Raw genomic sequence first — 230,686 nt, 5'->3', positions numbered from 1 at the left:
GGCAGACCGTAGTGCTCGCGCAGGGTGCGGCCGGTGTACTCGGTGCGGAACAGCCGCCGCTCCTGGAGGATCGGCACCACCTGGTCCACGAAGTGGTCCAGCCCGCCCGGCAGATACGGCGGCATGATGTTGAAGCCGTCCGCCGCCCCCCGGGTGAACCACTCCTCGATCAGGCCGGCGATCCGCTCGGGGGTGCCGGCCACCACCAGATGCCCGCGTCCGCCGCCGAGCCGGGCGATCAGCTGGCGCAGGGTCAGCCCGTCCCGCCGGGCGAGCTCGGCCACCAGGGTGAAGCGGCTCTTGTTGCCGTTGATGTCCCGCTCCTCGGGCAGCTCGGGCAGCGGCCCGTCCAGCGGCAGCCCGGTCAGGTCGGTGCCCAGCATCCCGGACAGCTGGGCGAGCCCGTACTCTGGCACCTGGAGGTCGGTCAGCTCCTGCTCCAGCGCCCGGGCCTCGGCCTCGGTGGAGCCGATGACCGGGCAGATGCCGGGCAGGATCCGGACCGCGTCCTCGGCGCGCCCGTGGCGGGCCAGCCGGCCGCGCAGGTCCCCGGCGAAGGCCAGGGCGTCGGCCAGGGTCTGCTGGGCGGTGAAGACGGCCTCCGCGTACCGGGCGGCGAACTCCTTGCCGTCCTCCGAGGAGCCGGCCTGCACCAGCAGCGGGTGGCCCTGCGGGGAGCGCGGTACGTTCAGCGGCCCCTGCACGCCGAAGTGCTCGCCCCGGTGGCCGATGGGGCGGACCTTCTCCGCGTCGGCGTAGATCCCGCGCTCCCGGTCGAGCAGCACGGCCCCGTCCTCCCAGCTGTCCCACAGCCGGGTGGCGACCTCCACGAACTCCCGGGCCCGCTCGTAGCGCAGCCCGTGCTCCAGATGCTCCTCGCGGCCGAAGTTGCGGGCCTCCTGCACGGTGCCGGAGGTGACGATGTTCCAGCCGGCCCGGCCGCCGCTGATGTGGTCCAGCGAGGCGAACTTGCGGGCGGTGTGGAACGGCTCGTTGAAGGTGGTGGAGACGGTGGCGATCAGCCCGATCCGCTCGGTGGCCACAGCGAGCGCGGAGAGCAGGGTGAGCGGTTCGAAGCCGCCGAGCGCGTTGTGCGCGACCTGCCCCCACAGGGCGAGGCCGTCGGCGAGGAAGACCGAGTCGAGCTTGCCGCGCTCGGCGGTCCGGGCCAGCTCCTGGAAGTAGCGGACGTCGGTGACCCGGTCGGGCCGGGTGCGGGGGTGGCGCCAGGCGGCGTCATGGTGTCCCGCGTTCATCAGGAAGGCGTTGAGGTGGAGTAGGCGGCGGGGGGCGGGCCGCTCGGGGTGGGCCATGGGGGTTCGTCCTTCGGAGAGTTCTAGTGGGTGGGCGGCAGGCGCCAGGAGGTGAGGCGGCGCTCCAGCGCCACCAGCAGCCCGTTGAAGACCACGCCGATGACGGAGATGGTCACGATCCCCGCGTACATCTGCGGGATGGCGAAGTTGTACTGCGAGGCGTTGATGAGATAGCCGAGCCCCGCCTTGGCGCCGATCATCTCGGCGGCGACCAGGACCAGGATGGACACCGCCCCGGCCAGCCGGATGCCGGTGAAGACGGTGGGCACCGAGGCCGGCAGGATCACCTTCTGGAACAGCCGGGGCGCGGACAGGTCCATCGAGCGGGCCAGCCGCAGCAGGGTCGGGTCCACGGTGCGGACGGCGCTGATGGTGTTCAGCAGGATCGGCCAGGCGCAGGCGTAGAACACGATGGAGATCTTGGACGTCTCGCCGATGCCCAGCAGCAGCACGAAGACCGGTAGCAGGGCGAGCGCGGCGGTGTTGCGGAACACCTCAAGCAGCGGGTTCAGCAGCTCCGCCAGCGGCCGGTACCAGCCGATCAGCAGCCCCAGCGGCACCGCGGCCAGCACCGCGAGGCCGAAGCCGCTGAGCGAACGGGTCAGGCTGGCGGCCGTGTTGTCGGCCAGCTGCCCGTCCAGGGCCAGCTCCCACCAGGCGAGCGCCACCTCGCTGAACGGCGGCAGGAAGGTCGCGTCCACCAGTCCGAGGCGGGGCGCGGCCTCCCACACCGCCAGCAGCGCGGTGACCGCCACCGACCGGGTGAAGCCCCGGTACAGCAGCGAGACGGCCGCCCCGGCGAACCGTGCGGCAGCCCCGGGCGCAAGCCGCCCGGTCGCGGCCTCCGGGCCCTCCGCGGCCTCCGGGTCTTTTTGTACGGATACGGGACCGGGATCCGGTACGGGATCGGGCTGCCGCACCGGTCCGGGAGCGGGTACGTCCCGCTCGGCCGGCTCCGGCCCGACGGCCGTCCCGGGAGGCTTCCCGGTGGCCTTTCTGGTGGGCTTCCCCGTGGCCTTCCCAGGGGCTTTTCCGGTGGACAGCGGGCTCGTCGCGGACACGGGGCTCATACGGCCACGCCCTCCTTCTCCTCCTGCTGGGCCCTGGACACCTCGTCGTGCAGCAGGGACCAGATCTCGTGCCGGTAGCGGGCGAACTCGGGGCTGGAGCGCAGGTCGTCGGCGGTCGCGCGCTGCTCGCCGAGTCCGATCGGGACGACGCGCTTGATCCGGCCCGGCCGCGAGGTCATCACGGCGACCCGCTGCCCCAGGTAGACGGCCTCCTCGATGCCGTGCGTGATGAACAGGATCGTCTTGCCGGTGCGCCGCCAGATCCGCAGCAGCTCGTCCTGGAGGGACTCCCGGGTCTGGGCGTCAAGCGCGGCGAACGGCTCGTCCATCAGCAGCACGTCCGGGTCGTAGGCGAGGCTGCGGGCGATCGCCACCCGCTGCCGCATCCCGCCGGACAGCTCGTGCGGGTGGCGGTCCTCGAACCCGGTGAGGCCGACCAGGTCCAGATACGCGCGGGCCCGGTCGGCGCGCTCCCGCCGGGGCACCCCGATGGCCTCCAGCCCGAACTCCACGTTCCCCTGGGCGGTGCGCCAGGGCAGCAGCGCGTACTGCTGGAAGACGATGCCGCGGTCCAGCCCCGGCCCGGTGACCGGGCGGCCGTCGAGCAGGATACGGCCGCCGGTGGGGCGGGTGAGCCCGGCCAGCAGGTCCAGCAGGGTCGACTTGCCGCAGCCGCTGGGGCCCACCACCACGGTGAACTCCCCGGCCGGGATGGCGAGGTCGACGCCGTCCAGCGCGGTGAACCCGGCCGCCGGGTGGGCGCGCGGGACGGGCGGGCGCCCCGTACCGGCGAGCGGCCGGCGGAGCCCGCGGCGGCCGCGCCGCCGGGCCAGGGCGGCGTCCCGGACCGGGAAGTCCTTCCGTACCCCCTCGAACAGGATCTTCGCGGGACGGGTGGTGTCCTCGGTCATGGCCTCGTCAGCTCCGCTCGCTGCTGGTGGACGGGGAGGGGGTGCCCGCCCGGGCGGCCTCGTTGAACTCGTTGGTGTAGAGGCCGTCCAGGCGCACCTTGGAGCGGTCGAGGTCGCCGCGGTCGGCGAGCCAGTCGATCCACAGCTCGATCTCCTTGGCCGCGATCCGCCCGGTGGGGTCGGCGACCCCGTAGGACTTCCAGAACTTCAGCGCCGAGGTGTCCTCGTTGCGGCCCCGCTTCTTCACGATCTCGGTCATCCGGTCGACCACCTGCTCGCGCGGGGTGGTGCGCGACCAGGCCAGGGCCCGTCCGACACCGGTGACGAAGGTCCTGGCGGTGCCGGGGTTCTGCTTCAGGAAGCGCTCGGTCATGACATAGGTGCCGGCGCTGAACGGTCCGAGCAGCTTGTGGTCGCTGAACAGCGGCCGTATCCCGCCCTTGGCGAGTGCCTTGTCGCGGAGGATGCCGCCGAGCACCGCGACCTCGATCTGCTTCTGGCGCAGTGACTGCTCGGTGTTGACCGGGGGCACCACCAGCGGTTCGACCTTGCCGATCTCGGCCTCGGAGAGCCCGCCGCGCTCCAGGTAGATGTCGAGCAGCGCCTCGGCGTGGGCGCCCAGGGTGTTCATCCCGACCTTGGCGCCGAGCAGGTCGCGGGGGCCGCGGAGGGGGCTGTCCGCCAGGACGTAGTACCCCTGGTAGGAGTCCTTGTCGGAGCCGTAGTAGCTGATCACGGACTTGACCGGGGCCTTGTTGGCGGCCAGTTTGACCACCGCGCCGTTGAACGCCCCGCCGAAGTCGGTCTGTCCGGTGGCGGCGGACTGGATGTCCTGGGGGCCGCTGATGGTGTTGCCGACCCACTCCAGCGTCACATCCTCCAGGAAGCCCAGGTCGGCGGCGAGTTCGGCCGGGGTGACCTGGCCGACGGCTCCCTGGTAGCGCAGCTTCCGGGTCTGGTCTCCCCCGCTGCCGCCCACCGCGGTACCGCAGCCGGCGGCAGCGGCCGAGAGGCCGAGGAGGGTGAGGAACTGCCGTCGGTCGGGTCGGGACAACGTGCTCATGGGGAGGTCCTGTTCGGGGTGGCGGTGGGGGTGGGGCGGGGGCTGGTCGGGGGTGCTCAGCCGGCGGCGATCCGGAGGGCCGGGGCCCCGGGGTGGGCGGCCCGGTCCGGGAACCGGCCGCCGGGGCTGAGCGCCTGCTCGAAGCCGTCGACGGCCTGGATGAGCCGGAGTTCGGCCTCCGGCTCGATCCGGGCCCGCAGCCCGCCGGGCCCGGTCCCGGCGGGCAGCCGCTCCACGGCCCCGTCCAGGACGAAGGTGCCGGCGGTGATGTGCCGGGCGCCGAGCGCGGAGAGCACCGGGCGCAGCGCGTAGTCCAGGGTCAGCAGATGGGCGAGGCTGCCGCCGGTGGCGAGGGGCAGCACGGCCTTGCCGGCCAGCCCGCTCTGCGGCAGCAGGTCCAGGAACGCCTTGAGCAGCCCGGTGTAGGCGGCCTTGTAGACGGGGGTCGCCACGATGACGCCGTCGGCGTCGGCGATGGCGCTCAGCGCGTCCCGGAGCGGGGCGCTGCCGGCCCGTCCGGCGAGCAGCTCGGCGGCGGGCAGTTCGCGGACGGCGAGGTGTTCGGTGCGGTGGCCCGACAGGGAGAGCCGGCGCAGGGCGTAGTCGGCCACATGGGCGGTGCGGGAGTCGGTGGACGGGCTGCCGGAGAGGGCGATGACGGAGGGCACGGAGGACTCCTGGGGGAAGGCCGGCGTACGGGACGGGGCCGCGGGGCCGGGTCCGGGCGCGGGTGCGGTGGCCGGTCCCGGCAGACGCAGCCCGGGGCGGCCCGGGGCGCGTGCGCGGCAGCACGGCGGGCGTCGGTGGTACGCGGAGTGGACGCCGCCGGAAGAAGGCGGCGGGCGGAACGAAAACGTCAACCGGACCGACGCTTCACCCGGACCGGCCGGGCGGATGCGCCGGACAGACAGGAGCGTCAGACGTCAATGGGTGCGGCGACCGGTCAGCGACCGGCGGCACACAGCGCGCTGGCCAGACGTCGCAGATCGACGTGGAGGCGCGCGGAGAGGTTGGCTGACTGGCTCACGTCGTCGAGGCTGGCAGCCGGCGGTACGGCCCGTCAACGGCCGTCGAACGCCCGTCCCACCCTGTGACCCAGGCGTCATAGGGGTCCACACGGCCGCAAGCCCCCGTTCATGAAACGGAGCGGGCCCGCCGCGGCCGTTTCGGCACGGGAGCGGCCGGGCATGCCCTCGGCGGTCGCCAGTGAGGGGGCGTGGAATGGGGGAACCACCGGCGCGGGTGCGGCTGCTGGCCGCCGACCGGGGCTTCGGTGCCCTGGTGTGGAGCGGGGTGCCGAACGCGGTGGGTACGGGGCCGATGGTGGCCCTGGCCGGCGCCGGCGCCGCGCTGGGGGCGGCGGGCACCGCGGCCGCCGTGCTCTGGCTGCCGGTGGCCGTCCCGGCCGGGGTGCTGCTCACCGCCGTACCCCCGGCGCTGCTGTGGTGGCGGCTGCGCCAACGCCGCCCCGACGGCCCCCGGCGGCGGCTGCACTGCTTCGAGCGGGGCCTGGTCTACGTCGACCCCCCGGCCGGCAAGGTATACGCGCACCCCTGGCGGGAGGTCCGGCTCACCGTCCGGGCGACCACGGTCGCGAGCGACTACACCGGGGTCCCCACCCGGCTGCGCAGCCTGGACGTGTGGGCCGAGGGCGCCGGGCGCCTGTTCTCCGTGGGCGGTGGCGAACTGTGGACCGTGGTCACCGACCGGGTCACCGAGGCGGGGCCGGGCGGGACGCTGTAACCGGGCCCCCGCCGGCGGCGCAGGGCCCGGGGGCCGGGCCCGGGCGGCGGACGCACCCCAGCTGGCCCCCGGCCGAGCCGCCGAGGCTCCCGGCCAAGCAGTCGAGACCCCGCCGCCCGGCCCGAGCAGCCCGCCCCACCCCGCCGCAGCGGAGGCCCCACTCCCCCACCCAAAGCGGCCCCCACCCGAAACGGCCCGCCCCGCCCCCGCTCTCAGTCCAGCACCGCCAGGCCGTCGAGCTCCACCAGGGCCTGTTCGTCCCAGAGCCGTACCACGCCGATGACCGCCATCGCCGGGTAGTCGCGGCCGGCCAGCCGTCGCCAGACGCGGCCGAGTGCGGGGGCCTGGGCGCGGTAGGCGGCGATGTCGGTGGCGTACACGGTCACCCGGGCGAGGTCGGCGGGGGTGCCGCCGGCGGCCTTGAGGGCGGCCAGCAGATTGCCGAGCGCGGTCTCGAACTGCTCCGCGAGCCCCTCCCCCACCACCCTGCCGGCTCCGTCCAGCGCGGTCTGCCCGGCGAGCAGCACCAGCCGGGAGCCGGTGGCGGTGACGGCGTGGCTGAATCCGGTGGGCGGGGAGAGTTCCGGCGGGTTGATCCGCTCCAGGCTCATGAGGTGCTGCCTTCCGGTACGGGGGCGGCCGCGGCCTCCGCGTACAGCTCGCGGGCGATGATGGTGCGCTGGACCTCGCTGGCACCCTCGTAGATCCGGGGCGCCCGGACCTCGCGGTAGAGGTGTTCCAGCAGATGGCCGCGGCGCAGGGCGCGGGCCCCGTGGAGCTGGACGGCGGTGTCCACCACCCACTGGGCGGTCTCGGTGGCGAGCAGCTTGGCCATGGCCGCGCGCCGCCGGACGCCCGGTTCCCCGGCGTCGTACGCGGTAGCCGCCGCGTACACCAGCAGCCGGGCCGCCTCGGTGCGGACGGCCATCTCGGCGACCTGGTGGGAGACGGCCTGGAGGTCCTTGAGCGGTCCGCCGAAGGCGGTGCGGGTGGCGGTGTGGGCGAGGGCGGCGTCCAGGGCGGCCTGGGCCATGCCGACGGCGAAGGCGCCGACGCTGGGGCGGAAGCGGTCGAGGGTGCCCAGGGCGACGGCGAAGCCGTGGTCGACCTCGCCGAGGACGTCCGCCGGCCCGACCGGGACGCCGTCGAAGAGGAGGCTGCCGATCGGGTGCGGGGAGAGCATGTCGAGGCGGGCGCCGGTGAGGCCGGGGCGGTCGGCGGGGAGGAGGAAGGCAGTGACGCCGCGCGCCCCGGCGCCGGGGGTGGTACGGGCGAAGACGGTGACCAGGTCGGCCTCGGGCGCGTTGGAGATCCACCGCTTCTCGCCGGTGAGCCGCCAGCCGGTGCCGTCCGGGGCGGCCTGGAGGGCCAGCGCGGCGGCGTCGGAGCCGGCCTCCGGCTCGCTGAGCGCGAAGGCGGCGACCGCACGGCCGGCGGTGACCTCGGGCAGCCAGCGGTCGCGTTGCTCGGGCGTGCCGTGCGCGGCGACCGGGTGGGCGCCCAGGCCCTGGAGGGCGAGCGCGGTCTCCGCCTCGGTGCAGTGGCGGGCCAGCGACTCGCGGAGCAGGCACAGGTCGAGCGAACCGGCCTCGAAGAGCCGGGCGATCAGTCCGAGTTCACCGAGGGCGGCGACCAGCGGGCGGTTCACCCGCCCCGGCTCGCCCTTCTCGGCGAGCGGCCGCAACCGGCGGTCGGCCAGCTCGCGCAGAGTGGCACACCAGGCGATCTGCTCGGTTTCGAGTGAGAATGCGGTCATTCACGCCCCCTCGGGATGCGGTGCGCGGTGCGCCCCGCATGGGATCTATCGCGGACCGTTGACTGTCGTCACCTTCACGATACGCTCGTTGGGCGTTCCCCCCTCTGAGACGTCCCGGCCGCTCCGGGCGGCTCCTCGTACGGAGGCCCCCGGGGCCCTGGCGGCTCCCGGCAAGGAGGCGAACCATGGAGCTGACGCCCTCGGCGCACCTCGACACCTTCGCCCGGGACCGGCTGCCGCCGCCCGGGCAGTGGCCCGCGCTCGTCTTCGACCTGCCCGAGCTGCGCTACCCCGACCGGCTGAACTGCGGGCACGAGCTGCTGGACCGCACGGTGGAACGTTTCGGCGCGGACCGGCCGGTGTTCCTCGACGGCCGGGGCGGGGTCTGGTCCTACGGGGAGCTGAGCGCCCGGGTGGACGCCCTGGCCCATGTCCTCACCCGCGACCTGGGGGTGGTGCCCGGCAACCGGGTGCTGCTGCGCGGCCCCACCACCCCGTGGCTGGCGGCCTGCTGGCTGGCGGTGATGAAGGCGGGCGCGGTCGCCGTCACCGTACTGGCGCAGACCCGCGCCCCGGAGCTGGCGGTGATGTGCGCGATGGCCCGGGTCTCGCACGCGCTGTGCGACGCCCGGTCGGTGGAGGAGCTGGTGGCGGCGGAGGTGCCGGGCCTGACCCTCGCCGCGTACGGCGGGGGCGGGCCGGAGGACCTGCTGCGCCGCGCCACCCGGTACCGGGACCTCCGCTACGAGGCGGTGGCCACCGCCGCCGACGATGTGGCGCTGATCGCCTTCACCTCGGGGACCACCGGGCGGCCCAAGGGGTGCGCGCACTTCCACCGCGATGTGCTGGCGGTCGCCGACACCTTCTCCGCCCATGTGCTGCGGCCCCGGCCGGACGACCTGTTCGCGGGCAGCCCGCCGCTGGGGTTCACCTTCGGGCTGGGCGGTCTGGTGCTGTTCCCGCTGCGCGCCGGGGCCTCGGCGCTGCTGCTGGAGCAGGCCGGGCCCCGGCAGCTGCTGCCGGCGATCGCCGAGCACCGGGTGAGCGTGCTGTTCACCGCCCCGACGGCGTACCGGGTGATGCTGGAGGAGCTGGCCGCCCCCGGCGCCCCGGACACCTCATCCCTCCGCCGCTGTGTCTCCGCCGGGGAGAACCTTCCCGCCGCCACCTGGCAGGCCTGGCGGGAGCGGACCGGGCTCTGCCTGATCAACGGCATCGGGGCGACCGAGCTGCTGCACATCTTCGTCTCGGCGGCGGACGGCGCGATCCGGCCGGGCGCCACCGGACTGCCGGTGCCCGGCTGGCAGGCGCGGGTGGTGGACGCGGCCGGGGCGCCGGTGCCGGACGGCGAGGAGGGGCTGTTGGCGGTGCGCGGCCCGGTCGGCTGCCGCTACCTCGGCGACCCGCGCCAGCGCGAGTACGTCCGCGGGGGCTGGAACCTGACCGGTGACACCTACGTCCGGGAGCCGGACGGCTATCTGCGCTATGTGGCGCGCGCCGACGACATGATCATCTCGGCCGGCTACAACATCGCCGGCCCGCAGGTGGAGGAGGCGCTGCTGGCCCACCCGGACGTGGTGGAGGCGGCCGTGGTCGGGGCCCCCGACGAGCTGCGCGGCCAGGTGGTGGTGGCCTACGCGGTGCTGCGCGAGGGCCTGCCCCGCGACCGCGCCGCCGAGGAGGCGCTCCGCACCTTCACCGCCGCCCGCCTCGCCCCGTACAAGTGCCCACGCCGGATCGTCTTCCTGGACGCCCTCCCCCGCACCGCCACCGGCAAGCTCCAGCGCTTCCGGCTCCGGACACCCGAGGGCGGCGACGCGGCCGCGAACGCGGTGAACGGCACCCCCGCCGGTGGGGGCCGGGGGGCGGACCGGGGCGGGGCGCCGGATCGGGTCGGCCTAGAGTGATCGGGTGGCCGACCAGCACACTCCCCGCTCCCTGATCGTCTCCCTGTACGGCGCCCACGGGCGCGACCCCGGTGGCGAGCCACTGCCGGTGGCCGAGCTGATCCGGCTGCTGGCGGTGCTCGGGGTGGACGCCCCCTCGGTGCGTTCCTCGGTGTCCCGGCTCAAGCGGCGCGGGCTGCTGGTGCCGCGCCGCACGGCGGACGGGGCGGCCGGGTACGCGCTGTCCGAGGAGGCCCGGCAGCTGCTGGACGACGGCGACCGGCGGATCTACCCGGACGCCCGGGGCGCGGCCGAACCGGGCTGGGTGCTGGCCGTCTTCTCGGTGCCGGAGGCGGAACGGCACAAGCGCCATCTGCTCCGCTCCCGGCTGGGCCGGCTGGGCTTCGGCACCGCCGCGCCCGGGGTGTGGATCGCCCCCGCCGCCCTGTACGAGGAGACCCGGCACACCCTGCGGCGGCTCCAACTCGACCCGTACGTCGACCTGTTCCGCGGCGAGCACCTGGGCTTCACCGCCACCGCGGAGGCGGTGGGCCGCTGGTGGGACCTGGGCGCGATCGCCAAGCTGTACGAGGAGTTCCTGGACCGGCATGAGCCGGTACTGCGCGCCTGGAGCGGCCCGGAGAGCCACAGCGACGAGGACGCCTACCGGGCCCATCTGCTGGCGCTGGACTCCTGGCGGCGGCTGCCGTACGCCGATCCGGGCCTGCCCGGTGACCTGCTGCCCGCGGGGTGGCCGGGGGGCCGCGCGGCCCGGGTCTTCGCCGACCTGCACGCCCGCCTGCGGGAGCCCGCCGCCCGCTTCACCGGCCGGCCCGCCGGGCGGCGCTAGTCGGGCGGCCGGGCGGGCGGTACCGCTCCGCGCCGCCCGTCTCCCAACCTCCGTACTCTCGCAGCACCTTGAACCTGCGTCACCCTCTCCCCCGCCCCTCTGGATACGATCCACCCTTCGGGGGGTGACCGGAGGTCCGGCGGTGTGCGCCCGGGGCCGCCCGACCACGGCCCTGCCCCGGTCCGAGAGAGGGAACGACGCCTGTGACCACCAACGGCTCCGACGCGCGGGTCCGGCCCGCCCGCCCCGGCGATCCCGAGCGGATCGGCCCGTACCGGATCACCGGCCGGCTCGGCTCCGGCGGGATGGGTACCGTCCACGCCGGTCTCGACCCGTCCGGGCTGCGTGTCGCGGTCAAGGTCATCCACGCCGCCCAGGCCGAGGACCCCGAGTGGCGGGCGCGGTTCCGCCGCGAGGTGCAGTTGTCCGCGCGCGTCCAGGGCCCCTGCCTGATACCCCTGCTGGCGGCCGATCCGGAGGCGGCGGCCCCCTGGCTGGCCACCGCCTACGCGCCGGGCCTCACCCTCGACCGGCATCTGGCCGAGCACGGCCCGCTCACCGGCGGCACCCTGTACGCCTTCGCCACCGGTACCGCCCGGGCCCTGGCGGCGGTGCACGCCGCCGGTGTGGTCCACCGGGACGTCAAGCCGCAGAACGTCATCCTCACCGCCTCCGGTCCCCGGGTGCTGGACTTCGGCATCGCCCACGCCACCGACGGCACCTCGGTGACCCGCACCGGCATGATGACCGGCACCCCCGGCTGGATCAGCCCCGAGCACTACCGCACCGGCTCCCCCGGGCCCGCCGGCGACGTCTTCGCCTGGGGCGCCCTGGTCGGCTACGCGGCCACCGGGCGCCCGCCGTTCGGCACCGGCAACGCGGATGTGGTGGCCTACCGGGTGCTCTCCGGCGAGCCCGACCTCGACGGGGTCCCCGGGGAGCTGCGGGCCGTGCTGGACCGGGCGCTCGCCAAGGACCCCGGCGGGCGGATGAGCGCGGAGGCCGCGGCCGAGGAGTCCGCACGGCTGCTGGCCGCACAGGCCACCCAGGTGCTGCCCACCCCGGCGGCCGGGGCGCCCACCGCGGTCGCGGTCACGGACCGGCTGGTCGCCGCCGAGTGGCGGGTGCCGCCGGTGGCCGACCCCGCCTGGCCCGCCCCGCCGGCCCCTCCCCGGTCGGTACGGAAGGGGGTGCTGCTCGCCGCCCTGGGCGCCGCGGTCGCCGGAGCCGCCTTCGCGGGCAGCCTGTACGTCCAGGGGACGTTCGGCACCAAGGGCGAGGACGGGAAGCGCGACGGAGGCACCGTGGGCGGCTCCACGCCCTCCCTCTCGACCGCCGGGCCGGTCGAGGGCGGGCAGGCCGACTCGGACCCGGCCTCCGACGGGGACCCGAGGGACGCCCGGGTGCCCAGGGATCCGCTGGCCGGGGTGGCCGACCCGGCCTACACCCGGGCCGGGGACGAGAGCCGGCCCTCGCCCGACGAGTGGCGGGCCGGCGCCTCGGCCGCCCCCGGCTCCGGGGAGGAGGCCGCCGAGCGGGCCATCCGCGAGCGGCTGCGTGCCGTGCTGGCCACCAAGGGGCTCGACGCCGTCGAACCGGTCGTCAGCTTCAACCGGCGGGCCCAGACGGTGATGGTCACCGGCGGCCCGGTCTCCCAACTCCCCGACGAGCAGCGGAACCTGTTCGCCCGCGCGGCCGGCGCGACGGCCTGCGCCACCCTCGCCCAGCGGCTGGCGGACGCCCCCGACGCATGGCCCTACGGCCGGTTCGCCGTCTACTGGAAGGACGCCGAGGCGGCCCCCGAGGCCGAGACCCTGGGCTACGGCGAGGCCACCGGCGGCTGCTCCGACGAGGTCGCCGGGCAGTGGCACGGCGACGAGGCGGGCCTCGCCGCGGCGGAGATCCCCAGCACGCCTCCGAAGGAGGTCCAGGTCGCCGACGCCGCCGTCAAGGACCTCATCGCCGCCTGGAACGCGCGGGCCGACGACTTCGGCGACGAGCCGATCAGCACCACCGACGGCATCAGCCTGGGCTTCGACCCGGTGGAGAACGCCGCCTATGTGTGGACCGACGACCCCTATGCCCGCTTCCCCGGCCGGGCCCAGCGGTCCAACCTGGCCGGGGTCGTCGAGCAGGGCGTCTGCGGCCGGCTGCTGGACGCCTACACCAGCGACCGGAACTGGACCTACATCCGCTGGACCCTGGCCGTCGGCGGTGGCGAGGGCGGCCGCGAGTTCGTCCGCTCGGGCACCTGCGCCCGCTGACCGGGCCGGGCTCCCTACGCCGCGGCCGGCACCCGCTCATAGGAGAACCGGGCGAGCGGGGCCTCACCGGCGAGGAAGGTGCGGGCCCGCTCCAGGGCGGCCGTGTCCTGGCGCACGTCCCCGGGCTTGGAGCCGTTCCCGATGAGCACCCCGCCCAAGCGCATCCCCCGACAGGCGGCCGAGTGGGTGAGGGTGGTGACCAGTCCCTCCGCGGCGGCCTGCCGGCGGTCGGACATGGCGGTCACCCCCCACAGGGTGCGGCCGGCCATTCTCGCCCTGAAGTCCAGGCCGGGGACGCCCAGCCGGCCCGACCAGTGGTCCGGGTACCGCTTGGTGTGCGCGGAGAGGGTGTACCAGTACAGCGGCGAGGCGGGCACGATGTCGGTGGCCGCCAGGGTGGCCTCGCGCAGCTCGTCCTCCACCTCCCCGCCGATCCGCTCACCCTTCGGTGTTCCGGCCGGTCAGACGGTGGAGGGCGGGCCGAGGGTCAGCCGCGGCCGGGGCGCGTCGGTACGGCCGGTGGGCGGGGTGCGGCTGCCCGCGCGGTACGGGACCGGCCAGGGCGCCGCTCCCCCCTGGTACCCCTGCTCGGCGGCGGCGTGCAGGGTCCAGTGCGGGTCGTAGAGGTGCGGACGGGCCAGGGCGCAGAGGTCGACGCGGCCGGCCAGGAGCAGGGAGTTGACGTCGTCCCAGGAGGAGATGGCGCCCACCGCGATGACCGGTACGCCCAGGGTGTTGCGGATCCGGTCGGCGTACGGGGTCTGGTAGGAGCGGCCGAACTCGGGCCGCTCGTCGGGGACGACCTGCCCGGTGGAGACGTCGATCGCGTCGGCGCCGTGCGCGGTGAAGGCGCGGGCGATCTCCACGGCGTCCTCGGCGGTGGTGCCGCCCGGCGCCCAGTCGGTGGCGGAGATCCGCACGGTCATGGGGCGTTCGGCGGGCCAGACCTGGCGTACGGCGTCGAAGACCTCCAGCGGGAAGCGGAGCCGGCCGGTGAGGTCGCCGCCGTAGGCGTCGGTGCGGCGGTTGGTGAGCGGGGAGAGGAAGCCGGAGAGCAGGTAGCCGTGGGCCGCGTGCAGTTCCAGCAGGTCGAAGCCGGCCCGGGCGGCCCGCCGGGCGGCGGCGGCGAACTGCTCCCTCAGGTCGGTGAGCGCGGCCCGGTGGAGTGCGGAGGGGACCTGGCTGGTGCCGGGGAGGTACGGCAGCGGGGAGGCGGCGACCAGCGGCCAGTTGCCGTACGGCAGCGGCTGGTCGATGCCCTCCCACATCAGCCGGGTGGAGCCCTTGCGGCCGGAGTGGCCGAGCTGGACGCCGATCGCGGTGCCGGGTGACTGCCGGTGGACGAAGTCGGTGATCCGCTGCCAGCCGGCCGTCTGGGCCGGGTTCCACAGCCCGGCGCAGCCGGGGGTGATCCGGCCCTCGGGACTGACGCAGACCATCTCGGTCATGACGAGTCCCGCGCCGCCCAGCGCGCGGGCGCCGAGGTGGACCAGATGGAAGTCGCCGGGCAGCCCGTCGGTGGCGGAGTACATGTCCATGGGCGAGACCACCACCCGGTTGCGCAGGGTCAGTTCGCGCAACCGGAACGGGGTGAACATCGGCGGGGTGCCGGGCGGGCAGCCGAAGTCCCGTTCCACGGCGGTGGTGAACTGCTCGTCGCGCAGCCGCAGATTGCCGTGGGTGACCCGGCGGCTGCGGGTGAGCAGGTTGAAGGCGAACTGCCGGGGCGGCTGGTCCACATACCCGGCGAGCTCCTCGAACCAGCGCAGTGAGGCGGCGGCGGCCCGCTGGGTGGAGGCGACCACGGGCCGCCGCTCGGCCTCGTAGGCGGCCAGCGCCTCGGGCAGCGTGGGCTGTTCGCGGATGCAGGCGGCGAGGGCGAGGGCGTCCTCGACGGCCAGCTTGGTGCCGGAGCCGATGGAGAAGTGCGCGGTATGCGCGGCGTCCCCGAGCAGCACCAGATTGCCGTGCGACCAACGCTCGTTGACGACGGTGCGGAAGGCGGTCCAGGCGGAGGAGGGCCCGGCGGTGAGCGGGCGGCCGTGCAGGGCGTCGGAGAAGACCTTGGCACAGCGGGCGACCGACTCCTCGGTGGCCATCTCGTCGAACCCGGCCGCGTACCAGACCTCCTCGCGCATCTCGACGATGACGGTGGAGGCGTCGGGCGAGAAGGGGTAGCCGTGCAGCTGCATCACGCCGTGCTCGGTCTCGGCGATCTCGAAGCGGAAGGCGTCGAAGGCGAAGTCGGCGGCGAGCCAGATATAGCGGCAGCGGTGCCGGGTGAGAGTGGGGCCGAGGATGGCGGCGTGCGCTTCGCGGGTACGGCTGCCGGCACCGTCGGCGGCGATCACCAGGTCGTGGGTGGCGGCGAGTTCGGCGGCGGAGGGGACGTCGGTACGGAACCGGAGCCGTACGCCCAGCTCGGCGCAGCGCGCCTGGAGGACGGCGAGCAGCCGGCGGCGGCCGAGCGCGGCGAAGCCGTGGCCCTGGGAGGTGAGGGTGCGGCCGCGGTGCACCACGTCGATGGCGTCCCAGCGGACGAACTCCCCTGCCAGCGCCCGGTACACCTCCGGGTCCGCGTGCTCGATGCCGCCGAGGGTCTCGTCGGAGAGCACGACACCGAAGCCGAAGGTGTCGTCGGGGGCGTTCCGTTCATGGACGGTGACCTCCCGGGCCGGGTCCAGCCGCTTGAGCAGCGCCGCCGCGTACAACCCCCCGGGCCCGCCCCCGATCACGGCGACCGTGAGCGGGCGGGCAGGGAATGACGGGGCGGCGAGCGCGGACCCGCGGCAGGCGGGTGCGGTACGGGGCGTTTCGGTGGCCGCCGCGGGGATGCCGCCCTCCTTGCGGTCGGGAGCGGTACGGGGGCTTTCGGTGGCCGCCACGGCGTCGCCGCCGTTCGAGCGGCCCGGGGCGGCAGTTACGGGCCCGGGGCGGGCCGGGGCGGTACGGGGACTCCCGGCGGCCGCCGCAGGGTTGCCGCCCTCCGAGCGGCCCGGGGCGGCAGGTGCGGGCCCAGGGTGGGCCGGGGCGGGGGGTACGGGCCCGGGGCGGGCCGAGGCGGTACGGGGACTCCCGGCGGCCGCCGCAGGGTTGCCGCCCTCCGAGCGGCCCGGGGCGGGGGTTATGGCCCCGGAGGGGGCCGGGGCGGTACGGGGGCTCCCGGCGGCACTCACCCGGTCGGCGCCCTCCGCGTGCACCAGGCGGGCCGAGGCGGTGCCAGGGGCTGAGCCCGCGCTCTTCGCGTGCGTGGGGCGTCCCGAGGCGGCCCCCTCCGCGTGCGCCAGGCGGCCTGGGGCGGTGCCAGGGCCACGGTCACCGGGCCCCGCACCCGGCTCCCGGTGGCCGGCGGCGTCCTTCGCGGGCCTCCGCATCATCGCCCCCGCCACTTCGGGGGGCGCTTGGCGGTGAAGGCGGCGTGGAACTCGGCGTAGTCCTCGCCGTTCATCAGCAGCGCCTGGGTGGCGGCGTCGAGTTCGACGGAGGCGGCCAGCGGCATGTCCAGCTCGGCGGTGAGCAGCGCCTTGGTCTGGGCGTACGCCAGGGCCGGGCCGTCCGCGAGGCGGCGGGCGAGTTCGGCGGCCCGGGTGGCGGCGCCGCCCTCCTCGGTGAGCTCGCTGATCAGCCCGATCCGCTCGGCCTCGGCGGCCCGCACTGGTTCGCCGAGCATCAGCAGCCGGGTGGCGTGCCCGAGGCCGACCACCCGGGGCAGCAGATAGGCCGCGCCCATGTCACCGCCGGAGAGCCCGACCCGGGTGAAGAGGAAGGCGAACCGGGCGCTGGGGTCGGCGATCCGGAAGTCGGCGGCCAGGGCGAGCACCGCGCCCGCCCCGGCGGCGACCCCCTGCACGGCGGCGACCACCGGGAAGGGGCACTCCCGCAGGGCGCGTACCACCTGCCCGGTCATCCGGTTGAAGTCGAGCAGTTCGGCGGTGTCCATGGCGAGGGTGGCGCCGATGATCTCCTCCACGTCCCCGCCGGAGCAGAAGCCGCGCCCCTCGCCGCCGAGGACCAGGGCGCGCACCGACCGCTCACGGGAGAGCTCGGCGAGCAGGTCCCGCAGGTCGGCGTAGGCGCCGAAGGTGAGCGCGTTGAGCCGGGCGGGGCGGTCGAGGGTGACCGTGGCGACGCCCTCCTCCACGGTGAGCCGGAGGTGGCGCCACCGCTCGGTGCGGGACGCGGAGCCGGTGAAGGGGCTCATGGATGTGCGCCTCCTCTTCCTCGGACCCTTCGGCCCGGCCCGGGGCGGGCCGAGCCGGCTGGGCCGGTGGACGCGGGTAGCTGCCCGTCGAAGTTATCACTTGCTCGTGACTTCCGTCACGCATACGCGATAAGCTTCGCGTAAGTAAGCCATCACACCGCGTCATCGGCAAACACCACGGGGCGGGGGCCCGCCGAAGCGGAGCGAGCCGCTCCGTAAGGTGGGGGCCGTCATCGCCCGCCACCGTCCTCACCCGCCGCCGTCCGAGGAGCGCGCCTCCCGCACCCGCAGTGAAACGGACCGCCACCGTGCCCGACATCCCCGAACCCCGGTCCTGGCGCATCGCGCTGCCGCACACCGCGGCCGCGGTGCCGATGGCCCGCGCCCTGGTGCGTACGGCGCTCACGGAGCTGGACGGGTCGGCGGACAGCCAAACCGCGGAGCTGCTCACCGCCGAGCTGGTGGCCAACGCGGTGGAGCACACCGTCGGGACCGCACCGATCGAGCTGGTGGTGGAGGTGCTGCCGGCCGGCTGCCAGGTCGAGGTGCACGACCCGGACCCGACCCCGCCGGGCGACCTGTGCCCGAACCACGACATCCCGCCCGACCCCTGGCTGGAGCACGGGCGCGGGCTGCTGCTGATCCGCACCCTCAGCTCCGCCTGCGGCCACCGCCGTACCGAGCAGGGCAAGGCGGTCTGGTTCACGCTCCCGGCCCGCCCCGCCCCCTGACCCGGTCGCCCCGACCCCCGGCCAGCCGCGAGTGGCGACGGCCGTAGAGCACGTACACCACCGCGCCGACCACCAGGAAGACCGCGAACTGCGCCCAGGTGCGCCCGCCGGTGCCCCACATCAGATAGAGGCAGAGCAGCACCCCGAGCGCGGGGACGAACGGGAAGAGCGGGGCGCGGAAGCCCGCCTCCAGCCGCGGGTAGCGGCGGCGCAGCGCGATGACCGCCACGTTGACCACCGCCATCACCGCGAGGGTGCCGATGGTGGTGAGGTTGAGCACCACCTCCAGCGGGACCACCGCGGCCGGGATCGCGAAGACCACGGCGACGATCCAGGTGTTGGCGACCGGGGTGGCCGTCCTCGGGGAGACGCGCTCGAAGATCCGGGGCACCAGCCCGTCCCGGGACATCGACATCAGCACCCGGGTCTGCCCGTACAGCACGGCCAGCACCACCGAGGCGATGGCGACGACCGCGCCGAAGGCGATCACCCCGCCGCCGAACGAGGAGCCGGTGACCTCGTTGACGATCAGCGAGAGCGCGGCCGGCTGGTCGGCGACCGCGTCGGCGGAGAGCGCCCCGACCGCGGCGAGCGCGACCAGGCAGTACAGCACGGTGACCGCGCCGATGCAGATCAGCACGGCCAGCGGGACGTTGCGCCGGGGGTCGCGGACCTCCTCCCCGGCGGTGGTGACGGCGTCGAAGCCGATATACGAGAAGAAGGCGATGGAGGCGCCCGAGGTGATCCCGGCCACCCCGTGCGCGGCGAACGGGGCGAGGTTGCCCGCCTCGAAGGCGGTGAAGGCGATGGCGCAGAACAGCACCAGCACGGCGATCTTGACCACCGCCATCACCGCGGTGGCGCGGGCGCTCTCCCGTACCCCGCGCACCAGCAGCACCGCGGCGAGGCCGATGACCACGACGGCCGGGACGTTGACCACCCCGCCGTCCCCGGGCGGCGCGGACAGCGCCTCGGGCAGCCGGGCCCCGACCAGGCTCTCCAGCAGCTCGTTGAGGTACTGGCCCCAGCCCACGGCGACCGCGGAGACCGAGACGCCGTACTCCAGCAGCAGGCACCAGCCCACCAGGAAGGCGGTGGGCTCGCCGAGGGTGGCGTAGGCGAAGGAGTAGGAGCTGCCGGAGACCGGGATGGCGCTGCCCAGCTCGGCGAAGGCGAAGGCGGTGACCACACAGGTGGCCGCGGCCAGCAGGAAGGAGACCACGACCGCCGGGCCGGCCTCGGCGACGCTGTCGGACAGCCCGACGAAGATGCCGGTGCCGACGATCGCGCCGACCCCGAAGCAGACCAGCTGGAACAGGCCCATGGTGCGCCGCAGCCCATGGCCCTCCAGGTCCCCGCCGGATTCGGCGACCAGCTGCTCGGGGCTCTTGACGCGCGATCCGCGCGATCCCCCCGCGGTTCTGCCGGCAGGCTGTCCGGCGGGGTCTCCGGTGGGGCTGGGGCGCATGCCGTCTCCCTGGGCGGTGCACGGGCGGGTGGCACCTGAGCCTGCGGGTCCCGCCCCCATCGGGCGGTTCGACACGGCCACCGCCCCGCGCGTTCCCCCCGTCGGCGCAACCGCCGGCGGTGCGCTACGCGGTGGGGCCCGCGAGCGTGGCGACCAGCACCGCCTTGATGGTGTGCATCCGGTTCTCCGCCTGGTCGAAGACGACCGAGTACGGGGACTCGAACACCTCGTCGGTGACCTCCAGCGAGCTCAGCCCGCAACGCTCGTGGATCTCCCGGGCCACCGAGGTGCCCAGGTCGTGGAAGGCGGGCAGGCAGTGCAGGAAGCGGACGTCCGGGTTCCCGGTGGCCCGGAGCACGTCCATGGTCACCGCGTACGGCGTGAGCGCGGCGATCCGCTCGTCCCACACCTCGGCCGGCTCCCCCATGGAGACCCAGACATCGGTGGCGACGAAGTCCGCACCGCGCACCCCCTCGGCCACGTCGTCGGTGAGGGTGAGGACCGCGCCGCTGGCCTTCGCCAGCTCCCGCGCGGTGTCCACGACCTCCTTGGCCGGCCAGTAGTCCCGGGGCGCGGTGATCCGCACGTCCAGGCCGAGCAGGGCGCCGGTGACCAGGTAGGAGTTGCCCATGTTGTAGCGGCCGTCGCCGAGGTAGGCGAGGGTGGTCGCGTCCAGCGGCTTGCCGCCGTGCTCGGCCATGGTGAGCAGGTCGGCCAGCATCTGGGTGGGGTGCCAGGAGTTCGTCAGCCCGTTGTAGACCGGGACCCCGGCGTGCGCGGCCAGCTCCTCCACGGTCTCCTGGGCGTCGCCGCGGAACTCGATGGCGTCGTAGAGCCGGCCCAGCACCCGGGCAGTGTCCCGGGCCGACTCCTTCCGGCCGATGTGCGAGGAGGCCGGGTCGATGTAGGTCGTGGACGCGCCCTGGTCGGCGGCGGCGACCTCGAAGGAGCAGCGCGTCCGGGTGGAGGCCTTCTCGAAGATCAGGGCGATGTTCCGGCCCCGCAGCCGCCGGACCTCACGACCCGCCTTCTTCGCCGCCTTCAGCTCGGCCGCCAGCGCGAGCAGCGCGTGGAACTCCTCGGCGGTGAAGTCCAGCTCCTTGAGGAAGTGGCGGCCGGTGAGGTCGGTGGCCATGGGGCGCTCCTATGGTGCGGGGACGGAGCCCATCGATGAACGGGGCGGAGAACGGGCGGACGGACGGCAACGGCGGCGGGCGGCTGGGCCCGCCTCCTGGAATCCTATACAAATCAAAGCATGCTTATGCGAACCCGGGGTCGGGGTCGCGCTGCACCGGGCAGCTCATACAGCGCGGACCCCCGCGCCCCCGCCCCAGTTCACTGCCCGGGATCTCGATCACCTCGATGCCCTCCTTGCGCAGATGGGTGTTGGTGGTGACGTTGCGCTCGTAGGCGACCACCACCCCCGGCTCCACCGCCAGCACGTTGCAGCCGTCGTCCCACTGCTCCCGCTCGGCGGCGTGCACGTCCTGGGTGGCGGTGAGCACCCGGATCGCCGGCAGCCCCAGGGCCGCCGCGATGGCGCTGTGCATGTGCTGCGGCGGATGGTCGGTGACCTTCAGCGCCCGGTCGCCGTCGCCCGGCTCGATGGTGTACGAGCGGAGCATGCCGAGGCCCGCGTACTGGGTGAAGGTGTCGTGGGCCACCATGGTCATCACCGTGTCCAGGTGCATGAAGGCCCGGCTCTTGGGCAGGTCCAGCGCCACGATGGTGCGGGCCGAACCGGCCGCGAACAGCCCCCGGGCCAGCATCTCCACCGCCTGCGGGGTGGTCCGCTCGCTCATCCCGATGAGCACCGCGCCGTTCCCGATGACCAGCACGTCCCCGCCCTCGATGGTGGAGGGGAAGTCGTCCTGCCCCTCCGACCAGTGGTGGAACGCGCCGGCCTCGGGCCCGGTGAACAGCGGGTGGTGCTTGTAGATGGCCTCGAAGTGCACGGTCTCCCGCTGCCGGGCGGGCCAGCGCATCGCGTTGATAGACACCCCGTCGTAGATCCAGGCCGAGGTGTCCCGGGTGAAGAGGTGGTTCGGCAGCGGCCGCAAGAGGAAGTCGTCCAGGTCCATCACATGGAAGCGGACCGACACCGGCTCGGTGTACCCGGCCAGGAACTCCCGCTTGGTCATCCCACCGACCAGGGCCTCGGCCAGCTCCCCGGTCTCCATGGCGTCGAAGACCTCCCTTATCGGGTCGGCCGCCAGCGGCCCGTACTCCTTCTCGTCGAAGACCCGGTCGAGCACCAGTTTGCGCGCCGCCGGCACCTCCAGCGCCTCCGCCAGCAGGTCCCCGAACAGATGCACCTCCACCCCGCGGTCGCGCAGCACGTCGGCGAAGCCGTCGTGCTCCTGGCGCGCCCGGCGGACCCAGAGCACGTCATCGAAGAGGAGCGCGTCCTTGTTGCGCGGTGTGAGCCGCTTCAGCTCCAGGTCGGGGCGGTGCAGGATGACGCGGCGGAGCCGCCCGGTCTCTGAGTCGACATGGAATCCCATGACTCCATCCTCACCGCGAGACCCCCGCGTTACCCGGCGAACCGCCCCCCAAATCCGTACGGACATCCGGAACCCGGCCGCCGGGTCCGTACACCCCCGCAAACGCAGGGGAGCGGGACCCGGCCGCCGGTCCCGTACCGGCGGCCGGTGTCGTACCGGCAGGCGGTTCCGCACCGGCGGCCCCGGGGGGTGTACCGGTGGCCCCGGGGGCGGTGTCACAGCCGGGGGTCGACCGGCTCCGACTCCAGGGCGAGGACGCCGAAGACCGCCTCGTGCACCCGCCAGAGCGGTTCGCCGTCGGCCAGCCGGGCCAGCGCCTCCAGCCCCAGGGCGTACTCGCGCAGCGCCAGGGAGCGCTTGTGGCCCAGGTGGCGGTCGCGCAGCCGCTCCAGGTTGTCCGGGCGGGTGTACTCCGGGCCGTAGATGATCCGCAGATACTCCCGGCCGCGCACCTTCACGCCCGGCTGGACCAGTCGGCCTCGGCCGTCCCGGGCCAGCGGCACCAGTGGCTTGACCACCATGCCCTCACCGCCCGCGCCGGTCAGCTCCAGCCACCAGTCGACCGCCGCGCGCACCGACTCCTCGTCGCCGGTGTCCACCACCAGCCGCCGGGTGGTCTGGATCAGCCCGGTCGGATCGTGCTCCACCAGCCGGTCCAGCCAGCCCAGTTGGACGTCGTGCGGTACGTCCGCCAGCGAGCGGCGGTGTCCGGCGAGGATCTGGAACGGTGCGAACCGCACCCCCTCCAGCCCCTCGGTGTCCCAGCAGTAGCGCCGGTACGCCTCGGTGAAGGCCCCCGCGTCCGCGGCCCGCTCACGCTGCCGCCCGAGCAGTCCGTCCACCTCCAGGCCGCGCCCGGCGGCCCGCTCCAGGGCGTCCAGCGCACCGGGGAACACCGCGCCCGAGGCGGCGCCGACCGCCGCGTACTGGCTGCGCAGCAGACCGGCGGCCTTCAGCGACCAGGGCATCAGCTCACCGTCGAACAGTAGCCAGTCGGTGTCCAGCTCCGCCCAGAGCCCGGCGGCCCCGACGGCCGCGCGCAGCCGCCCGAGCACCTCCTCGGTGAGCGCCGGATCGTCCAGGAACGGCCGGCCGGTACGGGTGGTCAGGGCGCCCGTCGGACCGTCCACCCCGAAGTGCTCGCGGGCCGCGTCGGCGTCCCGGCAGACCAGGGCGACGGCGCGGGAGCCCATGTGCTTCTCCTCGCACACCACCCGCGCCACGCCGTCCGCCCGGTACTGGGCCAGCGCCTCGGCCGGGTGCTCCAGATAGCCGTCCACCGTGGAGGTGGGCGTCGGGGCCATGGTCGGCGGCAGGTACGGCAGCAGCCGCGGGTCCACCGCGAACCGGCTCATCACCTCCAGCGCGGCCGCCGCGTTCTCCTCGCGCACCGCCACATTGCCGTGGTGGCGGGTCTCCACGGTGCGCCGGCCGTAGACGTCGGCCAGGTCCAGCGGACGGCCCTGGTGGCCGCCGGGCGCCTCGGTGGCGAGCGGCTTCACCGGCTCGTACCAGACCTTCTGCGCCGCGACGTCCACGGTCTCCCGTTCCGGCCAGCGCAGCGCGGTCAGCCGGCCGCCGAAGACGGCACCGGTGTCCAGGCAGATGGTGTTGTTGATCCAGGAGGTGGTGGGCACCGGGGTGTGGCCGTAGACCACGGTGGCCCGGCCCCGGTACTCCTCCGCCCAGGGGTAGCGCACCGGCAGGCCGAACTCGTCGGTCTCGCCGGTGGTGTCCCCGTACAGCGCGTGGCTGCGCACCCGGCCGGAGGTGCGGCCGTGGTACTTCTCCGGCAGCCCGGCGTGGCAGACCACCAGCTTGCCGCCGTCCAGGACGTAGTGGCTGACCAGCGAGTCGATGAAGGCGGCCACCTCGGCCCGGAACTCCGGGCTCTCCCCCTCCAGTTGGACGATGGTCTCGGCCAGCCCGTGGGTCTGCTGGACCTTCCTGCCGTTCAGCCAGCGTCCGAGCTTGTTCTCGTGGTTGCCGGGCACGCAGAGCGCGGTCCCGGCGGCGACCATGCCCATCACCCGGCGGAGCACCCCGGGGCTGTCCGGGCCGCGGTCGACCAGGTCGCCGACGAAGACGGCGGTACGCCCCTCGGGGTGCGCCCCGTCCACGTAGCCGAGCCTGCCGAGCAGGCTCTCCAACTCGGCGGAGCAGCCGTGCACATCGCCGATCACGTCGAACGGGCCGGTGAGGTGGCGCAGGTCGTTGTACCGCCGCTCCAGGACGATTTCCGCCGTCTCCACCTCGGCCGGGTCGCGCAGGACGTGCACCTTGCGGAAGCCCTCGCGCTCCAGTCCGCGCAGCGAGCGGCGCAGCTCGCCGCGGTGGCGCTGGATGACCCGGCGGGGCAGATGGGCCCGGTCGGCGCGGGCGGCGTTGCGCTCGGCGCAGACCTTCTCCGGCATGTCGAGCACGATGGCGACGGGCAGCACATCGTGTTCCCGGGCGATCTGCACCAGCTGGCGGCGGGCCTCCTGCTGGACGTTGGTGGCGTCCACCACGGTGAGCCGGCCGGCGGCGAGGCGCTTGCCGAGGATGTAGTGGAGCAGGTCGAAGGCGTCGCCGCTGGCCGACTGGTCGTTCTCGTCGTCGGCCACCAGGCCGCGGCAGAAGTCCGAGGAGACGATCTCGGTGGGCTTGAAGTGCCGCCGGGCGAAGGTGGACTTGCCGGAGCCGGTGGCGCCGATCAGCACCACCAGGGAGAGATCGGTGACCGGCAGCCGGCGGGGCCCGGCCACCCGGTCCGCGGCCGGGGCGCCGCTGCCGCTGGACGCGGTGTCCGGGATGTTGTCCGAGGTGGTCATGCCGCCGCTCCTTCCTGGGTGGCCTGGGTGGTGACTGTGCGGTCCTTATCGTTCGCCGCGGTGCCGTCGGCGCCGTCGGCACTGTCCGTGCCCCGGGTGAACACCGCCAGCTGGGTGGGCGGCCCGACCTCCGGGTCGTCCGGCCCGACCGGGCGGAAGCCGACCCGGTAGCCGTGCCGGGCGGCCACCCGCTCGGCCCACTCCCGGAACTCGGCCCGATTCCACTCGAAGCGGTGGTCGGAGTGGCGGACGTGCCCGGCGGGCAGCGTCTCCCACCGGACGTTGTACTCCACGTTCGGCGTGGTCACGATGACCGTGCCGGGGCGGGCGGAGCCGAAGACGGCGTACTCCAGCGCGGGCAGCCGCTCGGCGTCCAGGTGCTCGATCACCTCGCTGAGCACCGCCGCGTCCTGCCCGGTCAGCCGCTTGTCGGTGTACGTCAGTGAGCCCTGGAGCAGTCGCACACGGGCGGCCTGCCGCTCACCCATCCGGTCCAGCTTCAGCCTCCGGGCGGCGATGGTCAGCGCCCGTACCGACACATCGAGACCGGTGACGGTGGTGTACGAGGGGTCCTTCAGCAGCTCCTGCACCAACTGCCCCTGCCCGCAGCCGAGGTCCAGGACGCTACGGGCGCCCGACTCGCGCAGCACGGCCAGGATCGCCTCCCGGCGCCGGACCGCCAGCGGGACCGGCCGCTCCTCGGTGTCGGCGGTCTCGTCCACGGCGTTGTCCACGTCCTCGACCGCGAGGTCGTCGCTCTCGGCGAGCCGCACCAGCTCCAGTTGCTCCATGGCCTGCCGGGTCAGCCCCCAGCGGCGGGAGAGGTAGCGGCTGGTGATCAGCTTCTGCTCGGGGTGCGCGGCCAGCCAGCCGTCACCGGCCCGCAGCAGCTTGTCCACCTCGTCCGGCGCGACCCAGTAGTGCTTGGCGTCGTCCAGCACCGGGAGCAGGACATAGAGGTGGTTGAGGGCGTCGGCGAGCCGCAGCTCACCGTCGAGCACCAGGCGTACGTAACGCGAGTCGCCCCAGCCCGGGAACCGCTCGTCCAGCGCGATCGGCCGCACGTCGATCCCGGTCCAGCCGAGCGGCGCGAACAGGGCGCGCACCAGCTCGGCGCCACCGCGGGCGGGCAGTACGGGGATCTCCACCCGCAGTGGCAGCGGGGCCGAGGCCCGCTCGGGCCGGGCCTGGCACACCCCGCGCAGCGCGCTCTTGAACACGGTGCTCAGGGCGACGGCGAGGAGCGAGGAGGCCGCGTACGGGCGGTCGTTGACGTACTGGGCGAGTGCCGCGTCGGGCGCCCCGCCCCGGCCCTTGCCGCCCTTGGAGCGGCGGACCAGGGCGACCGGGTCGATCTCCAGCAGCAACGCCGCGGTGCACCGCTCGTCGGACGCCTCGGGATAGAAGACATGCGCCGTGCCGTGCGCGGTCGAGAAGGACTGCGCACGGCCGGGATGCTTGTGCAGCAGGAAGCCGAGGTCGGCGGCGGGGCGCTCAGGGGAACCGGTCGTACTGATCGTCAGGAACACACGTCCGAGTATCCCGCTTCGCCACCCCGCCCCACCAGCGGTTTTCCCTCTCGGGCCCGGGATGCCTCAGCCCAACTGGGACATGACCTCGGAGGAGATCAGCTCCAGGTGGTCCAGGTCGTGCAGATCGAGGGTCTGGAGGTAGACCCGGGAGGAGCCGGCCTCGGCGTACCGGCCGAGCTTGTCCACCACCTCGGCGGGCGAGCCGGCCAGCCCGTTGGCCTTCAGCTCCTCGGGCTCCCGGCCGATCGCGGCGGCCCGGCGGGCCACCTCGGCGTCGTCCTTGCCGACGCAGACCACCAGCGCGTTGGAGTACACCAGGTCGTCCGCGCCCCGCCCGGCCTCCACGGCCGCGGCCCGGACCCGGTCGAACTGGGTGCGGGTGTCCTCCAGCGAGGCGAACGGGATGTTGAACTCGTCGGCGTAGCGGGCGGCCAGCCGGGGGGTGCGGGTCGCCCCGTGCCCGCCGATCAGCACCGGGATCCTGGCCTGCGCGGGCTTGGGCAGCGCGGGTGAGTCGGTGAGCTGGTAGTGCTTGCCGTCATAGGAGAAGGTGCCGCCCGGCTCGGTGGCCCACAGCCCGGTGACGATGGCCAGCTGCTCTTCGAGGCGGCCGAACTTCTCCTTGGGGAAGGGGATGCCGTACGCCTTGTGCTCCTCCTCGAACCACCCGGCGCCCAGACCCAGTTCGACGCGTCCGCCGGACATCTGGTCCACCTGAGCCACCTGGATGGCGAGCACCCCGGGAAGCCGGAAGGTCCCGGCGGTCATCAGGGTGCCCAGCTTGATGCGGCTGGTCTCCCGGGCCAGCCCGGCGAGGGTGATCCAGGCGTCGGTCGGACCGGGCAGCCCGTCCGCCGAGCCCATGCTCAGATAGTGGTCGGAGCGGAAGAAGGCGTCGAAGCCCAGGTCCTCGGTGGCCTTGGCGACCGTGAGAAGGGTGTCATAACTGGCCCCCTGCTGGGGCTCGGTAAAGATGCGAAGATCCATGCCATCCATCCTGCACCGTCCCGCCTCCCCGAACCCAACATCACCGGTTCGGAGGCATCCCGGGCGGAGCCGCCGACCAGTCAGTCACCTTGGGGGCCCTCCCCCCCCACCCCCCACCCCTCCCCCTGCCCCCTCCCCCCTCACTCTCAGCCGGACGGCGGCGCCACGGGACGCCGGCCCGGCGGCGCCACAGGACGCCAGCCCGGCGGCGCCACAGGCCGTCAATCCGGCGGCGCCATAGGACGCCAGCCCGGGTCCGACGGGTCGGCCGCGGGCGTCAGCCCGGGGCCGCCGGGTCGGCCAGGTCGGACAGGCCCGAGAGGTCGGACAGGTCGGCCAGGCTGGACAGGTCCGCGCCGTCGGTCAGCTTGGACGCCTCCGGCAGGTCTCTGAGGTCCCGGGGCGCGCCGGTCTGGCCCGGGGGCCTGGTGCGTTCGCGGACGGCGAGGCGGTGCAGCATGGCGCGGACGCGGTCGCCGGCCTCGTCGGCGGCGTCGGTCGCCTCGACGCAGGCCCAGTACAGGCCCTCCTCGTCGGTGGCGCAGGCCACCGAGACCAGGGCTATGCCGGCCTCGGCGAGCAGGGCGGCCAACTGCCGCAACGCCACGGAGAGGTCGGCGACGCCCGAGAGCCGAGCGGCGCGTGGGCCGCCGGCGGCGCGCACCGCCGGGTGGTCGGGCGGCTGGCCGCCCCGCCCGGCCGTCTCGGCGAGGGCGCGCGCCTCGCCCCGGAGCTCGCGCGGGCCGGTGTGGGCCAGGTGGTCGCCTATCGCCTGGGCGAGACACTGCGCCTGCCAGGCCTCCGCCACGATGTCCTCCGCCGCCCGGCTGGCCGCCAGCGCCCGCCGCACCGACTCGATGAGCCGCTCCGCGTCCATACGCCGCCCCCGTTCGTACGACTACCTGCCCAACCTGTTCACTACCCAGCGTGAGGGGAAACTGACCCAAATGCCAGAGGAATTCGGAAATCTGTGGACAGGAAGCTCAGAGGGGATAAGTGGATCACTCCGTAGAGTGACGATCCGTCGATTCGGAGGCGGGGGCGGCGACTTGGTCGGCCCGGGATGCCGGGTCGGCGGCGGCAGGGGTGGCGCGGGCGGTGCGCCCGGGCGGGCGGCCGACCGGGAAGCGGAGCTCGTTGCGGTCGATCTTCGCCGAGAGCGCGGCCAGCGGGTCCACCCCGAGCCGGGCGCTGAACTGGAGCAGATAGGCGAGGACGTCGGCGACCTCGTCGTTGACCCGGTGCGCGGTCTCCGGGTCGGCCATCACCCGGTCGGCCTCCTCCGGGGTCATCCACTGGAAGATCTCCAGCAGTTCGGCCGCCTCGACGCTGAGCGCGGCGGCGAGGTTCTTGGGTGTGTGGTACGGCCCCCACTGGCGGGCGGCGGCGAACTCCACCAGCCTGCGCTGGAGGTCGGGGAGGGCGGGGGCGTCGGGGAGGGCCGGGACGTCGGGGAGGTCGGGTGCGGTCATCGGGGGGTTCTCCGGTTCTGGCGCGGCTCAGGCCTGGGTCATGGTGGCCGCGGCGGCGCCCTCAACCTCGGTGCCGGCCGGGGCGAGCAGGAAGACGTTGCGGTCCACCCGGTGCATCCCGCTGCCCAGCCCGAAGACGACGCCGCTGCTGAAGTCGAGGACGCGCTTGGCCACCTCGGTGTCGGCGTTGGTCAGGTCCAGCAGCACCGGGATCCGCGCGATCAGGTGTTCGGCCACATCGCGGGCGTCCGCGAAGATCTGCACCCGCAGCACGATCATGCGGCGCTGCTCGGCCTCCTCGTAGTCCTGGGGGACGGTCTCGTGGTCCACCCGGGACGGCCACTCGTTGCGCCCCCGCAACGGCACGACCTGGGCCAGGCCCTCCCACTGCTCGTCGGTGACGTCGTACCTCTCGTACCTACTCATGCGCCTATCCTCGCCCGGCTCACCCGTTCGGCCCAACTGCGACACGGCCGGGCTCAGGTCCGAGGGGGTGTGACTCCGGTCGGCGGGTGGTGGCGCCCGTCCCGCCGCGCGCTCCATTGACAGTCCGAAACCGCCCGGTTACTTTCGGCCCAGGCCGAAACTGTCCAACACTGAACGGCAATGTCCACAGCTGTCCGACACTGAGCGGCAATGTCCGGCCCCGGCGCCGTCCGGGTGCTGTACAGGCCTTCCGGAGGCCCCATGAAGCCCCCCACGACGTCCGGATCCTCGCGCGCCGCCGTCCCTCTGCTGCTGCTCTGCCTCGCCGTGCTCGCGGCGGCCGGCTGCGGCGGGGGCGCCGCCGGCTCCGGCGGCAACGGAGTCACCGTCTGGATGTATCCGGTGATCATGGACCCGAAGGCCAACGCGGCCTACTGGGACGGGGTGGAGAAGGGCTTCGAGCGCGCCCACCCCGGCACCGACCTGCGGATCGAGCAGCAGCCCTGGGTGAACCGGGACCAGAAGCTGGCCACCGCGCTCGGCGGCGGCAAGGGCCCCGATGTGGTGCTGCTCGGCCCGGACCAGATCCCCCAGTACCAGGCGAACGGCGTGCTGCGGCCGGTGGACCGGGCGTTGGGCAAGGCCCGCGCCGCCTTCCGCCCCACCGCGCTGGCGGCCATGACCCAGGACGGCGAGCTCTACGCGGCGCCGATCTACCACACCGTCACCAGCACCCTCTACAACCGCCGGCTGCTGGCCAAGGCCGGGATAAAGGAACCTCCGGCGACCTGGGCGGCGCTCAAGGCGGCCGCGCCCAGGCTGAAGCGGGCGGGGGTCGCCACCCTCGACTACTCGGCGAGCGGCGAGGCCTCACTGAACATGAGCTTCTATCCGCTGCTGTGGCAGGCGGGCGGGCGGGTCTTCGACGAAAGCGGCAAGAAGACCGCGTTCGGCGGGCCCGAGGGCGTCGAGGCGCTGACCTTCCTGGTGCGGCTCTACCGGGAGGGCGCCGTCCCGCGGTCCGCGCTGACCAACGCCAACCTCTTCACCGACCAGGCCCTCGGCCGGCAGCAGGTCGCCATGGGGTACACCAACACCCCCGCCGACGCCGCCCTCGCCGCGCAGGCCTGGGGCAAGGGCAATGTGATCGTCGGTCCCGCGCTGGCCGGGCCGCGCAAGCGGGTCGGCTTCGGCATGCCGGGCGGCCTGGGTATCAACGCCGCCAGCCGCAACACCGCGGGCGCCGAGAAGTTCGTCGCCTATATGATGGCGCCCGCCCAGATCGCCTCGCTCGGCCGGGCGGGCGGCTTCTTCTCGCCGCGCACCGATGTCACCGTGCCCGGCACCGGCGCCCACGCCAAGGAGTACGAGGCGGCGCTCGCGTACGCCTTCCCCGGCGAGCCGCACCGGGCGGCCCGTCAGGTGCAGGCGCTGCTGGCGCCGGAGATCCAGGCCGCGCTGACCGGTGAGAAGTCGCCCCGCGAGGCCCTGGCGGCGGCCGCCGAGGCGGGCGACGCACTGCTGGCGCGGCAGCGTTGAGCCGCGTCGAGTCCCGGGAGACGCCCCCGGAGGAGGAGCCCGAGGCCCGCGGCCCGGCCGACCACCAGGGCCCCGGCCCCGGGGGTGCCGACAGCCCGGCGTCGCCGGTCGCGGTCGCCGCACCGCCCGGCGACCGCACCATCCCGCCGGTCACCGTCCCCGCCCCACCGGTCGCCACCACTGCCCCGGCACCCCCGCCGGCCGGGCGCTCGCGGTGGGGGCGGATGTCCGCGGCGCGGCGGCGGGAGGCGCTGGCCGGGTTGGCGTTCGTGGCGCCGATGCTGGTCCTCTTCCTGGTGTTCCGGATCGGCCCGACCCTGGGCGCCGTCTTCCTCTCCCTCACCGACTACCGGCTCAACGGCGACTGGACGTTCATCGGCGCCGGGAACTACGCCCGGCTGCTGGACGACCGGCTGTTCTGGGAGGCCTTCGGCGTCACCGCCCTCTACACCGTGCTCTATGTACCGATGACGGTGGTCCTCGCGCTGGGCACCGCGGTGCTGCTGCACCGCACGCTCTGGCTGCGCGGCTTCTTCCGGGGGCTGTTCTTCCTGCCGTATGTCACCAGCATCGTGCTGGCCGCGGTGATCTGGAAGTGGATCTACGAGGTGGAGGACGGGCTGCTGAACTCGGTGCTCGGCGGGCTGGGGCTCGGGCCGGTGGACTTCCTCGGCAGCGAGTCGCTGGTGCTGCCGTCGATCGCGGCCGCCTCCGCGTGGAAGGGGTTCGGCTACTCGATGCTGATCCTGCTGGCCGGGCTCCAGTCGGTGCCCAGGGAGGTGACCGAGGCGGCCGTCATCGACGGGGCGAACGGCTGGCAGCGGTTCCGCTGGGTGACCCTGCCGCTGCTGCGGCCGGTGCTCTTCTTCGTGCTGGTCATCGAGGCGATCGGGGCGTTCCAGGTCTTCGACGCGATGTATGTGATGACCGCGGGCGGCCCGGTGCGGGCCAGCTACTCCCTGGTCTACTTCCTCTACGACTCGGGCTTCAAGTTCTTCGACTTCGGCTACGCCTGCGCGGTGGGCCTGGTGCTCTTCCTGGTGGTGCTGGTCTTCTCGCTGATCCAGCGCCGGCTGGTCGGCAGGGAGGTGGACTGATGGCGCGGCTGCGTCTGCCGGTGCTGCTGGTCCTGGTGGCGCTGGTCACCGTGACCCCGTTCGCGGTGATGGTGCTGGTGGCCTTCGCCCCGCCGGGCGGCCGTACGCTGCCGGGCGCGCTGGACGTCACCCGGGCCACCTGGCAGAACTTCACCGATGTGCTGGGCGGCGCGGACGTGCTGCGCTGGGCGCTGAACTCGCTGCTGTACTCGCTGGTGTCGGTGGTGCTGATCCTGCTGTTCGCCTCGATGGCGGGGTACGCCTTCGCCAAGAAGCGGTTCCCGGGGCGGGAGGCGCTGTTCTGGGCGTTCCTGGCGACCCTGATGGTGCCGTTCCAGGCCACCCTCATCCCGTACTACCTGCTGGTGGCCGGGATGGGCGGGGTGGACACCTACTGGGGGCTGATCGTGCCGACCCTGGCCAACTCCCAGGCGGTCTTCCTGATGCGGCAGTTCATCGTGCAGCTGCCCGACGAGCTGTTCGAGGCGGCCCGGATGGACGGCGCCTCGGAGTGGCGGGTGTACACCACGGTGGTGCTGCCGCTGATCCGGCCGGTGCTGGCGACGCTGGGCGTCTTCGTCTTCCTCTGGCACTGGAACGACTTCCTGTGGCCGCTGGTCATCGGCCAGTCCGAGGCGATGCGCACCCTCACCGTGGGGCTGGCCACCCTGGAGGGGGAGAACGTGACGATCAACCAGGTCATGGCCGGTGCGACCATCACGGTCATCCCCTGTCTGCTGGTCTTCGGGCTGCTCCAGCGGTATCTCACCGACTCCATCGCCACCAGTGGGATGAAGGCCTGACCGGGATGAAGGCCTGACCGGGATGGGGACCTGACCGGGATGAGGGCCTGAACCGGCCTGGTCAAGGCTGGTCAGCCGGTCCTGGCAGTTCGCCGCACCGGCGAGGCCGCGTATCTCTCACCGATCGCCCGCAGTGGTGTCTCCGAGCGGGCGGACGCCGGGATCACGCATAGATGACGCCTTCAGCTTGTCAGGGCGCCGAAGGCCTCGATGGCGCGCAGGGCGTCGGCCTGGGGCATCCCGGGCGGCTGGATGCGCAGGATGACGCCGTCGGCGCCCAGGGCCTCGTAGCGGGCGAGCCGTTCGGCGCACTCGGCGGTGGAGCCGATGACCGAGCGGGCGGCGATGTCCTCCCAGGGCTGGGCGTAGCGGGCGGCGTCGGCGGAGGTGCGCTTCCAGTCGCCGTAGGCGTCGTAGAGCGCGCGCAGGGGGTCCTCCAGGGCGGTACGGGCGGCCTGGGAGGTGGCGGCGGCGTAGCCCTCGCGGCAGACGATGACCTCGGAGCCGAGCGAGCGCGGTCCGCGCGGGGCGGCCCGGTAGGCGGCGACCTTCTTGGGCAGCTCCTCGTCGGTCTCGTTGAACGAGGTGGTCCAGCCGTCGCAGAGCCAGGCGGTGCGCTCCAGGGCGGCGGGCACCCGGCCGCCGTTCCAGATCCGGGGGCGGGGGGCCTGCACGGGGCGCGGGGAGAGGAAGGCGCCGTCCAGGTGGTGGCGGCGGCCGTGGTGGGTGACCTCGTCTTCGGTCCAGAGCCGGTGCAGCAGTTCGAGGCACTCCTCGAAGCGGCTGACGCGCTCCTCCGGGCGGGCGCCGTAGAGGGTGAACTCCTCGGGGCGGTAGCCGAGGACGAACCCGGCGGTGAGCCGGCCGCCGGAGAGCACGTCCACATGGGCGAGCGTCTCGGCGAGGTGCACGGGGTGGTGGACCGGGGCGATCAGCCCGGCGGTGGCCAGCCCGATCCGCTCGGTGTGCGCGGCGAGGTACGCCAGGGTGGTGACGGCCTCGTGGTAGCCGGGCCGGTGCAGATGGCGTTCGCCGAGGACGGCCCAGCTGAAGCCGGCCTGTTCGGCGAGGCGGACCTGTTCGACGGCGTCGGCGAGGCGGGGGCGGTCGGCGGGGTCCGCGTAGAGGTTGACGTAGAGGCCGAGGCGCATGGGCGCGGTCCCTTCCAGGGGCGGCGGTCTCGCGGGGCGGGGCGGCTTCGGTTACGGTCCGGACCGTAACGGTAGCGCGGCGGCCTCGGCCGTGGGCGGCGCGACAGACGGGAGACCGCCGATGACCTCTGTGATGGACTCGGACACGGACGAGGGGCGCCCCGGGGCCCGCGAGGGGGCTGCCGGGTCGGTCGAAGGGCGGTTGCGGGGGGCGCTGCTGGCGGCGGTGGCGACGCCGATGGACGAGGGCGGGGTGGTGGCGTACGGGGCGTTGCGCGACTACGCCGAACGGATGGCGGCCGCCCCGGTGGGCGGGGTGGCGGTGTGGGCGCACACCGGGCGCGGGCTGTATCTGCCGGCCGAGGACCGGCGGCGGGTGCTGGCGGTGTGGCGGGAGGCGGTGGCCGGGCCGCTGGTGGCGGGGGTGGGGGTGCCGCGCGGTGAGGAGGCCGTAGGGGTGGACGGGGCGGGGGCGGTGGCGGCGACCGTGGAGATGGCGGTGCGGGCGGCGGACGGCGGGGCGGACGCGGTGATGGTGTACCCCGTCGCGGAGTTCGCCGGGGACGAGGACGCGGCGGTGGCGCTGCACGAGCGGGTGGCGGCCGAGAGCGGGCTGCCGGTGGTGGGCTTCCTGCTGCACGGCGAGGCGGGCGGTTATCCGTATCCGCCGGGGCTGGTGGAGCGGCTGACCGGGCTTGCGGGGACGGTGGGGGTGAAGCTGGCGACCCTGGATCGGGCGATGGCCTGCCAGGACGCGATCGCGGCGGCGCGGCGGAGCGGGGCGCTGGCGATCACCGGTGAGGACCGGATGTTCGGCCCCTCGCTGATGTGGGGCGCGGACAGCGCGCTGGTGGGGATCGCGGCGGCCCGGGTGGGGCTGACGGCGGCGGTGCTGGACGCCTGGCGGGCCGGGGACATGGCGCGGTTCGTGCGGGCCTCGGGGCGGCTGGACCGGTTCGCCCGGGTGACGTTCACCGCGCCGATGGAGGGCTATGTGCGGCGGATGCTGTGGGCGGCGGTGTGGGAGGGGCTGATCCCCGCGGAGGCGGCGCACGACCCGTACGGGCCGCCGCCCGCGCCCGGGGAGCGGGCGGCGGTGGTGGAGTGCCTGGAGGAGCTGGCCCGGGAGGAGGACTGACGGCCCCTCCCGGGGGCGTACGACGGTGGGTCAGTTGGCCAGCAGGCCCTTGAGCACGGCCTCGTACTGGGAGCTGGTGGAGGACGGGGAGCCGGAGGGGCAGAGCGGGTCCAGGCGGAGCCGGGCCAGGTCGCGGGTGGCGACGCCCCAGGCGTACCAGGTGGACCGCTCCCAGGCGAGCTGCGGCGGGTTGTACCAGCCGTCGTCCAGTCCGCCGAGGACGAGTTGGGCCTCGGTCAGGTCGGGGCCGAGCCGGTAGACGTCGCCGCTGAAGACGGAGGCGTACACCTGGCCGAACTGGACGCTGAGCTCCCCGTAGCTGGGCAGGGTGCCGGTGGCGGTGACGGCGCGGGTGTCCAGGTCCATGGCGAACCAGGTGCCGGACTGCCGCTTGCAGATGCCGTAGAGCACGCCGTCCAGCACCTCGATGTGCTGGAGGCTGGCGTTCCCGGCGAGCGGGGCGGTCTCCCAGAGCACGGTGCCCCGGCGCAGGTCGAAGGCGGCGATCGAGGCGGCGGTGCGGGTGGGCGGGACGCTGCCGCCGCCCCAGGTGTCACCGGCCAGATAGGCGATCCGGCGGCCCGGGCGGTCGTCCAGCGCCACCGACATCACACTCTGGTCGGGGATGACGTCCCGGTACACGGTGATCCGGCCCCGGGAGCGCTCCAGCAGGGTCAGTGCCCCCTTGAGGCCGCCGGCGGGCGGGGCGCTGGAGATGAGCAGCAGATCGTCGTCGGAGCGGTAGGCCATGTCGGTGGGGCGCTGCTGGCCGTTGTCGATGAAGCCGAGCGAGCGGACCCGTTCGCGGCCCGCGTCGATCTCCAGCAGTTCGGTGCTCGGGTACATCGCCGCGTACACCCGGCCGCCGATCACCCGGATCTGCTTGGGCTCACCGGGGATGCGGATGCGGTTGGAGGTGCCGCGGGCGGGGCGGTGGGTGGTGAGCGAGTAGTGGCCGCCGACGTGCACGGTGCCGCCCTGCTGGAAGGCGATGGACTGCACCGGGTCGGGCCCGGAGAGCCCGATGTCGATGAGCTCGACCACCTGGGCGGCGCCGGTGCTCCGGTCCAGCCACCAGAGCCGGCCGCTGCCCACCGCGCCCAGCATGGTGTTCCCGGACAGCGGGATCAGCGCCCGGTGCTCGTCGCCGGTGGCGGGGGCGGCGACGGTGGTGAAGGTGTCGCCGTCGCGGCGGTAGACCGTGCCGGTGGGGCGGCCGACGATGTAGACGGTGCCATCGGCGGTGACCGCGAGGGCGTCGGCGATCCGCTCGCCGGCCGGGATGGTCAGCACCTTCGCCGTACCGCCGTCGGGGTCCAGGTCGAGCAGGGAGCGGCCGAACAGGCCGTACACCCGGCCGCCGTGCGCGGTCAGGGCGGCGGCGCCGCCGTACGGCTCGGGGGTGAGGTTGCGCTTGGCGCCGGTGACCCGGTCGTACGCGATCAGATACCCCTGCGGCAGGGTGCCCGCGTAGACGTACCGGTCGTCGGCGGCGATGGCCCGGACATAGCCTTCACCGGCGAACGCGGGCCCCAGGTTGCGGAGCCTGCCGGTGTCCGGCTTGTACTCCCAGACCTCGCCGCGCGGGCTGGTGCCGGCGTAGACGGTGCCGTCGGGGGCGGTGGTCAGGCACCAGACGAAGCCGCCGGCCGGGCCGACGGTGGCGATCCGGGTGGTGGTGCCGGTGGCCGGGTCGACGCGGTGGATGTCGGGGTAGGGGTAGGTGCCCACGTACACCTGGCCGCCGGAGACGGTGGCCGCCCAGCCGCCGTCGCCCCGGTCCAGCCGGAAGGTCCGCGTCAGCTTGCGGGTGGTCAGGTCGATCTCGCCGACCAGGGTGGGGGTCTGGCCTCGGGCCACCACATAGGCGTGGTTCCCGAGCACGGTGACCCCGACGATGGCGGCGGTGAGGGAGGCGGTGCCGTAGGTGGTCACGGGTGCTCCGGTGCAGGCGTGCGCGGCGGCCCCTCCGGCCGGGGAGGAGGCGGAGGCGGGGCCGCCGGCCCCCCGGGGCGTCGGTGGTGGTGTCGCCCTGGCCGCCGGGGCGGTGGCCGCCACGGCCGCCAGGCCCAGCCCGGCGCCGGCGTTGAGCAGTCGCCTGCGTTCCATGTGTCGTCCCTCTCCAGTGGGTTGCGGGGCGGGCCTGTGTGAGACGGGGTGGGCTACGGGGTGGGGTGGCCGGACAGCGGCTGCGGCAGGGCGAACAGCTCGGCGGCGTTGCGCCACAGCACCCGCTCCCGTTCCTCGGCGGTGAACCCGGCGTCCCGGATGACGCCCAGGGAGACGCAGGGGTCGATGAGGGTGGCGTCGGTGCCGAAGAGCATCCGCTCCACCGGGACGCCGGCCTCGCGGGCGTACGCGATCCGCCCGGCGTCGGTCGCGGTGCGGCAGTGCTCCAGGTACAGCCGGTCGCAGCCGGCCGCCGCCCGGGCCGCCTCCCGCCAGGCGTCCCCGCCCGCGTGGCCGAGGATCACCCGCAGCCCCGGGCGGGCTTCCACCAGCTCGGGCAGCAGGGTGACCTCCTCGCCCCAGGTGTGCAGCAGCAGCGGTACGCCGGCCTCGGCGACCACGTCGAAGGCCTCGGCCATCTCGGTGGTGCCGGGCAGCCGGCCCGGGTAGTGGGTGTGGATCTTGGCGCCGACGAAGCGGCCGGAGTCCAGGCAGCGCCGCAGGTCGGCGGCGCTCTCCTCGGGGCGGTTGGGGTTGACCACCGCGTAGCCGAGCAGCCGGGGGCGGGTGCGCAGGGCGGTCAGCAGTGCGGCGTTCCCGGCGACGGCGTCGTAGACCACGGCCTCGGCGGCGGAGACGATCTGGAGGTCGATGCCGTAGCGGTCCAGCTGGGCGAGGTTGGTGTCGGCGTCGCCGGAGCTGAGGTGGAACTGCCAGCGGCCCACGTGCGCGTGCACGTCGATGATCGGCATCAGGCGAGCAGCTCCTCGACGTTCTTGGTGGCGATGGCGGCGCGCTCGTCGGGGGTGAGGTCGGCGTAGCGCAGCTTCAGCGTCTGCGGGGAGAGGTCCATGAAGGGGGTGCGGGAGCCGAAGACCAGGTGGCGGGGGCCGACGGTGCCGACGGCCCGTTCGATGGAGTCGGGTCCGGAGAGCATCCGGGTGGTGGCCTTGAAGCCGGGTTCCTCGCGGGCCATCAGCAGGAAGTCGGCCAGGAGGTAGGCGTGCAGGTCGAGGAAGACGACCTGGGCGCCGCGGCCCATCAGGGGCGGGCCGAAGCGGCGGGGGTCGCCGTCGTGGAGCAGCACCAGGCCCCGTTCCAGGGCGAGCCGGACGGTGTGGCGGTAGCCGGGGAAGCCGGGCTCGGCGGCCTGCTCGGTGGTGAACAGCCGCAGGAACCGCACGCCCGCGGCGGCCAGTTCGTCGAGCCGGTCCTCGGCGGTGAGGGCGTCGCGGACGTCGGCGGTGCCGACCGGCAGCAGTTCGGGGCAGCCGGCGAGGTCGCGCAGGGTCTGGGCGTTGCCCTCGGCGTCGTCGTAGAGCGGGCCCCGGGTGGAGAGGGCGAGCGCCCCGGCGACGGTGGAGCGGCTGAGGTGGTCGCGGACCTCGGCGAGAGTGGTGTCGCGGTGGTGCCGGGGCCAGGGGCCGTAGAGCACGTCCACGTCCCAGCCGATGTGCTCCTCGGGCGAGGGCCGCAGCCAGTGGTCCTCGCCGTTGGTGACGGATGTGTCCGGGTGGTCTGGGCTCATGATGCGGCGGCCTTCCCCAGTGCCTGCGCGATCCGGTCGGTCTCCTCCGCGCCGTATGCCTCGTTCCACGGCAGGACCAGCAAGGTACGGTCGATCAGCCGCTCGGCGCGAGGACATCGGCCGGTGGTGCGGCCGGACAGTGCCGGATTGGCGTACAGCGGGCGCTCCAGATAGCCGGGCAGCGCGGGGACGCCCTCGGTGTGCAGCGCCTCGGCCCAGCGGGTGTTGTCGTCCACATGCAGCGGGACGGTCCACCAGGAGTGGCCGGCGGGGCGGGCGGCGAGGGTGGCGCCGGGGATGCCGGGGAGCGCGGCGGCCAGCCGGGCGGCGGAGGCGCGGCGGCGGGCGACCACCTCGGCGACCCGGGTGAGCTGGACCCGGGCGACGGCGGCGACCAGTTCGGGCATCCGGTAGTTCAGCCCCATGGTGCGGTGGATCCGGCCCTCGGTGCGGTCCCAGCCCTTGTCCATGAACAGCCGCATCCGGCGGGCCAGTTCGGGGTCACCGGTGGTGGCGAGGCCGCCGTCCCCGGCGGTGATGTGCTTGTACTGCTGGAGGCTGTAGCAGGCGATGTCGCCGAGGGTGCCGACGGGGCGGCCCTGCTCGTCCTCGGCCAGCCAGGCCTGGGCGCAGTCCTCGATGAGGGTGAGCCGGTGGCGGTCGCAGATCTCCCGCAGCGCGCGGATGTCGGCGGCGCCGCCGAAGAGGTGGACGGCGATCACGGCCCGGGTGCGGGGGGTGATCGCCGCCTCGACGGCCTGCGGGTCGAGGTTGCCGTCCTGTTCGCGGACGTCGGCGAAGACGACCGCGGCGCCCTGGGCGAGGACCGGGGCGACGGTGCCGAAGTCGGAGAGGGGGGTGGTGACCACCTCGTCGCCGGGGCCGATCCCGGCGGCGGCGACCGCCAGATGCAGGGCGGCGGTGCCGGAGCTGCACGAGACGGCGTGCGCGGCGCCGGTCAGCGCGGCCGTCTCGGTCTCCAGGGCGCGGGCCTCGGTGCCGAACGCCCCGCACAGCACGGCCGAGTCCAGGACCCGCAGCACGGCCGCGCGCTCCTCCTCGCCGAAGGTCCTTCCCCGGGGTTCCAGAACGGTGGGCAGTGGCAGTTCCCGTGGCGGCATCGGGGGACTATCCTCTCGTCAGCACGCGATTACGGTCTGGGCCGAAAGTAGAACTCCCGCAGGGGGCCGTCAACGAGGCGTGAGCGCGGCGGTTCGCATCGATTCCTGCTCTTCGAACGGCCCGTCAGGAGCCGCCGGCCCGCCCGACGGGAAACGGAGCGGAGCCGCATGCCGCTGACGGTCGGCGTCATAGGTCCCGAGGACCTGGTCGGAAAGGTCCTCACGGTGGGGCCGCCCCCGGAGGTGGCGGGCGGTGGTCCGGTGCGGCTGCTGCCGCTGGCGTACCGCCACGAGGACGAGACGGCCGAGCGGATGGCGGCGGCCCGGGCCGAGGCGGACGCGGTGCTGTTCACCGGGGTGGTGCCGTACGCGCGGGCGGAGGCGGCCGGGCTGCTGGACCGCCCGGCGCGGTATGTCCCGTACAGCGGGGCCACCCTGCTGCGGGCCCTGGTGGAGCTGCTGCGGCAGGGGCACGACGTGACCCGGGTCTCCATCGACACCCTCCGCGAGGAGGAGGTGCGGGAGACGCTGACCGAGGCGAAGCTGCCCACCGACGGCGTACGGGTGCTGCCGCACCGGCCCGGGCAGGGCTCGGCGGAGCTGGTCGGCTTCCATCTGGCGGCCCGCGAGGGCGGGGCCCGGGTGGCGGTGACCTGCCTCGGTTCGGCGTACCGGGCGCTGGAGCACCGGACGCACGCGGTGCGGCTGGCGCCGTCCCGCCACTCGATACAGGCCACCCTGCGGGAGCTGGCGCTCTCGGCCGCCCACCGCCGGGACGGGGACGCCCGGGTGGCCCTGGGCATCGTGGAGGTCCCGGGCGGGGCCCGGGCGGCGGGGTTGGCGGAGGAGGAGGTACGGGTGCTGGGCGGCAGCCTGGCGTGGCTGCCGGACGGCCGGGGGCTGGTGGTGACCACCCGGGGGGTGCTGGAGTCGGCGAGCGGGGGCTTCACCCGGCTGCCGCTGCTGGAGGCGCTGGCGGCCCGGTACGGGGGCGCGCACGCCGGGTTCGGGCTGGGGCGTACGGCCGCGGAGGCGGAGGCGCTGGCCCGCCGGGCGGTCGGCCGGGCCCGGGCGGCGGGGCCGGTGGCCGGGGTGGTGTCCCTGCCGGACGACAAGGACCTGCTGATCGTCCCGGGTACGGGTGCCGAGGCGGCCGCCGGCGACCGGGGCGAGGACCCGGCGCTGCTGGCCCACCGGGTGGGGCTGCGCCCGGCCACCCTGGACCGGCTGCGGGAGCTGACCCGGAGCCGGGGCGGGGACGGTGCGGATGTGGATACGGACGCGGATACGGGGACGGGGCTGACGGCGCGGCTGGTGGCCGAGCATCTGTCGGTGCAGCAGCGCACGGCCCGCCGGATCCTGAAGCGGCTGGAGCGCGCGGGGGTCGCGGAACCGGCTCCCGTCCCCCGGGAGGGGCGTACCGGGCGGCCTCCACTGGTCTACCGGGTACGGCTGTAGGGCCGGGGCCCCGTATCGCCCGGGCCGCGACCGCGCGACCGCGCGACACACGTGAAGGAGTTCACCCGTGCAGCCCAAGCATTCCGTCAAGCAGGCCGAGCCCGTCACCCTCTCCGGAGGCATCCGCACCGATCCCCTGCCGGACCCGGCCATGGAGGTCGTCGCGGTGCGCACCCGGGAGGTGCGCGCCCGCTACCGGCGGCCGTTCGCCATCAGCAGCGGCGGCAGTGACGAGCTGGTCAGCCTGGTGGTGGAGGTGCGCACGGCGGACGGCGCCCGGGGGATCGGCGAGGCCTCGCCGATGACCGCGTACACCGGGGAGACCCTGGCCGGGCTGCGGGCGGCGGTGGAGGAGCACGCCGGGCCCGCGCTGATCGGCCGGGACCCCCGGGACCTGGCGGGGGCGCATCGCGCGATGGACGCGGCGATCCGGGGCCAGCACCTGGCCAAGGCCGCGCTGGACATGGCCCTGCACGACCTGGCCGCCCGGGCCGCCGGATGGCCGCTGCATCTGCTGCTGGGCGGCGGCCGCCCGGCGACCGCGGTGCCGACCACCTGGGTGGTGGGCCTGGGCACCCCGGAGGAGATGGCCGAGGAGGCGGTGCGGTACGCCCGGGCCGGGTTCCGCCACATCAAGCTCAAGGGCGGCGAGGACCCGGCGCTGGACCTGGCGCTGGTGGCGGCCGTCCGGGCCGCGCTGCCGGAGGCGGTGGAGCTGTCGCTCGACGCCAACGAGGGGTATCCGCCGTCCGGGGCGGTGCGCGTGGCGGCCCGGTTGGCGGACGCCGGGCTCGATCTGCTGGAGCAGCCGCTCCCCCGCTGGGACCTGGACGGCATGGCCGCGCTGCGGGCCGCGGGCGGGGTGCGGGTGATGGCCGACGAGTCGGTGCAGTCGGCGCACGACGCCCTGGAGGTGATCCGGCGGGGCGCGGCCGATGTGCTGAACATCAAGATCCTCAAGGTGGGCGGGCTGCACCGGGCGCAGCAGGTCGCGGCGCTGGCCGAGTCGGCGGGGCTGGCGGTGAAGGTGGGCACCATGCCGGAGCTGGGCGTGGCCACCCTCGCCGCGGCGCACCTCTCGGCGGCCCTGCCGCACGCCACCGTCCCGCCGGACCTGGTGGGCCCGCTGCTGGTGGACGCCGAGCCGCTGGCCCCGGCCCCGTTCGCGGCCACTCCCGGCACCGGCTCCGTGATCCTGCCGACGGCCGCGGGGCTGGGGCACGGGGTGGAGGCGCTGGGTTAGCCGGGTCTCGGCGGATCACGGAGCCCACTCGGCGTATCCGGCCGTCCGGCCAGGCCGTCATCGTTGCCCGAATTCCTGTCCTCAAGTGCCATCAAATCATCGGAATAATTTCGATCAGGACATTGGGCAGGCAGTTTCGGCCATGCACCGGGCGGAAGATTGCCATGTACAGGAGTCCTGCACGATCGTCACTGTGCAAGCGCAATTCACTTCCCGGGGCGGCCGTGCGGAATGCGGTCGCCCGCGGGCCCGGAATAAGGGAGTCACTTGTGCTTTCGAAAACCAAGAGGGTCGCGCGCTCCGCAACCGTCGCGCTCGCTGCCGCCGCCGCGTTCACCGCGCTGATGCCTACCAGCAACGCCTTCGCCATCAACGAGGTCGAGTGCCGCGGCGGCGAGAACTTCCTCAAGATCTGGTCGCACCTGGACGGCCGGAGCAGCGTGGACTGCTACGCGAACAAGGGCCGGATGAACTTCGGCAGCTGGTGGGTCGACCGGATCTCCACGGGCAACAACGACCTGATCTACTACGACGTCAACGGCGACTCCGTGCGCGTCAACCGGTGGACCGACATCACCTTCCCCAGCCGCCCGCCGAAGGTGAAGGACATCGAGATCCTCTGACGATTCACCGGCTCGGATGAATGCGAGCCGATAATCGGTTGAATGGCGGCACGTCGACGTCGCAGCCATTTCCGCATTCCGCCGGCCACGCCTTTCCGGGCGTGGCCGGCGTCGACCGTTTCGGCCGGTGTCCGGTCGGTGGGCGGTGGGGGGCCGAGGCGGCGATAGGGCCATCGCGCACTTATCCCGGGCGGCCGGAGACGGTAGTCCGGTAGGTAGCGCATGTCTGTGCGCTCACCCACGTGCGCTCCCCAGCGCGTGCGCTCCCACCCCCAACCTGAGGAGGAGGGCCCGATGGACGCCGCTACCGCTCAGGCCACCGCCGCCGAGCCGGGCACCGGGGCGACGGAGGACCCCGATCCCCCTGTGCACATCCTCTGGATCAACGCCGGGTTGAGCTGCGACGGGGACTCGGTGTCGCTGACCGCCGCGACCCAGCCGAGCATCGAGGAGCTGGCCCTGGGCGCGCTGCCGGGTCTGCCCAAGGTGGCCGTGCACTGGCCGCTGATCGACTTCGAGTGCGGACCGGTGCAGGGGTCGGACACCTTCATCGAGTGGTTCTTCAAGGCGGAGCGCGGCGAGATCGACCCGTTCGTCCTGGTCGTGGAGGGGTCCATCCCCAACGAGGCGATCAAGGACGAGGGCTACTGGTGCGGTTTCGGCGACGACCCGGAGACCGGGCAGCCGATCACCACCAGCGAGTGGCTGGACCGGCTGGCGCCCAAGGCGCTGGCGGTGGTCGCCATCGGCACCTGCGCGACCTACGGCGGGATCCACGCCATGGCGGGCAACCCGACGGGCGCCATGGGCGTGCCGGACTACCTGGGGTGGGAGTGGAAGTCCCAGGCGGGCATCCCGATCGTCTGCATCCCGGGCTGCCCGGTGCACCCGGACAACGCCTCCGAGACGCTGCTGTACCTGCTGTACCAGGCGGCCGGTTCGGCGCCGATGATCCCGCTGGACGAGGAGCTGCGGCCGACCTGGCTGTTCGGCGCGACCGTGCACGAGGGGTGCGACCGGGGCGGCTACTACGAGCAGGGGCAGTTCGCGCACAGCTACGACTCGCCGCAGTGCCTGGTCAAACTGGGCTGCTGGGGGCCGGTGGTGAAGTGCAACGTGCCCAAGCGCGGCTGGATCAACGGCGTCGGCGGCTGCCCCAACGTGGGCGGCATCTGCATCGCCTGCACCATGCCGGGCTTCCCCGACAAGTTCATGCCCTTCATGGACGAGCCGCCCGGCGGCCATGTGTCGTCGACCGCCAGCGGCGCGTACGGGAAGGTCATCCGCGGTCTGCGCCACATCACGGCCAAGACCGTGGACAAGGAGCCCAGGTGGCGCACCAAGGGCGAGAAGATCCTCACCGGCTACCGGCCGCCGTGGTGACGACGGCCCCTGCGCATCAAAGGCACGGCCACGGCAGGCACGGCAGGAAGGCGGCCTGGAGACCATGACGTTGACCAACCACCGCTCCGAGACCGAGATCGTCCCCCAGGAGAGCGGCGACCTCACCGAGATGTCCTGGGACCCGATCACCCGGATCGTGGGCAGCCTCGGCATCCACACGAAGATCGATTTCGCGCAGAAGCGGGTGGCGGAGTGCTACAGCACCTCGTCGGTCTTCCGCGGCTACAGCATCTTCATGAAGGGCAAGGACCCCCGGGACGCGCACTTCATCACCAGCCGGATCTGCGGGATCTGCGGCGACAACCACGCCACCTGCTCGGTGTACACGCAGAACATGGCGTACGGGGTGGCACCGCCGCACCTCGGCGAGTGGATCATCAACCTCGGCGAGGCCGCGGAGTACATGTTCGACCACAACATCTTCCAGGAGAACCTGGTCGGGGTGGACTACTGCGAGAAGATGGTGCGCGAGACCAACCCCGGGGTGCTGGAGCTGGCCGAGCGGACCGAGGCGCCGCACGCCGGAGACCACGGCTACCGGACCATCGCCGACATCATGCGCTCGCTCAACCCGCTGGAGGGCGAGTTCTACCGCGAGGCGCTCCAGGTCTCCCGGTACACCCGGGAGATGTTCTGCCTGATGGAGGGCCGCCATGTGCACCCCTCCACGCTCTACCCGGGCGGGGTCGGCACCATCGCCAGCATCCAGCTGTTCACCGACTACCTGACCCGGCTGATGCGGTACGTGGAGTTCATGAAGCGGGTGGTGCCGCTCCACGACGACCTGTTCGACTTCTTCTACGAGGCGCTGCCCGGCTATGAGCAGGTCGGCCGGCGGCGGGTGCTGCTGGGCTGCTGGGGCGCGCTCAACGACCCGGAGCACTGCGACTTCACCTACGCGCGGATGGCGGAGTGGGGCCGGAAGATGTTCGTCACCCCGGGCGTGGTGGTGGACGGGCGGCTGGTCACCAACAGCCTGGTCGACATCAACCTCGGCATCCGCATCCTGCTGGGCTCCTCCTACTACGAGGACTGGGCAGGCCAGGAGAAGTTCGTGGAGCGGGACCCGCTGGGCAACCCGGTGGACGAGCGCCACCCGTGGAACCAGCACACCATCCCCGCCCCGCAGAAGCGGGACTTCGACGACAAGTACAGCTGGGTGATGTCCCCGCGCTGGTTCGACGGCACCGACCACCTGGCGCTGGACACCGGCGGCGGCCCGATCGCCCGGCTCTGGTCCACCGCCCTGTCCGGGCTGGTCGACATCGGCTACGTCCAGGCGACCGGGCACAGCGTGAAGATCAACCTGCCGCGGACCATGACCAAGCCGGAGACCACCTTGGAGTGGACCATCCCGCAGTGGTCCAACGCGCTGGAGCGCAACCGGGCCCGCACCTACTTCCAGGCGTACGCGGCCGCCGCCGCGCTGCACTTCGCCGAGCAGGCGATGGCCGAGGTGCGCGCCGGACGCACCCACACCTGGGAGAAGTTCGAGGTGCCGGACGAGTCCATCGGCTGCGGCTTCACCGAGGCGGTACGCGGGGTGCTCAGCCACCACATGGTGGTCCGCGACGGCAAGATCGCCAACTACCACCCGTACCCGCCGACGCCGTGGAACGGCAGCGTCCGGGACGTCTACGGCACCCCCGGCCCGTACGAGGACGCCGTCCAGAACACCCCGATCTTCGAGGAGAACCCGCCCGACGACTTCAAGGGCATCGACATCATGCGGGCCGTGCGCAGCTTCGACCCCTGTCTGCCGTGCGGCGTCCACATGTACGTCGGTGGCGGCCGGACCATCGAGGAGACCCATGTGCCCACCGGTCTCATGGGACTCGGCGGCTGACGGCGGCGCCCGGACCCCGACCAGGACCCGCGGGCCGGGCGGCCGGCAACCCCGCCCGGCCCGCGCCCCCTCCCCCTCACGCGCGAAAGGCCGGTGACCCCGTGGCGGCAGCACACACCAGGGAGCAGGAGATCGGGGAGCATGTGGCCGAGTTGCTCGGCGCGCTGGACGAGCAGGCCGGGACGGAGGCCCGGGAGACGGCGGAGGAACTGGTCCGCTCGCTGGTCGACTTCTACGGCGCGGGGCTGGGCCGGGCGCTGACCCTGCTGGCCGAGGCGCCCGGGGCGGCCGACCCGGTGCGGGTGCTCGCCGACGACGAACTGGTCGGCGGGCTGCTGGTCCTGCACGACCTGCACCCGGACGACACGATGACCCGGGTGCGGCGGGCGCTGGACGAGGTGCGCCCCTATCTCGGCTCGCACGCCGGGGACGTGGACATCCTGTCCCTGGACGGCGAGACCCTGTCGCTGGCGCTGCGCGGCAGTTGCGACGGCTGCCCCTCCTCGGCGCAGACGGTCCGCTGGACCATCGAGGAGGCCCTGGCCCGGCTGGCCCCCGAGGTGGGCACGGTGGAGGTGGCCGGCATTCCCGAGGCGGGCGGACAACCGGCCGGTGGTCCCGGGCAGTTGCTCCAGATCGGGCCGCGCCCGCCGGACCCGCCCGGAGCCCCCGTGGAGACGGCGGCGGAGGAGGCCGAGTGGCATGAGCTGGCCGCGCCCGCCCCGGCCCGGGAGGGTGAGACGGCGGTACGGGATGTGGCCGGGGTGCCGGTGGTGCTGATCCGGCCGGTGGGCGGCGGCCTGGTCGCCTACCGGGACCTCTGCCCGGCCTGCGGGGAGCGGCTGGGCGGCGGGCGGCTGGAGACCGTGCCGGGCGGCGGGCCCGGTGACGGACACGGTGGTGGAGACGGTGGTACGGCGCTGCTGCGCTGCGTACGGGCCGGGTGCGGGGCGGCGTACGACGTGCGGCACGCGGGGCGGGCGGCCGACGGCGGCACCGCCCATCTGGAACCGGTGCCGCTGCTGGAGCGGGACCGGGTGGTACGGGTGGCCGTGCCCCGCCGGCCGGTGGCCACGGGGGCGCGGCCATGACCGTACCGGCCGGCCTGCGCAGGTTCACCCGGCGTCCGGAGCCGCCGGGCGAGCGGTGCGAGCTGTGCGGGGAGCCGCTGGCCCCGGACGCGCACCGGCATCTGGTGGACACCGCCCGGCGCAGCCTGCGGTGCGCCTGCCCCGGCTGCCATCTGCTCTTCACCCGGCCCGGTGCGGGGCGGTTCCGGGCGGTGCCCGACCGCTACCTCTACGACCCGGAGTTCGCCTTCGGCGAGGGCGACTGGGCGGCGCTCCAGATCCCGGTGGGCCTGGCCTTCCTCTTCCGCAACGCCGAGCTGGACCGGTACGCGGTGTTCTACCCGAGCCCGATGGGCGCCACCGAGAGCGAGCTGGACCCGGCGCTCTGGGAGGAGCTGGTGGGCCGCACCCGGCTGGGGGCGCTGCTGGAGCCGGACACCGAGGCGCTGCTGCTGCGCGCCGAGCGCGGCGAGCCGACCAGCTGCCATCTGGTGCCGGTGGACGTCTGCTACGAGCTGGTGGGCCGGATGCGGCTGCACTGGCAGGGCTTTGACGGCGGCGCGGAGGTGCGGGCCGCGCTGGCGGACTTCTTCGACGAGGTGCGGCGAAAGGCCCGCCCGCTGGACATGCGTGAGGTCGGGGGCGGCGGATGACGGATCTGCACTTCGCCTGTGTGAGCGCCCGCTCGGAGCCGTACGCGGCCGGGCCGACGCTGCTGTTCGGGCTGCGGGTGGAGGAGGCCGACCACCAGCCGGTGCACGCGGTGGTGCTGCGCTGCCAGATCCGTATCGAGCCGCAGGCGAGGCGGTACGAGCCCGAGGAGCAGGAGCGGCTGGGCGACCTGTTCGGGGCGCCCGAGCGGTGGGGCGGCACGCTGAAGCCGGTGCAGTTCGCGCACTCCTCGGTGACGGTGCCGGGCTTCGAGGGGGTCGCCGACATCGATCTGCCGGTGCCCTGCACCTATGACACCGAGGTGGCCTCGGGTACGTACTTCCGGGCGCTGTCGGGCGGCGAGGTGCCGCTGCTGATGCTGTTCTCCGGCACCGTCTTCTCCGGGCCGCAGGGCTTCCACGCCGAGCCGATCCCCTGGCACAAGGAGGCCCGCTACCGGATGCCGGTGGGTGTCTGGCAGCGGATGATGGCCGACTACTTCCCCAACTCGGGCTGGCTGCGGCTGCGTGCGGACTGCCTGGAGGAGCTGCGCCGGTTCCGCTCGGCCCGCGCCCTGCCGTCCTGGGAGCTGACGGTCGAGACCCTGCTGAGCGAGGCGGAGGAAGGGAAGCTGTCGTGAGTCATGCGCGCCACGGGGGTGGCACCGACACCGTGGAGGACGTCTTCGCGCGGGCGCGGGCCGTCGCGGACGCGGTGCTCTTCGAGGGGTATGTGCTCTACCCGTACCGCGCCTCCGCCCGGAAGAACCGGCTGCGCTGGCAGTTCGGGGTGCTCTGCCCGCCCGCCCGGGCCGAGGCCGCCGGGGAGGCCGCGTCCCAGCGCACCGAGTGCCTGCTGGAGCCGCGCGGGGCCCGGCGGCTGGAGGTGGAGCTGCGGTTCCTGCGGGTGCGGCGGCGGATCGTGGAGCGTGCCGTGCCGGGCGACGGCTACGCACCGGTGGACGAGCTGGAGCTGCCCGACCGGGTGCTGGTCCCCTGGGACGAGGCGGCCGAGGAGCGGGTCACCCTGCACGCCCCGGTGGAGGGTCTGAGCGGGCCGGACGCGCATCGGCGCACCGTGCGGTTCGACCTGCCGGGCGGCACCGCGTACGAGCCGGTGACCGGCCCGGACGGGCGGACGCTGGGGCGGCTGGTGCGCCGCAGCGCCCGGATCACCGGCGAGGTGCGGCCGGTGCTGGCCGAGCTGCCGGGCCCGTACGGGGTGGCCCGGCTGACCGTCGAGGTGCGCAACACCACCGAGGCGTACGGGATACCGGAGGGCGACCGGGAGGCGGTGCTGCCGCACTGCATGCTCGGCACCCATCTGCTGCTCGGCGCGCCGGGCGGGCGGTTCCTGTCGATGACCGATCCGCCGGAGTGGGCGGCCCCGCTGGTGCGGGAGTGCCGCAACGAGGGTGTCTGGCCGGTGCTGGCCGGGCCCGCCGACCGGGCGGATGTGATGCTGGCCTCGCCGATCATCCTGGAGGACCACGCGGCGCTGGCAGAGGAGAGCCCGGGGCCGCTGTACGACGCCACCGAGATCGACGAGATCCTCTCGCTGCGCACCGCCGCGCTCACCGAGCGGGAGAAGCGCGAGGCGCGCGGCACCGACCCGCGGGCCGCCGAGGTCATCGACCTGGTGGACGGACTCCCGGCGCAGCTCGCCGAGCGGCTGCACGGGGCGATCCGCGAGGTGGCGGAGACAGACGAGGGCTTCCCGAAGGGTGAGCGGCGGCCGACCGGCCCGGCGGCGGGACCGGCGAGCGGGCTGACGCTGCCAGAGGGCGGCGGGCACCCCTGGTGGGACCCGCAGTCCGATCCGGAGGCGGCCGAGACACCCCGGTCGGTGGTGGTGGCCGGGCGGGAGATCGGCGCCGGGAGCCGGGTGCGGCTGGTGCCGGGGCTGCGGCGCTCGGACGCCCAGGACGTGTTCCTCGCCGGGCGGCTTGCCACCGTGGAGCTGGTGCTGCGCGACCTGGACGGCGATGTCCATCTGGCGGTGGTGGTGGACGGCGACCCGGGCACCGATCTGCGGCGCGCCCAAGGCCGGTTCTGGTACTTCCGGCCGGACGAGGTGGAGCCGCTGGGAGCCGACGGGGCGGAGGGCGGATCATGACCGACGGTACGGGCGGAACGCTGGTGGCCGGGGTCGGCAACATCTTCCTGGGCGACGACGGCTTCGGGGTGGAGACGGTACGGCGGCTGGCCGAGCGCCCCGCGCCACCCGGCACCGAGTACTTGGACGTGGGCATCCGGGGCGTCCACCTCGCCTACCGGCTGCTCGACGGCTACCGGCGGCTGGTGGTGGTGGACGCGCTGGCCCGGGGCGCCGAGCCGGGCACCGTGGTGGTGCTGGACGCCACCGAGGAGGTGGCCGGGCGCGGCGGTGCCCTCGGGCCGGGCGGCGGGGTGGCGGTGGACGCCCACTCGCTGGACCCGGCCGCCGTGCTGCGGCTGATCCGGGACCTGCACCGGGGCATGGGCACCGCGGCGCCCCCCAGCGTGCACGTGGTCGGCTGCGAGCCGCTGGACACCGCCGAGGGCATCGGGCTCTCCGCCCCGGTGGCGGCGGCGGTGCCGTACGCGATGGCGGCGGTGGACCGGCTGACGGCCCCCGTCCCCGTCACCCGCTCCGACCTCTCTGAAGAGTCCTCCGAGGAAGGGACACGGTCATGGCACGGACATGGATGACGGCGGTAGCCGGACTGGTGGCGCTCTACGCGGGCGCCCGGGCCTGGCCGGACGTACGGCGCTATCTGCGCATCCGCAGCATGTGAGGGAGGTGGCGGTGAGGACGGTGCTAGAGGCGGCGGTCGGGCGGGCGGGCCGTCCGCGCGGCGGGCGGTTCCAGCCGCTCGCAGCGCTCCAGGAAGACATGGAGCGTCGTGTGCAGCTCGCCCAGCCGGCCGGACCACTCGGCCAGCTCTCCGGCGCCCTCCGGGGTCAGCCGGTACTCGCGGCGGGCCGGACCGGGGCCGGTGGCCCGCCAGCGGGAGGCGATGGAGCCGCAGCTCTCCATGGAGCGCAGCAGCCGGTAGACATGCGCCGACTCGGCCTGCGGCCAGCCGAACGCCCGCAGCCGCTGGACCAGCTCGTAGCCGTGCCCCGGGCGCTCGGCGAGGAGCAGCAGCACCACCGGCGTCAGCAGGGCGCGTCGCTCGGTCTCGTGCCCGGTGTGGTGGCCGGTGGGGTGATGGGTCTGGTGGCTGGTGTGGTCGACCATGGCCGGAGCTCTCCGCCGTCGGTGCCCGCCGTACGCGGTGGAGGCGGCGTACGGGACGGGGATCGGGTACGGGACGGGGTTGGCGTATGTGATCCACACGGTAGTCCCGCTCCGTCGGCCCGGCCAGTCGGCGCCGGGCGGCCCCCGGGGAGGTGGTGGCGCCGTGCATGAGCTGTCCATCGCGGTGGCCGCGATCTCGCAGATCGAGGAGGCCGCCGAGCGGCACGGGGCGGACCGGGTCGCGGTGGTGCGGCTGCGGATCGGGGAGCTGTCCGGGGTGGTGCCGGAGGCCCTGCGGTTCTCCTTCGGGATCGCCGCCGAGGCCACTCGGCTGGCCGGGGCGCGGCTGGAGATCGAGACTGTGGAGGGAAGGGCGCGCTGCCCGGTCTGCGGCCGGGAGGCGCCCACCGGAGTGCCGCCCGCGCTGTGGTGCGCACCGTGCGGCGCGGCCAGGGACGTGCTGTCCGGCCGTGAGCTGGAGATCGCCCGCGTGGAGCTGGACGACACACCCGTATCGGAGGACGCCGGAGCGAGCGACGCGACCGGCGCGACGGGCGTCACCGGCGCGACCCGGAAGGTGAACCCGGCGGACCTGACCCGGAAGGCGAACCATGTGCCGCACCGTTGACCTGCACCAGGCGGTCCTGGCCAAGAACGACGAACGGGCCCTCGCCCTGCGCGCCGAGCTGGCGGCGCGCGGCACCACGGCCGTGAACCTGCTCTCCTCACCGGGCAGCGGCAAGACCGCGCTGCTGGAGCTGTTGCTGGAGCGGTGCGCCGCCGAGGGGCTGCCGGCCGCCGCGGTCACCGCCGACCTGGCCACCGAGAACGACGCCGAACGGCTCGCCCGCTCCGGTGCCCCAGTGCGGCAGATCCTCACCGACGGGCTCTGCCACCTGGAGGCCGGGATGCTCCGGCGCCACCTCACCGAGGGCGGCTGGCTGCCGGAGGACACCGCGGTGCTGTGGGTGGAGAACGTCGGCAACCTGGTCTGCCCGGCCTCCTACGACCTGGGCGAGACACTGCGGGTGGTGCTGGCCTCGGTCACCGAGGGCGAGGACAAGCCGCTGAAGTACCCCACCGCCTTCGGGCTGGCGAACGCCGTGGTGATCACCAAGACCGATATCGCGGAGGCGGTGGAGTTCGACCGGGACGGGTTCCTGCGCAACCTCCGCCAGGTGAACCCGGACGTCCCGGTGCTGGAGACCTCGGCGCGGACCGGGCGGGGGACGGCCGAGCTGCTGGAGTTCGTACGCCGCACCCGCGACGGCCGGTGCCCGGTCCACCGTCCCGCGCTGGCCGCCGAGCACGAGCCGCTGCTGCACCACCGCCACGAGGACGACGACCACCCTCATGGCCACGCGCATCCGCATCCGCACGGGGTCCCGGCGGCATGACCGGCGGTGCGGCGGTCCCGCGCGGCGACCCCCCGGTTCGCGGAACCGGGGCCGGGGCCGGGGTCGAGCCGCGCCGCCGGGCCCGGGTGACGGAGGCCGAGCCGAACCGCCGGGTCCGCGTCCGGGTCCGGGTGACCGGGGTCGTCCAGGGCGTGGGCTTCCGCCCGTTCGTCTACACGCTGGCCGACCGGCTGGGGCTGACCGGCTGGGTGGTCAACGACGTCCGGGGCGTGGAGGCCGAGGTGGAGGGGCCCGCCGGGGCGGTGGACCGGTTCCGGGCCGCCCTCACCGACGAACCCCCGCCGCTGGCGGTGGTGGAAGGCGTCGAGCACCGACAGGTCCCGCTGCGGGGCGGCACCGGCTTCACCATCCGGCCCTCCCCCGGCGGCGGTCCGGGCCGCACCCTGGTCTCCCCCGACACCGCCGTCTGCGCGGACTGCCTGCGCGAGGTCGCCGACCCGGCCGACCGCCGCCACCGCCACCCCTTCGCCACCTGCACCCACTGCGGGCCCCGCTTCACCATCGTCACCGGGCTGCCCTACGACCGGCCGAACACCACCATGGCGGGCTTCCCCATGTGCCCGAAGTGCGCCCGGGAGTACGCGGACCCGGCCGATCGGCGCTTCCACGCCCAGCCCCTCGCCTGCCCCGCCTGCGGCCCCCGGCTCACCCTGCGCCACCCCGGCGGACCCGGTGACGGGGCCCGGGACGCGGCGGCGCTGACCGGGGCCCGGCGGCTGCTCGCCGAGGGCGCGGTGGTCGCCGTGAAAGGGATCGGCGGCTACCACCTGGCCTGCGACGCGGGTGACCCGGCGGCGGTGCGCACTCTGCGCAAGCGGAAGAACCGGGGCGGCAAGCCGTTCGCGGTGCTGGCCGCCTCGCTGGCGGTGGCCGAGCGGCTGGCGTCCATCGGCCCGGAGGAGCGGGAGCTGCTGACCGGCCCGCGCGCCCCGGTGGTCCTGCTGCGGCGGAATCGCCGTGGGGGCGAGGGGCTGGTGGCGGACGCGGTGGCCCCCGGCAGCCCCGATCTCGGCGTCCTCCTCCCGTACACCCCCCTGCACCGGCTGCTGATGGGGTTGCCGGGTGACCCGCCCGGCCCGCCCGTGCTGGTCCTGACCAGCGCCAATCTGTCCGGCGAGCCGATCGTGACGGACGACGCCGAGGCGTCGGACCGGCTCGCCGGGCTCACCGACGCGTTCCTCGTCCATGACCGGCCGATCCATGTGCCCTGCGACGACTCGGTCGTGCGGATCTGCGCGGGCGCCGAGCTGCCGGTACGGCGCTCCCGCGGTTACGCCCCGTTCCCGGTGGCGCTGCCGCTGCCGGTGGCGCCGGTGCTCGCGGTGGGCGGCGATCTGAAGAACACCTTCTGTGTGGCGGAGGGTCGATACGCCTGGCTGTCGACCCATGTCGGGGACATGGACGACCTGGCCACCCTGACCGCCTTCGAGCGGGCCACCGCCCATCTCCGGGAGCTCACCTCCGTACGGCCGTCGGCGCTGGTGGCGGACCGGCACCCCGGCTACCGCTCCACCCGCTGGGCCGAGCGCGCCGCCGCCGCCGAATCCCTGCCCCTGCACCGCGTCCAGCACCACCACGCCCATGTGGCGTCCACCATGGCCGAACACGGCCTGGACGGCACCGAACCGGTCATCGGGGTCGCCTTCGACGGCACCGGCTACGGGGACGACGGGGCGGTATGGGGCGGGGAGTTCCTGCTCGCCGACTACGACGGCTACCGCCGCCTGGCCCACCTCCGCTACACCCCCCTACCCGGCGGCGACGCGGCGGTGCGCAACCCGTACCGGATGGCACTCTCCCACCTCCGTACCGCCAATCTCGACTGGTCCCCCGAGCTGCCCTGCACCACCCCCGCCTCCCCCACCGAACTGCGCCTGCTGGAGCAGCAGTTGGCACGCGGCCTGAACTGCGTCCCCACCTCCAGCATGGGCCGCCTCTTCGACGCGGTGTCCTCCCTGGCCGGGGTCTGCCACCGGGTCGAGTACGAGGCGCAGGCGGCGATGGAGCTGGAGAACGCCGCACTGGCCGAGGATCCGGGGCCGGGGTACGCCTTCGCCCTGCACGAGGGCGCTCCCCTGGTCGCCGACCCGGCCCCGGTGCTGGCCGCGATCGTCGCCGACCTGCGGGCGGGCCGCCCCGCGTCCCTGATCGCCGCCCGCTTCCACACGGCGGTGGTGGAGCTCGTACGCGAGGTGTGCGCCGCCGCCCGTACCCGTACCGGCGCGGAGGCCGTCGCCCTGACCGGCGGGGTCTTCTGCAACACCATGCTGACCGAGGGCTGTGCCCGGGAGCTGGCGGCGGACGGGTTTACCGTGCTGCGCCACCGCCGGGTGCCGCCCAACGACGGCGGCCTGGCGCTCGGCCAGGTGATGATCGCCGCCCGCCAGGGCGCCTGACAACGACGGAGGAGCCATGTGTCTCGCAGTGCCCGGCAGGGTCCTGGACATCGAGGAACGCGACGGCACCCGGATGGCGCGGGTGGACTTCGGCGGTGTGGTCAAGGACGTCTGCCTGGAGTACGTCCCCGACATGGTGGTGGGGGACTACGCGATCGTGCACGTCGGCTTCGCGCTCCAGCGGCTGGACGAGGAGTCGGCCCGGCAGACCCTGGACCTGTTCGAGAACCTCGGCGTACTGGAGGAGGAGTTCGGCGATGCCTGGGGCCGCGCGGCCCGCGAGGCAGGCGCCCAACGCCCCGCCGGAACGGAGGCCGGCGGCCCCCGTGGTCCCGGATTCCCGCCCGTCACCGGAAATCCGGCCGTCCCCGGAAAGGAGGCAGGACGATGAAGTATCTCGACGAGTTCAGCGACCCGGTGCTCGCGGAGCGGCTGTTCGACGACATCCGGGCGCACACCACCCGGCCGTGGGCCATGATGGAGGTCTGCGGCGGCCAGACGCACTCGATCATCCGGCACGGAATCGACCAACTCCTCCCCGAGGGGGTGGAGTTGATCCACGGTCCCGGCTGCCCGGTCTGTGTGACCCCGCTGGAGGTCATCGACAAGGCGCTGGAGATCGCCTCCCGCCCGGAGGTGGTCTTCTGCTCGTTCGGCGACATGCTGCGGGTGCCCGGCAGCGGGCGGGACCTGTTCCGGGTGAAGAGCGACGGCGCCGATGTGCGGGTGGTCTACTCACCGCTCGACGCGCTGAAGATCGCCCGGGAGAACCCGGACCGCGAGGTGGTGTTCTTCGGCATCGGCTTCGAGACCACCGCCCCGCCCAACGCGATGACCGTCTACCAGGCGAAGAAGCTCGGGATACGGAATTTCAGCCTGCTGGTGTCGCACGTCCGGGTGCCCCCGGCGATCGACGCCATCATGACCTCCCCCGACTGCCGGGTGCAGGCCTTCCTGGCGGCCGGCCATGTCTGCACGGTGATGGGCACCCGGGAGTACCCGGAGCTGGCCGAGCGGCACAGGGTGCCGATCGTGGTCACCGGCTTCGAGCCGCTGGACATCCTGGAGGGCATCCGCCGCACCATCCTCCAACTGGAGTGCGGGGAGCACCGGGTGGAGAACGCCTATCCGCGCGCCGTCCAGGCCGACGGCAGCCCCGCCGCCCAGGCGATGCTGGCGGACGTCTTCGAGGTGACCGACCGGGCGTGGCGCGGTATCGGCATGATCCCGGCCAGCGGCTGGCGGCTCTCGCCCAAGTACCGGGAGTACGACGCCGAGCACCGCTTCTCGGTGACCGGCATCGCCACCCAGGAGTCCACCGTCTGCCGCAGCGGCGAGGTGCTCCAGGGCCTGATCAAGCCGCATGAGTGCGCCGCCTTCGGCAAGACCTGCACCCCGCGCAACCCGCTGGGCGCCACCATGGTCTCCAGCGAGGGCGCCTGCGCCGCGTACTACCTGTACCGGCGCCTTGAGTTGCCGCAGGCGGCGGAGACCTCCACCGGTACCGCCCCCACGACCCGGGAGGTGACCCGGCGTTGACGGACACCACCAACCCCGACCCCACCCGCCTGAACGGCACCCCCGCGCAGCCCCCCTCTCCCCCGTCCTCTCCCCCACCGGACTTCTCCGGCTGGACCTGCCCGGCCCCCCTCCGCGACCACGACAAGATCGTGATGGGCCACGGGGGCGGCGGCTCGCTCTCCGCCGAGCTGGTCGAGCACCTCTTCGCGCCCGCCTTCCGCAACGAGGTGCTGGACGGCCTCGGCGACTCGGCGGTCTTCGCCCTGGGCGGGGCGCGCCTCGCCCTCTCCACCGACTCCTACGTCGTCCGCCCGCTCTTCTTCCCCGGCGGCAGCATCGGCGACCTGGCGGTCAACGGCACCGTCAACGACCTGGCGATGTCCGGCGCCGTCCCGGCGTACCTCTCCTGCGGGTTCATCCTGGAGGAGGGCGTGGCGCTGGAGCTGGTCGGCCGGGTGGCCGAGGCGATGGGCGCGGCGGCCCGGGCGGCGGACGTGGTCGTGGCGACCGGGGACACCAAGGTGGTGGACGCGGGCCACGGCGACGGGATCTTCGTCAACACGGCCGGGGTCGGCCTGATCCCGGACGGCGTGGACATCGGCCCGCGCCGAGCGCGCCCCGACGACACTGTCATCGTCAGCGGCTCCATCGGCGTGCACGGTGTGGCGATCATGTCCAAGCGCGAAGGCCTCGAATTCGGCGTGGAGATCGAGAGCGACACCGCGCCGCTCTCCGGCCTGGTCGCGGCGATGCTCGCGGCCTGCCCGGACCTGCACGCCCTGCGCGACCCGACCCGGGGCGGACTCGCGACCTCCCTCGGCGAGATCGCCGCCGCCTCGGGCGTCGGCGTCCGGCTCGCCGAGCACGCCCTCCCCGTCCCCGAGACGGTCGCCAACGCCTGCGCCTTCCTCGGCCTGGACCCCCTCTACGTCGCCAACGAGGGCAAGCTCGTCGCCTTCGTCCCCCCGGAGCACGCGGACGCCGTGCTCACGGCCATGCGGGCGCACCCGTACGGCCGGGAGGCGGTGGCGATCGGGACCTGCGTCGAGGAGCACCCGGGCATGGTCGTCTCGGCGACCCGGCTGGGCGGCACCCGGGTGGTGGACATGCCCCTCGGCGAACAACTCCCCCGCATCTGCTGAAGCTTGCATCGAGATCGGAAAGCACCATGCCAAAGGACAGAGGCCACCAGGGCCCCAGCCGCCACGGCGGCGAACGGCAGCACGGCTGGTCGCCGGACGTGGACGACCAGAAGCAGCAGGACAACCCGAGCGCGCACCGCTCCTTCCACACCGAGGAGTACGCGGGCACCAAGGACGCGCCCTCCCCCTCCGAGCAGGAGAAGAAGGACTCCCTCCAGGGCACCGAGCAGAAGAGCGGCACCCAGCCCGGTGAGCAGCAGGCGAGCAGCGGCAAGGAGAAGGACACCGGCCTGCACCGCACCGGCCGCCGAGGCCGCTCCCAACGCCCCAGCGGCAGCAAGGACGACACCGCCTACACCGGCGTGGACCCCAAGGGCCCGCCGGAGGGCGACGGGGCGAGGTGATCGACCGAGACCAGGAGCGAAGCGGCCCCGCGACCGGCGACGGTCGCGGGGCCGTTGTCTGCGTAACGGTCAGGCGGTGAGCTGGCCACCCCGCCTAGCGGTGGATGAGGCGGGTGAGGGTGACTCCGTTGGGGAAGGCGGTGCGCTCGGTGACGTCGAAGACGGTGGGGTCGAAGGGGCCGTCGACTGCCGGGATTCCGGTTCCGGCAATGACCGGATACGTCTTGATCAGCAGTTCGTCTATTTCGGGCAGCAGAGTGCCGGCGAGGAGACGACGTTCTGGCACAGGTGCGCGTACGGGCTGGTGATCCCGTTGTCGAGGGGGCGGTAGGTTCCGTGGCCCATGATGACGGTGCCGAAACGCCGGTTGGGCGCGTGGCCGACGTCGGCGGCCGCGCGGTAAGCGGTCGGGACGGTCTCCGGGTACAGCGCGTTCACCCAGGTCGAGTAGGTGGTGGCCTGCTGCTCGTCGCCCTGCGGGAAGAAGTCGAACTCACCACCGGGGCCGGCAATCCAGCCGTCGAGCGAGATGGCGATGTAGTAGACGAGCTTTCGCATAGCGTCCCCCATACACAGTGACCCTACTTGTAGAGGCTTGAACGTAGTTACTACATTTGGAGTGGTGTCAAATGGTGAGGCTGAACGACCAGCGGCACGCGGCCTCGTTGACGCGGCGATCGAAGTTGCCGGCCCGAGAAGGCGCATGCGGCCTGACCGTCAGAGGCGTGGATGCCGAGGCCGCCAGGGAGGGGAACGGGGATGGGGTCGTGGACCAAGAAGGGCCGCTCGCTGTTGGCGCCGCGCTTTGCCTGGGGTTACTCGCCGCCTGCGGCGGTGACGCCGAGAGGAAGACGGACCTGGCGGAACAGGGCCGGTTCGTAGAGGGCGTCGTACCCCAGCCGTCCAACGCGGCGGAGACGACCAGGCCGCGTTGACGCAGGGGATCAGGGAGCCAGCGACCTCGTCATCGTCGCGGCTCGCCGGCTCCGCCCCACCCCAGGCGATACTCCGCACACATGACCGAGGTGACTTTCCGCCATCTTTGCACCGCCTTCTGGCATATTCGAAGCTTTGCCGCCACCCTCCTGTCATTGCATGGTCACCGCTCGGGGGAGGTCGCGTGGAAGAGATGCCCAGCGCCAAGGAAGTTCTCAATCGGCTGCTCGACAAGGTGGCAGTCTCGACCGTGTCCAACAGTGCGCTGGTCGGTAGCGTCGCCAAAGCCGTGGTGGCCGAGGAGAAGGATCGACGCAAGAAGTACGAGGCCATGGCGGCCGAAGCAAAGACTCAGGGCAGGAGAGTCGGCGAGCCGCCGGTCGAGTTGCGCCGCAAGCAAGGGCTCCGCCCATTCCCTGACACGGAGCTGGGAGCAAATGTCAGCCTGCAGTACATCCAGGTACTGCACCACTTGGCCCGCAGCATGGCACTCACCCAGCGAGGCGCGTCCCGGGGACTGGCCGAGCACTGGGGAAGCCTCAAGTACCTGCAGGCCCTAGAGCCACAGAAGGGCTCTCTCCTCTGGCTCTCCGCGGAGGGCAAGCGCATCGTCAGGCACTACAAGTCCTCACAGTCCGAGGAACTCGGCCAGGCCTTCGCCGTCACCCTCGCCGAGACGGTCCTTCGGCGCAGATTTCCCGGCCACAGCATCTCGATCATTCACTCGGACACCGTGCTTCGGGCCGGGTGGGCCCTGAAGAACGCCGAGTTGGAGAAGGGACAGGGCAAGGACCACAACGTGGGGTACCGGTACCGGCCGGACTTCCTCGCGGAGATCTGGCAGCCCGGCCGACCGTCGTTGGTCATCCCCCTCACGTGCCGGGGGAACCACTCAGGCCGGTCGAAATCGCACGAACAGCTGGCGTCCTCCGCAGCCTACGTGGACGGTCTGCACATCGGACCGGCAGGTGAGACGCCCGGTCTTCTGTTCAGCATGGAGCTGCCCCTCGAGGGCCCCCTCGCCGTCCACGCGTTGCACGCGCCGGGAGCGGGTGGATGGCTCGACTCATCCGGCGAAGGCGCGGCAACCGGGATCGACTGGGACGGAACGCCCTGGCGGAAGAACCTCTTCCCCGGAATCAGGATGCCGCAGTCGGGAGACGACGAGCCCGTCCCCGTGCCCGGTTGCCACATCGCCGCGGCCGACTTCGCGTTCTTCCAGCGTGTGATAGCCCAGACGGGCGCGGCCGGCCTGACCGCGTTCGCCGGAGCAGGGCGGGCGACGGGAAGGCTGCTGACGAAGCGGCAGGGCGGCGAGTTCTTCTCCAAGACCTTCGAACATCCGGCGGCCACCAGCGTCCAGGACGCGGACCATGACCTGCTGGGCGAGCATTTCGCCGGCACGGATCACATTTTCCGTCTCAACGGAGACCGCGTCGAAGCCTTCACCGGTCTGCAGACCGATCTCTTCCGGTGTCTGGTGAAGCGCGGCTCGGAAGACGAGGGCCTGCCGAGGCCAGAGGTCGAGAAGGCCCGTGAGGTGATTCACGCCCGCCTTGGCGCATCGCCTCGAACGGGCTGGGACAAGGAATGGGGCGGTCCGGTTTCCGTTCATCAGGACGGGACCGTGCTCGCCCTCCGTCTGGTCAAGGTGCGGAAGAGCGGTTGACTCCCGCGCCGCATACTCCCGGCAGAGGGCAGTGCCCGTAGGAAGAGCCTTTCAGCCAGAAAGCATCGGCCTTCAGCCTCCGCGCGAGAGGCACCCCTCCGCTGCCCTTAGGGTGGTACGCCCGTATGACCAGCACAGCAGCAAGGGGGAGCACGTGACCGCCCTGTCCGAGAATCCGACCGGTGTGCATATCCGCGTCGTGGACCACGACCCGCTCAGGGCCCGGCGGGAGGCGCGGGAACTGCTCGCAGAGGTCGGCGACGCCGACCCGGCGGCTCGCCTGGAGGTCTCCCAGCCGCAGAAAGCCACAGAGGGCACCGACAAGGGCGGGATCACGGCCGAGACGGTCGGCGTCATGCTCAACGCCGGGGCTCTGGTCGCCGCCACCGTCCAGGTATGGCTGGCGCGGGTGCCGCAGCGGACAATCGTCGTCAGGCGCCTCGACGGGGCCACCATGGAGATCACCGGCAGGCAGGCCCGGGCGGACGACCAGGGCATCGAGCGCTTTCTCGCCGGGGGCGGGGACGGCGATGCGGCCCGGCCCGAGGGGGACGGCACGTCCGGGCAGACAGGCGGCTGAGCACCGGATGACCGACAACGACCGCTGGGCCATGCTGGTCGGCGTCTCGACGTACGACTCCGACGCCGTGCACGACCTGCCACCGGTGCGCGCGGACCTGCACTACATGCAGGCGGTGCTAGAGAGCACCGAGATCGGTATGTACAACGACTGCGCGATGGTCGCCGAGCCGACCCGTGCGGAGATGCTGCACGCCATCGAGGGCTTCCTGGAGGAGCGGCAGTCCCATGAGACGGCCCTGCTGTACTTCAGCGGACACGGGGCGTTCTGCGAGGCCGACAACCAGCTCTACTTTCTGACCAGGGACACCGACCCCGCCAACCTGCCCGGTACGGCGGTGCCCGCGTCGTTCCTGGAGCGCACTCTGCAGTCCTGCCGGGCCGCTTCCAAGGTCGTCCTGCTGGACTGCTGCTCCAGCGGGAGCGTGGTGCAGGGGTGGACGGCCAAGGGCGGGAGCGATGAGGAACGACCGGTTCCGAGCACCCTGCTGCGCCCCACCGGGGTCTACTTCATCACCGCCTCCGACGCCCTGCAGACGGCCTCGGCGATGGCCCCGGCCGGCTCGGAGCTGGGCACCTCGCGGTTCACCGGCGAGATCGTGGAGGGGCTGCGCACGGGGCGGGTCAAGGACGGCGGCTGGATCACCCCCGACGACCTCTTCGACTATCTGACCGCGCAGATGGTCACGCTCGGGGTGCCGGAGGAGCAGCGTCCCACCAAGTCGACCATCCGGGCCGTGCAGTCCCTGCCGTTGGCCCGCTCGGTCGCCCGCCGGGTGCCGTTGCCCACCATGCCCGCGGGTCCGGCGCATCGGGCCGGCACGGACACCTCGCCCGTCGTGCGCAAGGCGCGTGAGCTGGCTCGTCTCGACGCTCGTGACGGGGTGGACTGGCAGCGGCTGCTGCACTACTACGTCCACTGCCTCGGCGCCTCGTCCGCCGCCGGGATGAAGCCGGACCGCGCCGCGGGCCTGAACTCCGCCTACTTCCTCCTCGGCAGTGGACCGGAAGCCATCCAGGCGGGCGGGGGAGGCTCCCTGCCGGCTCCGCCCATGCTGCCGCGCCCCAAGAGGCCGTCGACGCCTGGCGCGGCTCCGGACGGTTCGGACGCCTTGCAGGAGTACTGGTACGGATATCCCGCCGTCACCCTGCCCGGCGCGGGCGGGGCCCGTGGGCGCGTCCAGATGAGGATCGCACCGCTGCTGATGCAGTCCATGGAGCTGGAGCCGGACGAGCACGGCCGCGACCGGCTGCGGCCGGTCGGCACACCCGCGCTGAACCCGGGTGTGGTGACGGAGCTGCTGGCCGATGACGACGCGGCCGCCCTGCTCGCCCGCTGGCAGCCGACCTGGCAGGAGGGCAACGGGGCGCAGATGGTCAAGTCCGTACGCGAGCTGCTGCGCGAGCTGGGGCTGCCGGAGCTGGAGCCGCTGGATCTGTCGGGGCTCCGTGAGCAGTCCGCGATGGGAACGCTCCGTGCCGGAGCGCACAACGCGGCGGTGCTGCTCGCGCCCTCCGGCCGGGAGCGGATGGCCGTGGACGGCCTGGTCGACAACCTGCTCCAGATGTCGGCCAGGACCGGCCAGATCGCCGGCACCTCACTCGCCGCGCTGCTGGACGAGGACGGGGAAGACACGCAGCCGCGCCTCGGTGGCCACACCCTGGTCACGCCCGGCCCCTGCAACGAGAGCCAGGAGCAGGTAATCGCGTCCGCGATGAGCCGGCCGCTGACGGTGGCCACCGGCCCGCCCGGCACCGGCAAGAGCGAGGTCGTGACGGCCGTGGTGGCCACGGCCGTCGCCGCGGGCCAGTCGGTGCTGGTCGCGTCCACCAACAACAAGGCCGTCGATGTGGTGGCCGAACGCTGCGACGCGATCGCGCCCGGGCTGCTGTTCCGCACCGGCAACAAGGATGTCCGGGAGGTGGAGGCGGCCAAGCTGGAGAAGCTGCTGAGCGAGCCCACTGTGCCACCGCGCCGAAGCTCCGGGACGGTAGCCGGGCAGTTGCGCAACGCTCGCGGCCGGGCCGAGGTCGAGCGCCAAGAGGCGGCGGAGCTGGTGGCGGAGGAGCAGCGGCTGCTGGAGCTGGTACGCGACCGCGAGGACAGAGCGGAGTCCCTGGGTGTCGCGGTGGCGGCACTGGCCGGAGTGTGGGTCGGTGAGGACGGAACGGTGCTGGACCGGTGGCTGGTGCGGGCCCGGCGCGCCGCTGCCGCCCGGTGGTGGCTGCCGCGCTCCCGCCGGCGGAGATCGCTCGAAGCCTTCCTGGACGCCGCCGACGGGTCCGCGGTCGCATGGCCGAACTGGGCGAAGGAGCGTCCGGTGGGCGCGGAGCCTCTCGCGGCGCTGGCCGACGCGCTGGCCGTCGAGCAGTCGCTGCGGCAGCACATCGCGGCCACTGCCGTTCGGGACGAATCGGGGCTGAGGGAGCGGCGGCTGCGGACCGCCGACGCGCTCTCCGCGCTCTCCACCGAGCTGTCGCAGGCGCTGTCCGCCGAGGCACTGGCCCGTGGCCGCGGTCTGCTGAACCAGCGGCTGCAGACCCTGCGCGGCAAGCGGGGCAACCAGCGGAGCCAGCGCAACCTGCTGCCCCACGTCCGGGGCTGGGCGATCAGCACGCACGCGGTACGGCAGCTCGAACTCGTACCGAACCTCTTCGACCTGGTGGTCATCGACGAGGCGAGCCAGTGCGCCATCCCGTCCGTGCTGCCGCTGCTGTTCCGGGCGAAGCGCGCGCTGATCATCGGCGACCCGATGCAGCTCGGCCACATCCCCGGTGTCTCGGCCGAGCAGGAACGGCAGGCCCGGGTGCGGTCCGGGCTGAGCGCCGCCCAGCTGGAGGACCGGCGGCTCAGCTACCACGTGTACTCGGCCTACCACGCCGGCGCCCAGAACGGGGCGGAGGCGTTGCTGCTGGACGAGCACTACCGCTGCCATCCGGAGATCGCGCAGGTGGTGAACGGCTACTGCTACGCGGGCGGGCTCCAGATCCTCACCGATGTGCGCCGGCAGGTCCCGGCGGCCGACCCGCTGGGTGCGGCCGATCCCGTCCCGGTACTGGGCTGGGTGGACGTACCGCAGGGGGCCTCCTACCGCAGAGAGCGGGACCGGTCCTCGTACAACCCCGCCGAGGCGGAGTCGGTCCGGGAAGTGGTGGAAGGGCTTCTGGCCCGTCTCCCCGCGGCGGCCACCGTAGGTGTGGTGACCCCGTTCAAAGGACAGAAGGAGACGCTGGAGCGTCTGCTGCCGAGCGAGCGGGTCGAGGTCGGCACCGTGCACGCCTTCCAGGGCGGCCAGCGGGACGTCATGGTGCTCAGCCCGGTGGCGACGGACAACACACCTCCGCCGACCGCGCACTGGGTGGCCAGCCAGGTCAACCTGTGGAATGTCGCCGTCACCCGGGCGAAGTCCCAATTGATCACGGTCGGCAGCCTCGGGTTCTGGCAGGGTCGGACCGGGCTCCCCTCGCTGCTCGCCGACCGCTCGACGGCGCTCCGGCCCCATCCGTACGACCAGCGGGCCGCCGGCGCCGGCCGTCCTCAGCCTCCCACGGGTTCCGACCCCTTCCGGGAGGAGCTGGCCGACCGGCTCCAGTTCCATTTGGAAGAGCGAGGGATCACCGATCTTGAGCGCTCGGCCATGGTGGGCGGTCGCCCGGTCGATGTGCTGTACACCGTGGACGGGCAGAACACCGCGGTGCTCCTCGACACCGGACCGCCTGCCGAGCTGCCGCCGGACCGGCACCTGCGGCTCGCCCACGCACGAGGCGACCTCCTGCACGGCCTCCCCTCGGGAGGAGCGGGCGCGAAGCCGGGCCCGGTGGCACGCACCCTCCGGGTCCCCGCCTGGCGGGTGCTGGCGGGTGGTGAAGCGCTGCGGGAGTGCCTGGAGTGAGCCCGGGGCGGGAAGACCGCCGCCCCGAGCCGGACCGAGGCACTGACGGGCTGCGGTCGGGCGGGGTGGACGGATCACCTCCGCCCCCGGGCCGTCCGTCTCGTACCGATTCCCTCGGAGGCGTCCCGTCCGGTCGTCGCCACCGTTAGGATTCACCAGGTCGGCGGCCCGGTCGGCCACCCCGGGATCGGAGCACCGCCACGAGGACACGGGGCGGGCGACAGCGTCAAGGACGAGAGCACGAGGCGGGGACAGCGCATGCGGGAAGGCCGGTGGACCACGGTCACCGAGTCCGAGTACGACCACGAGCGCAATGCCCTGGAGAAGATCCGGGAGCGGCTCGGGGACTCCGACCCGTGGCGTGCCTGGTCCAATTTCACCTTCACCGCGGGCACCGGCCACGTACGCGAGGTCGATCTTCTCGTCGTCACCCCCTCCGGCGTCCACATGATCGAGCTGAAGCACTGGCGCGGCTCGCTGACCAGCGAGAACGGCACCTGGGTGCAGACCCGGCCGAACGGCCGCCGAGAGCCACACGGCAATCCGCTGCACCTGGTCAACAAGAAGGCCAAGGAGCTGGCGAGCCTGCTCGGGCAGCACGGCAAGCGGGTCTGGGTCTCCGAGGCGGTCTGCTTCACCGAGAGCTCGCTGCGGATCAGCCTCCCCGCGCACGACCAGAACGGCGTGTACACGCTCGACGAGTTGCTGGTCATGCTCACCGCTCCGCCGCGCGACGAGCGGCGGCGGATCACCGCGATCGGCTCCCGTGAGATCAAGGCCGCCCTGGACCGGGTCGGCGTACGCCGCAGCGAGGCGGAGTACCGGGTCGGTCCGTACCAGCTGGAACGCAAGCCCTTCGACACCGGCCCCACCTGGGCCGATTACCGGGCGCGCCACAGCGAGCTGCCCGAGGTGGCCCGGGTCCGGGTGTATCTGAGCGAGCGCGGCTCGGACGCCTCGATCCGCCGTTCGGTGGAGAACGCCGCCCGGCGCGAGGCGGCCGTACTCAACCGCTTCCGCCACCCCGGTGTCGTCCCGTACAAGCAGTACTTCCCCTCCGGGCACTCGGCGGGCCCCGCGCTGGTCTTCGACTACCACCCGGAGACCCTGCGGCTGGACGAGTACCTGCTCCAGTACGGCAAGCGGCTCGACATCCTGAGCCGGATGGCACTGGTCCGCCAGCTCGCTGAGACCATGCGCTCCGCCCACTCCAGCCGCCTGCATCACCGGGCCCTGGCCGCCCGGTCCATTCATGTGATCCCGCGCGACCGGGGCCGCCCGGGGCAGGCCGTGGGCGAGGAGGCCGCCTGGCTCACGCCGCGGCTGGAGATCTCCGACTGGCAGGTGGCCACCCAGCGGGGCACCGCCACCGGCGGCACCGGTCCGGACGGGGCCACCCGCCTGGCACCCACCGCGCTGTCCGCGATGCACCTCTCCGACGAGTCCGACCCCTACTTCGCGCCCGAGCTGACCGCGCTTAACGCCGACCCGGTGTATCTCGATGTGTACGGCCTGGGCGTGCTCACCTATCTGCTCGTGACGGGAAAGGCCCCGGCGGCCAGCCAGGCGGAGCTGCTGGCGCGCCTCGAAGCGGGTGAGGGTCTGCGTCCCAGCTCCCTGGTCGACGGGCTCGCCGAGGAGGTGGACGAGCTGGTGCAGGCGGCCACCGCCTACCGGCCCGGGCAGCGGCTCTCCACCGTGGACGAGTTCCTGGAGATGCTGGAGTGCGTCGAGGACACCCTGACGGCTCCGGAGCCGTTGCCCGCCGACACCGACCCCGCCCCGGCCGCCGCTGACAAGGATCCCCTGGAGGCGGTCGCAGGCGAGGTGCTCGCCGGCCGCTGGGAGATCCGGCGCCGCCTGGGCACCGGCTCCACCAGCCGCGCCTTCCTCGTCCGCGATCTGGAGTCCGAGGCCCGCAAGACCCGTCCGCTCGCCGTGCTGAAGGTGGCACTCTCCGACAGCCGCGGCGAGGTGCTGGTACGCGAGGCCGAGGTCATGGGCCGGCTGCGCCCGCACTCCGGTGTGATCCGCATGGTGGAGCCGCAGCCGCTGCGCCTTGGCGGCCGTACGGTGCTGGCGCTGGAGTACGTCGGCGACGAGCGGGCCGAGCCGGACGAGGCGGCCGAGTCGGCGGGCCGCACCCGCGCCAGCCGCCGCGAGGACACCGTCGCCCGTCAGCTGCGCGACTTCGGCAGGCTCCGGATGGATCAGCTCGAAGCGTACGGCGACTACCTGTTCGGCGCGGTCGACTTCCTGGAGGGCGAGAGCGTCTGGCACCGCGACATCAAGCCGGACAACATCGCCATCCGCATCCGCCCCAACCGCACCCGCGAGCTGGTCCTCATCGACTTCTCGCTGGCCGGCTACCCCGCGCACAACCACGACGCGGGCACCGAGGGCTACCTCGACCCCTTCATCGGCACTCTGACCCGTACCGCCTACGACTCGCACGCCGAGCGGTACGCCCTCGCCGTCACCCTGCACCAGATGGCCTCGCGCGAACTGCCCAAGTGGGGCGACGGCTCGGTACTCCCCCATATGACCGACGAGAAGGACTTCCCCTTCCCGATCATCGCGGCGGACGCCTTCGAGATGCCGATCCGCGACGGCCTGGTCCGCTTCTTCCGCAAGGCCCTGCACCGGGACGCGAGCCGCCGCTTCCGTGAGCTCAAGCCGATGCGGGACGCCTGGAAGAAGATCTTCCTCGATGTCACGCAGACTGTGCCGTCCAGCCACCGCTCCCGCCACTCCGAGTCCGCGGCCGCACCGGGGCCGCAGGCCGAGGGCTCCGGCATCGCGGACGCGGAGCCGCTGACCGCCGACGAGCAGCGGGACCGGCTGGCCGCCGAGGTCACCCGAAAAACCCACCTTTCGGCCGCCGGCCTCACCCCCGCCGCCGAGTCCTTCCTCTACGGCCTGGGCGTCGCCAGCGTCGGCGCCCTGCTCGACTACAGCCGCAGCAAGCTGCTCAACGCCCCCGGCCTCGGCGCCAAGACCCGCACCGAGGTGCAGCGGCGGCAGGCCCAGTGGGGCCGGCTGCTCCGGGAGGCCCCGGTCTCCCCGCTCACCTCCAAGGGGCGGGCGGAGGCCAAGGAGGAGCTGGCCCAGCTCACCGCCGCCGAGTCCGCCGTGCTCGGCAACCTCAGGGACCCGGACGCCTCCGCCGGTCTGACGGAAACCGCGCTGCGCTCGCTGAGCCTGGACACCCTGGCCACGATCCTGGTGCCGGAGCTGAACAACAACCGCTCCAACGCCAACAAGGTGGAGATGGTCCGGCTGCTGCTGCGGCTGCCGAACGAGCGCGGCGAGCTGCCCGGCATCGGCGCCTGGCCGAAACAGAAGGACGTGGCCGAGGCGCTCGGCCTGTCCGCCGGCCGTATCCCGCAGATGCTCAAGGAGGAGCGCAAGCGCTGGAAGAAGCACCCGGCGGTACGGGAACTGCGGGCCGAGATCATGGAACTGCTGGCTGCGCTGGGGCGGGTCGCCCCGGCCGTCGAGATCGCCGACGCGCTCGCGGTACGCCGCGGCACGCAGCTGGCCGAGCGCGACCAGCGCCGCGCGCTCGCCCTGGCGGCGGTCCGCGCCATCGTCGAGGTGGAGCAACTCCAACCGGAGGAAGCCGAGTTCCAGCACCAGGCCAACCGCAAGGCCACCGAGGACGTGCTCGCCGCCGGTCTGCTGGCACTGGACGTCCGGGAGAAGGACGCCCCCGACACCCCCTCCGCGCCCGGGCTGCTCGGCTACGCGGCGAAGCTCGGCAAGACCGCCGACCGGCTGGCCGGCCGGGAGACGCTGCCCACCGCGACGACCGTCCTCACCGAACTGGCCGCGCTCACCCCACCGCCCGGCACGGTCGACTGGGACGAGCGCCGGCTGGTCGAACTGGCCGCCGCCGCCTCCGAGAACGCGGCCGCCACCCCCCGGCTGGAGATCTACCCGCGCGATCTGCCGCTGGTACGAGCCCTGCGGCTCACCCAGGCCGGCCTGGTACGCCTCACCCCGGGCATGCCGGAGGGGCGCCAGCCCGGCATCACGGCCGCCGACATCCATGAGCGGGTACGGGCCCGCTTCCCCGAGTTGGTCGTCCCCGACGGGCACGGGGGCACCAGCCACGACCTGCCGGTGGGCGGCGCGCTGACCAAGGCCCTGCGGGACGCCGGGTTCGACCTGACCCTCTCCACCCGCGAGGGCACCCGCACCCCGCGCTACCTCCCCACCCGTCTCGACACCGCTTCCAGCTATCTCACCGGCGACGGCTGGACCCGCACCGGCGCGGGGGCGGCCTTCACCCGCTACCACGACGACCAGGCCATCGCCGCGGCGGTCCGCGCCGACGAGCGTCTCCTCGCCTCCGCGCGCCGAGACGGCTACCGGGTCCTGACCGTCCACCACGACCGGGTGGTCACGGCCGCCGGAAAGCTGGCGACCGGTCGCTTCGACGCCCAGGTGCTCTCGGTGACCCGCCTTTTTCTGGACGCGCTCCACGCACTCGTGCCCCCGGGCGCCAAGCCCACCTGGGACACCATCCTCAAGGCCGACGCCGCCGACCCCGGTTCGCGGGGCGCGCTGAAGTTCGCCGAGTACGCGCGCACCGCGTGGGGCACGGTCGAGTCCCGGATACGGGAGCTGCTGACGCCCGCCGCCGGTTCGGCCTCCGGCTCGGGCCCGGTGCTCCTCACCGAGGCCGCGGTGTTCGCCCGGTACGACGCGATGGGCGTCCTGGACCGGTTGGCGGAGGCGTCCCGGGAGGGCGGACGAGGACTGTGGCTGCTGGTTCCGCAGCCCGACCCGTCCCGCGAGCCCCGCCTCGGCCCGGCCACGGTGGCCTACCAGGTCGGGCTGGGTGAATGGATCGAACTTCCGGACTCGTGGGTGAAGGACGACCACCTGGCCGGTACGGGGGCGGTGCCCATGGGCCGCCCCCGAGAAGAGCAAGCAGAGGGAGACGAAGCATCGTGATTGACCGCAAGGCCCTGTTGGACGACCTGAAGCCGCAGGTCAAGGCGGTCGAGACTGATCTCGCCCAGCAGGTCAAGGCCGTCTCCGAGGTGGGCACCCGACTGAAGGCCGAGTACGACCAGGCTCGCAGGCTGGGCCGCACGGCCGCGACCTGGAACGCCTGGCTGGACGAGCGGGTCACCCAGGTGGCGGTGGCGTGGGTGCTCGGCACCGTCTTTGTGCGCTTCTGCGAGGACAACCGGCTGATTCCCGAGCCGTACCTGACCGGCCCGGAGGACGACCGCCGCGACCTGGCAGTGGCCCGGTACCAGGACTACCAGGGCACCAGCGAGAACCCGACCTACCGAGGCTGGCTTGAGCTGGCGTTCAAGGAGCTGGGCGCGGGCCAGGCGGGCCGGCTGCTCTTCGACGAGCGGCACAATCCGCTCTACCAGATCCCCCTCTCCCACGACGGGGCCCGGGAGCTGGTCGAGTTCTGGCGGAGGCGGGATGAGGCCGGCGTGCTGGTCCACGACTTCACCGACCCGCTGGAGGAGGACGGCGACGGCACGAAGGGCTGGGGCACGCGGTTCCTGGGTGACCTGTACCAGGACCTGAGCGAGGCGGCCCGCAAGACGTACGCCCTGCTCCAGACGCCGGACTTCGTGGAGGAGTTCATCCTCGACCGGGCGATGGACCCGGCGGTCCGGGAGTTCGGCTACGAGCAGTTGAAGATGATCGACCCGACGTGCGGGTCCGGTCACTTCGTCCTCGGCGCGTTCCGCCGCCTGGTCCGCCTGTGGGCCGACGGCCGCCCCGGGAGCGACGCCCACGAGCGCGTGCGCGCCGCGCTGGACTCGGTGCACGGCGTGGACGTGAACCCCTTCGCGGTCGCCATCGCCCGCTTCCGGCTGCTGGTCGCGGCGATGGCGGCGAGCGGGGTACGGACGCTGGCGGAGGCCGCGCGGTACGAGTGGCCGATCCACCTGGCCGTGGGCGACTCGCTCATCAAGCACCGCCACAAGCAGGGGAATCTGTTCGACGGGCTGGAGGAGGAGGGCGCCGACGAGTTGGCCGACTTCAAGTACCAGACGGAGGACTTGGACGAGCACCCGGAGATCCTGCGGCCGGGGCGGTACCACGTGGTGGTGGGGAACCCACCGTACATCACGGTCAAGGACAAGAAGCTGAACGAGCTCTATCGGGAGCTGTACGACGCGTGCGCGGGAACGTATGCGTTGTCGGTGCCGTTCGCTCAGAGGTTCTTCGAGCTGGCGATGGTGGGGGACGCGGAGAGCGGCCGCGGGTACGGGCTGGTTGGTCAGATCACGGCGAACTCGTTTATGAAGCGCGAGTTCGGAACGCGGTTGATTGAGACGTACTTCGGGCACGAGGTGGAGCTGACGGAGGTAATTGACACCTCTGGGGCCTACATTCCGGGGCATGGGACGCCGACGGTGATTTTGGTGGGGCGGCGGCGGGGTGGCAGTCATCGGTCTGGGACCATTCGGACGGTGCGGAGTGTGCAGGGGGAACCTGGAGCACCCGAAAAACCGGAAGAGGGATTCGTCTGGCGAGCCATTTCCGACCATATCAATAGTCCAGGCTCAATCAGTCGATGGATTTCAACTGACGATCTTGAACGCGAAAGGTTTTTCGGCCAGCACCCATGGATTCTCACTGCGGGCACATTGGAGATGGTTGACGCCATCAGTGCTGGAGCAATTACTACACTAGGTGCGCAAGCTCAAGCCATAGGAGCTGGAGCAGTCACACGCGAAGACGACGCTTACATGGTGGGCAGCAGGTGCCTCGAGAGACGAGCGGTACCATCCCGCTATCGCATGCCCTTGGTCGAGGGCATGCAAGTGCGTGACTACGCGATCCTTGACCCCACCAAGGCGATCTGGCCGTATTCCAGCCCATCACTAGCGGCGGAACAGGATACTTCCACACTGAAACTTCTTTGGCCATCCCGTCGTATCCTGCAAACAAGGATTGCCTTTGGCAAGACGCAACTGGAAAGGGGTCTAACCTGGTTTGAGTACTCGATGTTTTTTCGCAAAAGGTTCGACAACCGATTGAGTATCACCGTTCCAGAAATCGCCACCCACAATCACTTCGCCCTGGAGCGCGGCAAAAAGGTATTCAAAGATACCGCACCGGTGATTAAACTTCCCCCTGAATCCGACGAGCAGGAACATGCATCCCTTCTCGGTACATTGAATAGTTCTACAGTTTGCTTCTGGATGAAAGCGAACTGTCATAATAGAGGTGGCAGCGGTCTAGGGCGAGGCTTTCAAGACGAGGCCTGGGAAGATCGATATCAATTTAAGGTAGCCAACCTGGGTCGAATTCCTCTGCCCGCCGAGCACCCGGCGCAATTGGCCTCAACTCTAGACGCGATCGCTCAACAACTCGCCGACATTACGATGCAAATTGGCGAATCACCCAGCTCCGTCCAGCTCGCCGCCGCAAGAGAGGAGTGGCATTCGCATCGCGCTCGGCTAATTACCCTCCAGGAGGAAATCGATTGGCAAGTATACTCATCGTACGGGCTCCATGCAGAAGACCTAACGTTGCCTCACGGCCTGGAGGCCGATCACCTTCCCGATATCGATTTCGGTGAACGCGCCTTCGAAATCGTGCTAGCACGCCGTATCGCCATGGGAGACGCCAGCGATGAATGGTTTAGGCGGCACGGTTCGACTCCCGTCACCAAGATTCCCCAGCACTGGCCTGTCGCATATAAGGCAGTCGTCCAGAAGCGCATCGATGCCATCGAATCATCCCGCGCCATCGGCATGATCGAGCGCCCCGAGTACAAGCGGCGCTGGGCCACCGAGGGATGGGACGCGCTCCAGGAGAAGGCGCTGCGGGCCTGGCTGTTGGATCGAATCGAGAGCCGGGACAACTGGTTCGACGGGGGTGTCCCGACCATCGTCACGCTCCCCCGGCTCATCGACAGGCTCTCGCGGGACGAGGATTTCGCGTCCGTCGCCAAGATCTTCGCTCCGCAGGCGGAGCTGCCCGTCGTCGTGGCTGAGCTGATGACGGACGAGCACGTGCCGTTCCTCTCTGCCCTGCGCTACAAGCCGTCCGGGCTTACAAAACGTGCGGACTGGGAGCATGTTTGGAACCTCCAGCGGCGGGAGGACGCAGCGCCGGACGAGCCGGCCAAGCGCAAAATCCGGGACAGCATCCCCGTACCGCCCAAGTACACCTCCGCCGACTTCCTTCGGCCGTCGTACTGGCGGGCGCGCGGCAAGCTGGACGTGCCGAAGGAGCGGTTCATCTCGTACGGGCAGGCCAACACCGCCACACCTCAGCTGTACGGCTGGGCAGGTTGGGATCACCGGGAGCAGGCGTACGCGCTGGACACGTACATCGCCACGCACGAGGGGCTGAGCACCGAGGAGGTCACCCCAATGCTGGCCGGGATGCTGGAACTCCAGCCGTGGCTGGACCAGTGGCACAACGAGCCCGACGCCATCTTCACCCCGACACCGGCCAAGTTCTTCGAGGGCGACCGTCAGATGGAGCAGGGCAAGCACGGGCTCACCGACGAGCAGCTTCGGGCCTGGCGTCCGGCCGCCGCAACGCGGGGGCGCCGTAGCACCAAGAAGTAGCCACGCCTTGCAACAGCCGCCCCGCGACCTGCGATGGTCGCGGGGCCGCTGTCTGCGTAGGGTCAGCCAGTGAGCTGACCGTTCTTGACTGCCGTCACGAAGGACGCCCAGCCGCCCTCGGGGAACACGAGCACAAGTCCGTTCGGCGTCTTGCTGTCACGGACGGGGACGATGCCCGTGTAGTCGTCGGAGACCTCCAGGCACTCGCCGCCGTCGGAGTTGCTGTAGCTGCTCTTGCGCCAGGAAGCCAAGACGAAGTCGTAGCTCATCTCTACGCATTCGCCCCCGTCCTGGTTGCTGTAACTGCTCTTGCGCCACGTCGCGGCGCTCAGATCGATGGGTCGCACGGTGCTTCCTCCAACAAGGCCAAGACGAAGTTTCGCGACTCGGCAGGGGAAAGTGCCAGGTCACGCATCGCATCGTACGCACGCTGTAGCGCCTCAACCGAAGCGTTCTCCGTGATCAGTTGACCTCGGTAGCCGTCCTCCGTGTAAGCCACCGTACGCCCGTCGGCAAGTCGCAGGAACATGACAGTGGCGTTCATCAGCCCGTGCAGTCCCACTCCGTTGGTCAGCACCTGGATCGTGACATTCGGGCGCTCCATCACTTCCACCAAGTGCTTCAGCTGGTTCTGCCACTCGGCTCCGTCACGCAGCGGCGTCCTCAAGACCGTCTCGGACAGGATGCTACGGAACGGTGGAGCGTCCTCACCGTCCAAGAGGTCGCGGCGGCCGATCCGAGCCTCTACCTGCTGATCGAGTTCTCGGCCCTTCAAACCACCTGCCGCAAGCAGCTCACGGGCGTAGGCCGGGACTTGCAGCAATCCTGGCACCACGCTCGGGGCGAAGTGCCAAAGGCTCAAAGCCTCCGCCTCCAAGGCCATGTACCGCCGGTACTGCTCCTTGAACTGGGTCTTGTCCGCCGCCGCCAGCTCCCACAGCGCCAGCAGCAGCGGGCAGTCGTAGTACTGCCCCAGCGCCTCCACCACCTCCGGGCTGCCGATGGTCTGGCCCTTCTCCATCTTGCCGAACAACGACCAATCCCAACCGAGCCGTTCGCCGAGCTGGCGCAGGCTCACCTTCTTCTCGGCGCGAAGTAAGCGCAGCTCCTCGGCGAAGCGCTGACGGGGCTCCTGGCTCCGGCCGGTGATGACGCGTCGCTGCGGCATGGGCTCGCTCCTCCGAGACGGTCGCTGGGCGGGGAAACGTACAGGCCGGAACCGTGTGGAAGGTGTGGAACCAACCTCGTACGGCACGGAAGCCACCCCCCGTCCACGGTGTGGGCCCCGGCCGCCGGGAGCATGCTCGTAACGCCCGGACTACGGAGCGTAGACAGCCCCGTGAGGCCGGGTGAGTCAGATGACCGAACCTCGTAAGGAGACGCGCCGATGATGCCTACGTCCGGAGGATCGACCGAACACGCGAGCGATGGAAGCCCGTCCTCGGCGGCCAAGATCAAGGAGGCGGTGCAGGCGCGGGACGCCCTGGCCGACGCGCTGACCCGGGCCGGCATCCAGCTTCCGGCTATGGACGTGCGCACGCCGTGGGCGGAGGACCGGGAGGACGAACGGCGTTACGCGCTGGTACACCTCGGGGTGTGCTCCGCGCCCGTGGCGTACGCGCTGGCGGAGGTCATCGCCAAGGGGATCGCGAACGGGCTGAGCAGTTGACCGAGCAGTGGCTGCCCGCGCTGGGCACGACCGTCCGGGACACCGGGCGGGACCGCGTCGGGGTCGTCACCGGGGTGGAGCGCGGGTACGTGTGGCTTCGGCCCCTCGGGGGCGGCCGGCAGTGGGCCGTGGAGCCTGCCCGCGTAAAGGCGTTGAGCACGTCCGAGGTGCTGAGCGCCCAGCTCGCCGAGGTGAACGCGCGCAGTCGGCAGGATCTCGGCGCGGCGCCCGGCTGCGTACCCGATCCGGCGCCCGGCCCCGCCCCGGCGCCGGGTGATCGTCCGCCTGCCTAGGATGGCGGCGACCATCTCAGCGGTCCGACGGACTTCCTGATCCACCCCGCGCGGACATCGGAGGACATGCCCCCACCCGCACGAGTCTTCTTCGTGCTGCCTGGGGGCATTCCTTGTTGTTCCGTGAGTCCGCGGCATCCGTGGCCGCCCGTCTTCTCGAAGGATCGCTGGCGCTGGCTCTGACCGAGAACTTCGTGCACCAGCGCGGACGGCGGCCGGGTGACGCGGAGCTCCGGTCCTGGGAGCGGAGCCTGCCCGCGCTGGTGAACGCGTTGATCGAGGCCGGGCTGGACGAGGTGGAAGTGCTGCTGGAGTACACGCTGCCGCTGACCAGCAAGCGGGCGGACGCGATACTGGCGGGCGTGCATCCGGCCGCGGGTGAGCCGTCGTACGTGGTGGTGGAGCTGAAGCAGTGGAGTTCGGCGTACCCGGACGACGAGAACCCGCGTCTCTGCCGGATCGACGCGTACGCGCAGCCGGTGCTCAACCCCATCGAGCAGGTGCGGAGGTACTGCGAGTACCTGCTGTCCTTCAACGGGGCGCTGGAGCGGGTGCCCCAGTCACTCGCCGGGGTGGCGGTCCTGCACAACGCGACCGAATTCGGGGTGCGGGCACTGCGGGAGGTGCCGGAGGATCTGCGCGGCCGGATGTACAGCGGCGAGCAGCGCGGGGCGTTCATCGAGTTTCTGAAGTCCCGGCTGGCGGCGAGGCCGGGCGCACAGGCGGCGGACCTACTGCTGGGTGCACGGATCAAGCCGTCGACGCAGTTGATGAAGGTGGCCGCGGCCGAGGTGCGGGAGCGGGAGCAGTTCGTGCTGCTTGCGGAGCAGCGGGCGGCGTACGAGCTGGTGCTGTCGGCCGTAAGGAAGGCACGGCGGTCGAACCAGAAGCAGGTCATCGTGGTGAAGGGTGGCCCGGGGTCGGGGAGGAGCGTCATCGCGCTGTCGCTGTTGGGGGAGCTGTACCGGCGGGGGGTGACTGCTCTGCACGCCACCGGGTCGCAGTCGTTCACCAAGACGATGCGGAAGGTCGCCGGGGCGCGGAAGCCCGAGGTGCAGCAGCTCTTCAAATACTTCAACAGCTTCATGGAGGCGGAGCCGAACAATGTGGACGTGCTGATCTGCGATGAGGTGCACCGGCTGCATAAGACGTCCGTCCGCCAACCGCTATACGCGGGCGGCCCTGCGTACGGGGCGGCCGCAGGTGGCGGAGCTGATCGAGGCGGCGCGGGTGCCGGTGTTCCTGCTCGACCAGCATCAGGTGGTGCGGCCGGGTGAGATGGGCACCGTGGCGGAGATCCGGCGGGCCGCCGAGGAGCAGGGGCTCGACTGCGCGGTGGTCTCGCTGGACGAGCAGTTCCGGTGCGGTGGAAGTGACGCGTATGTGAAGTGGGTGGCCGATCTGCTGGGGTGGGAGGGCGGCCGGCCGAGCCGGTGGGAGCCGGACGGCAGGGTGCGGCTGCTGACCGCCGAAAGGCCGCAGGAGCTGGAGGCCGTGCTTGCGGAGAGGCAAGGCGAGGGCTATGGCGCCCGGATGTCGGCGGGCTACTGCTGGAGGTGGACCTCGAGGATCACCTCGGCATGACGGTCCTTCCGCACGATGTGGTGATCGGCGACTGGTCGCGGCCGGGGAACCTGTACGGCGACCGTTCGGTGCTGGGCGCTCCGCCCGCCCCGCTGTGGGCGACCGATCCGGCCGGGTTCGGGCAGGTGGGCTGCGTGTACACCGCGCAGGGCTTCGAGTACGACTGGTCGGGCGTGATCATCGGGACGGATCGCTGGGTGGTGGACCGTGCCGCTTCAAAGGACCCGGTCTTCACCAAGGCGACACCGGACGAGGACGTGGACCGGCTGGTGCGCAACACCTACAAGGTGCTGCTGACCCGGGGCATGATCGGCACGATCGTCTACTCGACGGACCCGGAGACGCGGGCCAAGCTGCGGGAGCTGATCCATCCTGAGCAGGGGGCGAGGACGCCGGTCGGCGTCGGATGATCACGGGGTGCGGTCCCGTGCTGTCAGAGGGACACCATACGATCGGGGGAGATAGGAGAAAGCCCACGTCGGAGAGCGAGACCGCCCATGGCCCAGCAGCCGCCCCTGCTCCGCGATGTCATCGACATCAAGGAGTCCATCTCCACCTCCGACTTCGTTCTCCGGCTGTCGGAGGCGACGACGCCCGAGGGGGCCGAAGCGGCCCTACGGGACTATGTGGTCACCGAGCGGCTGCTGGAGAACTTCGACGAGGCGTTGGGGCTGATCAAGGCCGCGTTGGACGGCGGTACCTCCAAGGCGGCCTATCTGCACGGCTCGTTCGGTTCCGGTAAGTCCCACTTCATGGCGGTTCTGCATGCCCTGCTGAGCGGCAGTCCGGCCGCCCGGGGCCGGGCTGACCTCGATCCGGTGCTGACCAAGCACGAGTGGCTGGGGGCTGACGGCAAGCGGTTCCTGCTGGTGCCGTACCACATGCTGGGGGCCAAGGCGCTGGAGCAGCGGGTGCTCGGCGGGTATGTGAGCCACGTCAAGCGGCTGCACCCGGAGGCCCCCACGCCGCAGGTCTACCGGACGGACGCGCTGTTCGGGGACATCAGGGCCATGCGGGCCCGGATGTCGGACACCGCGGTGATCGCCGGCCTGGCCTCCGCGGACGGCGTGGGCGAGGAGGACGAGTGGGGCGAGTCCTTCGCGTGGACGCCGGAGCTGCTGGACACCGCGCTCGACGCGGAGGAGGTGCACGAGGACGTTCCACTGAACCTGGTGAGCCCCTCGACGCCGGCGGAGCTGCGGGCCCGGCTGGTGGAGGACGCCGTCACCAGCCTTCTGCCCAACTACACGAGGAACGCGGCGGAGGACGAGCACGGGTTCGTCTCCCTGGACGCCGGGCTGTCGGTGATCGCCGCTCACGCCAAGTCACTCGGTTACGACGGGCTGATCCTGTTCCTGGACGAGCTGATCCTCTGGCTGGCCACCCTCATCCACAACCAGAAGTTCGTGGCCCGGGAGGCCGCCAAGATCACCAATTTCGTGGAGGGTGGGGACGCCCGCCGGGCGATCCCGGTGGTCTCCTTCATCGCCCGCCAGCGCGATCTGCGGGAGCTGGTGGGCGAGGAGGTGTCGGGAGCGGCCGAAGCGTCCATCCAGGACACGCTGAATCTGGCCTCCGGCCGGTTCGACAAGATCACCCTGGAGGACCGCAACCTCCCGCAGGTGGCGCACGCCCGCCTGCTCAAGCCGCGGGACGAGGCGGCCGCGACGCAGATCGCGGCCGAGTTCGACAAGACCCGCAAGCTCCGCCAGGAGGTCTGGGACACCCTGCTCGGTTCGGACCGTGGCGCGGACGGCATCGGCGCGGACGAAGCCAGCTTCCGGCTGACCTACCCCTTCTCCCCCGCGTTCATGGACACCCTCGTCCATGTGTCCTCGGCGTTGCAGCGCAACCGGACCGGTATGAAGCTGATGGGCCAGCTGCTCGCCGACCACCGGCACGAGCTGCGGCTGGGTGATCTGATCCCGGTCGGGGATCTGTATCCGCTGATCACCGCCGGTGGGGACAAGCCGTTCACGGACAGCCTGAAGGTCATCTTCGAGGCCGCCGACAAGTTGTACCGGACGAAGCTGCGGCCGTATCTGCTCCTCACCCACGGGGTGACCGAGCAGGAGATCGAGCAGTACACGCACCGCCCGGACAGCATCGAGGACGAGAGCGTGCGCAGCCGGGTCCAGCAGTTCACCGGGGACAACCGGATCGTCGGCACTCTGCTGCTGTCGGCGCTGGCGCCCAGCGTCCCGGCACTCTCCGACCTGACCATCCGCCGGTTGTCGGCGCTGAACTACGGCTCGGTCACCGCTCCCATCCCGGGGCGGGAGTACGGCATCCTGAAGAACAAGGTCGCCGAGTGGGCCGGACGCTTCCCCGAGATCAAGGAGACCGGCACCGACGCCAATCCGGGCGTCCGGCTGGAGCTGTCCGGGGTGGACGTCGACTCGGTCGTCGCCAACGCCAACGTCAACGACAACGCCAACAACCGTGAGGAGCTGGCCAGGCGCCTGCTCATCGAAGAGCTGGGCATAGAGCAGGGGCAGCTGTGGTACGAGCTGCCGTTCGTCTGGCGGGGCACCGAGCGCAGCGCCGAAGTCGTCTTCGGCGATGTGGCGGCTGAGGAGGACCTGCCCGACCATCTGCTGTCGCCGGCCCAGGAGGGACGCTGGCGCATCGTCATCGACCTGCCCTTCAACGAGGGCGAGTACCGGCCGATGGACGACCTCCAGCGGATGCGGCGGCTGCGCGAGCGGCAGGGTGAGCCGTCCCGTACGGTCGCCTGGCTGCCCACCCATCTGTCCGGTCAGCGGTATGCGGACTTCCGCCGGCTGGTCACCCTGGACAAGGCGCTCGCCGACCCGGAGCGGTTCGACGGCCAGTACGCCAAGCACCTCACCCCGGACAACCGTTCCCGGGCCAAGGGACTGCTGGAGACCCAGCGGGACACCCTGCTGAAGAACGTGAAAGCCGCGTTCAAGCAGGCGTACGGGCTGGCGGACAAGAAGTCCACCGATGTGGAGCTGGGCTTCACCGAGCATCTGGAGTCGCTGCGGGAGGTGGAGGGGCTGACGCTCTCCTTCGGCCACTCGCTGCACGACGGGATCCGGCATGTCGCGGGAAAGCTGCTCGCCGACCAGTACCCGGACCATCCGGAGCTGGACCCCGACCGCACCGGCACCGTCGTCAAGACGGGTGACGCCCGGAAGGTGTTCACTCATGTGCGGGCCGCCGCCGAGGCGCGGGACGGCCGGGCCGAGGTGCCGGCGGCCGACCGGGCACTGATGCGCCGGATCGCGGGCCCGCTGCGGCTGGGCGAGCAGAAGGAGGCGTACTTCGAGGTCTCTCGGTACTGGCCGGACCACTTCGGCAGGCTGGCCCGGGAGAAGGGGGTCACCGGCGACCTCAGCCTGATCACGCTGACCGACTGGACGGACCTGCCGACGCCGCGCGGCCTGCCCGGGCACCTCAGCCGGCTCGTCGTCGCCGCGTACGCCGAGATGGACGACCGCGTGTGGGTGCGTGCCGGGGTTCCGCTCGACCCGGCTCCGGCGCTGCAAGAGATCAAGGACCACGATGCGCTGCGCAGCCAGCCGCTGCCCTCCGAGGAGGCGTGGGAGGCGGCCAGGTCTCACTTCACCTCGGTGTTCGGTGTGTCCGCGCCGACGCTGCGCCGGGGCAGGATCGTCAACCAGTTCGCCCGGCAGATCCATGAGCAGGCCGGGGAGTACCGGGAGAAGGCCCGTGGGCTGCTGGCGCAGCTGGAGGCGCATTCCGTCTTCCTCCAGCTCGACGAGACCGACGAGTCGGGCCGGTTGGCACTGGCGCGCCGGTCGGTGGAGCTGATCGAGACACTGGACCGGACCGCCGGGCAGGGCGCGGCCGCGGCCCGGAAGGCGGTGGAGGCGCTGGCCTCGTTCGACTTCGGCGCGGCCGGAGCGGACCGGCTGGGCACCTCGATCAAGCAGGCGAAGACGGTGACCGAGGCGCTGAACGGGACTTCGTGGAAGTCCACGCTGGAGCTGGCCTCAGCGGCGGGGCCCGAGGGCGCCGCGCTGCTGGAGTCACTGCGCAACGCGGCCCGCAGCGACCAGCGCACCCATGACCTCGCCAAGGCGCTGCAGCGGGCCCAGCGGGAGGTCCTCGCGCTGATCAAGCGCAATCAGGCGTCGAACGCCGTCCAGCCCGGGCCCGCTCCGGCGCCTGCTCCAGGTCCGGCCGATGTGCCGCTGGACACTCCGAGCAGCCACCCGGCGGTTCCGCAGGGCAGTGAGACCACTCCGGCCCCGTCCTCGTCCTCCTCGGGCGGCGCGTCCGGCGGCGGCTCGGTGCGGCAATCGGGCGGCGGGCGGACGAAGGCGTCCCGTGCGGTGGCCGAGTTGCAGGCGGAGCTGGCCTCGCTAGTCGCCCGCCACCCGGACGCGACCATCGAGATCAGCTGGCGGGTCGTGGAGTCGTGAGCACCAGCACCAGCGCCGGAGCCGGCGGGGGCCTGGCGGTCACGCTGACCCCGGCGACCCTCACCCAGTACCTGTCCACCCAGAGCTCGCTGGCCGAATCACTGGCGGGTCGGGGGCGGCGCCGGGTGGTCCTGCTGCGCTCCTCCCCCGTCTGGGACGGCCCGGCCGAACCGGTGTGGGGGGACGGGCAGACGGCGCGCGTCGCGGTCGGCCCCTCGCCGCTCGCCGTCCACGAGCTGATCATCGAGCACCTCGCAGAGGGTTCAGCGGGCGACGGCGGACCGGCCGTACTCGTTATCCTGACCGACCGCGAGCCGGGCGAGCTGGACCCGGCGATCCTGGTCCGGATCCACAAGCGCCGTATCGACGCCGTGGACAGCTGGAACGTGGTGCGCGAGGCGTTCGGCGCCCAGCAGATCGACCCGCGGCTGAGGCAGGACGACTGGGCCGCCGAAGCGCTGCTGGACGCGGCCCCGCCGGGTGACTGGCCCCGGCTGGCCGGCGGCATGCTCTCCCGGCGCACCGCACTGTCGCTGCTGGCGCAGCGCCGGCTGCGACTGGGGCGCTACGAGGAGGACGGGGCGGTCGCCGGCCGCGTGGACGGATCCCCGGCGCCCGACAACCTGGATGTACGCACCCTGCTGGACTGGTCACTCACGCCCGGCAGGCCCGAGCGGATGCTCCAGCTGCGCGGACCGGAGCGCGCGGGGCTGGTCTCCTTCCTCGGCGAGCAGGAGCAGGCAGGGCTGTCCGGCCGGGCGCTGCTGGCGCTGGTGGAGGCCGGGCACGGGGCGGACGCGGTGGCCTTCGGCCTGGTGTGCGCGGCCCTGTGGTGCCACGCGGAGGCGGACGCGGCCGTCTACACCGCGCGAGGCCGGGCCGAGCGCTGGTTCGGGGAGACGCCTCCGGCCCGCGGGGAGCAGCTCGACGCCTTGGCCGCGGCCTTCGGACAGGCGGCGGAGGAGTATGTGCTCGGCTTGTTCACGACCGCGTCGGCAAAAGGCGCCGGCGAGGACTCCGAGCGGGCCCGGGAGGCCAGGCGTACCGGGGACATGGTGGTGCACCGGGCGGCTGCCCTGGTGCTCCAGTTCGGGGCGGAGGCGGCGGCCCTTACCAGTCCGCTGCTGCCGGCCGGGCTGGACGCCCGGTTCGGCGCGGTGGGCGAGGCGCTGGCCGCCGGGGAGCAGGAGGCGCTGGCGACGGCTGTCGAGGCGCTGGCGGCGCACCACGGGGCCGGCCGTCCGGAGGCGCGGGTGCGGATCGAGCGGGCCCGGATGGCCCACCGGCTGGTCCGCTGGCTGGCCGGCGGGCCGGCGGTGGACGCGGACTCCGTGGGCCACGCCATACAGCGGCATGTCCAGGAGACCGGCTGGGTGGACCAGGCGGTGGAACACATCGAAGCGGGCGGCGATCCGGACCCGGTGCTGGGGACCGCGTACCGCTGCCTGGTGGGGCGGGTGCGCGAGCTGCGTCACGCCATCGACCGGTCCTTCGCCGAGCGGCTTGCGGGCTGGACGGCGGCGGGCAGCGGGCCCGGCACGATGCTGATCGTGGAGGACTTCCTCGACCGGGTGGTCGGGCCGGTCGTCAGGGACGGCGGCCGGCGGGTGCTGCTGATCGTGGTGGACGGTATGAGCGCGGCCATCGCCACAGAGCTGGCCGAGGAGGTGCGCGGCACCTGGGCGGAGTTCGACCCGGTCGGCGAGGGGGCCCCGCGCCGCCGTGCCATGGCGGCCGCGCTGCCGACGCTGACGGCGGTCTCCCGTACCTCGCTGTTCGCCGGGACGCTGCTGCGCGGCTCGCAGCAGGACGAGACACGGCTCTTCCCCCGGCTGCGGCTGTGGGGCGGGGCTCCGGCCGCGGTGTTCCACAAGGACGATCTGCGGGCCGGGTCCGCCGGTGAGGTGTTCGGCGCCGCGCTCGGCGAGGCGCTGGCGGACGGGTGCACCCATGTGGCCGTGGTACTGAACGCGGTGGACGACCGGCTGGCGAAGGAGCAGAAGCTGGGCGACGGCGCCTGGCGGGTGCAGGACGTTCCCGGCCTGGCCGATCTGCTGCGCGCTGCCGCCACCGAGGGCATGGCGGTCATCGTCACCAGCGATCACGGACATGTGGTGGACCGGCACGGGTCGGCGGTGAAGGCGGTGGAGCCGCTGTCCGCCCGCCACCGCGAGCCGGGCGGCCCGCTCGGTCCCACGGAGGTCGAGCTGTCCGGGCCGCGGGTCCTCGCCCCGGAGTCCGGTGGGTCGATCGTGGCCCTGTGGGACGCCGACTCCCGATACACGGCACGGAAGGCCGGGTACCACGGTGGGGCCTCCCTGGCGGAGTTCGCCATACCGGTACTGGCGTTCCTGCCGTTCGGCGCGAGTGCCCCGGCGGGCTGGCGTGAGCTGGGCGGCCAACAGCCGGACTGGTGGTCGTCGCGACCGGCCACCTTCCAGACGCCCGCGACGGCGCCCGCTCCCGTACCGGAGACGCCGGCCCGGCGGCCGGCCCAGCAGCGGCCCAGAAGGGAGCGGGCCGAGCTGGCCCGTACCCACGACGCCCTGTTCGAGGTCGCGGTCGTCCCGGCGGACGAGAGTAGTGGTGACGGTGAGGGCACGCTGCTGTCCGCCCGGGCGGTCGATCCGGATGACGCCCTGGTGGCCGCCCTGCTCCGGTCGGAGGCATTCCAGAGCCAGATCGGGCTGCTGGCGCGGAAGCCCCCGGTGGACAAGGTGGAGCAGGCCGTACGGGCACTGATCGACGCGGGCGGCACCTTGCCCGTCACCGCGCTCGCCCAGCGGTCCGGTTATCCCGCCGCGCGGGCCGACGGCTTCGCTGCCATCCTGCGCCAGCTCCTCAACTACGACGGCGTGCAGGTGCTGGAGACGCTGCCGGACGGGCGTACCCTCCGGCTCGACCTGCCGCTGTTGCGCATCCAGTTCGCACTGGACTGACTGACCCCTCGGGCGGCCGTCTGCTGTGCCGCCCTCCGCACACCGCCGCCTACCAGGACCCAGGAGACATGAGCGCCAACGACCGCGTACTGATCAGGCAGATGGTCGAGGATCAGCGGGCCGCCCGCACGGTTCCGCTGAGCTTCGACGCCACCTTCGAGAGGTTCGCCTCCGCGCACGCGCTGCACGGCCACGGCCTGTCGGCGGAGGAGATCGAAGCAGGGGTGATGGGCGGCGGCAACGACGGCGGAATCGACGGAGCGTACGTCTTCCTCGGTGGGCGGCTGCTGCAGGAGGACAGCGAGATCTTCGACACTCCCGGGGCCGTCGCGCAGATGGACACCGGGGCGCAGCTCACCCTGTGGCTGGTGCAGGCCAAGACCTCCCCGTCGTTCTCCGAGACGGCGCTCGACAAAGTGGCTTCCACCTGCAAGTACCTGCTGGACCTGGAGGTCGACGAGGCCGATGTCGCCGTCCTGTACAACGAGGACCTGCGGGCCCGCTTCCGGCTGTTCCGGGAGGCGCTGAAGAAGCTGGCCACCCGGCACCCGAAACTGCTGATCAAGTTCAGCTACGTCACCATGGGCGAGGCCGGCGAGGTCCACAGCAAGGTGCAGACCAAGGCCAAGCTGCTGGAGGCCCAGCTGACCAGCGCCTTCGCCATCTCCACCGGGGAGGTGGAGTTCCTGGGCCCGGCGGAGCTGTGGCGGCGGGCCAGCACCCAGCCCTCGTACACGCTGGAACTGCCGTACCAGGAGAGCATCACCCACGGCACCAGCCATATCGCGCTGGTAGCGCTGCGGGACTACATCGGTTTCCTCAGCGACGAGACGGGCACGATCAAGTCCCATATCTTCGACTGGAACGTCCGCGACTACCAGGGGGACGTGGAGGTCAACCGGGAGATCGCCGGCTCGCTGCGGAACACCTCGGCGCCGGAGTTCTGGTGGCTGAACAACGGCGTCACCATCGTCTGCTCGCAGGCCACCTCCGTCGGCAAGCGACTCAGCCTCTCCGACGTGCAGATCGTCAACGGGCTGCAGACCTCCTACACGATCTACGAATCCCTGCGCGAGTCGTACGCGAACGACCCCGCCGACCCGGTCTTCGACCGCCTGGTGCAGGTGCGCATCCTGGTCACCGCCGACCAGGCGTCCCGGGACGCGGTCATCCGGGCCACCAACCGTCAGACCACGGTCCCGGTCGCCTCGCTGCGGGCCACCGACGACATCCAGCGGCAGATCGAGGCGTACTTCCACGAGCACGGCTGGTTCTACGACCGGCGCAAGAACTTCTACCGCAACCAGAACAAGCCCGCCGACCGGATCGTCAGCATCCCGCTGCTGGCCCAGTCCGTGATGGCGATGGCGCTCGGGCGCCCGGACTCCGCCCGCGCCCGGCCGTCCAGCCTGCTGAAGTCCGACACGGACTACCAGCGGGTCTTCTCGGACAAGACGGAACTGCCGGTCTACCTCTGGCTGGCCCGGGCGCAGCGGCAGGTGGACGAGTTCCTCCAGACCTCCGCCGGGCAGGTCTCCCGGCCGGAGTACACCAACCTGCACTTCCATCTCGCGATGCTCGGTGCGGTCGACCTGGTCGGCCGGGCGTTCAGCAAGCCGGACATGTTGAGTAACGCGGCGCGGGAAGAGGTCTTCCCCACCCAGGCCCGCCTGGAGTCGCTGTGGGCCGCGCTCAAGGAGAAGTTCGAGCACTTCCAGAAGGACCGTCACTGGGCCCCCGACAAGACAGCGAAGAGTGCGGAATTCGTCACCTACCTCACCTCGGAGCTGGGCTACGGCAGCATCCGCCGGCGCTGACCGGAGCCGCCGACCGCAAAGATGGACATCCTCGAATGGGACAATGAGCCGGTGAGCAACGCCCGACCCTCCACCGTCTCCGCCGCCCGGCGGCGCACGGCGATAGACGCCCTGCGCCGCGGCGCCGTCCCCGAGAGCGGACTGGATCTGCTGGCCACCGGGCTGGACCGCTTCGCTCCCGCCCTCGACGTCGAGCTGGACGCCGTGACCTCGGGCGGCTCGGTGTTCAAGGCGGTCCGCGGCGAGTACGGCTCCGGCAAGACGTTCTTCACCCGCTGGCTCGGCGAGCGCGCCAAGCAGCGCAACTTCGCGGTGGCCGAAATCCAGGTCTCGGAGACCGAGACGCCGCTGCATCGGCTGGAGACGGTCTACCGCCGCCTCACCGAGCGGCTGACCACGGCCAGCTTCCCGCCCAGCGCGCTGCGGCCGGTGGTGGACGCCTGGTTCTACGCCCTGGAGGAAGACGCGCTCGCCGCGGGCGCCGAGGAGGACGATCTGGCCGAGGAGGTCCAGCGGCTGATGGCCGCCCGGCTCACCGAGGTGTCCCGGCATGCGCCCTCCTTCGCCGCCGCGCTGCGCGGCTACCGGACGGCCCTGGCCGCCGGGGACGAGCCGACGGCGGCCGCCGTGCTGGCATGGCTCGGCGGCCAGCCGCATGTGGCGGCCGCCGCCCGGCGGGCCGCGGGCGTCCGCGGGGATTTGGACCACTTCGGCGCGTTCGGCTTCCTCCAGGGGCTGCTGACTGTGCTCCGGGACTCGGGGCACCGCGGGCTGTTCGTGGTACTGGACGAGGTGGAGACCCTCCAGCGGGTACGGTCCGACGCCCGGGACAAGGCGCTGAACGCGCTGCGTCAGCTCATCGACGAGGTGCACTCCGGGCGCTTCCCGGGGCTGTACCTGGTGATCACCGGCACTCCGGCGTTCTATGACGGACGGCAGGGTGTCCAGCGACTGGCGCCGCTCGCCCAGCGGCTGGCCACCGACTTCAGCACCGACCCTCGGTTCGACAACCCCCGCGCCGTGCAACTGCGGCTGCCGGGTTTCACCGAGGAGTCACTGTCGGGCCTCGGCTCCACCATCCGCGATCTGTACGCCATGGGCGCGGAGGCGCCGGAGCGTATCAAGGCGCTTGCCGACGACGCGTATGTGGCCGATCTGGCCCGGGCGGTCAGCGGCGCCCTCGGCGGAAAGGCCGGGGTGGCGCCCCGCCTCTTCCTGAAGAAGCTGGTCGGGGATGTACTGGACCGCATCGACCAGTTCGAGGAGTTCGATCCCCGCCGGCACTACCGGCTGACCGTCGACTCCGGTGAACTGACCACCCTGGAACGCAACCTGGCCGACGCCTCGTCCGCCGGCGACATCGACCTGGAGCTGTGAGGACGCCCGTGGCGGACCAGGTGGCCGACCCCGTCGACCGGCTCGATCCGGTCATCCTGCACCACGTCGTCAACACTCTCGGCTGGCCCGACCTGCGTCCGCTGCAACGTGCGGCGATCGACCCGCTGATGGACGGGGAGGACGCGGTCCTGCTGGCGCCCACCGCTGGCGGGAAGACGGAGGCGGCCTGCCTGCCGCTGCTGTCATCGATGACGGGACGGGGTTGGAGAGGCACCTCGGTGCTGTACCTGTGTCCGTTGAAGGCGCTGCTCAACAACCTCGTCACCCGGGTCGACGGATACGCGCAATGGCTCGGCCGCTCGGCGGCCCTCTGGCACGGCGACGTCAAGGAGTCGCAGCGGCAGCGCATCCGCACCGCCCGGCCGGACGTCCTGCTGACGACTCCCGAGTCGCTGGAGGCCATGCTCATCGGGGTGAAGACGGACCACGCCCAGCTGCTGGGCGAGGTGCGAGCGGTCGTCGTGGACGAGGTGCACGCCTTCGCCGGGGACGACCGGGGCTGGCATCTGCTCGCCGTGCTGGAGCGGCTGGAGCGGGTGACCGGACGGCCCATCCAGCGGGTCGGGCTGTCCGCGACCGTGGGCAACCCGAAGCAGCTGCTCACCTGGCTGCAGGGCTCGGGGGCCGGGAAGCGCCCCGGCCGGGTCATCGCGCCGGAGGCCGTCCCCGCACCCGGCAGCACGGCACCCGGCGTGGGCGGGCCCCCTCCGGGTGAGGTCGAGCTGGACTACGTCGGGTCCATCGCCAACGCCGCCAAGGTGATCGCCGCCTTGCACAGAGGCGAGAAGCGGCTGGTCTTCTGCGATTCCCGACGGCAGGTGGAGGAGCTCGGTGCGGCGCTGCGGGCCCGCGAGGTCACCGTCTTCCTGTCCCACGCCTCGCTGTCCGCCGAGGAGCGAGCACGCTCCGAGCAGGCGTTCGCGGAGGCACGGGACTGTGTGATCGTGGCGACCTCCACCCTGGAGTTGGGCATCGATGTCGGCGACCTGGACCGGGTCGTGCAGATCGACTCCCCCGCCACGGTCGCCTCGTTCCTCCAGCGCATCGGACGCACCGGCCGACGGGCGGACTCCGTCCGCAACTGCCTGTTCCTGGCGACACGCAAAGAGGCGGTTCTCCAGGCCGCGGGACTGCTGCTGCTGTGGGGGCGCGGATGGGTGGAGCCGGTCGTCGCACCTCCCGAGCCCCGTCATCTGGTGGCGCAGCAGATCCTGGCGGCCACGCTGCAGCAGCACCGGCTGGGTGACCGGAGCTGGTCGGAGGAGTGGAACGGGCTGGCGCCGTTCGACCGTTCCGCGGAACCGATCGTGCGCCATCTGAGGGAGCGGGGCTTCCTCGACACCGACGGTGGCATGCTGTTCGTCGGGCCGGAGGCCGAACAGCGCTTTGGCCGGCGGCACTTCATGGAGCTGACGGCGTCGTTCACCGCGCCGCCGGAGTTCACCGTCCTCGCGGGTCGCACCGAGATCGGCCGGATGGACCCCACCGTGCTGACCGAGGAGCGACCCGGTCCGCGCCGGCTGCTGCTGGCCGGTCGGAGCTGGCAGGTCACGTTCATCGACTGGGGGCGCAGGCGCGTCTTCGTGGAGCCCGTCGAAGGCGGCGGAGTCGCCAAGTGGTCCGGGGGCGCGTACCAGGGCCTCTCGCACGCGCTGGCCCGCGCGATGCGAGAAGTGCTACTCGGCGCCGACCCGGCCGTCTCCCTCACAGCGCGGGCCGAAAGCGCGCTGCGCGAGTGGCGCGAGGAGGTCGCGCCGCTGTCGGTCCACCCCGGTGGCTCACTGGTGGTGCGGCATGGCGACGACGTCCGCTGGTGGACGTGGGCGGGCTATCGCGCCAACGCCACCCTGGCCGCGACCCTGCGGTCGATCGCCGACCCCGTGCAGCGCCCGACCGACTGCTGGGTGCGGCTGCGGGAGGACCTGACGCCGGAAACCTGGCAGGCCGCCCGGCGGGAGTACGAGGCCGTACCCGTCCTCGTACTCCCGGATGTCGACCAACGGGCCGTGCACGGACTCAAGTTCTCCGCGGCGCTGCCCGACCGGCTGGCCACCGCCACGGTCGCGGCCCGGCTGGCCGACTTCGACGGAGCGCGCGCCGCGCTGGCCGAAAGGGCTCGCTTCCTGAAGCGGTGAAGCCTTAGGCATCAGGCCCGGAGCGTCGTCACAGCGGGGGCTTGTGGCCGGGAATCCAGGAGAAGCCGAAGCCGTAGGCCTGGTCGATGAGCTGCTGGTTGGAGGCGTACGGCTCGGGGGTGAACCAGCGGCTCTCGCGGCGGAGTTCGAGGGTGTGGCCGCTGGGTTCCAGCAGGGCGATGGCGCAGGCGGTGGCACCGGCCGGTGAGTCGTCCAGGAGGATGCGCCAGGTGCCGTCCGCGCCGCTGACGGTGACGGCTCCGCCGAGGCTGCGGAAGTCGACCGCGCCCTCGTAGACATAGACATAGATGAGGAGTCTGGTGAACTCCCGTCGGTGGGCGAGGTTGACGCGGAGGGTCTCCCCGTCCGAGGCCTCGCCCGTCCGGTCGTCCTGGTCGAGCTCGACATAGGGCCAGGAGGCCAGCGCGCCCAGGTTGTCACCCAGGGGCTGTACGGCGGTGCCGGAGCCGTCGCGGGTGAGGACCATGCAGCCCAGGTCCAGGTCGGCCTCGGCGGTGACCGACCAGTTGAGGTTGACCTGGAGGACGTCCCGTCCGGTGATCTCCGCGCGGGGCGCCCTCTTGGTCAGCTCGACCGGGCGGATCTTGGCGGGCTGCCGCTCCCCCGACCACCGCTTCTCCGGCTGGATTTCGGCGGCGGTCCGGCCGCTGCGTCCGCCGAGAGGGATCAGTCCCCGTTGCCGTGCGTCCCCGCTCATGTCCGTACCTCGTCCTCGTTCTGCGGATGTTCGGTGATCGACCACCGATGGCCCGAATGTGGTCTAGCATGGCGCAACCGGTGAAGGAAATGTGCGTGATCCCGCCGGTCCGTCGACGCGACAGAGGGCTGGGGATGACCTGTTCCCTTCGTCGCCGGTCGCGCGCCTGCTCATCCGTACGACCGCCCGGGACGCTCGGGCAGGGCTGGGGAAGAACGCCCATGGCGATACCTTTCGACACCACGGTGACGGCACGTCACCTACGCGACTTAGGCCGGCAACCCGCGCTGGCACCCTGTTCCGAGACCCTGACCGCCCTGGCGAACGCGCTCGACTCCTCCGACGCCGACGCCCTCGACGCATGGGCGGACCTCGATGTCATGGCGCACTTCGCCCGGCCCGAGAGCGTGGCACCGCCGCCGGTGGACGACCGCGGTGAACGGTTGGACGGCATCCTCGACTGGGTCCTCGGCGCCCTGGTCTTCCTGCCTCTGCTGTTCACCTGGCTGGGTCTGTGGCGGGCGTCCAGCGCGTACGGCGCCCTGGTCGGCGCCGACCCCAAGGCGGCGGGCCGCCCCTTCCTCCAGTTATGGCAGTCCGGGTTCCAGGGGCATCTGAGCGAGACGTTCCGCTTCGGGCATGTGGCGGTCGGCGGCTGCGTGGCGCTGGCCATGCTGTTCGTCCTCACCGCAGTCCACGGCTACCGGCGCACCGCAGCGGAGCGGCGCGACGAGCAAGCGCGGCAGCGGGAGCACGAGGTCCTGGCGCGACTGGCGCCGATCCTGACCCGCACCCAACTCGCCCTCAACGTCCACCGCTTCGCCTCACCCGCGCGGTTCGCCGGTGAGCTCAACGCCGCCGCGGGACGCCTCCAGCGGATGCATACCAAGGCGATCACCACCCAGGAGCAGCTGACCCGTGCCGCCGAGCTGGTGGGCGAGGCCACGGAGCGGGCGGACCAGCGCATGGCTCAGGCGGAGGCCTCCGTCAAGCCGCTCGAACAGGTGCTGACCGAGATCGAGAGCACCGTCAAGGAGAGCGGCACGGCGATCCGCACGGCCGTGCAGGACCTCGACACACCGCTCACGGAGGCAGGCCGCCTTCTGGTCGGGGCGGTGGGCGACCAGCGCGAGGTGCTCACCCGCGCCTTCGAGGAGCTGCGGGCCGCCGGGGACGTCACGCGCGAGGTGCTGGCTCGCACGGCGGACCGGTTGGAGGACGCCGTGACCGGCAACGGCGACGGGGTGCGGGACGCGCTGACCGACGCGACACGCCGGGTTGAGGACTCCCTGGCCGCCCTCACCGCCGCGCAGCGCGGGTTCACCACCGGCATCGAGGTCGTCGCCGACCTCAACGGCCGGCTCATCGACGACCTCGGCACCGTGGCGGTGAGCACCGGCGAGGCCGCGGCCGCCTCCCGGGAGGCGGTGGCCGGTCTGGAGGGCCGCAGCACCGCGCTGCTCGACTCCGCCGGCCGCTTCGCCGTGGTCGCGGACATCCTGGAGGCCGCCGTACGCGAGGCCCAGAGCGCCCGGGCGCGGGCGGAAGCCGCTCAGGCGGAAGCCGAGTCCGCGCGGTCCGGCGCGGTGGCGGCCCGGGCCGAGGCCGAGGAGATCCGCCGGGAGGCGGAGGAGGTCCTGCGGCGGGCAGCCGAGGGCTCCGGGGCCACCTTCGGGCCCGCGCGGTGAGCCCGGTGGCAAGAGGTGCCACCCGGCGGGCCGGCGCACCGGAACGGCGGCGCGGACGGTTCAGGTTTTCGCCGCTGCTGCTGGCGGGCTGGCTGTTCGCGGACATGCTGCTCGTGCTGACCCTGGTGTCGATGGGCGACCAGGGCGACCCACGCGCCGTCGCGGCCGCGGTGAGCCCCTCCCCCTCGGCCACCGGCCGCGAGAAACCGCCGCCGAGCCCGAGCCCGAAGCCGAGCGGGCCGCGGTCGGTGGAGCGCAAACCGGTCAAGATCGGCCTGGCGGCCGCCCCGAGCGACACCGACCGCATGGTGGCCGAGCTGCGCTCCGCGACCGCGCGCCACCAGGGCCGTACGGCTGCCATCGTGCTCACCTTCGGCCAGGCGACCGACCCCGGCGCGGGACAAGACTACGCGGGCGAGGTCAACGACGCCCTGCGCAGGGCCCGGCCGGACATGTTCGGCACCGCGACGACCCGTGACTTCTGGAACGGTGGGCCGTCGGGGCGGGCCGATCTGGAGATCTACTTCTACACCCGCTGAGCGTCGCCGCCACCACCGGCTCCCGAGCCGCGTCGCCCACGGGGCCCGCGGCCTGAACGTCCCGTACCACTTCTCCGATCCGTTCCATCCCTCAGAACGACAGGAACCCTCGTGCAGATCCTTCCCTTCTACCTCGTGTGCGACGAGTCCGGTTCCATGGCCGGGCAAGGCATCGACACCGTCAACGAGGCGCTGCCCACCCTCTACGAGGAGATCAGCACCAACCCGACCGTCGCCGACAAGACCCGCTTCGCCCTGATCGGCTTCTCCACGGCCGCCTCGGTGCTCCAACCGCTGGCCGACCTCAGCGAGCTGAGCCATCTGCCGTCCCTGTCGGCGGGCGGGATCACCTCCTTCGGCAGCGCCTTCCGGCTGCTGCGGGACACCATCGAGAAGGACGTGGCGGCGCTGAAGGCGGAGGGCCACGAGGTCTACCGGCCGGTCGTGTTCTTCCTCTCCGACGGAGAGCCCACCGACAACGACTGGGAGGAGGCGCTTGCCGACCTCAAGGAGGCGGAGCGCTTCCGCTACGCGCCGAAGATCATCGCCTTCGGCATCACCGACGCGGATGCGGCGATCATCTCGCGGGTGGCCAACTTCAAGGCCTTCATCCAGAAGGACGACTCCATTTCTCCGGCCGTCGCGCTGCGGGAGTTCGCCTCCAGCCTCACCCGCTCCATCGTGAACTCCGCCACCAGCATGGCCGCGGAGGGCGGAGACGGATTCCAGCTCCAGGTGGACGAGCAGGTGCCCGGCTACACCAGCCTCAACCTGGACAAGCTGTGACCGGGCCGGACGCCCCCTCCGGAATGGAGGACACCACTCCGGGGACGGGAGACACCGCGGCCGGAACGGAAGCCGCTTCCGCCGGGGATCAGTCCGGCGGGCGGATGCCGGAGCGGCCGGAGAAAGCCGACGCCGGAGCGGAGTCGAGCGCTCCAGGTGACGACTGGCAACGGCACATTGACAGCCTCCCGCCAGGAGTGATGGCGGAGCGGGTGCTGCTCGGTGCCTACCCGGTGAAGCCGTCGCGACCGGACGGCGCTCGGATCGACTCGCCTGGGGCCGACCCTCGTAGGCCCGAGTTCCCCTGGGCCGACCCGCCTCAGGTTGCCGTGCCTCCAAAAGCGGTCCGGGCGGAGGAAGTGGTCGAGGGCGAGATGATGAACGACTCCGCGGCGGCCACGGATGCGGAGGTGCCCGCCGCCCCGGCCGCTCCCCCGCTCACGGGCGGTCCGGTGGGGGGAGCCGCCTGGGATCCGCCGGGCCGGGACCGGTCCGCGCCGGGCGAGCCTCCCGAGGAGACCAGCGGTGGCGGCCGGCCCGAACAGAACCACCAAGCCGTACAGGCACCCCAGGCCGAGCAGATCCCTCGGTATGAACAGACCCAGTGGCCCGAGCGGGCTCACCGGGCCGAACAGGCCCCAGACGGACCGGAGGCAGTGCCCGAGGACGAGAGGCCGCGAGGCGCGCCGGCGCATACCGGGAGCCGCCCGCCCAGTTATCCGGCCCACCCGCTCGGCTGCCCGTCCGTCCGGGAAGGCGACGAGTTCGCCTCGCTCACCCCGCATGTGCTGCTGGACGGTTACACGGTGGGCGGGTTGACGGTGCGGGCGACGTCCGTGCGCGGCGACTCGCACAACTGGGAGGGCGGGTGTCGCCAGGACGCCATGGCGGTGACCCGGATCGGCCCGCCGGAGGCCGAGATGCTGCTGCTCGCGGTCGCCGACGGCGTGGGGTCGGCCCGGTACTCGCACCTCGGCTCCCATGACGCCGTCCGGTTGGCCGCCCGTCAGCTGGACCGTGCGGCGGAGGGCGTGCACGCGGCACTGCGCTCGGGTGACGACGCCGCGCTGCGGGAACTGGCGGGCCGGGCGGTCGCCGGAGTGGTAGCCGGGCTGCGGGCAGAGGGGCAGCGAAGGGCCTACGAGGCGGAGCGCCCATACCAGGACGGCGACCACTCCACCACGCTGCACGTCCTGCTGGTGCCGACCGACCCGCACATCCGCGAGCGGGCCCTGCTCGGGGTGGGCGACGGGGGGCACCTGCTGCTGCGGGACGGGACGTGGCTGCGGGAGGGCACCGGTGACGAGGCCGTCCTGGACACCCGTACCGAAGCGCTGCCGCACGCATACCGGAAGGCCGGCGCCCGCATCCTGCGCGCGATGGCGGGAGATGTGCTGCTGCTGGGCACGGACGGCATCACCAACCCGCTCACCCAAAAGGATCCCGCGTTCCGTACACATCTGGCGGCGGCGTGGGGTGTCGGCGGAGCTCCTTCACTCTCGGACTTCCTGTGGCAGGCGCAGACCCGGGCGAAGTCCTATGACGACGACCGTACGGTGATCTGCCTCTGGGAGGGATCGGCATGACGGTGGCCGATGGGGCCGATGTGAACCGTTCCACGCTCGCCCTGGGCAGCAGGGCGGGCAGCGGGGGCCAGGGGGAGGTGCACCGGGTCGGCGACGGGACCGTCCTGTTCAAGGAGTACAAGGACCCGGGGAAGGTGGACGGCGGCGCTCTGGCCGCGCTGGTGGCCCTCCGCCAGAGCCTCGCCCCGGGGGACCGGGACCGTCTGGATGGGCTGGCGGCCTGGCCGCTGTGCCGGGTGGTCGAGGGCGGCCGCCCGGTCGGGTTCCTCATGCACCGCGCCCCGGAGCGTATGACCTGGCTGACTGGCGCCGGTACGGGGAAGCTGCTGGAGCTGCAGTATCTGCTGCGGCCGCCCAGAGCGGCCTGGCAGCAGGTGCCGCAGCCGACGCCGGAGCAGCGGCGGGTGCTGCTGCTGGCGTGTGTCGAGGCCGTCGAGTGGTTCCACGACGCCGGGCTGGTGATCGGGGACATCTCCCAGGCGAACGTCTTGTGGGCCCTGGATCCCCAGCCGTCCGTACACTTCCTGGACTGCGATGGGTTCCGGCAGGTGGGGCGCGGTCCCGTGCAGGCCCAGGCAGGCACGCCCGACTGGAATGACCCGCTGACGCCCTCGTCGGAGGCGTCCGTGGACACGGACGCCTACAAGACGGCGCTGATGGTGGCACGGGTGCTCGCCCAGGATCCATACGCGGTGCCGGGCTCCGGGCTGCGCCTGTCGGTGCCGTGCCTGAACGAGCGTCAGGAGGGCGCCGTCCGCCGCCTCCTTGCCCAGGCCGCCGGTGCCAAGGGCACCCGGCCCCATCCCTCGGAGTGGCGGATGGCGTTGAGCGAGCGCGATGTAGTGGCGCTCACCGGGGCGAAGCCGAGGCAGCGGCCGACCGTCGACCGCACAGTGCTGGACGGGGTGCGCGACCGCCGTCCGATCGTTCTGCGCCCGGGTGGCGGGCCCGGCGAAGGCCCGCCCGGCACAGGCGGACCGGGGCGATAACCCGACGTTATGACTGGTTGTTAGTACCCAGTTCACACGGTCTTCGTAATTCTGGTGGCGCAAAGACCCCCCACACGCGGTCCCCAACGCGTGTCTTCGCCAACCTTCGGAAACGAGGAAGCCTTGCGTATCACCAAGCTCCTTACGGCCGCAGCCGCCACTGCGGCCTCGGTGCTCGCGCTGCTCGCCCCCACCGCGGCAGCCGCCCCCGCGCCCGTGCCGACCGGCCCGGGCACCACCGCCGTGCAGCCGATCATCGGCGGCGGCCAGGCGCAGAGCGGTCCGTGGGCCGCGCGTCTGTTCTCCAACGGCCGGGAGACCTGTTCGGCCACCATCATCGCCCCGACCTGGATCCTGACCGCCAAGCACTGCGTCAGCGGCGGCGGGCTGTCGTTCCGCATCGGCAGCCTGGACCAGCACAGCGGCGGCACCGTGGCCAACGGCGCGCAGACCTACACGCACAGCTCCGACCTGGCCCTGGTCCGCCTGGACCGCTCCGTCTCGGCGACCTACGCCCGGCTCGGCCAGCCCGGTTCGGTGAGCGTCGGGCAGAGCGTGCAGGTCTACGGCTGGGGCGCCACGTCCCAGTGCGGCTCGGAGGCCAACTGCCAGTCCCGCTACCTGAAGGTGGCGAACGTGACGGTGACCGGCGGCTGCACCGACGCCTACGGCGGCTCGGCGATCTGCGCCCGCCGCGGCAACGGCATCACGGCCGGCGGCGACTCCGGCGGCCCGATGATGGCCAACGGCGTCCAGGTGGGCGTCGCCTCCACCAGCGACCGCCAGACCACCACGGCGTACACCAACGTCACCGCGTACCGCTCCTGGATCCAGTCGGTGGCCGGCGTCTGAGCCGACCACCGTCCCTGAGGAGGGCCCCTGAGGAGGGGGCGGCGCCCCGCACCGGCCAGTCCGGTGCGGGGCGCCGCCGCGTACCCGGGTGGTTCCGGCTACCGGCGGCCCCGCCGACGGGTGGAGGGTGCCCGCCAGGTGAGGACGGGTGGGGGGCGGCGAGAAGTCTGAGGCGGATCTTCATGTCCCCAGCCTTGTCGATCACGGCTGCGGATCCCATCCGGGTGGCCTGTCGATCGAGAGGGGGGCTGCCCCCCGTACGCCCCGTTCGACAGTATGTTCATGCAGCACACGACTCTGCGAGAGGGCGGGCTCGGAGCCCGCGCGCAGACCGTTACCGGGCTGATCACGGGGCACATGTGACCGGCGCGGGGGTTTGGGCCTACGATACATACATGTCCAAGGTACTGAATAAGCTTCCAGTGGGTGAGCGGGTCGGCATCGCCTTCTCCGGCGGGCTGGACACGTCGGTCGCGGTGGCGTGGATGCGTGAGCGCGGCGCTGTCCCCTTTGCGTACACGGCTGACATCGGCCAGTACGACGAGCCGGATCTCAGCGACGTGCCGGAGCGCGGGCACGCGTACGGGGCGGAGAAGGCGCGGCTGGTCGACTGCCGCGAGGCGCTGGTGGAGGAGGGCTTCGCCGCGCTGGCCTGCGGCGCCTTCCACATCCGCTCGGCGGGCCAGGCGTACTTCAACACCACCCCGCTGGGCCGCGCGGTGACCGGCACCCTGCTGGTGCGGGCGATGCGCGAGGACGAGGTCTTCATCTGGGGCGACGGCTCCACCTACAAGGGCAACGACATCGAGCGGTTCTACCGCTACGGGCTGCTCGCCAACCCGGCCCTGCGCATCTACAAGCCCTGGCTCGACCGGTCCTTCGTGGAGGAGCTCGGCGGGCGGCACGAGATGTCCGCCTGGCTCGCCGAGCGCGACCTGCCGTACCGGGACTCGGCGGAGAAGGCGTACTCCACCGACGCCAACATCTGGGGCGCCACCCACGAGGCCAAGCGGCTGGAGTACCTGGACACCTCGCTGGAGATCGTCAGCCCGATCATGGGCGTGCGGTTCTGGGACGAGGCGGTGGAGATCGCGGCCGAGGACGTCACCGTGGAGTTCGAGCACGGGCGGCCGGTGCGGATCAACGGGCAGGCGTTCTCCTCGCCGGTGGAGCTGGTGCGGGAGGCCAACGCGATCGGCGGACGGCACGGCCTCGGCATGTCCGACCAGATCGAGAACCGGATCATCGAGGCGAAGAGCCGCGGGGTGTACGAGGCGCCCGGTATGGCCCTGCTGCACCTGGCGTACGAGCGGCTGCTCAACGCCATCCACAACGAGGACACCGTCGCCATGTACCACGGCGAGGGGCGGCGGCTCGGGCGGCTGCTCTACGAGGGCCGCTGGTTCGACCCCCAGGCGCTGATGCTCCGGGAGAGCCTGGTGCGCTGGGTCGGCCACCCGGTCACCGGCAGCGTGACGGTGCGGCTGCGCCGGGGCAACGACTACACGGTGCTGGACACCCAGGGCCCGCACCTGAGCTACCACCCGGAGAAGCTGTCCATGGAGCGCAGCCACGACCCGGCGTTCTTCCCGGACGACCGGATCGGCCAGCTGACCATGCGCAACCTGGACATCGCCGACTCGCGCAGCAAGCTGGAGCAGTACGCGGCCCAGGGCCAGCTCACCGCCTGGAGCGGCCTCATCGGCGAGCTGCCCCCGGGCGGCGCCGAGACCATCGCGGCCGGCAGCCACGGCGAGGGTGTCCCGGTGGACTCCGACGCGCTGGACGCGGCGGCGATCGAGTCCGGGACGGACTGAGGCGGGCTGAGGCGGTCGGTGGGTGCGGCGGAGCGCCGTCCTGGCGGGTGTTGGCGGGTGCCGGGGCGGCGCTTCGGTCTGTGCAGGTCGGGGCGGCGAGGGTGGGCGGGCATTGCGAGGGTGCGCCGTCCGCCGGTGGTGAACGCCGGTCCGGCCGGGCCGGAGGGTCATTACCGTCGGGCTCATGACGAGGATCACCACGCGCACGGTCACCTACCCGGCCGACGGCCTCACCATGGTCGGGCACTTGGCGCTCCCGGCTGGTGATGACCGCCGGCCGGCCGTCCTGATCGGGCCCGAGGGGCTCGGGCTCAGCGATGTGGAGCGCCGCCGTGCCGACGCACTGGCCGAGCGGGGATACGCGGCCTTCGCCTTCGACCTGCACGGCGGGCGCTATCTGGCCGACCCCGAGGAGATGCTGGCCCGCTGTATGCCGCTGCTCGGCGACCCGGAGCGGATGCGGGACATCGGGTTCGCCGCGCTCGACGTGCTGCGTGCCGAACCGCGGGCCGACCCCGGGCGGATCGCCGCCGTCGGTTACGGGACCGGGGGCGCGGTCGCGCTGGAGCTCGGGCGCGCAGGTGCCGACCTGAGGGCGATCGGCACGGTCAACGGGCTGATCACGGGCCGGCCGGGCGAGGCGGCCCGTATCCGCTGCCCGGTCTGGGCCGGAGTCGGGTCGGAGGACCCGATCATGCCGCCCGCACAGCGGGAGGCGTTCGCCGCCGAGATGCAGGCCGCGGGGGTCGACTGGCGGCTGGTGGTCTACGGCGGGGCGCTGCACGCCTTCCACCACCCACCGGTCGACCACCCCGCGGTCTCCGGTGTCGGCCACCATCCACGGCACGCGGAGCGGGCCTGGCGCGACGTCCTCGGTCTGCTGGCGGAGTGCCTGCCGGTGACGGCGTGATCCCGGCGTAATCCCTCCCGGCGTGATCCCGGGGAGGGCGGTGGGGTGAGGTGGCGCACGGCCATGGATCGCCGCGGGAGGGGTACGCGCCGGGGTGCGCCGCCCGGGACCCGGTACGCCCGGGGTTCCCCGTGTGCGGCGTGGAAACGGCACCAGCACTACGGAGGTACCCATGTCGTCCAAGCGCCGCCGCAAGAAGAAGGCCCGCCGCAACAACTCCGCCAACCACGGCCGCCGTCCCCAGTCGTGACGGCGGTGGTCTGAGGCCGGGCGTCTTCCGGCCTTCAGGTCTACGGGGAGGGGCGGTACCGCGCGGTGCCGCCCCTCCGCCGTCGGCGGCACGACCGCGACCGTCAGCGGGATGAGCGCAGGAGGCCGGTCGGACGGGGGACGCGGCGGGGGCCGGTGGGCCGTGGCGGGGGTGGCCGGGTGGCGGCCGGGGCGCGCTGGGGGGCCTGCTCCTCGACCAGCCGTACCGCCGTGTCCAGCAGGGAGCGGAAGAGCGGGTCGGTGTCCAGGTCGGCGCGCCAGGCGCACCAGGCGTACGCGGAGAAGGGCGGCTGCCAGGCGAGTCGGCACAGCCGGCCCGAGCGCAGCTCCTCCAGCACGGTGACCGTCGGCAGCAGGGCAATACCCATGCCGTCGCCGACCCCGCGCTTCACCGCCTCCAGCGGGCCGAGCGGCAGTACCCCGCCGGTGGCTCCCCCGGCCGCTCCGGCCCGTAGCCGCTCGAAGGCGAGCTGGGGGCCGTCGGGGTGGTGGGAGCGGAGCACCGCCTCGCCGAGCAGGTCCTCGGTGCGCAGAGGTGTGGTGGCCGCCAGCGGATGGCCGGGGTGGGCCACCAGGCTCAGCGGCTCCCGGCAGAGCCGGCGGAGGCGCACATCCGCGTCGGCGCGCTGCCCGGTCTCCGGGGCACCCGCCTCGTCGGAGCCGGTGGAGATGTCGACGTAGAAGGCGCAGTCGAGCCGTTCCGCCCGGATCAGGGCGGCCGGGTCGCCGTCCAGCGGCTGGAAGGACAGCGCGCCGCCGGGGTGGCGCAGATGCATGTGCTCGACGAGCGGCAGCAGCCGGAAGGTGGTCAGCCCCTCCGCACTGCCCACGGTGAGCGGTGACCGGTCCGCGTCGTCCGCCATCTCCTGCCGGGCGAACTCGCTGAGCCGCACGATGCGGGTGGCGTAGCCGTGCAGCCGCAGTCCGGCGGGGGTCAGCCGCGCTCCGATGCCGGTCCGGTGGAACAGCAGGGTGCCGACCGACTCCTCCAGGGTCTTGATCCGGGCCGTCACGGTGGGCTGGGTGAGCCCGAGGCGGTGCGCGGCCTGGGTGAAGCTGGCGGACTCGGCGACCGCGAGGAAGGCGGTGAGGTGTTTGATGTTCACGCCCGCCACCGCCCCGGGAGGCCAGGACGGCCGGGCTGGTTTCCCGCCGGGACGCGCCGGTGGGGGCTTCGGGCGAGCGGCGTGGCCCGGTGGGCGAGCGGTGCGGATGAGTGGTTCATCGGAGTCTGCCCTTCGGGTACGTCGGCGGGGCCCGAAACCCTGCTGGGAGCGGGTCTACCAGCTTACGTAACGATCGTTCGTTTTTGTTTACGGACGACCGTATGCGCTCCGACTATGGCAACTCCCCGCCAGCCGCAGGGCGTCGTCGACCCCGTGGAAGGCCAGGCGCCACAGCCGGTCCAGCTCTTCCCGGAGCCGCGGCCGAGGACCCGGGGCGCGGGCGTCGTTGTAGGCGCCGATCAGCAGGTAGACGACCAGCTTCTCCAGTTCGGCGAGGCGCCCGGGGTCCGGCGGGTCGCCCGTCAGATCGGCCAGCAGGGCGCGCAGGGTGGGCAGCCAGGCGGCCCGCCAGTCGGGGAACTCGCCGGGGTCGTCCTGCGCCAGGCGTACGGCGGCGCGTACCGCCGTCTCCTCCTCCAGGAGCCGCCCCAGCTCACGGGTCAGCTCCGCGACCGCCGCCGGCCCCCCGGACGGTGCGGGGCGCAGCCGGTGCACCGCCCAGCGGACGGCGTTGACGCCCGACTCGCAGACCACGTCGGCGAGGGCGCCCTTGGTGGGAAAGTGGAAGGTCAGGGCGCCCATGGTGACCCCCGCCGAGCGGGAGACCCGGGACAGCGAGGTACGGGTGTAGCCGTGCTGGTCGAACTCCACCGCGGCCGCCTCGACGAGCCGGCGCCGGGTCTGCTCGGCCCGCTCCTGCCTCACCACGGCCGGGCCCTCACGGCCCTCGGGGCCTCGACCGGGGCAAGGGCTTTGCCGCTTGGGGGAGTTCGCCGTCGCGGTTCCACAGCACCTCCGGTGCGGTCGGGCACCGGGCCGAAAGGCCGGGCACGAGACAAGGGTTCGACACTCCGGAAGCTACCGGCGGGGCGGGTACGCGTGGAACGACTCCGTCCGATCCCCTTGCGGCTTTGGCATCTCGGCCGGTCTGGCGGGTCGGTTCGGTGGGGCGGTCCGGAGGGCTCCACCGGGCCACCGGACCCGGGGACAGGAGGGGGGCGGGGTGGCGGGTGGACGGGGTCATCGGGCCCTGGGTTTCCGGCCGCCTGCTCTGCTGCTTGCTCCGCCTGCTCTATGCTCCTGAAAGCAAATTCACCAGCACACGCCCGGAACAGGTGGTGGCGGCGACGATGGCGCAGGCGCTTCGAGGACGGACGGGCGGTGAGCCGGAGCTGTGGCGGCAACTGCTGCTGCTGGTGCACCGGGTCGGCCATACGCTCGACCGTAAGTTGCAGCGCCGGCACGGGGTGAGCGCCGCTGAGCACACCACGCTGGCCGCGCTGGCCGGAGGTGCGCTGCGGATGCAGGAGCTCGCCGAGGCGGCCGGGACGAGCCAGTCCACGATGAGCCGCATGGTCGGCCGGCTGGAGGAGGCGGGCCTCGCCACCCGGACGGTCGGCGAGGAGGACCGCCGGGTGATGGTGGCCGCCCTGACCGACGAGGGGCGCGCGCTCCTCCAGGACGTCCAGAAGACCTTCGCCGCCGAGTTGGAGCGCGCCCTGGACCTCGCCGCCTTCGAGCCGGCCACCGCCTCCCTGGTCAACCGGCTGCGTCACGACCCCTCCGCGCGGGCGGACTGAGCCGGAGACCGTACGGGCCGGGCAGGGCGGCCCCGGGCACGACAGGGCTCCTGAGACGCGTACGGCGCACAACGCCGCTGCCCGTGGCGGTACTTCGGGCGCGGGCCCGCCCCGTGCCGTCACCATGGGGGGAGGCATGGAGGCACGGGGCGGGGATCAGGGGCGTACGGGGATTCCGTACGGCGATCGCGGCGGTACGGCGGCGGGTGGGCCGGGTGGCGCGCCGGCGGGCTTGCGGGTGCCGTCGGGCGGGCCCGGTCCATGGGGCGGAGGCCCCCGGCGGGTGTACTCAGTTGCCCAGCCGCGGGTCGATCAGCAGCTTGCCGCGGGTGCCGCCGGCCGCCAGCAGCCGGTGCGCCTCGCCCACCGTGGCGAGCGAGAAGACCTCCGCGACCCGCAGCGTGAGCACACCGTCGTCGACCAGGCGGCTCAGCCGGGTCAGGCGGCCGCCGTCCTGCTCCACGAACCACATCCGGACGTCGATACCGCGTGCGGCGACGAGTGGGCGGGTGGGCACGACGGAGACCGCGCGGCCCCCGTCCCGTACGGCGGCCAGCGCCGATGGTTCGCCCGCCGTGTCGAAGAGGCAGTCGGCCGAGGCCGCCGGGATGGCCGCCCGGGCGGTGAAGACCCTGCGGGCACCGAGCGCCCGGGCCGCCTCCTCGTCACCCGGGCGCACCAGGGCCTGGACGGCGAGGCCGCGGGCGGCGGCGAGTTGGACGGCGAAGCCGCCGACGGCGCCCACCGCGCCGGTGACCAGCAGGGTGTCGCCGGGCGCGGGGTCGAGCAGTTCCAGTGCCTGGTCGGCGGTGAGCCCGGCCAGGGGCAGGGCGGCGGCCCGCCGGAGGTCGCCGGTGCGCGGGGCGCAGGCCGCCAGCCGCTCGTCCAGCGCGACGTACTCGGCGTGGGTGCCTATCCCGGTCGCCGTCTGCGCCGACATGGCGACGACCCGGTCCCCGGTGGCGAAACGGCGCGCGTCGGCGCCGCACTGGGCGACGGTGCCGGCCAGGTCCCAGCCCAGCACCATCGGGAAGCCGTGGCTGACACGGGCGGCGGCCCGGCCGGAACGCACCTCGATGTCGACCGGGTTGACCGCGGAGGCGGCGACCCGGACGAGGATCTGGCCCGACCCGGGAACGGGGCGCGGCAGTTCGGCGACCGCCAGCCGCTCGGGCCCTCCGTATCGGGACAGGACAGTGGCGCGCACGTGTACCTCCGAGGACGTGATCTCCGATGCGGATACCCGCACCGCCGGCACGGGATTGCTTGCAGAAAAACATAACAGTCGATCGCTTTTTGGATGGCCTCCGCCCGGAGCTCCACTGCTTCTTTGGCAGGTTGGCGGATGAGCAGGGCAGGAAGCGGAGTGGGGCCTTACGGTGTTCGCAGGACTTTGCTTCTCGATGCATATATGAACGGGGCCCGGCCCGGGGGCCATCGACCCCTGGGCTTATGCGGGTCGGGCCAGCACCTCGGCTCGGGCCGGGTGTTCACGGGTGAGGGCCTGGTAGGCGTACGCGGCGGAGAGCAGGGTCATATGGTGGTGCCATCCGGGGAAGGAGCGGCCCTCGAAATCGCGCAGCCCGAAGTCGACGGCGAGCCGGTCGAGGGCGGAGCGCACGCCGAGGGAGGCCCCGGTCAGCGCGAGCAGTTCGGGGGCGGAGTGCCGCACCAGGTTGGTCAGCCAGCACTGCCCGGTGCGCGGGTCGGTGAACAGCCGGTAGCGACGATGGGCCACCGGCACCCCGGGGCGGAGGTGCGGGGTGAGCAGCGCGGGCGTGGAGTCCGGCACCGCCACCAGGAAGTCGGCGCCGCGCGCGTCGAGGCCCGCCACCAGTTCGCGTGCGTCGCCGTGTCCGCCGAGGTGGGCGACCACGGGCAGGAAGCGCGGGTGGCCGCTGCGTACCGCGGTGTCGAAGAGGTCCAGGGCCTCACCCGCGGGGGTGCGCAGCGCGGCCCGGTCGGGGATCCGGGCGCGCAGCCGGGAGGGGCGGCTGTCCAGCCAGGACTCGGGCAGGTGCAGCCGCCAGTCGACGGGCATCGCGCCGCGGTCGGTGGCGAGGAAGGCGCCCACCGCCAGCTGGCAGTTGACCGCCCGCCCCTCCTGGGCCACGAAGCGGCGGTGGACGCCGCAGGAGTGCATGCCCCGCTTGGGCAGGACGGCCGGAGCGACCACCCAGGCCCGGGCGCGGGCCCGCCGCTCCACCTGCCGGGACAGGTCCTCGCGCACCTGCTTCCAGTCCCAGGGGCTGGCGTTGACGAACTGGTGCAGGGCCTGGGACGCGGTGGGTGAGTCCGACACGGTGGCGGCGAGACGCCGTACGGTCTTCTTGCCGGGCGTCAGCAGCAGTGCCTGGAGATAGGCGTGCGCCCAGCGGCGCTGGTCGGCGCGCGCCAGACAGCCGAAGAGCTCATCGGCGAAGTCGGCGACCGACAGGGGCTCCTGGCTGCTCCGGTCCCCCAGCATGCTTCCTCCTTCTCTCGGACGGACGGGAAAATAATAGCGATCGTTCGTTTTTTTATTTGCCCGGTGAGAGACCCTCCGAACCACTTGGGCAGGTCGGGCAGGAGCCCGCCGGGGGCCGGACCGGCGCCCGGGGCTCACACCGCCGTCCAGCCTCCGTCCACCTGGACGCTCGCCCCCGTGGTGAAGCGGGACCGGTCGCTGCACAGCCAGGCGGCCGTCTCGGCGATCTCCCGAGGGGCGGCCAGCCGCTTCTGCACCGGGCGGAGGAGGAACTGCTCCTCCAGCTCCGGCGCCTGGGCGAGGACCCCCTCCAGCATCTCGGTACGGGTGTTGCCCACCACCAGGGCGTTGACCCGGATCCCGCGCTCCCCGTACTGGGCGGCCGCCGCCTTGGTCAGGCCGATCACGGCGTGCTTGGCGGCCACATAGCTGGCGCAGGCGCCGGTGGCGAGCAGCCCGGCCACGCTGGAGGTGTTGACGATCGAGCCGCCACCGCCCTCCAGCATCACCGGCACCTGCGCGCGCAGGCAGTTCCACACCCCGCGCACATTGGCGTCCATCACCTGCTCGTAGACCGCGTCGTCCGTGAGGTGCAGATCGCCGCCAGCGGCCGCCTGCCCGGCGTTGTTGAACGCCGCGTCCAGGCCGCCGAACCGCTCGACGGCGGTGCGCACGGTCCGCCGTACGTCCTCCGGGTCGGTCACATCGCCGGCGACCCAGGCGACCCTGCCGCCGGCCGCCCCGATCTCCTCGGCGAGCCCCTCCAGCCGCTCCTTCCGGCGCGCCATCAGGACCACCGCGGCCCCCTCCTCGGCGAAGAGGCGCGCGGCGGCCGAGCCGATCCCGCTGGACGCCCCCGTGACCATCGCCGTGCGCCCGGCGAGCAGCCCTCCGTCGTACCGCATGTACCCAACCCCCATGGTGATCACTGTCGTTGTCCGCTTTCCGCCCCGGCGGGACGGTCCTGCGCCGGTCAGCCGCAGAGGGCGGCGATCCGCTCCTGGTCCGCCCGCAGGGCCTCCACCGTCTCCGGTACGGCCAGCGCGGGCGCCAGCAGCCGCCAGGCGTTCACCATCCGGCCGGGCAGGTCGGCCCGGCCGCTCACGACCTCCGAGTACATCTGCGTACCGGTCAGCAGCCCCACCAGCAGCTCGGCGGCCTGCCGCGGGTCGACGTGGTCGTGCAGCTCGCCGCGGCCGCGGGCCTCGATCAGGCACTCCTCGAAGATCCCCGCCCAGTCCCCGTAGGAGTCGGTGACATCGAAGGCGATCACGCAGGCGGGGTCGGTCGCCAGCCGCACACCGGCCCGCAGGATGACGTCCTCCTGGAGGCGGCGGGACCACACCAGCGTGGTGTCCACCAGCCGTTGCAGCCCCTCGGCCCCGAGCTGGGGCACGACCACCTCCGGCTGCGCCCGCATGACCTCGTAGGCCAGCTCCTCCTTGGACTTGAAGTGGAAGTAGATCGCGCCCTGGGTGGTCCCGGACTCCTTGACGATCTTGCTGATGCTCGCACCGCTGAAACCCAGCCGGTCGAAGACGTCGGCCGCGGACCGGATGATGTGCGCCCGCGTGCGTACGGCGCGTTCCTGCTTCAATACGGCCACGTCGGCTCTCCGCTTCTTCCCTCGACAAACAAAACGAGCACCCTCTATTTTATGAGAGCACCGCCCCCCAGGCCAAGTCGTCGCGGGCGGTGGACCAGTCGTGTTCCAAGGGGAGGGAACCCGCCATGTCACTGACGTTCCACGCGCCCGGCCAGACGCTCCCGTCCGGTCCGCCGGACGCGTCCGTCCCGGGCTCCCGCGCCTCCACCGCCTGCGTACCGACCGCCCGCGTCCCGGGCGGTTCCGCCCCGGCCTCGTCCTCGGGCCCCGTGACGGCCGCGCTGATCCACAAGGCCGACCCGGAGGAGGTCCTGCTGACCACCTGGCGGAGGACCGGCGAGAACGCCTTCGTCTTCACCGCACGGTGGCCGCGCACCCACGGCTTCTATGTGGCCTCGGACGGGTGTTACACGCCGGCGCTGTTCGCCGAAACGGTTCGCCAGACCTTCTCGGCGCTCACCCACGCGGCGTACGGGGTGCCCTTCGGCTACCAACTCATCTGGGACGCGCTGGCTTTCGAGGTCTCCCCGGCCGCCCTGTACGTCGGACCGGAGCCCGCCGCACTCACCCTGCACGTCGGCTGCGACGCCACCCGCTCGCGGCGCGGAGTGCTGACGGCCGCGTCCCTGGAGGTGACGGTGGAGCGCAACGGCATGCTCCTCGGCACGGCCAGGACCCGCTTCACCGTGCACCCGGCGGCCCTCTACGCGCGGCTGCGCCGGGCCCGTACCGACGCGCGGGGCGCCATGGCCGCCGCGCCGCCCGCACCGGCACCGCTCGATCCCGCCGCCGTCGGGCGGACCCGGGCCGCCGACGTGGTGCTCGGCGCCGAGGGCGGCCCGGACCGCCGCGAGCTGCGGGTGGACACCACGCACCCGGTCCTGTTCGACCACCCTGTGGACCATGTCCCGGGCATGCTCCTGGTGGAGGGCGTCCAGCAGGCGGCGGTCGCGGCCCTCGGCCCCGACGCCCGACTGCGCTCGCTGAGCATCTCGTTCCTGCGCTTCGCCGAACTCGACGCACCGTGCCACCTGTCGTACCGCGTCGTCCGCCCGGGTCCGGACGCCCCCGGTGCCGCCGCCCCGGTGGTCCAGGTCGAGGCCGAGCAGGACGGTGAGCCGGTCTTCACCGCCACGGCCACCGGTACCGCCGAGCAGGGCTGACCGCCCCGCGCCCTCCGCCGGCCAGGACGCCATCCGGGCCGCCGTCCGGACTGGCGACCCGTACGACCGGCGCCCGCTCCCCCACCACGTAGCATCCTCACCGCGTACCGCGCCCCCGCCACCCCGCCGCTCGACCCCGCCCTGGAGGCGTCGCCATGTCCCGCCCGTCCGTCGTCTGGTTCGACTTCGGCGGAGTGCTCTCGCCGCCCCTGGACGACCTCTTCCGCTCCTACGAGCAGCGCGCCGGAGTCACTCCGGATCAGCTGAGGACCGCCTTCGCGGACGTCTCGGACGAGGTCGGCCTGCCGCCGCTGGCCCCGGTGGAGCTGGCGCGGATGACCGAACGGGAGTGGGGCGGCCGGCTCCGGGCGGCGCTGGCCCGGCGGCACCCCGGCATCGACCTGTCCCGTGCCCGCCTGGAGGAGTTCGGGGCGCAGTGGTTCGACGGCCACGGGGCCAACCCGGTGATGGCGGCGGCCTGGCGGACCCTCCGCGAGCACGGGATCACCACCGGGGTGCTCTCCAACAACGTCCTGGAATGGCGTACGCACTGGATGAGGATGATGGCGCCGCTGGGCGGGATCGACCTGCTGGTCGACTCCTGCGAGGTCGGCTGCCGCAAGCCGGACCCGGAGATCTACCGCCTGGCCGCCCGCCGGGCCGGAGTCGATCCGGGCGAGTGCCTGCTGATCGACGACGTCGAGGCGAACATCGACGCGGCCCGCGCGCAGGGCTGGCAGGCCGTCCACTCCACGGATGACGAGCGGACCCTCGCCGAGCTCGCCGAGGCCACCGGGGTCACCTCGCTCTCCGCCGCCTCCGCCGCCGCCCCGCGGTGACCGGTACGCTCCGGGCCGGTGCCCGTCCCCGTGTGATCCCCGTCCCCCGAGGAGTCACGTCATGACCCTGCCCGTGTACCAGGACCGGGCGCACCAGGAGCCGGCCGTGGACCGGATACCCCGGCTCGATCCGGCCGGTGCCCTGGCTCCGGTGCCCGGGCGCTCGCCCGGCGGCCTGCCCCGGGTCGTCCTGCCCAGCGGGCACCTCGCGGTCCACCTCACCCGCTACGAGGACGTGCGCAAGGCGCTGTCCCACCCGGCGCTCAGCCGGGCCGAGGCCAACACCGAGGACGGGCCCCGCTTCCTGCCCACCGCGCTGCCGCCCCAGATGCTCATCAGCCTGGACGCGCCCGACCACGGCCGGATCCGCCGGCTGGTGACCCCCGACTTCGCGGCGACCGCGGTCACCGCACTGCTGCCGGGGCTGCGCGCCCTGCTGGAGGAGCGGATCACCGCGCTGCGGGCGGCGCCCCGGCCGGACCTCTTCCGGGAGGTGCTGGACCGGGTCACCCCGGCGGTCACCGGCGGCTTCCTCGGCGTACCGGAGGAGGACCTGCGGCAGCTCCGTACGGCCTCCCGGGTCATCCAGCTGGCGCCCGAGGACGATCCGGAGGGCCTGACCGCCGAGTTCACCCGCGGTCTGGGGTACGCGGCCGCCCTGGTCCGGGGCGAACGGCCGCTGCTGCCGGGCGGGTTGCTGAGCCGGCTGCTGGAGCGGCGGGAGCAGGCCGAACCGGCGCTGGACGACGACGAGTTGACTGTCCTCTTCCTCACCCTGCTGGTCACGGTGGACCAGAACACCCTGTCGGTGCTGACCAAGGCCGTCTACGCGCTGCTGTGCGCACCGCCGTTGTGGCGCGCGGCGGCCGGGGACCCGGCCTCGGTGCCGAGGATCACCGAGGAGCTGATCCGGCTGCTGCCGCTGGGCGGGCCGGTGGGCTTCCCCCGGGTGGCCCGCGCGGACGTGGAGTTCGAGGCGGGCACGGTCCGGGCCGGTGAGACGGTGCTGCCGGACGTGTTCCGGGCCAACCGGGACCCGGAGGTCTTCCCCCGCCCCCTGGCCGTCGACCCGGACCGCCCGGCGCGGCGGCATCTCCAGTTCGGCCACGGGCTGCACCACTGCCTCGGTGCCGCGCTCGCCCGGCTGGAGATCAACGAGGTGGTCACCGCGCTCACCGGCGCCCTGCCCGGCGCCACCCTCGACGCCGACCCCGCCGCCCTGCCCTGGGACGAGGGTGCCCTGCTCCGCCGCCCCACCGCCCTGCCGGTCCGCTTCTGAGCCGGCCCGGGCGCCGGTGGACGGCGTGCCGTGGACCGTAATCTCCACCGGCGACTTTCAGCCGCGGTGGAGGTACGGTCATGCCGTGGGCGCGACCCCCGTGGCCGGCCGGTCGGCCAAGTGTGCTGCACACGGTGCGAGTAGGAGATTTCGATGACCTCTGACGACCTCGGGTTCCGCGAGCGGATCCGGTCGGACATTCCGCACTCGGCGCGGGTGTGGAACGCCTGGCTGGGCGGCAAGGACAACTACGCCGTCGACCGGGAGCTGGCGGACGTGGTCGCCGCGGCCTATCCGCAGATCGTCGACATCGCGAAGGCGTCGCGCGCGTTCCAGGCGCGGGCGGTCCGCACGCTCACCGCGCAAGGGGTACGGCAGTTCCTGGACGTGGGCACCGGGCTGCCGGTCGCGAACAGCACCCATGAGGTCGCCCAGGCCGATGTGCCGGACGCGCGGATCGTCTATGTGGACAACGACCCGATCGTGCTGGCCCACGCGGAGGCGCTGCTGACCAGCACCCCGGAGGGGCGCACGGCCTATGTGGACGCCGACCTGTCGGATGTGGACGCGGTGGTGGACGAGGCGGGCAGGACATTGGACCTGTCCCAGCCGGTGGGTGTGCTGCTGCTCTCCACGCTGGGGCATCTGACCCCGGCCGAGGGCATCACGGTGGTCCGGCGGTACATGGCCCACATGCCGTCCGGAAGCCATCTGGTGCTCTGCGACACGGTGAAGACCCCGGAGACCCTGGCGGCGCAGGAGGCCTACGACTCCGGCGAGAACCCGCCCTACCTGGTCCGGGAGCCGGAGGAGATCACCGACTGCGCGGAGGGCCTGGAACTGCTGGAGCCCGGCTTCGGCTCCATCGCCTTCTGGCGCCCGACGGAGCAGGACCCGGCGGCCGTCGACCAGTGGGGCCTGGTCGCCCGCAAGCCGTAACGGCCCTGGTGGGGTGGCGGGGGCCTGGGCACACGCCCGACGCCCCCGCCTCGCACCGCTCGACCGGATCGCCGAGGGGTACGGGACGGGGGCCGCCCCGACCGGGTGGTCGCGTCCGCTACCGGTCCGTCGCGCCCACGGCGCCACGGGCGACGCGGACCAGGTGGACCAGGTGGACGGTGGCCAGCCCCCACCACAGGCCGGACACCCAGGCCAGGATGCCGTCCTGCCCGGACCGGCCCGCGAGGAACTGGACCAGCAGGAGGACGGCCGCGCCCGCCACGAGGGCGACGCGGTCCAGATACGCGCCCAGGCGTGCCGCCACGCCGCGGACTCCCTGCCGGGTCAGATAGACCTGGCCCTGCCATCGTCCCGGCCGGGCGAAGTCGGGGTCACCCTGGACCGGGCACCGCCCGTCACCGCATCCTTGGTGCCACTGGGCGGGGGGCCGGTCCCCGGGCCCGATCGTGGTCAGGAGGCGTCCGTGCGCAAGGTCTTGGTGCTCCCCGCCCTGGTGATGCTGGTGCTGTCGGCCGGCTGCTCCTCGGACACGGCGGGGAAGGGCTCGTCGAAGCCGGTGGCGGGGAAGTCGGCGAAGCCGAAGCCGAGCGTCTCGGGACCGATCGGCGCCCGCAAGCAGATCACCAGCGGACGGGCTTGCTCGCTGCTGTCGGAGGACGAGCTGGCCCGGCTGGTCGGCGTCGCGGAGTCGGAGAGGACCGATCAGGACCCGGTGGGTTCGATCTGCTCCTGGGCGGTCTCCGGCAGCGGCCCCGGCGACCACACCCTGACGGTCTTCGGAGACCACTTCCTCATGGACGGCGAACCGCACACGGTCGCGGGGCTCCGGGCACGTCAGAACTACAAGGAGGACATGAGGAGTTGTGAGGTCACGGTGAACACCTCCGGTGCGGCCGACCCGACCCCGGTGGAGGACGTGAGCACGGAGCGCGCGATCTTCGTCGGCTACCGGGACAAGCGCAGCACCTCCCGGGCGCGGCTCTGCCAGGTGGCCGACACGGTGGCGGAGGCGTATCTGCGCGCCCTGCCGAAGGCGTAGCCCCTCACGGAAACGACCTGACGCCCCCACCGCCGCTCGTCGTGAGCGGTGGCTGGGGGCGTCGGGTGTCCGGGGGTGGGTGCCGAGGGGGTGGGGGTCGGGTCGCGGGGGCGTGCGCGGTGGTGGTGCGCACGCTCAGGCGGTGGTGATGCGGATGGCGTCGACCACCGCCTCGGCCGTGCGCAGGGCGTCCGCCGCGGTGGGGCCGCTGGTCATGACCGAGCCCACCCGGTCCCAGGAGCTGCGCAGTTCGTTGACGGTGTCGCCGGGCTTGAGGTGCAGGGAGAGGGAGAGGACTCCGGGGAGCTTGCGGGCCTCGTCGGTGCCGTCCACGGAGACCACCTCGCCGGGTACCGCCTCCATGAAGCGGACCGCGGCGCCACCGGCCGCCTGGCGGGGCAGGGGCTCGGGGCGGCGGCCCTGCATGACGGTGTAGAAGGCCCCGGCCAGGTTGATGCCGTACGCCTCCTCGATCAGCATGGGGATGCCGTCGCCGGGGAAGCGGCCGGCGCACTCCACCAGGTAGGGGCGGCCGTCGCTGACGATCCACTCGCAGTGCACCATCCCGCTGCCGAAGCCGACCGCGCGCAGCACCGCCTCGGTCCGGTCGACCAGCAGCGCGTCCAGTTCGGCGGAGATGCCCGCGGCGGGCACGGTGTGGCCCAGCTCGATGGGGCGGGGGCCGGGGAAGAGCACCTTCCCGGTGACGTTGGAGAAGAGTGTTTCGCCCTCGCTGACGAGCAGTTCCACGCTGTACTCGTCACCGTGCACGAACTGCTCGATCAGCATGCGGAGTTCGCGGTCGCGGTCGGGGACGCGGTCGCCCTCGTCCTGGCTGGTGCACTCCTCCCAGGCGGCGTCCAGGCCGTCCAGGGAGTGCAGCACCTTGGTGCCGACGGAGGCCTGGCGGTTGGCGGGTTTGAGGACCAGGGGGCCGGGGTGGGCGGCGGCGAACTCGCGGACTTCGGCCACCGAACCCACCTCGCGGGAGGCCGGGTTGAGGACGCCGGCGGCCCGGGTGACGCGGCGCAGCAGGGACTTGTCCCGCATGATGGCGGACGCCCCGGCGCCGGCGCCCGGCACTCCGTAGCGCTCGGCCAGGCGGGCGGCGAACGGGGTGGCGTACTCGACCAGCGGGGCGACCACGGCGGGGGCGAGGTCGGGGTAGGTGTTGAAGAACTCGTCGGCCGCGGCGGGCAGCTGGTACTCCCACTCGACCAGCTCGCGCAGCATCGCCGCGCCCTCCAGGGCGTTCTTGACGTCCTGCTTGCGGATCACGTCCGGCTCGTCGATCACGATGACCGAGCCGGGGGCGAACTCCTTGATGTAGGGCAGGACGTTGACGTAGCCGACGATGATCCAGGGCTGCTGCTGCTCGGTCATGGGGTGCTCCTCGACGGGGAAAGAGGGATGAGGGGTCAGTGGCGGAGTTCGAGGGTGCAGCACTTGACGCTGCCGCCGGACTTCAGCAGCTCGGACAGGTCGATGTGGTGGGTGCGGTAGCCGTGGGTGCGGAGCTTGGCGGCCAGGCCCGTGGCGGGCTCGGGGAGGATGGCGTTCAGGCCGTCGGAGACCAGGTTGAGGCCGAAGAGCAGGGCGTCCTCCTCGTCGGCGATGACCGCGTTGGGGAACAGGCCCCGCAGCACCTGGCGGCTCTCGGCGTCGAAGGCGCCCGGGTAGTAGACGATCTCGTCGTCGCCGAGCGCGGCCAGCGCGGTGTCCAGGTGGTAGAAGCGCGGGTCGATGAGTTTGAGGCTGATCACCGGGCGGTTGAACAGGGCCCGGGCCTCGGCCTGGGAGTACGGGTCGGAGCGGAAGCCGTTGCCGGCCAGGATGGCCCGGTCGGTGGTGACGTAGTCGCCCTCGCCCTCGCTGGTGAAGGCGGCCTGGACCACGTCCTGGTAGCCCCGGTCCCGGAACCAGGCGGCCCAGTGGTCGGCCTCGGCCTGGCGCTCGGGGTGGCGGAAGCGGGAGACCAGCACCTTGCCGTCCACCACCAGGGCGCCGTTGGCGGCGAAGACCATGTCGGGCAGCCCGGCGGCGGGCTCGATGGTGCGGACGTCGTGGCCGAGGGAGACGTAGAGGTCGCGCAGGTCCTCCCACTGGGCGAGGGCCAGGGCCGGGTCGGTGGGCTTGGCCGGGTCCATCCAGGGGTTGATGCTGTAGCTGACCTCGAAGTGCTCGGGGCGGCACATGACGTAGTGGCGGGTGCGGGCCTGGCGGGGGGTGGCGGCGGCCTCGGGGGCGAGGGATGCGGTCATGACGGGGTCCTTTCGGGAAGAGGGTGAGGGGTCAGGAGGTGATGCCGAGGCTGAGGGGGAAGCTGGGGCGGGCGCCGAGGAGGTGGGCGCCGGCCGACTGGAGGATCTTGTCCTGGGCCACCACGTGCTGGCACATGACCATGGTGTCGCGCAGCCAGCGGTCCAGCGGGTTGGGCTTGTAGATGGCGCCGGTCTGCATCAGGTCGTAGAGCCGCATCACGATGGAGCGGGCGGTGCGGAAGGCGTGGGCCCGGGAGAGCGGGAGGGCGGCGCGCTCGTCGGGGGTGAGGTCGTCCATGGTGCCGCCGGCCGACAGGACCTCCCACTGGCGCTCCATGGCGCCGTAGACCGCGCTGCGGGTGGCGTTGAAGTCGGCCTCGCACTCGGCCAGCGCGACCTGCATCCGCCAGTTGTCGGCCCAGCGGTTGGCGCCGCCGCCGGCGGACTTGGTGACCACCTGGTCGCGTACCCAGTCCAGCGCGGCCCGGGCGACACCCAGCGGGACGCCCGGCATGTTGCGCATGTGCACCTCGGGCTGGGCCAGCGGGCCGCCGCCGTTGCGGACCTCGCCGAAGGTGAGGGTGTGGCCCTCGGGGACGTACACGTCGTGGATGGCGTAGTCGCAACTGCCGCTGCCGGCCAGGCCGGTGGTGTGCCAGGTGTCGATGATCTCGACCTCCTCGCGGGGCACCATCAGCAGGATGGAGTCATGGGAGCCGTCGACCAGGAAGGGTTCGCCGTCCTGGTAGATGAAGGCGCCGGAGATCACCCAGTCGGCGTGGGTGATGCCGCTGCCGAACTGCCAGCGGCCGGTGAGGCGGTAGCCGCCCTCGGTCTTCTCGGCCTTGCCGGTGGGGAAGAGCAGCCCGGCGGTGGTCATGTCCAGGTGCGGGAACATCTCCTTGGCGACCCGCTCGTCCAGGAACGAGGCGTACAGGCCGGAGTCCATGCCGATCATGGCGGCCCAGCCGGCTCCGGAGTCGCCGTAGGCCAGGGCCTCGACCACCTCGGTCTGCTCGACGGAGCTGAGCTCGGGTCCGCCCCAGGCCCGGCTGAAGCCCATCCGGAACGCTCCGGTGGCGCGGATCAGTTCGACCACGTCGGCGGGGAGGCGGCGGTTCTCCTCGATCTCCGGGCCGCGCTCCCGCAGGACCGGGGCGAGTGCCTTGGCGGCGGCGAGGATCTCGGCGGCGGTGTTGGGGACCGCCGGGGTGGTGGTCGTCATGTCAGGACTCCTTGGTGGTGGCGGCGGTCGCCAGCTGGTGGAAGGTGCCGTGCAGGAAGAGCAGGGGCGGCTGGAGGTCGCGGACGCCGGTGGTGACCACCTCGCCGATCACCATCGTGTGGTCGCCCAGGTCGAAGCTGTCCCAGAGCACGCACTCCAGGCTGCTCTGCGCGTCGAGCATCAGGGCTCCGGTGGCGGGGCCCGGGGTGGCGTCGAGGGCGGCGACCGCCTCGGCGCGGTCCTCGCGGCTGCGGGCCAGCCGCCGGGCCAGCGACTCGGCGTCGCTGTCCAGGATGGAGATGGCCCACTGCTTGGTGGCGAGGAGGTCGTCCAGGAACTGCGAGCCGCGGCGCAGGGACATCGAGACCAGCGGCGGGTCGAGGGAGACGGAGGTGAGGGAGTTGAGCGTCACCGCGTCATGGCGGCGGATGCCCTCGTGGTCGGCGTAGGTGGTGGCGACGCACACTCCGGTGGCGAAGTTGCGCATCGCGCCGCGCAGGTCGGGTGACATGACGGTTCCTCCAGAGGAGAGGTCGGAGAGGTCAGACGGACTGGGGGAAGGTGAAGACCCGGTCGGGGTCGTAGCGGCGCTTGATCTCGCGCAACCGCTCCAGGTTGGGGCCGAGGTAGGCGGCCTGGGCGTCGCTGAGGTCGGGGTCGGCGAAGTTGAGGTACGAGGCGTCCCGGGCGTGCTCGCCCATGGCGGTGTGCAGCTGGGTGAGCCAGTCGAGGTTGGCCTCGCGGACCTCCTCGGCGTCCTCGGTGGACCAGGAGGCGTCCATGGAGATCAGGAAGAGCACGTCCCGGTGCGGGAAGGCGGTCTCGGTGACCGGGACCCGGTTGATGGCGCCGCCCCAGGTGAACAGGGCGATACCGGCGCCGTCCGGGTTGCCGGAGCCGGGCCACTTGCGCAGCGCGGTCAGCAGGGTGTCCACGCCGGCCTCGGTGAGCGGCTCGCCGACGGTGCGGGTGCGGACGGCGAAGGGGTCGCCGGAGGTCTCGTGGCGCAGGTAGTCCTTGGCCTCCCAGTAGGTGCGGTCCTCGATCTCGACGGTGGTGGGGGTGCCGGTGGCCAGCGCCGCGGCGAGGATCTGGCGCAGTTCGGCGGCGGGGCCGAGGTGCTGGCCGATGACGGAGACGACCCCGTCGTCGTCGCCGGCGCGGCTGGCGCCGATCCGGGCGGCGAACCGGTCGGGGGCGTCCCGCATGATCCGCTGCATCACCGGCAGTACGGCCTCGGCGTCGTCCATGGGCCAGATCAGCAGGACGGTGGAGCTGGCGACGGTGGGGCGGGCCTGGAAGGTGAAGGAGGTGTTGACCCCGAAGTTGCCTCCGCCGCCGCCCTTGCAGGCCCAGAACAGGTCCGGGTGCTCGACCTCGTTGGCGGTGACCACGGAGCCGTCGGCGAGGACGACCTCGGTCTCCACCAGCGAGTCGCAGGTGAGCCCGAAGGCCCGGGAGACGGCGGCGACTCCCCCGCCGAGGGTGAGGCCGCCGATGCCGACCTCCTCGGAGTTGCCGAGCGGCACCGCCAGGTCGTGGCGCTGGAGTTCGGCGTACAGCTCCCCGGAGCGGGCCCCGCCGCCGACCGTGACCAGCTCGCGCTCGGCGTCCACGGTCACGGAGTTGAGGCCGTGCAGGTCGAGGACGAGTCCGGTGGTGGCGGCCTGGCCGGCGTAGCTGTGGCCGCCGCCGCGGGCCACCACCGGCAGCCCCTGCTCCCTGGCCCAGGCGATGCCCCGGGCGACGTCGGCGGTGGTGGCGACCGAGAGGACCCCGGCCGGCTGGATGCCGGCGTACCGCTTGTTGAAGGCGAAGCTGTTCTCCGCGAAGCCGGGCTCCCCCGGCAGCCGCACCGTTCCGTCGACCTGCTCCCGCAGGGACTGCCAGTCGGTGGTCATCCCACTTCCTCCGGTTCCGTCACTTCCGAGAGGTACGACACGCCGGTCTCGGCGTGCGGCCCGTAGCGTTCCCACTCCTCCCGGAGCAGCAGTCCGCCGTCGGCGCCCTGCTCGGGGGTGTTGACGGTGCGGCCGGCGATCACGTCGCCGCAGTCCATCACCATCGTGTAGGCGAGGCGGAGGATGCCGTCGGGGTCGCAGACCCCGTTGACGCTCCCCCGGCGGACCGGTCCGCCTTCGAAGTCCGCCCACACCAGGTCGTCCCGCTGGTGGTAGACGGCGGTCACCCCGTCCTGGCTGGCCAGCTTGCGGAACTGGCGCCCGTTGTAGTCGATGCTCACGTGTCCACGTCCAGCAGTCCGGCCGGCATCTCCAGCCGATCGGCCACGTCCTTGGCCGCCAGCGGGTCGGCGTCCAGTTCGACGGCGGCGATCGCGGTGGCCAGGCGCTCCTGGATGGTGTCGGTGTCCTCGCCGGTGCAGACCACGAAGGAGTGCCGGGCGAGGTAGCCGCCGGGCGGGAGCCTCAGTTCGGTGCCCGGTTCCACCATCGGGGCGGCGGTGACCAGTCCGGGGAGGTCGGTGGGCACCCGCACCGCGTGCACGGTGGCGTCCTCGACGGGGTAGCCGAAGCGGATGCCGGCCACGCCCTGCTGGGTGAAGGCGATGTCGGGGCGGTGCCCGGCCGCGACCTCCACCAGCAGCTCGCCGGGGTCGATCCCGGTGGCGATGCGGCCGAGGAAGGGGATGAGGTCCCCGCCGAGCCGGCCGTTGATCTCGATGATCACCGGTCCGTACGAGGTGAGCTTGACCTCGGTGTGGGTGAGGCCGTTCTCGACGCCGAGCACCTGGTGCGCCTTGGTGAGGACGTCGATGAGTTCCTGGTCGGCGAGGAGGGGGTCGGCGGAGTCGACGACGTGGCCGACCTCCTCGAAGTAGGGGTAGTGGCCGGTCTCCTTGCGGGCGATGAACATCACCCGGTACTCGCCCTGGTGGACCACCCCGTCGATGCTGATCTCGGGGCCCTGGGCGTAGCCCTCCACGATGGCGCCGCCGCGGAACGGCTCGTCGCCGACCAGGCTGGCGTTGGAGGCGACCAGATAGGCCCGCTCCAGCTGGCTCTCGTCCTCGGCGAGCACCACGCCCATGGAGGCGCCGAGCGCTCGCGGCTTGACGACCACCGGGTAGCCGATCCGGGCGGCGGTCTCCCGGGCCTGCTCCAGGCTGTCGGTCATCTCGAAGCCGGGCTGGGGCAGTCCGGCGGCGGTGAGCATGGAGCGGGTGCGGTGCTTGTCCCGGCAGCCCTGCACCCCGTCCGGGCCGAGGCCGGGGACGCCGAACTCGGCGGCCAGTTCGGCCGAGGGCATCACCAGCGGCTCGTCGTAGCAGAAGAGTCCGACCACGGTCCGGCGGGAGGCGATCTCCCGTGCGGCGGCGCGCAGTTCGTCGTGGTCGAAGACGTTGACCACGGTGATCTCGTCGAAGTACTCCTGCTGCCAGGTGGGCTTGAGGTTGTTGACCAGGACCAGCTTGAGGTCCAGTTCGGCGGCGCGGCGGGCGGCGGACTCGATCAGGTAATGGCGGTAGACCTTCAGGCCGCTGCCGATCACCAGCAGCACACGGTCGTCGGCGGTCATATCGTCCCCTCTTGGTAGTCGGTGGTGAGGGCTTGCAGGATCTTCTCGGCGACCAGCGGGGCGGTACGGAAGCCGTCGCCGCCGCTGGCGGTGCGGGCCCAGGTGCTGGGGCCGATGCGGACCAGGTGGGCGGCGCCGGTCTCGGCGTCCACCAGGTAGTGGCAGCGCTTGACCGCCATCACCGTGTACCGGTCGGGTTCGGTGAGGATCTGCTCGTTGAGGACCTGCTCGGCCCAGCGGCGCTCCTCGACCGCGGAGCCGGTGGTGACCACGTCCGCCTCCCGGCAGACCGAGGCCGAGCTGACCTTCAGCAGCGTCCCGTCGCCGGGGGGCAGCATCCAGGCGTGGCCGCGGGTGCCGATCCGGCCGATGCCGGGGGTGCGCTCCCAGGCCGGCGCCAGCTGCTCCGGCGGCTTGAGGTAGACCAGGGTCTGCCGGTGCAGCACCATCGGCAGGTCGACCAGGTCCTTGGACCAGGGCCCGGTGGCGACCAGGGTGAGGTCGGAGTCCAGGTACTCGGCGTCCGGCAGGTACACCCGGCCGGTGTCCGGGTCGACCGCCTTGACCTCCTGCCAGGGGCGGAGGCTGACGTTGGGCTGGTCGGTGAGCCAGCGGACCAGCACCTGGAGGGCGTGGTCGGCGAGCAGGATGCCGCCGTGCTTCTCCAGCAGCCCGACCGTGCCCTCCGGGAACCTCACATGCGGCAGGTCGTCCGGTTCGACCAGGCTGACCGGGAGGTCGACGGCGTCGGCCGCCTTCAGCACGGTGTCCACCTCGTCGGCGGCCCAGGCCGTGATCATGCCGACCCGGCGGTAGAACTTGGAGCCGGTCAGGGCCTCCAGACCCATCCAGCGGCGGTGCGCGACCGCGATCCGCCGGGAGGCGGCCAGGTCGGCCGGGTCGAGGGCACGGACGGCGCGGTGCTGGTCGAAGGAGGTGGAGTTGGGGTTGGGGATGGCGTCCCGGTCCAGGACCGTGACGTGGTGCCCGGCCAGTGCGCACCGCACCGCGGAGAGCAGCCCGGTCACTCCGGCGCCGACCACCACCACGCGTCGTGCGTCTACGCCCATCTCACACCGCCCCGCCGTCCAGGGGCGGCAGCGCGCGGACGGTGATCTCGGTGGTGGTGTCGCCCGGGGCGAGCCGGGTGCCGACGCCGGCCCGTTCGGCCAGGTCGATCAGAATGGGTGCCGCGTTGCGCAGCACGGTCTCGGCCTGGTGGGCGAAGTCGCCGGCGGTGGCGTCGGTGACCTCCCAGCGGTCCAGCCGGGCGAGTTGGTCGGCGAGGGTCTCCGCCGCCCGGCCGAGGCTGAAGGTGTCGAGTTCGTAACTGGCGGCGAACCGTTCGGTGATCCGGTCGGCGGCCTCGCGGGAGGCGGCGGAGACCGGCAGGGTCTGCCCGGCCCAGCGCGCGCTCTTGGCGGCGATCCGGTTCCACGGTTCGACCAGCCGGGCCCCGGTGACGGCGGGCACCGCCGACCAGCTGAAGTTGGTGCGCTGGTTCTCCGGGCTGGTGGCGGCCAGATGGTAGCGGCCGAGGTCGCGCGGCAGCCGGTCGGCGAGTTCCCGGCCCCAGACCAGGTGGCCCCGGCTGGTGGAGAACTTGCTGTGCTCCAGTTCGTAGAACTCGTTGGTGACGAACCGGGCCGGCAGGGCGTAGCGGTCGTGCAGGGCGAGCAGCATGGACGCCCCGGCGATGGCGAACGGGAAGGTGTTGTCGAAGCCGCAGAAGTAGACGGCCTGGGTTCCGGACTCGGGCCACCACAGCTCGTCGTCGGCGGAGACGACCTCGCCGCGCGCCTCGGCGGACAGGACGGTGGTGTAGATGGACCAGGCCATCGTCTCGGCGTTGGGGTTGACGCTCTGGCCGGGGGTCTCGGCGAACGGGGCGGGGATGCCCCAGGAGATGGGGTAGGTGATCGGGTAGTCGGGCAGGGGGCGGGCGAGCATCTCCTCGACGGCCTGGGCCATGTGCGGGCGCTGGGCGGCGCCGCTCTCCGCGAAGTACGCGCGCAGTCTCTCCCGGTACTCCTCCAGCGGCAGGACCAGGACCGGGACCTCGCGCAGTTCGAGGGCCTCCTCGGGGTGCTCGGTGGAACGCGGGTCGACCAGGTCGCCGGCGGCCAGCGGGTGGCCGCAGCTCTCGCAGAGCCCGGCGCAGCCCTCGGCCAGGCAGTTGGGGCAGCCGCCCTTGACGAAGCCGTCCACCAGGTACTGCCCGGTGCTCGGGGAGTACGGGAAGAGGGTGGGCTTGAGGACCAGCTTGCCCTCGTCCTGGAGGCGGCTGACGAAGGTGAGCACCGCCTTGGTGAAGCGCTCCTCGTCCCGGGTGAAGGCGTCCACCGCGATGCCCATGGCGTCGAGCGTGGACTCGATGCGGGCCATGGAGTCGGCGACCAGCTCCGCCGGGGTGGTGCCCAGCCGGCGGGCGGTGGTGACGACGAAGGTGGAGGTGTCCTGGGCGCCGGTGCCGAAGACGGTGTCCCGGCCGGTGGCGCGCTGGTAGCGGGTGAAGACGTCGGCGGCCAGGAACGGCCCGGCCAGATGGCCGAGGTGCAGGTCGCCGTTGGCGGTCGGGGCGGGAGAGATCACCGCCGTACGGGTACTCATGGTGTGGCCTCCTTCTGGTGGCGGGTCAGGAAGCCCTCCGACATGCCGGAGTCCCACCAGATCCCGTAGTACTCGAAGTCCTCGGTGGAGGGGTTGACCACCTTGTGGGTGCAGCCGGGCGGCAGATGGACGATGTCGCCGGCCACGAACTCGTACTCCGCGTCGTCCACCACCAGGGCGGCGCTGCCGCGCATCGCGATGAAGATCTCGTACTCGTGGTGGCTGTGCGGGGTGGACTCGCCTCCGGCGCGGACCAGGCACCAGGCGCCCTCGAAGGGGGCGTTGAGCACGTCCCAGGGCTGCAGGCGCTCGCCCTCGATGCCGTAGGCGGGGGTCAGGTTGGCTCGGTCGAGCCGGCGGATCTGCATCAGCGGCCTCCGGCGGAGACGGCGACGCCCAGGGCCTCGGAGGAGGCGTCGGCGGCGCGGCGGTCCAGGATGTCGGTGGTGATCTCGTGGGAGCGCTGGGCGAGCACGCTGAGCAGCGAGTCGGAGATGCCGTGGGTGGCCTCGTTGAAGCCCTGGAGGTAGAGGCCGGCCGGGACGTCCGCGCCGAGTTCGACCCGGTAGTCGCGGTTGACCGCGATCTCGGCCAGTCCGACCTGCTCGGCCAGGGCGCGGACCATGGCGGGCATCCGCTGGTCGTAGCCGGTGCCGAGGAGCACCAGGTCGCAGCGGTGCTGCTCGACAGCGCCGGTGCGGCGGTCGCGCAGTTCGAGGACGACCTCGCCGTCCTCCTCCTTGGCGGAGACCACCTCGGTCATGGACCGGACGGCGGAGCGCTGGACGCCGGAGAGCTTCTGCTCGTAGAGCATCGTGTAGGTCTCGTCCAGGAACGGGGCGGCCAGACCGGCGTAGTTGGTCTGCCGCATCTCGTCCAGGATCTGCCGGCGGGCAGTCGGGGAGCTGGCGTGGAACTCGCTGATGAAGGAGGGGAAGAAGAGCTCGTTGACGAACTTGCTGGTCTGGTAGTTCATCAGGCCGATGGAGCGGTGGATCAGCGTCGGCTGGCTGAGCGGCAGGTCCTTGTGGACCGAGACGAACATCTCGGCCGCGCTCTGGGCGGCGCCGATGACCACCACCCGCACCGGGCGGTCGATGGGGTACTGGGCGATACGGGTGGAGTACTGGGTGCTGTGGATGACCCGGTCCGCCGGCAGCCCGGCGAACTCCGCGGGGACGCGGGCGTCCCGGCCGGTGCCGACCACCAGGTCGCGGGCGTCGATGGTGTCGCCGTCGGTGAGGGTGACCCGCCAGCCGGTCACGGTGCCGTCGTCGGCCCGGCGCGGGTGGACCTCGCGGACCTTGGCGTTGTAGCGGACCGCCACGTGCTCCAGGGAGTTGGCCACCCACTGGAGGTACTCGGATATCTCGCGGCGGAAGGGGTTGAAGGTGCCGAGGTTGACGAACTCGTCGAGCCGTCCCTTGGCGTGCAGGAAGGAGAGGAAGGAGAACCGGCTCTGCGGGTTGCGCAGGGTCACCAGGTCCTTGATGAAGGAGACCTGGCTGCGGGCGAACGGCAGCAGCAGGTTGCGCTGCCACTGCACGTCCGAGTGCTGTTCCAGGATCAGGGTGTCGGCCGCGAGCCCGGTGGAACCGGACTCCTCCAGCGCTACCGCCAGGGCCAGGTTGGACGGGCCGGCTCCGATCGCCAGCACCTCGACCTCGTGGTTCGTCATGCTCTGCCACCTCGCTACTCGTCCTGCCGCCCGTTCGAGCGATCAGGCCGACGGCCCGTTCTGCTCCGGATCCGTTCGGTAGGACGAGTACAGCGAGAGCGGTTGTTGATCGGCAGGCTTGTCCGGACCGGACAATCAAGGCGGGTTGGTGGACGGGTTGTTCGGGTGGGCCGCCGGGGTCAGGTCAACTGGGGTTCGGCGGCCTTGGGCCGGATGCGCGGGAAGGGCACGGAGCGGCGGGGCAGCAGGTTGTGGGCCGGATCGCGGTCGGCGACGAAGGCCCGCGCCAGCGGGTCGAGCCGGTATCCGCCCAGCCGCTCGGTCGGCCGGAGCATGCCTGCCTCGGTCAACTCGTCGATCAACTGGTCGGCTCCGGCGAGGATTGATTCGTCCGCCCGGAGCTCCTGGTGCACCGGGTCCGGCAGGTCCGCCAGCAGGTCCAGCAGCTCCGAGGCCGGCTCGCTGAGTCCGAGATGGGCGGAGTTGAGCACTTCGCGCAGCGAGAGGTCGCCGACGCTCAGCCAGTCCAGCAGCGCCTCGGGGCGCTCCAGCCGGCCCACCGCCCAGCGCAGCGAGGTCTCCGGGTGGGCGAGCAGCCGGCGGGTGGCGATGTCCAGGGCCAGCGGCAGGTCGCCGCAGAGCGCGGCCAGCCGGTCGGCGCTCGCCGGATCGGCCTGGGCCCGCTCGGGCAGGCCCCGGGCGATCAGCGCCACGGAGTCGGCGCGGGTCAGCGCCTCCAGCCGGACCCGGTGCACATCGCGCAGCCCGAGCAGCGAGGAGCGGCCCACCACGATGGTGGTGCTGGTCGCGGAGTCGGCCAGCAGCGGGCGTATCTGCCGCTCGCAGTGCACGTTCTCCAGCAGCACCAGGACCCGGCGCTGCGCCAGCAGCGAGCGGTAGAGCCCGGCGCGCTGGTCCACCCCGTCCGGGACCCGCTCGGCGGGCACCCCGAGGGCGGCGAGGAACTGCCCGATCAGCGCCCCGGTGTCGTAGCCGCCCTGGGGCACCGGGCCGACGTCCGCGTAGAGCTGGCCGTCCACCATGGCCGGGGCCAGGGTGTGCGCGTGGCACAGGGCCAGCTCGCTCTTGCCGATCCCGGCCGGTCCGCTGATGAGCACCGGTCCGGGCGGCAGCGCGGCCAGCCGGCGCAGCTCCTCGGCACGGCCGACCAGCGCCCGCGGCTGCGGCGGCAGCTGGCGGGGGCTGGGCAGCGCGCAGCCGGGTGCCTGCGCCGGGCGGGGTGCGGCGGGCGCGGCAGGTGCGGCGGGTGCGGCGGGTGCGGCGGGTGTCGGTGCTACGGACCGGGGCCCGGGTGCCGAGGGCGGCGGCGGTGTCACCGGTGCGCCGTCGGCGGCCGCCGCCAGCCAGCGCCGGCGCCACTCCTCGCGGTCGCCCCCGCAGGCCGCCGCGTACGCCAGCGCGACCTGGAGGGTGGGCATCCGGTGCCCGTTGGCCGCACTGGACAGCACCGAGGCCGAGTACATGGCGGTTCTGGCCATGTCCCGGTACGTCGGACTGCCGGCGTCGGCCCGTAGGCGGCGCAGTCCGCTCGCGAACTCCGCGACCGCTCCGCCCGAGGCGTCCACTGGCTTCTCCGGCCTCCCCATTTCCATCCCCTCATCTCTCTTCTGCGTATGCCTATGGATGACGCGTCCTGTGAAATCACGGAGGGCGGGGCCGGTCCGCTACCGCCGGCCGTGCCCCGCCCCGGATGTGCCATGCCGTCAGGCTGCGGGATCCTCCCGCGCGCCTCAGCGGCTGAAGCTGCCGTTCACCGCGCCGAAGTCCAGCGCGCCGGCCAGCTCCTCGTAGGTGCCCTTCTCGACCAGCTCGGCGGCGGCCCGCCGGGCGACCGTGAAGGCGGCCTGGGCGACCGCGGTGCCCAGGCTGACCCGGCGCACCCCGGCCGCCTCGAACTCGGCCACCGCCGGGGCGCCGGGACCGGCCATCACGTTGACCGGCAGCGACTGGCCCTTGACCAGCTCGGCGATGGTGTCCAGGTCGAGCAGGCCCGGCACGAACAGGCTGTCCGCCCCGGCCTCGGCGTAGACGGCCGCGCGGGCCAGCACCTCGTCCTTGCGGCCCTCGGGGGCGCCGATCTGGAAGAGGAAGACATCGGTGCGGAGGTTGACCACCAGCTCCGGCAGCCCGGCCTCCTCGGCCGCCCGGCGGGCGGCGCGGATGCGGTCCGCCTGCTCCTCGGCGGTGAACAGTTCGCCGGTGGGCTTGGAGTCCTCCAGGTTGACGCCGACCGCGCCGGCCCCGATCACGGCGGTGACGGTGGCCGCCACGTCCTCCGGGGCGGGTCCGTAGCCGCCCTCGATGTCGGCGGTCACCGGCACGTCCACGGACTGGGCGATCCGGCCGACCAGGGCCACCATCTCGTCCCGGGTCAGCGCCTGCTGGTCGGGCCGGCCCGCCGACCAGGCCACGCCGCCGCTGGTGGTGGCGACGGCCTTGGCGCCGCCCTGGACGGTGAGCACCGCGCTGCCCGCGTCCCAGGCGTTCGGCAGCAGCAGGATGCCGTCCTGGTGCAGCTCGCGGAGGACGGTGGCCTTGGCCTGCTGGCTGTTCGTCATAACGGGACCTTTCGTGAATGGGGGTGTACTCGGCATCCTGCCGAATTCCGGAAAGAGGTTGAATGGGGAAGCAGGGACTCCGTCACGTCACGGACGGTCACTCCCGTGGCCTCGCGCCTCCTGGCACCGTGCCATGCCGGACGCGCGCCCGCTGGCCGGTCCCCGACATCGAGGTGGCGCTGGCCGGTCCCGGACATCGAGGTGGCGCCTCCCGTGGAACTCGGGGAGGCGCCACTTCCAGGCCGTACGGGGACGGTGCGGGCGGATGGACGGGGAAACGGGGCACGCGGGCGGCGGTCAGGCCCGTGCGGGCTCCTTGATCAGGGTGTCCTCGACGGTCTCGGGGCGCCGCCGGGTCCACAGGGACAGCGCCGCGGCGCCCATGCAGAGCGCGCCGGCCGCGTACCAGGCGGGGGCGTAGGTGCCGAAGCCGTCGCGGGTGACACCGGCCATGGTGGCGGCGAAGGCGGCACCGAGCTGGTGGGCGGCGAAGACCCAGCCGAACACGATCGGGGCGGACATGCCGAAGTGCTCCCGGCACAGGGCCACGGTCGGCGGCACGGTGGCGATGAAGTCCAGGCCGAAGAAGATGACGAAGATCAGCATGAAGCCGGTGACCTTGTCGTCGAACAGCTGCGGCAGGACCAGCAGCGACAGGCCGCGCAGACCGTAGTAGACGGCCAGCAGCTTGCGCGGGTCGTAGCGGTCGCTGAGCCAGCCGGAGACGACGGTGCCGACGAGGTCGAAGACGCCGATCAGGGCGAGCAGTCCGGCGGCGGTGACCGAGGGCATGCCGTGGTCGTGGGCGGCGGGGATGAAGTGGGTGTTGATCAGGCCGTTGCTGGTGGCGCCGCAGATGGCGAAGGCGGCGGCCAGGACCCAGAACGCCTTGCTGTGGCTGGCGCTCTTCAGGGCGTCCACGGCGAGCCTGCCGGCGTTGCGGGTGGGCTCCGGGGCGGGCACCACCTCGTCCGCGCCGTACGGCGGGATGCCGACGTCGGCGGGGTGCTCGCGGAAGAACAGCAGCACGAACGGGACCGTGGCGAAGGCCACCAGGGAGGTGACGATCGCGGCCGTCCGCCAGCCGCCGTCGGACTCGGAGAGCTTGGCCACCACCGGCAGGAAGATCAGCGACCCGGTCGCGCCGCCCGCCGTGAGCAGACCGGTGACCAGGCCCTGGCGCTTGACGAACCAGCGGGTGCCGATCGTGGCGACGAAGCCCAGCGAGATGGAGCCGGCGCCCAGGCCGACCAGCACGCCCCAGAGCATCACCAGCTGCCAGGAGGCGGTCATGAAGATGGCCAGACCGCTGCCGAGGGCGATCAGCGTCATGGCGACCGCGGTCACCTTGCGCACGCCGTAGCGCTCCATCAGCGCGGAGGCGAACGGGGCGGTGACGCCGTAGAGGGCCAGGTTGACGGACATGGCGAATCCGATGGTCCCGGTGGACCATCCGAACTCGTTCTGCAGCGGCTCCACCAGAGCACCGGGGGTCGCCCGGAAGCCAGCCGCCGCGACCAGCGCGACAAATCCGATGGCCGCGATCATCCACGGCCAGAGTTGCTTCTGACGAATCATTGTCCCAGCGTGGTCGAGCGGTCACCGTCGCGGAAAGCGGAACGGGGACACCTTGTCAGGTTCACGTGGCCGGGTCGGGAGGGGGTAACGCCGGAAGCCCGGCGCGGAGTTCCGCGCCGGGCTCGGGTTTGGTGTGCCGGATCAGCTCTGCCCGAGGGGGAAGCTCCGGGTCGAGGTCGCCATGTCGATATCGGAGGAACGCACGGTGAGCAGCGCCTTCCACTCCCCCGCCAGTGCCAGCGGCACGGTTCCGGTCCACCGTCCGGCGCCGTCCGAGCGGAGCGCCACCTGGAGCGGCCCGAGGTCCCGGGCGGGCAGCGAGAAGGCCAGCCGGGCCTCCGGCACCTCGGCCGGCTTCCCGGCGGGGTCGCGCAGAATCACCCGCACGGCGTAGCCGCCGGCCTTCGCCGGGACCAGCTCCACGGTGGCGGTGCCCCGGGCGCTCGGGGTGGTGCCGCCGGTGTCGTACGGGATCCGAACGGTGGTGGTACGGGCCGGAGCGCGGTTCGCGGCGGTCGCGGCCGGGCCCGGGGCGGTGGCCGTCGCCGCGTTCGCGTTCCGTCCGGGCGAGGTGGCGGTGAGCAGTGTGGTGACGACGAGGACGGCGACGGCCACGGCGGCCTCGGCCAGCACGGAGCGCCGCAGGGCGGCTCGGGCGGGCGGGGCCTGCGGGGGCTCTACGGGATCGGGTGCGGGTGCTCCGGCCGTGACCGCCGCGTGGACCGGCGTGCCGGCGGTGGTGCGCAGCCGGGCCAGCCGGGAGCGGGAGACCCAGGCGGCGGCGACCATCAGGGCCACCAACCCCACCTTGACCAGCAGCAGTCGCCCGTAGCCGGTGGAGAACAGGGCGTCCCAGGAGCCCACCTCGCGCCAGGACCGGTACAGCCCGGTCAGCACCAGGACGGTCACCGAGACGAAGGCCAGCCGGGAGAAGCGCTCCACCGCGGTGGCGGGGAGATCGTCGCGGAGCCCGGACAGCAGGGTGGCCAGTCCGCCCAGCCAGGCGGCCATCGCCAGCAGGTGCAGCGCGGTCACCGGTACGGCCAGCCAGACCTGGGCGCCCTCGGAGGAGTGGTTGGTGACGGCCCAGGTCGCCGACAGCCCGACGGCCAGCGCCAGTCCGGCCAGCCGGAGCCGGGTCCGCGACCGGGCCTGAGAGCGCTCGGGTTGCTCGGGGTCGGGCTGCCCGGACTGCCCCACCAGCAGCACCAGGAACACCCCGCTCACCACGAGGAGCAGCAGCCTGGCCGCCAGTACCAGATAGATCCGCTCGTCCAGGTCCACATGGGCCGGCGCCGTCGCGGGGTCGGCCGGGGGCGCGATGCCGCCGCCCTGCTCGTACGCGCCGCGCAGCATCATCAGCACCACGGTGGAGCCGAGCAGGGCGACCCAGCCGGCCACCAGCAGTCGCTGCACCGACCGGGCGGCCGCGCCCGCGGGCCAGCAGAGCAGCACGAACGCCACCGCCCCGGCCAGCAGCGCGAAGGCCGCGTAGGCGGCCAGGCGGGCCGCGCCGTACAGGAAGCCGATCAGGCCGTCGGTGTCGGTGCTGCCCTGGAGCGACTCGGCGGACACCGCGCTGGCCGAGGGCGCGCCGACGGAGAAGGTGAAGGCCCCGCCGATGGGGTGGGAGTCGGCGGAGACCACCCGCCAGGCCACCGTGTAGGTGCCGTCGGCCAGGCCGCCGCGCAGGGCGATCCGCGCGGTCTCGGCCTTGCCGCCGGCGTGGTCCGGGGTGCCGGTGTCCACCCGCCCGCCCGCCGGGTCGAAGACCCGTAGCGCCTCGGCGGGCAGGGTCACCCCCTCGCCGAAGGTGAGCGTGACGGCGGACGGCTGCCGCGCCACCACCGACCCCTGCGCGGGGTCGGTGGAGTCGAGCGCCCCGTGCGCGGACGCGGTGCCGGCCGTGCCGAGCACCGCCAGCACGGCCGCCAGCAGCGCGACCAGCGCCCCGGCGGCTCGGCGCGTCCACGCGGATCCCGTGGTCATACCTGGCTGCTCCTCTTCGGTACGCGGTGCCGTTGTGCCCTGGGGGCTAAGGCCACAGGGCGGCCGGCGGGTTGTCCAGGGCCAGCGCGGTGCAGCGGATGCCGCCGCCGCCCTTGGCCAGTTCGGTGGTGTCCAGTTCGACCACCTCCAGGCCGCGTTCGCGCAGCTCGGCGGCGAGGCGCGGCGCGCCCTGGGTCATGGTGACGGTGGCGCCGTCGCTGACGAGGTTCAGGGCGAACCGCGCCGCCTCCTCGGGGGCCACCCGGATCAGCTCCAGACCGAGTCCGCGCAGGGTGCGCAGGCTGGGGGCGTCCAGGGCCTCGGGGCAGTACGCCAGGGTGTCCGGGGAGATGACCCCGACGGCCAGGTCCAGGTCGTACCAGCGCTCGCCCGCGGTGCGCAGCGGCACCACCTCGTAGCCCAGTTCGTCGGCGAGCAGCGGGAGCATCCGCCCGTCGGTGCGCTGCCCGTAGGCCGCCAGCAGCAGGTCGCCGCAGGCCAGTGCGTCGCCCTGGCCGCTGAAGGCGTAGGGCGCCTCCACGATCTCGTAGCGGTGGTCCTCCAGCCAGGCCCGGAAGTAGGGGATCTCGGTCTTCCGCTCGCGGGGCGGGTTGCCCAGGACGGCCACCTCGCCGCGGATCACGGCGGCGTTGGCGGTGAACACCATGTCCGGGCACTCGGGTGCGGAGGGCACGTACTGGATCTTGCGGCCGGCCGCGAGGTGTGCGGCCACGATCGCCTGGTGCTCGGCGAGCGCCGCCTCGGTGTCGGGCTGGACGGTGGGGTCCATGTACGGGTTGATCTGGTAGTCGACCCGGAAGTGGCTCGCGTCGGAGACAAGCAGTTCGCTGTTCACGGGATGCCCTCTCTTCGGTGGTCTGCGCTGGGGGGTGCTGCCGCAGGGCGCTGCGTCGGTGTTCGCCTCGGTACGAGTTCAGCCGAGCGCCGGATTGATCGCGAGCCTTGAACGGCAGGAGCAATCAAGTCCGTTGACCGGGACATGGTGTCCGCTTTCCGCAGGCCGCGCCGCCGGTGTGTCGGAAACCGGGTGGATTTCGCCCGGACCTGACGGAGTCCCCCCGGCACTTTCCGACAAGCGGCGTCGGCGGGTGGCCGGTCACGGAGGATTCATCGGGCCGGTCCCGTTCGGGCCGAGCGGCCCCCGAACGGCCGCGACCCGCCCCGGACGTCCGGTGAGAGGACCGGGGCTGTCGGCCCGTGCCGACCGGCCGGGATCCGGTTCTCGAACGGCCCGACATCCCGCGGACGACGACGTCCCGGCCACCCGGCGAGACCGACCGCCGGGTGCCGGCCGCCCGGCGCCGCGAGAGCGCTCTCGGCGAGGGCCGTCCTTCTGTACGGCGCGGCGGCGATGGCGGCGGTGCGGTGTTCGGACCCGCCCTCACCGAGACGGTGTATCCCTGACGACCACGGAGGTTCCTGGTGACCAGCGACGCGATCGCGACCCGACCGGCCCCGGCCGGATCCGCCCTCTTGGAGAACCCGGGCGAGCTGTGGAGGGCCCTTCCCGCGGCACAGCAGCCGGAGTGGGAGGATCTCGACCTGCTGGCCGAGGTCACCTTCGACCTCGCCGACCGGCCCGGACTGGTCACCGCCGGCGAGGTGGCCGGACTGCGCGGCCTGCTGGCCGAGGTGGTGGCCGGCCGGTTCCATGTCGTCCAGGCGGGCGACTGCGCCGAGGACCCGGCCGAGTGCGCGCCGGGGCACATCACCCGCAAGGTGGCGCTGCTGGACGCGCTGGCCGGGGCGATGTCCATGAACACCCTGCTGCCCACCCTGCGGGTCGGCCGGATGGCGGGCCAGTTCGCCAAGCCGCGCTCCCGCCCCACCGAGCTGGTGGACGGGCGTGAACTCCCGGTCTACCGGGGCCATATGGTCAACAGTCCGGAGCCGGACGCCCGTTCGCGGCGCCCCGATCCCCGGCGGCTGCTGTCGGGTTACGAGGCGGCGAGCCGGGCCATGGAGGTGCTGCGGCGCCGGACGGCCGAGCAGCCGCCGGCCTTCGCCACCCCGGTGTGGACCAGCCACGAGGCGCTGCTGCTGGACTACGAGGCGCCGCTGATCCGTCATGACGAGGAGACCGGCCGGCGCTATCTGGCCTCGACCCACTGGCCCTGGATCGGCTTCCGCACCAATCAACTGGACGGCGCCCATGTGGCGTTGCTCGCCTCGGTGGCCAACCCGGTGGCCTCCAAGGTGGGTCCGGGCATGGCGACAGCCGATCTGCTGGCCCTGTGCGAGCGGCTCGACCCGGACCGCGAGCCGGGCCGGCTGACCCTGATCGCCAGAATGGGCGCGGCGGCGGTCACCGAGCAGCTGCCGGCCATGGCCGCGGCGGTGCACGCCGCCGGGCACCCGGTGGTCTGGCTGTCGGACCCGATGCACGGCAACACGGTGACCGCGCCCGGTGGTTACAAGACCCGGCTGGTGGAGACCGTGGTCCGCGAGGTGCGGGACTTCCAGGCGGTGATCGGCGAGGCCGGGGCGGTGGTCGGCGGGCTGCATCTGGAGTCCACCCCGGACGACGTCCGCGAGTGCGTGGCCGACCAGCGGTCCATCGACACCCTCGGCGACCGCTACACCAGCCTCTGCGACCCGCGGCTCAACCCGGACCAGGCCTGGGAGGTCGCCGCCGCCTGGGAGGGCCGCGCTCCCGCGCGCTGACCCTCCCCCTCCCCCGTCCCGTTCCGCTTCCACCCCTCTGCGAGGTCGTCATGTACGCCGATGAGATGGCCGACAAGGTCGCCCTGGTCACCGGGGCGGCGGGTGGCATAGGCGAGGCCGTGGTCCGGACGCTCGCCGCCTCCGGTGCGGTGGTGGCGATGGTCGACCGGAACGCGGACCGGCTGGAGGAGGTCGCCGAGCGGGTACGGGAGTCCGGCGGGCGGGCGGAGGCGTTCCCGGCCGATGTGACCGACAGCGCCGCCGTCGAGGCGGTGGTGGAGCGGACAGAGCGGCGACTCGGCCCGGTGGCCTATCTGGTCAACGGTGCCGGGGTGCTGCGCCTGGGGCAGGCGCGGGCCCTGAGCGACGAGGACTGGGCGGCCACCTTCGCGGTGAACACCACCGGCGTCTTCCTCGTCTCGCGCGCCGTGGTCAACCGGATGGTGGAGCGCCGCCGGGGTGCCGTGGTGACGGTGGCGTCCAACGCGGCCGGCACCGCGCGGGTGGACATGGCCGCGTACTCGGCCTCCAAGGCCGCCGCGACCATGTTCACCAAGTGCCTGGGCCTGGAGGTCTCCCGCTTCGGCATCCGCTGCAACGTGGTGGCCCCCGGCTCCACCGACACCCCGATGCTGACCGCCCTGTGGGACGACGGCGCCGAGCAGGCGTCCATCGACGGGATGCCGTCCGCCTTCCGGGTCGGCATCCCGCTGGGCCGGATCGCCCGGCCGCAGCACATCGCGGACGCGGTGGTGTTCCTGCTCTCCGAGCGGGCCGCCCACATCACCATGCACGGCCTCACCGTCGACGGCGGTGCGACCCTCGGCCGCTAGCGGCCTTGGCCACAGCCACTTCGCCGGCCCCGGGGCGTACCCACGTCCCCGGGGCCGGCCCGTACCCCACTTCGCCGGGACCGCCCCGGCCCGGAGAGGACACGACTCGTATGGGGATCCCGGCCATCGCGGCCTACCCGATGCCGACCGAGGACGAGCTGCCGGAGAACACCGCCCGGTGGACGCCGGACCCGGGGCGGGCGATGCTGCTGATCCACGATATGCAGAACTACTTCCTGCGCCCCTTCGCGGCCGGGCGCTCCCCGGTGACCGAGCTGGTCCGCAACGTCACCCGGCTGCGGGAGCGCTGTGCGGCGCTCGGCATCCCGGTCGCGTACACCCTGCAGCCCGGCGGGATGACACAGGAGCAGCGCGGGCTGCTGAAGGACTTCTGGGGCCCGGGGATGACCGTCGAGCCGGAGCACCGCGAGGTGGCCGACCCGGTGCGGCCCGCGCCGGGCGACCTGCTGCTGACCAAGTGGCGCTACAGCGCCTTCCACCGCACCCCGCTCCTGTCCGAGCTGCGGGAGCGCGGGCGCGACCAGCTGATCGTGTGCGGGGTGTACGCCCATGTCGGGGTCCTGATGACCGCCGCGGACGCCTTCGCCTCCGACGTCCAGCCGTTCCTGGTGGCCGACGCCGTCGCCGACTTCACCCCCGAGTACCACCGCTCGGCCCTGCGCTACGCGGCCGAGCGCTGCGCGATGACGGTGACGACCGACACCGTCCTCGCCCAACTCCCCTGATCCCTCCCGGTGCCCTCGGCACGGCCGGCGGGCGCGGTCCGACCGTTCCTACGCCAAGGAGTGCCATGACGCACCCAGTGACCACCGGTCCGCACCGCGCGGACACCGACGGCAGCACCCTCCTGGAGGGGGTCCTGGCCGGACACCACGCGGACTTCGCGCTGCTGCACCGGCCGCGGACCGGTCCGGACGGCCGGATCGAGGTGCTGGTCGGCGACACCGCCGAGGTCGCCGCGCTGGCCGACGTCCCGCTGCCGGACGACCCGGGGAGCATTGGCCCCGAGACGCTGGTGGTGGTCCCCTACCGGCAGCTCGCCGAGCGCGGGTTCGCCGCGGTGGACGACGGGGCCCCGGTGATCACCCTGCGGGTCCACGCCCAGGAGTCGGTGCCGGTCGGCGAGGCGCTCGCCCGGCTGCCGGACCGCGGACTCGACCTGGCCGGCGGGGAGTTCGACCTGGACGACACCGCGTACGCCGACATCGTCCGCCGGGTGGTCGCCGAGGAGATCGGCACCGGCGAGGGCGCGAACTTCGTCATCCGGCGCACCTTCCACGCCGAGGTCCGGGGCCACTCCCCGCTCTCCGCGCTGGCCGTCTTCCGCCGGCTGCTGGAGCGGGAGAAGGGCGCCTACTGGACCTTCCTGGTGCACACCGGCGGCCGGACCTTCGTCGGCGCCACCCCGGAGCGGCATCTGAGCCTGTCGGGCGGGCTCGCGGTGATGAACCCGATCAGCGGGACCTACCGCTACCCGGCCGAGGGCCCCACCCTGGACGGGGTGCTCACCTTCCTGGCGGACGCCAAGGAGGCCGACGAGCTGTCGATGGTGGTGGACGAGGAGCTGAAGATGGTGGCCCGGGTCAGCGACTCCGGGGTGCGGGTGCGCGGCCCGAGGCTGGTCGAGATGGCGGGCCTGGCGCACACCGAGTACGTCGTCGAGGGCCGGACCGGCGCCGATGTCCGCGAGGTCCTGCGGGAGACCCTGTTCGCGCCGACGGTGACCGGCAGCCCGGTGGAGAGCGCGGCCCGGGTGATCCGCCGCTACGAGCCGCACGGCCGCGGCTACTACAGCGGGGTGCTGGCGCTCATCGGGCGCGACGGCCGGGGCGAGCGCACCCTGGACTCCTCGATCCTGATCCGCACCGCCGTCATCGACGCCGAGGGCCGGATGAGCGTCGGGGTGGGCGCCACCCTGGTCCGGGACTCCGATCCGGTGGCGGAGGCGGCCGAGACCCGCGCCAAGGCGGCCGTCCTGCTGTCCGCGCTCGGGCACACTCCCCCGCCGAACCGGCCGGCCCCCGGCCCCCGTCCGGCACCGTCCTTCTCCGGGCACCCCGAGGTGCTTGCCGCGCTGCGCCAGCGCAACAGCACCCTCTCCTCCTTCTGGCTGGCCGAGGGCGCCCCCCGTGCGGTGCCGGGCCTCGCCGGGCGGACCGTGCTGGTGGTGGACGCCGAGGACAGCTTCACCGCGATGTGGGCGCACCAGCTGCGCGCCCTGGGCACCGAGGTGACGGTGCGCCGGTACGACGAGGAGTACGCGACCGGGGCGTACGACCTGGTGGTGCTCGGGCCCGGACCCGGCGACCCCCGGCAGGCGGACCACCACCCCAAGACCGCCCGGCTGCGCGCGGTCACCCGCCGACTGCTGGACGCGGGGCGGCCGTTCCTCTCGGTGTGCCTGAGCCACCAGGTGCTGAGCGGTCTGCTCGGGCTGGAGCTGGTCCGCCGCAACCACCCCGACCAGGGGGTGCAGAAGAAGATCGACCTCTTCGGCCGTACCGAGCTGGTCGGCTTCTACAACACCTTCGCGGCGCGGGCGGACGCGGACCTGGTCACCGCCCCGGGCCTGGCCGGCCCCGTCGAGGTGTGCCGGGACCAGCGGACCGGGCAGGTGCACGCGCTGCGCGGACCGGGCTTCCGCTCGGTGCAGTTCCACCCGGAGTCGGTGCTCAGCCAGAACGGTGTGGAGGTCATCGCCGGGCTGCTCGCCGGGCTGCTGGCGGAGGCCGGCCGGTGAAGCGCGGTGGGCCGCGGCCTCGTGATCCGTCACGGGGCCGCGGCCCTTTTCCGCTTCCCGGGTCCCGTACAGCCGAAAGCCCCACCGCCGAGGGCCGTTCGGGGCCTTCGGCGGCGGGGCGGCCGGTATGGGGGGGGTCAGTCCTCCAGCGTCACATCGAACAGGTCCAGCTGGAGCAGCGGGGTGACGGTGACGTTGCCGGTGCGGGTGGACCAGCCGGACTCGACCTTCTGGTACCAGAGCGGGATCGCGGGCATGTCCTGGATGATCTGCTTCTCGGCCTGGCGGTAGAGCTCCCAGCCCTCCTGCTCGGTGGGGGCCGCGTCCGCCCTGGCGAGCAGGGCGTCCACCTCGGGGCTGGAGTAGCCGGAGCCGTTGACCGCGGCGCCGGTGCGGAAGATCGGGTTGAGGAAGTTCTCGATCGACGGGTAGTCGGCGACCCAGCCGGAGCGGAAGGCGGTGGTCATCTTCTGCTCGTTGATCAGCTTGCGGAACTCGCCGAAGGTGGGGACCGGAGCGTAGCGGGCCTCGACGCCCAGGGCGGCGGTGATGGTGGCGCAGGCCGCGTCGATCCACACCTGGTTGGCGGAGTCGTCGTTGGAGCAGAGCTCGATGGGCCCCTCGAAGCCGGACGCCTCGAACAGCGCCTTGGCCTTCTCCGGCTGGTAGGTGCAGAGCTCGCCGCTGGCGTCGCCGCCGTAGCCGGGCACGATCGGCGGGACCAGTCCGTCCGGCAGCATCTTGTCGCCGTCGAAGGCCTTGTCGATGACGTACTGCCGGTCGATGGCCATGGAGAGGGCCTGGCGCAGGCGCGGGTCGCCGTACCGCTCGTCGTAGAGGGGGAAGGAGATGGACTGCACGCCCATGTAGGGCTTGGAGACGCAGCGGCCGGCCAGCTCGGTCTTGTACCGGCCGCCGTCGAGGGCGTCCGCCGGGACGAAGTCGAGGTAGTCGAGCTTGTTGGCCACCACGTCCGCGTAGGCGTCCTCCAGCATCCGGTAGAACCGGAACTCCACGCCCTCCACCTTGGGCTTGCGGGCCCCGGCGTAGGCGTCGTAGCGCCCCAGGACGATGTTCTCGCCGGGGGTGTGGGAGGCGAAGGCGAACGGCCCGTTGCCGACCGGGTGGGCCTCGAAGGCGGCGCGGTCGGTGAAGAAGGCGCGCGGCAGGGGGAAGAAGGCGGCGTAGCCGAGCTGGGTGACGAAGGCCGAGAACGGCGCCGAGAGCGTCACCTCGAAGGTGAGGTCGTCGATCACCTTGAGGCCGGAGAGGGTGTCGGCCGCTCCGCTCTGGGTGGCCTCGTAGCCGTCGATGTGGGAGAGGTACTCGGCGCCCTGGAGCCGGTTGGGGCCGTAGGCGGTGTAGTTCCAGGCGTCGGTGAAGGCGGCGGCGGTCAGCGGGGTGCCGTCGTGGAAGGTCCAGCCGGGGTTCAGGGTGATCCGGTAGACCCGGGAGTCGGGCGACTCTATGGACTTCGCGGCGGCCATCCGGGGCTCGGCCGTCTGCGGGTCGTACTCGACCAGCCCGGTGAACAGCGCGTTGACGATCTTCACGCTGTCGCGTTCGGTGGAGTCGCCCGGAACCAGCGGGTTCTCCGGTTCGGTGCCGTTCCAGCTGATGGTCTTCATGGGTGTGCGTCCCCTCGGGATCATGGTGTCAAAAGGGCGTCTGCTCGGTGGCGGGCGGAGGTACGGCCGCCGTTGGGGGGCTGGTCGAAGGCCGCGCCGGGTACGCCGACCCGGGCGCCGTGCAGCCAGGCGACCCGGTCGTACAGGTCTTCGGTGGAGAGCGCGGACAGCAGGGCGTCGCGCCGGTGGGCCGCCTCCCCTGCCGGGTGGTAGAGCCGCTGGCCCATGGCGCGGGCGGCCGACTGGGTGGCGGCGGTGCGCTCGCGCCGCTCGTCGGCGAACCAGCCGAAGCGCTGCCCGTACGCCGTCTCCCCGGCGCCGACCAGCAGCCGGCCGAGGACCACCGCGTCCTCCAGGGCCTGGCAGGCGCCCTGGGCGGCGTACTGGAGCATGGGGTGGGCGGCGTCCCCGACCAGGACGACCCGCCGGTCGGTCCAGCGCGCCACCGGGTCGCGGTCGCAGAGCACCCAGGAGCGCCAGTCGGCGCCGAGGCCGAGCAGTCTGCGGGGTGTCTCGCCCACCCCCGGGAACTCGCCCGGCACCCGCCGCGCCTCCACCGGGACGCCGGCCACCGCCTCCGTCGCCCCGTCGTCGCGGGTGGCGGCCAGGTTGAGGAACCGGCCGCCGCCGATGGGGTAGTGGACGATGTGCCAGCGGGGGCCGGCCCAGAGGGTCACCGTGTTCCAGCGCAGGTCGCGGGGGACCCGCTCCATCGGGACGACGGAGCGGTAGATGGTGTGGCCGGACACTTGAGGCGGTCCGTCGCCGACCAGTTGCCGGCGCACCGCGGAGTACAGTCCGTCGGCGCCGACCAGCGCGGCGCCGCGCACCCGTTCGCCGGAGGCCAGATGGACGGTGACCCCCGTCTCGTCCTGGGTGTAGCGCCGCACCCGGGCGCCGGTGCGCAGTTCGACGGCGGGCGAGGCCTGGCAGGCCGCCAGCAGCGGGGCGTAGAGGTCGATCCGCTGGACCACCGCGTAGGGGCCGCCGAAGCGGCGGCGGTAGGCGGCGTCGAGCGGCAGCCCGGCCACCCGCTGCCCCGTGGTCCCGTCCATGAAGCGCAACTCGTCGATGTGGACGGCTCGTTCGCGTACGGGGCCGCCCACGCCGAGCAGGTCGAGCGCGTGGAAGGCGTTGGGCGCCAGCTGGATGCCCGCGCCGAGCTCGGTGAGCTCACCGCGGCTCTCCAGCACCAGCGCCCGGTGCCCGTGGCGGGCGAGGCTCACCGCGGTCGCCAGCCCGCCGATGCCGCCGCCCGCGATCAGTATCCTCGCCATTCCGGTCACCCCCGGTTCGCTGGTGGATGGTCGCTTCGCCGGCGGGCGGGCTCAGGCGGCCCGCAGACCGGCCTTGAGCGCGGTGGCTATCCCGGTCAGCCGGCGGGCCTGGAACTCGATGGCGCCCAGCTTCTCGCCGCTCGGCGGGGTGGCGTCAGCGGCGGTGTGGCTGGTGCCGTACGGGTTGCCGTTGCCCTCGGCGAACTGGATCGGGTCCGCGTAGCCGGGCGGGACGATGATCGCGCCCCAGTGGTAGAAGGTGTTGTTGAGGGCGAGCAGGGTGCTCTCCTGGCCGCCGTGGGCGGTGGCGGACGAGGTGAAGGAGGAGACCACCTTGTTCACCAGCTTGCCCTGCTCCCAGAGGTCGCCGGTGGCGTCGATGAACTGCTTGAGCTGGGCGGCCGGCAGTCCGTAGCGGGTCGGGGTGCCGAACAGGATGGCGTCGGCCCACTCCAGGTCCTCGACGGCCGCCGTGGTGACATCACCGGTGGCCGCGGTGTGCTCGGCCCACTCCGGGTTGGCGGCGATGGCGTCCGCGGAGGCGGTCTCGGCGACCCTGCGCAGACGCACCTCGGCGCCGGCCTTCTCGGCCGCCGCGGCGGCCGCCTGGGCGAGCGTGTGCACATGTCCGGTGGACGAGTAGTAGACGACGGCGACGTTGGTCACGATCACGACTCCCATTCGGGGGGCGGGGGCTGGCTTACGGGCGTGGGGGCGAAAGGCGCCGGGCGGCCTTCGGTGGACGGCCTTCGAGGGGCGCCTTCGGTGAGACGGCCTCGCGGTGGTCGACTCTTCCGCGAGGGCCGGTGCGGGGACAAAGGACCGGCTGGGACTTCATCACCTTGCGGGATACCGCGGGGGTGGAGAACCGCAGGTGGGGGGCGCTCGGACGGGAAATTCGGCCCGTGCCGGGATCGGCCGGGGCTCTATGTCAACTCGGCGGCCGGTCCGCGCGAAGGGGGTTCTACGCTGTTGTGACGACTGCTCCGATATCCGGCATCCCCTGAGCATGCGGATATCCGGCACACCACTCGCCGAGGCGAAAGGAGCCCCGATGCGAACTGGGAGGACGAGAGCGGGCCGCAGGGCGCCCGGGGGCGGCGGAGGCAACCGGGTGGCGGCTCTCGGATCGCCGGCCGGCCGCTGTCTGGCCCCCGTGCTGCACCGGGCCGCCTACGCGGCCATGGGCCTGGACGACTGGAGCCATGAGGCGGTCGCGTGCGACGAGGCGACGCTGCCCGGGCTGCTCGGCTCGTTCGGCACCTACTGGGCCGGGGCCACGCTGGCCGTGCCGCTGCCCCGGGCCGTGCTGCCCCTGCTGGACGAGGTGTCGGAGCTGGCGATGGACGTGGGCGGGGCGGACACGGTGGTCGTCCGCCACGGCCGCAGCGTCGGCGAGCACACCGGCGCGCACGGCATCATGAGCGCCATCCACCAGGCCGGGCTGACGGCGCCGGGGTCCGCCGTGGTGCTGGGCGGCGGGGCCGCCGCCTGCTCGGCGCTGGCCGCGCTGCGGGAGGTCGGGGTACGGGAGCCGGTGGTCGTGGTCCGTGAGCGCGACCACGCCCTGGAGGTGGAGGCGGCGGCCGGCCGGCTGGGTGTCTCGGTGGAGCTGCGCCATGTGGACGAGCTGGGCCGGCTGCTCCGGGGCGTCCCGGTGGTGGTCTCCACCCTGCCCGCGGGCGCCGCCGACGCGCTGGCGCCGACCGTCGCCCGGTCCGGGGCCGCCGTGCTGGACGCGGTGTGCTCGGCCTGGCCCACCCGGCTCGCCAAGGCGGCGGGCTTCGCCGGCAGCACCGTGGTCGACGGGCTGACCATGCGGCTGCACCGGACGGTGCGCCAGATCGAGCTGCTGACCGGCTGGGCCGGCGTCGGCGAGCTGCCGTTCGCGGCGATGCGCGCGGCGGCCCTGGACGAACTGGCCCGTCGGGAGGCCCGGTCGGCCGAGCCCGCCGGTTCAGGCGGAAAGCTCATGTGAGGTGCCGTAGCGCTGCTGGCGGGCCGAGGAGAGCGCCAGGATCGAGTGGGCCACCGAGCAGAGGGTCACATGGCGGTGCCAGCCCGCGTAGGAGCGCCCCTCGAAGTCCCGCATCCCCACCCGGGTGCTGACCTCGGTGAAGTCCTTGCCCACCCGGCGGGTCAGCCGCCCCAGTCGCAGCAGCGCGGCCGGCGGCACCTCCAGCAGGTTGGACAGCCAGAGCTCGCCCGGCCTCCCCTTCTGCATCGGCCAGCCGCCGACCAGGGTGAGCGGCTGCGGGGGCACCTGCCGCGTCCCCGGTCTGCGGACGGCCGGCAGGGTCACCCGGGCCCCGCTGACCAGCAGTGACCGGGTGATGGCGTACTCCGGGTCCACCCAGCCGACCGGCTTGGACAGCTTCTTGCCGCGCTCGGCCAGCTGCTGCGCCTGGAACAGCGCCTCCCCCGAGCCGGGCCGGCCGGGGTCGAAGCCGACCACCCGGGTCGCCCCGTCGACGCGCATGACGAAGGGCACGTTCCTTCGGGTCAACTGCTCCACCAGGGCGGCCGAGTCCAGGGTACGGGCGTCCAGCACCACCGGTCGTCGGCGCAACCCCCAGTCGGGCTGGGCGAGTTCGGCCACCGTGTGGACGATTCCCGCCTCCGTGCTCATGGCCGGTACGTCGTCCGGGATACGGGCCCGCCGCCGCCGCGCCTCGTCCTCCAGCCACTCGGGCGGCAGGGTGAGGCCCCAGTTGACGGGCGCGCTCAGCTGCTCGTTGGCCAGCGAGACCCCGTAGGCCTGCTGGCTGTTGACCACCCGGCCGAGGTCGAAGCGGAAGGACTCCGCGACCCCGACGGAGTGCGCGCCGGCCTTGGGGATGGCCATGGACTCGACCACCCAGGCCTGCGGCAGCAGCACCCGGTCCAGATGGCGGGCGAGCGCCTGCCGAACGGGCGCCCAGGCCCAGGAGGAGTCGCTGATGAAGTGGTGCAGGCTCTGCTCGGCGGCGCCGTGGTCGGCCACCGCCGCCAGGGCCCGCATGGACTTGCGCCCGGGCACGGACAGCAGTCCGGAGACGTACCACTCCCCCCTGGTCCGCTGGTCGCGCCGCTTCAGTGAGGCCAGCATCCGGCGGCAGAACTCGGTGACGAAGTCGTCCGCGACATCGCCCCAGGTCTGCGCGAGGGCTTCGCTCTCCACGCCTTCCATGTCTCCCCCTCCTCCTTCTCGGTCCGCCCGCGCCGGCGACGCCCGCAGGCGGCGGCAGGGCCGAGGACCGCACCCGGTGCGACGACCGGGCACGTCGACTGGTACGACCATACCGTACCGGACGGTTGGTTTATCTGACTCCGTCACATCGCTGTTTTCCGACATCGAGGTGACCTGACACAGGGATACCATACCGCTTGGTTGGTTTGTTAGGGTGAAGTTCGAAGGAACTTCCCTGGCCGCCAAGACCGGCGAAAGACCGCGAGGATCCACGAAGAGCCGCGAAGATCCCCAAGGATCGCGAAACGCCCACGAAGGAGACGTCATGCCACGTCAGGAACGAGCCGAACGCACCCGTGAGCTGGTCGTCCGGGCCGCCGCCGCCCGCTTCGACACCGCCGGGTTCACGGCGACCAGCCTGAGCGACATCGTGGAGACGGCGAAGGTGTCGAAAGGGGCCCTGTACTTCCACTTCGAGTCCAAGGAGAAGCTGGCCGAGGCGGTCGCGATCCAGTCGGGCGCCGGCTGGCGGGATGTGCTGCGGGCCGCCAGGGCACCGGGAGGACCGATGCTGCAAGCGCTGATCGACATGACCCACGACGCGGCCCAGCGCATCCACCACGACGTGGTGTTCCGGGCGGGGCTGCGGCTGTGCGACGAGCGGTGGCCGGGCGAGGACCGGTTCCCCAGCCCGTACCCCAGCTGGAAGCGGGCCCTGACCCTGCTGCTCGCCCGGTCGGACCGCCGGGGGGAGCTGCTGCCCGGGCTGGACGTGCGGGAGACCGCCCGGATGCTCACCGCGACCACGGCCGGGATCGAGACGCTCTCCCGGAAGGACCGGGGCTGGCTGACCACTCCGGTGGTCGCCGCGGCCTGGGAGACCCTGCTCCCCGCGCTGGTGCCGGCGGAACGCGTCGCCTGCTTCCGCCCCTGCGGGCGGGTCCCCCTGGTCCCCCGGCAGCCCTCCGCCCCGGAACGCGAGATCCGCGAGGGGCGTGAAGGGCGCGAGGGGCGCGAGACCAGGGGCGCTGTCGGCACCCGCCGCCCCCGCCCGGCCCCCCTGGGGTGAGCGGGAGGCCCGGCGCAAAATCGCGGCGGCCTGGCGGTACGCACGAGGGCACGGCGGCCCCCGGGTGGGGGCCTTTGGGTGGGGGGCGGCCCTCGGGCGGGGCACGGCCCTCAGACGGGGCGCGGCCTCCGGGCGGGGCACGGCCCTCAGGTGGGGCGCGGCCCGGTCGTGCGGGCCGCATGATGAAGCCGCCGCCGCACAGGGGCGGCGACGGCTCGGTGGGGTGTCTCAGCCCGCGGCGGCCTGGGAGAGGCGTGCGCCCCGGTCCGGGCCGGTGTCCATCCGGGTCAGCGCGGACGGCACCGCGACCGCCGGCAGGATGTGCCTCCACATCGCCGACACCCGCTGCTCCAGATCCAGCAGGCCCGAGCTGACCTGCGAGAACGCCTGGATCCCGGTGAACGATCCGACGATCAGCTCGGCCGTCTCACGGCAGTCCACATGCGGCAGCACCTCTCCGTCGCGCTTGGCCTCCTCCAGCAGCTCCTCACACACCTTGGCCCAGGCCAGGAACGGGCTGTGCGCCGCGAAGTCGACGGACCCGCGCTCCAGCGCCAGCCGGCTGCCGGCCCGCAGCATCGCGTCGTTGGGCAGGGCGTGGGCCACGGTCATCGCCAGGTCCACCACCTCCTGCAACTTCGACGTCTGGGGCAGGAAGTTGGGGTGGAGGGTCTGCTCCTCCAGGACCCCGCGGGCCAGGTCCTCCTTGGACGGGAAGTGGAAGTACAGGGCGCCCTTGGTGACCGGCACCCGGGACAGGATCTCCTTGATCGACGCCGCGTCGTAGCCCATCTCGTCGAAGACGACCGCCGCGCCCTGCAGGATGAGCCGCCTGGTCTCCACTGCCCGCGCCTGTCGTGCCATGCGCTTTCTCCCGTTGCTCTCGCCACCCCGTCGCGGCCGGTACGGCGGCCGGACCGGCTGGTACGACAACTTAGCAAGTTGTCCTCTCGGACCGGTAGAAAAAAACCGGCTGCCCTGTATTGTGATCCTCACACGACAGGGGTTCGAAATCTCCTTGGGGGGGACATGTCCGACTCGCTGCTCATGCTCGAAGTGGAACCGCAGGCCCCGCACACCGCGCCCGGTGGCGCGTACCCGCACATCTTCATCCCGGCACAGCGGCAGTCGTCCAGACCGCAGCCGCACTTCACCACGACGGTGCCGAAGGAGTACGTCCACCGCGCCGCCGTCGCCGAGGTGCTGCTGACCGGCTGGCAGCCCCTGGACGAGGACCGCTTCGCCGTCTCCGCGCAGTGGCCGCGGGCCCACAGCTACTTCACGTCCCTCTGCGGGACGTCCTACGACTCCACGCTGGTGGCCGAGACGGTCCGCCAGGCCGGCACCCTGGTGGCGCACGCCGAGTACGGGGTGCCGCTGGACAGCAACTTCATCCTCAACGACCTCCAGTACCTCTGCGACCCGACGGAGCTGGAGGTCCTCGGGACCCCGGCCGAGCTGGCGCTGGTCGTGACCTGCTCGCAGATCCGCCGCACCCGTGCCGGGCAGCTGGCCGGGATCCGGTTCGACGTGGAGATCCAGCGCGACGGCCGGTCGGTGGGCTCGGGCATGGCGAAGGCGACCATCCTGCGGCCGGAGGTCTACCGCCGTATCCGCGGCGAGCACCTGACGCAGGACCCGGGCGCCGGGGCGATGCTGTCCGAGCCGGTCGCACCCGCGCTGGTCGACCGCCGCTACGCCCCCGACGTGGTGCTCTCGCCGGGCGAGGGCGAGGGCCGCTGGCTGCTGCGGGCCGACCAGCGCCACCCGGTCCTCTTCGAGCACCCCGGGGACCACATCCCCGGGATGGTGCTGCTGGAGGCGGCCCGCCAGGTGACCCGGCTGCTCGCCCCCGGCTCCACCGCGATCGCGGCCGAGAGCTCCTTCACCCGCTATGTGGAGTTCGACGCGCCCTGCCTGATCGAGGCGGAGGAGCTGGACTCGGACGACCCGGCGGTCCGGGTGGTGTCCGTACGGGCCGAGCAGGACGGCCGGACCGCGTTCAGCAGCACCATCACCCTCGCCGCGCCCCCCGCGTAGAGCACCCCGTACCCCTCTCGGCCCCGCCCTGGGAAGACCGGAACGGCGAACGGGGACCCGCGGTACACCCCCGTTCGCCGTCCGCGCGGCTCACAGGATGGTGAACCCGCCGTCCACCGGAAGGACCACCCCGGTGGCGAAGGAGGAGCGGTCACTGCACAGCCAGGCCGCCGCCTCGGCGATCTCCTCGGGTTCGGCGGTCCGCGACTGCGGGGTCAGCTGGTGCAGCAGCGGCTCCACGGCGGGGTCCGCCTGGAACCACTCGGTCACCATTTCACTGCGGGTGGTCCCCGGGGCCACCGCGTTGACCCGGATGCCCTGGCCGGCGTACTCCGCCGCGGCCGCCCGGGTCAGCCCGACCACCGCGTGCTTGGACGTGACGTAGGGCGCCGCGACCGGGGTCGCCACCAGGCCGCCCACGCTGCTGGTGTTGACGATGGACCCGCCACCGGTCTCCAGCATCGCGGCGATCTCGTGGCGCAGGCAGTTCCAGACGCCGCGGACGTTGGTGTCCATGATCCGGTCGTAGACCTCGTCCTCCATCAGGTGCAGCGGCGTCTGCCCCACCCCGTACCCGGCGTTGTTGAAGGCCGCGTCCAGCCGCCCGAAGTGCTCGACCGCCGCCCGTACCGCCTCGGCCACCTCGGCACCGCGCGCCACATCGGCGACCGCGTACCGGGCCTTGTGCCCGGCACTCTGCAACTCGTCCACCAGCTCCGCCAGTTGCGGCTCTCTTCGGGCCACGAGCAGCACCGAGGCGCCTTCCCGCGCGAAGACCCGCGCGGCGGCGGCACCGATCCCGCTGCTCGCACCCGTTATCAGGGCCACCTTGCCGGCGAGGAGCCCGCTCTTCTGAGATGTCATGCCCGATTCATAGCGCACGTCAGCGGTCCGCGAACTGCCTTTCGACCGTCAGTTAACCCGCCTGAAACGCCTGTTGCCCCGCTCACCCGGTCCAGCAGGTCCCCGCCGCCGCCTCGGCGTCCAGGGTGCGCACCAGCTCCTCCCCGATCCCGGCCGGCGAGCGCACCAGATGCCGCACCCCCGCCTCGCGCATCGCCGCCCGCTGGAAGCCGTACGCGAAGTCGCTGGGGTTGCCGATGAAGGGCACCCCCAGCCCCCGGGCCGTCTCGGCGACCCGCGCGACATCGTCGATGACCAGCACCTGGCCCGGCCGGAGCCCGAAGGTCTCGGTGACGATCTCCCGCAGCCCGGGGCGGTAGGCGTCCGTGCACACATACCCCGGGTCGTCGAAGAGCCCGGCGTGCTCGCCCAGGGCCGCGTCGAAGTGCGCGCGCTCCAGCCCCCCGTAGCAGACCGTGCGCAGCCCCAGCGAGCGCAGCAGCCCGACCAGGGCGAGCGCCCCGTCCAGGATCCGCACCGGGTGGCGCTCCAGGTACGCGGCCCGTTCCCGGAAGTACTCCTCCAGGACCTTCTCCGTGGACCAGGCGAGCCCCGCCGCCTCGGCGATCGCCCGCGCGGCCTCGGCCTGCCGCTGCGAGAAGATCCGCCGCTCCAGCTCCGCCGTGTAGACACCGCCCCGGCTCACGATGAAGTGGTGGATCACCGGACTGAAGGTGTCGTTCAGCATCACCCCGTCGATGTTCACCGCGGCCGCCCGCAACTGCGTGAGCCCTCCGCCCGCCATGCCCTCTCCCCTCGGTCGGGACCCTCCCCAGGCGAGCGAGCGTAGCGGGTCGGCGCGTGGGACGGGACGGCCTCCCAAAGCCCGGGCGTCGACCCACTCGCGGAGTGGGACGGCGGCCCGCCGGAGCGGGTGACCCCGTCCGGCGCGGCCTCGGCGCCCCGGGCTCCGGGCTCCGGGCTCCGGGCTCCGGGCTCCGGGCTCCGGGCGAGCTCACCCCCGTGAAGCTCGACCCCGAACCGGCCCGCGCCGCTCATCTCCCCCGCACCGACACTCCAGTGGCGGCGAAGCATTGGTAACGTACACCAGAGTGGCCGTTCGGCGTCAACCAGAGTGTTGCCGGGGCCACCCCGAGAGGCTTCGAGAAACACTGTGGTGGGCGCAGGCCCGGCAGCACGCCAAGGAGGTCGTGTCACGTGGAGGATGACCAGTCGCCCACCTTCGCCCAGCTCCTGGACTACCTGTTCCGCGAGGTACACCCCCCTTCCCGGGGGCCCTACACCTACGCGGAGGTGGCCGAGGGGATCCGCGAGGCGGCGACCGGAGAGGGGCGCGGAGTGACGGCCAGCGCCATCCAGCAGCTGCGCACCGGCGCCAAGCGGAACCCGACGCGGCACACCATCAAGGCCCTGGCCGACTTCTTCGGCGTACCGGCGGGCTACTTCGTCGACAACGCGGCGGCCGAGCGCACCAAGGCGGAGATCGGCCTGCTGGCCGCCATGCGCGACCAGGACGTCCGCAAGGTGGCCCTGCGCGCCAACGGCCTGAGCGTCGACAGCCTGAGGATGCTGTCCACCGTGATCGAGCAGGCCCGGAAGCTCGAAGGGCTCACCACCGACGACAGCGCCCAGGGCCTCGATCTGGACGACTGAACCGCACCCCGACACGATTTGTGGTCGCTCGCCGCCAGGAGGGGCTCAGCCGCGCTCTGCGACGAATCCGGCGCGCCGAGCCGCACGGCACCTCCGCCGGGGCATCCCGCCCGTACGGCGCGGTCGCGCACATGTCAGCATGGGGCGCGCACACCGGGCTCCCGCAACGGCCCTCCCCTCCCCCACCGGCGTCACCAGAGTGTGAGGACATGGACCTTGAGCAGCTTCGCGCCGCGTGCGAGGCACGCGTCGAGGCGCTTGGGCTCCCGCACCGCTTCAGCACCCGCGATCTCCGCGACGCCGTGGCCGAACAACGCGGACGCCCCATCATCCTGCGCCCCCTGAACACCCTGGGCGCCGTGGACGCTCCGTGCGGGATCCGGCTGGAGACCCCGGACGCCGACCTGCTGTTCTACGAGGAGGCCACCTCGCCCCTCCACCAGAACCACATCCTCGCCCACGAGATCAGCCACATCATCTGCGACCACCCCGGCAGCCTGGAACTGGACCGGGACACCCTGCGCGCGATCGGGTTCGACCCCACCCTCGTCCGGCGCATGTCCGGCCGGACCGGCTACACCAGCCGGGACGAGCGCGAGGCCGAGGTCATGGCCAGCGTGATCCGGCAGCTCATGTACCGGGGACGCGAAGGCCCGCCGAGCCGGCCCGCCAGCGGCGCGGAGAGCTGGGACGCGCTGTTCGCCAAGCCACACAGGAAGAAACGCCACCGGAAATGATCAACGTCCTCTTCACCGGCACGGCCGTCGTGCTGCTGTGCTTCGCCGCCTACTGGGTACGGGGGCGCGGCGGACACCGCCCCACGGGCACCTGGGCGATGGCGGCACTGCTGACCTCCTTCGCCCTCGCCTTCGCCTCCTACGCCCCCGCCGTGGAGCGGGCGGTCGAGTCGGTGGTCCCCCATGTCGCCCGGCTCCTCAGCAACGCCTTCACCCTGACCGCGGCCACCTCGGTCCTCGCCTTCCTCTTCCAGCTCAACCTGGACCGGGAGCGGGCCCATCGGCAGATCCGGCTGCGCGTGATCGTCCTCGCGGTCGCCGTCGCCGGTATGACCGCCTTCTTCGCCGCCGAACAACTCACCGGCCGCAACTCGGCGTTGTACGCGTGCTACGTACTGATCTACATCTCCTACCTGGCCTACACGGCCAAGGACTTCCTGCTCCAGACCTGGACCCAGGCCCGGCGCTCGACCCGGCGCAGCCAGCGCTGGGGCCTGCGCACGACCTCGGTCGGCTGCGGCTTCGCCCTCGTCTACGCCGCGTACAAGCTCGTCGCCCTGGTCTCCATCGGCCTCAGTCTGGGACTCGTCCCCGACCACTCCCGCTGCTCGACGCCGCTGACGCCGTTCCGCTGCGCGTTCAGCGTGACCGCGCCCGCTGTCGCCGTACTCCTCATCACCGTGGGACTCACCCTCCCCGCCCTCCTCTGGCCGCTCAGCCAACTCCGCCGCCGACGCTGGGAGCGCGCCTCCTTCGACGCGCTGGAACCGCTGTGGCGGGAGGTCACCTCGGCGGTGCCCGAGGTCGTACTCGACCCGGGCAACACCGGAGCCGGCACCCACGATCTCGACTTCCATCTGCACCGCCGGGTCATCGAGATCAACGACTGCGTGCTGGCCCTGCGCACCTACCGTCCCGCCTCGGTACGCGACGCCGCGGCCGCCGAGGCCGCCCGGCGCGGCACGGCCGGCACCCCCGAGGGCGACGCCGAGGTGGAGGCGGCGGTCATCGCCGCGGCCGTCGCCGCGAAGCGCGCCGGAACCACCCCGGACGGCGACGGGGCCCCGCCCGCCTCCGGAACCGCCTCCCGCAAGGGCGACCTCCCGGCGGAGACGGCGTGGCTGCTGCTGGTGGCGGACGCCTACCCGCGGCAGCCGGCATCCGCGCACGCGGAGGCGGCCTCATGACCGCCCCCCGGCAGGACCCCCTGCGCGACCCCCGCTTCTTCACCGACCCCTATCCCACCTACGACCGGCTGCGCGAGAGCTGCCCGGTCCGACGGATCCCCACCGGCTCCGGCGGCCACCACTCCTATCTGATCACCGGACACGCCGAGGCCCGCGAGGCGTTCACCGACCCCCGGCTGTCCAAGGACACCGCCCGCTTCTTCGCCGACCGCCCCTCGAACCGCGATCTGCACCCGGCCGTCTCCCGCAACATGCTGGCGAGCGATCCCCCCGCCCACACCCGCCACCGGCGGGTGGCGGCACCGCTGTTCACCACCGGACGCGTCCGCGCCCTGCGCCCGTTCATCACCCGGGTCGTCGAAGACCTCACGGCCACCTGGCACCCCGGCAAGGAGATCGACCTCGTCGCGGAACTCGCGGTCCCCCTCCCCGTCACCGTGGTCTGCGAACTGCTCGGAGTGCCGGAACCCGACCGCCGCCCACTCGCCGCCTGGTCCCACGACCTCTTCGACGCCACCGACACCGCCCGCATCGACGTCGCCTCGCACCGGATCGGCGACTACCTGACCCGCCTCCTCACCACCCCCCACACCGACTCCGGCTCCGACGCCCTCCCCTCCTTCCTGCACGCCTGCGACCAGGGCGGCCTCGACCAGGACGAGGCGGTCTCCCTGGCCGCCCTCCTCCTGGTCGCCGGCCATGAGACCACCACCCACTTCCTCGGCAACGCCGTCCTGGCCCTGCTCCGGCACCCCGAGGCCTTGGACCGGCTGCGCCGGGACCCGGACCTGATCCCCGGCGCCCTCGACGAACTGCTCCGCTACGACTCCCCGGTCAGCGTGGCCACCTTCCGCCACAGCACCGAGGACCTGCGCGTCGGCGGGGTCGACATCCCCTCGGGCTTCCCGGTGCTCATCGCCCCCGGCGCCGCCAACCGCGACCCGGCGGCCTTCCCCGACCCCGACCGCCTCGACCTCGACCGCGACGCCGGCGGCCACCTCTCCTTCGGCCACGGCATCCACCGCTGCCCGGGCGCCCCCCTGGCCCGTGCCGAGGCCGAGATCGCCCTCCGCACCCTGCTGACCCGCTTCCCCCACACCCGCCTGGCCGTCCCCGCCGACTCCCTCACCTGGCGCCGAACCCGCCTCACCCGCGGCCTGGCCGCCCTTCCCCTCGTCCTCGGCTGACCGGCATCCGGCCCGTCCTATCCGGCCGGGCGGGCCGCGGATCCGTACGCCGTCCGCACGGCGGGCATCGGCCGGCCGCCGCCGAAGGCCGCCTCCACGAAGCACTGCTCGTACGCCGCATCGGCCCCGTCCCGCAGGGCGCGCCGCAGGGTCCCGGGGCCCGGCGGGTCCGCGCGGGTCCAGCCCGCGCGCAGCAGGGAGACGGCGAAGCCGGCCAGGAAGGCGTCCCCGCAGCCCATGGTGTCGGTGACGGCCTCCGGCGGGGACACCGGGCGCGCCGGGGCGGCGACCCAGGTCCGGCCGTCGTGGACCAGGGCCCCGGCGAGGCCGCGGGTGGCCAGGGCCAGGCCGGCCCCCCGGCGTACCGCCCCGGCGAGCAGCGCCCGGGTGGCCGCCTCGTCCAGGTGCGAACAGGAGAGCAGCACCAGGTCGGTGTGCGGGCACACCCGGTCCAGGTAGCCGGGGGTGCGGTACTCGTCCTCGTCGGAGAGGTCGAAGCTGACCAGCGGTCCGGCCGCCGCCAGCCGGGGCAGCCGGTCCTCGATGCGCGAGTAGACACTGGAGTGCACCAGCGAGAACGAGGCCGCGTACGCGAGCGACCCCGGGTCCAGCACCGGGGGTTCGCGTACGGTGACCCCGCCGCCGTTCCAGCCGGTGAACACCCGCTCGCCGTCCCGGACCTCCAGCGTGGACACCCCGCTCTCGCCGGGCCGCACCGCGCAGTGGTCCAGGGCGACGCCCTGCGCCGCCACGGCCGTGCGCAGGAAGGCGCCGAGGTCGTCGTCGCCGAACACGCCCAGGTAGGCGGCGTCCAGGCCGAGGCGGCGGGCGTAGACCGCGACGTTGACGCAGTTGCCGCCGGGGTAGTCGGTACCGCGGTCGGTGAACCGGTCGATGACGTTGTCACCGAAGCCGAGGACTTTCACAGGGGTCTCCTCGAAGCGCGCGCCCGCCACCGGTGCCGGGGCGGTCGAGCGCGCCGGCACCGGTGGCGGAGACAGGACAGGGGGAAGGGGGCGCCGGGCGTCCGGCGCGGGGCTCAGTAGTCCATGACGCGGTAGTAGCGGCGCAGGTCGAGGGAGTGGTCGCGGACCCGCTCCAGGTGCTTGCTGACCCGGTCCATGACGGTGTCGAGCACCAGCGGGGAGAGCAGGCCGCGGAACTCGGGGCTGATGCCGTCGAGCGGGTAGTCGCGGGTGTCGAACACCGACACGTCCCGGGAGATCCGCTTCGCGAACGCCTCGGCGCGGTCGGTCAGCGGCCGGGTCTCGTCCTCGCCCTGGAAGACGATGACGCTGGTGTCCTCCTCCAGCAGTTCCAGCGAGCCGTGGAAGAACTCCGCGCTGTGCACCCGGGTGGTGCGCAGCCACTGCATCTCCTCCAGGATGCACATGGAGTACAGGTAGGTGAATCCCCAGAGGTTCCCGCCGCCGATGAGGAAGTGGTAGTCGGCGTCCTTGTGGGCCTCCGCGAAGGCCGCGGCCACCGGCTCGGCCTGCCGGGCCACGTCCACCAGCACCTTGGGCAGGACGGCGAGCTCGTCCGCGAGCCGGTCGTAGTCCGCGAACTCGCCCCGACGGGACAGCACTCGGCCGAGGAGCAGCAGCAACTGGACGTCGAACGGCCAGGCCTTGGGCGCCGAGACCAGCGCGACGTCCACCCGCTGCGCCACCGGCGAGTCCGGCAGGCCGGTGAAGCCGATGGTGAGGGCGCCCCGGGAGGCGCAGTGCTCGATGGCGCGCAGGCTGTCCTCGGTGGTGCCGGAGACGGAGGTGAAGACGGCGGCGGTCCGCTCGCCGAGCAACGCGTCGCCGGAGACGACGAGTTCGGCGGCGATGGCGGAGCGGACGGTCAGCCGCGAGGTGCGCCGGGCCAGGTGCTCGTAGGGCCACATCTGGGCGTAGGTCCCGCCGGCGCCGACCAGCAGGAGGGTGTCGTACCCCTCGTCCACCAGCCGGTCGGCGAGTTCCTCGATGCGGGGGCGGAGGGCGATCAGGCTCTCGGTCTGGGCGGTGAACTCGGTCTCGTTGAACGACAGCACGGTGGGGTCTTCCTTCGGTTCGAGGTGGTGGTACGGCATGGGTGGTGAGGGGACGGTGGTACGGGTGGCAGGCGGGGCGGGGGTCAGCCCGCGCGGCGCCGGGCCAGCAGGACGTTGGCGCCCGCCACCAACAGTCCGGCGGCGAAGATCAGCGTCCCCATGACGTTCACCTGGGGCGGCACCCCGGTGCGGGCGGCGCTGTAGACCCACAGCGGGAAGGTGACGGTGCGCCCGGCGTTGAAGCTGGTGATCACGTAGTCGTCCACCGACAGCGCGAAGCACAGCAGCGCGCCCGAGACCACACCGGGCAGCAGCATCGGCAGGGTGACCAGCCGGAACGCCGTCCACGGGCCCGCCCCCAGATCGCGGGCGGCCTCCTCCAGCGTCGGGTCGTAGCCGGCCATCCGGGCGCGCACCGTGATCGCGACGTACGGGATGCAGAACGCCACATGGGCGACGACCACCGTGCCGTACCCGCGCGGTACGCCGAGGATGATGAACAGGGAGAGCAGCGCCGCGCCGAGGGCGATCTCCGGTGCGGCGATGGCCGCGAAGAGCAGCAGGTCCACCGAGCCCCGGCCGCGGAAGCGGTAGCGGCCCAGGGCCATGCCGATGGGGGTGCCCAGCAGGGTCGCGACCACCGCGACGACCAGGCCGATGCCGAGGCTGTTGAGCAGGGCGTCGGTGAGGTTGGGGATGGCGAACAGGTGCTCGTACCAGGTGAGGGTGAAGCCCTGCCAGGTGAAGTTCACCTTGCCGCTGGTGTCGTTGAAGCCGAAGAGGATCATCACGGCGATCGGCAGCAGCAGCCAGCCGATCACCAGCCAGGTCCACAGCCGCAGTCCGGACCCGCGGCGGACGGCCCGGCGGCGGCGGACGGTACGCGAGGGGGTGGCCGTGGTCGTCATCGCGCGGCCACCTCCAGCACGTCCTCGGTGCCCAGCGCCCTGGCGTAGAGGAAGACGGCGATCAGCAGGGTGCCCATCAGGAGGAACGACAGGGCCGCCGCCCCGGGGTAGTCGAGGTTGGTGAAGTACTCGGTCTGGATGATGTTGCCGATCATGGTGGTGGAGGGCCCGCCGAGGATCGCGGCGTTGACGTAGTCGGCGGAGGCGGGCACGAAGGTGAGCAGGACCCCGGCGAAGACGCCTGGCAGCGACAGCGGCAGGACCACCCGCCCGAAGGTCGCGGCCCGCCCCGCGTACAGGTCGGCCGCCGCCTCCAGCAGCCGGGGGTCGACCCGCTCCAGGGCGACGTACACCGGCAGCACCATGAAGGGCAGGAAGTTGTAGGCGAGGCCGCCGATCACCGCGTACGGCGTGGCCAGCACATGGAAGTCGCCGGGCAGCAGGCCGAGGTGCTTGAGCGGCCCGAGGACCACGCCGTTGTCGGCGAGCACCACGTTCCAGGACTGGGTGCGGATGACGAACGAGACGAAGAACGGCAGCAGCAGCAGGAAGAGGTACACCGACTTGTGCCGCCCGGCCCGGAAGGCGATCCAGTAGGCCACCGGGTAGCCGATCAGCAGGCAGCACACGGTGGCGGCGCCGCCGTACAGCAGGGATCTCACCAGCTGGGTGTGGTACGTCGCCAGCGCGTCCCCGTAGGTGCCGACGTGGAAGGTCTGCCGGAAGCCGTCGATGAAGTCACCGGTCTGGAGCGACAGCGACAGCATCACCAGCACCGGTGCGACGAAGAAGGCGGCCAGCCAGAGCCAGCCCGGCAGGACCATCAGATACGGGGCGAGGGCGGCGACCGGGCGGCGGCGCGCCCGCCGCGCGGGTGGGCGGCTCACGCCTGGTAGATCGGTTCGAACAGTGCGTTCCACTGCTTCTCCTCCGCTCGTTCGAGCACCCGCATGCGGCGCAGCCTGGACTGGTCGGACTCACTCGGGAACACCAGCGGGCTGGTGCTCAGCGCCTGGAGCGCGGCCCGCCGCTCGCCGGTGGCGGCGGCCGCCTCGCGGACGATGACGTCCCGGGCGGCGGGGACGGGGCAGATGAACTGCACCGTCTCGGTGATGCGCGCGGCGACCTCGGGCCGGTAGGCGTAGTCCATGTAGGTGAGGGCGTCCACCGCGCCGGCGGCGGTGACCGGCAGGCACAGGTTGTCGGTCCACAGCAGCCCGCCCTCCTCCGGGATGACGAACTCCAGCCGGGAGCCGCTGCGGTTGGCCTGGTAGACGTCTCCGGAGTAGACGAGCGAGGCCCAGAGGTCGCCGCGCTGGAGGGCCGACTGGTAGGTGGCGGTGGAGTACGCGCGCACCATGCCCGCGTCGCGCTGCCCGCGCAGCCAGTCGGCCGCCCGGCGCCAGTCCTCGGGGGTGGAGGTCTCGGGGTCACGGCCGATGGCGAGCAGGGCGACGTTGCCCATCTGCACCGCGTCGTTCCACATCCCGACCTTGCCGCGCAGCGCCGGGTCGCGCAGGTCCTGCCAACTGGTGATCTTGCGGCCGACCTTGGCCGGGTCGTAGCCGATCCCGGTCATCCCCGACTGCCAGGGCACGGTGTAGACGTTGCCGGGGTCGAAGGAGCTGTTCTTGTAGGCGGCCCCGGCGTGGCGGGCGAAGTTCGGCAGCCGGGAGTGGTCCAGCGGGGCCAGGTAGCCCAGCTCGATGTACTTGGTGAGGTAGCTGTCGCTGCCGACCACCATCAGGTCGTGGCCGATGCCCTCGCCGGAGGCGAACAGCGGTTGCGTCTTGCCGAACCAGGAGGCGCTGTCGTCGATCAGCTCCTGGTAGGTGATCTCGATGCCGGTCCGCCTGGTGAACTCCTCCAGGGTGGGGTGGCGGCTCTGGTCGGCCGGGTCGGCGTCGATGTACTGGGTGTAGTTGACGAAGTCGAGCTTGCCGGTACGGCGTCTGCCGGACCAGAAGTCCCGTACGGCGGCGGCGATCTCGGCCCGGCCGGTGGGTACGTCCTTGCGGGCGCCGGGGACGGAGCAGGCGGCGAGCGGGGCGAGGGCCGCGGCACCGAGGGCGGACCGCAGCAGGGTGCGCCGGGACGGCCGGGGTGCGCCGGGCGGGGGAGGCAGGAGCATGGCGGTGGACCTGTCGTCAGCGCGGGGCGGGGGCGTCCGGGCCCGGCGCCGGAGCGGGCGCGGGGGCCGGGGCGAGCGGGTAGGAGTGGGCGGTGGCCCAGGTGAGCCAGACGGTGTCGCCCCGCCCGGGGGTGAGCGCGGCGGTGCCGTCGTTGGGCTGGAAGACGGTCAGCTCGGTGCCGGTGGCGGTGCGCACCGCGTAGCTGGAGGAGGTGCCGAGGTAGACGACCTCCTCCACGGTCCCCCGGATCCGGCTGACCCGGCCGGTCGGCGGGGCCGCGCCGAGCGTGATCTTCTCCGGCCGTACGGTGACCTCGACCGGTGAGCCGGCCGCGGCGCCCTCCGGCAGCGGCAGTACGACCTGCTGGCCGTCGCCGAGGTCCAGCACGCCCGTCCGCGCCCCGGCCTCCGCTCCCGACCCCGTCCCGCTGTCGGCGAGCCGCCCGGAGAGCACGTTGGAGGTGCCGATGAAGCCGGCGACGAAGGCGGTGGCGGGCCGCTCGTACACCTCCCTCGGCGGTCCGACCTGCTCGACCAGCCCGCCGTTCATCACGGCGATGCGGTCGGACATGGTCAGCGCCTCGGCCTGGTCGTGGGTGACGTAGACGAAGGTGATGCCGACCTCGCGCTGGATGCGCTTGAGCTCCAGCTGCATGGACTGGCGCAGCTTGAGGTCCAGCGCGCCCAGCGGCTCGTCCAGCAGCAGCGCCCGGGGGCGGTTGACCAGGGCGCGGGCCAGGGCGACGCGCTGCTGCTGGCCGCCGGACAGCTGCCGGGGGCGGCGGTCGGCCTTGTCGGCCAGTTCGACGGTGTGCAGCATGCGGTCGACCCGGTCGTGGATCTCGCCCTTCGGCACCCGGTGGCGGCGCAGGCCGAAGGCCACGTTGTCGGCGACGCTGAGGTGCGGGAAGAGCGCGTACGACTGGAAGACCAGGTTGACGTCCCGCTGGTCGGGCGGCACGCCGACCATGTCGCGGCCGTGCAGCAGGATCCGGCCGCCGGTCGGTTCCTCGAACCCGGCGATCATGCGCAGGGTGGTGGTCTTGCCGCAGCCGGAGGGGCCGAGCAGGGAGAAGAACTCGCCTTCGCCGATGTCCAGGTCCACTCCGCGCACGGCGGCGCCGTTCGCGGCGCCCTTCCGGTCCCCGCCGTAGTCCTTGACGACGTCGACGAGGCTGATGGCGGGGCCGGGCGGGGTGGTGGCGGTGTCGTGGGCCGGCGGTGGCGCGGCGAGGGTGTCGGGGGCCATCCGTGGTACCTCCGGGGGGATCCGGGTGGGTGCGAAGCTCCCGGCCGCGGATGCGGCCGCGTCGGTGTACGACGTCATCGTCAGCGTGGTGCCCGGTGATTGATAACGTTACCAACGGGCCGTACCTTACCCACGCCCCTCGGCCATCCGTCAATGGTTGAATGCCGGTGGATCTCACCGACCCTTTCCCCGGCGTTCACCCGCCGGGCCGTCCCGGAGCCGCCGCCATGCCGCAACCCGCCCGCCCGCCCCGCCGCGTGACCATCCCCGACGTCGCCCGGCACGCCGGAGTCGGGCAGGCCACCGCGGCCCGGGTGCTCGGGGGCTACGGCTCCGCCAGCGCCGCCACCCGGGAACGGGTGCTGGCCGCCGCGGCCGAGCTGGGCTACAGCACCAACGCGGTGGCCCGCAGCATGATCAGCGGCCGGACCCACACCCTCGGGGTGGTGGTGGCCGACGTGGAGAACGCCTACTTCGCCCGCGCCGTACGCGGGGTCAGCGACGTGGCCGCCCGGGCAGGCCTGCAGGTCGTCCTCGCCAACACCGACGAGGACGCCCGGAAGGAGCGGGCGGCGGTGCAGATGTTCGTCGAGCGCCGGGTGGACGGCCTGGTGGTGACCCCCGCCGGGTCCGACCACGCCCACCTGGACAAGGCCATCGCCTCGGGCATCCCGGTGGTCCTCCTGGACCGCGCGCTCGGCGGCGCCGGGCTCGACAGCGTGGTGGTCGACAACCGGGACGCCGCCCAGGCCGCCGTCGCGGGCCTGACCAGCCGCGGGCACACCCGGATCGCCGTCATCACCTCCGCCTCACCGGCCGACGACGCCGCCGCCCTGGCGAGCGGCGCGGACATCTGGACCACCACCGAGCGCCTCACCGGCTACCGCCAGGCCCTGCGCGCCGCCGGCATCCCCCGCACCGCCGAGATCGTCCGCCACACCGGCTACGACCGCGCCCGCGCCCGCGCCGCCGTACTGGGCCTGATGACCGCCGACGACCGGCCCACCGCCGTCTTCACCACCGACAACGTCGCCACCCTCGGCACCCTGGACGCCCTGCGCGACCTCGACGCGCACCTCCCGGACGACGTGTCGGTCATCGGCTTCGACGACGCCGAATGGGCCACCCTCATCCGCCCCCGCCTCACCGTCGTCAGCCAGCCCGTCCAGGACCTGGGCGGGCTGGCCGCGGAGATCCTGCTGCGCCGCATCGACGGCTCCACCGCCCGCCCCCGCCGCCACACCCTGCGCAGCACCTACATCGACCGCGAGTCCACCGCCCCCGCCCCCGCCACCCCCCGCCCCCTGCGACTGCCGCCACCGGCCTGACCGCCGGGCCCCCGTCCCGTGCGCGGCACCGCCACCACCCGTCCCCCGAAGGCCCGATGCGGGCTCCCCCGACGCGGCGTCCCGAACCGTCAGCCCTCCAGGAGCACCCGGCAGCGGCATCCGACACACCGGTGCCCGGACAGGCCGCCGCGGCCTGTCCGGGCACCGGTGTCCCTCACCGAGCCGGTCGGTCGGTCAGCTGCCGGCCGGCCTCGGGGCGACCACGCAGTTGGACTTGCCCGACTCCAGCGCGCCGTTGACCGCCGTCATGCAGAACTCGTAGTTCCACACGCCCGGGAACAGGTACGCGACCCCGTGGTTCGTCTCCTGGACGACCATCTCCTCGGCCTTGGCGGGGCTGCCGTCGTGGATGTTGCGGATCCACACGCGGTAGCCGCCCGCCTGGGGAGAGCCGGTCCACTTCAGCTGGACGGTCGTCGGGTCGGTGGAGGTGACCTTCAGCCCGGTCGGGGCCGGCGGGGTGCCGGCGCCGACGACGACCGGCCGGCCGGCGGCGGGCAGACCGCCGCCCGCCTTGTTCCAGGTCTGTACGGCCAGGGCGTAGCGGTGGCCGGGCTTCAGGCCCCCGAAGTGCAGGGCCTTGCCACGGGTACCGACGGACTCCACGAACGCCCCGGGGGTGTCCAGGTCGTAGGCGAGCACCCCGTACCGCTCGATGGTGTCGGTGTACGGGCCGGTCGGGGTGCCCCAGGCGAAGTCGATGCCGGTCGCGGTGGGGCGGGTGACGATGCCCACGGGTCCGGACGCGGTCTTCGGGTGGGCCGTGGCGCTCACGGTCCCCGACCACTCGGAGACGGCGTCCCCGTTGTTCGTCCGGACCTGGTACTCCCACGTCTGGCCGTCGACGAGCCAGGTGGTGTCGAACCGGTTGCCGATGGAGCGGGTGGTGCTCCAGTCGGTGACCCCGGCCAGGCGGGAGCGGACCTCGTAGCCGTACGCCCCGAAGACCTGGTCCCAGGTGACGACGATCCCGCTGTCCTCAGAGGCGGCCCTGACGTTGACCGGTGTGCCGAAGGGGCGCGACGGGCCGGTGGTGGGGACCCGGGGCGCGGAGGAGCCCAGACCGAACTCCGTGTGCAGGGTGGACCCGAACGCGCCCGCGATCTGGTACTCGCCCACGGCGTTGGGGTGGAGTCCGTCGTAGGCGGCGGGGCACCTGGCGGGCGCGCAGTCGTAGGCGCCCTGCCAGTCGACGAGCCTGACCGGTGAACTCCCGGTGCTCCAGCGGGGGACGGCGTCGGCCAGCAGCTTGTTGTACGCGGTCGTGTTGCCGATCAGGTCGTCGCGGCCGTCGATCTTCGTCCGGTGGGGGACGTTGGCCAGGGCGAACTTGAGGTCCGGCTTGGCCGCGCGGGCCTCGTCCACCAGCGTCTTCATGCTGGCGAGGGTGCCGGAGGCGTCGCTGACGAACCAGCCCATGTCGTTGAAGCCGAGGCCGACGAGCATCAGGTCGGGCTTGTACCGGGCGACCTGCTCCTTGATCAGGCTCTTGTCCTGGGCTGCCTGCCGTCCCCACACCGCGAAGTGGTCGCTGTCGAAGAGCTCCACGTCCCTCGCGTAGGCACCCAGGGTCCGGGGCGGGCCGGGTGCCGGTTCCGGTTCGCCCTGGAGGCGCGGCGGTTGCGGGGCGGAGCCGTTGTCCTGGGGCTTGGTGCCGGTGTAGGGGCCGACGAAGTCCACCGGTACGCGCTGGTCGCGGAACCACTGCCACAGCCGGTAGCGCCAGGTGTAGTCGCCGTCGTGTCCCTGGGTCATGGAGTCGCCGACGACCATCACCCTCAGCGTGCTGCCGCCGCTCCGGTTGCGGGCGATGATGTCGTCGAGGAGCTTCCCGCCGGGGAAGTCCATCATGACGACGCCGAGCCGGTCCAGCGTCTCCCGGCCGCCGAACTTGTCGCCTCGGCCGGAGTGGAACTCGGGGCAGCGGCCGTTCTCCCCCTGGAGGCACTGCCTGAGGAAGGAGTTGACCCCGGTCGCCGTGGGGGTGCCACCGGCCACGGTGTAGGGGTGGGCTCCCCCGCCGGTACCGCTGGTGTAGTTGATGTACAGCGCGCCCGGCTGGTACGGATACTCCTTCTCGCCGGGCCGCGACGAGTCCCAGGTCCCGTTGGACCGGCGCAGATGGGCCCGCACCTTCTCCCACTTGCCGGCGATGTCGCTGATGGTGGCGACCTCGTACTCGTCCTGGACGTACTCCTTGTTGGAGCCGCCGGCCGGATAGGCCTGCTTGATCCCGTACCCGTCGTAGATGCCGCCCTTGGTGCCCCGGAAGCCCATCAGCACGACCTTCCCGCGCACCTCCCCGAGGCTCGGGACGCGGTCCGCCTGGCCCCGCCCGGCCACCGACGGGCCCCAGAACAGGTCCCGCCACGCCGTGTCCTCGGTGAACTCGTCTCCCTTCCCGGTGTACGAGCGGCCGTCCAGGTAGGAGTCGAAGACCTTCCGGCGCCATTCGTCGGTACGGAAGCCCTCGGCGTCCTCGCAGCCGAAGGTGCCGCCGTCGCACTCGGCCTTCAGATGCAGCAGCACCGTCTCGCCGGGCTTGTCGCGCAGGAAGTCACGGGTCGCGTTCAGGACGTCGGTGAAGTTGGCGTACTGGTAGGCGCTGCCGTGGTGGATGGTGAACTTCAGCCCCTCTGCGCCCTTGTCGAGCCGGACCCGGATGTCGAGGGCCCTGATACCGGCGCGGAACTGGGTGGTCAGCGTCTTCGCGCTGAAGCCGTGGTTCTCCTGGGTCTGGGTGATGCTGGTGGCGATGCCGCCGCACTTCCCGGTCTTCGGGTCGAGCTCCCCGCACAGCGCGAGACTGTCATGGGTGCCGGGCACCGAGAGCCAGGACAGGCTGGTGCCGTCCGCGACACGGGACATCCAGTCGGCGTTGGCCTCGGAAGCGCTGGTGATGCTGTTGTAGGCGTCGCTCGCCTGCGCCGGCGTGGCGCCCAGGGCGATACCGGAGAGCGAGAGCACCAGGGCGAGTAAGGCCCCGAACACGGCCCTGCCGCGCTGCCGCGGCTCTCGCGTCGTCCGGGCGGTAAGGGAAGGCATCTGCACCTCGTCGGGACTGGGCCACGTCATACGCGGTCACCGGATGGGACGCCCGAAGTCTGGCAGCGCACCAGGACAGAAGGTCCAGACCTTCCCCCGACGTGTAACCGAGATCACCCGCCCCTGTCCGTCAGCCCCCGGTCGGCCGCGCGGGGCGGCAGCGCATCAGCAGCCCTCCCCGAACTTCACCGCGGTGAACTCGACCGGCTGCCCGTTCAACGCCGTACCCGCCGAAGGCGATTGAGCGCACACCTGCCAGTTGCTCTCCATCAGCACCATCCGCCCCTGAGCCGCGTCGGTGACGGTGATCGACGTACCGGAGTCGAGCGCGTCGCGGGCGACCTTCACGGACTTCCCGACGAAGTCCTGCATGGTTCCACCGGCCGCGTCCGGCGCCTTGGCGTCGCCGGCCGGGCACTCCTCCTCCAACTTCACCGCGCCGAAGTCCAGCGCGGTGTCGGTCGGGACGGTCTTGCCGGCCGCCACGTTCTGCGAGCAGACCTTCCAGTTCCGGTCGAAGGCCTGCACGCGACCCCGCCCGGCGCTGTCGTGCGACGTGAGGGCGAAGAAGCCCGCCTCCTGCGCGGCGTCCTGGGCGGACTGCAGCCCCATGCCGACGAAGTTCAGAACCGCCTTCCTCTCGGCCGACGCGTCGGCGGTGGGCCGGGTGGCGGCGGATGCGGCCGGGGTCGACCCCGTAGCGGCCGGGCTCGGCCCGGTGGCGGCCGGATCGCAACCGACGAGGGCCACCGCGGCAGTGCACGCGAGCACGGCGATGACGGTACGGGTGTTCAACGCGTCCCCCAGGATGGTTCGTGAGGACCTGACCGTAGCGAGCGCCCGACCCTCCGTGGTGCCACACGCTCCCGTGGTGATGGAGTTGTGACCAAGCAGCGGAGAAGAGGTGCGATCACCCTGCCCATGGTCGGGGTGCCGAATGCCCCGAGCCCCTCCGCGGGACACGGCACAAGGCCAGGACTGTCCGGCGGCCCGCTCGGGCTGGCGCCGCCCGGGAGGCATCGGTGAGCTGCGGTTCACAGCGGTGGCGGAGGGCCGGCAGACCCGCGGTGGCTGATCCACAGCCTGTTCTAGGATGACGAAGACCATCTCAGCGGCCCGACGGGCTTCCGCCCCACTCCTGTGGAACCGAAGGACATGCCCCCACCCGCACGAGCTACTTCGTGCTGCCTGGGGGCACTTCCTTGCTGTTCCGTGAGTCCGCGGCGTCGCTGGCCAACCGCACCCGCGTTGAAGGACGGCTGGTTGAGCTCCTGACCGAGAACTTCCGGCACAGACACCGCCACCAGCCGCAGCCGTCGGAGGTGCGCTCCTGGGAGCGGAGCATCCCGGCGCTCGTCCACGCGCTCATCGAAGCCGGGCTCGGTGAAGTCGAGATGATGTTGGAGTACGCGCTGCCCCTGACCAGCAAGCGCGCGGACGTGGTACTTGCCGGTGTTCATCCGAGTACCAGGGAGCCCTCGTACGTGGTGGTCGAGCTGAAGCAGTGGAGCGAGGCCTACCCGGAGGAGGACGATCCGCTGCTGTGCCGCATCGACACCTACGCGGATCCGATCCTCAACCCGATCGAGCAGGTGCGCGGCTACTGCGACTACCTCATCTCGTTCAACGGCGCGTTGGAGCGGATCCCCGACTCGGTCGCTGGGGTCGCCTACCTGCACAACGCGACCGACCTCGGTGTGGCGGGGCTCCGCGCCGTCACCGAGGACGATCGGGGCCGGATGTTCACTGGTGACCAGCGTGGCGCCTTCCTCGGCTACCTCCGCTCCAGGCTGGCGGCGAAGCCGGGTGCCGAGGCAGCCGACGCCCTGCTGCAGGGCAAGGTGCGACCGTCAAGGCAGCTGATGGCCGTTGCCGCCGAAGAGGTGCGCAACCGGGAGCAGTTCGTGTTGCTGGACGAACAGCGACTCGCCTACGAAACGGTCATGTCCGCCGTTCGGCAGGCCCGACGGTCCAACCGCAAGCAGGTCGTCGTCGTGGCCGGCGGGCCAGGCTCCGGCAAGAGCGTGATCGCCCTCTCCTTGTTGGGCGACCTCTACCGGCGCGGGGTACCGGCCCTGCACGCCACTGGTTCGCAGTCCTTCACCAAGACGATGCGCAAGGTCGCCGGCGCCCGCAAGCCTGAGGTCCAACGACTCTTCCGCTACTTCAACAGCTTCATGGAGGCTGAGCCGAACGACCTCGACGTGCTGGTCTGCGACGAGGCGCACCGGCTGCGCAAGACCTCCGCCAACCGCTACACAAAGGCGGCTCTGCGGACCGGCCGACCGCAGGTGGCGGAGCTGATGGACGCCGCGCGGGTTCCGGTGTTCCTGCTGGACCAGCACCAGGTGGTGCGTCCCGGCGAGATGGGAACCGTGGAACAGATCCGGTCCGCCGCGGCCGAGCAGGGACTGGACTGCACAGTGGTGAATCTCGACAGCCAGTTCCGGTGCGGTGGAAGCGACGCCTACCTGCGCTGGGCGGTCGATCTCCTGGGGCTCGAAGGAAACGCACCCACCGTGTGGGAGCCGGACGGCAAGGTACAGCTCCTGACCGCGGACACCCCCCAGGAGCTGGAGGACTTCCTGGCCGCCCGACGAGCCCAGGGCTACGGCGCACGCATGTCCGCGGGCTACTGCTGGAAGTGGACGACGAAGATCACTTCCAACATGCACACCCTGCCCACCGATGTAGTCATCGGCGACTGGGCCAGGCCGTGGAACCTCTTTGGCGACCGCGCCCTGCTCGGCGCCCCGCCGGCACCCCTCTGGGCCACTGACCCGGCAGGGTTCGGACAAGTCGGGTGCGTCTACACCGCGCAGGGCTTCGAGTACGACTGGTCGGGCGTGATCATGGGTCCGGACCTCGTCTGGCGTACGGGCCGATGGGTGGTGGACCGAAGCGCCTCGAAGGACCCGTCCTTCACCAGGGCCACCGCCGACGAGGACGTCGACCGCCTCGTCCGCAACACGTACAAGGTGCTGCTGACGCGGGGCATGATCGGCACGATCATCTACTCGACGGACCCGGAGACCCGCGAAAAGCTCCGCTCGCTGATCCCCCCGACGCTGTGAACGTCGTAGGCACCCGGTCACGCCTGGGGCGCACGTGCGACTGGGACTGGAACTGGGAAATCCGTACTCCTGCGCGGACTCACGAGATAGCATAATCGCGCTGCGCACCTTCCCGGAGGGTACGAGGCTGCAGTGCGTGTGCTCGCCCCAATGAGCTGCCGGTGAGGAATGGTTGTGCCCGTCGTGTGTTCCCATGCGACGCGAGCGTGGATGCCCGGTAGGGCGTCCCCCTGCCATTCCCATCTCACTGTTCTGGAGTGGCCATGACCTCAGTCGAGTGCACGTGTGCGCGTCGTGAACGGATCCGCGAGATCCTGATCGAGATCGCCGCCGCAGTCGTCTCCAATCTCCTGGTGACGGCCCTGGTCGCGATGGCAGGCCTGCTCTTCTAGTGCGGGCCGGTGGCGGGCCCGGTGAGTCCGCCACCTCACTCATACGACAGCTCTTGTCAGAACAGCCTCATCTCGGGAGCTTGCGACTCCCCGCCCTTCCGACGTCCCCCCTTGCTCCTGCCCCGCCCCCGCCCTCGGCCAGGTCGGGGCAGATGCGGTAGACGCGCCTCCACCGGCAGGTTCTCCCACGTGGGACGCAGCCCGTGGATCTCGGCTTTGCCGACGAGGTCCTTGAGGTAGTCCCGGGTCTCCTGGTCCGTGGAATAGAGCACCGTGGCACGACTGGCCCGGGTCATCAGCACGTGATAAGCGTGCCGGACGAGACGCGCGAACTCGTCGTCATCGACACTGCCGGCCTTCACTTTGGGATCGAACGAACCGGGCTCTGCGACCCGCTTGACGCCCGGCTCCGCTGTCTTGAGTTCCTTGCCCCGCCGAAAGACCCACTGATCACCGCGGCGCACCATGTCATCACCCATGAGCACCCCGCACCAGTCCCATTCGAGTCCCTGCGCGGTGTAGACACAGCCGATCTGCCCCAGGCCGTTCTCGTGCACGGACCAGATCCTCGACGGCGGCGCCTCGTTCTCGCAGAAGCTTTCGCTGTCCGCGTTCCACGGCCGGTGCCACTCACCGATACGGACGTCGGCCTCCAGTCGCCGCTCCTCACCGAGCGGCTTGGTCCACGGCCAGCAGTAGCCGGCGACCATGCGCCCGGACGCACCGGCCAGCACTTCCGCCCGAATGATCTGCTCGAGTTCTTCCGGGGTGTCCGCCACCTCGATGTGCATCAGTCCGTCCGGGCGCCACTTGCCGGGCTCCTCGTCCGTCACGCCGAGCAACGCCTTCACCCAGCGGACGTAGGCGTCGCTGCCTCCGCATCGGAACTGTTCCCTCAGCTTGTAAGGAATGACCAGAGCGTCGTGTCGCTCGGCTGCGTCCTTGATCAGATCGGCGGTTCCGACCTCGTTCGGTCTCACGGACTGCCCCTCGTCCAGAAAGAACACCGTCAAGCGGGACGCAGCCAGGAGCTCATCGACCTGCGGGCCGGTTCCCTGCTCTTCGGGTTTCCAGAATCGGCTGGTCGACCGATCCCGGAGCCGATGTGCCTCATCGCAGATCAGCACGTCCAGGAGCGGGTCGGGTGGGGTGACGAAGCTGCTGAAATAGGTGAACGTCTCCCTGAACTGCCGATCCCCATAGCCGACGTGCTCTTGAAGAGCCCCGTTGAACGCCCGGCTGCCGCTGGCGTATTTGACCGTACGGCCTTGGGCCTCCAGCTCTGCCTTGATCTGCAGGCCGATCGCGCTCTTACCGGTTCCCGCCCCGCCCGTCACGAGGAAGACCACACGTCGCTCGTCCGGCACCACGGCGGGCCGTCGAGGATCCGGCAGGACCCTCGAGGCAGTCTCCAGGACCTGATCCGCGACCACCTTCTGCCGGCCTCGCAGGGTGAAGACGGTGTCGGCTCCGCGGGACCAGATCATGGCATCGAGCAGCGGAGTGTTCCGCAGTCCCATGCTCTGCAGCATTCTCTCGGCCATGGAGGCCGCGCCGTTCTCCGCGAAGTTCGTCCTGAGATCGGACAGCAGTTGCTCGCGTCGGTCACTTGTGTAGACGCGGGCATAGGCACCTGTCGGCGCGTCCACGTCGATCAGGGTCCTCACGGATTCCTCGGTGGCATTGTGCAGGTAGGCGAAACCGCCGCATTCGAAGTCGGCACCGTGAAACGGACCTCGAGGACTCGTGAACGCCTCGTAGTTCGCTCTCAGTTGCAGCGCCGGATGCCTCTTCTCCTCTTTGATGCCAGGCACATGCAGAAGGCCCGCGGCCGCCTGCTCCACCCGGCTCACCGTCGACCAGCGTTTCAACTCGACCAACTGCACGGAAGGCACGTGCCGCTCTGGATGGCGCCCCACCAGAACGACGTCGACAAGACGGGGATCGCCGGGGCAGACCGCCTCGTCGAGAGTGGCCGCACACTCGACGATCATCTCCACGTTCCCCCGTCCCGCCGCGACCAGGTCGCTCGCAAGGCTCACCAGACTCTCCGCCCAGGCGGAACGCTCGGACTCCGAGGCGTCCGCTCCCCGGAAGTACCGCCACCGGGCCGCCAGATGCGGCACCATCCGGTCGCGCGAGTCGAGAGTGAGCAGATCCTGAGCCGAAAGTCTCAGAAGGAGCATGGACACGAGGTGGTTCCCCCAGGGCACGAGTGACTCGTGCGGGTGGGGGCCTGTCCTGTCCAGGAAGCCCGTCGGGCCGCAATTCGGTTGTGGTGATCTTAGGCGGTAAGGCCTGGCCATCCGAAAACAGCACCATGGCCGGCGGCCGGAACCGCGGCGAGCGGGTTTCCTCGAAGACCCGCCGGAGCAGCGCGGGAGAGCCGCTCTGGTTGCTGATAGGGACTCTCATCTCGCGCGACTCGTTCCAGTAACCCTCGCGGGCTCACGCGGCCGTACAGCGTGGGGAATGGCGGCTTTCACCCGTCGGCATGGTCCGGTCATGTGGCCAGGTCCAGCCGTTCACCGACGGCCAGCACACGTGCACGCGATCCGGCGTGCTTGCGCAGTTCCCTCGCCGGGTCGGCGACTTCGACGTAGCCGGCGATCTTGTCCGGTTGCTCCGGCTCGTAGTGGATCGGTACCACGTACCGAGCGTCGAGGATCTCCGCCACCGCAGCCGCCTGCCCAGGGTCCAGCGCAGCAAGCACCGGGCTCGGCGGCTGCAGGTGTGGCGCGTCGACTACGGGACCGTTGGCGGGCAGGAACACCGCGTCGAACGGACTGAACCGGCGCGCGATGAGCCACCAGTACCCGTGGAACATCGTGTCGCCACCGTGGAAGATCCGCTGCCCGTCGGCTTCCACCACCCAGTTCACCTGTGGGTCACCGAGCCCGTCCACGGCCGGGACCGCAGTGACGCGGACCGACCCGACCTCATGGGTGGACCAGGTGTCGACGACAGTGGCCGCCAATCGGTGCCCGGTCAGCTCACTCTCAGCGAGCAACGTCGCCACGTTGTCCACGTCGTCACCGTGGCCGGGAGCCGGTCGCAGCACTGGCGCTCCCGGTACCAGCACCTCCGCGAGCGCGGGCGCGTCGGTGTGATCCCGGTGCAGGTGGGTGACCAGCGCGGCATCGACCTTCCCGGTCGGCGCTGCCAGCCAGTCACCGGGCTTCCACCCCGTGAACAGCGGCGTGATGTCGCGCACATAGTCGATCACCAGCCGCTTGCCACCGGCCTCGACTTCCAGTCCTGCCCAGCCCAACCGTCGCACTCGCATGCCGTACTCCCCGATCTCGGTAACGGCGATCAATTTAGCGTACGCACGTTCTCTAAGTAAATGGCTGACGCTCGTTCGCTATGGTTGTCTCATGTCGCCACGCCGCTCAGCAGCCGAAGCGCTGGCCACCAGGGGCCGCATCCTCAGCCGTGCCGCTGAGATCGCCTCCGAGGAAGGGCTGGACGGCATCACCATCGGCCGACTCGCCGAGGCACTGGAGATGAGCAAGTCAGGAGTGCACAAGCACTTCGGCACCAAGGAGTCGCTGCAGATCTCCACGCTGGACAAGGCGTTCGTGGATTTCTGGCACCGGGTGGTCGAGCCCGCACTGGGCGAACACCCAGGTCTGCGGCGGCTGCGTGCGGTGTGCGCCAACTCCGTGGACTACCTGGAAGCGCCGCTGCTGCCCGGCGGCTGTCTGATGACCGCGGCGCTCACCGAGTACGACGGCCGCCCCGGCCGGGTCCGCGACGCGGTGGCCGAAGTGTGGTCACGCTGGCAGGAACAGCTGCGGACAGACCTGACCGTCGCGGTGGAGAACGCGGAACTGCCAGACGGGTTCGACATCGACCAGGCCCTGTTCGAGATCATCGCCGCCGGACTGGCACTGAACGCGGCCATGCAGCTCCAGCATGACCGGACGGCCGCGGACCGGGCCCGCCTCGCGATCGAGAGGGCACTGAGCCGGCCCTGACCGCAGGACAGTCGACGGCAGGCCAGGGATGTGCCGTCCGGCTCGGCGAACCAGTGGTCTGGCTGCTGGTCGCCCTGGCGCCGGGTGGGGGCGAGGAGGGATTGCCGGGAGAGCGGCGTTCCCGCAGGCGCAGGGCCTCTTCACAGGTGCTGCCGCCAAAGGGAATGCGCTCGGGACGCCGACCCCGCTGGGCCTCCGCCTTCTCGCCGACCCGCACCACTTTCCGGCCGGGTGTACGTATGCCAGATCGCCGCGACGAAATAGTCAAGGTGCTCTGCTGGGCTGCCCGTAGAAGCCTCTCGTCGTCACGGAAGCGCTGCGCCGTGAGCATGGCGGCGAGGGTGCCCGAGAGCGACCCGAAGTGGTAGCGCAGCAGTGCGTGGCTGGCCTCGGTCCGGGCTGCGGCCTCACCCAGCGACATATCGGGCGGAGGAAGGGACTCCCCGAAGGCGTCGAGAAGCCGTGCCAGGAGCCGCTCGCGCGGCGCAACGCCCTGGTGGTCTGAAGTTGACGGAATCACTCCTGCCATTCTTTTCCATCGGAAAGAATGACAGGCGCTCCCGTGCCGCCCGGCACACGGTCGCGGTCAGCTCGAAACGGCGGGGAATCGGCCTCGGGACCTGCTCAGACAGCTGGCGACGGCCCCGGCACGGTCGGCGCTGCCGGGCGCCGTCGGTGCCGCGCCACGGCGATTGCGCACCGCCGTCGGCCGGGAGGCCCTCGCGAGTCTCGGTGGGTCCCGCGCTGCTCGGGGGCGGTCGCTTCGGTGCCGGCGTTCTTCGGTCTGCTCGGTCTGCTGCGGTCCGGCGGCGCGCTGCTGCCGGGGGGCAAACCGGCCACAGCCGCCCGGCTCTTGGCCGGCGTCCCGATGGCGGCCGGCCTGACCGTGGGCATCGCCCGCCTGACCACGTTCCTCGGCTGCGAGCCCATCGCCCGGGCCCGGCCCGTGACCGCCCTCGGGGCAACGGTGATCGTCGGTGTGGTCGTGGTGACGACGGCCGCGGGGACGCTGCTCCCAGCCCGTACGCCCCTGCGGTGGGACCGCACAGCGGGGCGCCGGGCCCGGCGGCGCTCCGCTCAGGCGTTGAGATAGGCGAGCACAGCCCGCACCCTGCGGTGTCCGCTGTCGCTGGGCGGCAGTTCGAGCTTGGTGAAGACGTTGCCGATGTGCTTGTGCACCGAACGCTCCGTCACCACGAGCGACTTGGCGATCGTCGCGTTGTCATGGCCTTCGGCCATCAGATGCAGCACCTCGCGCTCGCGCGGGGTGAGGGCCGCCAGTGGATCGTCGCGGCGCCGCCGGGACATCAGCTCGGTGACGACCTCGGGGTCGAGCGCCGTGCCCCCGTCGGCGACCCGGCCGAGCGCATCGAGGAACTCGTCCACCCGGCCCACCCGGTCCTTGAGCAGATAGCCGACACCGCGCGCCCCGCCGCCGAGGAGTTCGGCCGCGTAGGTCTCCTCGACGTACTGGGAGAGGACGAGCACCGGAAGGCCGGGCAACTGCTCACGGGCGGCGAGGGCGGCGCGCAGTCCCTCGTCACGGAAGTCGGGCGGCATCCGTACGTCGAGCACGGCGGCGTCCGGCCGCTGGTCGAGCAGCAGGGGCACGATCTCGGGCCCGGTCGCGGCGACACCCGCCACCTCGTGGCCGGAGGAGCGCAGCAGCAGGACCAGGCCCTCCCGCAGGAGGGCGTTGTCCTCGGCGATCACCACGCGCACGGCAGCTCCACTTCGATGTCGGTCGGACCCCCGGCGGGGCTGGTCACCCGAACGGATCCGTCCAGGGCGGCGACCCGGCGGCGGATGCCGATCAGGCCGGTGCCGCGCGGCTGTTCAGGGTCGGTGCCGGTGAGGGCCTCCTCGGCACCGCCACGGCCCTCGTCGTGGACCCGGACACGGACCAGACGGGGGGTCCGGGTCAGCGTCACCGACGCTCGCTCGGCACCGCCGTGCTTGGCCGCGTTGGTGAGCGCCTCGGCCACCGCGAAGTAGGCGGCGGCCTCCACGGCGGCGGGCGCCCGCGTCCCGTCGTCCGTGCCGTCGACGCTCACCTCGACGTCCAGACCGCTGCTCGCGGCGAGCGCACGCACGGCGCCCTCCAGACCCCGGTCGGTGAGGACGGGCGGGTGGATGCCGCGCACCACGTGCCGCAGTTCGGTGAGCGCCTCCTCCGCCTGCGTCTGCGCCTCGTCGAGCAGGGCGCGGCCGGTCGCGGGATCGGTGTCGTAGGCCCGTTTGGCGAGCCCGATGCGCATCGAAAGCGAGACCAGGCGGGCCTGGGTGCCATCGTGCAGATCACGTTCGATACGCCGCAGCTCGGCGCCGTGCGCGGCGACCGCGCCGGCCCGGGTCTCGGTGAGCTGCTCGACCCGACGGGCGAGGCGGGCCTGCGGCGAAGGCGTCAGGAGGGCTCGGGACCAGGCGGATTCGAGATCGGCGGTACGGGTGAGCAGGGGCAGGACGACCGGGGTGCGGCCGAGCACCCCGCACCACGGTCCGTCGACCACCATCGCGGGCACCCAGAGGACCAGCACGACGCAGAACAGGGCGATCCCGTACACCATCTGGGCCCCGACCCACAGCAGATCACGCACGGTGCCGGGGTCGCCGGCCGCACTGCGCAGCCGCTGCACGACGGTTCCGGTCAAGGGGGCGTACACCTCCGGCACCTCGACGCCCGTCCAGGCGCCCACCCGCCGCCTCTCGAAGCCCGCGAACCGCCGCACGGTCATGACGGTCTCGGGCAGCATCCCCGCACCCACCACGAGGGCGGTCGCCACCAGCCCGATGAGGAACAGGGCCACCAGGAAGAGACAGGCGCAGCTGAGCCCGAAGCCGACGACGAGATGCCAGGTCGCCCGCCAAGCCCTGCCCACCGCCCGTTCCATGGCGACCAGCCTAGGCGACCGGCACGACCCCGCGAGGTGGAGCCTGCTACACCATCCACCGACGAGTAGGGGCCCTGCCGCGGTGCGGGGTCCGGTGACCAGGATGGAGGCATCAGGACGTACCGCGTCACACACTCGCCCACGGGAGGCCCCATGAAGGCCCTGCTCTGGTCCGTGCTCGTCTGCTCGCTCCTCTTCAACGTGACGACGAGCCACCTGTGGTCCGGAACGACGCAGACGGCACTCAGCGTCGCCTCCGGCCTGACCTTCCTGGGACCGGCCTTCACGCTGTGGCTGCTACGCGATAAGAACCCGCGGAGCTCCTGAGCCGCCGACCCGCCGGAACGACCCCACCCGTACGGCGGGCCTTTTCCGATGCCGAGCAGGACGCGCCCGGCGTGGCGGACTTCGCGCCGCCCGCGCTGAGATGCCGCGCGGCCTTCCGGGCCTCGCCTACGGCGATGCGGGAAGACAGCCGACCGGTCGCGGACCACGAGAGTACCGCTGTCGATTCGCGCGGGCCCGGAGGTCGCGAGCAAGCCCAACCCACGTACCGATTCCAAGGAGTTCGCGATGATGCGCACGAAGACCGCCTCAAGGCTGCGCAAGGGCCTGCTGGTCATAGCGGCGGTGAGCCTGGTGAGCTCTGCCACCACCGTCGCCGCGGTGGCGGATCCGCCCCACGACACGCCTGGGCGGGGCAGCAAGGACAGGGCCCTTCAGAAGAGCCTCGACGCCTTGGTGCGCGAGGACAAGTTCCCCGCCGCCTTCGCCTGGGTGCGCGAGGGCGGCCGCACCTCCTCGCTCGTCTCCGGGTCCGCGCGGCTCCACGAACAGGTTCCGGTCCCGCACGACGGTTACGTACGGGCGGGCAGCAACACCAAGACGTTCACCGCGGTCGTGGTCCTCCAACTGGTGGCCGAGGGCAAGGTCTCGATGGACGAGCCCATCGAGACGTACCTGCCCGCAGTGGTACGGGGCAAGGGCATCGACGGCAGGAAGATCACCGTACGGCAGCTGCTGCAGCACACCAGCGGTCTCCCCAACTACACCGAACACATCGGCCTGGAGAACTTCACGGAGATCCAGCACAGGTTCTTCCATCCGCGGGATCTGCTCGACGCGGCTCTGGCCCACCCGGCGGAATTCGCGCCGGGCGCGAAGTGGAAGTACAGCAACACCAACTACCTGCTGGCGGGCATGCTGATCGAGAAGGTTACCGAACGCCCGGTACAGGAGCAGATCACCGAGCGCGTGATCCGCAAAGCGGGGCTGCGCCACACCTCGTGGCCGCAGCCCGGCGACCAGTCCGTCCCCCGGCCCCACGCTCGCGGCTATGCCCTCAGCAGCCCGAAGAACGGCAAGGTCATCGACGCCACCCGGCTGGACCCCTCCTGGGGCGGAGCCGCCGGCCAGATGATCTCCACACCGAGCGACCTCGCGAAGTTCGCCCGCCTGCTCCTCGACGGGAAGCTGCTCGCACCCGAGCAACTGGCCGAGATGCGCAAGACGGTCGACGCGCCGCTCATGCCCGGATGGCGTTACGGTCTCGGCATCTTCAGCATCCCGCTGAGCTGCGGCGGCGTGTACTGGGGGCACGGCGGCGACATCGACGGCTATGAGACCCGGGGCGGCGCCACCGACGACGGCCGCTCGGTCGGTTTGGCGGTGACCGCACTCCCCGGAACCTTCGGCGACGCGGAGAAGAGCGCAAAGGCGGTCGTGTCCGCGACGGACACCGCCTTCTGCAACTGACCGCGCGCAGGCTCCTCTCCGCACGCCGAGACGCGCTCAGGAGCCGACGCTCCTCCGCCTCGTGGAGGATGGCAGCGCGGGAAGGGCGCCGGGCTGGGCGGCAGGAGGGCCTGGCCTTCGGCGATGAGGGTGTGGGCGCGGGTGGTGTCGCCGAGGTCGAGAAGGCAACGGCCGGAGTCGACGGCGAGGTCGGCCGGCGACCTCCACGAGCACTGGGCCGGGATGTCACCTGTCCCTCCCGTATCGAGCAGCCGCTCTGCCGTGTTCAGGGAGTGCGGGGTGGCGCGGCGGTCGCCGAGAGCGGCTTGGGCGCGGGCCGGGCGCAGGTGCGGCACCGAGCCGGCCGCGGGGTGGGTGGCGCGGATGAGGGCCTTGGCCGGGATGGCCCGCTTGGCTGCCGCTTCCGCCGCTTTGACCAGCTCGGCATGCTCAGACCGGATGCACTGTCTGTCACGGCATCCCACCGTACGGTGCCTGTATCCGTTCCGACTGGCCGTCGGTGCATGACCTCCACGGCTTACTCGGGCGTGGGGGCGCCGTACGTGGCGAGCATGTCGAAGCGGCGGAAGAGCGCCCGATCCAGAAGCTCCCACACCACACATACCGCGCACGCACAAAACCGCAGCTCGGTCCCCCTACTTCACCGGCTCCAGGATCGCCACGCACTCCACATGGTGCGTCATCGGGAACAGGTCGAACGCCCGCAGCGTGCGCGGCCGGTAGCCGGCCTCGCGGAAGTAGGCGAGGTCGCGGGCGAGGGCGGCGGGGTCGCAGGCGACGTAGGCGATGCGGCGGGCGCCGAGGGCGGCGAGGCGGGTGACGGTGTCGCGGCCGGCGCCGGCGCGGGGCGGGTCGAGGACGACGAGGTCGGCCTCGGTGATCCGGGTGCGGGGCAGGACCTGCTCGACCTTGCCCTGCTCGATGCGGACCCGGTCGAAGTGCTGGAGGTTGTGGCGGGCGTCCTCGACAGCGCGCTTGCCGAGTTCGATGCCGAGGACGGCGCCCTGGTCGCCGACCCGGTCGGCGAGGGCGCCGGCGAAAAGGCCGGCGCCGCAGTAGAGGTCGAGGGCGGTGTCGCCCTTGCGGGGCAGCAGGCCCTGCATGACGGCGGTGACCAGGGTGTCGGCCGCCTTGGGGTGGACCTGCCAGAAGCCGCCGTTGCCGACGCGGTGGGTGCGGTCGTCGGCGCGTTCGCGGACGAAGGGGCGGCCGTGGACGCGGTGGACGCTGCCGTCCCGCTCGTGGACGCGGAGGACGGAGACGGGCCGGTCCAGCTCGACGATGGGCAGGCGGGCGCCGGGGCGCGGGGTCAGGACGACCTGGCGGTCGGCGGAGCCGGTGGCGGCGATCGCCTCGATGGAGGCCATGCCCGGCCAGTCGCGCCGCTCGATGCCGAGCTCCGAGATCCCGGGGGCGGCGATCAGGCAGCGGTCGATGGGCTCGACCTCGTGGGAGCGGTGGCGGCGCAGTCCGGCGCGGCCCTCGGCGTCCACGGCGTACTGGACACGGGTGCGCCAGGCGGGCACCTCGCCGGCGGGCAGCTTGTCGCCCTCGGCGGGGACGACGGTGCCGTCCCAGCCGGCCTCCTCGGGGGTGAGGCCGGCGAGCCGCTGGAGCTGCTCGGCGATGACCTCGCCCTTGAGGCGGCGCTGGGCACCGGGCTTGGCGTGCTGCCAGTCGCACCCGCCGCACCGGCCGGGCCCGGCGAACGGGCAGGGGGCCTCCACCCGGTCCTTGGAGGGGTTCAGGATCTCGACGGCGTCGGCGCGGAGGTAGCGGGAGTCGGCCGCGCCCTCGGTCACCCGGGCCACCACCCGCTCCCCCGGCAGGGTGTGCCGGACGAAGAGCACCCGCCCCTCGTCGTTGCGGGCGATGCAGTGCCCGCCGTGCGCGACGGGGCCGACCTCGACCTCGTACTCCTCCCCGACCAGCGAAGGCTCGGCGGCGGAGGGGGCGGAGGGCTCGGAGGCGTGCGGCATGGCGGAGGAGCTCCAGGGAGGGTGGGGGCGGGACGGTGGGCGACCCGGAGGACGGCCCACCCGACAGGGCGGGCAGCCCACCAGTCTACGCGGGCGTGGGCGAAGGTCCGTACCGCCGGCGGTCCCGCACGGAGGAGTGGTCCGCCCGCCGGCGGCTCCACACGGAGGAGCAGTTCGTACCACCCCCACCCGCACGGAGGAGCAGTCCCTACCACCCCCACCCGCACGGAGGAGCAGTCCCTACCACCCCCGCCCGCACGGAGGAGCGGTCCCTACCGCCCCCGCCCCATCCTCCGTCAGGCCTTGCCGGTCCCGGTCCCGGTCCCGGTCCCGTTGCCGGGGCCGCCCTGCTGGGCCGGTTCCTTGCCGTGGCGGGGGTCTACCGGGCCGCGGCGGACGGCGCCGGGGGCGTTCCATTCGGAGCGCTTCTTGGCGCGGCGCTTGGCGGCCTCGGAGGACTGGAGCTGGTAGGGCACCGAGGTGACCATCACCCCGGGGGTGAACAGCAGGCGGCCCTTGAGGCGCAGGGCGCTCTGGTTGTGCAGCAGGTGCTCGTACCAGTGGCCGACCACGTACTCGGGGATGATCACGCTGACCGCGTCCCGCGGGTTCTCGCGGCGGATGGACTTGACGTACTCGATCACGGGGCGGGTGATCTCGCGGTAGGGGGAGTCGAGGATCTTGAGGGGGACGTTGATGGAGCGGCGTTCCCATTCGTCGCGCAGCGCCTTGGTCTCGGCGGGGTCGACGTTGACGCTGAGGGCTTCGAGCTTGTCGGAGCGCATCAGCTTGGCGTAGCCGACCGCCCGGAGGGTGGGGCGGTGGACCTTGGAGACGAGGACGATGGAGTGCACCCGGGAGGGGCGGGCGGTCTCGTCGCCGGGCTCGTCGGGGGCGGAGATCTCCGCGGCCACCCGGTCGTAGTGCTTCCGGATCGCGCTCATCACGCCGTAGAAGATCACCATGCCGAGCAGCGCGACCCAGGCACCGTGGGTGAACTTGGTGGCCAGCACGACGATCAGGACCAGGCCGGTGAAGGTGGCGCCGAAGGCGTTGATGGCCCGGGAGCGGACCATCCGGCGGCGGACGGCGGGGTCCTTCTCGGTGCGCAGATGGCGGTTCCAGTGCCGGACCATGCCGGTCTGGCTGAGGGTGAAGGAGACGAAGACGCCGACGATGTAGAGCTGGATCAGCTTGGTGGAGTCGGCCTCGTAGATCCCGACCAGCAGCATCGCGGCCCCGGCCAGCAGCACGATGCCGTTGGAGAAGGCCAGCCGGTCGCCGCGGGTGTGCAGCTGGCGCGGCAGATAGCGGTCCTGGGCCAGGATCGAGCCGAGCAGCGGGAAGCCGTTGTAGGCGGTGTTGGCGGCCAGGAAGAGGACCAGGGCGGTGGCGGCGGCGAGCAGGATGAAGAAGAAGGTGCCCTGGCCGAAGACCGCGGCCGCGACCTGGGAGATCACCGGGTTCTGGACGTAGTCGGAGCCGACCGGGACGCCGTCGCGGAGCAGGTCGTGCGCCGGGGTCTCGGCCATCTTGACGCCGGAGGCCATGGCCAGGCCGATGATGCCGCAGAACATGGTGACGGCCAGGCCGCCCATCAGGGCGAGGGTGGTGGCCGCGTTCTTGCTCTTGGGCTTGCGGAAGGCGGGGACGCCGTTGCTGATCGCCTCCACGCCGGTGAGCGCGGCGCAGCCGGAGGAGAAGGCCCGCAGGAGGAGGAAGACCAAGGCGAAGCCGGCCAGGCCCTGGTGCTCCGGCTTGATCTCGAAGTCGGCGGTGGGGGCCTTCATGGTGTCGCCCAGGACCAGCGACTGGTACGCGCCCCAGGCGATCATGATGAAGACGCCGGCCACGAAGACGTAGGTGGGGATGGCGAAGAGCTTGCCGGACTCCCGCACCCCGCGCAGGTTCATCACGGTGAGCAGGCCGATCACGGCGATGGCCGAGAAGACCTTGTGCTCGACGACGAAGGGGATGGCGGAGCCGAGGTTCTCCACGCCGGAGGAGATGGAGACGGCGACGGTGAGGACGTAGTCGACCAGCAGCGCGCTGGCCACGGTCAGCCCGGCCCTCGGGCCGAGGTTGGTGGTGGCGACCTCGTAGTCGCCGCCGCCGCTGGGGTAGGCGTGGACGTTCTGCCGGTAGGAGGCGACCACCGTGAACATCAGGACCACGACGGCGACCGCGATCCAGGGGCTGAAGTGGTAGGCCGACACACCCGCGATGGAGAGGACCAGCAGGACCTCACCGGGCGCGTACGCCACCGAGGAGAGCGGGTCGGACGCGAAGACGGGCAGGGCGATGCGCTTGGGGAGGAGGGTCTCCCCCAGCCTGTCGCTGCGCAGCGCCCGGCCGATCAGGATGCGTTTGGGCACGTCGGTCAGTTTGGACACGCAGAGGATCGTAAGCGGTCTGATTCGGCCGTACGAACCTCCCACCCCGCCGCCGGGAAATCATTGCGCGCCCTTAACGCGCCGGTGCTTGATCAGCCCTGTCAGGGGGCTGCGGACACGTCGGCACCCCGGGATGCGGGGTTGCCGGGGGTGGCGGAATAAGCTCGTCGTCGGACAGCACCGCACGCGGCCCGAGAGAAGGCCGGAAGAAGGCCGAGAGAGAAGAGTGAGCAGGGTGTTTGCGCAGGTGGACGTCATGGTCGCCGTCACGGCGACCAGGAGTGCGGGGTAGCGGACGTGCACATCGTCATCATGGGCTGCGGCCGGGTCGGCGCCGCGCTGGCGCAGACCCTGGAGCAGCAGGGGCACACGGTCGCCGTCGTGGACCAGGACCCGACGGCCTTCCGCCGCCTGGGCTCGGGCTTCGGCGGCCGGCGGGTCACCGGGGTCGGCTTCGACCAGGACACCCTGCGCGAGGCGGGGATCGAGGAGGCCGGTGCCTTCGCCGCGGTCAGCAGCGGCGACAACTCCAACATCATCGCCGCGCGGGTGGCCCGCGAGATGTTCGGCATCGAGAACGTGGCCGCCCGTATCTACGACCCCAAGCGGGCCGAGGTCTACCAGCGGCTCGGCATCCCGACGGTCGCCACGGTGCGCTGGACCGCGGACCAGATGCTGCGGCGGCTGCTGCCGTCCGGCGCGGAGCCGCTGTGGCGGGACCCGAGCGGTGCGGTGCAGCTCGCCGAGGTGCACACCTCGGCGGCCTGGATCGGCCACAAGGTGAGCCGGCTCCAGGAGGAGACCGGGGTCCGGGTGGCCTTCCTCACCCGCCTGGGCGAGGCGGTCCTGCCCACGTCGCAGACGGTCCTCCAGGAGGGCGACCTGGTGCACGTGATGATGCGGACGGACGAGATCGAGAAGGTCGAGGCGGCGTTCGCCGAGGGGCCTGACGGGGAGAGTGGTCACTGATGCGGGTCGCTATCGCGGGCGCCGGCGCGGTGGGCCGCTCCATCGCCGGCGAGCTGCTGGAGAACGGGCACGAGGTGCTGCTGATCGACAAGGCGCCGACCGCCATCTCGGTGGAGCGGGTGCCGCAGGCGGAGTGGCTGCTGGCCGACGCCTGCGAGATCACCTCGCTGGACGAGGCGGCGCTGCAGCGCTGCAACACGGTGATCGCGGCCACCGGTGACGACAAGGTGAACCTGGTCGTCTCGCTGCTGGCGAAGACCGAGTACGCGGTGCCGCGGGTGGTCGCCCGGGTGAACAACCCCAAGAACGAGTGGCTGTTCAACGAGTCCTGGGGCGTGGACGTCGCCGTCTCCACGCCGCGGCTGATGTCGGCACTGGTGGAGGAGGCGGTGAGCGTCGGCGACCTGGTCCGGCTGCTGCGCTTCAGCCACGGCGACGCCAACCTGGTCGAGCTGACCCTGCCGCCGGAGTCGCCGGTCGCCGGTACGTCGGTGGGTGAGGTGGACTGGCCGCAGGACACCTCGCTGGTGACGATCATCCGCGGGTCCCGGGTGCTCACCCCGAGCCCCGAGGAGACCCTGGAGGCCGGGGACGAGCTGCTGTTCGTCGCGGCCCAGGCGCGCGAGGAGCAGCTGGAGGAGCTGCTGTCGGTGCGCCGGGAGGCCGCCGCCGACGACTGACGGCGGAGGACGAAGGGGTACGGAGAGGGGCCCGGGTGACATGGTCGAAGTGACCGTGCCACCCGGGCCCCTCGGCGTAGGCGGTCGTGCGGGCCGGTGGGACGCGCACGTTGACTGCGGGAGGGCGCCGCCCTCATACCGTACGGCGGGGGCCGCCCCGTGCCCGTACGGCGGGACCGGCCACCCCGGCGCCACCCGGCGGCTTCCGTGCCGTACGGCAGGAAGCCCCCATGTGCCCTGCGGCGCCCGGCCGGCTCAGACCTCGGCGTCGGGCTGCGGCCGGACGGGGGCGGGGGCACCGCCGGCGCCGTCCCGCTCCAGCCGGGCCTTCTCCGCCTTCTGCGCCTTCTCGGCGGCCTCCGCGGCCTCCATCTCGGCGAAGACGTCGATCGGCGGCGGCGCCTTGGCGAGGAACACCCAGGTCAGATAGACCGCCAGCAGGAAGGGCGGGATCTTCAGGGCGATCAGCACCCAGCCGAACTTGGTGGTGTCGGCCCAGAAGTACATCGGGAAGAGGATGGCGCACTTGGCGAGCAGGATCAGGCCCCAGGCCCAGCTGGCCTTGGTGTACGCCTTCTTGCGGCCGGGGTTGCGGGTCCGCCAGGAGAGGTTCTCCTTGAAGACCGGGCCCAGGATCAGGCCGATCAGCGGGACGCCCGCCAGCGCGGTGACGCAGTAGGCGAGGGCCAGGCCGAGCGTGTAGAGCATGCCCGGCAGGTAGAAGTCCTTGGCGTTGCCGGTCATCATCGCGAAGACCACGCCGAAGACGATCCCGAAGACGCCGCTGAAGGCGTGCTTCATGGTGTCCCGGCGGACCAGCCGGAGGACCAGCAGCACCAGGGAGACACCGAGCGCCGCGAGCGCGGAGAGGTGCAGGTCCTGGTTGATGGTGTAGATGGTGACGAACAGCAGGCCCGGCAGGACCGTCTCCACCAGTCCGCGCAGCCCGCCGAAGGCCTCGAACAGGGCGGCCTCGGTCACCGCCTTCGACGTCGCCGCCTCGGGGTCGCGCGCCTCGGGTGCGCGCTGGGCGTCCTGGTCGGTGGGGGTCGGCTTGTCGAAGGACGTCACCGGCTACTCCTGTCCGAGCGGTCGGAGCTCGTATTTGGGGTTGAAGAGCACCCGGCGGCCATGGCTCAGCGAGATCCGGCCGGAGGCGATCAGCTTGCGGCCCGGCTCTATGCCCGTGATGGAGCGCCGGCCCAGCCACACCACGTCCAGCGGTGCCGTCCCGTCGAACAGCTCCGCCTCCAGGGCGGGCACACCGGCCCGGGGACGCAGGGTGACCGTGCGCAAGGTACCAGTCACCTTCACGATCTGCCGATCGTCGCACTCGGAGATCCGCAGGCATCCGGAGGCCTGGGCGTCCTCCCGGAGCTCTCGGGACTCCAGGTCCCCCTGGGAGCTGGACAGCCGGTCGAGCATCCGGCGGAAACGGCCGGCCGGCTTCTCTGCATGCCGATCGGGATGCGGACTCGCACTCATACAGCAAAGGGTACCGGCCCGCTCGGACACCGGATCCGGGCCGGGGGGCCGCCTCGGCGGCGGGTGCGCGACCGCTTCAGCGTTCGAAGCGGTAGCCCATCCCCGGCTCGGTGATGAAGTGCCGCGGATGGGACGGATCGGCCTCCAGCTTGCGCCGCAACTGCGCCATGTACACCCGCAGGTAGTTGGTCTCCGTCCCGTACGAGGGCCCCCACACCTCCTGGAGGAGCTGCTTCTGGCCGACCAGCCGGCCGCCGTTGCGCACCAACACCTCCAGCAGGTGCCACTCGGTGGGCGTCAGGCGGACGTCCCGGCCGTCGCGCTGCACCTTCCGCGCCGCCAGGTCCACGGTGAAGCCGGGGACCACCACCACCTCGGGCCCGTCGTCGGCGGCCGGCTCGGCCCGGCGGACCGCGGCACGCAGCCGGGCCAGCAGCTCGTCCATGCCGAAGGGCTTGGTGACGTAGTCGTCCGCGCCCGCGTCCAGGGCCTGGACCTTCTCGTCGGAGGTGTGCCGGGCGGACAGCACCAGGATCGGTACGCGGGTCCGGCCGCGGAGCGCGGTGATCACGTCCACGCCGTCCATGTCGGGCAGGCCCAGGTCGAGGACGACCACGTCGGGGTGGCGGCTCGCGGCCAGCTCCAGCGCGCTCGCCCCGTCGGGGGCGGCGTCGACCTCGTAGGCGCGCGCCTTGAGGTTGAGCACCAGGGCGCGCACGATCCCCGGCTCGTCGTCCACGACGAGCACCCGGGTCTTGGGGGACCCGGCTTCTCCGGCCGGGGGCCTGCTGTCCTTCACCGGGGGCCTGCTTTCTCCAGGGAGGGGGGTGCCGGGGGTCCGGAGGCGGACCGGGCGGGTACGGCGCGCAGGGTGAGCACCATGGTCAGGCCGCCGCCCGGGGTGTCCTCGGCGGTCAGGGTGCCGCCCATGGCCTCGGCGAAGCCGCGGGCGACGGCGAGCCCGAGGCCCACCCCGGCGCCGCGCGGGGCGTCCCCGAAGCGCTGGAAGGGTTCAAAGATCCGCTCCTTGGCCTCGTCGGGGACGCCGGGGCCGCGGTCGACCACCCGCACCTCGACCCGTTCGGCCAGCGCGCTGGCGGAGACCAGGACGGGGGCGGCCCCGGGGCTGTACTTGACGGCGTTCTCCACCACGTTGGCCACCGCCCGTTCCAGCAGCCCCCGGTCGACCTCCACCATCGGCAGGGTCTCCGGCACGTCGAGCTCGGCGCTGCCGTCGGGCACCCCGCCGAGCGCCATCGGCACCACCTCGTCCAGGTCGGTGGGGCGCAGCAGCGGGGTGACGGTGCCGGTCTGGAGCCGGGACATGTCGAGCAGGTTGCCGACCAGGTGGTCCAGCCGGTCCGCGCCGGCCTCGATACCGGCCAGCAGCTCGGCCTGGTCCTCCTCGGACCACTCCACGTCGTCGGAGCGCAGTGAGGAGACGGCGGCCTTGATGGCGGCCAGCGGGGTGCGCAGATCGTGGCTGACGGCGGCCAGCAGGGCGGTGCGGATCTTGTTGCCCTCGGCGAGCTTGCGGGCTTGGTCGGCCTGGTCGACCAGGCGCTGCCGGTCCAGCACGACGGCGGCCTGGGCGGCGAAGGCGCCGAGCACCCGGCGGTCCTCGGCGGGCAGCACCCGCCCGGACAGGGCGAGCGCGAGGTGGTCGCCGACCGGCACGTCCACGTCGGCGTCCTCGGGCCGGCCGACCGGGCAGGGGCCGATCCGCCCGGCGCTGGTCCACGGCTCGGTGTCGCCGGCCCGCTCCAGCAGGGCGACGGACTCCATGGAGAAGGTCTCGCGGACCCGTTCGAGGAGGGCGTCGAGCGCGGTCTCGGCGCCCGGCCCCGGCGGGGAGACGCCGACCCGCAGCACACTGCCGGCCAGGAAGGACAGCACCTCGGACTCGGCCCGCAGCCGGGCCGCCTGGTGGGTGCGGCGGGCGGCGAGGTCCACCACCGAGGCCACCGCGACCGCCACCCCGAAGAAGACGGCGAGGGCGACGACGTTCTTGGGGTCGGCGACGGTGAAGCGGTACAGCGGCGGGGCGAAGAACCAGTTGAGCAGCAGCGAGCCGAAGGCGGCCGAGGCGAGGGACGGGGCCAGGCCGCCGAGCAGCGCGGAGGCCACGGTCAGCGACAGGTAGAGCAGCATGTCGTTGGCGAGGCCGAGGTCGGCGTCGGTGTGCGTCAGCAGCAGGGTGAGCAGCGCGGGCCCGGCGACCCCGGTGAGCCAGCCCCACAGCACCCGGGAGCGCCCCAGCCGCCGGCCGCGCGCCACCGGCAGCCCCCGGCCGCGGGCGACCTCCTCGTGGGTGACGATGTGCACGTCGAGGTCGGGCCCGGAGTCGCGGGCCACGGTGGCGCCGACACCGGGCCCCAGCACGTACTGCCAGGCCTTGCGGCGGCTGGAGCCCAGCACCACCTGGGTGGCGTTGACCCCGCGGGCGAACTCCAGCAGCGCCTGCGGCACGTCGTCGCCGATGACGTGGTGGAAGGAGCCGCCGAGGTCCTCCACCAGGGTGCGCTGGACGGCCAGCTCGTTCGGCGAGGCGGAGGTGAGCCCGTCGCTGCGGGCGACGTAGACGGCGAGGATCTCGCTGCCGGAGCCCCGGGCGGCGATCCTGGCCGCCCGGCGGATCAGGGTGCGCCCCTCGGGGCCGCCGGTCAGTCCGACGACGATCCGCTCACGGGCCTGCCAGGTGGTGCGGATGCCGTGCTCGCCGCGGTACTGCTGGAGGTACTCGTCGACCCGGTCGGCCGTCCACAGCAGGGCCAGCTCGCGCAGGGCGGTGAGGTTGCCGGGGCGGAAGTAGTTGGAGAGGGCCGCGTCCACCTCGTCGGGGCGGTAGACGTTGCCGTGGGCGAGGCGCCGGCGCAGCGCCTGCGGGTCCATGTCGACCAGCTCGATCTGGTCGGCCCGGCGCACCACCTCGTCGGGCACGGTGTCCGGCTCGCGGACCCCGGTGATGGACTCCACCACATCGCCCAGGGACTCCAGGTGCTGGATGTTGACGGTGGAGACGACCTCGATCCCGGCCGCGAGCAGCTCCTCCACGTCCCGCCAGCGCTTGGCGTTGCGCGAGCCCGGGGCGTTGGTGTGGGCGAGGTCGTCCACCAGGGCCACGGCCGGGCGGCGGGCCAGCACGGCGTCCACGTCCATCTCGGCACCGAAGGCACCGGAGGCACCGGAGGCACCGAAGGCACCGAAGGCACCGAAGGCGCCGGAGGCACCGGAGGCATGGGAAGTGCCGGATCCCGGCGGGACCCGCTCCAGGCCTTCCAGGACGGCGAGGGTACGAGGACGGTCATGGTGGCTGACGCAGGCGACCACGCAGTCGGTGCCGCGCCCCACCCGCCGGTGCGCCTCGGCCAGCATGGCGTAGGTCTTGCCGACGCCCGGCGCCGCGCCGAGATAGATCCGTAGCCTGCCGCGTCCCATGGGTCCCATTGTCGTATGTACGTCCGCTCTGATCGTTCGATGACCATACGGCCGAGCGGCGGAGCGGACCTACGGCCGGAGCCCCTGACCGGGACCTTTTGACACGATCCTGATGCATCAGGAAGGGGCCTCCGGTACGCGGCGGTGCCCCCGTCCGCCGCGTACCGCGGGGGCGGGGGCACCGTCCTGCCGAGTGCCGGGGGCCGTGTGCCGGGTCAGCGGACCTCGGTGATCTCCGGGCCGCGCTGGAGCTGGCCCATGCCGCCGGAGAAGCGGGAGGTCTCCTGGTCCTCCTGCTGCACGCCCTCGGGCACCATCTGGGCGTCGTTGGGGAGCTTGAGCACGATCGGGTCGCGCGGGGCCATCGGGCCCTCCCCGCGTACCACCACCGTGTCCCGGAAGATCTGCTCCAGCAGGCCGGCGGCCTCCGGCTGCACCGCGCCCTGCCCGGAGATCACCCCGCGCAGGAACCAGCGCGGGCCGTCCACGCCGACGAAGCGCACCAGCTGCACCCCGCCGGTGCCGTCCGGCAGCTGCACCGGCACCTGGGCCCGCAGCTCCCAGCCGAGGGGACCCTCGACCTCGTCGATGACGCCGCCCTGCTTGGTGATGCCGGAGGCGATCTCCTCGCGGACCTCGCCCCAGATGCCCTCGCGCTTGGGGGCGGCGAACGCCTGGAGCTGGATGGCGCTGTCCCGCAGCACCACCGTGGCGGCGACGATCGCGTCACCGGCGACCTCCACGCGCAGCTCCATCCCCTCGACCCCGGGCACGAACACTCCGCCGAGGTCGACCCGCCCCTCGTCGGGGCGGGAGACCTCGGAGACGTCCCAGGGGCCGTCGGGCCGGGGCGCCGGCGGGAGGTTCACCCGGCGCTGCTCGCCGTCCTCGGCCGCCTCGTCCTCGGCGGTCTCGTCGACGACCTGCTCGGCCTCGCCGGCCGCGTCGGCAGCGGCTTCGCTCTTCTTGCGACGTCCGAACACGTCACTGTCCTTCCCGGTCGGATACGACCGATGCGTAGGGATTCCCACCCGTTGAACCGCCGTCCGCCGGACCTTCCAGAGGACCGCCCGCCGGACCGCCGGCCGGAACGCCCGTCCGGTCCCCCACGGCGGCGTGGCCGCCGGTGGACCCGAAGCCCCCCGCGGCCCGCGCGGAGCCGGGGAGCTCCGCCACCTCGTGGAAGCGGACCTTCTCGACCTGCTGGACAACCAGTTGGGCGATCCGGTCGAACCGCTCGAACCGCACGCTCTCGCGCGGGTCCAGGTTCACCACGATCACCTTGATCTCCCCACGGTACCCGGCATCGATGGTCCCCGGGGCATTCACCAGGGCCACTCCGCAGCGGGCGGCCAGCCCGGAGCGGGGGTGCACGAAGGCCGCGTACCCGTCGGGGAGGGCGATGGACACCCCGGTGGGCAGGAGCGCCCGCTCCCCGGGGGCGAGTTCGGCGGCCTCGGTGGTGACCAGATCGGCCCCGGCGTCGCCCGGATGCCCGTACGACGGGAGGGGTACCTCGGGGTCGACGCGGCGGATGAGGATGTCGACGGGGTTGCGCATCAGGGGTTCACCTCGAAGGCGCGGGCGCGCCGCTGTGTGTCGGGGTCGGCCATCGCGGCCTGGATCTCCTCGGAGCGGCCGTTGTCGATGAAGTGGTCGACCTTGACCTCGATGAAGAGGGCGTCGGCGCGCACCGCGACGGGCCCCTCGGGGCCGCCGATCCGGCCGGTGGCGGTGGCGTAGATCTTGCGGCCGTGCACGGCGGTGACATGCGCGGCCAGGTGCAGGGCGGTGCCGACCGGCACCGGGCGGACGAAGTCGGTCTCCAGCCGCCCGGTGACGGCGATGACCCGCAGCAGCCAGCCCAGCGAGCCGAGGGTCTCGTCCAGCGCGGTGGCCAGCACCCCGCCGTGCGCGAGCCCGGGGGCGCCCTGGTGGTCGGTGGTGACGGTGAACTCGGCGGTGACCGCGACGCCCTCCTCGGCGCGCGCGTCCAGGTGGAGTCCGTGCGGCTGCCCGCCGCCGCAGCCGAAGCAGTGCTCGTAGTGGGAGCCGAGCGGCTCCCCCGGGGCGGGTGCGTCGGGGTGGCGTACCGGCGGCCGGGCGCCGGCCGGAGGCGTCAGTGCTGTCGTCACAGCGGGGAACCTTACCCGCGCGGCGGACCCCCGGTCGCGCCGTGCCAAGCTTGGGTGTATGCAGCCCTCCGCCGCGGCCGCGCAGCCGCAGTACGACGAACGCCTGACCGCCCCGCGCTCCTGGTGGCTGATCGCCGTTCTGATCGGCCTCTCGGGCGCGTTGATCATGCTGCCGCTGGGGACACTGCCGATGCTGGGCGGGCTGATCGTCGCGGGCGCGCTGGCGGCGATGACGGTGAGCGCCTACGGCTCGGCCCGGATCCGCGTGGTGGCCGGCTCGCTGGTCGCGGGGGACGCCCGGCTGCCCGCCGCCGCGCTGGGCGAGCCGGAGGCGCTGGAGGGCGAGGAGGCCCGCGCCTGGCGCACCTACAAGGCCGACACCCGCGCCTTCCTGCTGCTGCGGAGCTATGTCCCGACGGCGGTACGGGTGCCGGTGACCGACCCGGCGGACCCCACGCCGTACGTCTACCTGTCCACCCGCGACCCGCACGCCCTGGCGGCCGCCCTGACCGCGGCAGGCGCCGGCGGCACGGGCCCGGTGCCCGAGCAGGCGGCGGTACGGGCCGAGGACCCGGCACCGGTACGCCCCGAGGGTCCCGAAGACCCGACGGCGGACATTCGTACGGCCTGAGGCCCGGGGTCCTGCGGCCGGAGGCGCGGAGGTTCTGCGGCCGGAGGCCCGTACGGCGCGGGGCGCCTGAGGCGCACGGAAGCCCGTACGGCCGGAGGCGCGAGGGTCTTGCGGCCGGAGGCCCACACGGCGTGAGGCCGCCTGAGAGGCACGGAAGCCTGTACGACCGGAGGCGGCGGGGGCTGTACGGCCGGAGGCGGCGAGGTCCTGCGGCCGGAGGCCGTACGGCCCGAGGCTGCCTGAGGCGCACGGAGGCCCGTGCAGCCTGAGGCACGAAGCGCTATGCGGCCGGGAGCCCGTACGGCCGGAGGCGCGGCGGCGGTACGCGGTGAGGGGCCCTGGGTTGGGGCGGCCGGAGGCCCGTACGGCCTGCGGCGCGGCTCGCCCAGGGTCGGAGCCCGCCCCGAGGTCGGACCCCGCCCGGGATTTGGGACCGGGCAGGGAGCCGGCCGGGCGGGCTAGTAGCCGAGTTCCTTGGGGCTCTTGGTGTTCTCCGGCCGGTCCAGCGGCGGGAGGTGCGGGAGGGCGTCCCAGGGCACCTGGCGGCGGCGCAGGTCCTCACGGATCCGCCCGGCGAGGTTCTTGGTGTCGCGGCGGTTCATCGCGGCCCCGACCACGGCGCCGACCATGAACGGCACCAGGTTGGGCAGGTTGCGGACCATCCGCTTGGTGATCGCGCGGCGCAGCTCGCGCCGCATCCGGCCGCCCAGTGCGGCGTTCACGGAGGTGGGCTTGGTGACGTCGATGCCGCGCTCCTCCGTCCAGGAGGTCAGATAGGCGCCGGCCCGCTGGCTGAAGGTGCCGGGCGGCCGCTGGCCGTAGACCTCGTGGAGCTCGGCGATCAGCTTCAGCTCGATGGCGGCGACGCCGGTGATCTCGGCGGCCAGCTCGGCGGGCATCGCCGGAGGTACGGGCAGCATCGCCGCCGCGCCGACTCCGGCGCCCACGGTGGACGCCGCGTTGGCCGCGCCGGCGACCAGCTTGTCGGCGATCTCCTCAGGGCCGAGGCCCGGGAAGTGCCGGCGCAGGGTGTCGAGGTCGCGGACCGGGATCCGGGGCGCGAGCTCGATGAGCCGGTCGGCGAGGTGGTTCAGGCCCGCCCGGGCGCCCTCGCGCCCTCGGCGCACGCCATCGCGTACGGCGGCGACGCGTCCTGTCCGGGTGGTCGGTCCGGACCGGTCGGCCGCCGGGGCCGCTTCGAGCGAGGCCCCGGGGCCCCGCTCGTCGTCGCCCTGCGTTCCGGCGGGAGGCAGAGGGGCCCCGTGCCCGGCGGGTGCGTCGTGCGCCCCGGGTGCCGGGTCGGTGCCGCCCTGGTACGCCTCCGGCTTGCGAGTGAGCCGGAAGCGTCGTTTCCGAGACGGGTTGTCGCCTGCTGCCACGGCCGACCGGTCCTCAGTCGCAGTCGCGGCAGATCGGCTGGCCGTTCTTCTCGCGGGCCAGCTGACTGCGGTGGTGGACCAGGAAGCAGCTCATGCAGGTGAACTCGTCCGCCTGCTTGGGCAGCACCCGGACGGCCAGCTCCTCGTTGGAGAGGTCGGCCCCGGGCAGCTCCAGGCCCTCGGCGGCCTCGAACTCGTCGACGTCGACGGTCGAGGTCGACTTGTCGTTCCGCCTGGCCTTCAGCTCTTCCAGGCTGTCCGAGTCGACGTCGTCGTCGGTCTTGCGTGGGGTGTCGTAGTCGGTTGCCATGTCGCGCTCTCCCCCTCTGGGTGTTTGCGGTGTCTCCAGCGCACGTAACGCGTGAGAGGCCGGACTTGTGCCCGACCTGAGGCGGAGATTTTGCCTCACATCAAGGTCTGTTACTCAATCGACACCCAACCGGACCCCGCGAGGGTGATCGGGTTTGGGTGGCGAACGGGACCGTACACGGTCGCGGGGATGCCCAGAACAGGCGCCACCCCGTGTACTTCCCGTGATCTCAGGCCCGGGAAACCCGGATTTTTCCTGGCTTTCCGGGGCCTTTCCCGATCACGCAGCGTGGATGACCGAAAGGCATCGCGTGTGATCGATCACACAGCGACCGGTTCTCGGCCGACCTTGGAAATTGCGCGTAAAGCGAACAAGTCCGCTGCCGGGACCGGCGTGTCGGGGCCCATAGTCTCACACAGAGGTGGCTCACGGTCACCCTCCGCACCTGCCCGCCGAGACCGCCGCCGGGGCCCGGGGCGGCCCGGAAGGCGGTGCGCGGCCCGGGAACCGGGCCCCGGCGGAGCGGGTCGGCCGCCCGGCCCGGTGCCCGGCCCCCGCGCCAGGGCACAGCTCCGGACCGGCCCGGACCGGAAGCCAGGCCGCCCCGGCGGGGGCGGGCTCAGGTGGGCAGCACCACCCGCATCACGAGTCCGCCGCCCTCCCGGGGCTCCGCGGTGATGCGGCCGCCGTGCGCCCGGGCCACCGAGCGGGCGATGGACAGGCCGAGCCCCACGCCCTTGTCGCTGCCGGTGCGCTCCTGGCGCAGCCGGCGGAACGGCTCGAAGAGGTTGTCCACCTCGTAGGCCGGGACCACCGGGCCGGTGTTGGTGACCACCAGCACCGCCCCCTGGGGGCCGGTCTCGGTGCGCACCTCCACCCAGCCGCCCGCGCTGTTGTAGCGGACGCCGTTCTGCACCAGGTTGAGCGCGATCCGCTCCAGCAGCACCCCGTTGCCCTGGACCACGGCCGGGGCGCGTTCGCCGCGGATCTCGACGCCTTTGCCCTCCGCCTCCCCGCGGGCCTGCTCGATGGCCCGGCTCGCCACCTCGGCGAGGTCCACCGGCTTGCGCTCGATGATCTCGTTGTCGCTGCGGGCCAGCAGCAGCAGGCCCTCCACCAGCTGCTCGCTGCGCTCGTTGGTGGCCAGCAGGGTCTTGCCGAGCTGCTGGAGCTCCACCGGCGCCCCCGGGTCGGAGAGATGCACCTCCAGCAGCGTCCGGTTGATCGCCAGCGGGGTGCGCAGCTCGTGCGAGGCGTTGCCGACGAAGCGCTGCTGGGCGGTGAAGGCGCGCTCCAGCCGGTCCAGCATGTCGTCGAAGGTGTCGGCCAGCTCCTTGAGCTCGTCGTCCGGCCCGTCCAGCTCGATCCGGCGGGAGAGGTCGGTGCCGGCCACGTTGCGGGCGGTGCGGGTGATCCGGCCCAGCGGCGAGAGCACCCGGCCGGCCATCGCGTAGCCGAAGGCGAAGGCGATCAGGCTCAGCCCGAGCAGGGCGAACAGCGAGCGGCGCAGCAGGTCGTCCAGGGCGTGCTGGCGCTGCTGGTTGACGCAGGCGTTCATGGCCTGGTTGGCGACGTCGACGTTCACCGCGGCCTGCGCGGGGAACGAGCAGACGCTGCTGGTGATCTTGCCTTCGACGATCTTGAACGGCAGTTCGCTTCCGATGTGCAGGGCCTGCGCGGCCAGCAGGTAGATGATCGACAGCAGCAGGACGCCGGCGATCAGGAACATCCCGCCGTACAGCAGGGTGAGCCGTATCCGGATGGTGGGCCGCAGCCAGGGGCGGACCGGGTCGAGGGGGTCCCAGGTGGGCTTGGGGGGCGTGTGCGGGGGTGCGTGCAGGGCGGGCATCGGCTCAGATCCGGTAGCCGGAGCCGGGCACGGTGACGATCACGGGCGGCTCGCCCAGTTTGCGGCGCAGGGTCATCACCGTCACCCGTACGACATTGGTGAACGGGTCGGTGTTCTCGTCCCAGGCCTTCTCCAGCAGCTGCTCGGCCGAGACCACGGCGCCCTCGCTGCGCATCAGCACCTCCAGCACCGCGAACTCCTTGGGGGCGAGCTGGATCTCCCGGCCGTCCCGGGAGACCTCCCGGCGGTTGGGGTCCAGCCGGATGCCGGCCCGCTCCAGCACCGGGGGCAGCGGTACGGAGGTCCGCCGGCCCAGCGCCCGGACCCGGGCGATCAGCTCGCTGAACGCGAAGGGCTTGGGCAGGTAGTCGTCGGCGCCGATCTCCAGCCCCTCGACCCGGTCGCTGACGTCGCCGGACGCGGTGAGCATCAGCACCCGGGTGGGTACCTGGAGCTCGACCAGCCGGCGGCAGACGTCGTCGCCGTGGACGAGCGGGAGGTCGCGGTCGAGGACCACCACGTCGTAGTCGTTGACCTCGATGCGCTCCAAGGCGGCCGCCCCGTCGTACACGACGTCGACGGCCATGGCCTCCCGGCGCAGTCCGGTGGCCACCGCATCGGCGAGCAGCTGCTCGTCCTCGACGACGAGTACGCGCACGGCGTTGTTCCTTTCCTCCGCGCCCGCTGTCGGGCGGGCATCCCCTGTGCTTGCCGTTCCGGTACGGGCGCCTCCGGCTCCCGGGGCGCCGGGCGGGCGCGCCGGGGCAGCGGGTGCCCGTGCCCCCGGTCGCGGACGGATGCCGCGACCGGTTCCGGGCAGACTCCCGGCACCGGACCGTGCGCCCCATCCTGCCCCGTACGCGCGTAAACCGGCTGTAAGGCGGCCTGCGGGGCCCCGGCGGCCGCCCCGGGGCGCGGTCCGGAACCGGCCGCGCGTTTCGCCGGCGTTACGGGAATCACCGGATTGGGCGGGCGGTTGAGGTTTCCGTGCGGGAGCCCCGGGGGAGGACGACTTGCACACCCGAGATCACGCCGCGTGTGTGGCGCGCCACCGAACGCTCTGCCTCCGCAGGCGCCGTGCGCGTGATCCCCGTTCCCACCCCCGGCACACCCCGTGCCACCTACCCATGACGAGGGGGCGCACGATGGACGCTTTCACCGCTGGACTGCTGCAGCGCATAAGGACTGCGGAGACCGACCTCTCGCGGGCCAGGGAGTCCGGTGACGACTTCCTGGCCGATGTGGAGCAGGAGGAGCTGGACGACCTCCACCGGCTCGCGGCCGAGCACGGCGTGCAAGTCACCGTCGCCTGAATTTCCCACGGTCCGACGACCCCGGCCCCGCACCAGGACGACGGTGCGGGGCCGGGGCGCGTCCGGGGACGGGGCGGCTCCGGCAGAAGGCGGGATCGGGCTCGGGCTCGGGCTCGGGCTCGGGCTGGATCAGTCGTGCCAGGCCCCGTGTTCGTCCAGGAGGCGCTGGAGCGGGGCGAAGACGCCCGGGGAGGCGGCGACCGCAAGGGCGCCGGAGGGCGGCTCGCCGGGGCGGCCGCCGGTGAGGGCGCCGGCCTCGCGGGCGATCAGGTCGCCGGCCGCCAGGTCCCAGGGGTGCAGCCCGCGCTCGTAGTAGCCGTCCAGCCGGCCCGCGGCCACGTCGGCCAGGTCGATCGCGGCGGAGCCGGAGCGGCGGATGTCCCGCAGCAGCGGGATCAGCCGGCCGGCCACCTCGGCCTGGTGGGCGCGGACCTCGGCCACGTAGTTGAAGCCGGTGGAGACCAGCGCCTGGTCCAGCGGCGGGGACGGGCGGCAGGCCAGCCGGCGCCCGCCCGCGTAGGCGCCGCCGCCGCGCACCGCGTGGTAGGTCTCCCCCCGCATCGGGGCCTCGACCACGCCGACCAGGGTCTCGCCGTCCCGCTCGGCGGCGATGGAGACCGCCCAGGTGGGCAGCCCGTAGAGGTAGTTGACCGTGCCGTCCAGCGGGTCGATCACCCAGCGCACCCCGCTGGTGCCCTCGGTGGCGGCGCCCTCCTCGCCGAGCAGCCCGTCGTCAGGGCGGTGCTCGGCGAGGTAGCCGGTGATCAGCTTCTCGGCGGCCAGGTCCATCTCGGTGACCACGTCGATGGGGCTGGACTTGGTGGCGGCCACGCCCAGGTCGGCCGGGCGGCCGTCGCGCAGCAGGGCACCGGCCCGCTGGGCCGCCGCCAGGGCGACCGCCAGCAGTTCAGCGGTCAGCGGGTCCTCGGCGGCCTCGATCGGGCGCTGGTCGGACACGGGGCGAGCCTCCTCAGGCGTACGTGGTGGAGGGTGGTCAGGCGTAGGGGCTGTCCGCACCGGCCGCGGCCGGGCGCTCGGCGCGGGCCGGGCAGCAGCCGACCGGGCAGAGGTCGTGCGAGGGGCCGAGAGCCCCCAGGGCGCACCGCTCGGGCGCGCTTCCCCGCTCGGCGGCGGCCCGCTCCAGCAGCAGGTCGCGCACCGCGGCGGCGAACCGGGGGTCGTCCCCCACGGTGGCCGAGCGGCGCACCGGCAGCCCCAGCTCGGCGGCCTTGGCGGTGGCCTCGGTGTCCAGGTCGTACAGCACTTCCATGTGGTCGGAGACGAAGCCGATGGGCACCATCACCACGGCCGGGGCGCCGGCCCCGTGCAGCTCCTCCAGGTGGTCGCAGATGTCCGGCTCCAGCCAGGGGATGTGTGGGGCGCCGCTGCGGGACTGGTAGACGAGCTGCCAGGGGTGGTCGACGCCGGTCTCCTGGCGTACCGCGTCGGCGATCAGCCGGGCGACGTCCAGGTGCTCGGCCACATACGCCCCGCCCTCGCCGTGCTCGCCGACCGGGCCCGAGGTGTCGGCGGAGGCGGTGGGGATGGAGTGGGTGGTGAAGGCGAGGTGGGCGCCTGCGCGGACCTCCTCGTCCAGCTCGGCGAGCGAGCGCAGCACCCCGTCGATCATCGGGCGGACGAAGCCCGGGTGGTTGAAGTAGTGCCGCAGCTTGTCCACCCGGGGCCGCGGCAGCCCTTCCGCTTCGAGGGTGGCGAGGGCGTCGGCGAGGTTCTCGCGGTACTGGCGGCAGCCGGAGTAGGAGGCGTACGCGCTGGTGGCGAGCACCGCGATACGGCGGCGCCCGTCGCGGACCATCTCGCGCAGGGCGTCGGTGAGGTAGGGCGCCCAGTTCCGGTTGCCCCAGTAGACGGGCAGGTCGAGTCCGGCGTCGGCGAAGTCCTTGCGCAGTGCGGCGAGCAGTGCGCGGTTCTGGTCGTTGATCGGGCTGACGCCGCCGAAGAGGAAGTAGTGCTGCCCGACCTCCTTCAGCCGCTCGGTGGGGATGCCGCGCCCGCGGGTGACGTTCTCCAGGAAAGGGACCACGTCGTCCGGGCCCTCCGGCCCGCCGAAGGAGAGCAGCAGCAGGGCGTCGTACGGGGCGGGGTCGCGCTGTGCGGACATGGCGTCGGACATGCTCTTGATCCTGCCACCCGGGTCCGACACCCGGGAAACCGCCGTGCGGTACGGCGGGTGGGGCGTGGGCAGTTCCGCGCCCCGGAAGCCGGGGGGAGCCAGCGGACCGTGCGACCCGAGGCGCCCCGCGAGCCACCAGGCCGTACGCCCCGAGCCGCCAGGCGCACGCCCCGGCGAGCGGTACGGCCCGGGGCCCCGGGCCCACCGGTCCGCCGCGGTCCACACGGCCCGGGCGCACCGGTCCGGCGCGGTCCACACGGCCCGGGCCCACCGGTACGACGCGACCCGCGCGCGCCGGGTCCCCACGATCCGACGCGACACCCGCGCGGTTTCGGGACACCCGCGTGGCGACGGGTGCACCGGTCCCGGCGCGGCCCGCGGGGGCCGGGTGCCTCCCGGACGGGTCCCACGGTCCGACGCGACACCCGCGCGGCTTCGGGACACCCGCGCGGCGCCGGGTCTGCACCGGTCCCGGCGCGGGCCGCGGGGGCCGGGTGCCTCCCGGACGGGTCCGCTGGGCCTCCGACCACCACCCCGCCTTACTTCCGTCATCCGGAAGCCGTGACCCGTGGCGCGGAATTCGGGGCGTAAATCCGGTGCGGGCGGGCGGTCTCCGGTCGTAAGCTGTGAAGGCTGCCTATACGCCTTACGGGCGGCGGTGCCGACGCGTCCTCCCGCCGATCCGCGCCGCCGCTTCCCCGTCCGACCGGCCGGAGTGCCCCTTGCCCAGTTCCTACCGTGCGATATTCGCCGCCCCCGGCACGGTGTCCTTCTCCGCCGCCGGACTCCTCGGCCGGATGCCGCTGGCCATGATGGGCCTCGGCGTGATGACCATGATCTCGGAGATCACCGGCCGGTACGGGCTGGCGGGCTCGCTCTCGGCGACCATGGCCGTCTCCGCCGCGGTGCTGGGCCCCCAGGTGTCCCGGCTGGTGGACCGGCACGGGCAGCGCCGGGTGCTGCGCCCCACGGTGCTGGTCTCGCTGGTGGCTGCCGCGGGCCTGGTGACCTGCGCGCAACTGCGGCTGCCGGACTGGACGCTGTTCGTGTTCGCGGCGGCCGTGGGGTGCGTGCCCTCGGTCGGCGCGATGACCCGGGCGCGGTGGGCGGTGCTCTACCGCCACGCGCCGCGCGAGCTGCACACCGCGTACTCCTTCGAGTCGGTGGTGGACGAGATCTGCTTCATCTTCGGCCCGATCATCGCCGTCGGGCTGTCCACCACCTGGTTCCCGGCGGCCGGTCCGGTACTCGCCGGGGCGTTCCTCGCCGTCGGGGTGTGGTGGCTGACCGCCCAGCGGGCCACCGAGCCCGAGCCGCACCCGGTGGAGCAGCACTCCGGCGGCTCGGCGCTGCGCTCACGCGGGCTCCAGGTGCTGGTGGCGGCGTTCGTCGCGACCGGCGCCATCTTCGGCTCGGTGGACGTGGTGACGGTGGCGTTCGCCGAGGCCGAGGGCCGCAAGGCGGCCTCCAGCCTGGTGCTGGCGGTGTACGCGCTCGGCTCCTGCCTGGCCGGCGCGGTCTTCGGGCTGCTGCACCTGAAGGGCGAGGCCCACCGCCGCTGGCTGGTGGGGGTGTGCGCGATGGCCGTGAGTATGATCCCCCTCCAACTGGCCGGGAACCTGCCTGTCCTGGCCGTGGCGCTGTTCGTCGCGGGCCTGGCCATCGCACCGACCATGGTGACGACGATGGCCCTCGTCGAGACGCATGTACCACGCAGCAAGCTGACCGAGGGCATGTCCTGGACGAGCACCGGGCTCGCGGTGGGCATCGCCCTGGGCGCCTCGACCGGTGGCTGGGTGGTCGACGCCTACGGCGCGGCCGCGGGGTACACGGTGCCCGGAGTCTCGGGAGTGCTCGCGGCCGTGGTGGGTCTCTCGGGGTACCGCCGGCTGCGCACGCCGGCACCGACGCGTGAGGGGCAGGGGAAGCGTGACGATCGTGAACAGGACCCGGAGCAGCAGCACGTGGGTTAACTGGGCCGGCACCGTGTCCGCCCGGCCCACCCGGGAGGCGCGGCCGGCCTCGGTGGACGAGCTGGCCGAGACGGTGCGGACGGCGGCCGCGGAGGGCCTGCGGGTCAAGACGGTCGGGACCGGGCACTCGTTCACCGCGATCGCGGCCACCGACGGGGTGCTGATACGCCCGGACCTGCTGACCGGCATCCGCCGGATCGACCGCCGGGCGATGACGGTGACCGTGGAGTCCGGCACCCCGCTGAAGCGACTGAACGCGGCGCTGGCGCGCGAGGGGCTCTCGCTCACCAACATGGGCGACATCATGGAGCAGACGGTCGCGGGCGCCACCAGCACCGGGACGCACGGCACCGGCCGGGAGTCGGCCTCGATCGCCGCCCAGATCACCGGCCTTGAGCTGGTGACGGCGGCCGGCGAGGTGCTGACCTGCTCGGCGCAGGAGAACCCGGAGGTCTTCGCGGCCGCCCGGATCGGTCTGGGCGCGCTGGGTGTGGTGTCGGCGATCACCTTCGCGGTGGAGCCGCTGTTCCTGCTCCGCGCGCAGGAGGAGCCGATGCCCTTCGACCGGGTGGTGGCGGAGTTCGACGCGCTGCACACGGAGAACGAGCACTTCGAGTTCTACTGGTTCCCGCACACCTCCGGCTGCGTCACCAAGCGGAACAACCGCAGCCAGGGCCCGATCGACCCGCCCGGCAGGATCAGCGGCTGGGTCGAGGAGGAACTGCTCTCCAACGGGCTGTTCCAGGTGGTGAGCACCCTCGGCAAGGCGGTGCCGGCCGCCGTCCCGGCGATCGCCAAGGTCTCCAGCCGGGCGCTGTCGGCCCGCACGTACACCGACATCCCGTACAAGGTGTTCACCAGCCCGCGCCGGGTGCGGTTCGTGGAGATGGAGTACGCGCTGCCGCGCCGGGCGGCGATGGCGGCGCTGCGGGAGCTGAAGGCGATGCTGGAGCGCTCGCCGCTGCGGGTGTCCTTCCCGGTGGAGGTGCGGACCGCCCCGGCGGACGACATCCCGCTCTCCACGGCCTCGGGCCGGGACACCGCCTATATCGCGGTGCACATGTACAAGGGGACGCCGTACCGGGGGTACTTCACCGAGGTCGAGCGGATCATGACGGCCCACGAGGGGCGGCCGCACTGGGGCAAGCTGCACACCCGGGACGCGGCCTATCTGGCGGCGGCCTATCCGCGGTTCGCCGAGTTCACCGCGGTGCGGGACCGGCTGGACCCGGACCGGCTGTTCGGCAACGACTACCTGCGGCGGGTGCTCGGCGACTGAGCCGGCGGCAGAGGCGGTACGGGGACGGGGACGGGGACGGGGCCGCGCTTCCGGTGGGAAGCGCGGCCCCGTCGGCGTACACCGGAGGCTCACTCGGCGGGCGGGGCACCGCCGTTCGCGGGCGGGGCGGCCGGCGGGGTGGCACCACCCGCGCCGCCGTCCTGCGCGGTGCCGGGTCCCCGGCTGCCGGAGCCCTGACCGCCGGGATCCGAGGGACCGGTGGTCCCGGACGGCGAGGGGGAGGCACCGGGCTCGCGGCTCGCGCCGCCACCGTCGCCGTTCCCGGCACCGCCGGGCTCGCGGTCGCCACCGGTACCGGGGCCGGTCCCGGCACCCGGGCTCGGCGAGGTCCCGTCCTTGCCGGAGCCGTCCGTGCCGGAGCCGTCCTCACCGGAACCGTCCGTCCCGGAGCCGTCCGTTCCGGAACCACCCGGGGAGCGGCTGGGATCCGGGCTCCGGTCCCCGCCCTGCTCGCCGTTCCGGTCCTGGTCGCCGTTCCGGTCTCCGTCCGGGCTCTGGTCGGTACCGTCGCCCCCGCTCCCCGGGGAGGCGGGGCCGTCGTCGGCCGCGGAGCCACCGCCGCCGCGGACCACCGAACCGACGGTGGTGCCCTTGCCGCCGCTGAAGTCCTGACCGGTCGCCAGCTCATAGGCGGTGATGCCCGCCATGGCGACCAGGAAGACCAGCGCGGCGGCGACGGCCGATCGTTTCCAGCCACGCACCCGGGTGCCGTAGGTGGTGGCCGCGCCGAACCGCCCGTCAGCCCCCTTCGAGGGCGGGGCGCCTGGCGGCCCGGTGGCGACCGCACCCCCACCCGTCACAGCTGTCGCACCGGCCCCGTCGGCCGCCCCAGCGCCGGACCGCCGCCCGCCGTACCGGCGCCGGGAACGGCCGGTGACCTGGTCCTTGGCGTCGCGTACCCGGTTGCCGGTGCTGCTGAACAGGTGCTGGAAGAGCGATCCGCCACAGGTGGCGATGACGCTGATCACACCGGCTCCGAGCACCGTGCCGTAGACACCGAGGTTCGAGGCGAGCTTGGCGGCCACCACGGCGGCGACGGCGCTGCCCGCCACCTGCGGGGTACTGAGGTCGATCCGCTTCTTCCCCTCCTCCGGCTTGGCCTCCTCCGGCTGCGCCGCTTCCGTCCGCTGATTCGGCTTCTGCACCTGCTTGTTCACTTCCGGCCTCGGTTCACCCATCTGTACCAGCATGCAGGGAGAAGGGACCTTCGGGCGAAGTGAATAGTTCCGGTATCGGCGGTTCTGTGAAGGACGCCACGTGCGCCCGAGCGCACCCTCGGGCGCCAACTGCCGTGCCCGGCGAGAACTTCGGCGGCGCGCCGGTCCACCCGGATGGCCCGAATGGAGTAGTGTGACGAGCCCTGGCCCACGAGCCTTCTCGGTGGCCGGAACCAACGGGAGGGGGCCGGAAGCGGCGCTCGATCCGGCGGCGTCGTCGGCAGCACACAGCCGTTCGCTGCGCAGAGTGACCAATGGTCACACTGAGTTGCCGAACTGCTCACCGTGTCACAACGGCGTTCCGGGGCATCCGTCCGACACGCCGGGGAACACGGCAAGGTTGTGGCAGGCTGCACCCGGGCAGGCCACACTCGACTCGACTAGCGGAAGCAGCGACGCAGGTGACGTCGGCAGGCACCACCCGGGAGGTCCCCATGCCCGAACTGCGTGTCGTGGCCGTCTCCAACGACGGCACACGACTGGTGCTCAAGGCTGCGGACAACACGGAGTTCACGCTGCCGATCGACGAGCGCCTGCGTGCGGCCGTCCGCAACGACCGGGCCCGGCTCGGTCAGATCGAGATCGAGGTGGAGAGCCACCTCCGCCCCCGGGACATCCAGGCCCGGATACGAGCCGGTGCCTCCGCCGAGGAGGTCGCCCAGCTGGCCGGCATCCCGGTGGAGCGGGTGCGCCGCTTCGAGGGCCCGGTCCTCGCCGAGCGCGCGTTCATGGCCGAGCGGGCCCGCAAAACCCCGGTGCGCCGCCCCGGTGAGAACACCGGTCCCCAGCTGGGTGAGGCGGTGGCGGAGCGGCTGCTGCTGCGCGGCGCCGACAAGGACACCGTGGTCTGGGACTCCTGGCGCCGGGACGACGGCACCTGGGAGGTGCTGCTGGTCTACCGGGTGGCCGGGGAGATCCACTCGGCGAGCTGGTCCTACGACCCGCCCCGCCGGCTGGTGCAGGCGGTGGACGACGAGGCGCGGATGCTGATCGGCGAGACCGATGACGCGGTCGCCGTGCAGGAGCCCAGCTCTCCGTTCGTCCCGCGGATCGCCCGGCTTCCCCGCGACCGGCCGCTGGACCGCGCCCTGGACCGCCAGATCGAGCGTCCGGCCGCCCCGGTGCCGCTGCCCTCGGCCGAGCCGGACGAGGAGCCGGAGCGGGACTCGCTGACCAGCCTGCTGGAGGCGGTGCCCAGCTTCCGGGGCGACCTGGTGGTGCCCGACCGACCGGCCGCGGACCACTCCGTGACCTCGGTGGCCGAGCCGGACGAGGTCGAGGAGGCGGAGGAACCGCCCGCCCCGGCCGCCTCCGCGGGCGCCGGTTCGGCGTACGCGGACGTGCTGATGCCGCGCGCGGTGAGCGGCCACCGCGACCGGCTGACCGGCACCACCGACCGTCAGGCCGAGGCCGACGGCGTCCGCCCGGGGCGCCGGGCGGCGGTGCCCAGCTGGGACGAGATCGTCTTCGGCACCCGCCGCAAGAAGCAGGAGTAGGCAGAGCCGCACCACCGCCGTACCGTTCCTGCGGCTTTTGCTGCCCGCCGCCGCCCCACCAAAGGGTCGGCGGCGGTCGCACGTCCGGACTGTGCCCGGCCACGTCAGCCGCGGTCCGGACCTGCGACGACAGCCCGCCCGAACCGCTCCGGGCCGAGGCCGAGCAGACAGGCCCGGACCGGCCGTCGGCGGTCGTACGTGGCGGACCGTGCCCGGCCCTTGGCCGTCAGCCGCGATCCGCACCGGTGGCGATGGGGCGGGCCGGGTCGGCGCACCACTCGGACCACGAGCCTGCGTAGAGCGCCGACGGGATGCCCGCGACCTCCAGTGCCAGCACCTGCTGGGCGGCCGAGACGCCCGAGCCGCAGTAGACGCCCACCTCGGCCGTGTCGGTCGCGCCCAGTCGCTTGAAGCGGTCCGCGAGCGCCTCCGGCGGCAGGAAGCGCCCGTCCGGGCCGAGGTTCTCGGTGGTCGGCGCGGACACCGCGCCCGGGATGTGCCCGGCCACCGGGTCGATCGGCTCGGTCTCGCCCCGGTAGCGCTCCCCCGCCCGGGCGTCCAGCAGTAGCCCCGTACGTGCCAGCGCGGCCGCCGCGTCGGCGTCCAGCAGGGGCAGGCCACCCGGCTGAGGTACGAAGTCCCCGGCCTCGGCGGGATCGGTCGCGCCCTCCTCCAGCGGACCGTCCCAGGCCGGGAGGCCGCCGTCCAGCACCCGGACGTCCGGGTGGCCCGCCCAGCGCAGCAGCCACCAGGCGCGGGCCGCGGCCCAGCCCTGCCCGTCGTCGTAGACGACCACCGGGCGGTCCGCGCGGACCCCGGCGCGCCGCATGGCCGCGCCGAACGCACCGGTCTCGGGCAGCGGATGGCGGCCGCCCGCGCCCGGCGGCGCGGCGAGTTCGGCGTCCAGGTCGACGAAGACGGCTCCGGGCACATGGCCCGCCTCGTACAGCGGGCGGCCGGGCGGGCCGCCGAGCCGGTAGCGGACGTCCAGCAGGACCGGCGGCCGTGCCCCGGCCACCGCGCGGGCGAGTTCCTGCGCCGAGATGAGCGGGCCCGTGCCCGTGATCGCGTTCATGCCGCCATCCTCGCCCAGCCGAGGGGTCCGGCGGGAGCCCCTCCCCCTCCGGGATCCGGGGCGCGGTGGGGCGGTCTGAGGGGGCGTGCGGTACGGCCCCGGGCGCCCCTGACCGGGTGAGGCGGCCGCCAGGGGCGTGGGCGGGCCGGCGGGCGGGGAGGCGTGCACCGGGGGCGTGCGTCGGCGGACACACCCGGGGGTGGTGGGCCAGGAGGCGGATGGTCTGCGGGAAATCGGGCATCCTCCTGCGGGATCGCGCCAAACCCCGGCGCGGCCGGGGCGCACCGCGCGGTCGCCGGTGCCAGCATCGGACGGGGTACGGAGCGGATGTCCCCGGCCGGCCTTGGCGCGGCCGCCGCGGCGCCCTTCGTCCCCGCACGGCCACCACAATGGTCCGAGGAGAGAGTCACGATGACCCAGGCGGTTCGGCGCAGTCCCGGTACACCCTGCTGGGTGAGTCTGATGGTGCGGCGGTTCGACGCGGCGGAGGAGTTCTACGGGGCGCTGTTCGGCTGGCGGTTCGAGCCCGGCCCCCAGCAGCTCGGGCCCTATGCCCGCGGGCTGCTCGACGGCCGGGAGGTGGCGGGGATCGGCCGGCTGCCGGCGGACCGGGACCTGCCGGCGGCGTGGACGCCGTACCTCGCCTCGGACGACGCCGGGGCCACCGCCTCCTCGGTCCGCTACAGCGGCGGCACGGTGGCCGTGGGTCCGCTGAACGCGGGCGACGCCGGGCGGATGGCGATCTGCTCCGATCCGGCGGGCGCGGTCTTCGGGGTGTGGCAGGCCGCCGCCCACACCGGCGCCGCGGTGGCCGGGGAGCCCGGCACCGTGGCCTGGAACGAGCTGCTGACCTGGGAGACCGAATCGGTGGGCAAGTTCTACCGGTCCGTCTTCGGCTATGACGTGACCCCGGCCGGCGCCGCGGACCCGGACGTGGTGACCCTGCGGGTGGCGGACCGCCCGGTCGCCTCCCTGCACGGCCTCGGCAGAGCCCTGCCCCGTGACCGCGGGGCGCACTGGATGACCTGGTTCGAGGTCGAGGACACCGACACCGCCGCGCACCGGGTGACCGAGCTGGGCGGCCGGCTGGTCCGCCCGCCCGAGGACACCCCGGCCGGACGGTCCGCCATCGTCGCCGACCCCGAGGGCGCGGTCTTCACCCTCGTACGCTCGGCCGGGCGCTGAGCCGGCGGAAGCGTCCCATGGTCCGGCGGTCAGGAGAGGGTGAGCGTCTTCGCCGTGCTCGGGACGCCTTCTCCGTCGAGGGAGGGTGAAGAGCGTGTAGGTGCCCGGCTCCCCCACGGGGTGGGCACGGGCGGTGCACCGGTCCCGGCTGCCCCACTCGGGGTGCCGAGCAGCGGCACCAGGGCCATGGCCGGCGCGGCGGCGATGAGGATCAGCCGGCGGGCGAGCACCGAGGAGCCGGTGAGGCTGCGGGATACACGTCTTTCTCCGGGCGTCCCGGAGCCTCCGGTGGGCCGGGATGCCCCTCGTACGGGCGTACGGGGGACGTCACAGTGACAGGCGGTCGACGCGCGGTGGACAGCGCCGCGACCGGGTCTTGCGCCCGCCGGGGGTGACGGGCGGGCCGGTGCGGGTAGCCGGGTCGGTGAGGCAACTGGGCTGATGGAGAGGGGGGGTTGGGATGGGGAAGACGACCGGGAAGGGCCAGACGGCGGCACAGCTCGCGTGGGGCCTCGTGGGGCTGACGGCGTGCGGGGCGGTGGTCGGCGCCCTGGTCGGGGACCCGGGCGAACGGCTCGCCACCGGGCTGATCATGGGCGGGGCAGCGTTGCTGGTCGGCGTGGTCGTGGGGGTCGTGGTCTGGGTGCGGGAGGGCCGCCGGGCGCGGGAGTTCGGCCTGAGCACCGGGCGGTATCTGCGGATCGGCCGGGAGATCCGGCGCGGGAGGCTGCCGGAGGATCCGTACGAGCGGCCGGCCGTGGTCGAGAGCGTCGCCCGGCAGCGCCGCGGTCTGGACCGGCATCAGTACACCTGGTACCGGTGGACCTGGGTCGGTGCCGCCGTGCTGTGGCTGCTCATCGCGGCCGACGCCCTGTGGTCCGGGGACTACGGGAGCGCCGCGCTCTATGTGTCGCTGGCCCTGCTGATGACCTCCACCCCGTTCACCCTGCGCCGCCAGCGCCGCCGAGTGGCCTCGGTCGAGCGGGCGTTGGCGGAGGCCGAGCAGCGCGAGGCGGCCCGGTGAGCGGCCGCCCCGCCCGCGTACCGGCGGAGGTCAGCCGCCGTTGACCGGGAGCACGTCCGGGGAGAGGGCACCGGCCCGGGCGGAGGCGCTGGTCATCCGGCGGCGGTGGTGACGGCGGCACAGCACCTCGTAACCGACCTCCTCCGCTGAGCGGTTGACGTCGCCGACGACGACCTGGGCGCCCTCGACCACCATCCCCCCGCCCACGGTGCGGGCGTTGTGGGTGGCGCGGGCGCCGCACCAGCACAGGGCCTCGACCTGGAGCTGCTCGATGCGGTCGGCGAGCTCGATCAGCCGCTGGGAGCCGGGGAACAGCTTGGTGCGGAAGTCCGTGGTGATGCCGAAGGCGTAGACGTCCATCCCGAGGTCGTCCACCACCCGGGCCAGCTGGTCGATCTGCCCGGGGTCGAGGAACTGGGCCTCGTCGGCGATCACATAGTCGCAGCGGCCGCCCTGGGAGAGATGGGCCACCAGATACCCGTACAGGTCCAGGCCCTCGCCGGCCTCCACCGCGTCGGTGACCAGGCCGAGCCGGGAGGAGAGCTTGCCCTCGCCGGCCCGGTCGTCCCGGGTGAAGATCATGCCCTGGAGTCCGCGCGCGGAGCGGTTGTGCTCGATCTGCAGAGCCAGTGTGCTCTTTCCGCAGTCCATCGTGCCGGAGAAGAAGACCAGCTCGGGCATGGGGTGGTGACGGCCTTTCACGTACGGGGAGGGAGGGGACACGGAGCCTGGGGCTCAGGTGCGGACTTCCAGGAGGGGGACGAACTGCTCGGCCGGGGTCATCGAGCCGTGCACCCCGACCATCGCGGACTCGTTGGGCTCGTTGACGGAGGCGGTGATGATCACGTCGTCGTGCGCGGCGGCGACCACGTCGCCGATCCGGCCGTACACCCGCTCGTCCACCACGGGCCCGAACCAGCCCGCCGCGATCGCCTCGTCGCGGCCGGCCACCCAGAACTGCTCGCCCAGCACCTCGCGCCAGCAGGCGAGGACATCGGCCTGGGCGCCCGGGACGGCGTACACATGCCGGGCCCGGCCCTCGCCGCCCAGCAGGGCGACCCCGGCGCCCAGCTCCCAGTCCTCGTCGAAGTCGATCCTGGACTGCTCGTCGAAGGGGATGTCCACCATGCCGTGGTCGGCGGTGATGTAGAGGGCCGAGCGGGACGGCAGCTGCTCGGCGAGGCGCTGGGCGAGCCGGTCCACGGTCATCAACTGGCCGCGCCAGGCGTCGGAGTCGATCCCGAAGCGGTGCCCGCTGCCGTCGACCTCGCTGTAGTACGTGTAGACCAGCGCGCGGTCGGCGGCGCCGAGCAGCTCGGCGGAGAGGTCCATCCGGTCCTCGCCGGTGAGCCGCCCGTGAAACGTTCCGCCACTGAGCGCGACCTTGGTGAGCGGGGTGGTCTCGAAGGTCGGCGAGGACACCTGGGCGGTGTGCACCCCGGCGGCGTCGGCGAGCTGGAAGACGGTGGGGTACGGCTGCCAGACGTGCGGCGGGGTCCAGGGCTTCCAGCGGAGCTGGTTCATCAGCTCGCCGGTGGCCGGGTCGCGGACCGTGTAGCCGGGCAGTCCGTGCTCGCCGGGCGCGAGGCCGGTGCCGACCGAGGCCAGCGAGGTGGCGGTGGTGGCCGGGAAGCCGGCGGTGATCGGCCGGCCGGTGCCGCCCCGGGAGCCGGCGAGCAGTGAGTGCAGGAAGGGCGCGTACGCGCGGTGGTCCTGGATCTGCTGCCAGCCGAGCCCGTCGATCAGGAAGACGCAGGCGCGGTCGGCCGGGGCCAGCTCGGCGATCCGGGGCTGGAAGCCGGGCAGTTCCAGGCCGGCGGCGACGGTCGGCAGCAGGTCGGCGAGCGAACCGGAGCCGTAGGCGGGGACGGGCGCGTCGGCCGGGGCGAGCGGGACCGGGTCGTCCGGCCAGGCGGCGGCCGGGTGGGCGGGCTGGGCCATCAGCGGGTGGCCGCGGTGGCCTCGGAGAGCGCCTGGGCGAAGGCGAGCGCCTGGCGGACGGTCTCCGGTCCGTCGCCCGCCTCGCTGACCCGCAGGCTCAGGTCGTCGGCGGTGGAGTTGCCGGTGTAGCCGTGGTCGGCGTCGCAGTTGGGGTCGCCGCAGGCGGCGGGCTCCAGATCGATCCGGGAGACGGCGCCCCAGCCGATGGTGAGCACCACCTCGCGGGGCAGGGTGCCGGGGGCGTACGACTCCGGGTTGGCCACCACCCGGCTGAGCACCACCGAGGAGATCCGGCCGAGCTTGACGGACTCGGTGGAGGTGGTGGCGTACGGGGTCGGGGAGCTGGTGTCCGCGTTCTGCTCGTCGGTGTGGCTGACGATGAAGCGGGTGGAGGTCAGGACGAGGACGGTGACGTGCCGGCGGACCTCGTTGGCGTCGAAGGTGGTCTCCTGGTGCACCAGGTACGAGGCGATCGGCTCGCCGCCGATGGCCGCCTCCACGGCCTCGGCCACAAGGGCCGGGTAGTAGCCGCTGCGCTCGATCGCCGCGCGCAGCCCCTGGGTCGTCGTACCGGTCTTCGCCATGGGGACCATCCTACGGGGGGCGGGTGGCGCTCCGGGACGGCCGTGTACCGGCTCCCCGACGGGCCTGGTCAGTAGCTGGGCAGCCGGCGGGGGCCGAGGTCGCCGAGGGCCGGGGCCGGGGCGAGCCGGACGGTGGCGCCGAGCACGGACAGCTTCCGGGGCGCCACGATCACCGGCTCCAGGGCCACCGAGACGATCTCGGGGTGGTCGTGGACCAGCCGGGACACCCTCAGCAGCAGTTCCTCCAGGGCGACGGTGTCGACGGGGGCGGAGCCCCGCCAGCCGAAGAGCAGCGGGGCGGTGCGCAGTGAGCGGATCTGCTCGGCCACGTCCCGGTCGGTGGCGGGCACCAGCCGGTGCGCCATGTCGCCGAGCAGCTCGGAGGGGGCGCCGGCCAGGCCGAAGGAGAGGACGGCGCCGACCGCCGGGTCGATGGCGGCGCGGACCACGGTGTCCACGCCCCGGGGCACCATGGCCTGGACGACCGGCTGGAGCTCGGCCGGCTTGCCCAGGGCCTCGGTCAGCTCCCGGTAGGCGGTGCGCAGCTGCTCCTCGCCGGCCAGGTCGAGGCGCACCCCGCCGAGGTCGGGGCGGTGGCGCAGATGCGGGGCGGTGGTCTTCAGGGCGACCGGGTAGCCGAGCCGCCGGGCGGCGTCCACCGCCTCGTCGGGGGTGGGCGCGGGCAGCACCGGCTGTACGGGGACCCCGTAGCGCCCGAGCAGTTCGCCGGCCGCCTCCGGGGTGAGCGTGGTGCCCCGCTCGTCCACGTCGGGGGTCAGGGCGCGCTCGATCTGGGCGGCGGCCCCGCCCTCGTCGATGCCCTCGTACTCGGGGACCCGCCCGGGGTCGGCGGCCTGCCGGCGCCAGCCCGCGTACCGTACGACCTCGGCCAGCGCCCGCACGGCCCGCTCGGCGGCGGGGTAGGCGGGGATGCGGTGGCCGGGGGGTGTTGCCGTGGGGGCTGCTGGTGGGGCGGTTTCCGTCGTACGGACGGCTGCGGGGGCGGCCTCGGGTGTCCCGGTTTCGGGCGGGGGCGGGGCCGTGCTGGTGGCGGAGGCCAGGGCGTCGGCGAGGGCGCCCATCTCGACATGGACCACGACCACCGGCTTGGCCGGGGCGGTGGCGGCCGCCTGGCGCAGCGCCTCGGCCAGCACCTCGCCGCCATCCGCCGACTCGCTCACCCCGCCGCCGTATCCGCCCCGGTGCCCGTCCGACCCCTCGGCGACCCAGGGGATGGCGGTGACCACCACCGCGTCGCAGGCCTCGTCGTGCAGCGCCTCGGTGAGCCCGGCGCGGAAGTCCTCCGGCGTGGCGGAGGTGGTCAGGTCGCGGGGGCGCAGCGGGCGCAGCCCCTCGGTGAGGCAGGCGTCGTAGGCGAGCAGGCCCAGCGACTCGGAGTTGCCGAGGATGGCGACCCGGGGCCCGGCCGGCAGCGGCTGCCCGGCCAGCAGCAGTCCGGCGTCGACCAGTTCGGTGACGGTGTCGACCCGGATCACCCCGGCCTGGCGGAGCAGCGCGGCGACGGTGGTGTGCGGGATGCGGGTGGCGGGGACGGCGTGGCCGGGCGGGGCGCTGCCGGAGTGCCGGCCGCCCTTGACCACCACGACCGGTTTCACGGCGGCGGTGCGGCGGGCGAGCCGGGTGAACTTGCGGGGGTTGCCGATCGACTCCAGGTAGAGCAGGACCACATCGGTGTCCGGGTCCTCGTACCAGTACTGGAGGATGTCGTTGCCGGAGACGTCGGCGCGGTTGCCGGCGGAGACGAAGGCCGACAGCCCGGCGCCGCGCCGGTGCAGTCCGGCGAGCAGGGCGATGCCGATGGCCCCGGACTGGGTGAAGAGCCCGATCCGGCCGGGGGCGGGCGGGTGCGGGGCCAGTGAGGCGTTGAGCCGTACGGCCTCGGCGGTGTTGATCACCCCGAAGGCGTTGGGGCCGATGATCCGCATCCCGTACGAGCGGGCCTGCCGGACCAGCGCGCGCTGCCGCTCCCTGCCCTCGGCGCCCTGCTCGGCGTATCCGGCGGAGAGCACCACCAGCCCCTGGACGCCGTGCTCGCCGCAGTCGGTGACGGCCTCGGGGACCCGTTCGGCCGGGACGGCGACGACCGCGAGGTCCACCGGGTGGCCGATGTCGCCGACGGTGGGGAAGGCGGGTACGCCATCGAGGGCGGAGGGGCCGGCGAGCGCGGAGTTCACCGCGTACACCCGGCCGGTGTAGCCGCCGTCCAGGAGGTTGCGCAGGACGGTGCGGCCCACCCCGCCGGGGCGCCGGCCGGCGCCGATGACGGCGACCGAGCCGGGGGCGAGCAGCCGCTGCACGGAGCGGGCCTCGGCGCGCTGCTCCCGGGCGCGCTGGACGGCGAGGGAGCGGTCGGTGGGCTCCAGGTCGAGCTGGAGGCGGACGGCCCCGTCGGCGAAGCGGCGCTTCTGGGTGTATCCGGCGTCCGTGAACACCTTGATCATCTTGGTGTTGGCCGGCAGCACCTCGGCCGCGAAGCGCCGGATGCCGCGCTCCCGGGCGACGGCGCCGATGTGCTCCAGCAGCGCGGAGGCGACCCCGCGCCCCTGGTGGGCGTCCTGCACCAGGAAGGCGACCTCCGCCTCGTCGGCGGGGGCGGTCGCGGGCATGCCGTCGGCGTCGATCCGGTCGAAGCGGACGGTGGCGATGAACTCGCCCCCGACGGTCATGGCCAGGCCCACCCGGTCGACGTGGTCGTGGTGGGTGAAACGGTGCACGTCCTTGGCGGAGAGCCGGGGGTAGGGTGCGAAGAACCGGTAGTACTTCGACTCGTCCGAGACCTGCTCGTAGAAGCTGACCAGCCGGTCCGCGTCCTCGGCGGCGATCGGCCTGATCCGGGCGGTGCCGCCGTCCCGCAGCACCACGTCGGCCTCCCAGTGGTCGGGGTAGGCGTGCTCCGGCCGGTCCGTATCCTGCTGGCCCTGATCCTGCTGGTCCGACGGCTTCCGCATGGGCCCCAGGGTACGGCCCGGGGGCCCGGCGGAAGGAGCCCCGCGACGGCACCACCGCCTCGACGCGGGCACCTCCCCGGGCATGAGACACTGACGGCGACAACTGGTCTAGACAACCTCTGGACACCCTGGACACCGCACGACCCGAAGGGCAACACCATGGCTGAGCGCCGCGTCAACATCGGCTGGGCCGAGGGCCTGCACGCCCGCCCCGCCGCCATCTTCGTCCGGGCCGCCACCTCGGCGGGCGTTCCGGTCACCATCGCCAAGGGCGACGGCACCCCGGTCAACGCCGCCTCGATGCTCGGTGTGCTCGGTCTGGGCGCGCAGGGCGGCGAGGAGGTCGTGCTGGCCTCGGACGCGGAGGGCGCGGACGCCGCCCTGGACCGGCTGGCGAAGCTGGTCTCCGAGGGGCTGGACGAGGCCCCCGAGACCGTCTGACCCGCCCTTCCGATCCCGGGCCCCCAGCGGGGCCCGCTCCGGAACCGAACGAGCCGCACCCTCCCCGACCACGAGGGGTGCGGCTCTTCGTCTTTCCCGCCCGGGAACGCGTCCGCCTGTTCCGCCGCCGAGCCCTGTGCATTCCGCCGCCGGGACCCGCGCATTCGGCCGCCGAATTCCCGTGCATTCACGCGGAGGAGCGGGAAGGCAGGAAAATCACCGGGAATCCCGGCGGCACCGGTGTGCGTGCCGCCCCGCTTTCGTATACGTCCTGATCCCGTTTGTACGCCGCCCGCGTTAACCCTGGACGCCGACGGTGTTGACGGGATGTTGCGAAGTCCTCACCCTCCCGGCGGGCCGCCCGGGCGCGGGGATGCGCAGCCGGTGCGCGCCGGCCAGCCGCTCCACGTGCTGCGCGGTCAGCGCCCGCGCCCGCTCGGCGTCGCCGCGCGCCACCGCGTCCACGATGGCGCCGTACTCGGCCCAGGTCTCCCCCGGCCGGGCCGGCTGCTCGACCGCGTACATCCAGGCGATCTTCTGCCGCAGCTGGGTGAGCAGCGCGGTGAGCGCCGGGCTGCCGGACGCCTGGGCCAGCGTCCCGTGGAACCAGCCGGCCAGCGGCCGCAGCTCCTCGCTCCGGCCCTGGCGGGCGCGCTCCTGCCCGAGCCGGACCAGCCCGCGCAGCACCTTCAGATGGGCCTCGGTACGCCGCCGGGCGGCCCGCGCGGCACCCAGCGGCTCCACCAGCAGCCGCACCTCCAGCAGGTCGGCGGCCTCCTGCTCGGTGGGTTCGGCGACACAGGCGCCGGCGTGCCGGCGGGTGGTGACGAACCCCTCCGACTCCAGGGTGCGCAGCGCCTCGCGCACCGGGACCCGGGAGACGCCGTAGCGGCGGGCGAGCTGCTCCTCGGTGAGCCGGCCGCCGCGCTCGAACACTCCGGTGATGATGTCGTCGCGGATCGCCGTGCACACCGAATGCGCCGGAACACGCATCGCGAACCTCCCAGGTAATCCACGGCGGGCCGCGTGAAACGCACCCGCCCCGCGGCCGCAATTCACGCAGGGGCCGTTCCCGTTTCCACCGACTCTATGGCAGCCCGCCGGGAATTCCGACACCCCGGCGGCACCCCGGTCGGTGAACCGGCCGAATTCCGCAGGCGGTTCCCGTGACACCCGAAGGCCCCGGTTCGATCGAACCGGGGCCTTCGGAAGGTGTACGAGCGCGTGCGGCTCAGAGGCTGACGCCGTGCGAGCGGAGGTACGACACGGGGTCGATGTCCGAGCCGTAGTCCGCGCCGGTGCGGGCCTCGAAGTGCAGGTGCGGGCCGGAGCTGTTGCCGGTGGAGCCGGCCAGGCCTATCTGCTGGCCCGGGGTGACGCTCTGGCCGACCGAGACGCTGAGCTGGGAGAGGTGGCCGTACTGGGTGTAGGTGCCGTCGTTCATCCGGATCACCACGTTGTTGCCGTACGCGCCGCCCCAGCCGGCCTCGACGACGGTGCCCGCGCCCACCGAGACGACCTGGGTGCCGGAGGCCGCGTGGAAGTCGATGCCGGTGTGGCTGCCGGAGGACCACATGCCGCCGCCGGCCTGGTACGAGGTGCTCACATACGAGCCGGCCACCGGCGACTGGAAGGAGTTGAGCCGCTTGCGCTCGGCCTCGCGCTCGGCGCGCTCCTTGGCCTCGCGGTCGGCGCGCTCCTTGGCGTCGCGGGCCGCCTTGAACCGGAGCTCGGCCTTGCGGATGGACTCGGCCTCGGCCTTGGCCTGGGCGTCCGCCTTGGCGGCGTCCTCGGTGGCCTCCAGCTGCTGGGCCTGGGCCTGGGCGCCGACCCGCTCGGCGATGACGTCCGTGGTGACGGCCTGGTTCAGACCGGTGTCGGCCAGGTCCGGCATGGAGTGCGGCAGTTCCGTGTCGGCGGCGAACGCCGGGGAGGCGAGCGAGCCGATCACTCCACCGCCGGCGAGCGCGGCGATACCGGCGGCCTGTGCGCCCTTGCGGGTCAGAACGTTCGTACGGCTGGGGGCGCGGTGCTTCCCGGTGGCACGGGTGAACGCCATGAAGCGGCTGGTCCTTTCCTTCCCTCTCGCCTACCGGGTTAGCTGACGGGTTCGGAGCAGGAAGGTCTCCTACGGGCCCCTCCGCCGGACGGCGAAGGCACCCGATTCACCCCAGGGGACTGTGGGTCCCCGGCTCCCCAGGCTCGCGCCTGACGGGGACTCGGCGATCGCTGTCCGATGCCGCGGATGCGGCGGATGCAGCGGGCGGACAGCGCATCAGACGCTAAGCGTCCGATCTTTCAATATCCAAACGGTCTCGGCCTTTTGTAGCGCACGCCACACCGCCAAGCCGCCCCCTCCCTACCAATCCGGACAAACAGCCGGACCCCGGCACCCATTTCGGAGTGCCGGGGTCCGCTTGTCCCGGGCCCTGACGCCGGCTCGGACGGGAGGGCCGGCCTGTCCGCCGGCCGGACGGGAGGGTCAGCTGCCGACGACCGTCACCGCGCCGAGGCCGAGGGCCTCCACGGGCTCCCTGATCTGCGCCGCGTCACCGACCAGCACGGTGACCAGCCGGTCCACCGGGAAGGCGCTGACGACCGCCGCGGTGGCCTCCACCGTGCCCGTCGCGGCGAGCGCGGCGTACAGGTGGGCCTGGTAGTCGTCGGGGAGGTGCTGCTCCACCTGGTCGGCCAGGGTGGCGGCGACGGAGGCGGCCGTCTCGTACTTCAACGGTGCCACGCCCACGAGGTTCTGCACCGCCACATCCCGCTCGGGGTCGGTCAGGCCCTCCGCGGCCAGGGTGCGCAGCACCTTCCACAGGTCGTCCAGCGCCGGGCCGGTGTTGGGGGTGTCCACCGAGCCGCTGATGGCCAGCATCGCCGCGCCCACGCCCTCCGGGCCGGAGCGCAGCACCTGGCTGAACGCCCGTACCCCGTAGGTGTAGCCCTTCTCCTCGCGCAGCACCCGGTCCAGCCGGGAGGTCAGGGTGCCGCCCAGGCAGTAGGTGCCGAGCACCTGGGCCGGCCAGACCCGGTCGTGCCGGTCCGGGCCGACCCGGCCGATCAGCACCTGGGTCTGGACGGCGCCGGGGCGGTCCACGATGACGACCCGGCCGGTGTCGTCGGCGCTCACCGGCGGCATCGTGCGCGGGGCGCCGGCGTTCCCGGTCCAGTCGCCGAGGGTGTCGGCGAGGACGGCGTCCAGATCGGTCCCCTCCAGGTCGCCGACCACGACCGCGGTGGCGGTCGCCGGGCGGACATGGGCCTCGTAGAAGGCGCGCACCGCGGCCGCGTCGATCCCGGCCACCGACTCCTCGGTGCCCTGGCGGGGGCGGGACATCCGGGAGTCGGCCGGGAACAGCTCCTTGGAGAACTGGATGGCGGCCCGGCGGCCCGGGTTGGCGTTCTCGTGCGGGATCTCGTCCAGCCGGTTGCGCACCAGGCGCTCGACCTCGCCCGCCTCGAAGGCGGGGGCGCGCAGGGCCTCGGCGAGCAGCCCGAGGGCCTTGCCGAGCCGGGAGACCGGGACCTCCAGGGAGACCCGGACGCCGGGGTGGTCGGCGTGCGCGTCAAGGGTGGCGCCGCACTTCTCCAGCTCGGCGGCGAACTCCTCGGCGGAGTGCTTGTCGGTGCCCTCGGACAGCGCGCGGGCCATGATGGTGGCCACGCCCTCCAGTCCGGCCGGCTCGGCGTCCAGCGGGGCGGCCAGCGAGAGCTCCACGGCGACGACCTGCTGGCCGGGGCGGTGGCAGCGCAGCACGGTCAGGCCGTTGTCCAGCGTGCCGCGCTCGGGGGCGGGGAAGGCCCACGGCTTCGCGGTGCCCGGCTGGGGCTGCGGGTGGAACTCCATGGACGTCAGGGACTCGGCGGTCTCGTTCACTTGTCCGCCCCCACTTCCTGCTCGGCACCGGTGCTGTCGTTCACATCGTCCGGCTGCGCGGCCTCGGCCTCGGCGGCCAGCGGCTCGTAGACCAGGACGGCGCGGTTGTCGGGGCGCAGCCGGGCCTTGGCGACGGCCTGCACCTCCTCCGGGGTGATGTCCAGGACCCGCTGGACGGCAGTGAGCGCCAGCTGCGGGTCGCCGAACAGCACCGCGTACCGGCACAGTTCGTCGGCCCGCCCGGCGACGGTGCCGAGCCGGTCCAGCCACTCGCGCTCCAGTTGGGCCTGGGCGCGCTCCATCTCGTCGGGGGTGGGCCCCTCGGCGGCGAACCGGGCCAGCTCCTCGTCGACGGCGGCCTCGATGTCGGGCACCTCGACGCCGCCGGAGGTCTTCACGTCCAGCCAGCCGAGCGAGGGCGCTCCGGCCAGGCGCAGCAGTCCGAAGCCGGCCGCGACGGCGGTGCGGTCGCGGCGCACCAGCCGGTTGTGCAGCCGGGAGGAGTCGCCGCCGCCGAGGACGGTCAGGGCGAGGTCGGCCGCGTCGCACTCGCGGGTGCCGTCGTGCGGCAGGCGGTAGGCGGCCATCAGGGCGCGGGCCGGGACCTCGGCCTCCACCACCTCGCGCAGCTGGGCGCCGATGGTGTCGGGCAGGGAGCCGTCCCGGGGCGGCTGCTTGCCGTCGTGCGAGGGGATGGAGCCGAAGTAGCGCTCGACCCAGGCGAGGGTCTGCTCGGGGTCGATGTCGCCGACCACCGACAGCACCGCGTTGTTGGGCGCGTAGTAGGTGCGGAAGAAGTCCCGCGCGTCCTCCAGGGTGGCCGCGTCCAGGTCGGCCATCGAGCCGATCGGGGTGTGGTGGTACGGGTGGCCCTCCGGGTACGACATGGCGGTCAGCCGCTCGAAGGCGGTGCCGTAGGGGACGTTGTCGTACCGCTGGCGGCGCTCGTTCTTCACCACGTCGCGCTGGTTCTCCATGGACTCCTCGTCCAGCGCGGCGAGGAGCGAGCCCATCCGGTCCGCCTCCAGCCAGAGCGCCAGCTCCAGCTGGTGGGTGGGCATGGTCTCGAAGTAGTTGGTGCGCTCGAAGCTGGTGGTGCCGTTGAGCGAACCGCCGGCGCCCTGCACCAGCTCGAAGTGGCCGTTGCCGGAGACCTGCTGGGAGCCCTGGAACATCAGGTGCTCGAAGAGGTGGGCCAGACCGGTGCGGCCCTTGACCTCGTGCCGGGAGCCGACGTCGTACCAGAGGCAGACCGCGGCGACCGGGGTCAGATGGTCCTCGGAGAGCACCACGCGCAGGCCGTTGGCCAGTCGGTGCTCGGTCGCCGTCAGTCCGCCGGAGCCGGCGTGGGCGGCGTCCGTGTGACCCATGGGCATGTACGTCCCTTCGATCGCGATGTGGAAGAGTCCTGCTCGGCGGGGTGGCCGCCGGGGTGCGCGGAGGTGTCCGACGCCCCGAGGTGCCCCGCCGTTGCTCAAGGTCCTGCCACTGTATGCAAGCGGACCGGGACCCGGCGAAGTTCCCGGGGGGCCGGTGCTTCCCCCGTACGGGGTGGCGGGCCGTCCCGGTGCGGTGGTGCGACCGGTTGTGCCCGGATGTGTGCCCCGGCTCCGCCCGGGTCGCGGTCCGCGTTGTCAGTGGCACGGTCCACAATGGTCCGCGTCAGATCAGCCTTGTTGGTGAAGGAGCCGTAGCCGCGATGGCCCGCCGCAGCACGAAGACCACGCAGCCCGACGACGGCTTCGAGGAGCGCATCCTCGACATCGACGTCGTGGACGAGATGCAGGGCTCCTTCCTTGAGTACGCCTACTCGGTCATCTACTCCCGCGCCCTGCCGGACGCGCGGGACGGCATGAAGCCGGTGCACCGCCGCATCGTCTACCAGATGAACGAGATGGGTCTCCGTCCCGACCGGGGCTTCGTCAAGTGCGCCCGGGTCGTGGGCGAGGTGATGGGCAAGCTCCACCCGCACGGCGACGCCTCGATCTACGACGCCCTGGTGCGGATGGCGCAGCCGTTCTCGATGCGGCTGCCGCTGGTCGACGGCCACGGCAACTTCGGCTCGCTGGGCAACGACGACCCGCCGGCCGCGATGCGGTACACCGAGTGCCGGATGGCCGACGCCACCTCGCTGATGACGGAGTCGATCGACGAGGACACCGTCGACTTCAACCCGAACTACGACGGCCAGGAGCGCGAACCGGTCGCGCTGCCCGCCGCGTACCCGAACCTTCTGGTCAACGGCGCCTCCGGGATCGCGGTCGGCATGGCGACCAACATGCCGCCGCACAACCTGGGCGAGGTCATCGCCGCCGCCCGGCACCTGATCCGGCACCCGAACGCCGACCTGGACACCCTGATGCGGTTCGTGCCGGGGCCGGACCTGCCCACCGGCGGCCGGATCGTCGGCCTGTCCGGGATCCGGGACGCGTACGAGAGCGGCCGCGGCACCTTCAAGATCCGCGCGACCGTCGCCGTGGAGAACGTCACCGCCCGCCGCAAGGGCCTGGTCGTCACCGAACTGCCCTTCGCGGTCGGCCCCGAGAAGGTCATCTCCAAGATCAAGGACCTGGTCGGCGCCAAGAAGCTCCAGGGCATCGCGGACGTCAAGGACCTCACCGACCGCGAGCACGGGCTGCGCCTGGTCATCGAGATCAAGAACGGCTTCATCCCGGAGGCCGTGCTGGAGCAGCTGTACAAGCTGACGCCGATGGAGGAGTCCTTCGGCATCAACAACGTGGCGCTGGTGGACGGCCAGCCGCTCACCCTGGGCCTCAAGGAGCTGCTGGAGGTCTACCTCGACCACCGCTTCGAGGTGGTGCGCCGGCGCAGCGAGTTCCGCCGCGGCAAGAAGCGCGACCGGCTGCACCTGGTGGAGGGCCTGCTCGTCGCGCTGCTCGACATCGACGAGGTCATCCGGCTGATCCGGTCCAGCGACAACAGCGCGCAGGCCAAGGAGCGGCTGATCGAGCGCTTCTCGCTGAGCGAGGTGCAGACCCAGTACATCCTGGACACCCCGCTGCGCCGGCTCACCCGCTTCGACCGGATCGAGCTGGAGGGCGAGCGGGACAAGCTCACCGGGGAGATCGAGGAGCTGACCCGGATCCTGGAGTCCGACGCCGAGCTGCGCAAGCTGGTCTCCGGCGAGCTGGCGGCGGTGGGCAAGAAGTTCGCCACCGAGCGGCGCACCGTGCTGCTGGAGTCGGCGGGCACCCCGGTCGCCGCGCAGTCCCTGGAGGTGGCGGACGACCCCTGCCGGGTGCTGCTCTCCTCCACCGGCCTGCTGGCCCGCACCGTCACCGGTGAGCCGCTGCCGGACGCCGGGGGCCGGCGCGCCAAGCACGATGTGATCGTCTCCGCGGTGCTCTCCACCCAGCGCGGTGAGGTCGGCGCGGTCACCTCCACCGGGCGGCTGCTGCGGCTCGCGGTGATCGACCTGCCCCAGCTGCCGGACACCGCCTCCACGCCCAACCTCTCCGGCGGGGCGGCGGTCTCGGAGTTCCTGACCCTGGAGAAGGACGAGCGGGTGCTCTGCCTGACCACCCTGGAGGAGTCCTCGCCCGGCCTGGCGCTGGGCACCCTCCAGGGCGTGGTCAAGCGGGTGGTCCCGGACTACCCGTCGAACAAGGAGGAGCTGGAGGTCATCACCCTCAAGGAGGGCGACCGGATCGTCGGCGCGATGGAGCTGCGCACCGGCGAGGAGGACCTGGTCTTCATCACCTCCGACGCCCAGCTGCTGCGCTACCCGGCCGCCCAGGTCCGCCCGCAGGGCCGCCCGGCCGGCGGCATGGCCGGGGTGAAGCTGGCCGCGGGCGCCGAGGTGCTGTCCTTCACCGCCGTCGACCCCTCCGCCGAGGCGGTGGTCTTCACCGTGGCCGGCTCCTCCGGGGCGCTGGACGCCACGGCCGCCACCTCGGCCAAGCTGACCCCCTTCGACCAGTATCCGCGCAAGGGCCGCGCCACCGGCGGGGTGCGCTGCCAGCGCTTCCTGCGCGGTGAGGACCACCTGGTCCTGGCCTGGGCGGGCGCCGCCCCGGCCCGCGCCGCCCAGAAGACCGGCGCCCCGGTCGAGCTCCCCGAGCCCGACCCCCGCCGCGACGGCTCCGGCACCCCGCTGGCCAAGCCGATCGCGGTCCTCGCGGGCCCGGCCTCCTAGGGCGGGTACGGCCTCCTGGGTGGGCACGGCCTCCTAGGCGGGTGCGGCGGGTACGGCGGGCCTGGGGGGCTGCCCGGCGGCCGGAGGGTCGGTGGCCTGGCGGGGGCTGCTCGGCGGGCGGAGGGCCGGTCGCTTGGCCTGGGCCTGGCTGAGCCCGGCCTGGCCTGGTCCGTTCTGGCCTGGCCTGGCGTCCTAGGGCGGGTACGGCGGGCCTGGCGAGGGCTGTTCGCGGCCGAAGGGCCGGTGGCCTGGCGGGGGCTGCTCGCGGCCGAAGGCCGGTGGTCCCGGCGAGCGAAGGGCGGTGGCCTCGCGGTCGGAGGGCCGGTGGTCTGGCAGCCGGAGGTCGATGGTGCGGCGGGCGAAGGGTGGTGGCCTGCGACCGGCCCGGCCGCGCCGTACCGGGCCGGCCTGCACCCGGGGGCGGCCGAACACCTTCCGTATCGTCCGGCGCCTCGCTCAGCCCTTCGGGTCGGCGGCGGCGCCGGGGGACGGGTTCAGCCGGAGCCACGCCGTCAGCGCGGCCTGGAGCTCGGCGACCTCCCCGTGCGAGAGGGCCTCGCCGCCGGCCCCCAGCTGAAGGCGTACGCCGTCGGCGGTGACCCTCCAGCCGATCGACCGGCGCTTCGGCGAGGTGATGGCGGAGCCTCGGGCGAGAGCGCGAAGCGCCCCGTCCACCCGCGGGGTGGAGGCCGTCGGCGGCCGCCCGGCCCGGATGACGCGCTCGGGGCGCGCCGGCAGGCCGATGGCCAGGTAGAAGTCGCGGAGCGCCCGGTCCAGGTTCCGGGGTGCGGACGGTGCCAGGGAGACGAACTCCTCCACCAGCTCCGGATGTGCGGCGGGGGCGTGCGGCCCGTACGGGTGCTCGTGCAGCGGGTGCTCGGTGGTTTCCAGCCGAACGCAGGCGGGCGCGACCAGCACCCGGCCGTAGCCCTTGCCGGTCAGCTCCGCGTGGAGGCGCCGGAGGTTCGCGGCCTGCCGCGGCACCGGGTGGGGATCCTCGAGGACGGGCACGGAAGGCCTGGCCGGTCTGGAGGCCGCGCCCGTCCGGCCGTTGCAGCGGTGCAGAAGACCGGCCTGCGTCAGCACGACCGTCACCTCACGGCCCTGCCCGTCGAACCCGAGCCGGAATCCCACCACGGTTGTAAGCATGCGACCTCCTGCGGCTGCCGGCCACCGTAGCGGGATCGATGGGGGCGAGGGGGCGAGTTGGCGGACCCGGCCGAAAGCCACCGGCGCGGACCCGGCCAGCCGCCCGCGCCAGGGGCGGGCGGCGCCGCCGGTCAGCGGAGCAGTTCGGTCACCAACGCGCCGACCTGCTCCACCTCGATGAGGAACCCGTCGTGGCCGTGCGGTGACCGGAGCACGCGTGGGCCGTCGGCGCCGGGGATGCCGGCCGCCAACTCCGCCTGCTGGGACGGCGGGTAGAGGCGGTCGGAGTCGATGCCGGCGACCAGGGTCCGGGCGGTCACCCGGCGCAGTGCGGCGCTGGTGCCGCCGCGACCCCGGCCGATGTCGTGGCCGTTCATGGCCTCGGTCAGCACGACATAGCTGCCCGCGTCGAAGCGGCGGGCCAGCTTGGCCGCGTGGTGGTCGAGGTAGGAGGCGATCCGGTAACGGCCGCCGCGCCAGGGGTCCTCCGTGCCCTGGGCGTCGCGGCCGAAGCGGGCGGCGAGTTCGGGCTCGCTGCGGTAGGTGACATGGGCCAGGCGGCGGGCGAGGCCCAGTCCGGTGTGCGGGGCCCGGTCGGTGCCGTGGTAGTGGCCGCCCTGCCAGTGCGGGTCGGCGCGGATGGTGTGCAGCTGGATCGACGCCCAGGCGATCTGCTCGGCGCTCGCGGCCGCCGCCGTGGCGAGCAGCAGCAGCGCGCCGGTGCGCTCGGGGTGGGTCACGGCCCATTCCAGGGCCCGCATCCCGCCCATCGAGCCGCCGATCACCAGCGCCCAGCGGTCGACGCCGAGTGCGTCGGCGAGCCCGGCCTCGGCCGCGACCTGGTCACGGGGGGTCAGGAAGGGGAAGTCGCCGCCCCAGTGGCGGCCGTCCGCCCGGCGCGAGGACGGCCCGGTGCTGCCCTGGCAGCCGCCCAGCACATTGGGCGCCACCACGAACAGGCGGTCGGTGTCCAGCGCGCGCCCCGGCCCGATGAGCCCGTCCCACCAGCCGGGGGTGGGGTGTCCGGGGCCGGCCGGACCGGCGGCGTGGCTGTCACCGGTGAGGGCGTGCAGCACCAGCACCGCGTTGGACCGGTCCGGCGCGAGTGTGCCCCAGGTCTCGAACGCCAGGCGCAGGCCGGGCAGTTCGCCGCCCGCCTCCAGCCCCAGCGGCGTCCGGCGGGTGTACCACCGGCGTTCTCCCACCGGGTCCCCCTCCCGCCAGCCCCCGGAAGCCGCCGCCAGGGGTGTCCCGGACGGCGGCAGGAGCCTGCTCAGGACGTGCCCCCGGCCACGCCCCCAGCCGTATCCCGGGCCGCGCCCTTCACCGCCCGGAAGCCCGCCTCCAGATCCGCCTGGAGGTCGGCGAGGCTTTCCAGGCCCACCGACAGGCGCACCAGGCCGGGCGAGGTGCCGGTCGCCGCCAACTGTGCCTCGTCCAGTTGGCTGTGGGTGGTGGACGCCGGATGGATGATCAGGCTGCGTACGTCCCCGATGTTGGCCAGATGGCTGAACAGCTCGACGGCGTCCACGAACCGCTTGCCCGCCTCGACGCCGTCGCGCAGCTCGAAGGAGAGCACCGCGCCCGCGCCGCGCGGCAGATAGCGCCGGCCCGCCTCGTACCAGCGGTTCGACGGCAGGCCGGGGTAGTGCACGGCGGCGACCTCGTCGCGCTGCTCCAGCCATTCGGCGAGGGCCTGCGCGTTGGCGGAGTGCCGCTCGATGCGCAGGCTCAGCGTCTCGACCCCCTGCAGCAGCAGGAAGGCGGAGTGCGGAGAGAGGGCGGGGCCGAGGTCGCGCAGGAGCTGCACGCGCAGTTTGACCGCGAACGCGCCCGGGCCGAGTGCCGGCCAGTACCGCAGGCCGTGGTAGCTGGGGTCGGGCTCGGTGAAGCCGGGGAAGCGGTCGGCGTGTGCGCCGAAGTCGAAGGTGCCGCCGTCCACGACGACGCCCGCGACGGTGGTGCCGTGCCCGCCGAGGAACTTGGTCGCCGAGTGGACGACGATGTCGGCGCCGTGTTCGAGGGGCCGCAGCAGGTAGGGCGTGGGCACGGTGTTGTCCACGATCAGCGGGACACCGGCCGCGTGCGCCACGTCGGCGACCGCGCGCACGTCCAGGACGTTGCCGCGCGGATTGCCCAGCGTCTCGGCGAACAGCGCCTTGGTCTCCGGCCGGATCGCCGCCCGCCAGGCCTCGGCGTCGTCCGGGTCGTCCACGAAGGACACCTCGACGCCGAACCGGGGCAGGGTGTGCCGGAACAGGTTGTACGTGCCCCCGTACAGCGAGGTGCTGGCCACCAGGTGGTCGCCGGCGCCGGCCAGGGTGAGGATCGCCAGGGTCTCGGCCGCCTGCCCGGAGGACAGCGCGACGGCCGCGACACCGCCCTCCAACGCGGCGATCCGCTGCTCGAAGACGTCCTGGGTGGGGTTGTGGATACGGGTGTAGATGTTGCCCGGCTCGGCCAGCGAGAACAGGTCGGCGGCGTGCTGGGTGTCCCGGAACACGAAGGACGTCGTCTGGTAGATCGGTGTGGCCCGCGCCCCGGTCGCCGGGTCGGGCGTCGCGCCCGCGTGGATCTGCTTGGTCTCGAAGGACCACGCCGAGGTGTCGGGCCCGGTGGGCTCGTCCTCGGGGGTGTGGCCGGCGGCGACGGAGTCGATGGGCTGGCTCATGGCGGTGCTCCTAGTACGAGGTACGGGTGCGCGCACGGCTTCGCGCCCTGCCCGGGGCGGGGCGGTGTACGGGAAGTCGGGAGGGCGGGCCGAGGTGCCCGCCGCGAGGCGCCACACGGCGGTGGCACAGGCGGGAGCACAGCCGTGGAAGCCGGGCGGAAGAGCGGTGACGCACTCACGTAAGCACAGCCGCGTCATGCGGACCAGCGGCCCACCGGGCGTGACATACAACGTTCACGCACGCCCCGGCGGGCCGCCGGGACGTGCGTGTCAGAGAAGTCGACCGATCAAGAGGCAGCCGGTCAGGGCGCCCACGGCCCGAGCATGCCCTTCATGGCATCCGTCAGGGCGAGTTGCAGCAGCGGGCCGTAGGTGATCCGGCCGACGCCGAGGCGGCGGAAGCGCTCAAGATCGTGCTTGACGGGGTGGGCCGTGGAGTTCACGGGGATGGCGACGGCGCCGACCACTGCCGCGAGCAGCTCGTCGTCGTCCTGGATACGCACCGGGTAGACGCTGTCGGCACCGGCCTGCTCCATGGCCCGCAACCGCTCGACCGCCTCGTCGAGGACAGCGGAGGGGTCCTCCGCGTGCAGGAAGAGGTCGGTGCGCCCGTTGACCCAGAGCGGGATCCCCGCGTCGTCGGCCGCCGCGCGCAGACCGGCGACATAGTTCGCGTGCTCCTGGGTGTCGCGCAGCCGTCCGCCCTCCGAGTGGACGGTGTCCTCGATGTTGAGCCCGACGCCGCCGACCTCGGTGAGTCCGGCGACGAGGTCCGCGGGCTGCTGCCCGTACCCGGCCTCCAGGTCCACGGACACGGGGACGTCCACCGCCGCGATGATCGGCCGGACGGCGGCGAGCACCTCCTCGAAGGTCTGCCCCTCGTGGTCGTCGGCCCCTCGGGAGTCGGCGAGCGGATGGCTGCCGACCGTCAGCGCGGGGAACCCGGCGCCGACTGCCGTCCGCGCGGACCAGACGTCCCAGACGGTGGGCAGTACGAGCGGCTTGTGGTCGGCATGCAGCTGCTTGAGGCGCTGAGCGCGCGCGACAGTGGTACGAAGATCCATGTCCAGGACGCTACCCCCGGATCGCCACACCCAACGCGCCCACCAGCGCCACCCGGTGGCGGAGTACCCACAGCCGGGCGAGCCGTACCCGGCCGTACGGCACTCGGGCCGGGGCCTGGGGCCCGTCAGATCGTGGTCGGCAGCGCGTTACCCACAAGGGCCTCCGCCGCTGTCCGCGCGTACCGGCCGTAGTGCGCCTCGCCCAGCACCATGGCGCGGCTGGCGGCAGCCCAGTTCCGCTACCAGGTCGGTCACCAGCCGCACCATCAGCAGTTTCTGTTCGCGGGCGTAGGAGTGGACCGCGTTCTGGGGGCCGGGGAACTCCGCGGCGGCGTCGATGAACGGGCATCCGCGCACGGGATCCGTGCCGGTCGGGGGCGGGTAGAACAGTGCGAGGATGCGCTCCTTGGCAGGGACGTCCTCGCGTGCCAGCACGCCCTCCAGGGTGCGTCCCGTCGAGGAGAGGTCCTTGAGATGGGCGAGGACCGTCGTCCTGGTCGAAGGCCGGTGGCCGCCGCCGCGCGAGCCGCGCTTCTTGTGGTTGCCGACCTCGCCGGCCTCGTCCGGGGATGGTGCAGCCAATTCCACGCCCCGGCAGCCAGGCGCGGTTGAGGCGGGAGGCATACGCCTTGCGCACGTGGCACCGCCTCCAGTCCCGCGCCGGGCCACGCACCATCGTCACGCCGACCAGGCGCCACGACCGTAAGGCACCGAGCGCCGAATCCGTCCGGTGGGCGGCGAGGGTGTCCTCGTAGTACGGGCCGTACTCCTCGTCGTCGAACCGCAGCACCCGCCCCAGCGCGTAGCCCGCCGAGAGGTCCCGCCAGGAGCCGTACGCGGCCCGGCTCAGCGCGCCGGCGTGCACGATGGCTTGCTCGGCCTGGTGCGGGTCGCAGAATCGGGCGGCCAGCCCCCAGCGGGCTAGGCCGACGGCCCGCCCGTAGTCATAGGCGGCGGCCGTGCTGACCCAGCCGTCGGGAGGCAGCAGTCCGTCGGCCGGAACCGGGCCTCGTACCGGATGATCCGGCGGACCAGCTCGTCCATCTCCCCGACCTCCCGCGGCGACGCGGCGTGGTCGTGCAGGGTGCCCGCGGCGGTCTCCCGCCAGAGCGAAGCCGTCGGAAGCTCGCCGAGCCCCCGGCGCAGCTGTGCGCGCATCCGCAGGGCGAGCTCAGGCTCCGCAGGGCTGTTGCGGTAGTCGAGCAGGGCCGTGATCTGCCGCTGCCAGCCGTCGTGGCCGGTGAGTCCCCAGTCCCGCTTCAGGGCCCGCCGTTCGTCCGGGTAGTCGTGGTAGACCGTGCCCATCTCGTTCCACGGCACCCCGTCGCGCACCGGGAAGTGGGCGCCGCAGGCCGGCCCGAAGGCGAGCGGGCCGTGCAGCGGCCCGGTGTGCAGGGCCAGCAGCCGGTGGCTGCCGGTGCGGTCGTTCTCCGCGGCGTGGCGGCGGCCAGACCGCGCGGTGCTCCGGTGCCGTGGGGAGGATGACGGCGGCCGGGGAGCCGCCGTTGACGGCCAGCAGCCGGGGCGGCCCCGACCAGTCGAAGCGGGCCACCCAGTCCAGGTCGACCGCGTGGAACACCCAGTCGGGGTGCCAGGGCGGCAGCATGCCCCGGGTCAGCAGCGGCCGGTACAGCCGGTCCCCGGCCGGGTCCCGCTGCGTGTGCCAGGTGTTCCGGTCCGGGTCGGCGTCCACCTCGTGCCGGTGCTGCCCGACGTACAGCTCCTCACCGGCCAGCACCCGCAGTTGCGCCGCCGTGTCGCCGCGCAGCCCGGCCTCGTACAGCTCCCGCTCGATCGGGGTGGGCGGGGTCCAGTTCACGAGCACCCGGGTCAGGGCGTACGCCGCCGAGAAGGACTGCCAGGAGCCGTACGCGGCCCTGCCGAGCCGCCCCGCCGCCAGCACCGCCTCCTCGGCGCGCCCCGGGTCGCAGAGGCGGGCGCCGAGCCCGAGCCGCACCAGGGAAATCACCCGCCCGTAGTCGAACGCGGCCAGGCTGTCGACCCGCTGCTCCGCGCCGAGCACCCCGTCCCGGCGGAAAGCGGCCTCGTATCCGGCGATCCGCGGGACCAGGCCGTGCACCTCGGCCCGGAGGCCGACGTCCGCCCGGCGCCGGTCCAGCACCTGGCCGACGACGCGCTGCCATTCGCCCGGGGAGGGCTCCCGGCCCAGCCGGCCGGCCAGCTCGGCGCGGGCGGTCAGCGCCGGCGTCTCCTTCCAGCCGCCGAACCGCGCCCCGTGCAGATCGGCCGGCACCTCGGTGAACCCGGCCCGGTCGGTGACCCGCCAGGTCGAACGGAGGGTGTCGATGTCCTCGTCGTAGCCGAAGTAGCTGGTCGCCAGGTCGTTCCAGGGCAGGCTGTTGTGCAGCGGCAGATGGGCGCCGCAGGCCAGGCCATGGGCGAGGGCGCCCTCGCTCGGGCGGCCGACGTGGGTGAGCGGCAGACCGCGCGGCGGGCCGCCGGCCGCCGCGTCGGCCCGGCGCCAGCGCGCCCGGTCGGTGGGCATCGCCCCGACGGTGACCGCCCAGGGGGTGCCCGGGTTGACGGCCAGCCGGTAGCGGCCGCTGGGCCAGAGGGCGGCCAGCTCGGTCAGGGTGACGGCGCGCAGCGCCTGCTCCGGATGCCAGGGCGGCAACGAGCCGACGGTGTGGACGACGATGGTCCGCTTACCGGTGACCGGGTCCCGCACCGGGGCGAGCGGGGCGGTCACCCCGGATGTGTCGGCCACCAACCGGGGCAGCGGCCGGAAGACCCGTACGCCGGCGAGGACCGCCGGCACCGCGTCCCGGCCGCCGCCGTGCGCTGCCTCCACCAGCCACCGCTCGACCGCGGTGGGCGCCGCCCACTCCCCCGCCGACCCGGAAGAGCCCGACCCGGACGAGCCCGACCCGGAAGAGCTTGGCGAGCCCTGCGGACCCCCCGACGCCCCCGACGCCGCCGACCCCACCGGCCCCGCCGTCCCCTGAGCTCTTGTCATCCCCGTCCCCGCCCCGTCCCCGACATCATGAGGACGATCCCATGAACCACTCCGGGGTGCGGTGATCGCCAGGTCGGGTCGACCCCCGGGAGGCAGCCGTCGTCCGCCGCTCCCGGAGGTCAGACCTCCACCGGCACTTCGGACGTCTCCGGTTCGCTCCCGCCCGGTCCGCCCGGCTCCGGTTCGCCCTTCTCCGGGACGTAGCGCAGCACGCCCCACATGCTGTGCTCCTCCGGTACGTCCTCGGGGCCGGCGACCCGGCAGCCCTCCAGTGCCGCGCCCAGCGCCGCGCCGTCCACCCCGGAGCCGATCAGCACCAGCTGGGTGCGGCGCGGCTCGCCCTCCGGCCAGGGCTCCGGATAGAAGCGCAGGAACCGGCCGACCGCGTGCACCGCGTACCGGTTGGCCGGATCGGCCGCACCGAAGTCCACGAAGCCCTTGATCCGGTACAGCCCCTCCGACCTGCCGTCGAGGAAGTCCAGCAGCCGGCGCGGGTGCATCGGCCGGTCGGCGGTGAAGGAGACCGTGTCGTACGCCGCGTGCGGATGGTCCGCGTGCTCGTCCTCCCGCAGGTCGTCGAAGGAGAGCTGACCCTCGCCGGCCCCGTCGCGCGGTGCGGCCCGCTCGAACAGCAACTCCGGGTCGACCCGCCCGTGCGCCGCCTCCACCACAGCGGCCCGGCCGGCCAGGGCGGTGACCGAGGCGCGTACCCGCCGCAGCTCCTCGGCCGGGACCCGGTCCGCCTTGTTGACCACCACCAGGTCCGCGATGGCCAGGTGCCGGTCGGTCTCCGGGTGCCGCTGCCGGGTGGCGTCGTACTCGGCCGCGTCCACGACCTGGACCAGCCCCCCGTACACCGCCCGCCCGTTGTCACTGGCCAGCACCATCCGCACCAGCTCCTGCGGCTCGGCGAGCCCGCTGGCCTCGATCACGATGACGTCCAGCCCGGCCGACGGCCTGGTCAGCGTCTCCAGGTAGCTGTCCAGCTCACTGGCGTCCAGCGCACAACACAGACAGCCGTTGCCGAGCGAGACGGTGGAGCCGACCTGCCCGGCGACGGTCATGGCGTCGATCTCGATCGAGCCGAAGTCGTTGACCATCACGCCGATCCGGGTGCCTCTGGCGCTGCGCAGCAGATGGTTCAGCAGGGTCGTCTTGCCCGATCCGAGGAATCCCGCGAGGACGACGACGGGGATCGGCTGCGCGCTGCTCAAGGGGTGCCCTTCCATGAGTGGGGATGCAGGAGTGAGGGGGTCGAGGCGGGCCCCAGGATAGGACGCCCGCGCGCCCCCACCGGCCGCCGCCCGGCACTCCCGTACTCCCGTACTCCCCTCATCCACCACCGCCCGCCCCGTTCGCTCCCCCTGCCTGCCTGCCCATCCCCCTCCGGACATTTCGCTCTGCGGGCGCCGCCGCTTACCGTTCGGTGCATGCCTCCCGTATCCGCCGCCTCGCCCTTCGCTCCGGCCGCGCGCCCGGTCGTCCGGCGCCGGCGGCTGGGCTGGCCCCGGCGGGTGTTCGCGCAGGTCCTGCTGATGCAGCTGCTGATCGTGCTCGGGGTGACGGCGCTGGCCACCGGCCTGTTCCTGGCACCGCTCAGCGCCCAGCTGGACGACCAGGCCATGCGGCGGGCGCTCGCCATCGCCGAGACCACCGCCTCCACCGACCTGGCGGCGGATCTGACCGCCTCCCGGCCCAGCGCGACCGGCCCGGTCCAGCGGGAGGCCGAGCGCATCCGGCGGGAGACCGGCGCGGAGTACGTGGTGGTGATGGACCGCTGGGGGGTGCGCTGGTCGCACACCGACCCGGCGCAGATCGGCCGGCCCGTCTCCACCGACCCCAGTGCCGTGCTGGCCGGCCGGGACCTGATGGAGATCGACAGCGGCACCCTCGGCCGGTCGGCGCGCGGCAAGGTCCCGCTGCGGGACCAGGGCGGCACCATCGTCGGCGCGGTGTCGGTCGGTATCGAGTACGACAGCGTCCGGGCCCGGCTGCTGTCGGCCATCCCCGGGCTGCTGGCGTACGCGGGCGGGGCCCTGGCCGTCGGGGCGCTGGCCGCGTATCTGATCTCCCGGCGGCTCCAGCGGCGGACCCATGACCTGGCCTTCTCCGATATCTCCGCGCTGCTCGCCGAGCGCGAGGCGATGCTGCACGGCATCCGCGAGGGCGTGCTGGCGCTGGACCGTTCCGGCCGCATCCGGCTGATGAACGACGAGGCGCAGCGGCTGCTGGGCCTGGGCCCCGAGGCCACCGGGAAGCCGCTGGACGAGGCACTGGGTGCAGGCAGGACCGCCGAGGTGCTGGCGGGGCGGGTCACCGGCGAGGACCTGGTGACGGTACGCGGTCAGCGGGTGCTGATCGCCAACCGGATGCCCACCGACGACGGGGGCGCGGTGGCCACCCTGCGGGACCGCACCGAGCTGGAGCGGCTGGGCCGCGAGCTGGACGCCACCCGGGGGCTGATCGACGCGCTCCGGGCTCAGGACCATGAGCACGCCAACCGGCTGCACACCCTGCTGGGGCTGCTGGAACTGGAGCTGCACGAGGAGGCGGTGGAGTTCGTCACCGAGGTGGTGGGCGTGCACCGGGCGACCGCCGAGCAGGTCACCGAGAAGGTCCGCGATCCGCTGCTGGCCGCGCTGCTGGTCGGCAAGGCGACGGTGGCGGCGGAGCGCGGGGTGGGCCTGCGGGTCGCCCCCTCGACCCTGCTGCCGGACCGGCTGGTGGAGCCGCGGGAGCTGGTGACGGTGGTGGGGAACCTGGTCGACAACGCGGTGGACGCGGCCGCCGGCAGCGGCCGGGCGCGGGTGGAGGTCGAGCTGCGGGCCGAGGGCCGTACGGTGCGGCTGCGGGTCGCGGACAGCGGTCCGGGCGTGCCGGCCGGCCACCGGGAGCTGGTCTTCACCGAGGGGTGGTCCACCAAGGACCGCCCGGCACACGGCGGACGGCGTGGACTGGGGCTGGCCCTGGTGCGCCGGCTCGCTGAGCGGCAGGGCGGCTCGGTGGCCGTGGCGGAGGCCGAGGCGGGCGGCGCGGAGTTCACCGTCGTCCTCCCGGACGCCCTGGCCGACCCGCCCGACTCCGACGCCGCCCTCGGCGGACCCGACGGGATTCCCGGCAGGCCCGGTGAGGCCGTACCGGCATCTGTGCCGTCCCCGCCCGGAGGTGCGCGGTGATCCGGGTCCTGGTGGTGGACGACGACGTCCGGGTGGCCAAGGTGAACGCCGCGTACGTCGGCAAGGTGCCCGGTTTCACCGTGGTCGCGCTGGCCCACTCGGCCGCCGAGGCGCTGGCCCGGCTCGCCGAGCAGCCGGTGGACCTGGTGCTGCTCGACCACTACCTCCCCGACGGCGACGGGCTGGCGGCCGTCCGGGAGCTGCGCCGGCGCGGCCACCACACCGACGTGATCATGGTGACGGCGGCCCGGGACGTGGCCACCGTGCAGGCGGCGCAGCGCCATGGTGCGCTCCAGTACCTGGTGAAACCGTTCTCCTTCGCCGGGCTGCGGCCCAAACTGGAGGCCTACGCGGAGCTGCGCCGCATCCTCGATGTCGGCGGCGAGGCCGAGCAGGCCGAGGTGGACCGCATCTTCGGCGCGCTGTCGGCCCGCTCGGCGGCCCCGCCCGATCTGCCGAAGGGCCACTCGCCCACCACGGCCGAACTGGTCCGGCAGGTGCTGCTGACCGCCGAGGAACCGCTCTCCGCCCAGGCGATCGCCGAGCGGGCCGGGATGAGCCGGCAGACCGCCCAGCGGTATCTGAAGCTCCTGGAGCGGGCGGGGCGGGTGGTGCTCTCGCTCCGCTACGGCGAGACCGGCCGCCCCGAGCACCGCTACGCCTGGGCGCCACCCGGCTGACCGGCGCCCGGCTGACCGACACCGAGGCGACCGGCGTCCAGGCGACCGCTCAGACCGCCCCGGCCCCCGTCAGCGCCCGCACCTCGGTCTCGGCGTGCCGCTGCTCGTCGGGGGGCTCGGTTGAGGTGACGGTGCCCAGCCAGCCGGCGAGGAAGCCGAGCGGTACGGAGACGATGCCCGGGTTCTCCAGCGGGAAGAGGTGGAAGTCCATCCCCGGGAAGAGGGCCCCCGGAGTGCCCGAGACCACCGGCGAGAACACCACCAGCAGCACGGCCGGCACCAGGCCGCCGTACACCGACCAGACCGCGCCCCGGGTGGTGAACCGGCGCCAGAACAGCGAGTACAGCAGCACCGGCAGATTGGCGGAGGCGGCGACCGCGAAGGCGAGGCCGACCAGGAAGGCCACGTTCAGGTCGCGGGCCAGCAGCCCGAGCCCGATGGCCAGCGCCCCGACGAGCGCGGCGGCGACCCGGGCCACCGCGACCTCGCTGTACCGCTTCCGGCCGGGAGCCCGGCGCACCGAGGCGTAGAGGTCATGGGCGACGGCCGCGGAGGAAGCGAGCGTGATGCCCGCGACCACGGCCAGGATGGTGGCGAAGGCGACCGCGGCGACCACCGCGAACAGCACCGCTCCCCCGGTGGAACCGGCGCCTCCGCCGAGGTCCAGGGCGAGCAGCGGTACGGCGGTGTTGCCGGCCGCGTTGGAGGCGCGGACCGCGTCGCTGCCGACCAGCGCGGCGGCCCCGAAGCCGAGCACGATGGTCATCAGGTAGAAGCCGCCGATCAGGCCGATGGACCAGACGACCGAGCGGCGGGCGGCCCGGGCGGTGGGCACCGTGTAGAACCGGGACAGGATGTGCGGCAGCCCGGCGGTGCCCAGGACCAGGGCCAGTCCGAGGCTGACGAAGTCCAGACGGGCGGTCCAGTCGCCGCCGTAGCGGAGCCCGGGGCCGAGGAACGAGGCGCCATGGCCGCTGCGTTCGGCGGCGCTGGTGAGCAGCAGCCCGATGTCCCCGTGGAAGCGCAGCAGGACGAGCACGGTGAGGGTGATCGCTCCGGCCATCAGCAGCACGGCCTTGACGATCTGGATCCAGGTGGTGGCCCGCATCCCGCCCCAGGAGACGTAGATCACCATCAGCGCGCCCACGCCGATCACGGTCCAGGCGCGCGCCGCCTCGCTGGTGCCGCCGAGCAGCAGCGCGACCAGGCTCCCCGCGCCGACCATCTGCGCCACCAGGTAGAGCACCGAGACGGTGACCGAGGAGGTGCCCGCGGCGATCCGCACCGGGCGTTCCCGCATCCGGGCCGCGAGGACGTCGGCCAGGGTGAACCGGCCGCAGTTGCGGACCAGTTCGGCGACGAGCAGCAGGACGACCAGCCAGGCGACCAGGAAGCCGACCGAGTAGAGCATGCCGTCGTAGCCGAAGAGGGCGATCAGTCCGGAGATGCCGAGGAAGGAGGCGGCCGACATGTAGTCGCCGGCGATGGCGAAGCCGTTCTCCATGGGCGAGAAGAGCCGCCCGCCGGCG

At 73.0% G+C, this 230,686-nt stretch carries 186 protein-coding genes, 5 pseudogenes and 1 riboswitch (2 of these 192 only partly in view); of the genes and pseudogenes, 85 read left to right on the top strand and 106 right to left on the bottom strand.

Annotated features, from left to right (window positions below; all coding sequences use genetic code 11):
• From M1O15_RS01385 to M1O15_RS31780, 6 genes are all read right to left on the bottom strand, one after another.
• Positions 1-1,313, bottom strand: the 5' portion of a protein-coding gene (locus tag M1O15_RS01385; protein WP_248631271.1) for an LLM class flavin-dependent oxidoreductase. The gene continues 55 nt to the left of window position 1, outside the view; only the first 1,313 of its 1,368 coding nucleotides appear in the window; it begins with the start codon at positions 1,311-1,313; its stop codon lies off the left edge, out of view.
• A 23-nt stretch (positions 1,314-1,336) separates the two neighbouring features.
• Positions 1,337-2,383 (bottom strand): ABC transporter permease, encoded by a 1,047-nt coding sequence (locus tag M1O15_RS01380; protein ID WP_308282185.1) that lies wholly within the window; start codon positions 2,381-2,383, stop codon positions 1,337-1,339.
• The gene (locus tag M1O15_RS01375) at positions 2,380-3,294 is read right to left on the bottom strand and encodes an ABC transporter ATP-binding protein (protein ID WP_248631270.1); all 915 of its coding nucleotides are present in this window, start codon (positions 3,292-3,294) and stop codon (positions 2,380-2,382) included. The genes M1O15_RS01380 and M1O15_RS01375 overlap by 4 nt, the downstream gene beginning before the upstream one ends.
• 7 nt (positions 3,295-3,301) lie before the next feature.
• A complete protein-coding gene (locus tag M1O15_RS01370) occupies positions 3,302-4,357 on the bottom strand; it encodes an ABC transporter substrate-binding protein (RefSeq protein ID WP_248631269.1) in 1,056 nt (351 codons plus the stop codon).
• Positions 4,358-4,413: 56 nt separating this feature from the next.
• Positions 4,414-5,025 (bottom strand): NADPH-dependent FMN reductase, encoded by a 612-nt coding sequence (gene ssuE / locus M1O15_RS01365; RefSeq protein WP_248631268.1) that lies wholly within the window; start codon positions 5,023-5,025, stop codon positions 4,414-4,416.
• Between the two features lie 275 nt (positions 5,026-5,300).
• The gene (locus M1O15_RS31780; RefSeq protein ID WP_361270162.1) at positions 5,301-5,384 is read right to left on the bottom strand and encodes a putative leader peptide; all 84 of its coding nucleotides are present in this window, start codon (positions 5,382-5,384) and stop codon (positions 5,301-5,303) included.
• A gap of 194 nt (positions 5,385-5,578) precedes the next feature.
• Between M1O15_RS31780 and M1O15_RS01360 the strand changes: the two genes are divergently transcribed.
• Positions 5,579-6,100 (top strand): hypothetical protein, encoded by a 522-nt coding sequence (locus tag M1O15_RS01360; protein ID WP_248631267.1) that lies wholly within the window; start codon positions 5,579-5,581, stop codon positions 6,098-6,100.
• Positions 6,101-6,312: 212 nt separating this feature from the next.
• Here M1O15_RS01360 and M1O15_RS01355 read toward each other — a convergent pair whose 3' ends face one another.
• Positions 6,313-6,711, bottom strand: a complete 399-nt coding sequence (locus M1O15_RS01355) for a RidA family protein (protein ID WP_248631266.1) — start codon at positions 6,709-6,711, stop codon at positions 6,313-6,315.
• Entirely contained in the window at positions 6,708-7,856 is a 1,149-nt protein-coding gene (locus M1O15_RS01350; protein ID WP_248631265.1) for an acyl-CoA dehydrogenase family protein, read from the bottom strand. The genes M1O15_RS01355 and M1O15_RS01350 overlap by 4 nt, the downstream gene beginning before the upstream one ends.
• Positions 7,857-8,041: 185 nt before the next feature.
• On the opposite strand from M1O15_RS01350, the gene M1O15_RS01345 reads away from it, so the two are divergent.
• The 3 genes from M1O15_RS01345 (at position 8,042) to M1O15_RS01335 (ending at position 12,856) form a co-directional block, all read left to right on the top strand.
• Positions 8,042-9,763 carry an AMP-binding protein gene (locus M1O15_RS01345; protein WP_282576073.1) on the top strand — a complete coding sequence of 574 codons (1,722 nt, stop codon included), beginning with the start codon at positions 8,042-8,044 and terminating at the stop codon, positions 9,761-9,763.
• A gap of 4 nt (positions 9,764-9,767) precedes the next feature.
• Complete coding sequence (locus M1O15_RS01340; protein WP_248631264.1) at positions 9,768-10,592, top strand: PaaX family transcriptional regulator; 825 nt, start codon at positions 9,768-9,770, stop codon at positions 10,590-10,592.
• A gap of 203 nt (positions 10,593-10,795) precedes the next feature.
• Entirely contained in the window at positions 10,796-12,856 is a 2,061-nt protein-coding gene (locus tag M1O15_RS01335; protein WP_248631263.1) for a serine/threonine-protein kinase, read from the top strand.
• A 14-nt stretch (positions 12,857-12,870) separates the two neighbouring features.
• Here the strand turns inward: M1O15_RS01335 and M1O15_RS01330 are convergent.
• The 3 genes and pseudogenes from M1O15_RS01330 to M1O15_RS01320 all read right to left on the bottom strand — a co-directional run.
• A pseudogene (locus M1O15_RS01330) lies at positions 12,871-13,266 on the bottom strand (flavodoxin family protein); the annotation flags it as partial.
• A 51-nt stretch (positions 13,267-13,317) separates the two neighbouring features.
• A complete protein-coding gene (locus M1O15_RS01325) occupies positions 13,318-15,591 on the bottom strand; it encodes a bifunctional salicylyl-CoA 5-hydroxylase/oxidoreductase (RefSeq protein WP_248631340.1) in 2,274 nt (757 codons plus the stop codon).
• A 638-nt stretch (positions 15,592-16,229) separates the two neighbouring features.
• Complete coding sequence (locus M1O15_RS01320) at positions 16,230-17,057, bottom strand: enoyl-CoA hydratase family protein (protein WP_248631262.1); 828 nt, start codon at positions 17,055-17,057, stop codon at positions 16,230-16,232.
• Positions 17,058-17,365: 308 nt separating this feature from the next.
• On the opposite strand from M1O15_RS01320, the gene M1O15_RS01315 reads away from it, so the two are divergent.
• A complete protein-coding gene (locus M1O15_RS01315) occupies positions 17,366-17,788 on the top strand; it encodes an ATP-binding protein (RefSeq protein ID WP_248631261.1) in 423 nt (140 codons plus the stop codon).
• Here M1O15_RS01315 and M1O15_RS01310 read toward each other — a convergent pair.
• From M1O15_RS01310 to M1O15_RS01270, 9 genes are all read right to left on the bottom strand, one after another.
• Complete coding sequence (locus M1O15_RS01310) at positions 17,760-19,256, bottom strand: amino acid permease (RefSeq protein WP_248631260.1); 1,497 nt, start codon at positions 19,254-19,256, stop codon at positions 17,760-17,762. The genes M1O15_RS01315 and M1O15_RS01310 overlap by 29 nt on opposite strands.
• A 124-nt stretch (positions 19,257-19,380) precedes the next feature.
• A complete protein-coding gene (gene argF / locus M1O15_RS01305; RefSeq protein WP_248631259.1) occupies positions 19,381-20,391 on the bottom strand; it encodes an ornithine carbamoyltransferase in 1,011 nt (336 codons plus the stop codon).
• A 124-nt stretch (positions 20,392-20,515) separates the two neighbouring features.
• Complete coding sequence (locus M1O15_RS01300) at positions 20,516-21,760, bottom strand: arginine deiminase (RefSeq protein WP_248631258.1); 1,245 nt, start codon at positions 21,758-21,760, stop codon at positions 20,516-20,518.
• Between the two features lie 215 nt (positions 21,761-21,975).
• Positions 21,976-24,573 (bottom strand): polynucleotide kinase-phosphatase, encoded by a 2,598-nt coding sequence (locus M1O15_RS01295; protein ID WP_248631257.1) that lies wholly within the window; start codon positions 24,571-24,573, stop codon positions 21,976-21,978.
• Positions 24,570-26,102: a 3' terminal RNA ribose 2'-O-methyltransferase Hen1 gene (locus M1O15_RS01290; protein WP_248631256.1), complete on the bottom strand. Its 1,533-nt coding sequence runs from the start codon at positions 26,100-26,102 to the stop codon at positions 24,570-24,572. The genes M1O15_RS01295 and M1O15_RS01290 overlap by 4 nt, the downstream gene beginning before the upstream one ends.
• Before the next feature lie 66 nt (positions 26,103-26,168).
• Positions 26,169-27,092: an LLM class F420-dependent oxidoreductase gene (locus M1O15_RS01285; protein ID WP_248631255.1), complete on the bottom strand. Its 924-nt coding sequence runs from the start codon at positions 27,090-27,092 to the stop codon at positions 26,169-26,171.
• 277 nt (positions 27,093-27,369) lie between these two features.
• Positions 27,370-27,969: a DUF6099 family protein gene (locus M1O15_RS01280; RefSeq protein WP_248631254.1), complete on the bottom strand. Its 600-nt coding sequence runs from the start codon at positions 27,967-27,969 to the stop codon at positions 27,370-27,372.
• A gap of 124 nt (positions 27,970-28,093) precedes the next feature.
• Positions 28,094-28,564, bottom strand: coding sequence for a nucleotide pyrophosphohydrolase (locus M1O15_RS01275; protein WP_248631253.1), 471 nt, complete (start codon positions 28,562-28,564; stop codon positions 28,094-28,096).
• Between the two features lie 27 nt (positions 28,565-28,591).
• The gene (locus M1O15_RS01270) at positions 28,592-28,990 is read right to left on the bottom strand and encodes a cell division protein SepF (protein ID WP_248631252.1); all 399 of its coding nucleotides are present in this window, start codon (positions 28,988-28,990) and stop codon (positions 28,592-28,594) included.
• A 261-nt stretch (positions 28,991-29,251) separates the two neighbouring features.
• On the opposite strand from M1O15_RS01270, the gene M1O15_RS01265 reads away from it, so the two are divergent.
• The 3 genes from M1O15_RS01265 to M1O15_RS01255 are packed head-to-tail and all read left to right on the top strand — an operon-like array spanning position 29,252 to position 32,429.
• Entirely contained in the window at positions 29,252-30,529 is a 1,278-nt protein-coding gene (locus M1O15_RS01265; protein WP_248631251.1) for an ABC transporter substrate-binding protein, read from the top strand.
• Positions 30,526-31,626, top strand: coding sequence for a carbohydrate ABC transporter permease (locus M1O15_RS01260; protein ID WP_308282184.1), 1,101 nt, complete (start codon positions 30,526-30,528; stop codon positions 31,624-31,626). Before M1O15_RS01265 ends, M1O15_RS01260 begins: the two co-directional genes overlap by 4 nt.
• Complete coding sequence (locus tag M1O15_RS01255; protein WP_248631250.1) at positions 31,626-32,429, top strand: carbohydrate ABC transporter permease; 804 nt, start codon at positions 31,626-31,628, stop codon at positions 32,427-32,429. The genes M1O15_RS01260 and M1O15_RS01255 overlap by 1 nt, the downstream gene beginning before the upstream one ends.
• A 182-nt stretch (positions 32,430-32,611) precedes the next feature.
• Here the strand turns inward: M1O15_RS01255 and M1O15_RS01250 are convergent, their stop codons facing one another.
• The gene (locus M1O15_RS01250) at positions 32,612-33,580 is read right to left on the bottom strand and encodes an LLM class flavin-dependent oxidoreductase (protein WP_248631249.1); all 969 of its coding nucleotides are present in this window, start codon (positions 33,578-33,580) and stop codon (positions 32,612-32,614) included.
• 121 nt (positions 33,581-33,701) lie between these two features.
• On the opposite strand from M1O15_RS01250, the gene M1O15_RS01245 reads away from it, so the two are divergent.
• On the top strand, positions 33,702-34,718 hold the full coding sequence (locus tag M1O15_RS01245) for a dihydrodipicolinate synthase family protein (protein ID WP_248631248.1): 1,017 nt from the start codon (positions 33,702-33,704) through the stop codon (positions 34,716-34,718).
• Positions 34,719-34,748: 30 nt separating this feature from the next.
• Here M1O15_RS01245 and M1O15_RS01240 read toward each other — a convergent pair whose 3' ends face one another.
• From M1O15_RS01240 to M1O15_RS01225, 4 genes are read right to left on the bottom strand one after another with little or no spacing between them, the layout of a single operon-like run.
• The gene (locus M1O15_RS01240) at positions 34,749-36,827 is read right to left on the bottom strand and encodes a YncE family protein (RefSeq protein ID WP_248631247.1); all 2,079 of its coding nucleotides are present in this window, start codon (positions 36,825-36,827) and stop codon (positions 34,749-34,751) included.
• Positions 36,828-36,880: 53 nt separating this feature from the next.
• The gene (locus tag M1O15_RS01235; protein ID WP_248631246.1) at positions 36,881-37,639 is read right to left on the bottom strand and encodes an amidohydrolase family protein; all 759 of its coding nucleotides are present in this window, start codon (positions 37,637-37,639) and stop codon (positions 36,881-36,883) included.
• Positions 37,639-38,415, bottom strand: a complete 777-nt coding sequence (locus tag M1O15_RS01230) for an amidohydrolase family protein (RefSeq protein WP_248631245.1) — start codon at positions 38,413-38,415, stop codon at positions 37,639-37,641. Before M1O15_RS01230 ends, M1O15_RS01235 begins: the two co-directional genes overlap by 1 nt.
• Positions 38,412-39,536, bottom strand: coding sequence for a DegT/DnrJ/EryC1/StrS family aminotransferase (locus M1O15_RS01225; RefSeq protein WP_248631244.1), 1,125 nt, complete (start codon positions 39,534-39,536; stop codon positions 38,412-38,414). The genes M1O15_RS01230 and M1O15_RS01225 overlap by 4 nt, the downstream gene beginning before the upstream one ends.
• 168 nt (positions 39,537-39,704) lie before the next feature.
• Here M1O15_RS01225 and M1O15_RS01220 point away from each other — a divergent pair, with 168 nt between their 5' ends.
• The 11 genes from M1O15_RS01220 to M1O15_RS31775 all read left to right on the top strand — a co-directional run bounded on the left by M1O15_RS01220 (position 39,705) and on the right by M1O15_RS31775 (position 50,607).
• On the top strand, positions 39,705-40,994 hold the full coding sequence (locus M1O15_RS01220; protein ID WP_248631243.1) for a hypothetical protein: 1,290 nt from the start codon (positions 39,705-39,707) through the stop codon (positions 40,992-40,994).
• A gap of 67 nt (positions 40,995-41,061) precedes the next feature.
• On the top strand, positions 41,062-42,237 hold the full coding sequence (locus M1O15_RS01215; RefSeq protein WP_248631242.1) for a mandelate racemase/muconate lactonizing enzyme family protein: 1,176 nt from the start codon (positions 41,062-41,064) through the stop codon (positions 42,235-42,237).
• A gap of 269 nt (positions 42,238-42,506) precedes the next feature.
• Complete coding sequence (locus M1O15_RS01210) at positions 42,507-42,860, top strand: beta/gamma crystallin domain-containing protein (protein ID WP_248631241.1); 354 nt, start codon at positions 42,507-42,509, stop codon at positions 42,858-42,860.
• Between the two features lie 294 nt (positions 42,861-43,154).
• Positions 43,155-44,243 (top strand): NADH-quinone oxidoreductase subunit B family protein, encoded by a 1,089-nt coding sequence (locus M1O15_RS01205; protein ID WP_248631240.1) that lies wholly within the window; start codon positions 43,155-43,157, stop codon positions 44,241-44,243.
• 64 nt (positions 44,244-44,307) lie between these two features.
• Positions 44,308-46,110, top strand: a complete 1,803-nt coding sequence (locus tag M1O15_RS01200; protein WP_372499329.1) for a nickel-dependent hydrogenase large subunit — start codon at positions 44,308-44,310, stop codon at positions 46,108-46,110.
• Positions 46,111-46,211: 101 nt separating this feature from the next.
• Positions 46,212-47,201, top strand: a complete 990-nt coding sequence (locus tag M1O15_RS01195; protein WP_248631239.1) for a NifU-related iron-sulfur-binding protein — start codon at positions 46,212-46,214, stop codon at positions 47,199-47,201.
• A complete protein-coding gene (locus M1O15_RS01190; protein WP_248631238.1) occupies positions 47,198-47,833 on the top strand; it encodes a DUF5947 family protein in 636 nt (211 codons plus the stop codon). The genes M1O15_RS01195 and M1O15_RS01190 overlap by 4 nt, the downstream gene beginning before the upstream one ends.
• Positions 47,830-48,471, top strand: coding sequence for a DUF6084 family protein (locus M1O15_RS01185; RefSeq protein ID WP_248631237.1), 642 nt, complete (start codon positions 47,830-47,832; stop codon positions 48,469-48,471). Before M1O15_RS01190 ends, M1O15_RS01185 begins: the two co-directional genes overlap by 4 nt.
• Complete coding sequence (locus tag M1O15_RS01180; RefSeq protein ID WP_248631236.1) at positions 48,468-49,946, top strand: hypothetical protein; 1,479 nt, start codon at positions 48,468-48,470, stop codon at positions 49,944-49,946. Before M1O15_RS01185 ends, M1O15_RS01180 begins: the two co-directional genes overlap by 4 nt.
• Positions 49,943-50,521: a hydrogenase maturation protease gene (locus M1O15_RS01175; protein WP_248631235.1), complete on the top strand. Its 579-nt coding sequence runs from the start codon at positions 49,943-49,945 to the stop codon at positions 50,519-50,521. Before M1O15_RS01180 ends, M1O15_RS01175 begins: the two co-directional genes overlap by 4 nt.
• Positions 50,503-50,607: a DUF6893 family small protein gene (locus M1O15_RS31775; protein WP_372499328.1), complete on the top strand. Its 105-nt coding sequence runs from the start codon at positions 50,503-50,505 to the stop codon at positions 50,605-50,607. Before M1O15_RS01175 ends, M1O15_RS31775 begins: the two co-directional genes overlap by 19 nt.
• A gap of 23 nt (positions 50,608-50,630) precedes the next feature.
• Here M1O15_RS31775 and M1O15_RS01170 read toward each other — a convergent pair whose 3' ends face one another.
• Positions 50,631-51,152, bottom strand: coding sequence for a PadR family transcriptional regulator (locus tag M1O15_RS01170; protein ID WP_248631234.1), 522 nt, complete (start codon positions 51,150-51,152; stop codon positions 50,631-50,633).
• 64 nt (positions 51,153-51,216) lie between these two features.
• On the opposite strand from M1O15_RS01170, the gene M1O15_RS01165 reads away from it, so the two are divergent.
• The 7 genes from M1O15_RS01165 to M1O15_RS01135 are packed head-to-tail and all read left to right on the top strand — an operon-like array spanning position 51,217 to position 57,934.
• Positions 51,217-51,681, top strand: coding sequence for a hydrogenase maturation nickel metallochaperone HypA/HybF (locus tag M1O15_RS01165; protein WP_248631233.1), 465 nt, complete (start codon positions 51,217-51,219; stop codon positions 51,679-51,681).
• A complete protein-coding gene (hypB, locus tag M1O15_RS01160; protein ID WP_248631232.1) occupies positions 51,665-52,450 on the top strand; it encodes a hydrogenase nickel incorporation protein HypB in 786 nt (261 codons plus the stop codon). The genes M1O15_RS01165 and hypB overlap by 17 nt, the downstream gene beginning before the upstream one ends.
• Positions 52,447-54,867, top strand: a complete 2,421-nt coding sequence (gene hypF / locus M1O15_RS01155) for a carbamoyltransferase HypF (protein ID WP_248631231.1) — start codon at positions 52,447-52,449, stop codon at positions 54,865-54,867. The genes hypB and hypF overlap by 4 nt, the downstream gene beginning before the upstream one ends.
• 16 nt (positions 54,868-54,883) lie before the next feature.
• Positions 54,884-55,258 carry a HypC/HybG/HupF family hydrogenase formation chaperone gene (locus tag M1O15_RS01150; RefSeq protein WP_248631230.1) on the top strand — a complete coding sequence of 125 codons (375 nt, stop codon included), beginning with the start codon at positions 54,884-54,886 and terminating at the stop codon, positions 55,256-55,258.
• Positions 55,255-56,406: a hydrogenase formation protein HypD gene (gene hypD, locus M1O15_RS01145; protein ID WP_248631229.1), complete on the top strand. Its 1,152-nt coding sequence runs from the start codon at positions 55,255-55,257 to the stop codon at positions 56,404-56,406. Before M1O15_RS01150 ends, hypD begins: the two co-directional genes overlap by 4 nt.
• Entirely contained in the window at positions 56,403-57,530 is a 1,128-nt protein-coding gene (gene hypE, locus M1O15_RS01140) for a hydrogenase expression/formation protein HypE (RefSeq protein WP_372499327.1), read from the top strand. Before hypD ends, hypE begins: the two co-directional genes overlap by 4 nt.
• 26 nt (positions 57,531-57,556) lie before the next feature.
• Positions 57,557-57,934: a hypothetical protein gene (locus M1O15_RS01135; RefSeq protein ID WP_248631228.1), complete on the top strand. Its 378-nt coding sequence runs from the start codon at positions 57,557-57,559 to the stop codon at positions 57,932-57,934.
• Positions 57,935-58,028: 94 nt separating this feature from the next.
• On the opposite strand, the pseudogene M1O15_RS01130 reads toward M1O15_RS01135, so the two are convergent.
• Positions 58,029-58,492, bottom strand: a pseudogene (locus M1O15_RS01130) (dihydrofolate reductase family protein).
• A gap of 571 nt (positions 58,493-59,063) precedes the next feature.
• Here M1O15_RS01130 and M1O15_RS01125 point away from each other — a divergent pair.
• From M1O15_RS01125 to pglX, 5 genes are all read left to right on the top strand, one after another.
• Positions 59,064-60,539: a hypothetical protein gene (locus tag M1O15_RS01125; RefSeq protein WP_248631336.1), complete on the top strand. Its 1,476-nt coding sequence runs from the start codon at positions 59,064-59,066 to the stop codon at positions 60,537-60,539.
• Between the two features lie 154 nt (positions 60,540-60,693).
• Positions 60,694-61,119: an effector-associated constant component EACC1 gene (locus M1O15_RS01120; protein ID WP_248631227.1), complete on the top strand. Its 426-nt coding sequence runs from the start codon at positions 60,694-60,696 to the stop codon at positions 61,117-61,119.
• Positions 61,120-61,126: 7 nt separating this feature from the next.
• Positions 61,127-65,011, top strand: a complete 3,885-nt coding sequence (locus M1O15_RS01115; RefSeq protein WP_248631226.1) for a caspase, EACC1-associated type — start codon at positions 61,127-61,129, stop codon at positions 65,009-65,011.
• Positions 65,012-65,269: 258 nt separating this feature from the next.
• Complete coding sequence (pglW, locus tag M1O15_RS01110; RefSeq protein WP_248631225.1) at positions 65,270-69,973, top strand: BREX system serine/threonine kinase PglW; 4,704 nt, start codon at positions 65,270-65,272, stop codon at positions 69,971-69,973.
• The gene (gene pglX / locus M1O15_RS01105; protein WP_248631224.1) at positions 69,970-73,581 is read left to right on the top strand and encodes a BREX-2 system adenine-specific DNA-methyltransferase PglX; all 3,612 of its coding nucleotides are present in this window, start codon (positions 69,970-69,972) and stop codon (positions 73,579-73,581) included. Before pglW ends, pglX begins: the two co-directional genes overlap by 4 nt.
• Positions 73,582-73,643: 62 nt before the next feature.
• Here pglX and M1O15_RS01100 read toward each other — a convergent pair whose 3' ends face one another.
• On the bottom strand, positions 73,644-73,928 hold the full coding sequence (locus M1O15_RS01100) for a DUF397 domain-containing protein (RefSeq protein WP_248631223.1): 285 nt from the start codon (positions 73,926-73,928) through the stop codon (positions 73,644-73,646).
• Positions 73,910-74,749 carry a helix-turn-helix domain-containing protein gene (locus M1O15_RS01095; RefSeq protein ID WP_248631222.1) on the bottom strand — a complete coding sequence of 280 codons (840 nt, stop codon included), beginning with the start codon at positions 74,747-74,749 and terminating at the stop codon, positions 73,910-73,912. The genes M1O15_RS01100 and M1O15_RS01095 overlap by 19 nt, the downstream gene beginning before the upstream one ends.
• Positions 74,750-74,968: 219 nt before the next feature.
• Between M1O15_RS01095 and M1O15_RS01090 the strand changes: the two genes are divergently transcribed.
• The 7 genes and pseudogenes from M1O15_RS01090 to M1O15_RS01055 all read left to right on the top strand — a co-directional run bounded on the left by M1O15_RS01090 (position 74,969) and on the right by M1O15_RS01055 (position 89,828).
• Positions 74,969-75,250: a hypothetical protein gene (locus M1O15_RS01090; protein WP_372499326.1), complete on the top strand. Its 282-nt coding sequence runs from the start codon at positions 74,969-74,971 to the stop codon at positions 75,248-75,250.
• A 406-nt stretch (positions 75,251-75,656) separates the two neighbouring features.
• A pseudogene (locus M1O15_RS01080) lies at positions 75,657-77,537 on the top strand (DNA/RNA helicase domain-containing protein).
• 87 nt (positions 77,538-77,624) lie between these two features.
• Positions 77,625-81,539 (top strand): BREX-2 system ATPase PglY, encoded by a 3,915-nt coding sequence (pglY, locus tag M1O15_RS01075; RefSeq protein ID WP_248631220.1) that lies wholly within the window; start codon positions 77,625-77,627, stop codon positions 81,537-81,539.
• A complete protein-coding gene (pglZ, locus tag M1O15_RS01070; protein WP_248631219.1) occupies positions 81,536-84,478 on the top strand; it encodes a BREX-2 system phosphatase PglZ in 2,943 nt (980 codons plus the stop codon). The genes pglY and pglZ overlap by 4 nt, the downstream gene beginning before the upstream one ends.
• A 68-nt stretch (positions 84,479-84,546) precedes the next feature.
• Positions 84,547-86,295: an AIPR family protein gene (locus M1O15_RS01065; RefSeq protein WP_248631218.1), complete on the top strand. Its 1,749-nt coding sequence runs from the start codon at positions 84,547-84,549 to the stop codon at positions 86,293-86,295.
• A gap of 51 nt (positions 86,296-86,346) precedes the next feature.
• A complete protein-coding gene (gene brxD / locus M1O15_RS01060) occupies positions 86,347-87,672 on the top strand; it encodes a BREX system ATP-binding protein BrxD (protein WP_372499325.1) in 1,326 nt (441 codons plus the stop codon).
• A gap of 8 nt (positions 87,673-87,680) precedes the next feature.
• Positions 87,681-89,828 carry a DEAD/DEAH box helicase gene (locus M1O15_RS01055; RefSeq protein WP_248631216.1) on the top strand — a complete coding sequence of 716 codons (2,148 nt, stop codon included), beginning with the start codon at positions 87,681-87,683 and terminating at the stop codon, positions 89,826-89,828.
• A gap of 28 nt (positions 89,829-89,856) precedes the next feature.
• Here M1O15_RS01055 and M1O15_RS01050 read toward each other — a convergent pair whose 3' ends face one another.
• Positions 89,857-90,546: a tellurium resistance protein gene (locus tag M1O15_RS01050; RefSeq protein WP_248631215.1), complete on the bottom strand. Its 690-nt coding sequence runs from the start codon at positions 90,544-90,546 to the stop codon at positions 89,857-89,859.
• Positions 90,547-90,767: 221 nt separating this feature from the next.
• Here M1O15_RS01050 and M1O15_RS01045 point away from each other — a divergent pair, with 221 nt between their 5' ends.
• The 9 genes from M1O15_RS01045 (at position 90,768) to M1O15_RS31985 (ending at position 99,963) form a co-directional block, all read left to right on the top strand.
• On the top strand, positions 90,768-92,234 hold the full coding sequence (locus M1O15_RS01045; RefSeq protein ID WP_248631214.1) for a hypothetical protein: 1,467 nt from the start codon (positions 90,768-90,770) through the stop codon (positions 92,232-92,234).
• A 5-nt stretch (positions 92,235-92,239) separates the two neighbouring features.
• Positions 92,240-92,773 carry a hypothetical protein gene (locus M1O15_RS01040; protein WP_248631213.1) on the top strand — a complete coding sequence of 178 codons (534 nt, stop codon included), beginning with the start codon at positions 92,240-92,242 and terminating at the stop codon, positions 92,771-92,773.
• A 111-nt stretch (positions 92,774-92,884) separates the two neighbouring features.
• Positions 92,885-93,559, top strand: coding sequence for a vWA domain-containing protein (locus tag M1O15_RS01035; protein WP_248631212.1), 675 nt, complete (start codon positions 92,885-92,887; stop codon positions 93,557-93,559).
• Positions 93,560-94,215: 656 nt separating this feature from the next.
• On the top strand, positions 94,216-95,145 hold the full coding sequence (locus M1O15_RS01030; RefSeq protein WP_248631211.1) for a protein phosphatase 2C domain-containing protein: 930 nt from the start codon (positions 94,216-94,218) through the stop codon (positions 95,143-95,145).
• Positions 95,142-96,134, top strand: coding sequence for a hypothetical protein (locus M1O15_RS01025; RefSeq protein ID WP_248631210.1), 993 nt, complete (start codon positions 95,142-95,144; stop codon positions 96,132-96,134). The genes M1O15_RS01030 and M1O15_RS01025 overlap by 4 nt, the downstream gene beginning before the upstream one ends.
• Positions 96,135-96,257: 123 nt before the next feature.
• Positions 96,258-96,986 (top strand): S1 family peptidase, encoded by a 729-nt coding sequence (locus M1O15_RS01020; RefSeq protein WP_248631209.1) that lies wholly within the window; start codon positions 96,258-96,260, stop codon positions 96,984-96,986.
• Between the two features lie 395 nt (positions 96,987-97,381).
• Positions 97,382-98,803 (top strand): argininosuccinate synthase, encoded by a 1,422-nt coding sequence (gene argG / locus M1O15_RS01015; RefSeq protein ID WP_248631208.1) that lies wholly within the window; start codon positions 97,382-97,384, stop codon positions 98,801-98,803.
• A gap of 184 nt (positions 98,804-98,987) precedes the next feature.
• Positions 98,988-99,713: a dienelactone hydrolase family protein gene (locus tag M1O15_RS01010; protein ID WP_248631207.1), complete on the top strand. Its 726-nt coding sequence runs from the start codon at positions 98,988-98,990 to the stop codon at positions 99,711-99,713.
• A gap of 172 nt (positions 99,714-99,885) precedes the next feature.
• A complete protein-coding gene (locus tag M1O15_RS31985; protein WP_505017674.1) occupies positions 99,886-99,963 on the top strand; it encodes a 50S ribosomal protein bL37 in 78 nt (25 codons plus the stop codon).
• 103 nt (positions 99,964-100,066) lie between these two features.
• On the opposite strand, the gene M1O15_RS01005 is transcribed toward M1O15_RS31985, so the two are convergent.
• Complete coding sequence (locus M1O15_RS01005) at positions 100,067-101,089, bottom strand: LysR family transcriptional regulator (protein WP_248631206.1); 1,023 nt, start codon at positions 101,087-101,089, stop codon at positions 100,067-100,069.
• Between the two features lie 207 nt (positions 101,090-101,296).
• Entirely contained in the window at positions 101,297-101,917 is a 621-nt protein-coding gene (locus M1O15_RS01000) for a TetR family transcriptional regulator (protein WP_248631205.1), read from the bottom strand.
• A 422-nt stretch (positions 101,918-102,339) separates the two neighbouring features.
• Here M1O15_RS01000 and M1O15_RS00995 point away from each other — a divergent pair, with 422 nt between their 5' ends.
• Entirely contained in the window at positions 102,340-102,789 is a 450-nt protein-coding gene (locus M1O15_RS00995; RefSeq protein ID WP_248631204.1) for a MarR family winged helix-turn-helix transcriptional regulator, read from the top strand.
• Positions 102,790-103,078: 289 nt separating this feature from the next.
• Here the strand turns inward: M1O15_RS00995 and M1O15_RS00990 are convergent, their stop codons facing one another.
• From M1O15_RS00990 to M1O15_RS00975, 4 genes are all read right to left on the bottom strand, one after another.
• Positions 103,079-103,996, bottom strand: coding sequence for an NADP-dependent oxidoreductase (locus tag M1O15_RS00990; protein WP_248631203.1), 918 nt, complete (start codon positions 103,994-103,996; stop codon positions 103,079-103,081).
• A gap of 243 nt (positions 103,997-104,239) precedes the next feature.
• The gene (locus M1O15_RS00985) at positions 104,240-105,256 is read right to left on the bottom strand and encodes an IS701 family transposase (protein ID WP_248631202.1); all 1,017 of its coding nucleotides are present in this window, start codon (positions 105,254-105,256) and stop codon (positions 104,240-104,242) included.
• Positions 105,257-105,390: 134 nt separating this feature from the next.
• Positions 105,391-106,176: an SDR family NAD(P)-dependent oxidoreductase gene (locus tag M1O15_RS00980; RefSeq protein ID WP_282576071.1), complete on the bottom strand. Its 786-nt coding sequence runs from the start codon at positions 106,174-106,176 to the stop codon at positions 105,391-105,393.
• 53 nt (positions 106,177-106,229) lie between these two features.
• Positions 106,230-106,862: a ScbR family autoregulator-binding transcription factor gene (locus M1O15_RS00975; protein WP_248631201.1), complete on the bottom strand. Its 633-nt coding sequence runs from the start codon at positions 106,860-106,862 to the stop codon at positions 106,230-106,232.
• A 125-nt stretch (positions 106,863-106,987) separates the two neighbouring features.
• Here M1O15_RS00975 and M1O15_RS00970 point away from each other — a divergent pair, with 125 nt between their 5' ends.
• The 4 genes from M1O15_RS00970 to M1O15_RS00955 all read left to right on the top strand — a co-directional run bounded on the left by M1O15_RS00970 (position 106,988) and on the right by M1O15_RS00955 (position 111,082).
• Positions 106,988-108,025 carry a ScbA/BarX family gamma-butyrolactone biosynthesis protein gene (locus M1O15_RS00970; protein ID WP_248631200.1) on the top strand — a complete coding sequence of 346 codons (1,038 nt, stop codon included), beginning with the start codon at positions 106,988-106,990 and terminating at the stop codon, positions 108,023-108,025.
• A gap of 155 nt (positions 108,026-108,180) precedes the next feature.
• The gene (locus M1O15_RS00965) at positions 108,181-108,864 is read left to right on the top strand and encodes an HAD family hydrolase (protein ID WP_248631199.1); all 684 of its coding nucleotides are present in this window, start codon (positions 108,181-108,183) and stop codon (positions 108,862-108,864) included.
• Between the two features lie 61 nt (positions 108,865-108,925).
• The gene (locus M1O15_RS00960) at positions 108,926-110,143 is read left to right on the top strand and encodes a cytochrome P450 (RefSeq protein ID WP_248631198.1); all 1,218 of its coding nucleotides are present in this window, start codon (positions 108,926-108,928) and stop codon (positions 110,141-110,143) included.
• A 153-nt stretch (positions 110,144-110,296) separates the two neighbouring features.
• A complete protein-coding gene (locus tag M1O15_RS00955) occupies positions 110,297-111,082 on the top strand; it encodes an SAM-dependent methyltransferase (protein WP_248631197.1) in 786 nt (261 codons plus the stop codon).
• 118 nt (positions 111,083-111,200) lie between these two features.
• On the opposite strand, the gene M1O15_RS00950 is transcribed toward M1O15_RS00955, so the two are convergent.
• Positions 111,201-111,407: a hypothetical protein gene (locus M1O15_RS00950; protein WP_248631196.1), complete on the bottom strand. Its 207-nt coding sequence runs from the start codon at positions 111,405-111,407 to the stop codon at positions 111,201-111,203.
• A gap of 159 nt (positions 111,408-111,566) precedes the next feature.
• Here M1O15_RS00950 and M1O15_RS00945 point away from each other — a divergent pair, with 159 nt between their 5' ends.
• Positions 111,567-112,142 (top strand): DUF3558 family protein, encoded by a 576-nt coding sequence (locus tag M1O15_RS00945; RefSeq protein ID WP_248631195.1) that lies wholly within the window; start codon positions 111,567-111,569, stop codon positions 112,140-112,142.
• 135 nt (positions 112,143-112,277) lie between these two features.
• Here M1O15_RS00945 and M1O15_RS00940 read toward each other — a convergent pair whose 3' ends face one another.
• The 16 genes from M1O15_RS00940 to M1O15_RS00865 all read right to left on the bottom strand — a co-directional run bounded on the left by M1O15_RS00940 (position 112,278) and on the right by M1O15_RS00865 (position 130,455).
• Positions 112,278-113,525: an ATP-grasp domain-containing protein gene (locus tag M1O15_RS00940; RefSeq protein WP_248631194.1), complete on the bottom strand. Its 1,248-nt coding sequence runs from the start codon at positions 113,523-113,525 to the stop codon at positions 112,278-112,280.
• Positions 113,526-113,560: 35 nt separating this feature from the next.
• Positions 113,561-114,403, bottom strand: a complete 843-nt coding sequence (gene ddaH / locus M1O15_RS00935; protein WP_248631193.1) for a dimethylargininase — start codon at positions 114,401-114,403, stop codon at positions 113,561-113,563.
• Positions 114,404-114,434: 31 nt separating this feature from the next.
• Positions 114,435-115,628: an acyl-CoA dehydrogenase family protein gene (locus M1O15_RS00930; RefSeq protein ID WP_248631192.1), complete on the bottom strand. Its 1,194-nt coding sequence runs from the start codon at positions 115,626-115,628 to the stop codon at positions 114,435-114,437.
• A 1-nt stretch (position 115,629) separates the two neighbouring features.
• Positions 115,630-116,139, bottom strand: coding sequence for a flavin reductase family protein (locus M1O15_RS00925; RefSeq protein ID WP_248631191.1), 510 nt, complete (start codon positions 116,137-116,139; stop codon positions 115,630-115,632).
• A 31-nt stretch (positions 116,140-116,170) separates the two neighbouring features.
• Positions 116,171-117,529, bottom strand: a complete 1,359-nt coding sequence (locus M1O15_RS00920; protein WP_248631190.1) for an FAD-binding oxidoreductase — start codon at positions 117,527-117,529, stop codon at positions 116,171-116,173.
• On the bottom strand, positions 117,526-117,870 hold the full coding sequence (locus M1O15_RS00915) for an avidin-fold protein (RefSeq protein ID WP_248631189.1): 345 nt from the start codon (positions 117,868-117,870) through the stop codon (positions 117,526-117,528). The genes M1O15_RS00920 and M1O15_RS00915 overlap by 4 nt, the downstream gene beginning before the upstream one ends.
• Positions 117,867-119,165: an ATP-grasp domain-containing protein gene (locus tag M1O15_RS00910; RefSeq protein ID WP_248631188.1), complete on the bottom strand. Its 1,299-nt coding sequence runs from the start codon at positions 119,163-119,165 to the stop codon at positions 117,867-117,869. The genes M1O15_RS00915 and M1O15_RS00910 overlap by 4 nt, the downstream gene beginning before the upstream one ends.
• Positions 119,162-120,235: an NAD(P)/FAD-dependent oxidoreductase gene (locus M1O15_RS00905; RefSeq protein WP_248631187.1), complete on the bottom strand. Its 1,074-nt coding sequence runs from the start codon at positions 120,233-120,235 to the stop codon at positions 119,162-119,164. The genes M1O15_RS00910 and M1O15_RS00905 overlap by 4 nt, the downstream gene beginning before the upstream one ends.
• Position 120,236: 1 nt before the next feature.
• Positions 120,237-121,775 carry a class I tRNA ligase family protein gene (locus M1O15_RS00900; RefSeq protein WP_248631186.1) on the bottom strand — a complete coding sequence of 513 codons (1,539 nt, stop codon included), beginning with the start codon at positions 121,773-121,775 and terminating at the stop codon, positions 120,237-120,239.
• Positions 121,772-122,143 carry a cupin domain-containing protein gene (locus M1O15_RS00895; protein WP_248631185.1) on the bottom strand — a complete coding sequence of 124 codons (372 nt, stop codon included), beginning with the start codon at positions 122,141-122,143 and terminating at the stop codon, positions 121,772-121,774. Before M1O15_RS00895 ends, M1O15_RS00900 begins: the two co-directional genes overlap by 4 nt.
• A complete protein-coding gene (locus M1O15_RS00890) occupies positions 122,143-123,453 on the bottom strand; it encodes a lysine N(6)-hydroxylase/L-ornithine N(5)-oxygenase family protein (protein WP_248631184.1) in 1,311 nt (436 codons plus the stop codon). Before M1O15_RS00890 ends, M1O15_RS00895 begins: the two co-directional genes overlap by 1 nt.
• A 179-nt stretch (positions 123,454-123,632) precedes the next feature.
• Positions 123,633-124,952 (bottom strand): tetratricopeptide repeat-containing protein, encoded by a 1,320-nt coding sequence (locus M1O15_RS00885; protein WP_248631183.1) that lies wholly within the window; start codon positions 124,950-124,952, stop codon positions 123,633-123,635.
• Between the two features lie 252 nt (positions 124,953-125,204).
• Positions 125,205-126,032, bottom strand: coding sequence for an isocitrate lyase/PEP mutase family protein (locus M1O15_RS00880; RefSeq protein WP_248631182.1), 828 nt, complete (start codon positions 126,030-126,032; stop codon positions 125,205-125,207).
• A gap of 297 nt (positions 126,033-126,329) precedes the next feature.
• The gene (locus tag M1O15_RS00875) at positions 126,330-127,610 is read right to left on the bottom strand and encodes an MFS transporter (protein WP_248631181.1); all 1,281 of its coding nucleotides are present in this window, start codon (positions 127,608-127,610) and stop codon (positions 126,330-126,332) included.
• A 141-nt stretch (positions 127,611-127,751) separates the two neighbouring features.
• Complete coding sequence (locus M1O15_RS00870) at positions 127,752-129,599, bottom strand: copper resistance CopC/CopD family protein (RefSeq protein ID WP_248631180.1); 1,848 nt, start codon at positions 129,597-129,599, stop codon at positions 127,752-127,754.
• 46 nt (positions 129,600-129,645) lie between these two features.
• Positions 129,646-130,455 carry a dimethylarginine dimethylaminohydrolase family protein gene (locus tag M1O15_RS00865; RefSeq protein ID WP_248631179.1) on the bottom strand — a complete coding sequence of 270 codons (810 nt, stop codon included), beginning with the start codon at positions 130,453-130,455 and terminating at the stop codon, positions 129,646-129,648.
• A gap of 587 nt (positions 130,456-131,042) precedes the next feature.
• On the opposite strand from M1O15_RS00865, the gene M1O15_RS00860 reads away from it, so the two are divergent.
• The 4 genes from M1O15_RS00860 (at position 131,043) to M1O15_RS00845 (ending at position 135,878) form a co-directional block, all read left to right on the top strand.
• Positions 131,043-132,284 (top strand): 3-deoxy-7-phosphoheptulonate synthase, encoded by a 1,242-nt coding sequence (locus tag M1O15_RS00860; protein ID WP_248631178.1) that lies wholly within the window; start codon positions 131,043-131,045, stop codon positions 132,282-132,284.
• 65 nt (positions 132,285-132,349) lie between these two features.
• Complete coding sequence (locus M1O15_RS00855; RefSeq protein WP_248631333.1) at positions 132,350-133,117, top strand: 2,3-dihydro-2,3-dihydroxybenzoate dehydrogenase; 768 nt, start codon at positions 132,350-132,352, stop codon at positions 133,115-133,117.
• Positions 133,118-133,227: 110 nt separating this feature from the next.
• On the top strand, positions 133,228-133,863 hold the full coding sequence (locus M1O15_RS00850) for an isochorismatase family protein (protein ID WP_248631177.1): 636 nt from the start codon (positions 133,228-133,230) through the stop codon (positions 133,861-133,863).
• A 65-nt stretch (positions 133,864-133,928) separates the two neighbouring features.
• A complete protein-coding gene (locus tag M1O15_RS00845; protein ID WP_248631176.1) occupies positions 133,929-135,878 on the top strand; it encodes an anthranilate synthase family protein in 1,950 nt (649 codons plus the stop codon).
• A gap of 137 nt (positions 135,879-136,015) precedes the next feature.
• Here M1O15_RS00845 and M1O15_RS00840 read toward each other — a convergent pair whose 3' ends face one another.
• From M1O15_RS00840 to wrbA, 3 genes are read right to left on the bottom strand one after another with little or no spacing between them, the layout of a single operon-like run.
• Entirely contained in the window at positions 136,016-137,506 is a 1,491-nt protein-coding gene (locus tag M1O15_RS00840; protein WP_248631175.1) for a peptide ABC transporter substrate-binding protein, read from the bottom strand.
• A 20-nt stretch (positions 137,507-137,526) separates the two neighbouring features.
• Positions 137,527-138,783 (bottom strand): FAD-dependent monooxygenase, encoded by a 1,257-nt coding sequence (locus M1O15_RS00835; RefSeq protein ID WP_248631174.1) that lies wholly within the window; start codon positions 138,781-138,783, stop codon positions 137,527-137,529.
• A gap of 51 nt (positions 138,784-138,834) precedes the next feature.
• Positions 138,835-139,449, bottom strand: a complete 615-nt coding sequence (wrbA, locus tag M1O15_RS00830) for an NAD(P)H:quinone oxidoreductase (protein ID WP_248631173.1) — start codon at positions 139,447-139,449, stop codon at positions 138,835-138,837.
• A gap of 448 nt (positions 139,450-139,897) precedes the next feature.
• Between wrbA and M1O15_RS00825 the strand changes: the two genes are divergently transcribed.
• Positions 139,898-140,761, top strand: a complete 864-nt coding sequence (locus M1O15_RS00825) for a shikimate dehydrogenase family protein (RefSeq protein ID WP_248631172.1) — start codon at positions 139,898-139,900, stop codon at positions 140,759-140,761.
• Here the strand turns inward: M1O15_RS00825 and M1O15_RS00820 are convergent.
• Positions 140,741-141,952: an IS701 family transposase gene (locus tag M1O15_RS00820; RefSeq protein ID WP_248631171.1), complete on the bottom strand. Its 1,212-nt coding sequence runs from the start codon at positions 141,950-141,952 to the stop codon at positions 140,741-140,743. The genes M1O15_RS00825 and M1O15_RS00820 overlap by 21 nt on opposite strands.
• A 325-nt stretch (positions 141,953-142,277) precedes the next feature.
• Here M1O15_RS00820 and M1O15_RS00815 point away from each other — a divergent pair, with 325 nt between their 5' ends.
• On the top strand, positions 142,278-143,021 hold the full coding sequence (locus tag M1O15_RS00815; RefSeq protein ID WP_248631170.1) for a ScbR family autoregulator-binding transcription factor: 744 nt from the start codon (positions 142,278-142,280) through the stop codon (positions 143,019-143,021).
• Between the two features lie 228 nt (positions 143,022-143,249).
• On the opposite strand, the gene M1O15_RS00810 is transcribed toward M1O15_RS00815, so the two are convergent.
• Positions 143,250-143,885 (bottom strand): ScbR family autoregulator-binding transcription factor, encoded by a 636-nt coding sequence (locus tag M1O15_RS00810; protein ID WP_248631169.1) that lies wholly within the window; start codon positions 143,883-143,885, stop codon positions 143,250-143,252.
• Between the two features lie 165 nt (positions 143,886-144,050).
• Here M1O15_RS00810 and M1O15_RS00805 point away from each other — a divergent pair, with 165 nt between their 5' ends.
• Complete coding sequence (locus tag M1O15_RS00805) at positions 144,051-145,061, top strand: ScbA/BarX family gamma-butyrolactone biosynthesis protein (RefSeq protein ID WP_248631168.1); 1,011 nt, start codon at positions 144,051-144,053, stop codon at positions 145,059-145,061.
• Between the two features lie 90 nt (positions 145,062-145,151).
• Here the strand turns inward: M1O15_RS00805 and M1O15_RS00800 are convergent, their stop codons facing one another.
• Together M1O15_RS00800 and M1O15_RS00795 are read right to left on the bottom strand one after the other, a co-directional pair.
• The gene (locus M1O15_RS00800; RefSeq protein ID WP_248631167.1) at positions 145,152-145,925 is read right to left on the bottom strand and encodes a glucose 1-dehydrogenase; all 774 of its coding nucleotides are present in this window, start codon (positions 145,923-145,925) and stop codon (positions 145,152-145,154) included.
• A gap of 82 nt (positions 145,926-146,007) precedes the next feature.
• Positions 146,008-146,709, bottom strand: coding sequence for an HAD family hydrolase (locus tag M1O15_RS00795; RefSeq protein WP_248631166.1), 702 nt, complete (start codon positions 146,707-146,709; stop codon positions 146,008-146,010).
• A 413-nt stretch (positions 146,710-147,122) separates the two neighbouring features.
• On the opposite strand from M1O15_RS00795, the gene M1O15_RS00790 reads away from it, so the two are divergent.
• From M1O15_RS00790 to M1O15_RS00775, 4 genes are all read left to right on the top strand, one after another.
• Entirely contained in the window at positions 147,123-147,578 is a 456-nt protein-coding gene (locus M1O15_RS00790) for a helix-turn-helix domain-containing protein (protein WP_248631165.1), read from the top strand.
• A 209-nt stretch (positions 147,579-147,787) separates the two neighbouring features.
• Positions 147,788-148,315: a regulator component gene (locus M1O15_RS00785; RefSeq protein WP_248631164.1), complete on the top strand. Its 528-nt coding sequence runs from the start codon at positions 147,788-147,790 to the stop codon at positions 148,313-148,315.
• Positions 148,312-149,502 carry an MAB_1171c family putative transporter gene (locus tag M1O15_RS00780; protein WP_248631163.1) on the top strand — a complete coding sequence of 397 codons (1,191 nt, stop codon included), beginning with the start codon at positions 148,312-148,314 and terminating at the stop codon, positions 149,500-149,502. Before M1O15_RS00785 ends, M1O15_RS00780 begins: the two co-directional genes overlap by 4 nt.
• Positions 149,499-150,689 (top strand): cytochrome P450 family protein, encoded by a 1,191-nt coding sequence (locus M1O15_RS00775; RefSeq protein WP_248631162.1) that lies wholly within the window; start codon positions 149,499-149,501, stop codon positions 150,687-150,689. The genes M1O15_RS00780 and M1O15_RS00775 overlap by 4 nt, the downstream gene beginning before the upstream one ends.
• 17 nt (positions 150,690-150,706) lie before the next feature.
• Here M1O15_RS00775 and M1O15_RS00770 read toward each other — a convergent pair whose 3' ends face one another.
• The 6 genes from M1O15_RS00770 to M1O15_RS00745 all read right to left on the bottom strand — a co-directional run bounded on the left by M1O15_RS00770 (position 150,707) and on the right by M1O15_RS00745 (position 157,018).
• On the bottom strand, positions 150,707-151,615 hold the full coding sequence (locus M1O15_RS00770) for a PfkB family carbohydrate kinase (RefSeq protein ID WP_248631161.1): 909 nt from the start codon (positions 151,613-151,615) through the stop codon (positions 150,707-150,709).
• A 113-nt stretch (positions 151,616-151,728) separates the two neighbouring features.
• Complete coding sequence (locus tag M1O15_RS00765; RefSeq protein ID WP_248631160.1) at positions 151,729-152,769, bottom strand: SIS domain-containing protein; 1,041 nt, start codon at positions 152,767-152,769, stop codon at positions 151,729-151,731.
• 44 nt (positions 152,770-152,813) lie between these two features.
• Positions 152,814-153,638, bottom strand: a complete 825-nt coding sequence (locus M1O15_RS00760) for an ABC transporter permease (RefSeq protein ID WP_248631159.1) — start codon at positions 153,636-153,638, stop codon at positions 152,814-152,816.
• Positions 153,635-154,462 (bottom strand): ABC transporter permease, encoded by an 828-nt coding sequence (locus tag M1O15_RS00755; protein WP_282576100.1) that lies wholly within the window; start codon positions 154,460-154,462, stop codon positions 153,635-153,637. The genes M1O15_RS00760 and M1O15_RS00755 overlap by 4 nt, the downstream gene beginning before the upstream one ends.
• 59 nt (positions 154,463-154,521) lie before the next feature.
• Positions 154,522-155,769 carry a polyamine ABC transporter substrate-binding protein gene (locus M1O15_RS00750; RefSeq protein ID WP_248631157.1) on the bottom strand — a complete coding sequence of 416 codons (1,248 nt, stop codon included), beginning with the start codon at positions 155,767-155,769 and terminating at the stop codon, positions 154,522-154,524.
• Between the two features lie 16 nt (positions 155,770-155,785).
• On the bottom strand, positions 155,786-157,018 hold the full coding sequence (locus M1O15_RS00745; protein ID WP_248631156.1) for an ABC transporter ATP-binding protein: 1,233 nt from the start codon (positions 157,016-157,018) through the stop codon (positions 155,786-155,788).
• 227 nt (positions 157,019-157,245) lie between these two features.
• Here M1O15_RS00745 and M1O15_RS00740 point away from each other — a divergent pair, with 227 nt between their 5' ends.
• A complete protein-coding gene (locus tag M1O15_RS00740; RefSeq protein WP_248631155.1) occupies positions 157,246-158,346 on the top strand; it encodes a LacI family DNA-binding transcriptional regulator in 1,101 nt (366 codons plus the stop codon).
• A 195-nt stretch (positions 158,347-158,541) separates the two neighbouring features.
• Here the strand turns inward: M1O15_RS00740 and M1O15_RS00735 are convergent, their stop codons facing one another.
• Entirely contained in the window at positions 158,542-161,442 is a 2,901-nt protein-coding gene (locus M1O15_RS00735; protein WP_248631154.1) for a phosphatidylinositol-specific phospholipase C domain-containing protein, read from the bottom strand.
• Positions 161,443-161,577: 135 nt separating this feature from the next.
• Entirely contained in the window at positions 161,578-162,183 is a 606-nt protein-coding gene (locus M1O15_RS00730; RefSeq protein WP_248631153.1) for a hypothetical protein, read from the bottom strand.
• 431 nt (positions 162,184-162,614) lie between these two features.
• Here M1O15_RS00730 and M1O15_RS00725 point away from each other — a divergent pair, with 431 nt between their 5' ends.
• Both M1O15_RS00725 and M1O15_RS00720 read left to right on the top strand, forming a co-directional pair.
• Positions 162,615-164,486 (top strand): DUF2075 domain-containing protein, encoded by a 1,872-nt coding sequence (locus tag M1O15_RS00725; RefSeq protein ID WP_248631152.1) that lies wholly within the window; start codon positions 162,615-162,617, stop codon positions 164,484-164,486.
• A gap of 263 nt (positions 164,487-164,749) precedes the next feature.
• Positions 164,750-164,878: a DUF6408 family protein gene (locus M1O15_RS00720; protein ID WP_248631151.1), complete on the top strand. Its 129-nt coding sequence runs from the start codon at positions 164,750-164,752 to the stop codon at positions 164,876-164,878.
• Positions 164,879-164,934: 56 nt separating this feature from the next.
• On the opposite strand, the gene M1O15_RS00715 is transcribed toward M1O15_RS00720, so the two are convergent.
• Complete coding sequence (locus M1O15_RS00715; RefSeq protein WP_248631332.1) at positions 164,935-167,064, bottom strand: DUF2075 domain-containing protein; 2,130 nt, start codon at positions 167,062-167,064, stop codon at positions 164,935-164,937.
• Positions 167,065-167,381: 317 nt separating this feature from the next.
• Positions 167,382-168,164: an MBL fold metallo-hydrolase gene (locus M1O15_RS00710; protein ID WP_308282188.1), complete on the bottom strand. Its 783-nt coding sequence runs from the start codon at positions 168,162-168,164 to the stop codon at positions 167,382-167,384.
• 91 nt (positions 168,165-168,255) lie between these two features.
• On the opposite strand from M1O15_RS00710, the gene M1O15_RS00705 reads away from it, so the two are divergent.
• Both M1O15_RS00705 and M1O15_RS00700 read left to right on the top strand, forming a co-directional pair.
• Complete coding sequence (locus tag M1O15_RS00705) at positions 168,256-168,858, top strand: TetR/AcrR family transcriptional regulator (protein ID WP_248631149.1); 603 nt, start codon at positions 168,256-168,258, stop codon at positions 168,856-168,858.
• 766 nt (positions 168,859-169,624) lie between these two features.
• Positions 169,625-169,951: a hypothetical protein gene (locus tag M1O15_RS00700; protein ID WP_248631148.1), complete on the top strand. Its 327-nt coding sequence runs from the start codon at positions 169,625-169,627 to the stop codon at positions 169,949-169,951.
• On the opposite strand, the gene M1O15_RS00695 is transcribed toward M1O15_RS00700, so the two are convergent.
• Positions 169,936-170,580, bottom strand: coding sequence for a LuxR C-terminal-related transcriptional regulator (locus tag M1O15_RS00695; protein ID WP_248631147.1), 645 nt, complete (start codon positions 170,578-170,580; stop codon positions 169,936-169,938). The genes M1O15_RS00700 and M1O15_RS00695 overlap by 16 nt on opposite strands.
• The gene (locus tag M1O15_RS00690; protein WP_248631146.1) at positions 170,568-171,749 is read right to left on the bottom strand and encodes a sensor histidine kinase; all 1,182 of its coding nucleotides are present in this window, start codon (positions 171,747-171,749) and stop codon (positions 170,568-170,570) included. The genes M1O15_RS00695 and M1O15_RS00690 overlap by 13 nt, the downstream gene beginning before the upstream one ends.
• A 153-nt stretch (positions 171,750-171,902) precedes the next feature.
• On the opposite strand from M1O15_RS00690, the gene M1O15_RS00685 reads away from it, so the two are divergent.
• Both M1O15_RS00685 and M1O15_RS00680 read left to right on the top strand, forming a co-directional pair.
• Complete coding sequence (locus tag M1O15_RS00685) at positions 171,903-172,076, top strand: hypothetical protein (RefSeq protein ID WP_248631145.1); 174 nt, start codon at positions 171,903-171,905, stop codon at positions 172,074-172,076.
• A 246-nt stretch (positions 172,077-172,322) separates the two neighbouring features.
• Positions 172,323-173,504: a serine hydrolase domain-containing protein gene (locus tag M1O15_RS00680; protein WP_248631144.1), complete on the top strand. Its 1,182-nt coding sequence runs from the start codon at positions 172,323-172,325 to the stop codon at positions 173,502-173,504.
• A 635-nt stretch (positions 173,505-174,139) separates the two neighbouring features.
• On the opposite strand, the gene M1O15_RS00675 is transcribed toward M1O15_RS00680, so the two are convergent.
• Positions 174,140-175,483, bottom strand: coding sequence for a class I SAM-dependent RNA methyltransferase (locus M1O15_RS00675; protein WP_248631143.1), 1,344 nt, complete (start codon positions 175,481-175,483; stop codon positions 174,140-174,142).
• Between the two features lie 296 nt (positions 175,484-175,779).
• The gene (locus M1O15_RS00670; protein WP_248631142.1) at positions 175,780-177,876 is read right to left on the bottom strand and encodes an APC family permease; all 2,097 of its coding nucleotides are present in this window, start codon (positions 177,874-177,876) and stop codon (positions 175,780-175,782) included.
• 297 nt (positions 177,877-178,173) lie between these two features.
• Between M1O15_RS00670 and M1O15_RS00665 the strand changes: the two genes are divergently transcribed.
• Positions 178,174-178,845 (top strand): potassium channel family protein, encoded by a 672-nt coding sequence (locus tag M1O15_RS00665; protein ID WP_248631141.1) that lies wholly within the window; start codon positions 178,174-178,176, stop codon positions 178,843-178,845.
• Complete coding sequence (locus M1O15_RS00660) at positions 178,845-179,525, top strand: potassium channel family protein (RefSeq protein ID WP_248631140.1); 681 nt, start codon at positions 178,845-178,847, stop codon at positions 179,523-179,525. The genes M1O15_RS00665 and M1O15_RS00660 overlap by 1 nt, the downstream gene beginning before the upstream one ends.
• A 255-nt stretch (positions 179,526-179,780) precedes the next feature.
• On the opposite strand, the gene M1O15_RS00655 is transcribed toward M1O15_RS00660, so the two are convergent.
• From M1O15_RS00655 to M1O15_RS00625, 7 genes are all read right to left on the bottom strand, one after another.
• Positions 179,781-180,596, bottom strand: coding sequence for a DUF3159 domain-containing protein (locus tag M1O15_RS00655; RefSeq protein ID WP_372499324.1), 816 nt, complete (start codon positions 180,594-180,596; stop codon positions 179,781-179,783).
• 3 nt (positions 180,597-180,599) lie between these two features.
• Positions 180,600-181,010: an OB-fold nucleic acid binding domain-containing protein gene (locus tag M1O15_RS00650; protein WP_248631139.1), complete on the bottom strand. Its 411-nt coding sequence runs from the start codon at positions 181,008-181,010 to the stop codon at positions 180,600-180,602.
• A 76-nt stretch (positions 181,011-181,086) separates the two neighbouring features.
• Positions 181,087-181,809: a response regulator gene (locus M1O15_RS00645; protein WP_248631138.1), complete on the bottom strand. Its 723-nt coding sequence runs from the start codon at positions 181,807-181,809 to the stop codon at positions 181,087-181,089.
• Positions 181,806-184,448 (bottom strand): DUF4118 domain-containing protein, encoded by a 2,643-nt coding sequence (locus M1O15_RS00640; protein WP_248631137.1) that lies wholly within the window; start codon positions 184,446-184,448, stop codon positions 181,806-181,808. Before M1O15_RS00640 ends, M1O15_RS00645 begins: the two co-directional genes overlap by 4 nt.
• A gap of 215 nt (positions 184,449-184,663) precedes the next feature.
• Entirely contained in the window at positions 184,664-185,431 is a 768-nt protein-coding gene (locus M1O15_RS00635; RefSeq protein ID WP_248631136.1) for a DUF3710 domain-containing protein, read from the bottom strand.
• 1 nt (position 185,432) lies between these two features.
• On the bottom strand, positions 185,433-186,008 hold the full coding sequence (gene dut / locus M1O15_RS00630; protein WP_248631135.1) for a dUTP diphosphatase: 576 nt from the start codon (positions 186,006-186,008) through the stop codon (positions 185,433-185,435).
• Complete coding sequence (locus M1O15_RS00625; RefSeq protein ID WP_248631134.1) at positions 186,008-186,583, bottom strand: PaaI family thioesterase; 576 nt, start codon at positions 186,581-186,583, stop codon at positions 186,008-186,010. The genes dut and M1O15_RS00625 overlap by 1 nt, the downstream gene beginning before the upstream one ends.
• Before the next feature lie 58 nt (positions 186,584-186,641).
• Here M1O15_RS00625 and M1O15_RS00620 point away from each other — a divergent pair.
• Positions 186,642-187,100: pseudogene (locus tag M1O15_RS00620) on the top strand (DUF3093 domain-containing protein); the annotation flags it as partial.
• A 572-nt stretch (positions 187,101-187,672) separates the two neighbouring features.
• Here M1O15_RS00620 and M1O15_RS00615 read toward each other — a convergent pair.
• From M1O15_RS00615 to M1O15_RS00600, 4 genes are all read right to left on the bottom strand, one after another.
• Positions 187,673-188,593 carry a hypothetical protein gene (locus tag M1O15_RS00615; protein ID WP_248631133.1) on the bottom strand — a complete coding sequence of 307 codons (921 nt, stop codon included), beginning with the start codon at positions 188,591-188,593 and terminating at the stop codon, positions 187,673-187,675.
• Between the two features lie 13 nt (positions 188,594-188,606).
• Positions 188,607-188,903 carry a DUF4193 domain-containing protein gene (locus tag M1O15_RS00610; protein ID WP_003955561.1) on the bottom strand — a complete coding sequence of 99 codons (297 nt, stop codon included), beginning with the start codon at positions 188,901-188,903 and terminating at the stop codon, positions 188,607-188,609.
• Positions 188,904-189,522: 619 nt separating this feature from the next.
• A complete protein-coding gene (locus M1O15_RS00605) occupies positions 189,523-190,752 on the bottom strand; it encodes a sensor histidine kinase (protein WP_248631132.1) in 1,230 nt (409 codons plus the stop codon).
• A 4-nt stretch (positions 190,753-190,756) separates the two neighbouring features.
• Positions 190,757-191,410: a response regulator transcription factor gene (locus tag M1O15_RS00600; protein WP_248631131.1), complete on the bottom strand. Its 654-nt coding sequence runs from the start codon at positions 191,408-191,410 to the stop codon at positions 190,757-190,759.
• A gap of 487 nt (positions 191,411-191,897) precedes the next feature.
• Between M1O15_RS00600 and M1O15_RS00595 the strand changes: the two genes are divergently transcribed.
• Entirely contained in the window at positions 191,898-192,065 is a 168-nt protein-coding gene (locus tag M1O15_RS00595; protein ID WP_248631130.1) for a hypothetical protein, read from the top strand.
• Positions 192,066-192,194: 129 nt separating this feature from the next.
• Here the strand turns inward: M1O15_RS00595 and M1O15_RS00590 are convergent, their stop codons facing one another.
• Positions 192,195-193,022, bottom strand: a complete 828-nt coding sequence (locus tag M1O15_RS00590) for an inositol monophosphatase family protein (protein WP_248631129.1) — start codon at positions 193,020-193,022, stop codon at positions 192,195-192,197.
• A gap of 37 nt (positions 193,023-193,059) precedes the next feature.
• Positions 193,060-194,187 (bottom strand): ferrochelatase, encoded by a 1,128-nt coding sequence (locus M1O15_RS00585; RefSeq protein ID WP_248631330.1) that lies wholly within the window; start codon positions 194,185-194,187, stop codon positions 193,060-193,062.
• Positions 194,188-194,921: 734 nt separating this feature from the next.
• On the opposite strand from M1O15_RS00585, the gene M1O15_RS00580 reads away from it, so the two are divergent.
• Entirely contained in the window at positions 194,922-196,172 is a 1,251-nt protein-coding gene (locus tag M1O15_RS00580) for an MFS transporter (protein ID WP_248631128.1), read from the top strand.
• Complete coding sequence (locus M1O15_RS00575) at positions 196,129-197,451, top strand: D-arabinono-1,4-lactone oxidase (RefSeq protein ID WP_248631127.1); 1,323 nt, start codon at positions 196,129-196,131, stop codon at positions 197,449-197,451. Before M1O15_RS00580 ends, M1O15_RS00575 begins: the two co-directional genes overlap by 44 nt.
• An 89-nt stretch (positions 197,452-197,540) precedes the next feature.
• On the opposite strand, the gene M1O15_RS00570 is transcribed toward M1O15_RS00575, so the two are convergent.
• Entirely contained in the window at positions 197,541-198,650 is a 1,110-nt protein-coding gene (locus M1O15_RS00570) for a hypothetical protein (RefSeq protein WP_248631126.1), read from the bottom strand.
• Between the two features lie 440 nt (positions 198,651-199,090).
• Between M1O15_RS00570 and sepH the strand changes: the two genes are divergently transcribed.
• Positions 199,091-200,185, top strand: coding sequence for a septation protein SepH (gene sepH / locus M1O15_RS00565; protein WP_248631125.1), 1,095 nt, complete (start codon positions 199,091-199,093; stop codon positions 200,183-200,185).
• Positions 200,186-200,411: 226 nt separating this feature from the next.
• Here the strand turns inward: sepH and M1O15_RS00560 are convergent, their stop codons facing one another.
• Positions 200,412-201,260, bottom strand: coding sequence for a sulfurtransferase (locus M1O15_RS00560; RefSeq protein WP_248631124.1), 849 nt, complete (start codon positions 201,258-201,260; stop codon positions 200,412-200,414).
• A gap of 411 nt (positions 201,261-201,671) precedes the next feature.
• Between M1O15_RS00560 and M1O15_RS00555 the strand changes: the two genes are divergently transcribed.
• The gene (locus M1O15_RS00555; protein WP_248631123.1) at positions 201,672-202,445 is read left to right on the top strand and encodes a VOC family protein; all 774 of its coding nucleotides are present in this window, start codon (positions 201,672-201,674) and stop codon (positions 202,443-202,445) included.
• Between the two features lie 460 nt (positions 202,446-202,905).
• Positions 202,906-203,469 carry a hypothetical protein gene (locus M1O15_RS00550; protein ID WP_248631122.1) on the top strand — a complete coding sequence of 188 codons (564 nt, stop codon included), beginning with the start codon at positions 202,906-202,908 and terminating at the stop codon, positions 203,467-203,469.
• 30 nt (positions 203,470-203,499) lie between these two features.
• Here the strand turns inward: M1O15_RS00550 and M1O15_RS00545 are convergent, their stop codons facing one another.
• The 4 genes from M1O15_RS00545 to M1O15_RS00530 form a co-directional block, all read right to left on the bottom strand.
• On the bottom strand, positions 203,500-204,150 hold the full coding sequence (locus M1O15_RS00545; RefSeq protein WP_248631121.1) for a thymidine kinase: 651 nt from the start codon (positions 204,148-204,150) through the stop codon (positions 203,500-203,502).
• Positions 204,151-204,204: 54 nt separating this feature from the next.
• Positions 204,205-205,410 carry an alkaline phosphatase family protein gene (locus tag M1O15_RS00540; RefSeq protein ID WP_248631120.1) on the bottom strand — a complete coding sequence of 402 codons (1,206 nt, stop codon included), beginning with the start codon at positions 205,408-205,410 and terminating at the stop codon, positions 204,205-204,207.
• The gene (locus M1O15_RS00535) at positions 205,410-205,994 is read right to left on the bottom strand and encodes a DUF5998 family protein (RefSeq protein WP_248631119.1); all 585 of its coding nucleotides are present in this window, start codon (positions 205,992-205,994) and stop codon (positions 205,410-205,412) included. The genes M1O15_RS00540 and M1O15_RS00535 overlap by 1 nt, the downstream gene beginning before the upstream one ends.
• A 68-nt stretch (positions 205,995-206,062) precedes the next feature.
• Positions 206,063-208,963 (bottom strand): bifunctional acetate--CoA ligase family protein/GNAT family N-acetyltransferase, encoded by a 2,901-nt coding sequence (locus tag M1O15_RS00530; RefSeq protein WP_248631118.1) that lies wholly within the window; start codon positions 208,961-208,963, stop codon positions 206,063-206,065.
• Positions 208,964-209,122: 159 nt separating this feature from the next.
• Between M1O15_RS00530 and M1O15_RS00525 the strand changes: the two genes are divergently transcribed.
• A complete protein-coding gene (locus M1O15_RS00525) occupies positions 209,123-209,404 on the top strand; it encodes an HPr family phosphocarrier protein (RefSeq protein WP_248631117.1) in 282 nt (93 codons plus the stop codon).
• Between the two features lie 297 nt (positions 209,405-209,701).
• Here the strand turns inward: M1O15_RS00525 and M1O15_RS00520 are convergent, their stop codons facing one another.
• The 4 genes from M1O15_RS00520 to M1O15_RS00505 all read right to left on the bottom strand — a co-directional run bounded on the left by M1O15_RS00520 (position 209,702) and on the right by M1O15_RS00505 (position 214,660).
• Complete coding sequence (locus M1O15_RS00520) at positions 209,702-210,397, bottom strand: GntR family transcriptional regulator (protein WP_248631116.1); 696 nt, start codon at positions 210,395-210,397, stop codon at positions 209,702-209,704.
• A gap of 238 nt (positions 210,398-210,635) precedes the next feature.
• Positions 210,636-211,463, bottom strand: coding sequence for a M23 family metallopeptidase (locus M1O15_RS00515; RefSeq protein WP_248631115.1), 828 nt, complete (start codon positions 211,461-211,463; stop codon positions 210,636-210,638).
• Positions 211,464-211,475: 12 nt separating this feature from the next.
• Positions 211,476-211,639, bottom strand: a riboswitch (cyclic di-AMP (ydaO/yuaA leader).
• A gap of 247 nt (positions 211,640-211,886) precedes the next feature.
• Positions 211,887-213,254, bottom strand: coding sequence for a M16 family metallopeptidase (locus M1O15_RS00510; protein ID WP_248631329.1), 1,368 nt, complete (start codon positions 213,252-213,254; stop codon positions 211,887-211,889).
• Positions 213,255-213,280: 26 nt separating this feature from the next.
• Entirely contained in the window at positions 213,281-214,660 is a 1,380-nt protein-coding gene (locus M1O15_RS00505; protein ID WP_248631114.1) for a M16 family metallopeptidase, read from the bottom strand.
• Positions 214,661-214,983: 323 nt separating this feature from the next.
• Here M1O15_RS00505 and M1O15_RS00500 point away from each other — a divergent pair, with 323 nt between their 5' ends.
• Entirely contained in the window at positions 214,984-217,440 is a 2,457-nt protein-coding gene (locus tag M1O15_RS00500) for a DNA gyrase/topoisomerase IV subunit A (RefSeq protein WP_248631113.1), read from the top strand.
• A gap of 456 nt (positions 217,441-217,896) precedes the next feature.
• On the opposite strand, the gene M1O15_RS00495 is transcribed toward M1O15_RS00500, so the two are convergent.
• From M1O15_RS00495 to M1O15_RS00460, 8 genes and pseudogenes are all read right to left on the bottom strand, one after another.
• Positions 217,897-218,424 (bottom strand): hypothetical protein, encoded by a 528-nt coding sequence (locus M1O15_RS00495; RefSeq protein ID WP_248631112.1) that lies wholly within the window; start codon positions 218,422-218,424, stop codon positions 217,897-217,899.
• Positions 218,425-218,720: 296 nt separating this feature from the next.
• A complete protein-coding gene (metX, locus tag M1O15_RS00490) occupies positions 218,721-219,866 on the bottom strand; it encodes a homoserine O-acetyltransferase MetX (RefSeq protein WP_248631328.1) in 1,146 nt (381 codons plus the stop codon).
• Positions 219,863-221,260, bottom strand: a complete 1,398-nt coding sequence (locus M1O15_RS00485; RefSeq protein WP_248631111.1) for a bifunctional o-acetylhomoserine/o-acetylserine sulfhydrylase — start codon at positions 221,258-221,260, stop codon at positions 219,863-219,865. The genes metX and M1O15_RS00485 overlap by 4 nt, the downstream gene beginning before the upstream one ends.
• 302 nt (positions 221,261-221,562) lie before the next feature.
• On the bottom strand, positions 221,563-222,324 hold the full coding sequence (locus M1O15_RS00480) for an isocitrate lyase/PEP mutase family protein (RefSeq protein WP_248631110.1): 762 nt from the start codon (positions 222,322-222,324) through the stop codon (positions 221,563-221,565).
• Between the two features lie 147 nt (positions 222,325-222,471).
• The gene (locus tag M1O15_RS00475; protein ID WP_248631347.1) at positions 222,472-222,906 is read right to left on the bottom strand and encodes a hypothetical protein; all 435 of its coding nucleotides are present in this window, start codon (positions 222,904-222,906) and stop codon (positions 222,472-222,474) included.
• Between the two features lie 157 nt (positions 222,907-223,063).
• A pseudogene (locus M1O15_RS31555) lies at positions 223,064-223,309 on the bottom strand (DUF1266 domain-containing protein); the annotation flags it as partial.
• 186 nt (positions 223,310-223,495) lie between these two features.
• Positions 223,496-225,136 (bottom strand): DUF1266 domain-containing protein, encoded by a 1,641-nt coding sequence (locus M1O15_RS31550; protein ID WP_308282179.1) that lies wholly within the window; start codon positions 225,134-225,136, stop codon positions 223,496-223,498.
• 284 nt (positions 225,137-225,420) lie between these two features.
• Positions 225,421-226,530, bottom strand: coding sequence for a CobW family GTP-binding protein (locus M1O15_RS00460; RefSeq protein WP_372499323.1), 1,110 nt, complete (start codon positions 226,528-226,530; stop codon positions 225,421-225,423).
• A 201-nt stretch (positions 226,531-226,731) separates the two neighbouring features.
• Here M1O15_RS00460 and M1O15_RS00455 point away from each other — a divergent pair, with 201 nt between their 5' ends.
• Positions 226,732-228,477: a sensor histidine kinase gene (locus tag M1O15_RS00455; protein WP_248631108.1), complete on the top strand. Its 1,746-nt coding sequence runs from the start codon at positions 226,732-226,734 to the stop codon at positions 228,475-228,477.
• Positions 228,474-229,157, top strand: coding sequence for a DUF7342 family protein (locus M1O15_RS00450; protein WP_248631107.1), 684 nt, complete (start codon positions 228,474-228,476; stop codon positions 229,155-229,157). The genes M1O15_RS00455 and M1O15_RS00450 overlap by 4 nt, the downstream gene beginning before the upstream one ends.
• A gap of 49 nt (positions 229,158-229,206) precedes the next feature.
• Here the strand turns inward: M1O15_RS00450 and M1O15_RS00445 are convergent, their stop codons facing one another.
• Positions 229,207-230,686, bottom strand: the 3' portion of a protein-coding gene (locus M1O15_RS00445) for a monocarboxylic acid transporter (protein ID WP_248631106.1). Its footprint extends 116 nt past the window's final position; 1,480 of the gene's 1,596 nt are visible here — the last part of the coding sequence; the start codon falls outside the window, past its right edge — the gene reads right to left on this strand; it ends in the stop codon at positions 229,207-229,209.

The sequence above is a fragment of the Streptomyces lichenis genome (genome assembly GCF_023218175.1).
GTDB classification, from domain to species: Bacteria; Actinomycetota; Actinomycetes; order Streptomycetales; family Streptomycetaceae; genus Streptomyces; species Streptomyces lichenis.
Note: the sequence above shows the minus strand (reverse complement) of the source record. Positions and strands in the feature narration are given on the sequence as shown.

Excerpts from the sequence above, each read along its gene's own strand:
- M1O15_RS01245 (WP_248631248.1), top strand. The coding sequence starts at position 33,702 with ATGACCTCTGTGATGGACTCGGACACGGACGAGGGGCGCCCCGGGGCC.
- M1O15_RS00640 (WP_248631137.1), bottom strand. The coding sequence starts at position 184,448 with ATGGGACGCGGCAGGCTACGGATCTATCTCGGCGCGGCGCCGGGCGTC.
- M1O15_RS01380 (WP_308282185.1), bottom strand. The coding sequence starts at position 2,383 with ATGAGCCCCGTGTCCGCGACGAGCCCGCTGTCCACCGGAAAAGCCCCT.
- M1O15_RS00855 (WP_248631333.1), top strand. The coding sequence starts at position 132,350 with ATGGCCGACAAGGTCGCCCTGGTCACCGGGGCGGCGGGTGGCATAGGC.
- M1O15_RS01275 (WP_248631253.1), bottom strand. The coding sequence starts at position 28,564 with ATGACCGCACCCGACCTCCCCGACGTCCCGGCCCTCCCCGACGCCCCC.
- M1O15_RS00570 (WP_248631126.1), bottom strand. The coding sequence starts at position 198,650 with ATGGGTGAACCGAGGCCGGAAGTGAACAAGCAGGTGCAGAAGCCGAAT.
- dut (WP_248631135.1), bottom strand. The coding sequence starts at position 186,008 with ATGCGCAACCCCGTCGACATCCTCATCCGCCGCGTCGACCCCGAGGTA.
- pglW (WP_248631225.1), top strand. The coding sequence starts at position 65,270 with ATGCGGGAAGGCCGGTGGACCACGGTCACCGAGTCCGAGTACGACCAC.
- M1O15_RS00780 (WP_248631163.1), top strand. The coding sequence starts at position 148,312 with ATGATCAACGTCCTCTTCACCGGCACGGCCGTCGTGCTGCTGTGCTTC.
- M1O15_RS00965 (WP_248631199.1), top strand. The coding sequence starts at position 108,181 with ATGTCCCGCCCGTCCGTCGTCTGGTTCGACTTCGGCGGAGTGCTCTCG.
- M1O15_RS01255 (WP_248631250.1), top strand. The coding sequence starts at position 31,626 with ATGGCGCGGCTGCGTCTGCCGGTGCTGCTGGTCCTGGTGGCGCTGGTC.
- M1O15_RS00605 (WP_248631132.1), bottom strand. The coding sequence starts at position 190,752 with ATGCCCGCCCTGCACGCACCCCCGCACACGCCCCCCAAGCCCACCTGG.
- M1O15_RS01150 (WP_248631230.1), top strand. The coding sequence starts at position 54,884 with ATGTGTCTCGCAGTGCCCGGCAGGGTCCTGGACATCGAGGAACGCGAC.
- M1O15_RS00680 (WP_248631144.1), top strand. The coding sequence starts at position 172,323 with ATGATGCGCACGAAGACCGCCTCAAGGCTGCGCAAGGGCCTGCTGGTC.
- hypD (WP_248631229.1), top strand. The coding sequence starts at position 55,255 with ATGAAGTATCTCGACGAGTTCAGCGACCCGGTGCTCGCGGAGCGGCTG.
- M1O15_RS00610 (WP_003955561.1), bottom strand. The coding sequence starts at position 188,903 with ATGGCAACCGACTACGACACCCCACGCAAGACCGACGACGACGTCGAC.
- M1O15_RS00900 (WP_248631186.1), bottom strand. The coding sequence starts at position 121,775 with ATGAGTACCCGTACGGCGGTGATCTCTCCCGCCCCGACCGCCAACGGC.
- M1O15_RS00480 (WP_248631110.1), bottom strand. The coding sequence starts at position 222,324 with ATGGATCTTCGTACCACTGTCGCGCGCGCTCAGCGCCTCAAGCAGCTG.
- M1O15_RS00540 (WP_248631120.1), bottom strand. The coding sequence starts at position 205,410 with ATGGCCCAGCCCGCCCACCCGGCCGCCGCCTGGCCGGACGACCCGGTC.
- ddaH (WP_248631193.1), bottom strand. The coding sequence starts at position 114,403 with ATGACCGCATCCCTCGCCCCCGAGGCCGCCGCCACCCCCCGCCAGGCC.
- M1O15_RS00960 (WP_248631198.1), top strand. The coding sequence starts at position 108,926 with ATGACCCTGCCCGTGTACCAGGACCGGGCGCACCAGGAGCCGGCCGTG.
- M1O15_RS00550 (WP_248631122.1), top strand. The coding sequence starts at position 202,906 with ATGGGGAAGACGACCGGGAAGGGCCAGACGGCGGCACAGCTCGCGTGG.
- M1O15_RS00750 (WP_248631157.1), bottom strand. The coding sequence starts at position 155,769 with ATGCTCCTGCCTCCCCCGCCCGGCGCACCCCGGCCGTCCCGGCGCACC.
- M1O15_RS00485 (WP_248631111.1), bottom strand. The coding sequence starts at position 221,260 with ATGAGCCAGCCCATCGACTCCGTCGCCGCCGGCCACACCCCCGAGGAC.
- M1O15_RS00765 (WP_248631160.1), bottom strand. The coding sequence starts at position 152,769 with ATGCCGTACCACCACCTCGAACCGAAGGAAGACCCCACCGTGCTGTCG.
- M1O15_RS00660 (WP_248631140.1), top strand. The coding sequence starts at position 178,845 with ATGCGGGTCGCTATCGCGGGCGCCGGCGCGGTGGGCCGCTCCATCGCC.
- M1O15_RS00800 (WP_248631167.1), bottom strand. The coding sequence starts at position 145,925 with ATGACATCTCAGAAGAGCGGGCTCCTCGCCGGCAAGGTGGCCCTGATA.
- M1O15_RS01235 (WP_248631246.1), bottom strand. The coding sequence starts at position 37,639 with ATGCCGATCATCGACGTGCACGCGCACGTGGGCCGCTGGCAGTTCCAC.
- M1O15_RS00510 (WP_248631329.1), bottom strand. The coding sequence starts at position 213,254 with ATGGAGTTCCACCCGCAGCCCCAGCCGGGCACCGCGAAGCCGTGGGCC.
- M1O15_RS00555 (WP_248631123.1), top strand. The coding sequence starts at position 201,672 with ATGACCCAGGCGGTTCGGCGCAGTCCCGGTACACCCTGCTGGGTGAGT.
- M1O15_RS01135 (WP_248631228.1), top strand. The coding sequence starts at position 57,557 with ATGCCAAAGGACAGAGGCCACCAGGGCCCCAGCCGCCACGGCGGCGAA.
- pglY (WP_248631220.1), top strand. The coding sequence starts at position 77,625 with ATGGCCCAGCAGCCGCCCCTGCTCCGCGATGTCATCGACATCAAGGAG.
- M1O15_RS00925 (WP_248631191.1), bottom strand. The coding sequence starts at position 116,139 with ATGTCACCCGACCTGCGCGGCGCGATGCGCAACTTCGCCACCGGAGTG.
- M1O15_RS01295 (WP_248631257.1), bottom strand. The coding sequence starts at position 24,573 with ATGACCACCTCGGACAACATCCCGGACACCGCGTCCAGCGGCAGCGGC.
- hypB (WP_248631232.1), top strand. The coding sequence starts at position 51,665 with ATGTGCCGCACCGTTGACCTGCACCAGGCGGTCCTGGCCAAGAACGAC.
- M1O15_RS01205 (WP_248631240.1), top strand. The coding sequence starts at position 43,155 with ATGGACGCCGCTACCGCTCAGGCCACCGCCGCCGAGCCGGGCACCGGG.
- M1O15_RS00840 (WP_248631175.1), bottom strand. The coding sequence starts at position 137,506 with ATGAAGACCATCAGCTGGAACGGCACCGAACCGGAGAACCCGCTGGTT.
- M1O15_RS01220 (WP_248631243.1), top strand. The coding sequence starts at position 39,705 with ATGCCGCTGACGGTCGGCGTCATAGGTCCCGAGGACCTGGTCGGAAAG.
- M1O15_RS00955 (WP_248631197.1), top strand. The coding sequence starts at position 110,297 with ATGACCTCTGACGACCTCGGGTTCCGCGAGCGGATCCGGTCGGACATT.
- M1O15_RS01190 (WP_248631238.1), top strand. The coding sequence starts at position 47,198 with ATGACCGTACCGGCCGGCCTGCGCAGGTTCACCCGGCGTCCGGAGCCG.
- M1O15_RS00895 (WP_248631185.1), bottom strand. The coding sequence starts at position 122,143 with ATGCAGATCCGCCGGCTCGACCGAGCCAACCTGACCCCCGCCTACGGC.
- M1O15_RS00875 (WP_248631181.1), bottom strand. The coding sequence starts at position 127,610 with ATGATTCGTCAGAAGCAACTCTGGCCGTGGATGATCGCGGCCATCGGA.
- M1O15_RS00705 (WP_248631149.1), top strand. The coding sequence starts at position 168,256 with ATGTCGCCACGCCGCTCAGCAGCCGAAGCGCTGGCCACCAGGGGCCGC.
- M1O15_RS00720 (WP_248631151.1), top strand. The coding sequence starts at position 164,750 with ATGACCTCAGTCGAGTGCACGTGTGCGCGTCGTGAACGGATCCGCGAG.
- M1O15_RS01045 (WP_248631214.1), top strand. The coding sequence starts at position 90,768 with ATGGCGATACCTTTCGACACCACGGTGACGGCACGTCACCTACGCGAC.
- M1O15_RS00545 (WP_248631121.1), bottom strand. The coding sequence starts at position 204,150 with ATGCCCGAGCTGGTCTTCTTCTCCGGCACGATGGACTGCGGAAAGAGC.
- M1O15_RS01355 (WP_248631266.1), bottom strand. The coding sequence starts at position 6,711 with ATGAGCCTGGAGCGGATCAACCCGCCGGAACTCTCCCCGCCCACCGGA.
- M1O15_RS00455 (WP_248631108.1), top strand. The coding sequence starts at position 226,732 with ATGCCTCCCGTATCCGCCGCCTCGCCCTTCGCTCCGGCCGCGCGCCCG.
- M1O15_RS00880 (WP_248631182.1), bottom strand. The coding sequence starts at position 126,032 with ATGACGAACAGCCAGCAGGCCAAGGCCACCGTCCTCCGCGAGCTGCAC.
- M1O15_RS00710 (WP_308282188.1), bottom strand. The coding sequence starts at position 168,164 with ATGCGAGTGCGACGGTTGGGCTGGGCAGGACTGGAAGTCGAGGCCGGT.
- M1O15_RS00890 (WP_248631184.1), bottom strand. The coding sequence starts at position 123,453 with ATGACGAACCACGAGGTCGAGGTGCTGGCGATCGGAGCCGGCCCGTCC.
- M1O15_RS00850 (WP_248631177.1), top strand. The coding sequence starts at position 133,228 with ATGGGGATCCCGGCCATCGCGGCCTACCCGATGCCGACCGAGGACGAG.
- M1O15_RS00675 (WP_248631143.1), bottom strand. The coding sequence starts at position 175,483 with ATGCCGCACGCCTCCGAGCCCTCCGCCCCCTCCGCCGCCGAGCCTTCG.
- M1O15_RS00980 (WP_282576071.1), bottom strand. The coding sequence starts at position 106,176 with ATGGGGGTTGGGTACATGCGGTACGACGGAGGGCTGCTCGCCGGGCGC.
- M1O15_RS00835 (WP_248631174.1), bottom strand. The coding sequence starts at position 138,783 with ATGGCGAGGATACTGATCGCGGGCGGCGGCATCGGCGGGCTGGCGACC.
- M1O15_RS00820 (WP_248631171.1), bottom strand. The coding sequence starts at position 141,952 with ATGGAAGGCGTGGAGAGCGAAGCCCTCGCGCAGACCTGGGGCGATGTC.
- M1O15_RS00930 (WP_248631192.1), bottom strand. The coding sequence starts at position 115,628 with ATGACGACCACCACCCCGGCGGTCCCCAACACCGCCGCCGAGATCCTC.
- M1O15_RS01240 (WP_248631247.1), bottom strand. The coding sequence starts at position 36,827 with ATGGAACGCAGGCGACTGCTCAACGCCGGCGCCGGGCTGGGCCTGGCG.
- M1O15_RS01320 (WP_248631262.1), bottom strand. The coding sequence starts at position 17,057 with ATGAGCCCCTTCACCGGCTCCGCGTCCCGCACCGAGCGGTGGCGCCAC.
- M1O15_RS00970 (WP_248631200.1), top strand. The coding sequence starts at position 106,988 with ATGTCACTGACGTTCCACGCGCCCGGCCAGACGCTCCCGTCCGGTCCG.
- M1O15_RS00525 (WP_248631117.1), top strand. The coding sequence starts at position 209,123 with ATGGCTGAGCGCCGCGTCAACATCGGCTGGGCCGAGGGCCTGCACGCC.
- M1O15_RS00760 (WP_248631159.1), bottom strand. The coding sequence starts at position 153,638 with ATGACGACCACGGCCACCCCCTCGCGTACCGTCCGCCGCCGCCGGGCC.
- M1O15_RS01175 (WP_248631235.1), top strand. The coding sequence starts at position 49,943 with ATGACCGACGGTACGGGCGGAACGCTGGTGGCCGGGGTCGGCAACATC.
- M1O15_RS01200 (WP_372499329.1), top strand. The coding sequence starts at position 44,308 with ATGACGTTGACCAACCACCGCTCCGAGACCGAGATCGTCCCCCAGGAG.
- M1O15_RS00985 (WP_248631202.1), bottom strand. The coding sequence starts at position 105,256 with ATGCTGGGGGACCGGAGCAGCCAGGAGCCCCTGTCGGTCGCCGACTTC.
- M1O15_RS00685 (WP_248631145.1), top strand. The coding sequence starts at position 171,903 with ATGAAGGCCCTGCTCTGGTCCGTGCTCGTCTGCTCGCTCCTCTTCAAC.
- M1O15_RS01360 (WP_248631267.1), top strand. The coding sequence starts at position 5,579 with ATGGGGGAACCACCGGCGCGGGTGCGGCTGCTGGCCGCCGACCGGGGC.
- M1O15_RS01125 (WP_248631336.1), top strand. The coding sequence starts at position 59,064 with ATGCCCAGCGCCAAGGAAGTTCTCAATCGGCTGCTCGACAAGGTGGCA.
- M1O15_RS01065 (WP_248631218.1), top strand. The coding sequence starts at position 84,547 with ATGAGCGCCAACGACCGCGTACTGATCAGGCAGATGGTCGAGGATCAG.
- M1O15_RS00585 (WP_248631330.1), bottom strand. The coding sequence starts at position 194,187 with ATGTCCGCACAGCGCGACCCCGCCCCGTACGACGCCCTGCTGCTGCTC.
- M1O15_RS00505 (WP_248631114.1), bottom strand. The coding sequence starts at position 214,660 with ATGCCCATGGGTCACACGGACGCCGCCCACGCCGGCTCCGGCGGACTG.
- M1O15_RS01025 (WP_248631210.1), top strand. The coding sequence starts at position 95,142 with ATGACGGTGGCCGATGGGGCCGATGTGAACCGTTCCACGCTCGCCCTG.
- M1O15_RS00870 (WP_248631180.1), bottom strand. The coding sequence starts at position 129,599 with ATGACCACGGGATCCGCGTGGACGCGCCGAGCCGCCGGGGCGCTGGTC.
- M1O15_RS01285 (WP_248631255.1), bottom strand. The coding sequence starts at position 27,092 with ATGGATCTTCGCATCTTTACCGAGCCCCAGCAGGGGGCCAGTTATGAC.
- M1O15_RS01310 (WP_248631260.1), bottom strand. The coding sequence starts at position 19,256 with ATGCGCCCCAGCCCCACCGGAGACCCCGCCGGACAGCCTGCCGGCAGA.
- M1O15_RS31775 (WP_372499328.1), top strand. The coding sequence starts at position 50,503 with ATGGCACGGACATGGATGACGGCGGTAGCCGGACTGGTGGCGCTCTAC.
- M1O15_RS00810 (WP_248631169.1), bottom strand. The coding sequence starts at position 143,885 with ATGGCACGACAGGCGCGGGCAGTGGAGACCAGGCGGCTCATCCTGCAG.
- M1O15_RS01300 (WP_248631258.1), bottom strand. The coding sequence starts at position 21,760 with ATGGGATTCCATGTCGACTCAGAGACCGGGCGGCTCCGCCGCGTCATC.
- M1O15_RS00910 (WP_248631188.1), bottom strand. The coding sequence starts at position 119,165 with ATGACCGCCGACGACCGTGTGCTGCTGGTGATCGGCAGCGGCCTGAAG.
- argG (WP_248631208.1), top strand. The coding sequence starts at position 97,382 with ATGTCCAAGGTACTGAATAAGCTTCCAGTGGGTGAGCGGGTCGGCATC.
- M1O15_RS01345 (WP_282576073.1), top strand. The coding sequence starts at position 8,042 with ATGGAGCTGACGCCCTCGGCGCACCTCGACACCTTCGCCCGGGACCGG.
- M1O15_RS00515 (WP_248631115.1), bottom strand. The coding sequence starts at position 211,463 with ATGGCGTTCACCCGTGCCACCGGGAAGCACCGCGCCCCCAGCCGTACG.
- M1O15_RS00755 (WP_282576100.1), bottom strand. The coding sequence starts at position 154,462 with ATGGTCCTGCCGGGCTGGCTCTGGCTGGCCGCCTTCTTCGTCGCACCG.
- M1O15_RS01250 (WP_248631249.1), bottom strand. The coding sequence starts at position 33,580 with ATGCGCCTCGGCCTCTACGTCAACCTCTACGCGGACCCCGCCGACCGC.
- M1O15_RS00650 (WP_248631139.1), bottom strand. The coding sequence starts at position 181,010 with ATGAGTGCGAGTCCGCATCCCGATCGGCATGCAGAGAAGCCGGCCGGC.
- M1O15_RS01230 (WP_248631245.1), bottom strand. The coding sequence starts at position 38,415 with ATGAGCCCAGACCACCCGGACACATCCGTCACCAACGGCGAGGACCAC.
- M1O15_RS00560 (WP_248631124.1), bottom strand. The coding sequence starts at position 201,260 with ATGAACGCGATCACGGGCACGGGCCCGCTCATCTCGGCGCAGGAACTC.
- M1O15_RS01280 (WP_248631254.1), bottom strand. The coding sequence starts at position 27,969 with ATGGACGCGGAGCGGCTCATCGAGTCGGTGCGGCGGGCGCTGGCGGCC.
- M1O15_RS00500 (WP_248631113.1), top strand. The coding sequence starts at position 214,984 with ATGGCCCGCCGCAGCACGAAGACCACGCAGCCCGACGACGGCTTCGAG.
- M1O15_RS01095 (WP_248631222.1), bottom strand. The coding sequence starts at position 74,749 with ATGCCGCAGCGACGCGTCATCACCGGCCGGAGCCAGGAGCCCCGTCAG.
- M1O15_RS31985 (WP_505017674.1), top strand. The coding sequence starts at position 99,886 with ATGTCGTCCAAGCGCCGCCGCAAGAAGAAGGCCCGCCGCAACAACTCC.
- M1O15_RS00940 (WP_248631194.1), bottom strand. The coding sequence starts at position 113,525 with ATGACCGAGCAGCAGCAGCCCTGGATCATCGTCGGCTACGTCAACGTC.
- M1O15_RS00740 (WP_248631155.1), top strand. The coding sequence starts at position 157,246 with ATGCCGCAACCCGCCCGCCCGCCCCGCCGCGTGACCATCCCCGACGTC.
- M1O15_RS01185 (WP_248631237.1), top strand. The coding sequence starts at position 47,830 with ATGACGGATCTGCACTTCGCCTGTGTGAGCGCCCGCTCGGAGCCGTAC.
- M1O15_RS01270 (WP_248631252.1), bottom strand. The coding sequence starts at position 28,990 with ATGAGTAGGTACGAGAGGTACGACGTCACCGACGAGCAGTGGGAGGGC.
- M1O15_RS01350 (WP_248631265.1), bottom strand. The coding sequence starts at position 7,856 with ATGACCGCATTCTCACTCGAAACCGAGCAGATCGCCTGGTGTGCCACT.
- M1O15_RS00715 (WP_248631332.1), bottom strand. The coding sequence starts at position 167,064 with ATGCTCCTTCTGAGACTTTCGGCTCAGGATCTGCTCACTCTCGACTCG.
- M1O15_RS00795 (WP_248631166.1), bottom strand. The coding sequence starts at position 146,709 with ATGGCGGGCGGAGGGCTCACGCAGTTGCGGGCGGCCGCGGTGAACATC.
- M1O15_RS00690 (WP_248631146.1), bottom strand. The coding sequence starts at position 171,749 with ATGGAACGGGCGGTGGGCAGGGCTTGGCGGGCGACCTGGCATCTCGTC.
- M1O15_RS00845 (WP_248631176.1), top strand. The coding sequence starts at position 133,929 with ATGACGCACCCAGTGACCACCGGTCCGCACCGCGCGGACACCGACGGC.
- M1O15_RS01225 (WP_248631244.1), bottom strand. The coding sequence starts at position 39,536 with ATGCCGCCACGGGAACTGCCACTGCCCACCGTTCTGGAACCCCGGGGA.
- M1O15_RS00995 (WP_248631204.1), top strand. The coding sequence starts at position 102,340 with ATGGCGCAGGCGCTTCGAGGACGGACGGGCGGTGAGCCGGAGCTGTGG.
- M1O15_RS00535 (WP_248631119.1), bottom strand. The coding sequence starts at position 205,994 with ATGGCGAAGACCGGTACGACGACCCAGGGGCTGCGCGCGGCGATCGAG.
- argF (WP_248631259.1), bottom strand. The coding sequence starts at position 20,391 with ATGGCCACCGACCTCACCGGCCGCCACTTCCTCAAGGAGCTGGACTTC.
- M1O15_RS00785 (WP_248631164.1), top strand. The coding sequence starts at position 147,788 with ATGGACCTTGAGCAGCTTCGCGCCGCGTGCGAGGCACGCGTCGAGGCG.
- M1O15_RS00775 (WP_248631162.1), top strand. The coding sequence starts at position 149,499 with ATGACCGCCCCCCGGCAGGACCCCCTGCGCGACCCCCGCTTCTTCACC.
- M1O15_RS00460 (WP_372499323.1), bottom strand. The coding sequence starts at position 226,530 with ATGGAAGGGCACCCCTTGAGCAGCGCGCAGCCGATCCCCGTCGTCGTC.
- M1O15_RS01265 (WP_248631251.1), top strand. The coding sequence starts at position 29,252 with ATGAAGCCCCCCACGACGTCCGGATCCTCGCGCGCCGCCGTCCCTCTG.
- M1O15_RS01010 (WP_248631207.1), top strand. The coding sequence starts at position 98,988 with ATGACGAGGATCACCACGCGCACGGTCACCTACCCGGCCGACGGCCTC.
- M1O15_RS00530 (WP_248631118.1), bottom strand. The coding sequence starts at position 208,963 with ATGCGGAAGCCGTCGGACCAGCAGGATCAGGGCCAGCAGGATACGGAC.
- M1O15_RS01090 (WP_372499326.1), top strand. The coding sequence starts at position 74,969 with ATGATGCCTACGTCCGGAGGATCGACCGAACACGCGAGCGATGGAAGC.
- M1O15_RS01050 (WP_248631215.1), bottom strand. The coding sequence starts at position 90,546 with ATGAGCGGGGACGCACGGCAACGGGGACTGATCCCTCTCGGCGGACGC.
- M1O15_RS00735 (WP_248631154.1), bottom strand. The coding sequence starts at position 161,442 with ATGACGTGGCCCAGTCCCGACGAGGTGCAGATGCCTTCCCTTACCGCC.
- hypF (WP_248631231.1), top strand. The coding sequence starts at position 52,447 with ATGACCGGCGGTGCGGCGGTCCCGCGCGGCGACCCCCCGGTTCGCGGA.
- M1O15_RS01115 (WP_248631226.1), top strand. The coding sequence starts at position 61,127 with ATGACCGACAACGACCGCTGGGCCATGCTGGTCGGCGTCTCGACGTAC.
- M1O15_RS01375 (WP_248631270.1), bottom strand. The coding sequence starts at position 3,294 with ATGACCGAGGACACCACCCGTCCCGCGAAGATCCTGTTCGAGGGGGTA.
- M1O15_RS00920 (WP_248631190.1), bottom strand. The coding sequence starts at position 117,529 with ATGACCACCGACTGGCAGTCCCTGCGGGAGCAGGTCGACGGAACGGTG.
- M1O15_RS00815 (WP_248631170.1), top strand. The coding sequence starts at position 142,278 with ATGCCACGTCAGGAACGAGCCGAACGCACCCGTGAGCTGGTCGTCCGG.
- M1O15_RS01370 (WP_248631269.1), bottom strand. The coding sequence starts at position 4,357 with ATGAGCACGTTGTCCCGACCCGACCGACGGCAGTTCCTCACCCTCCTC.
- M1O15_RS00745 (WP_248631156.1), bottom strand. The coding sequence starts at position 157,018 with ATGGCCCCCGACACCCTCGCCGCGCCACCGCCGGCCCACGACACCGCC.
- M1O15_RS00885 (WP_248631183.1), bottom strand. The coding sequence starts at position 124,952 with ATGGCCAGAACCGCCATGTACTCGGCCTCGGTGCTGTCCAGTGCGGCC.
- M1O15_RS00520 (WP_248631116.1), bottom strand. The coding sequence starts at position 210,397 with ATGCGTGTTCCGGCGCATTCGGTGTGCACGGCGATCCGCGACGACATC.
- M1O15_RS00905 (WP_248631187.1), bottom strand. The coding sequence starts at position 120,235 with ATGGGCGTAGACGCACGACGCGTGGTGGTGGTCGGCGCCGGAGTGACC.
- M1O15_RS00805 (WP_248631168.1), top strand. The coding sequence starts at position 144,051 with ATGTCCGACTCGCTGCTCATGCTCGAAGTGGAACCGCAGGCCCCGCAC.
- M1O15_RS00595 (WP_248631130.1), top strand. The coding sequence starts at position 191,898 with ATGGACGCTTTCACCGCTGGACTGCTGCAGCGCATAAGGACTGCGGAG.